We start from the raw sequence: 230686 nt of genomic DNA, 5'->3' as shown, positions 1-230686 counted from the left end.
CCGGTGATGGCGCCCTCTGTCACCAGGGCGATGAGCCACGGGGCCACGTTCAGCCCTTCCATAAAGCCCGTCACACCGGGAATCAGCATTTCGCTGATAAAACCCTCGATAAGGCCTGTTGTACCATCCCCCACCACGTTGATGGACACAAAATAAATGATAAACATAAAGATAAAGAAAATGGGCAGGGCCGCGTAGCGGTTCATGAGTACCTTATCCAGCCTGTCCTCAAAGGCCAGATGGGTTTTACCGATTTTTTTCGTAGCCCTTGTTACCTGATCTGTGATAAAGCGGTAGCGGTAATCCGCAATGGTGCTGTCCACATCCTGCTCGCTGATCTCCCTGATCTTTTCCCTGGCGTCATAAATATCCTGATCCAGTCCAAAGCAGTTCTCCACCTTTTTCAGAATTTCATCGTCCTTTTCAATGAGCTTGATGCTTCTGAAAATTTTGGGATAGCCGGGCAGAATATCCGGGTAAGACCGCTGCACCAGGTTGTCAAAATCAATGATGACCCTTTCGATATTATCTGGAAAAACCGGTTTGAATTCCGGTGCTTTCCCGGCTTTCCGGTCATCCTCCAGCTTTTCCTCGACTGCCTTGATCAGTGCCTCAATGCCGATTCCCTTTTGGGCGGATATCTCCATAAATGGGAACCCAAAGCCTTTGTTCAGAGCGTGGAGATCCAGCTTCAATCCCTTTTTCTCAACAATATCCATCATGTTCAACACACCGATGATGGGAATTTTCAATTCCATCAGCTGGGTGGTCAGATAGAGGTTCCGCTCAATGTTTGATGCATCTAAAATATTGATGATCAAATCCGGCGGCTCACTCAGCAAAAAATCCCTTGATACAATTTCATCCATCGAATAGGGCGCCAGCGAATAAATGCCGGGAAGGTCCACCAGCGTAATTTTGCTCGCAGTATTCCGCAGATCCCCTTCCTTTTTTTCAATGGTGACGCCCGGCCAGTTCCCCACATACAGATTGCTTCCGGTCAGGCTGTTAAATAGGGTGGTTTTTCCAGAGTTCGGATTTCCCACCAGTGCAACGCGATAATTCATAAAATACTCCTCGGTTTTTAGGATGTCACATAAAACTAACTTGCCCTTACAAGAGAAAAACCACCTTGAAAAAAGGCGGTTTTTGTGATTTAATATTTATTTAGAAGCTTAAACAATCAGGCGATTAATATATTTTCAGCATCGTTTTTTCTCAGGCTTAATGCGTAGCCTCTAAGGTGAATTTCGATCGGATCTCCAAAGGGCGCTACCTTATCGACCATTACCTCGACACCAGGGGTTACGCCCATATCCATGAGCTTACGGCGCATAAGGCCTTCCACTGAAATTGTATCAACCACACCTGATTCACCAGGTCTTAAATCCTTCAATGTTGTTTTCATCTTTATCACCCACTGTCTATTAAACTCTTTTGTTAGCTTTATTATACTTAATTAGACAGTACCTGTCAACGGGTTTCGTGAAAAGATTGGTAATATTTAGCATTTTTTATTGCCTGCATAGCTATTTTAGCCGTCATAAGGTGGCAAAGAGTTCCATAGATCTACCCCGCAAACCCGTATGAAATGGGCGTTTTCTCAAATCCCACGAATAAGGTGGCATAACCTTGAACAGCGTGGTTTTGTAAAGTTGGGCACCACAAAACAAAAAATCAGCAAGCCCTTGTATGGCTTGCTGACGTGTTTACTATACCACTCTTTCCCCAAAATCGCAAGCGCTATGGGAGGCTATATGGTGGCAGGCCATTCAGGGGCGTTTTATACCCCCGAAATCGGGATAGGGTTCCCATGTGGGACGGTCGGGAGCGCCCCGGAGGTATCAACCACCGTCCGGGGCGCACTATTTATGCCCGGTAGGAACCAGACCCCCAGAGCCGGGGCGCAAAGCGGACAAATAGGGCCGTAAAAACACTGACAGAATGGTCCTCTGCGGGCGCGGAACCGTGGTGCCTGTACCTTTTTATCCCGAACCCCTGAAAATGGACATCTATCGTTCCGCAACACGCCCCAGCGTGAGATGTAACCCCGTCTCATGCCGGGGCTATTTTCATGCGCGGCGGGAATCCCAATACCACCGAAAACAATCGTGGCAAGCAGGGCATGAGTGTGTACGCTCATGCCCTGCTTGCCACAATTAAAAACGGCTAAAGAAGAAATGCGTATTAGTCCAATAAGGCGTACTACGTAAAATGCTCATAATTCTGTCCGCAGTAAAATTTGGCTGCAAACATAGGTTAGATAGGGGGATGGCTGTTTCTTTTGCCCGAAATCCCAGCCCTTAAACTTTTGATATACAGCTTCGGGTGTAAACAAACCATTCTCGTCTTGCTTTGATTTTAAAATCATAGCCATTTCAAGAAATCGCTTGTCCTTTTTTATGGTGTCAAAACGGCTTAAAACATCGGCAACACTTACGATATCGTACCACATTGCAGGTGCTTTCAGCTTTCTAAAATCAGTTCCCATATAGAACATATAGGGGTGCTTATCCAAGCTGTGCTCCCATAGAGAAAGTAAATTTTGCGCTATTTTCTCCGCAATTTCACTTTGCTTATAGTTTTCTATATCAGAAAGCAGCTTTAACATCAGCAATGTAGCATAGGGGCAGCAATCGTCTTTGCGCCCGGGGCCTCTGAATTTTCCGTGCTCTTTAGAAACGGTGCAAGGAAATCCCTCATCTTTATAAAAGCTTAAAAGGTGCTCTACACCACGATGAATATGTTTATCATAATCAACGTTTGCTTTATGCAGTAAAAGAAGCAGCAATGGCGCATCGCACAAGCACCAACCAAAGGTGTCCTCGCCAATGCCGCCGTAATGCTTCGGAATATTTGTTGGCGATTGATAAATACCATTTTCATCTATATGTTCTAAAATTTTATTTATACCGGCTTGTATCTCCGGAATATCTGTATCAAATCCAAGCTCAAGTAAAAATAATAATTTGTGCATAGACAAATCAGGATTTTTATGATTGGTCACAAGGCAGTTATGAAAATTTGAAACATCAATAAGATATGCCTTGATTTTTGGATTAGATAATGCTTGCTTTCTTAACTCTTTCAAACTATTCTTGCTTTCGCCTAAAACATTCACCTTTACAGCATATTGCAGCCAAGATTCACCGTTTTCCAAAACAAACTGCAAATCATTCATAGCCACCCTCCTAAACGAATATAAACAACCTATAGTTCGCCTTTTCTGCCTAAGGCGAACAAATATATAACTTATTTTTTCTATTCTAATATTAACGAATGAAAATGTCAAACAGTTCATTTTATGTCATAACTTTGTGCTACTGTTCATAACCCGGTTTGTTCACTTGGGCATCATTCGGGCACCATTTCACCCTTCGCGGGATTGTATTGCACACAGCAGCAGTGCTGATTTCATGGGCTTTTCCGGCTGAAAAAAGGATTCTATTCCCGTCGAATATTTACCTTTTTTTATGTAAAATCTTAGCCAGGTACTGCCCGGTATAGGATTCCTTCACTTTAGCGACTTCCTCCGGGGTCCCTGTGCATACAATCGTTCCGCCGCCGTCGCCGCCCTCTGGCCCCAGGTCGATAATATGGTCGGCAACCTTTACCATGTCCAGCTGATGCTCGATCACCACCACTGTACTGCCAGTATCGGCCAGGCGCTGCAGTACGTCGATCAGCCTTGCGACATCCGCCATATGAAGCCCCGTGGTCGGTTCATCCAGAATATAAAGGGTGCGGCCCGTATTGCGCTTTGAAAGCTCTGTGGCAAGCTTGATTCGCTGCGCTTCCCCGCCGGAAAGCTGTGTGGACGGCTGTCCCAGCTTCACATAGCCAAGCCCCACATCATAGAGGGTCTGCATTTTATTTCGGATATTCGGCAGATGCTCGAAAAATTTCAGAGATTCCTCAACCGTCATATTCAGGACATCCGCGATGTTTTTTCCTTTATACTTAACCTCCAGCGTCTCACGGTTATACCGCTGTCCATGGCACACCTCGCAGGGCACATAGACATCAGGCAGAAAATGCATCTCGATTTTGAGTATCCCATCACCGCTGCATTTTTCACAGCGGCCGCCCTTTACATTAAAGCTGAAGCGTCCTTTTTTATAGCCCCTGGCCTTGGCCTCAGGTGTTTTTGCAAAAAGGTCACGGATCATGTCAAACACACCGGTATAGGTCGCTGGATTAGATCTTGGGGTACGCCCGATGGGGGACTGGTCAATGGCGATGACCTTATCAATCTCATCCAATCCCTCGATGCTCTTGTATTTTCCGGGCTTCTTAAAGCTGCGGTACAGCTTCTGGGAAGCGCCCTTATATAAAATTTCATTGACCAGTGTACTCTTTCCTGAACCGGAAACACCCGTGACACAGATGAATTTGCCCAGAGGGAAGGACACGTCAATGTTCTTCAGATTATTCTGGGACGCGCCTTTAATGGTGATGGCCGTGCCTTTACCGGCCCGGCGCTCCTGCGGCACATCAATCTGCTTTTTGCCGCTCAGATACTGGCCGGTAATCGACTCAGGCACCTTCTTGATATCCTCAACGGTTCCCTCGGCAATGACCTCGCCGCCGTGGACGCCCGCTCCGGGGCCAATATCCACAATCCAGTCGGCTTCTTCCATGGTCTCATCGTCATGCTCCACCACCACCAGGGTATTACCAAGATCGGTGAGACGGCGCAGGGTTTTTAGCAGCTTCTGGTTATCCCGCTGATGCAGCCCAATGCTGGGTTCATCCAGTACATAGAGCACCCCCACAAGTCCGGAACCGATCTGGGTGGCCAGGCGGATACGCTGGGATTCGCCGCCGGAAAGGGTGCCCGCGGCACGGGAAAGGGTCAGGTATTCCAGACCAACGTCCTGGAGGAATTTCAGGCGCGCGTTGATCTCAATAAAAATCTGCTCGCCAATCATCTGTTCTGTCTCTGTGAGCTCCATCTTTGAAAAGAAGCCCAAAAGCTCTTTGACCGACATATCCGTAAGGTCAATAATATTTTTATCCTGTACCGTTACCGCAAGGCTTGTGGGGTTCAGGCGCTTCCCTTTACACTTTGGACAGGGAATCTCAGACATATATTTATCGATAAGGCTGCGCATACCCTCGGAGTGGGTTTCCTGATAACGGCGCTCCATATTGTTGACAAGGCCTTCAAAGGTCGTGGTATAGGTGCCCGAAAACTTGCCCTCATACTCGATTTCCAGAATTTCATCCGAGCCGTACAAAAGCTCCTGAAGAAAAGCGTCCGGCGCTTCTGTCAGGGGCTGGTCCAGGGTAAAATTGTATTTTTTCGCAATGGCGCGTATGAGGTTGACCATGATCTTGGAGTCATTTTTCAGCCCGAAAAACTTGATGGCCCCCTGTTCAATGGACAGGCTTTTGTCTGGAATCAGCAGGTCCGGGTCAATTTCCTTGTGGAAACCGAGTCCGTGGCACTCGGAACACATCCCAAAGGGGTTGTTGAAGGAAAATGTCCGGGGCTCCAGCGTATCCATGGCAATGCCGCAGTCTGGACAGGACAGCTTTTCGCTGAAAAGCTGCTGTTCGCCGCCGATCACATCACAGATCACCAGGCCGTTTGCCAGATGCAGGGCTGTCTCGATGGAGTCGGTCAGGCGTTTGGCCATGTTTTCCTTGCTCTTAAGGCGGTCAACCACCACCTCAATGCTGTGCTTTTTATTTTTTTCCAGCTCGATGTCTTCACTGGTTTCTCTGGACTCGCCGTCTACGATCAGACGGACATAGCCCTCCTTTTTCAAATGGTCCAGCAGCTTTTTATGCTGCCCCTTCTCACCGCGCACCACCGGCGCCAGAATCTGAAACCGGGTGCCGGGCTCCAGAGCCTGAACGGTGTCCACAATCTGGTCCACACTCTGCGACTCAATAACCTTGCCGCATTTTGGGCAGTGGGGAATGCCAATACGGGCATAAAGCAGACGGAAATAGTCATATATTTCCGTCACTGTCCCAACGGTCGAACGGGGGTTCCGGTTGGTGGTTTTCTGGTCAATGGAAATGGCCGGCGACAGACCGTCAATGCTCTCCACATTGGGCTTCTGTGTCTGGCCTAAAAACTGCCTCGCGTAAGCAGAAAGGGACTCGACGTAGCGTCTCTGCCCTTCGGCGTAAATGGTATCAAAAGCCAGCGAGGATTTGCCCGATCCGCTGAGACCGGTCAGCACCACCAGCTGGTCTCTCGGTATCTTCACATTAATATTTTTAAGGTTGTGCTCCTTGGCACCCTTGACGTCTATGTATTTCATTTATTTCCTTTCAGTTCTTTAATCCGGTCACGCAGCGCGGCGGCCTTTTCAAACTCAAGATTTTCCGCAGCGGTCAGCATTTCTGCTTCGAGGTTCATGATTTCAGCTTCCACATCCATCACCTCGTCTTCCACCACATAGGAAGCCTGATCCTCAGCGACCTTTGTCACCTCGAGGGAATCGTGGATTTCTTTGTGGACAGACCGCGGAATAATACCGTGGGCCTCGTTGAATTCACTCTGGATTTTCCGCCGGCGGTTGGTTTCGGTGATGGCATAATCCATGGACCTGGTAATTCTGTCCGCGTACATAAGCACCTTGCCCTCCACATTTCTGGCCGCGCGGCCGATGGTCTGGATGAGTGAGGTTTCTGATCGCAGATAGCCTTCCTTGTCCGCATCCAGGATCGCGACCAGTCCAACCTCTGGCAAATCCAGCCCTTCTCTTAAAAGGTTAATACCGACCAAAACGTCAAACTCGCCCATGCGCAGCTCCTTGAGGATTTTTGTCCGCTCGATGGTGTCAATGTCGGAGTGCAGGTAGTTGACCCGAATGCCGTTTTCCTTGAAATACTGGGTCAGATCCTCCGCCATTTTTTTGGTGAGTGTGGTCACCAGCACCCGGTTTCCCTTGGATACCGTCTCATTGATCTCACTCATCAAATCGTCGATCTGTCCCTTGATGGGCCGCACAAAGATTTCAGGGTCGATGAGGCCGGTGGGGCGGATGATCTGTTCGACGGTCTGTTCGCTGTGTTCTTTTTCATACTTGCTCGGTGTGGCCGAGGTAAAAACAATCTGATTGATTTTCCCTTCAAACTCCTCAAAGTTGAGCGGGCGGTTATCATAGGCAGACGGGAGCCTGAAGCCATAATCCACCAGATTTTGTTTTCTGGCCCTGTCGCCTGAGGACATGCCGCCAATCTGCGGAATGGACACATGGGACTCATCCGCGAAGATTAAAAAGTCCTTTGGGAAATAGTCGATCAGCGTATAGGGCGGCGCTCCTGGAGGGGAGCCGTTAATGTAGCGTGTATAGTTCTCGATGCCGTTGCAGTAGCCCATCTCCTTGAGCATTTCCAGGTCATAGTTGGTCCGCTGCAGAATGCGCTGCGCCTCCACCAGCTGATTATGCCCGGTAAAATAATCATACCGGTCTGCCAACTCGTCACGGATACCTTTGATGGCCACATCCAGCTTTTCGGGCGTGGTGGTATAGTGTGAGGCTGGAAAAATGGAAACATGGCTGAGCTCACCGGTGATCTCGCCTGTAATGGTGTCGATCTCGGTAATCCGGTCGATTTCATCGCCGAAAAACTCCAGCCGAACGGCCTTCCCTGAGGATGCCGCCGGATAAATCTCCAGAATATCGCCCCTTACCCTGAAATTATTACGCTCGAAGGCAATATCGTTGCGGTTATACTGGATATCCACCAGCTTCCGGATAACCGCGTCGCGGTCCTTTTCCATTCCCGGACGCAGAGAAAGCACCAGATTTTCGTAATCAATAGGGCTCCCAAGTCCGTAGATGCAGGATACACTGGCCACCACGACTACGTCCCGGCGTTCAAAGAGTGCCGCTGTGGCCGAATGGCGCATTTTATCAATCTCATCATTGATGGAGGAGTCCTTTTCGATATAAAGGTCGGAATGCGGCACGTAGGCCTCCGGCTGGTAATAATCATAATAAGATACAAAATATTCCACTGCATTTTCCGGAAAAAAGCTTCGGAACTCGTTGGCAAGCTGGGCCGCCAGCGTTTTATTGTGGGCGATGATCAGCGTCGGCTTTTGGACGGCTTCGATCACCTTAGCCATGGTATAGGTTTTACCAGAACCGGTGACGCCCAAAAGGGTCTGAAATTTCATCCCTTTATCAATGCCGTCGGCCAGTTCCCGGATGGCCTTTTCCTGGTCGCCCTTTGGTTCATAGTCGGATACTACTTTAAATGGTTTCATTCAATCACCTTTGTAACCCTTCAATCCAAGAAACATGTGTTCTCTTATTGTACCACTTCTGTCGGTTTTGTCAATGGGAATCAGTTCAATATAGCAGAAAAAAGGATCGAAGTTTTAAAACTCCGATCCTCCCCTCCTGTTTACTTACCCTTTAAAATCTCAATGGCCCTTTGAAGCTGTAAATCCTGGTCCTCCGGGACATTCAGCGTGTTCTTATAGGCCTCGTTCTGTTCAATGGCCACGTCGGGGGTCAGGCCCTTTTCGTTAATGTTGCGGCCGTTCGGTGTAAAGTATTCCGCATTGGTGAGCTTGTAGCCGCTCTTATCCTTGAGGGGCACAACTTCCTGGACAATGCCTTTACCGAATGTTTGTGTTCCTACGAGCTGCCCAGCCCCGGTATCCTGTATCGCCCCAGACAGGATCTCGGAAGAGCTGGCGGTTCCTTCGTTAACGAGTACCGTCATCGGCAGGTCCAGCTTTACTTCCCCGGTCGAGGTATAGTCCTTCCGGCTGCCGTTTTTATCGACCGTGTAGACCACTGTCGTATCCCCCAGCAGGCGGTCTGCCACTGCCACCGCGGAAGTAACCACACCGCCGCCGTTATAGCGGAGATCAATGATCAGCCCGCTGATATTCTGGCTCAGCAGATTTTCAAGCTCAGCGTTAAAATCCTCAGAGGTTTTATTGGTAAATTCTGAAATAGAGATATAACCAATGCCGTCAATGACTTTGGAATCCACTGTTGGGGTGTCAATACTCTGGCGTGTCAGGTTAAAGGTCTGTTCCTGTCCGTCCCTCAGTACAGTTACCTCCACCGCGGTGCCCGGATCGCCGCGCATCAGGCTTACGGTGTATTCAGAGCCCTTTCCGCTGACATCCTCGCCGTTTACCTTGACGATCTTGTCGCCAATCTGCATTCCCGCATCCCCCGCCGGGGTGTTTTTATAAGGGGTAACCACTGTGGTCGTCGCGCTTTCATCCTCAGTCACGACCACGCCAATGCCGCTGTAGGTGCCTGTTGAGCTTTCCATCAGCTTCTGAAATTCTTCCTCAGTATAGTAACCGCTGTAGGGGTCGCCTGTGGACTCAAACATGCCCTTCATAGCCCCTTCCATCAGGGTCGTATCATCAATATCCTTGTAATATTCCTTATCGATATGCCCTTTTAAGCTTACCAGTTTTTTAAGTCCATCGGCCATTTCTGTACTGTCAACATTTAAAATCACCTTATTGCCCAGCGCCACATTGGCGCCTGTTGTCAGGCAAAAGGTTAAGATATTTGTGACAATAAGCGCTATTACCGCAATAACGATGAGCTTTTTTCTCTGCCCTTTATCCATTGTCAATCCTTTCAAATCAATTTGAGTCAATACTTACCTGAAAAGAATACACTAAAAGCCTTAAATAAACAATAAAAAAGGAAAGAATCGGATGATTCTTTCCAAATTCTGTCAAAATTTTAATAATAGATGTAATCCCAAGGATCTACAGGCGTGACGTTATTCGCAAAGTAGCTCAGGTGCAGATGTGGTCCGGTAGAATTCCCGGTGCTGCCCACGTAGCCGATGATATCGCCCTGGTTGACACGCTGGCCGTAAGACACGTTATAACCGCTTAAATGGCCAAATAACAGGGTATCGCCATTGTCCATGGCCACCATGATACAGTTACCATAGCCGCCATACCAGGATGCTTTCGTTACATAACCACCAGCCGGCGCATAGATCGGTGTGCCTGTGGATGCTGCAATGTCCATTCCGCCGTGATTGGTGGAGCCAATACCATTGGTATCGGAAGCCGGACGGTAACCAAACCAGCTGGTAATGGTGTAGTTGCCTGGCAACGGCCACATAAAGCCGCTGGAGACTACGACGTTACCGCCGCCGGAGGAGCCGCTGTCCGCATCGCTGCCGGAACCGCCAGAACCATTCTGGGCCGCCTGTTCTCTCTCCGCTTCTTCCTGCGCTCTCTGGGCTGCCAAGGCTTCGGCTTCCTGCTGAGCGATTACTGCCAGCTCTGCATCGGCCTGTTTCAGGATTTCATCCTGCTTATCAACCTCTGCCTGATACTGCTGTACTACCTGTTGGTTCTTAGCCAGCAGCTCATCCTTCTGAGACTTGACACTCTTCTGGCTTTGCAGGGCTGTTTCCTGATCTGCCTTTGCCTGCTCTACCTGTGCTTTGTTTGTCTCAATGGTTTCTTTTTTCTCTTCTACCTCTGCACGGGTCTTTTCCAGTGCCGTTGCGCAGTCCTTATCGGCCTGTACGATGGATTTCATCATATCGGCCTTCGCGATAAAATCCGCAAAGTCTGTGGCTGAGAAAAGAACCTGCATATAGCCTTCATTTCCGTACATATACATGACCCGGACACGTTCTTTTAATTCTTCTTCCTGTTTAGCCTGTTTTTCTTCGGCAGCTTCCAGCTCGGCTGTGGTTCTTTCCAGATTAGCAGTCAGATCATTGATCTGGCCGTCCAGGGTACTGATCTGGCCGTTGATCCTGTCGATCTCTGCGTTAGCCTTGCTGATTTCGGTCTGAATCCCTTCGATGGTGTTCTGGGTCATATCCACCTGGTACTGGGCAGCCTCTTTTTTTGCAGACGCGTCGTCTTTTTGCTGCTGCAATTCATCTTTTGTGGCTGCATAAACCGGAGAAATAAATAAAGATAAACAAAATAATGCCGTTACAATTAAAGAAATTTTCTTCTTCATTTTCTGAAGTCCCCTCCTGTTTTTTATACGTCTAAGAATTTTCGAATAGCGAACACACTGCCCACCGCACCGATTACCACACCATAAACTGTAAAGAAAAAGATCAGCTGACCCATTACCTGATCCGGTGTCGCCAGTGCTGAGGTCATGGGAAGCAGTACACTGCCGCCGAGCATGCCCAATATATAATAATAAGCCAAACGCACGATCATCACAGCCACAACGGCCGCAATCAGCCCCAGAAAAGTCCCCTCCAGGACAAACGGCGTTCGGATATAAGCGTCGGTCGCGCCGACATATTTCATGATACCAATCTCCTTCCGGCGCGCAAACACCGTGAGCTTGATGGTATTATAAATCAAAAACAATGAAATGACTGACAGGACAATCAGCACAACAATGCTCATTGTATTGGCGAAATGGTTAAAATTCAGCAAAGCGTTGATATACTCCTCGCCGTATTTTACATATTCGACCCCTTTGTCCTGGTAAGTCAGAGCGAAAGCCTTAACATCGTCCATGCTTTCCGAGTCCTTTACCTGAATAATAAAAGAGGCGGGCATGGGATTGTTCTCGGAACTGAAATCACTGAGAAGACCTGTGTAGTCGTCCAGTGAGCTTGAAAAATTCTCCAGGGCCTCATCCTTTGTTTCAAAACGAACCTCAGAAATGAGGGGATTGGCCTTGAGATCCCGTTCCAGGCCGGCACGCTGTTCTTCGGTGTAGTCCACCTTCAGGAAAATTTTCATTTCCAGCTGAGACTCCACATTCGCCGTGGCCTGGCGGATATTGATGGTAAGCACCAGAAAGATTCCCAAAATGATCAGCGCTGCAATGATGGAAAAAACAGCCGCAATACTCATAAGACTGTTTCGCTGCATGCTCTGTGCTGTATCGCGAAGGATCGTCCGGGGCATTGTTTTCCAGTGATTACTTCGCATTGCGGTACCGTCCTTTGACGTCATCGCTGGTGAGATAACCATTATCCAGGGTTAATACCCTTTTTTTCATAATATTAACCATCTCACTGTCATGGGTTACAACCACCACAGTGGTGCCATGCTTGTTAATTTCTTCCAGAATACGCATAATATCACGCGACGTCACAGGGTCAAGGTTCCCTGTCGGTTCGTCACAGATCAGAATACTTGGGTTGTTGATAATGGCTCTGGCGATAACAACACGCTGCTGTTCCCCGCCGGAGAGCTCATTGGGATAATGGTTTGCCCGGTGTGAAAGCCCGACCATTTCCAGTGCCAGCGGCACTTTTTTGCGGATCTTGCGCTCGGGCCGGCCAATGATCTCCATGGCATAGGCCACATTTTCATACACGCTTTTATTTTCAAGCAGACGGAAATCCTGGAAAACCACGCCCAGCTTTCTTCTCAGATAAGGAATCTCTTTTTTGGAAAGCTTGGAAATGTCGTGGCCCTTGATCTTAACCGTCCCGGTACTCGCGTCAATTTCGCGGAGCAAGAGCTTGATAAAGGTAGACTTCCCGGCGCCGCTGCGGCCAACCAGAAATACAAACTCACCCTTATCAATAAACAAGTTCACATTTTTTAAGGCGTCTTTTTCATTTTTATCATACGTTTTTGTAACATTTATAAATTCAATCATTCAATCATCTTCCTAGCAGCTTGGTCTTTTGGCAGTTGCCAATGATGCTGTACCGTTTATTTTATACTTTTTAACGCACAAAAACAAGATTTTCTATCCAAGTTTTATCTAAAAGTATTCAAATTATTACTCGAATGCATTAATTATACACAAAACGGTCATGTTTTGCCTTAATTTTTGGATACTTTATATCCTTTTTAAGAAACAAAAAGATAAAGGATCACAACTTTTCAGCTGTGATCCTCTGCTTTTAAGCTTCTGCTTTTAATTTTTCAGCCACGTCTGTTTTTTCCCATGGCAAATCCAGGTCGTTTCTGCCAAAATGGCCATAAGCGGCAACCTGCTTGTAGATCGGTTTTCTCAGGTCAAGATTCTTGATGATTGCAGCTGGTCTTAGATCAAAATGCTTTCTTACCAGATCTGCAATTTTATCGTCGGCAATCTTGCCGGTTCCAAAGGTATCGACAAAAACAGATACCGGTTCAGCCACACCGATGGCATAGGCAAGCTGTACCTCACATTTATCAGCCAGACCTGCCGCCACAATGTTTTTGGCAACGTAACGGGCTGCGTAAGCCGCAGAACGGTCAACCTTTGTCGGATCCTTTCCTGAGAAAGCGCCGCCGCCGTGACGTCCATATCCGCCGTAGGTGTCTACGATAATCTTACGTCCGGTTAAGCCGGCGTCCCCCTGCGGTCCGCCGATAACAAAACGACCGGTCGGGTTGATGAAATATTTGGTGTTTTCATCCAGAAGAGCCGGATCAATCACAGGTTTAATAACTTTTTCGATCATATCCTCACGGATGGTGGCCGCGTCCACATCTGCGCTGTGCTGAGTTGAGATGACCACGGTGTCCACTCTGGTGGGTACCCCATCGTTGTATTCAACCGTCACCTGAGATTTTCCATCTGGTCTCAGGTAATCGACCTCACCCTGTTTGCGCACGTCTGAAAGCTTTTTGGTCAGCTTGTGGGCCAGCGAGATCGGCATTGGCATGAGCTCCGGTGTTTCGTTGCACGCAAAGCCAAACATCATCCCCTGGTCCCCAGCGCCGGTAGCCAGGTCTTCCTCTTCCAGCTTTCCTTCTTTTGCTTCAAGGGCCTTGTCGACGCCCATGGCAATGTCTGAAGACTGTTCGTCAATGGAGGTTAAAACCGCGCAGGTTTCACAGTCGAAGCCATATTTCGCGCGGTCATAACCGATACCGCGGATGGTTTCACGGACGATTTTTGGAATGTCTGCATAGCAGTTGGTGGTGATTTCACCCGCCACTAAAACCAAACCAGTTGATACGGACGTTTCACAGGCAACACGGGCCATTGGGTCCTGTTCGATGATCGCGTCCAGCACCGCATCGGAAATCTGGTCACAGATTTTATCCGGATGGCCTTCAGTAACGGATTCTGAGGTAAATAATTGTTTCATTATTCGCTCCTTAAAAATTTGTATTGTCGTAATTCTATTTACCCTTGATAAAGATCACAGATTTTTCAAATCCTTAAATAAAATGAACCCCATGCGCGCATGGGGTTAGATTCGTTCAAAAACCCCATCATTACAGTTTGACTGCAGGTATTGGCACCATGCTTATGCTGGTTGCCGGGTTTCATCGGGCCTGTCCCTCCACCTCTCTGGATAGGTAAATATTCAATTACTTGTAATAGGATAAACCTACAGGACAATTTTGTCAAGCCCCTTTCCTTGAAAAAACAAAAGAGCTTATCCCTTCATCCGCTTCAAGTGTCAAAAAACCTCAAGAGATGAAGTTACCTAAGGAAGAAAAAAGCGTCCTGCGGGCACTGCATTTACACCGGTATCTTTTTAATAAAGTGAATGCTTGAACGCACCTATGTCCAGCATACCCTATAAAGCGACTAGATTCCAGGCCGTTTTCGTAGCGCCTGGACCTTTTTACTTATCTGGATAAAAGGCGCAGTCTCGGACGATGCCGCTTTTTTACAGTTTAAAGCAGCTTATCCCTTCATCCGTTTTTCAATGATGTCAATATCCTTTGGAATCTGCGGTGACAGGTTTTCCGGCCCGTTTTCTGTCACGAGAATATCATCCTCGATCCGCACGCCCATCCCCATTTCCGCAATGTAAAGACCAGGCTCACAGGTGATGACCATGCCGGGTTCCAGGATGTATTCCCGTTTATCGTTGGTGTCATGGGTATCCAGGCCCAGCGAATGGCCAATGCCGTGATAATAGAATTCATTGATGTCCTTATTCTTAGGCACAATGTTATTTTTTAAGCATTTTTCAAGAAAAATATCCTTGGTTGCCTGTTGAATATCCAGCATTTTTGCACCGGGCTGGTACATCTGGATCAGCTCTCTCTGGGCCTCGAGAACCATATTGTAGACCATGGCCTGTTCATCGGTATATGCTCCTGAAACCGGAAAGGTTCGGCTGATATCGCCACAATAGCCCTTGTAGCGGGCCCCCAGGTCCAGAAGCACCATGTCGCTTCCCTTCATAGTCGCCTGGTTTTTAATATAATGCAGCACCGTAGCGCTTTTTCCTGAGGCCGCAATGGTCTGGAAGGAAACTCCCTGGGCGCCCAGCATATTGATGGTATATTCAAAAACCGCCTGAATCTGGTATTCCTTCATATCCGGTTTCAGATTTTCAAGAATAGCGTCGATTCCCTTCGCGGTTATTTCAATGGCGTCACGCAGCGCCTGGACTTCCTCGGGCTTTTTAATCAGCCGCATGGCGGTCAGATAGGGCTGAAGGTTTTGAAGCTCCATATCCGCGAACAGCAGCTTGACCTGCGGATCGCTGGTTGCAAAGCTCTGGTGCTTGGGCATGGTAAAATCAAAATACAGGTTATCAAAACGGGTTTCCTGTAAAATAAAAGACTCCAGCTCAGTATTATAGCGCACATCTTCAATGCCAGACAACGCCTGAGCTTCTTCAATACTGATCTTGGCGCCTACCCATTTCTCCTTGAAGGGGTCTGGCTCATCAATGAATAAACACTCCGAAACCTCGCCGCCTGCATCCTTTTTCATCAAAAGGGTCACATCAGGCTCTTCAATGCCCGTCAGATAATAAAAGTTGTTATCGGTATAAAAGGGATAGTCGGCGTCCAAAGACTGCTGAACCGCCCGTCCGGAATAGACGATCGCCAGGCTTTCCGGCTCCAGCTTTTCACCTAATTCCCTGCGGGTTTGTCTATAAAAATTCTGTGATAACGGCATTTTCACACTTCCTTTTTCATTATTTTGTCACTAAGGTCTATTGTAAACATAAAAAAGACCAAATTCAATACTGAATTTGATCTTTAGACAGATGAGTCAACGCATTATGCGGAGGATTATTTAAAGAAACAAATAAAATTTCTTGTAGAACCGACGTGATTTTTATCACATCGGTTTTGCTGCATCTGTAGATAAATTTAGCTGGTAAAGCGGAATCTAAATCTTGCCCACATAGATAAAACAAATCACATCCGGTTCATGTTTTCTCCTATTAATTTTTTCCGTGTTATGGAAACGAAGGTTTCCCATTTCTCCGCACTTTGTTTACGCCGACTCGACGATATCTACAAACTGACTGTTGTATAGTTCGGTATAGAAACCGCCCTGTGCCATCAAAGTATCGTGATTGCCACTCTCAATGATGTCGCCATCCTTCATAACCAGAATCAAATCAGAATTACGGATGGTTGACAGGCGGTGTGCAATAACAAAGGAAGTTCTGCCTGCCATCAGCTTATCCATAGCATTTTGGATAAGCGTTTCAGTTCGAGTATCCACAGAGCTTGTTGCCTCATCCAGAATCAGAATCGGCGCATTTGCAATCATAGCGCGTGCAATAGTAATAAGCTGCTTCTGCCCCTGGGACAAGCTGGCATTGTCGCCAAGTACCGTGTCGTATCCTTTGGGAAGGGTTTTGATGTAATGGTGGAGGCCAACTGCTTTGCAGGCTTTCTCAACTTCCGCATCGGAAACGTCTTCCTTGGAGTAAACAATATTTTCACGGATGGTACCTTCAAAAAGCCATGTATCCTGCAATACCATACAGAATTGGCTGCGCAGGTTTTCTCTGGTCACATCTTTGCTGGAAGTTCCGTCAATGAAAATATCACCGGAATTAGTTTCATAAAACCGCATCAGCAGATTAACCATTGTAGTCTTTCCTGCGCCGGTAGGGCCGACAATGGCGATTTTTTGGCCAGCTTTTGCTTTGGCTGAAAAACCGTTAATGATCGTCTTATCCTCATTGTAACCGAAACGGACATCTCGAAATTCTACATCACCGCGAACATTTGAAAGTTCTTTTGCTTTGTAACTTTCATCGTCCATTTCTTTTTCATCCAAAAACACAAATACACGTTCACAGGCAGCGGCGGTGGACTGAAGGCTGGTAGCCGCCTGAGCGAGCTGAGACAGCGGTTGAGTGAACATACGCACATACATCATAAAAGCAACAATAACACCAAAAGAGATCTGTCCATTCAGGGCAAGCACTGCGCCCACAATACAGACCGTTACATAACCGAAGTTACCAACAAAGCTCATCAGCGGCTGCATAAGTCCAGACATAAACTGGCTTTTCCAAGCACTGTCATATAGGCGGCTGTTCATTTGACAGAATTCTTTTTTTGCCTTTTTCTCATTGTTATAGGCTTTTACCACATTGTGGCCAGCATAGGTTTCTTCAATGTGTCCGTTGATGGCACCAAGTTCCGTTTGCTGCCATAAAAAGAATTTTTGTGAATGGGAGATCATCATCATCATCAATGCAAATCCCAATAAACTTGCAATAATCGCAGTAAACGCCATTATCCAGTTGGTATAAAACATCATCACGATGGCGCCCACAAAAGAGGCCAATGCTGCCACCAGAGTACCTAAACTCTGATTCATAGTCTGAGATATAGTGTCTATATCGTTGGTAACACGGGACAAGGTATTGCCGATACTGGTAGAATCATAGTATTTCAGTGGCAAGCGGTTAATCTTAGCAGAAATATCCGTACGCAAGGTTTTGGATACTCGCTGCGTAATCACCGCCATAATTTGTCCCTGGATCAGACTGAATGCCCAACCGCAGATATAGAGGCCAATCAGCAGAATACAAATACGGACAACAGCTTCTATATCAATGCCAGTCATTAAGCCTTCGGTAATCAAGTCTGTAATATCTGCAAGCTTGCTGGGACCGATGATGTTCAAAATTGCACCTGCAGCAGCCAGTACAATGGCAACGATCATAAAAGGCAAATACTTCTTACAATAAGAAAGAAGCTGACCGATTGCTTTTCCAAAGTCGTCGGCTTTTTCAGCGGCTCCCACACTACCTATTCCTCCCGGACCGCCAGGGCCACCAGAACTGCCTGGACCACTGAGACCACTGTGCTTCGGAGTTTGATTTTTATGTTCTCCTATCGTATATTCATTTTCAGGCATTTTCGATCTCCTCCTTTGACAACTGAGATTGAGCAATTTCCAGGTAGACAGGACAGGTCTTTAAAAGCTCATGATGAGTACCTTGCCCAACCACCTTGCCTTCATCCAAAACAATAATCTTATCAGCATCCATGATCGTTCCGATTTTTTGAGCAACAATCAGGCTGGTTGTGCCGCTTGTCTTTTCTCTCAGCATTCTTCTCAAACTACGATCTGTCTTATAATCCAAAGCTGAAAAAGAATCGTCAAATACATAGATTTCCGGCCGTCGGCAGATTGCCCTTGCAATGGCAAGCCTCTGTTTTTGGCCACCAGACACATTCGTGCCACCCTGCACAATGGTCGCTTCATAAGTGCCGTTCATTTTTTCCACAAATTCAGTTGCTTGGGCAATGTCAATAGCTTCCCGGATGTCGTCCGTCTCGGCGGGAGCCTTACCGTTCTCACCGTATGTTACATTAGAAGCTACAGTTCCGCTGAACATGACTGCTTTTTGAGGTACATAGCCCAACTTGTTGTGAAGGACTTCCTGCGTATATTCCTTAACATTGACGCCATCCACAAGCACATCGCCTTCGGTAGTATCATAAAACCGTAGTACAAGATTGATCAATGTGCTTTTGCCGGAACCTGTAGAGCCGATAAAAGCCACTGTTTCGCCTTTATGAGCGGTGAAATTAATGTCATGAAGAATATAATCCTCTGCGTCAGGATAACGGAAGCTGACGTTCTTAAATTCAACTTCCCCCTGTTCATATAACTCAGGGCCAGTAGTGGTTCCATCCGCAATCTTTTCTTCGCTATCCAGCACCTCATTGACACGCTTTGCAGAAACAGCAGCACGAGGCAAAATAATAAGTGTCATTGTCAATAACATAAATGCCATAACTACTTGCATCGCATACTGTTGGAAAACAACCATATCGGAAAACAGCGTCAACTTATCTGGGCCAATAGCTCCGTCAATCAAATAAACACCAATCCAGTAGATGGCAAGTCCCAGGCCGGACATCAGAAGTTGCATCCCCGGCTGCATAAAAGCCATCGCACGGCTCGTAAACAGGTTGTTTTGAGTTAAGTCGTTATTGGCTTTTTCAAAACGGGCTTCCTGATAGTTCTCTGCATGATATGCACGGACTACACGTAGACCTGTAAGATTTTCTCTGGTCACACGGTTTAGGTTATCAGTATATTTCTGAATGCTCTTGAATTTTGGCATAGTCAGTGCAATGATGATCCCCAGCATTAAAACAAGGATTAAAACGGCTCCTCCGGTAACTGCCGTCCATTCCCAGCCCTTTCCCGCAATTTTTACAATCGCCCATACTGCCATAATGGGCGCTTTGATAATAGCTTGTAATCCCATAGTTACGCACATCTGTATTTGTGTGATGTCGTTGGTGGAGCGGATAATAAGACTGGCCGTCGAAAATCCGTTAATTTCTTCCATAGAAAAGGACATCGTTTTATCATATACCTTTTCCCGTAGTCTCATAGATAAGCCTGCCGCAATTTTTGCCACCAAAAAACCTACTACTACTGCCGCAGCAAAACTTCCAAGCGTACACAGCAGCATTTTACCACCGGAGATCAGAATATCAGCCATGGCACTGCCTTCTGTTTGCACCAGACGGGTGATCCCAGACATATAATCCGGCATTTTTAAATCCAGCCACACCTGGATTATAATAAAGACCAAACTGAGAAGTATGAGTCCCCAGTCCTTTTTTCTGAGATACTTAAATATTTTCAGCATAATGAACCTCCTTGCATTTCATGGTTTAAAGTTTATTCTCTGTTTCTCAACCAAATCTCAAGCGAATCTCAATTCAACCTCAACTTTTCATTTTTCCTGTTTCATCCTCTTACTTGTTGAGCTTCAATTGAGATTACTCAGATATAATTCAACTGCTGAACTGGAAAAGTATGTTATAATTTAGACGGAGGTGTTACACAATGTTTCAAATTTTAGTAGTGGAGGATGATAAAGAGCTACGTGACTTGTTTTGCACGGTTCTTTCCGAGAATGGGTACATTTCCATTCCGGCATCAGATGCTCTAAGCGCTTTTGATGTTTTAGAGCATAAATATATTGACCTGATCATTTCCGATGTAATGATGCCGAAGATGGATGGCTTTGAAATGATAAGATCACTTCGTGAAGGACAATACACCCTGCCCATACTTATTATCACTGCAAAAGAAAGTGCTACCGATAAAAGAGAGGGCTTTCTAGCCGGAACAGATGACTACATGGTTAAGCCGATTGATCTCAATGAAATGCTGTGGCGAGTGGAAGCGTTGCTGCGTCGTTCTCAGATTATCAGTCAGAGAAAAACAAAGATTGGAAATACTGAATTTGACAGCGACACGCTTACCGTGTATACCAAAGCCCAAGAGTTTGAGCTTCCCCAAAAAGAATTTCTCCTTCTGTTCAAGCTGGTGTCCTCTCCGAACCGGATTTTCACTCGCCGTCAGATCATGGATGAAATTTGGGGACTGGATAATGAGACGGATTCCCATACGCTGGATGTTCACATTAGCCGTCTGAGAGAAAAATTTAAGGATAATCCCGACTTTGATATTGTAACTGTCCGTGGATTAGGATATAAGGCGGTGAGAAAAGGATGATAAACAGGAAATCGTTTCACATCACTGTTGTTTTTTCAGCAATGGTATTTCTGATTTTTGCCATTACTATGGCATTAACCGGTATTATCACAGTGATTCTTTTGAACGTAGGCATTATATCCAATCCACAACATGAGTTGTCATTGATTGTGTTTGCTTTTGTCAGTATTATTGTGGGAACCATTCTATCTCAAATTGTTGGAAAAGGTCCTTTAAATGTGATACGAGAAATTGATAATGCAACAAAAGAAGTGGTAAAAGGGAATTTTGATGTGCATTTAAACGACGATAATATTCCGGCTACAGAACTCCGATCTATGGCGCAGAATTTTAATATAATGGTTCAGGAGTTATCTAACACAGAAATTTTTCGTAATGATTTTATCGAAAATGTGTCTCACGAATTCAAGACACCACTTTCTGCTGTTGAGGGCTACGCAACGCTTTTACAAAACAAGTCCCTGTCTGATGAAAAACGAAATGAATATACAAATCGGATTCTTCTCAATACCCGTCGCCTTTCCAAACTTGCAGGAAATATTCTGTTGTTATCACGGTTGGAAAATCATGAATTGGAAGTTAAAAAAGAGACGTATTCTCTGGATGAACAAATTAGAAAAATTATCCTGTTGTTTGAAACGCAATGGACAGAAAAACAACTTTACCTTGACATTGACCTCTGCCCGACAGATTACACAGGTAACAAAGAAATGCTTGCGCAGGTATGGCAAAATATTTTTGGAAACGCTGTAAAGTTTGTATCAGATGGTAGCCAGATTCGAGTTCTTTTGGGCGCCGAGAAAGGTCGGGTGAAGGTTTCGATTGTCGATAACGGTCCCGGTATGAGTGAAGAAGTGCAACAACGAATTTATGAAAAATTCTACCAGGCCGATTCATCCCGCAACGGTATCGGAAATGGTCTGGGTTTAACCCTTGCGAAACGGATTGTGGATCTTCATGGAGGAACAATTTCTGTTTCCAGTACAATTGACAGAGGCACAGCCTTTACCGTAATGCTCCCTACTAATATGACATAAAAGATTTCAAAGATAATTTGACTATGAAATATTTCTAAAACATACCGGAAAACAAAAATGAATTATCCAAAATAGAAAAAACTCTATGCGAAAGATTTCTCAATCACATAGAGTTTCTCTTTTACCCAGTACAAGTCATCATTTTTGTAATGTTTTTTTATTAGCCATCGCATTTCGCCCCGCCCCTCTCTTATTACAATACATACTTTTCCAAAAGCCAGGCCACACCGTCCTCGTCATTGGTTTTCTCACCAACGGCGTCTGCATGCTTCTTAACACTGTCCATGGCGTTTTTGACTGCCATCCCGAGTCCGGCGCCTTTGATCATCGGAATATCATTTTCGCTGTCCCCGATACAGGCCATCTCATCAGCCCCAATGCCGTAAAGTTCGGCCAGCTCCGTAAGGGCCGCGAATTTGTTCAGGCTCTCCATGGTGATTTCCATGAGATTGCGCCCCGCATGAAAGGTAATGGTTCCGTCGCAGCGGATCGACTGGATACGCGCAAGCTCTTCTTCAGACTGATAGGAAAACACAAATTTAAGGGCATCCTCTACTGCCGAAAGATCCTCCAGCCGTTCAATATACGGCCGGCGCACACCGGGCACCTTTCCATAAACACGGCACAGAGGCTGGTCTGGTATATCAAAAAACATATTGCGGCTCGTGGCCACAAAGCAGGGCACCCCAAGCTCCCGGGTCTGGCTTAAAACGCTGAGATACCGGTCTTTGTCAATGGTACCCATCACCTTTAAAATTTTATCCTCGCTAAAAATTGTCCCACCGCCGTCGCCGACGTGGTATTCTTTTTCAAGCCCCAGCCCAATATTCTTAATGAACACCAGCTGAGATTCATTGAACCGTCCGCTTGCTGTAACCACCCGGATTCCTCTGTCCATACACGCCTTTAGTGCCTCCCGGTTTTTATGGGAAATCTGCTTGTCTGTTGTCAAAAGGGTGTCGTCGAGATCAAGGGCAATCAAACGAACCATATCATCATCCCCCAACGGCCATAAGGCCAAGGGCACACAATGCTGTTACAATCACACCTGCGATGGCTGAGCCCAGAATAACTGACAGCATGCCGCGCTTAAAGTCCATCTCAATGAGCGACGCGGCAAGACAGCCTGTCCAGACGCCAGTACCCGGCAGAGGAATGGCCACGAAAATCATCAATCCCCAAAATTTGTATTGTGTGATTTTCTGTGACTTTTTCATCCCTCTTGTATGCAGCCAGTTGGCGAAAGGGCCGAAAATCTTGGTACCGCGCATCCATTTTAAGACCGCCGGTAAAAACAGCAGTATAAAAGGCGCCGGAATAATGCTTCCAAGCCAGGATAACAGAAAAACCTGTAAATAAGGCATATGCAGCACCAGGGTTCCCCATGGAATCGCACCTCTGAGTTCAACAATCGGGATGGCTGAAATAATGAAAACCTCCAGCCAGTCAGGTAAAAAAGCAAAAAAATTAATAATCGCCTGGGACATTCGTTTCTCCTTTGTTTTTAATCATCTTTATCAAAACTTAAGCATTTCCAATATCGGAATATGCAATTTAAAATTATAACATTAATTTCTATCCGAAACAACTATAAAGGCGACTGACAAGCTTTCCAAAAGTTTTATTTTCAGCTAAAAACCTGATGCAAAATTTGTTTTTTCCTTTGTATAATGGTAAAATACCAGTAGTTTGTTATATAAAGGAGACATCATGAAAAAGATCCTCGGACCTTTGCGAAGAGCAGTTGAAAAATACGAAATGATACGCCCGGGCGACCGCATTGCAGTAGGCCTGTCTGGTGGTAAAGACAGCACTGCGCTGCTGGTCGCCATGAAGCGCTTTCAATATTTCTCACCCGTTCCCTTTGAACTGGAGGGCATTACCCTGGATATGGGCTTTGGCGGAATGGACTTTGAACCCTTGGTTCAGCTCTGCGCTGAGCTGGACATTCCCTACACCATCAAAAAAACACAGATTGGCCCCATTGTTTTTGAGGCCCGGCAGGAAAAGAATCCCTGCGCACTCTGCGCCAGAATGAAGCGCGGCGCACTGCACGACCTGGCCATTGAGCGGGGCTGCCGCAAAATTGCCCTCGGCCACCATGCCGATGACGCCATCGAGACCTTTTTCCTGAGTCTTTTTTATGAGGGCCGCATCAATACCTTTTCACCGGTAACCTATCTTGACCGGAAAGATATCACCCTGATCCGTCCCTTAATCTTTGTTAAGGAAAAGGATATTATCTATAATCCTGAGATCAAAGAGCTGCCCGTCATTAAAAGCACCTGCCCCGCCGACGGCCATACCAAACGTGAGGACATGAAGGATATGATGAAAGAGCTCCGAAAGACCATTCCAGAGTTGGATGACCGCATCCTGAAAGCCATCCAGAACAAAGAACAGTTCCACCTGTGGTTCTGATCACTTTTACGACACATTATATTACATGATATTTATATAGAAGGAGAACAGCATGAACGAAAAAATTTTAGTTGTCGATGACGAAGCCGCCATCGTAGATTTAATCAAAATGGAGTTAGACTTTGAGGGCTATCAGGTAGAGACCGCCTATGATGGCCAGGAGGCCATCGAAAAGGCCCAGAGCTTTGAGCCGGACCTCATTGTCCTGGACATCATGCTGCCCAAGGTCAATGGCTACGATGTCTGCAAAACCCTGACGCCGATGATGGATGTTCCCATCATTCTTTTAACTGCTAAAACCGATATTATCGACAAGGTTCTCGGCCTTGAGCTGGGCGCTGATGATTACCTGACCAAGCCCTTTGACAACCGCGAGCTGCTGGCGCGTATCAAGGCCCATCTCCGCCGCGCTACCAAGGCCCCAGCCGCCAAAAAGACCGATGCCGTTATCAAGAATGGACCTCTCAGCATCATGCCGGATGAACGGACCGTTTTGCTTGACGGCAAGGAAGTACACCTAACGCCAAAGGAATTCGACCTTTTGTATCTGCTGGCCTCCAATCTCGAGCAGGTCTTTCCACGGGATACCCTGCTTGAAAAAATCTGGGGCTACGATTATTACGGCGATACCCGGACCGTCGACATGCACGTCCAGCGTATCCGCCGCAAGATTGATACGCAGCCCAATAAATTTATCCAAACCGTTTTTGGGATCGGATATAAAATGAGGAAAATCTAATGCAAATGACTTACCGGGGGCGAATGATTGTTTACAACATCGCCCTTTTTATCGCTACCTTTATCATTGTTATTTTCTGCGTGATCCAGGGGGTTACCTACTACTATATCAACCAGGCTAAGGATAAGCTCGGGGTGATGAGTCAGGACGCCGTGCTCTACATCGGACAGGAGCTAAAGGCCAGTTCCTCCGAGGCGGCCAATGAGACCCGCTATATTGACAACAGCCTGGCCTTCAGCAAAAGTATTGCCCAGCTCGAAAACAGCCGTGTTATTCTTTTCGACGCTGCCGGCAGCGCCATCGCGGACTCTGTCTCAATCCCCGATAATCAATTCCTGAGTAATGAGATTGAGCTTTCCCGTCAAAAGGACAGCCCGGTTATGACCTTAAAAAATATCGACAACGCCAGTGTTCTTTATTATGTGTCGCCAATTGAGATCGACAATAATTTTCTTGGCTACGTCGGTTTTATTTATTCACTGGACAATATGGACTCCTTCCTCAGTCTGTGCACGCTTTTGTTTGTCATCGGCGGGATTCTCGGCCTGACTATTCTGGTTGTGGTCACCTTATCCTTTTCGAAGCATTTTGTCCAGCCCATCAAGGACCTGACCCGCATCTCAAGCGAAATTAACAAGGGTAACTACAATGTCATGGTTCACTACAGCCGGGATGATGAGATTGGGGATCTTACCCAGGTTTTTAACAAAATGTCCCAGAATGTCAACAATGTGATCCTTCAGCTGGAATCTGAGCGTAAACGCCTCGCCAGTGTTCTGGCTTCACTCGACGATGGGCTGCTGGCCATTGATAAAAAGGGCAACATCATCACGTCCAATTCCTATATCAAAACCTACTTTAACATATCCAACCCCAAAACAATCTACGACTTCCAGTACCAGTCCTTCCTTCGGGATATGTTTGATGACCTTAAAAACGGCAAGGACCACATATCAGAGGAAATTGACTGTAACGGCCGTAACCTGCTCATTATCGGCAGCCCTATCCGGGAGGCCGGCTATGAAGAAAACTACATGATCATTATCCGTAATGTCACCGCCACCAAGCAGTTTCAGAACGAACAGAAAAAATTTATCAGCTCTGTTTCCCATGAGCTGCGGACGCCGCTGACAACCATTATCGGCTATACGGATATGCTCACCCGGAGACAGGTTGTGGACCCTGAAATTCTAAACCGTTCACTATCGACCATCAACCGCGAGGGCCATCGACTGCTGCGTCTTGTGGATGATCTGCTGAATGTGAACCAATTCGATAAAATCGAATTTGATGTTAAGAAAGCAAACCTGGACCTGCATGCCCTGCTCATCGATGTGGTTGACCAAATGCAGATTAAATCCAGTCAAAATGATATTGAGATCAATTATAAATCGGATGAAAACCTGCCGGAAATACTCGGCGACTATGATCGGCTCCAACAGCTCTTCATCAATGTCTTACACAACGCCATCAAATACTCCGACAAAGGGGATATTATCGACGTGGTCTCTACGCGCGAAGACGGCAATATTGTTGTCTCAATCCGCGATTACGGTGTTGGTATCTCCGACGTGGAAAAGGACCGCATTTTCAATGCCTTCTACCGTGTCGATGAGGACCGCGCCCGGAGTGAGGGCGAGGGTGGAGCCGGACTTGGTCTCTACCTTGTAAAACAGATCGTAGAGAAACACAATGGTACCATCCGTGTTGACAGCCAGGTCGGCGAAGGTACCAACGTGATTGTAACCTTGCCTGTCATTGAAAAAGCGCTCGCCGGAGGTGAAAAAAATGAAAAAGAATAAATGGATCGCGCTGCTTTTATTTCTCACGCTTCCCTTTTTCCTCGGTGGCTGCAGAAGCTTCCTGGTACCTCAGGATAAACCGCTGGCCCTCAACAACACACTGCTTCAGCAAAAAAACCCCCAGAGTAAAATGGAGATTCTTTCCTTTGAAAACATCGGAACAGGAACGGTTCAGGATATTTCCTACGACGGGAGCACCCTCCTGTTACTCAATACAACCGAGGCGCCGCCCATCACCTATAACATCAATTTGCTTAAGGTGAGTGAGAACGAGAACCAGCTGACCAGTTTTGTCAATTCTGAAAAGCACCAGCTTTCCGCCAAATTTGATGAATACGCCAAAGGCGTCTTCTATGTGGAAAAGGGGATGGACACAGGAAATGAAAAATCCTCTAACCAGCTTATCTGGACCTCCATTGACAAAAGTGTTACAAAGACGATTTCCTCACCTGAGGAAAATGTCAACTCGAATATCTGTATTGTGGATGACAGCAGCGTTATTTACAGCAACTCCAATAATCAGATCGTCATGGCAACCTCAGAGGGTGACCGCCGCATTTACCACACGGTCCGCAGCATTCCCGTCCATGATATCCAGTATTATCCTAAAAATAATGCGGTGATCTTCACCGGCACAGACCCGACCGATGATCAAAAAACAAACCTGTATCTGTCTGAGATAAAAGACGGAAGTGATGAGCTCAGCTCCACTCTGATTGATGAAAATGTTATAAATTTTGATATTAACCGCCAGAATGGCAGCATTATCTATACGCAGAACTATGGCGACTCCAACCGGATCATGAGCTACAGCATCAGCAAAGGCGCTCAGCCCTCCGTTGTCAGTGAGGGGAATTTCACTTCGGCAGCGTATACGCCCAACGGGGAGAAAATTCTGTACACACAGTTTTCCAGCATCAATACCAAGACTTCCCAGTCCATCTGGATCATGGATGCAAACGGAAAAAACAAGCTGCAGATATCCGCCCCGCTCACCCTGACCTCGGCAATTATTGCACACCCCTATAAGTCCACAATCTATTTCTCTATTGAGAAAAAAAGAGAAACAGCCACCAGCGACACCAAGGGACAGCCCATTTCACAGATTTACAAAATCGACTATAACATCAACTAATCCTAACGCCCGGATATCAGCAAGGTACCCGGGCATTTTCTTTATAAATATCTGTGCACGTTTTTAACAAAAGAACGGCTGACTATGCTATAATAGGATATAATAACGAATACATTTCAGGAGGAAAATTTATTTTATGGACAGTAGCAGTCTAATAATGATGTTTGTGCTCGCACTGCTTATTTTAATGTCGGCCTATTTTTCGGCCACCGAAACAGCCTTTTCGACTTTTAACAAAATCCGCATGAAAAACATGGCAGCTGAAGGCAATAAGAAAGCAGCTCTGGTACTGAATATCAGCAAAGACTACGACAAAATGCTCTCAACCATTCTCATTGGCAACAATATTGTGAACATTACCTCAGCTTCGCTGGCAACTGTTCTTTTCACCAGACATTTTGGTGATCTGGGCGTCACCATCTCCACTGTGGTCATGACCATTCTTGTCTTGATTTTTGGAGAAATTTCCCCCAAGAGTATGGCTAAGGAGAGCCCTGAAAAGTTTTCTATTTTTTCAGCGCCGATTTTAAATTTTTTTATTTATCTTCTGACGCCCCTGACCTTTGTCTTTTCCCAATGGAAAAGACTGCTGTCAAAATTTTTCAAATCTTCTGACGGCCCCAGCATTACCGATGAGGAATTAAAAACCATTGTGGATGAAGCTCAAAACGAAGGGGTTTTGGACGAACATGAGAGCGAGCTGATCCGTTCCGCCATTGAATTTGATGACCTCAGCGCCGGGGATATTGCCATTCCCAGAGTCGATATCACTGCCATTGACCTCGAAACACCTCTGGATGAAATAGAACAGCTTTTTTCAACCACCGGTTACTCCAGACTCCCGGTCTATATTAAAAGTATTGATAATATTGTCGGTATGATCCACGAGAAGGATTTCCATTCACTGATCAACCACGGTATCACTTCCATTCAGGGAATTGTGGCCGATGTGGTATATGCCAGCGAAAACATGAAAATCTCAACCCTGCTGCGCCTGCTTCAAAAATCCAAAACCCATATGGCCATTGTCGCGGATGAGTTCGGCGGCACCTTTGGGCTTGTCACCCTTGAAGATATCCTGGAAGAGCTTGTGGGCGACATCTGGGATGAACACGACCAGATTGTGGAGGTTTTCAAACCACTGGATGAGCATACCACCCTGGTTTCCTGCCATGCCAATCTTATTGATATGTTTGAATATTTCAATATTCAGTTTCAAAATAAGGATCTTGACTCTAATACGGTAAACGGCTGGGTCGTTGACTTGCTTGGCCATATACCAAAGGTCGGCGATACCTTCACCTATGAAAATCTCGCTGTTACCATCACAAAAGCCAGCCTGAAGTGTGTTCTTGAAATCAAGATTGTCCGGCTGGAAGAAACCGAAACCGATTCTTAAATTTGATCCATTAAAAAAGAGCCTGCAAAATGCACGCTCTTTTTTATTTCACTTTTCAACTTAAACCATGCGAACCTTACCCTGATAAACCATCCCACGCTTTGGATCAACAGAGATCAGCTTACCATGTCCAATGATTTCAAGGGCTTTTTCGACACCGACGATTACCGGGATATTATAGTGTAATCCGGCGATGGCGCCTTCAGAACTCAGGCCGCCTTCTTCGGTAATAATGGCCGCTGCCTTATCCAGAATCCATGAAATATCCGGTGATAAGGATTTGACAACCAGAATATCCCCTTCCTTGAATTCGGAAGCGTTATCTTCATTAATCAATTTTGCATAGCCTGTTACAGGCTTATCGCCGATACCAATGCCACTCATAATTGCATTGCCCACAGTATGGACTTTTATCATATTGGTGTTGCCCTGTACACCAAGCGGCACACCAGCAGCTACAACAGCCAGATCACCAATCTTGACAACGCCCAGCTCTACAGCTGCCTGTACAGAATCGTGCACCATGGAATCTGTATCTCTGAGCTCTGTCATATACATGCAGTAAACGCCCCAGGAAAGGGTTAAACGGCGGACAGTGGATACTTTATCACTGACGGCTAAAATAGTGCATTCTGGGCGGTATTTAGACAGCATACGCGGTGTATGTCCAGAAGAAGTCGCCGCAATAATAGCTGTTGCGTCCAGGTTCGCCGCAATCTGAACAGCTGCTTCACTTACCGCATTGGTTATGGTCAGTTCACCGTGTTCTGGTTTTTGACGATTGATGTATTCTTCAGAGCGTTCAGTTTTTTCCACAATATTTGCCATGGTTTCAACAGCCTGTACCGGATAAGCGCCCGCTGCGGTTTCACCGGAAAGCATTACTGCATCTGTACCATCAAACACTGCGTTGGCAACATCTCCGACTTCGGCTCTTGTTGGTCTCGGGTTGCGGATCATGGAATCCAGCATCTGTGTGGCTGTGATAACCGGCTTACCCAGAAGATTACATTTTTTAATAATGCTTTTCTGTACCAGTGGCACTTCCTCGGCCGGGATTTCGACACCAAGATCCCCTCTGGCCACCATAATACCATCCGAAACAGCTAAGATGCGGTCAATTTTTTCAACGCCTTCGCGGTTTTCAATTTTAGAAATAATCTGGATATTTCCACCGCCGTTATTTTCGAGAACCTTACGGATCGCGATAACATCCTGTGGCTTGCGCACAAAGGACGCTGCCACAAAATCGACTTTCTGCTTGATCCCAAAGATTAAATCACTTTCATCCTTTGGAGTCAGACCTGGGAGATTGATTTCGACATTTGGAATATTGACGCTCTTTTTAGAGCCCAGTACGCCGCCATTGTCGATGCTGCAATAAATTTCTGTTCCGTCAATACGGTCAACATTCAGTTCGATCAGTCCGTCGTCAATCAAAATTTTGTTTCCTACAGACAGGTCATCAGGCAGCCCTTCATAGCTGACACTGACGCGGTCTGCATCTCCCTCGATCTGTTCTGAGGTCAGCACAATCTTTTTACCGGTTTCAAGGGTAACCTTTCCTTCTTTTAAATCCCCGGTACGGATTTCAGGGCCTTTAGTGTCCAGCATCAGCGCAACTGGAATATTCAGCTCCTTACGTACTTCCTTAATTCTCTGGATTCTTCCCGCATGCTCTTCGTGGCTTCCGTGGGAAAAGTTCAAACGCGCTACATTCAGCCCGCCCTGGATCATCTTGGTTAAAATCTCTTTTGAATCGGATGCAGGCCCAAGGGTGCACACCATTTTTGTTTTCTTCATACTGTTATAACCTCACTTTATATTATTATTTATGTCAAACTTCTTGAATCGTTAAATGGACAGAATCTTCGCAATTTTATACATATCTTTACGGAAAGCTTTTGGTGTTTCCAGCGCCTCCTCAAGGGGAACCATAATGTACTCGCCCTTGCGCTGCACCACAACATTTCCGGTATTATCGTTAACGATGGCTTCTACTGCTTTATATCCCATAAAGCTCGCAAGATTACGGTCAAAATGAGATGGTGATCCACCTCTTTGGATATACCCTAAATTGGTGCCTTTAGTTGTAACCTGTGTCAATTCCTCGATTTTTTTACAGTAATCACGGTAGCTTCCGCAGCCTTCAGCCAGCATGACAATGCTGTGGAGCTTCCCACGATCCTTGCCTGCCAGCAGCCGGTCACAGATTCCTTCAAGGTTCGTTTCAATTTCAGGGATGATCAATGCCTCCGCGCCGACTGAGAAGCCCGCATACAGGGCAATATCCCCGCAGGTACGTCCCATGACCTGCACCACATTGATCCGGTTGTGGGAAAAGGTGGTGTCGCGGATTTTTCCAATGGCTTCAATGGCTGTGGTCACAGCGGTGTCAAAGCCGATGGTAAAATCACTGGCGCCAAAGTCATTGTCGATGGTGCCGGGAATTCCCACAACGCTCACACCCAGCTTTTTCAGTGCCAGCGCGCCGCTCAGGCTCCCGTCCCCGCCGATGATAATCAGATGCTCAATGCCATACTCTCTCAGAACCTCTGCTGCGCGTTTCTGTCCTGCCTCTGTCGGGAAAAACTCACTTCTGGAGGTTCTTAAAATGGTACCACCCTTTTGCAGAATATCTGCGACTGAATAGACGTTTAATGGGCTGATATCTTTATCCAGCAGTCCTGCATAACCGCGATTGATGCCGTAAACATCAATTTTATGATAAATGGCTGTCCGGACAACTGCCCGGATCGCCGCGTTCATTCCTGGTGCGTCACCACCACTCGTTAAAATACCAATCTTCATTTGAGTACCTCCACTTTATTCTGCCCTAGAATTGCTTCCAGGTTATTTATTAATTCATCACAGACGCTTACCCACAGGTTTTTATCTGCGCCAAATTTTTTATGTTCCTTTTCAAAATGCAGCTCCACCGGTACCGGACCCGGTGTTTTCATTAAAACGGATTTAATCTCTTTTAGCAAGGGCTTTTGTGTAAAATCTGTAAAATGAATGACCAGCTTCTCCTTCTTTTCAGCCGGCGCATACGCTGTTCTTTCCTCTTTCACCTGCGGAATATCCGTTTTAAGGCTGAGAGGATAGACCTGCTCACAGATTACAGAAACATTCATTTCTTCATTATAATTTATCTTACCTCTCACAATCACCGCGTGGTCCACGGTCAGAAGAGGACGGTATTTTTCCAATGTATTGGGGAATACAACCACCTCCAGGCGGCCGTATAAATCCTCCAGTGTCATGAAAGCCATCAGCTTGCCATTGCGGGTGATCTGGTTTTTGACATCATCAATGAGTCCGCCAATGATTACCGCGCCGCCGTCCCTGATCCCAGAATCCCTCAGGTCCTCGTAGCTGTCAAGCATACTGCTGTTAAGGTTTGTCTTTTCTTTTAAGGTATTCTCATATTTTTCAAGGGGATGCCCCGTAACATACAGGCCGAGCACCTCTTTCTCCAGCGCCAGCCGCTGTTCCTTGGTAAAGGGTGCGACATCGGGTAAAAAGTCCTCCTTCAGGCTGCTGTTTCCGCCAAAATCCAGCAAGGATATCTGGCCGGCAAGGCGGTCACGCTTCTCACGCTGCACCTGATCCACCATCCGCTCTGCACCAAGTAAAAGCTGGGCGCGGGTACTTCCGGTATAGTCAAAGGCGCCGCTTTTGATCAGGCCTTCCACCATGCGTTTATTCAAAGCCTTTAAATCGACTTTCTCACAGAAATCCCGAAAGCCTTTGAAAGCGCCATCGGTCTCTCTGGCATTTACAATGGACACAATGGCATTTTTCCCAAGTCCCTTAATGGCCCCTAAGCCAAAACAGATCTTATTGTTTTTTACAGAAAACTTGTCATAGCTGACATTCACATCCGGCGGCAGCACCTTGATGTCATTTTTACGGCAGTCCTCAATATATTTAGATACCTTTTTTTCATCGTCCATCACAGAGGACATTAACGCCGCCATAAATTCTGTCGGATAATAGCATTTGAGCCAGGCAGTCTGGTAGGCGATAACCGCGTATGCAGCGGCATGTGATTTGTTAAAGGCGTATTTGGCAAAATCCTTCATTTCCGCGTATATCTGTTCTGCCACATTTTCCGGCACGCCCCGGCGTACCGCGCCGTCAATGACGGTCTCGCCGTTTTCATCCACCTCGCCGTGGATAAAAACTTCACCTTCCTGATTCATGACATCAATTTTCTTTTTCGACATGGCACGGCGGACCAGGTCACTTCTGCCCATGGTAAAGCCTGCCACATCCCTGAATATCTGCATAACCTGTTCCTGGTAAACCATACATCCATAAGTAACATCCAGAATTGGTTCCAAAATCGGATGAAGATAGGTAATGGCTTCCGGACTTTTTTTATTCTCAATATATCTGGGGATCTGATCCATCGGACCAGGGCGGTAAAGCGAGATTCCGGCAATGATGTCCTCGAAATGCTCTGGCTGCAGATCTCTCATAAAAGCGATCATCCCTTTGCTCTCAAGCTGAAATACCCCAAGGGTGTCTCCCTTGGACAGCATCTTATAAACCTTGGGGTCTTCGAGATCAATGTTGTCTAAATTGATGTTCATCCCCTGGCTGTGTTTTATATTTTCAAGGGCGTCCCGTATAACCGTCAAGGTTCTCAAACCCAGGAAATCCATCTTTATAAGCCCGAGGTCTTCCAAGAGTCCCATGGGAAACTGGGTGGTAATCATGTCTCCGTTCCTGTAAAGCGGAACATACTCCATCAGCGGCTTATCTGAAATAACCACACCAGCCGCATGGGTGGAGGCATGACGTGCCAGACCCTCCATGGATTCGGCCATATCCAGAAGCTTGGAAACCTCCGGATCGTTTTCCTTCATCTTCCGAAGCTCGCTGTTTTCTTCCAGAGCCCTTTCAATCGTAATATTCTGCCCTGGGTGCATCGGAATTTCTTTGGCTACCTTATCCACCGCATTGTAGGGCATATTCAAAGCTCTTCCCACATCACGCACTGCACCTCTTGCCGCCATGGTACCAAAGGTAATAATCTGCGCCACATGGTCTGCGCCATATTTTCTGATCACGTAATCAATGACTTCCTGTCTTCGTTCATAGCAGAAATCACAATCGATATCGGGCATCGTGATTCGTTCAGGGTTTAAAAACCGCTCAAACAGCAGGTTGTATTTGAGGGGATCCAGTGTCGTGATATCCAGCCCATAGGCCACAAGGCTTCCCGCGGCGGACCCACGGCCTGGTCCGACCATGATGTCATGATCCTTGGCGTATTTAATAAAATCCCAGACAACCAGGAAATAATTGTCAAAGCCCATGGAATGGATCACATCCAGCTCATAGTCCATGCGTTCCTTTATTTCTGGCGTAATCTCCTGATACCGGGCCTTAAGTCCTGCTTCACAAAGCTTTCTCAGGTAACCACCCGCAGAGGGTTCTCCCTCTGGAAGTTCAAACTCAGGCAAATGGGCGCTTTCAAGGTCAAAACTCACGTTGCAGCGCTCGGCAATTTTGTTGGTATTCTCAATGGCCTCCGGCACATCAATGAATAACCGGGACATTTCATCTGGGGATTTCAGATAAAATTCATTATTTGGAAACCGCATCCGCTCCTCATCGTCCACAGAAGCCGCTGTCTGAATACACAGCAATATATCGTGGGCTTCGGCATCCGCTTTCCGGACATAATGGACATCATTGGTCGCTACCAGAGGAATGTCATATTTTTTAGAAAAGTCAATGAGCACCTCATTGACCTGCGCTTCCTTCTGCATACGGTGATCCTGTATTTCAAGGAAAAAATTTCCCTTTCCAAAAATATCCTGATACATCTGACAGATTTCATTTGCTTTCTGCAGCTGTCCTTCAATGATCAGTCTTGGAATTTCCCCGCCAATGCAGGCCGACAGACAAATAATGCCTTCATGGTGCTTTCTTAAATATTCATGGTCAACCCTGGGTTTATAGTAAAATCCATCAATAAAGCCTTCAGATACGACTTTCATCAGATTTTTATAGCCATCGTTGTTTTCGGCCAGCAGCACCAGATGATATGGATTGGTGTCAATATTACCTTCCTTTTGGTCAAGACGGCGGGGAGAAACATAAACCTCGCAGCCGATAAGCGGCTTGATGCCTTCCTCCAGGCATGCTTTGTAAAAATCGACCGCGCCAAAAAGCACCCCGTGGTCTGTAAGCGCGAGACTTTTCATTTCCAAATCCTTTGCTTCTTTCACGAGCTGCTTAATTCTTCCAAAACCATCTAAAAGGCTAAATTCACTGTGGACATGTAAATGTGTAAATTCAGATTCGATCTGTATTCCCTCCTTTCTTTGTTATTTTCCAATAATTTCTCATATTATATCACATTACGAAAACAAAATACACCCCCTATTGTCCCAGATGGATAATATTGTTCCCGGTTACAATTGCATTTTTCAAAGTTCCTGTTAAATAATTTGAATTATAATAGAAAGCGCAGTGGAGATATGGTATAATTGTCAATTATAAAATAAATAAGGAGTGTCTTTTTATATGGGAAAAAACAAAGCCGGCGGCATGAGCACCGGAAAAAAAGCAGCTTTGATCATTGTAGCTGTCATTTTTGCTCTTATCTTGGGGGGTGGCTTATATGCCTACTCATACATTCAGAATACCATGAACAAAATGGATAAGGTTGATATTTCAGATAATGCTCAGGATCTGGGTATTACTGAAAACAAAAACGGAGAGATTGTCAACATTGCGCTCTACGGTATCGACGCCGCTGAAGGCGAGACTGGCCGTTCCGACTCGATCATGATCCTGACTTTAGACAATGTCCATAACCGCATCAAGCTGACCTCTGTCATGCGTGACTCTTATGTTGATATCGCAGGCCACGGAATGGATAAAATCAACCACGCTTATGCATTTGGCGGCCCTGAGCTCGCAATCCGCACGCTCAACGAAAATTTTGGTCTGAACATCACAGACTTTATGTCCGTCAATTTTACCTCAATGCCTGAAATCATCGATATGCTCGGCGGCGTCAGCATTGACATCACTGATGAAGAAATCGCGACCGGCCAGATTCCAGGACTTTACCAGTCCGGTACTCAGCTTTTAACCGGTGAGCAGGCTTTGGCTTATTCCAGAATCCGTTATGCCAGCGGCAATGACTTTAAACGAACTGAACGTCAGCGGACTGTCCTGAATGCGCTTGTCATAAAAATGATCCAGCAGCCTGTAACCAGCTATCCAGGCCTGATCAGTGATCTTGCCCCTTATATCACCACCAGCCTTTCTAACCAGGAAATGCTTGATATGACTGCCAAATACGGTTCACTTGCCAAGCAGGGGATCCGGCAGAATCGTTTCCCGCAGGATGATGACGCCAATGGGCAGATGATTGATGGTGTGTATTATCTGGTATTTGATATTCCAACGGTCCGTGAAAAAATGGATGCCTATATCTTTGAAGATCAAAGCGTCTGATAAAAATTACTATAAAAAAAGAACACCGCATTGGGTGTTCTTTTTTTATGGCTTTAATAATTGTTTGTAAAAGTGAAGGTAGAACTTGCTCCTTTACTGTCTGTAACTACTACTGTGTGTTTTCCAGACATATAGCTCGTTACCGTGCCAATGACCTCCATTGCCTCGCCGTCAAGCGTAACAGATGTAATCTGCTCCGGACTGCTGTAGGCCAGGGTTACAAACTCAGAACTGACGGTTCCCCCATTTGCAAGCCCTGCCGGTGTCTGGGCAGTAATCGTAGGTCCCTGTGCCTGTGGTACTATATCACCTGTATAGGGCTCAGATTTAATTTCAGAAGCCTTTTTTCCGCTTTCTTCAGAGATAACCGCATTAGGGTCAATTGAAAACCTTATAACGGCTTTACTGCCGTTATTGTCTTCGACAATGATCTCATAACTGCCTGGGTTAGACAGCAGAGCCTCCGTTACCTTTTCCTGGGACTGCGGATCGTTCAACGATGTTCCATTGATAAAGGCGTCCTTTAAATCAGAAGCTTTAAACGCGACAGACACATCGCTGTTTGTCACATTGTTTTCATTAAAAAGATTATTTGAGGTGATCGTAATCGTTGGCGCAGTGGTTTTGTCCGTATTTTGTACGGTTGCAGTCGGCTGGCTCGTATTTGCCGCGACTTTCTTTTTGCCGTCATTATTCCAGGTTTTTAAACCATACACAATAAGGACACAAAACACCACAAACAGAATGACGATCACTGTATTCTTTACATGTTTCATTTACTGAATTCCCACCCCTCCTAAACGTTTTTTGCCGGTCTTCTTAAATGAAGGGAAAAAATGATGTTTTTTCTTAGGGCTGTATTCGACCGGACGGCACTCAATCGTCCCCTTATTGCTAAGAACAATTGCCGGATTCAAATTCATAATTTGCTCAAATTTTTTACGGCCAACAATTTCTTCCGCACGATCCAATGCTCTTTCCATCAGTTCGTAGCTTTTAACACGGTGCGCATCGCTGGCCAGAAACTGGACCATATTATGCTCCAGCATGATCTCAGCGGTCTCTTTCGACGCACTTCCGTAAAAACCTGTTAAGCTCAATGCGTTTGTCTGTATATAGGTTCCTTTATCCATAAAATCCAATAATATATTAGGATCTTCCCTGACAAAGTCATATCTTTCAGGATGCGCTAAAATCGTTGAGTATCCCTTTGCCTGTAACCGGTAAAGAAATTCCTGCAAATGTTCCACGCTTGAATCATGCCGCATGGTTTCCACTAAAAAATAATTACTTTTGTTCAGGGTGGTAAACTCACCTGTTTCAACCATCTGTATCATATCCGGTTCGTAATAGAGCTCATTTCCCAAAAACAGCTGTATATTGATATTCTCTTCCGCAACTGCTTTTATCAAAGCTTTTAATCTTTTTTTATTCTCAGCAACTCTGGAAACAAAATTTGTATAGCTCATATAGTGCGGCGTTAAAACAACACCGCGAAAACCTGTCCGTTCAGCAACTCTGAGCATTTCAAGACTGTTTTCAATTGTTGGGGAACCATCATCGATACCGTATAGCACATGCGTGTGTATATCAATCATACTGTCTGCCCCTTACTTTACTCTTTTTTCTTTGATTTTCCGCTGCTTCTTCTCTTTCTTGCTTTGATGCTGATCTTCCTCGTAAGCACTGTAGTAATAGTAATATCCGCTCCGCTTGCTTACAGGCGCGTTATTCGCTACGACACCGACAATATTTCCATTGACGTTGCGCAGTGTTTCAAGGGCCATGCGTATTCCTTCCTTATTGGTTACACTGATCGCCGCAACTACAATATAACCATCTGTTACATGCGAAAGAACCGCGGCATCTGTCACAACGCCAACTGGCGGCGCGTCAATCAGAATATAATCAAAAGCCAGTTTAAACTGGTTGATTAATTCAATAAGCCGCTTGCTGGCCAGAATTTCCGAAGGGTTTGGCGGGATAGGGCCTGAAGAAATCATAAAAAGATTTTCCACATCGGTTGTCTGGATCGCTTCTGTTGGCTCACATTCTCTTAAAAGTATATTCGTCAGTCCTCTTTTATTGGGCTGTTCAAACAAGCGGTGAATTCTGGGACGACGCAAGTCACAGTCAATCAAAAGCACTTTCTTTTTTGACTGGGCAAGGGCAACAGCGTAATTTGCAATAATCGTCAACTTCCCTTCGCCTTTACCTGTGCTTGTAATTGTAAGAACCCTCATTTCGTCATCAATGTCGGCAAAGGTAATGTTGGTACGCATATTCCTGAAAGCTTCAGAAATTGGATCTTTAGGAGATTTATAGGTGATTATGGAATCCTTCATTATTTTTTACCTCCTTCAGACTGAGTCATCAGCTCTTCAGAATGTGGTATAACCGCGACAACCGGTACCCCATCAATAAGCTCTTTTAATTCCTCAACAGACTTAACGCTGGTATTGAGCATTTCTCTGATAAAGATAATAAAAACACTCACAACAATACCAAGTAAAAAGGCAATCGCAACATTCAGTTTTAAATTCGGAGAAACTGGATTGGAATTGACCTCTGCCGCGTCAACTACCTGCAAATTACTGATCTTCATCAATTCGCCAATATTGGACATGAACACCTTCGCTGTTTCATTGGCAATGTTAGCTGCCTCAACAGGGTCTTTATCTGTAACCGTAATCTTTATCAGCTCTGTATCATTCACGGTTGTAACATCAATCATTTTAGAAAGCTGTCCGTCGCTTAAATCAAGATTTAAATTATTTTCAACCTCTGAAACAACACTTTTACTCTTTGCGATTTCACTGTAGGTACCAACTAATTTCTGGTTAGTCAATACTTCATTATAGTTCGCATTGGCATTTGTATCAGAATAGCCTTCCGATTTACCGATCATTAATGTTGTGTAGCTGCTGTACTCTTTGTTCATAAAGAAGATGGTAAATACTGAAACCACAATCATAAAACACAACGTTAAAATGACAATAAATTTCCAGTTTTCCTTTAACATATCCAATATGTCATGTAAACTAATCTCTTCCATCAAAATTTTCCCTTCATTATTTTATATACTTTAAATTATAACTATTTTATTATAACAAAAACAATTATAACTTAAAAGAGAAAGAGATACAAGGAATTTTTATATTCCTTGTATCTCTTTTTAAATATTAGTTTCACGGTTAGGGTGATAGTCTGGAACGATTATTTTCAATTGCTCAATCACTTCTGCCATCGTCCCGCTATCAACAATTTGTTTCAACTTTTCAAGCTCATCATGTATTACTATTTCATCAAAAACCTCTGGCTTTTCAACAAAAATATCTTTATACCGTGTTTTATCAAATTCAGCCATATCGTAGGAAAGCTCTTCGTATAATTTTTCCCCTGGTCTCAAGCCTGAAAAGACAATCGGCATCTCTGTGTAAGGCTCATAACCCGAGAGACGGACCATACGCTCGGCCAAATCCTTAATTTTAACCGGTTCCCCCATATCCAGCACAAAGATCTCTCCACCGTGGGCGATACTGCCGGCCTGAAGAACCAGCTGTGTTGCCTCAGGAATGGTCATGAAAAACCTTTCTATATCGGGATGGGTGACTGTCAGCGGTCCTCCGTTTGCGATTTGTTCTTTAAATATGGGAATAACGCTGCCATTGCTTCCGAGAACATTTCCAAAACGCACTGCGACAAACTCTGTTCGGTTATGCTGATCGTAAAGCTGGATCAGCATTTCACAAACACGCTTAGTCGTTCCCATTACATTTGTAGGCTTGACAGCCTTGTCTGTGGATATCTGCACAAATTTTTCGACTTGATACTCAACACAGGCGTCCAACACATTTCTTGTACCAAAAATGTTGTTTTTTACCGCTTCCTTTGGCGTCTTCTCCATCAGCGGGACATGCTTATGCGCCGCCGCATGGAAGACCACCTGCGGGCGATAACGTTCAAACAGACTGTTGACACTGGCTTTATCGCGAATACTTGTAATCTCCAGATCCAGACGTATGGCATAGCCACTTTCAATTTCCAGTTCATGGATATAGCGCCGCAGCTCCAGCTCTAAATAATATAGCGTATTCTCATAAATATCCAGTATAACAAGCTGCTTCGGCTGATACTTGATGATCTGCCGGCAGAGCTCAGAACCGATGGAACCTGCACCGCCCGTCACCAACACCACCTTGCCTCTGATAAACTCAGAAATGACACTTTTATCCAGATGGATTTCATCCCGGTCCAGTAAGTCTTCTATTTGCAGGTCTCTCAGCTTGCTGAGGCTGACGTCATAATTCAGGATGTCATCAAAACTGGGTAAAACCCGGACTGGACGTCCTGTTTTATGGCAGATCTCCGCAATTTCATTCATTTCCTTTTTAGGAACAGACGGCAGCGCAATGATGATTTCGTTGACCTGTTCATCCTCAACAATTTCGGGAATATCTTCTCGGCCGCCTAAGACTGTCAGACCATTGATTTTCTTTTTCTGTTTATAGACATTATCATCCACAAAACCAACGACATAGCTTTTCATCTCGCCTGCCGCCAGCTCCCTTAGAATCTTAATACCCGCTTCACCTGCGCCGACGATCAGTACATTCCTGCAGTTGCCTTTACCTCCGACTCCCTGTTTTATGCGTCTCCCGGTTCGATAGAAAATGCGGATCGCCCCTACCATGATCAAGTCAAATACAAATGACAGAATCTGAACAGTCGTCGGAATCCCTGCGCCGATGGCAAAATACAGCACAAAGGTCAGAATGTTCGCGAGAATAACAGAAAAGGTTATCTGCCAGAGCTCTTCAATGCTTGCATAACGCCAAAGGGTGTTGTACATACCAGTGATGAAAAAAACAACCACCTTAATGCCGATCCCCATGGCTAAAAACCAACGCGCGCCACTGACAAAATTAAAGGGAATTTTAAAATTGTACGTCAGCAAAAACGCAAATAAATAGGATAAAAAGAGTACCACCGCATCCAAGAAAATCAGGAATGCAACACGTACTGCCATATCCTTGGAATCTTTTTTCATTAACTTCTCCCATGTTCTCAGACATATTAAAAGCATTATTGTTTTAATCAATAATGCCTTCTAATTAATTTATTTATAAGTGATTATACTATTAAACAACCGATAAATCAATTTTTTATTTTATAAATCATCTAAACTTTATGCTGCTAAAAATTAACAGCACTGCCCATTGTTGAGAACACATTTTATTGAAGCTTTTCCAGGGTAATTAAGCATACTTCAGGATTATCCAGAATTCGTACCGGTATGGTTCCACTGCTGCCAATCCCTCTGTTTACAAACATAACCTTATCATCCATATGATAGTCCCCTGCATAATACTGGGGCCAAAGGCTATACTCTGGGGAAAACATTCCGCCCTTTAACGGCACATAAATCATTCCGCCGTGAACATGGCCTGTTAACGTCAGGTCTGCCCCCCATTTGGCATAAGCTTCAAAATAAAGTGGGTTATGAGCCATCAAAACCACAAACCGTGAATCCTCTGCCGGACCAATCAATTCTTCAATATGCTCCGATTTAAGCTTGAGCTTATCAAAATCCGGATTTCTTCGATCTCTGTAATAGGTCATCTCTATTTCCAAGCCGTACAGGTCAATGCTCTCACCTTCTTTATTCAAAACGACCTTCCCATTATCCAGACGAATAACCCCCAGCTCTGCAATACGCTCAAAATATACGCTCGCACTTTTGGGATCTGTTATTTCATCAACACTCTCATGGTTGCCTGCCGTATAGTAAATCGGAATATCCGGGTCAAGCTTTGGGATCAGCTCCAGAAACACCTCTCCGTCATCATCCTGGGCGGCGTTCAGCATATCACCGGTTGCCACAATAATGTCCGGCTCCAATTCATTAATCGTTTTTGCCAGTCCCTCATTATTATCTGGAAATTTTTTTGAGTGAAAATCCGAGATCTGCAGTATTTTATAGCCATCGAAGGCTTCCGGTATATCCGCTGATTTCATGGTATATTTTGTGGTCACCAGGATATTCTTACCGAGATACAGGTAAAGGCAGCATAAAACAATCACAAAGATAACACCGGTAATCCCCCAGAGAATTCCATGAATACGGATGTCACGGATGGCTTCTTTCCATGGTCTGCCATTTTTGATGCGCCTTATCCAGTTGATGAAAATGACAAAACTGATCCCTAAAAGCGCTCCGCCAGTATCAATACATACGTCTCTGAATTCACAGCTTCTGCCTGGAACAAAACGCTGGTGGAACTCATCGGTGCACGCATAAAGGAAACAAACCGCAACAGCCATCAAAAAACGCTTTTTTCGGCTGACTTTTTTTCCGATTGCAGTGTATACTAATATGCCCAGAATAAAATAAATAGAGGCATGCGCTGCCTTTCTGATAAAAAAACTGATCCACAATTGCAGATGATTCAGTTCTATCTGCCGTATATCTGGAAAAACAGTCTTGATGGCATGGAGTATCGCTCCGACAACGCTTCCGCTCAAGGAGGATGATTCTGTGGAGTTTTGTGCTGAAAACATAAAGATAATGCCCATCCATACAACCACGCTTATCCAAAGAACTGCTTTTTTTTGCTTTTCATTCATACCGCATTCATCCTTACCCTTTTGCACAATATATTTTTTTCTAATATTTTTACAATAATATCATATTTTTAATGAGATTTCAAGAATAGTGCCCCCTCGATTACAATTCATCAAAAAAAGGAAAGAGGACCGTGCATAAACGTACGGTCCTCTTTCCTGCAATAATTAATTAGAATTTTGGCTGGGTTTTAGCCTGCGCTAAAACGTCCATAATCTGTTCCATCGAAGAGCCAATTGAAGCTTCAACCGCTCCAAAGATTGTTCCCTCAACAACAGGAGTATCGACAATTTTAATCTTTTCAGGATTGTCAGACATCTCGATGGCCATTTCAGAGGTCATGATGGCTGACCCCATATCGACTAACATAATCACGCCATCATCGGACATAACTTCATTGATGGCATTGGTGATCTTTTCCATATCAGTGCCAATGCTGCCATCCTGAAGACCGCCTGCCGCTGCAATCTTTGCATCAGCCGCCATCTGCAGGGCCAGTTCCTTAGCGCCTTCCGCTACTTTCTGTGAGTGTGATACAACAACGATTCCTACCATGGTTTACGCTCCGGCCTGTTCTCCAGCTTCTTTCGCTGCCTGAATTAAATAGGTGATAGAGGTTGCTCCAGGATCCTGGTGTCCGATGCTGCGTTCACCCAGATAGCTTGCGCGGCCTTTGGTTGCGATGATTGTTTTGGTATACTCGACGCCGTCCCATGCAGCAGCTTCAGCGTCCGCCAGTGCGTCCGCAATGCCTTTTCCTTCACAAATAGCTTTATCATAGGCTTCTTTGGCTGGTACAATGGCATCAAGCATGGTTTTTTCACCTGTGGTGGATTTACCACGCTGCTTGATCCCTTCAATAGCAGCTTCCAGAGCTGCGCTGATATCCTCAGCGGTCAGTTCATCCTTTCCCTTGGAGGTCATTCCAGCCTTCATGAACGCAGTGCCATACAATGGGCCGGATGCGCCGCCAACAGTGGAAACCAGTGTCATACCAACCCCCTTTAAGATATCGTCAATGTTCTTTTCTTCAAATGTGGGTAATTTTTCTTCAACGGCTTTCATGCCGCGGCTCATGTTAATACCGTGGTCACCATCACCGATGGCCTGGTCCATGTCGGTCAGAGCCTGACGGTGCTCCTGCATTTTATCATTAAACAGGTGAATAAAAGTTAATACATTTTCTTTTGTTGCTGCCATAATTAATTCCTTTCTACTATTAAAAGAAACACAAAGACACAGAGCCGGAGGTTCCGTGCTGCTTTCTCCATATCCTCTCCGTATCTCTGTGTTATTTTTAATATGCTCTAAAATGACAGGCCTAACCGGCCTGTCACTATGATATCATATCTAATTTAAAGAATTACTTAAAATTGTGTTAATGCAATGGTATCTGCCGGTGCGTTCAGCAGTTCCTTCATTTCGTCGTCCAGTTTTAACAGACTGATGGAAGCCCCAGCCATATCGATTGAGGTCATATAGTTGCCAACAAAAGTTTTGGCAATCTTGATGCCTTTTTCGGTTAATACATCGTGAACACGTTTGTTAAGAATGTAAAGCTCCATCGCAGGTGTTGCGCCGCCGCCGTTAACCATGACAGCAACTTCGGAGCCGGAGTAGTCAATATCTGCTAAAATCTTTTCAAGCAGATGGTCTACGATTTCGTTCGCCGGTCTTAAAGCTTCGCGGTGGGTTCCCGGTTCGCCGTGGATACCAATACCGATTTCCATTTCATCTTCTGCCAGTTCAAAGCCCGGTTTTCCTGCTGCAGGAACGGTTGATGGTTTGATGGCAACGCCCATGGTGCGCACATTGGCGATGACTTTTTCAGCAACAGCCTTAACGTCTGCTAAAGGAGCGCCTGCTTCTGCCTTGGCTCCGGCAATTTTATGAACAAAAATGGTTCCGGCAACGCCGCGGCGGCCAGTTGTATAAAGGCTGTCCTGTACTGCAACGTCATCGTTTGTAACAACAGAAGCCACTTCAATGCCGTCGCCTTCTGCCATTTCAGCCGCCATTTCAAAATTCATGACATCACCGGTGTAATTCTTGATGACTAATAACACACCGTTTCCGGCATCAACTGCTTTGATTGCTTCGTAAACCTGATCCGGTGTTGGAGATGTGTATACAGCGCCGGCTACCGCAGCATCTAGCATCCCTCGACCGACAAAACCGCCATGAGCTGGTTCATGTCCACTGCCGCCGCCGCTGACAAGCGCTACTTTTCCTTCTTTTTTATCTGCTCTTACCAGTACGTCTAAGCCTTCAAGGCGTTTAACATAATCCGGATGGGCATCGACGATCCCTTCAAGCATCTCGTTTTCAACGTTTTCAACATCATTGATAAATTTTTTCATAAGAATTCCCTCCTAATGAACTTTGGTTATTTAATTTATACTATATCACAGTTTTACCCAATTGATAAGTTAATTTTTCAATTGGCAAAATTTTATGTTTGTTGAACAAAAAAACACTCTTTTCATCTATAAAATGATTTTTGGGGGATTCCTGATTATTTCTGAAAAAAATTTCAGAATCCCCTTAAAGCCCCTTAAACAGGCGCCTCTCGACTTTGTTAAAAAATTAACTTTGTTTTTAGATTGTAAATCCTTTACACAATATCCAGATTGTGCTATAATATCATTAAATCGAACTGAGAGCGACACACCTTATATAAAGGTGATGTAATCGCAGACATGTCAGTAGAATTGTTGTTATCTAAATATTGGGCAGGAGTCTAGGAGGGCCACACTTTCGCATTGCATAAAAAGAATATGTTAATGTTGTTAGTCTGTGCCTTTTTTTAATGAAAACTGTACCATTTATTAACATTTGGTTTATTTATGCTGATAGTATTTCAGAAGCATAATTAAATAAATATATTTTAATTTATTTTAGGGGGTTATACTTATGTCTAAAAAGTATGTATTAGCACTGGATGCCGGAACCACAAGTTCAAGAGCGATTTTATTCAATCATGAAAGCGAAATTGTAAGCGTTGCACAGAAAGAATTTACTCAGATTTATCCAAAACCAGGTTGGGTTGAACATGATCCAATGGAAATTTGGGCTACTCAGAGTGGTGTTGTAAGTGAAGCAATGGCAAAAGTTGGCGCAACCGCTGATGATATCGCTGCAATCGGTATTACAAACCAGCGTGAAACCACCGTTGTTTGGGATAGAAAAACAGGCGAACCTGTATATAATGCAATTGTTTGGCAGTGCCGCCGTACCGCCAGCTATGCTGATGACTTTAACGCCATTCCTGGCTTCGCTGACTATGTTCAGGACAATACCGGTCTTATTCTTGATCCATACTTCTCTTCTACTAAATTATTATGGATCTTAGACCATGTTGAAGGCGTTCGCGAAAGAGCTGAAAAAGGCGAATTAGCATTTGGTACCATTGACACATGGCTGCTCTGGAAATTAACTGAAGGCAGAGTTCACGCAACAGATTACTCTAACGCTTCCAGAACCATGCTTTTCAATATCAAATCACTTAAATGGGATGAAAAATTATGTTCTGAATTCAAATGCCCAATGTCCTTATTACCAGAAGTTAAACCTTCCTCCGGTGTTTTCGGAAGCACTACTTTATTCGGTGGCGAAATTCCAATTGCCGGTATCGCTGGTGACCAGCAGGCAGCCCTCTTTGGACAGGCTTGCTTCGAACCTGGTATGGCTAAAAACACCTATGGCACAGGCTGCTTCCTGTTGATGAACACAGGGGAAAAATTCGTTAAATCTACAAACGGCTTGTTAACAACCATCGCATGGGGCCTTGACGGACAGGTTGACTATGCTCTTGAAGGTTCTATTTTCGTAGCTGGTGCTGCTATCCAGTGGCTGAGAGACGAATTAAAGATCATCGATACTTCCCCAGACTCTGAACATTTCGCTAAGAAAGTTCCAGATACAAACGGCGTATACATGGTACCTGCTTTCACTGGCCTGGGCGCTCCCCATTGGGATGCTTACGCTCGTGGCGCAATTGTTGGTTTAACACGTGGCGCAAATAAATGCCATTTAATCCGTGCAACTCTTGAATCATTAGCATACCAGACAAAAGATATTCTGGACGCTATGGAAAAAGACTCCGGCGTATCCCTGAAATCTCTCAAAGTTGACGGCGGCGCATGCAACAATGATTTCTTAATGCAGTTCCAGGCTGACATCCTTGGTGTTCCAGTAGACAGACCGTCTATCGTTGAAACTACCGCTATGGGTGCTTCCTACTTAGCTGGTTTAGCTGTAGATTTCTGGCATGGTAAAGAAGAAGTTACCGACGCATGGAAAATCGACAGAACCTTCGAACCAATGATGGATTCCGAAGTTCGCGCTAAACTGTACAAAGGCTGGGTAAAAGCTGTAGAATGTGCAAAGGGTTGGGAAGAAGCTGAATAAGCCTCTTTGTTATCAAAAGTAAAAATGAACGGTTTTTGTCGGGGAGTTTTCGGACTTTCCCGGCAAAAACTTTAACAAAAGTACAAAAAGTCTAAAAAAACTATTTACCTCCGAATGCCTTTATGCTAGAATACAGGCATAGATGAGTCTAAGGAGGACCTAATGTCGACAAGAAAATGTTTTCTTATGTTTCAAGCGAATCCGATCATCGCCGCTGTCAGAAATCCCAAGGATATTCACGACGCCATCGCGTCGGACACACAGATTATCTTTTTACTGGGTGGTAACATCTACAATCTCAAAAAAATGGTTGAGTATGTGAACCACGCTGGTAAGTATGCCTTTGTCCATCTGGATCTTATCAAAGGATACGCCCAAGATAATTACTTTATCAAATATCTGAAGGAAGAGATCAATCCTACTGGCATTATCTCGACGAAGAATTCTCTCGTTGCCCGTGCCAAGCAGGAAGGTCTGATGACCATACAGCGTTTATTTTTATTGGACTCGTCCGCCATGGACGTTTCCATCAACTCGGCAAAAAAAATCCGGCCTGACGCCGTTGAGATTTTGCCCGGACTCGTTCCCAAGATTATCCACAGTGTAAAAAAGGAACTGACGGTTCCAATCATCACTGGCGGGTTTATCGAGACAGAAGAAGAGGTTCGTTCTTGTATCGACGCTGGTGCGATCTCTGCCAGTACCTCATATAAGCCGTTATGGGACGCCTTTTCAAGCATAAAAAGTGAGCAAAATAATAGAGAAGATGAACCCCTTAAACCTGATGGAGAATAAAAACTAAATCAATGGCAATGGAGAGCCGCACTAATTTTCTTAGTATTTTAAATTTCTGAGAAGATTGTGTGGTTTTTTTATTGAACAACTAACTTTGTCTATATTTTTAAATATATTATAACAAATCAAGGAGGATTTATTATGTATGATATCGCTATTATAGGCGCTGGTATTGCCGGTTCCTACATAGCCCGGGAGTTATCCCGCTTTCAGTTGGATGTGGTTCTGTTGGATGGAGAAAATGATGTGGGAAATCAGATCACCATGGCAAATTCAGCTATCGTTCATGCTGGTTTCGATGCGCCTTCCTATAAATTAAAGGGTAAATTCAATGCCGCCGGTAACATCATGTATGAAAAAGTATGTGATGATCTGGATGTTCCTTTTAAACGTACCGGGTCTCTGGTCGTTGCCCATACTGAACACGAAATGATGAAGCTCCACGAACTCTATCAGAACGGTCTGGTTAATGGTGTTCCGGATATGCGTATCCTATTCAAGGATGAAGTCCATGAAATGGAACCAAACATCAACCCTGATATCTGCGGTGCTTTATACGCTGGTACTGCCGGCCTTGTTTCACCTTTCGAATTATGCGCCAAGGTTGCTGAAAATGCAGTTGACAATGGTGTTACACTTAAATTGAACCATCTGGTAACCAATATCCAGAATAAAAATGGCTCTTTCTTAATCAAAACTACTGGAGAAGACATCGAAGCCAAAATTGTTGTCAACGCTGCCGGTGTTTATGCTGATGACATCTATAAGATGGTTGGAGAACCTTACTTCAAGCTTTTAGCGCGTAAAGGAAACTACTTCATCTTTGACAAAGAAGTTGGCGGACTGGTTAACAACGTTATCTTCCCATGCCCAACCAAAAACGGCAAGGGTATCCTCGTTGCCCCAACCGTACACGGCAACCTGTTAATCGGACCAGATGCCTCCCCTGTTGAAAAGGGTGATATCTCCACCACACAGGATAAGCTTGACTACATTAAGGAAAACGCATTGAAGAACTGCCCAACCTTAAAGAACAGCTTCAACAAAATTATTCGTTCTTACGCAGGTACAAGAAACACACCTGTTGCGGATACCTACACGACCACTGACGGCGACTTCATCATCGAAGAATCTCCGGTTAAAAACTTTGTCAACTTCGCTGGCTACGAATCTCCGGGCCTGACCTCTATTCCGGCTGCCGGCTGGTATGTTGTTGAAGAAATCATTATCCCAATGCTCGAACGCCAGGGCATCGACGTAAAGGAAAATGAAAACTTCAATCCTAAAAACAGAAAGCACGTTTACTTTAACGAACTGTCTGAAGAAGAAAAACGTGAGCTGATCGCTAAAGATCCTAAATACGGTAAGGTTATCTGCCGTTGCGAAACCATCACAGAAGGCGAAATTCTTGACGTTATTCACCGCAGTGCCGGTGCAACCACTGTTAAGAGTGTTAAAAAACGCTGTCGTGCCGGTATGGGACGCTGCCAGGGCGGTTTCTGTTCTCCGAGAGTCGTTGAAATCTTAGCGCGGGAACTGGGTTGTGAAATGGATGATGTTATGTACGATTCAAAGGACAAAGCATATATCCTGTGCGGAAAAACAAAATCTAACGGGGAGGAAGCATAAGCAATGATTTATGATGTAGTTATTTTAGGCGGCGGCCCTGCTGGCCTTGCTGCGGCTGTAGAAGCAAAAAAAGACGGTGCTGAAAATGTGCTGATTCTGGAACGTGACCGTGAACTCGGCGGTATCCTGAACCAGTGTATCCATAACGGATTCGGCTTACATACATTTAAAGAACAGTTAACAGGCCCTGAATATGCAGAACGTTATATTGATCAGGTTGTTGAACTGGGAATTCCCTATGAACTGAACACCATGGTTCTTGACATGGAAGACAAGGGCGACACTAAAATCGTTCACGCCATCAATGAAGAAGACGGCTATACTGCCATTGAAACTAAATCTGTTATCCTGACCATGGGCTGCCGCGAACGTACCTCAGGCGCCATTGGTATTCCGGGTTACCGCCCCGCCGGTGTTTTCACCGCCGGTACCGCGCAGCGTTTCATCAACATGGAAGGCTACATGGCTGGTAAGGAAGTTGTAATCCTGGGCTCCGGCGATATCGGACTCATCATGGCACGCCGTATGACGTTGGAAGGCGCTCATGTGCAGGCGGTCTGTGAATTAATGCCTTATTCCAACGGTTTGGTTCGTAACATTGTGCAGTGTCTGGATGACTATGATATCCCATTGAAGTTATCCCACACCATCACCTTTATCCACGGCAAAGACCGTATCGAAGGCGTTACCGTGATGCAGGTCGGTGATGACCGCAAACCAATTGCTGGAACAGAAGAATTCATCCCATGTGATACCCTTCTCTTATCCGTTGGTTTGATTCCTGAAAATGAAATCTCCCGCAACGCAGGCGTTGATATTGACGGCCGCACCAGTGGTCCGGTTGTCGGAGAGCTGCGTGAAACCAGCATGCCTGGCGTATTTGCCTGTGGTAATGTTGTACATGTACATGACCTGGTTGACTTCGTATCCGAAGAATCTGTACTGGCTGGTAAAGGTGCTGCCAAATATATCAAGGGTGAATTATCCACTGAAACAAACTTTGACACTGTCAACGGCGATGGTATCTCCTATGTTGTACCACAGCACGTTTCTTTAGCCAACATGGACGATGCCCTGACTTTCTACATGCGTGTCCGCAACGTCTATGCCGACAGTGTTGTCAATGCCTATATTAACGGTGAAAAGATCGCTACCAAAAAAGCCAGAAAATTCCTGCCTGCTGAAATGGTAAACTTCAATATCAAAAAAGAAGTACTGGAAAAATACCCAAATGGTAAAATAGAATTTATTGTCGAACCGAAGGAGGCAAAAAAATGAAAACTAATGTAACATGTATTTCATGCCCTTTAGGATGCCAAATGGTCGTTGAAGAAAAAGACGGCAAATACACTGTAACGGGCAACACCTGCAAAAATGGTGAAAAATATGGGATTGAAGAAGTAACCAATCCTAAACGCGTGATCCCGACCACTGTTGTGATCAACGGTGCTTTAATGGCTCGTTTGCCCGTCAAAACAGCCGATGCTGTGCCAAAAGGAAAAATCTTTGATGTCATGAAAGAAATCGACAAAATTGTTGTCGACGCTCCTGTCAAAATGGGCGATGTCATCATCAAAGACGTTTTAGGCACTGGTGTGGATGTTGTTGCGACTAAAACCATGCCGCGCGTATAAATCCTCGTTCTTTACCTACTAATCTCTTATACATAAAAAGAACCGCTCAATTGAGCGGTTCTTTTTATTATTGTCTGACCGTCCAGTTATTCCTCTTCTTCATCCACAGGCTGGTAGGTGGTTCCGTTAATGATCAGGGAACCATCGTCCCAGATAGCGTTGGCGTCAATATCGTATTTAGCCTCCTTGCCATCGTTATTGATGTAAGTTAGCGTCGCCTTTAACGGGTCCTCGTCGCTGGACATTGTAATGGTATAGGGTGAACTGCCAGTATCCGAGCCGTTCTGCCATTCAAGGGAACGGTCATGGTTAAAGATGATTTTGGAATCACCACTCTGGTAGGTGCCGCGGATATAGGATGTAAACATCAGCGCGCCCGAGCTTTGATCGGTCTGTTCCATATTTTTAATAGTGTAGGTGGCTTCAACAACCTTCCCCTTACTGCTGCCTTCCTTAGTGTAGGCCTTCAGGGTTGAATCATAGTTGATCTTCAGTGGCATTTCAGGATTATATTCATTGCCGCCATCCCTTGGGTCAGAGCCGTCGAGGGTGTAATAAATCGTTCCGGTTCCGGCATTTGAAAGGGTGACTTCCTGTTCACCATAGTATTCTCCTGATTCCAGAGATATTTTTGTGGTCAGATCTTTTCCGCAGCCGCTGAGCGACGGGATCAGGAGCAAAAGAATCATAAAAAGTGCGATTAAATGTCTCTTTTTCATTTCTTACCTCTTTTCCTTGATGATTCTATTATATAACGGTTTCATCAAAAAAGAAACCCTTATTTATTGTCATTTATACCCATTCGGCCCTTTTGCGAACAACGAAAAAAGCAGAAGCATTTAACCGCTTCTGCCATATGTTTATTCAACGCCTATGAGAATACCTACACTTTGCAGGGCCTCTTCAACCTCATCCAGAATACTCTCGGAATCTGCTTCCACAGTGTGGTAATGCTCGCCGCCGGTAATATCCGTCAGAGGCTTTACCCCCTGATTTTTTACCTTATCCACAAAGAGGCGCACATCCCGCCTGGAAAATACATTGAGCTCAGCTTCAATTTTACCGTAAATAGCATGTCTGACAAAGACGTCCACAGCTCTTGCCCCTGCATCCACGATACGGTTAAGCTCATCCTCAATCTGATCGGGCTCGTGGCAGACTTTAAAGACCCGGCTGACATAGGCAGGCTGGGTCATAATATAGCCTCGATGTGTGGAGATAATGCCCGGGCAGTTCGCGCGGATCAGGGCAATGTCCTGAACGATAACCTGCCGGCTGACATGAAACTTTTTTCCCAGAAAGGCGCCGGATACGGGAGCTTTGGTGGTCCTGAGCACATCCATAATTTCCCTGCGCCGCTGTTCTCCGTCCAAATAATCACCAACCTTTCTTTCTCTGTATTCTACGCTTTAACTGGCCTGAGATTCTTGAGTGAAAAGTCCAGAATGGGTGCGGAATGCGTCAGCGCACCGCAAGAGACATAATCGACGCCAATCTCAGCAATCTCACTCAGACGTTCAAGGGTAACATTGCCCGAGCACTCCGTCTCAGCACGGCCATCAACCATGGCCACTGCTTTTCTCATGGTCTCGCTGTCCATGTTATCCAGCATGATAATATCCGCTCCGGCCTCAAGGGCTTCCTCCAGCATCTCAAGATTTTCAACCTCTACCTCGATCTTGCGCACAAAGGAAGCGTATTCTTTTGCCATGGCCACTGCCTTTTTCACACTTCCGGCAGCGCCGATATGGTTATCCTTCAGCAGAATACCATCGGACAGGTTATAGCGGTGGTTATAGCCGCCGCCAACCTTGACAGCGTACTTTTCAAAAACACGCATATTTGGCGTAGTTTTACGCGTATCCAACAGCTTTGTCTGGCTCCCCTCCAGCACATCGGCCAGACCTCTGGTATAGGTGGCGATGCCGCTCATACGCTGGAGAAAATTCAGGGCGGTCCGTTCGCCAGTGAGCAGACAGCGGATATCACCGGTGACAATGCCGATAACGGCGCCCTCTGATACCTTATCGCCATCCTCACAGTAAAGTTCAAAAGCAGCGGTATCGTCTAAAAGCTCAAATACCCGTCTGAAAACGCCGATCCCGGCCAGCACACCGTCCTGTTTACAGATAAGCTCTGCCCTGCCCTGCCGGGGCTCACGCATGACCGCGTTTGTGGTAATGTCCTCACTGGTCACATCCTCCCGCAGGGCGCTCAGTATTGCCTCGTCAACATTTATTTTAATTGTTGCACCATTGTTCATAAAAATGTGTGTCCTCTCTCTTAATTTCCTCTAATATCAATGATTTGTAATCCGGAACCACCTGAGGCGCTGACAGCATCGAAAAAGCCGGCAGGCCCAAGGCCATGCTGCGCCGCGGCTCTGCCGCGATATGCCGGGCTGCCCTTTCGGCAAAGACCAGGCTCTCCAGCAGGGAGTTGCTGGCGAGGCGGTTGGCCCCGTGAACGCCGTTGCAGCTGGTTTCCCCCACCGCGTACAGATTCTCAAAGGAGGTACGGCTGTCCAGGTCGACCTCAATGCCGCCCATAAAATAGTGCTGGGCCGGTGTGACGGGTATAGGCTCCCTTGTCATATCGTAGCCCTCTTCCAGACAATGCCTGTAAATATTCGGAAATCGCCCCTTGATGGCCTCTGCCCCGAGATGAACGACGGATAAACGTACATACTCCTTGTGGTCAATGGCCTTCTGCTTCTCGATGGCCTCAGTCAGCAGATCTCTGGGAAGCAGCTCATTGACAAAGCGCTCGCCCTTGGCGTTTAACAGAATACCGCCCTCTCCCCTGACCGATTCGGAGATCAGAAAAGAACGGCCTGGCTTTTGGGAATACAGGGTGGTGGGATGGATCTGGATATAATTGATGTTTTTTACCGCAATGCCATGCCGGATGGCAATGCCCAGAGCGTCCCCGGTAATGTGTGGATAATTGGTGGAATAGCGGAACAGGCCGCCCAGGCCGCCTGTTGCCAGTACAATGTTTTCCGCGTAAAGCGGGAAGGTTTCCCCTGTTTTGCTCCGGGCCATAATGCCAGAGCACCGGCTGTTTTCGCAGATCAGGTCGATCATGGTGGTAAACTCGTGAAACTCAATGTTTCTGCGGGTTTTTACCTGTTCCAGCAGCTTGCTGGTGATCTCCCGGCCAGTCACATCGTCGTGGTACAGGATTCTGGGGGTAGAATGGGCCCCTTCGCGGGTAAAGGCAAATTCACTGCCCTTCCGCCTGAAGTCCACCCCATAGCGGACCAGCTCGTCAATGATATGGGGCGAGCTGTTGATCATCACCGATACGGCCTGTGGGTCGTTCTGGTAATGGCCGGCTTTCATGGTATCCTCGTAATAGCTTTTATAGTCCTCAGGACTCTTCAGCATACAGATACCGCCCTGGGCCAGGAAGGAATCGCTGTTTTCAGCCTCATCCTTGGTAATCATGATAATTCTCAAATTCTGGGGCAGCTTAAGGGCACAGAACAGACCTGCCGCCCCGGTTCCGACGATAATAACATCGGCATGATTCTTCATTTTCACACACTTCCTTACTGTGCTAACTCGTGCATTTTTTTAAGGGAACAGGATGCCTGCACACGCAGCTTCTCATCCATTTCCATTGTATTGTCAAAGGTTTCAAGGGTATTCAGGATTTTTTCCAAAGTATTTTTCTTCATATTCTCGCAGATACAGAGGTCATCGACCATATAAAAGGCCTTGTCCGGGTACTGCTTTTTCATCTGGTGCATAACGCCTTCCTCAGTAGCGATGATATAGCTGTCGCCGCCATCCTTTCCCGGAAAGTCGATGATACCCGAGGTGCTTCCAATATAGTCGGCCAGAGCCAGGGCCTCCGGGATACACTCGGGATGCATGAGCACCTTGGCGCCGGGGTGGTCTTCCTTTGCCCTCCTGACAAGTGCTTCGCTGATGCGGGCATGAGTCGGACAGAAGCCATTGTGGAAATAGAAGGTTTTTTCCGGCAGCTTTTCAGCAATATGGCGGCCGAGATTGGAATCCGGCACAAAGTAGATTTCCTTCTGAGGCATGGCGGCCACAACCCGCTCAGCGTTGGATGAGGTGACGCAGACATCGGCACAGGCCTTGGTTTCGGCGGTTGAGTTGATATAGCAGACCACAGCCGCATCGGGACATTCTTCCTTGAGCTGCCGGATATCCTCAGGCGTTACCATATGGGCCATTGGGCAGTCGGCCTCCATATCTGGCATGAGCACGGTTTTATCCGGGCTCAGGATTTTCGCGCTCTCTCCCATAAATTCGACGCCGCAGAACAGGATGACCTTTTCACTGGCCTCTGCTGCTTTTTTGCTGAGCAGGTAGGAATCTCCCACATAATCAGCTATATCCTGGATGTCACCGGTCACGTAATAGTGTGCCAGAATCACGACATCCTTTTCCTTTTTGAGCTCTAAAATCCGCTCAACCATCTCGTTCATAATTCTCCTCCGTGTATACAGTCTTTCCAACTATTATAGCATCTGTCTTGTCACATAACAAGCATCGTTGTAAATTTATCAAAGTTTTTGCTGAAAAAGCGCATAAAAAGACCTCTTTGCCACTAAAAATCGTTGACAAAGAGGCTTTGGACTGGGCATTCTCAGCCCGTAATAAACTGCGCGGTAAAGAGGTTGCTGTTGAGGATCAGCAGAAAAATCAGAACGCTGATGATGGAAACGTAGACCCGCTTCTGAAGCTTACTGGGTGTATCCCGCCCAACAAGCACCAGGTCCCGGATACCAAATACCATGATAAACACAATAACAGCATTGACACCAAGGGTATCGTAGGAGGCAAAGGTGGTGGGCAGAAGCACCAGATAATACATAAAAGCCAGCGGCACAAAGAGTAACAGCAAAATAACATCCGCCGCCTTGCGCCTGGTTTTATAGTAGGTAACCAGCGACAGGATAAAGAAGAACAGGACGCAGAATACAAAAATGCCGGCCACCATCTGGTTATAGGGCGTCACTGCCAGATTGATGGGGTCTTTGTAGTAGACGGCTGAGCCGAAAAAGGCCTCAACGATCTTATTCAGACAGCCTGGCACCACGGTACCGAAGAACCACAGCAGGCGGCCGCCAAAGGCCCCGAGAGAGCTTGCCGGGTCCAGTCCAAGGTTAAGCACCCGCTGCGCCGAGCCTGCCAGAGCCTGGGAGATGCCGAAATAGATGGCAGTTCCCCACACAAAGAGCAAAGCAAAAAAGCCGACGTATTTCACCGAGGATTGAGCCGCCCTGTTAAAATAAACGTAGCCAGTCAGCAGGACAAAGGTCACCATGGTGGGAACCTGAGCCAGCAGGAAGGTCACGAGCAAAAAGACCAGTGACAGCAGCAGCGCGATATAAGCGGTTTTGAGGTCACGGTCTGCCAGTGCGCTGTCAAACCGGTCATACAGAATAACACAGACGCCGGCACAGCAAACGGCCGGGATAAAGGAAACCAGGCTTGCATAGGCGGTGAAATCTGTGATCACCGAAAAGGCCATGAGGACTGTGGTTACCAGAAAAGCCACCAGGTCATTGTGCGATTTACTCCGGCGCCACTGATCCAAAAGAAGGCCGAAAAGCACGAGAAAAGCCACGTTAAAGGCTCTGAGCATCCAGGCGCTTTCTGGTGTCAGGCCTGAGAAAAGATTTTGAAGAACGCCCTCAAAGGCCCGTCCATTCTCGATTGCCCGTGGGATATTCTCATCAAAAGTCTGGGTGAAGAACAGGTAATCCGTCGGGTAACGGAACTGCGGCAAAAGCAGCAGCAACGCGGTCAGGATAATGACACCGGACAGCACAACACCGTACCAGTTGTACTGCAGCCACTCCTTCGGCGTCTTTTTGGGGCCGTTATTGGTAATGTACCACACCACAGTGCCGGGAATACCCGGAAATAAAATTAAGAATACAATTTCAAGAGGCAGCGCCCCTCCCGGCAGCACGGGAATTAAGACAGCGCCCAGGGCGATCAGGACAATAAAATAAGTAATAAAGCCATTTCTGAGCTTTCGATTGTCGCCAATGGTTTTTTCCATTTCTAATTTCTCCTTTTTTCATCATATTCTTTGATTACCCAAAGGAGACTGAAATGAAACAAATAAAAAAGCAGCGTGTCTTATATGCACGCTGCATAAAGGCTTATTCTATTCCTTTCAGGTCAAACACCATTCCCTGGCAGAACTTGAGGTTTTCTGCGGGCTGATTGTCGATGATCTCAAAGCTTTCGTGGGGGATCTCAGTTCTGTAGGACCAGACATAGGGGCCTTTACACCATCTCACCTCGATAGGGCTGGCCTTTTCCTTTGCCTCCTGTGAATAGATACAGTTACAGGGGCAGTCCTCGAACAGGCCTTTTTCCGTAATATAAAGGGTGCCGCCGTCAACGGTCTGGCGTTCCTCCTCGATGGCACCGTGAAAAACCGTCCGGTCGTCGGAGCAGCCAAAGACAATGACAAAGCCAAGTTCTCTGGCCTGTATGATTTCATCCTCTGTCATTTCCTTTTTATATTCTCTGCCGTCTAACAGTGCCGCAAAATCCTGAATTGTTTTCATACTTTCCCTCCTCAGCACGATTTCTTACTCTATATTATAGCGCAGATTTTCTCTGATGAAAAGCCGGGGATAAAAAAACCGGACCGCCTTAAAGCAATCCGGATAAAGTATATTACATATCGAATTTTTTATGAATATGGATCATGGCTTCCTTGGCCCGTTCCTTATCGATCAGGCAGGAAATTTTGATTTCAGAGGTGCTGATGGTCTGGATATTGATGCCGAGCTCAAAGAGGGATTCAAAAAATTTAGAGGCAATTTCCGCATTGGCAACAATGCCGGTACCCACAACAGACAACTTGGCAACGCCCTTGTCAAAGGCAACCTTCTGGGCTTCGACCTCAAAAGCAAACTTCTGGGATACTTCTACTGCTTCCTGAAGCTCGTCGGCATCGACGGTGAATGAGATATCATTGACCGCGGTGCGGTTAACATTCTGCACGATCATGTCTACGTGAATATTGGCGGAGGCCAGCATGCTGAACAGCTTGAAAGCAATCCCTGGCTGGTCCGGTACTTCAAAAATTGATATTTTAGCGATATTTTCGTCTAACGCAATTCCTCTAACTAACACTTTTTCCATTTTAACATCCTCCTTGATAATCGTTCCTTCGTTATTATTATAGCTCGATCTTACGATGAGCGGCATTTTAAATTTTTCAGCAAGCTCCACAGAACGCGGGTGCAAAACACCGGCGCCAAGACTGGCCATTTCAAGAACCTCCTGATAGGAGACCTCATCCATTTTGGTGGCTGTGGGCACAACGCGCGGGTCTGCATTATAGACCCCATCCACATCGGTATAAATTTCGCAGCATTTTGCCTCTAAAGCCGCTGCAATGGCCACCGCACTGGTATCAGAACCGCCTCGGCCCAAAGTCGTGATATCGCGGTTTTCATCCACTCCCTGGAAGCCGGCCACAATGACAATCTTTTCATCGGCAAGCTCTCTCTCGATACGGGCAGTGTCTATGCCGCTGATACGGGCGCGCTTGTGCACGTCCGATGTCTGGATGCCGCACTGAGCGCCTGTCAGGGACACCACATCATGGCCGATGGTCTGGATGGCCATGGCTAAAAGGGAAATGGACACCTGCTCACCTGTGGCCAACAGCACATCCATCTCGCGGCTCGGCGGATTCGGATTGATGGCCAGAGCCAGATCCACCAGCTCATCGGTGGTTTTTCCCATGGCGGAAACAACCACAACGACCTTATTGCCGGCATTTTTCGTCTCCACAATCCGCCTTGCAACTCGCTTGATTTTTTCAACCGTGCCGACGCTGGTGCCGCCGTATTTCTGCACAATTAAATCTTCCATACATACTCCTCTTTAATAATGTTCTCTTTTATTTATTCATAGATGCGCGCGTAGAAGCACTCGCTCTGTTTTTCTTTGATTTTGGCAACCATGGCGTCAAAGACATCTGCCTCCACCGGCTCGGTCATAAAGAAGACCCGGTTGTCGCTGACAATGATATTTTTGCGTGCGCAGACCTCATCCACAGCGTTTAAAGCATGCTCGAAGGTATCGTGGCTGTCAATGTCCACACGCAGGTAATACTTGCCCTTAAAGGCGCCAACGCCTTTTTTGTCCAGCTGTTTCCTGAAGACCAGCGGTTTGGGGAAATTATTGTCCTTAATGCAGTTGATGATGTAAAGGGCATCGCCCACCACGGCGTTGGCTGTGGCGTCCTTGCCTGCGCCCTTGCCGTAGAACTGAAGCTCTCCGATAATGTCGCCCACAATGGAGATAATGTTGAATTCGGAATTAACATTGCTCATAATGGAGGCTTCCTTAAACATCACCGGCTCCACAGTGGTATAGACCTGGTTTCCTTCCTTTAGCACAGAATGGCCCAGATACTTGATGATATAGCCGTAATCGCCGGCCATCTCGATATCCACAGCGCGCACATCAGACAGGCCGCGCTTGCGCACATCCTCATCCTTGATGATGCCGCCGTAGGCCAGTGAGGATAAAATCGCCAGCTTTCTGGAAACATCATAGCCCTCAATATCGGCTGTCGGGTCTGCCTCCGCAAAGCCAATGCTCTGGGCCAGCTTCAGGGTATCCGCAAAATCGGCCCCTTCCTCAGTCATCTTGGATAGAATGAAATTGGTGGTTCCATTGAGAATTCCCTTGATTTCATTGACACGGTTAATCTTTAATTCTTCCTTTAAAGAGCCAATAATGGGAATCCCGCCGCCGACGCTGGCCTCATAGCGCAGAATCACATTGTTTTCCGCCGCGATGGTCAGCAGCTCCTCAAAATACTCTGATATAACAGCCTTGTTGGCGGTTACCACATGTTTTCCGCTCTCCAGCGCCCGCTTGATGAGGCCATACTCAAAATCCATACCGCCGAGAAGCGCAATGACAATCTCAATCTCCGGATCGTCCATAATGTCATCCGGGTTCGTGACCACGCGGGCCACCTTGTCTTCCTCTGCTACCTTCTTGTTGGGATCCTTATCCAGAATTTTGGTGATCACAACTTTTTCGTCCAGGTTCTTGGCGAACCTTCCCTTGTTTAAATTGATGAGCTCGTACACACCGGTTCCGATGGTTCCGAACCCCAATAATCCAATATTCAAATGATTTTCACCTCTGTAAATGTATTCATGAAAAAAACACTTGTTTTTATCTCGAAAACATTCTATCATATATATTAAGGATATTCAATAAAAATTTTGGAGGAACTATGAAAGAAAAATATGTCAGCACACGCGGAGGCGAAGCAAACGTGTCCGCGTCAGAAGGAATTATCAAAGGAATCGCCAAGGATGGCGGCTTATTCGTCCCTTCATTCATCCATGACATAAAAATTGACCTGACAGCTTTGAAGGATGCAACCTACGGAGAGTTGGCTTTTGAGATTTTCAAATACTTTTTGGACGACTTCAGTGATGAACAGATCAAAGACTGTATCCACAATGCCTATTATACCGGAAAATTTGAAAATGAGGAACCCGTATCCCTTAAAAAAGTAGACGATCGTTATTTTCTTGAGCTTTACCACGGCCCTACCTGCGCCTTCAAGGATATGGCGCTGACCATTCTCCCCTATCTGATGACAACGGCCATGAAAAACGCCGATATCAGCAAGGATATCGTCATTCTGACCGCCACCTCCGGCGATACTGGAAAGGCTGCCCTCGAGGGCTTTGCCAAAGTGCCCCACATCAACATTGTGGTCTACTATCCGAAGGACGGCGTCAGCACCATCCAGGAAAAACAGATGCTAACCCAGGATGGCGATAACACCTGCGTCATCGGTGTGGCCGGCAATTTTGACGATACCCAGAACGGCGTCAAGGAAATTCTGAACAACAGCGGCCTGATCGAGGAGCTGCGGGAACAGGGTTATGTTTTTTCCTCGGCCAACTCCATCAACATCGGACGCCTGCTGCCCCAGATTGTATACTATTTTTACAGCTACATGCAGCTCTACAAAAAAGCAGTTATCGACCTGGGAGAGGCTGTTAACTTTGTGGTGCCGACCGGTAACTTCGGAAACATTCTGGCCGGCTACTACGCCCGTGCCATCGGTCTGCCTGTCAGCCGGCTCATCTGCGCGTCCAATAAAAATAACATCCTGACCGACTTTTTCCACACTGGTGAATATAACCGCAACCGCGATTTCTATAAAACCATGTCTCCGTCCATGGACATTCTGATCTCCAGCAACCTGGAACGCCTGCTCTATGACATCACAGGCGGCAACAGCGAGGTGATCGCAGACCTGATGAACCAGTTGAGCGCAGACGGCTCCTACGCGCTGGAACGCGAGCTTCTCTTCATGGGCGACGACCATGTTTTCTACGCTGGCTGTGCTAACGAGGAAGAAACCGCCGGGGCCATTAAGCGTATGTTTGAGTATAACCATTACCTCATGGACCCACACACTGCTGTTGCCAGCAAGGTCTACAGCGACTACCGCGCGGATACCGGTGATGTCGAGACTCCGACCATCATCCTGTCCACTGCCAGCCCGTACAAATTTGGCCGCAGCGTTTATGAGAGCATCTTCGGCGAAGTGCCTGAAGGCATGGACGATTACGCAGTGCTCAAGGAGCTGGCCGCCCGGACCCAAACGGAAATCCCCGTTCCGCTGAGAGATCTGGATCAGAAAGAAAACCGCCACGACAAAGTTTGCAGGCCGGAGGAAATGGCCGGCTGCATCACAGCATTTTTAGACAAATAGGAGAGTGAACCATTCATGATAAAAGTACGCGTACCCGCAACAACAGCCAATATCGGACCTGGCTTTGATGCCTTCGGTATGGCTTTTCAGTTATATAACATCTTCAGCTTTGAGGAAAGGGACAACGGCAAGCTTACCATCCGGGGCGTCGAACGGCGTTACCAGGGCAAGTCCAACCTGGTCTACAAGGCCATGCTCAAGGTCTTTAACCGTGTCCACTACCGGCCAAAGGGCATTTACATTTACACCGACGTCAACATTCCTGTAAGCCGCGGCCTGGGCAGCTCTGCCGCCTGTATTGTCGGCGGCCTGGTGGGGGCCAACACCCTCTGCGGCGCTCCCCTGACGGGCAAGGAGCTCTTTGACATGGCTGTTGAGATGGAGGGCCATCCCGACAACGTAGCGCCCGCCATGTTCGGCGGCCTGGTGGTTTCCCTTGGACTCAAGGAAGAAAACCACTATATCAAGAAAGAGGTTTCACAGTGTTTTGAATTCTACGGCCTTATCCCGGACTTTACCCTGTCCACCATGGAGGCCCGCAAGGCACTGCCGAAAAAAGTATTCCACAAGGATGCAGTATTTAACGTGTCCCGCGCAACCATGACCTACCTTGCCCTGACTGAAGGGCGGCCGGATATCCTTAAGGTCAGCGTTGAGGACAAGCTGCACCAGCCCTACCGCGAGGGCCTCATCGCCCATTATGATGAGGTTTCCCAAAAAGCACGGGAGCTGGGAGCGCTTAATACCTGCATCAGCGGCGCCGGCCCCACCCTTCTGGCCATTACCACCAGAGACAATGACCAGTTTTATGCCGAAATGGGTAAGTATTTAAAAGAAAAGCTGCCGGGATGGACCCTGCTCAAGCTGGAGCCGGACAACACAGGCGTTTGTACCGATCAGCACTCTTAAGGAGAAGCCTATGATACGTGATTATCTGATTGTCAGCAAAAAAATACTGCCCGAGTATTACAGCAAGGTGGTGGAGGCCCGCATTCTGCTGGAATCCTCCCAGTGCAAATCGGTCAGTGACGCGGTAAAGCGCGTCGGCATCAGCCGGAGCACTTATTACAAATACAAAGACTATATTTTTAAGCCCTCTGAAGATTTTGGGCGAAAATTTACCATTTCCATGATCCTCGATGACGAGCCCGGAATTCTGTCCAATGTGCTGAACATTCTGCGCGAGCACAAGACCAGCATCATTACCATTCATCAGGATATCCCCATCAACCACGCTGCCGTTGTCATCCTGACGCTTGACGGAAAGGACCTTCTGGGAAGCATCGAGGATCTCGTCGGTGACCTGGTGGTGCTGCGCGGCGTCCATAACGTTAATCTGGTAGCAATGGAATAGCCATGGAAATTCTGGAAGAAGTTCTGAATACCATTGTCCAATACGCGATCCTGTTCTTCGAGTACGTTGGCGTGGGCGTGCTGATATGGTCGGGCATCAAGGGAATCTGGGGTTATATCCGCCGCAGGCCCTCCACCCGTCTGGATCTGGCCAAAGGGATGGCCATGGCACTGGAGTTCAAACTTGGCAGCGAAATCCTGAGGACTGTCATTGTCCGCCAGCCCAGTGAGCTTATCATCGTCGGCGGGATCATCCTGCTGCGCGCTGCCCTGACAGCCCTGATCCACTGGGAAATCAAAAACGAGGAATCTGAGGTCCGCAAGGACAATCTCGTTGAGGAAAGCAAGGAAAATAAGGACAGCCTCAAATAAATAAAAGCCTTTCAGGTCTGATCGATCCTGAAAGGCTTTTCTCATGCTCTGCCGTCTCTGGCTTCATCGCAAATATACAGGTTTCAACATTCATAAAACTAAAGAAGCACCCCGCAGATAAAAGGAATCCAAAGCGCCAGCACAAGGGCGAGAATCACCAGAATAGGGATGCCTGCCCTGCCGATATCCATCATACTGTAGTAGCCCTTGGAATAGGTCATCATCGGCACTGCAGACAGGGGCAGGATCATGGTCCAGCTTGAAAAAATACAGAGCGGAATGACCAGAACAGCCGCGTTTATCCCAAGCGCCTCCGCCACAATGGTAACCGGCAGCGTAGTGGAGGTGATGACCGCCGGGGCATTGGGCAGCACCAGCTGCATAATATACATGAAAACTGCCAGCTGGAGAATGAGCAGGATAATGCTCGTTCCATTGTCCACCCTGAAGAAGGTGTCCGCCAGCCAGGATGCCACACCGTTTTCCAGAATTAGATTTCCGATGCAGAGGACAGAGCCGATCATCAGAATGACGTCCCAGCTCACCTCATCCTTGAAATCTTTCCAGTGCAAAATATCAATACCCGGCAAAAACATAAACGCCAGCCCGCAGATGGAAACCAGGGTGACATTGAGCGCCGGAATCCATGAGCTCAGAATCCAGAGAAGGATCATTACCACCAGAATGGACACCACCATTTTTTCTTCTCTGCCCGGCTTGTCCAGGGTCTTGAGTTCCAGAATAAACTGCCTGATTTTATCCGGATGAACCGGCGCCGGCCTGAAAATTTTAATGATCAGCAGCCACGCCAGGGGCAGCATGACCAGTACTACTGGAATACAGATCGCCATCCAGTCCACAAATCGCACCGTCACTCCTGCATACTCCTCCAGCAGACCCAGGGCTAAAATATTGTTAGAGCTGCCAGCTGGCGTGATGGTCCCGCCGATCATGCCCGCGATGGGCAGGGCGATCATGATGGCTCTGCCAGTGCGCCTGCGTTCCTCCTCCGAATCGTAAAGCTCCAGAAAGCTGATGGCCAGCCCCATGAACATCACCGTCGCCGGTATGTTGGACATGATGGAGGAAATGAGCGCTGTGGCCAGCATCATGGCCAGAATAAACAGGTGGACCTTGCTCCCCATTTTCTCCAGCAGTATGAGCAGAATGCGCTTGGCTGTGGGCACCTTGGAAATAGCTGCCGACAGGCCAAAGGTCGCCAGCACGAAAAACAGAGTAGGATTGGGAAAGGCCACCAGAAAATCCTTCATGGTTGCCAGTCCGAAAAACATCGGGAGCACCAAAACAAAAATACTCGAAATCCCAAGAGGCATGGCCTCTGTTACCCACAGAAGAATAGCAATAACAAGAAGCGCCAAGGTCTGCATACCAGACATTTCCAATCCCTGCGGAACCGGCACAAACCGGTAGCCGATAAAAACAGCGGCCGACAGCACAATTCCTGTAATACGCTTTTTCATTTTTTTGCCTTTCCAGTAAAAAACCCCGGCAAGCAGACACTGCCGGGGCTTCTATACTATCTGAATAGCCTGAGAACCAGCGCGAATACTAAGTCCTCATACTTTTGGATGTCGCTTGCCCTTTCAATATCTGAAAGATGATCGTGTTCTTTCAAATAATCATCCCATTTAACATAATTTTTGGTCTCAAAGCTTTGATTTCTATCGTCCATTTTTTGCTCCTTATCTGTAAACACCGTAATCACGGACAAAGTCGGTCAGCACATGCAGGTTTTTAATGGTATTGCCCTCCAGCGAGAACAAACCCTTGTCGAATCCAAAGATATAGCCGCCGCCTGGTGCCAGGATGTCAATGAGTTCTTTGGCCTTGTCCTTAACCTCCTGCGCACTGCCGAACTGCAGCAGGGAGATTGGGAAAAAGCCTGTGATCACATGGCGGGTTCCGCTGAGCTTTTCCTTTACCAGCTTTGGATCGCCGTATTCAAACTGCATTTTCACCGACCCGTTAAAGGTCTTGAGATAGTCCATATGGCGCATCCAGTTATCCTCCACGAACAGGTCAACACCGGCTCCTGGCGCTACCAGACCATCCATCAGCTTTTTGAAGGAGGGCCAGTAAAATTTCTCAAACTGCTTTTCGTTGATAAAGCTGCCCATGTGCAGCGGGATCATCACCCGGTAATCCGGCGGCAGGCTGTCCGGGTTTGGAACCCCTTCCCGCAGCATCAGCGGTACCAGCGCGTCGCAGGCCTGCACAACCTTGTCCGGGTACCGGCGCATATCCTTTGATATCCCTGTAAAGGATCTGAGAAAATCCGCCAGATAATCGAATGGGGCTGTGGAGCGGCCACTGGGCGCGGCTGGATAGCCGTATTTTGCAGCGATTTTACCCATCATCTGCCCGATGACGGCAAACTGGTCGGCGTTGGCCTTGACCGCCTGTGCCAGAACCATGGCCCGCCGTCCGGGCGTGGTATCCAGAGCCGGGTACAACCTCGGCATCAGTGTTTCCGACATGTAAAAGAACGGGTCCTCAATAAAAGCATCGTACTCCTCAGGCTCCAGTGAGTGCACCTCAGGGTGCTGCATGACGCCTGTGGCCCCCATGATAATAGATTTCGCCTCCAGTATCTGGTATAGAATCGGTAACCGTATGGCGCCAGGCCCCAGCGGTATATCGGAATAAAAGTCATTATTGACCCGGTCAAAGATATCGTACCAGGTTTCTGGTTCCCAATAGATGTTGCGGAGATTCTTCCCCTTTTCCACAATGCCCTGATCAATGGCATAGGAAACCGACGCTTCAAAGGCAAAGGATAGATGTATGGGCACCCTTTTAGGCACCTTGCCTGAATATACTGCCTTTAAATCCGCTTGTCTTTCCTGTTTTAATTGATTCGCATCCAACTGTCTTTCCTCCATTTCCCTTTTGCTTCATTAAATTCCGTCATTCTGACGGTTCACTTCCATAATTTCCCGGACACGCTTTTCTGTCAGTTTATAGAAAAGCATACATACGAAGCCAACAGCCAGTACTGCGGCCGGTGCCAGTGTGATGGCGCTGAATATTCCTGAAACCACCTGCGGGGTTACCGCAGCCTCCGCCGAATAACCAACAGCGGCTAAAAGATAGCCTGAAAATCCGCCTGCGATCAGGACACCAATTTTGATGGGCAATGTGTAGAGCGACATGATGAAAGCACGCCCTTCCTTACCGATTTTAAATTTTCCATATTCGACGCAGTCCGCAAACATGGCAGGGCCAGGCGTCGCGATAAAGGTAAAGAAGAACCAGCCGATAACCATGATTGTCATAAAGGTGATATCACTCTGACCGCCAAACAGCCGGGCGCATACCAGCGCGATGGCCGGCGCGGCAAAGCCGATGAGATAGGTGTTTTTCTTCCCCAGCTTTTTTACAATGAACTGGCCGGCAATCAAGGAGCCCACAAAGCCCGCAATGCTGATCGCGGTTGAAAAGACCGGCTGAAATTCCAGATTATTGACAACAACCCTGAAATAATAGACTGCCATGCTCAGCACCAGAGTGTTGCACACCGTCTTGCAGGTTTCCGCCACCAGCATGAGCATGAGCGGCGGGTTCTTAAAGACCTGCTCAGCCATCTCTTTGGCCGACAGCTTTTTCCTGACCGCCACCGATTTTTCCTCTGGCTTGTCATATTCCCTGGAGACCTTGAACAGCCCCATCTGAGGAATCAGGTATACGATCTGAAAAATAACGACCGCTGCCAGAAAGCCAAAGGATGTGGCATCCTTGGTTTCGCCGGAAAACCACAGCACCAGCGGCATGAAAGTCGAATTGAGCACAATGCCTGCCACAGCCGCAAACTGTGCCTTTCTGGCAGACAGCATGGCCCGGTCCTCAGGGGTGGCACCAAGAGCGTTGAGCAGTGCCAGCTGCGCGGTCCGCCCAAAATTGAACAGCGCAAAGAACACAATATAGCAGACTGCCGATATCCAGAGCTGGACGGTCTGTGTTCCGCCAGCGCTGGAATACTGTAAAATACCGATGACCGCCGCCAAGGGGCACATCAGCAGGAGCCAGGAACGGTATTTCCCCCATCTCGGGTTCATCCGCTCCTCCACAACACCGGACAGCAGCAGGGTACCAATGTCAAAGGCTCTGGTAAAAATCAGGATCGTCCCCATTACAGCCGGTGCAACCATCAAAACATTCGTGATAAAGTATGAGTAATAGCTTGTCGATAGGCTTGCTACCATTAAAGCCGTCAGTTCTGATAAACCAAATATTGTTACGATAAACTGAGAAACTCTGGGTTTAACTTTTTCAGCCATTTTTCTCTCCCTTTCATAGTAAAAATCTTAATTGTTCCAATATTATCTAAGATTTTCATACATAAAATACGTATTAACGCCAATTTTATCTCTACAGTATGCTTTTTATTTTTCCGGAAAACATTTACACAAGCATCTTGTAATTGAAGTATAATTCCTTTTGCCTGAAAAGTCAAGTTTTTCCGATTATTTTATCGGAAAATTTAAGTTTTTCAGGTAAAAGTATATTTTGTAAATATTTAAAGTATTTTTATTTTTTTGTCTAAGGATTATCTGCTATAATAGTGCATATCAGCACGATACCGAAAATGCGCTAAAGGAGCAAAATGACAATGGCAGAGAAGAAAAAAAACAGCAGCACCCGTGAAAGGATTATTGAAAATGCCAAAAAGCACTTTTACTGTGACGGCTACAGTAAAACAAGAATGCAGGACATCGCGGATGATACAGGGATTGCTCTCGGCTCATTGTCCTACCATTTTAAGAAAAAGGAAGCGATTGTCTCCTCCATTCTGAAAATTTTTCTTGAACGCCTCTATGACCACACGTTGGAAAATGCCCAAAAACCCTTAAACGCCCTGGAGCTTCACTTCTACGCCAGTATCCCCTACTATGAAAACCTGCTGACCGAAGAAAACACAAAACGTTTTTATTATGAGTTCACCCAGGCCCAGTCTGTCCATTCGACCAACTACGGCGGCAGCGAGCTGGCTGACTTTATCACCGAGGTCTATCATCAGTCCCTCAAGGATTATCACATTTTTGTGGACGATGCTTATGCCAACATGGCGCAGAAGTTTGGCTACGGCGGCCGGGTGCAGATGGTTATTGACTATGTGGAAGGGGCCCTCGGCACAGTGAACATCGCGGAAATGGCCAATTTCCTGAGCTCCTCCCGGGAGATGCTGCTTGGGGTGCCAAAGGCGGAGCTTGACCGTATCGGACAGGAGGCCATCGCGTTTAACAGAGAGGTTGATTTTTCAAACATTATGCCTTTAACATAAACACAAAAAGAGCGTGTTCCCCATCAAATGGAGAATACGCTCTTTTTGCATGGTATTGTATTAAATTTTCTCAATGCTGTCAATGGTTGCCCCGCCCAGGCATACCTGGCCGTCATAGAGGACGACCTCCTGGCCCGGCGTGACAGCCTTCTGATCTTTATCGAAATCAACATGCAGTCCGCCATCGTCCCTCACCGTGACATGGACGCCCTGATCGGGCTGCCGGTAACGGAACTTGGCCGTACAGGAAAACTCCCGGGCCGGTGCTTCGCCGGCCACCCAGCTGGTATCTGTGGCTTCCAGCGATCTGGAATACAGAGCCGGATGCTTTTCACCCTGAACCACGTAGAGCACATTGTCCTTCAGGTCCTTTTCCACCACAAACCAGGGCTCGCCTGTGCCCTGTCCACCAATACCCAAGCCGCGGCGCTGACCCAATGTATAGTACATGAGGCCCTCGTGCTTTCCCTTGATATTGCCGTCGAGATCCCGGATTTCTCCGGGCTGGGCGGGCAGGTACTGGCTCAGGAACTTGGTGAAGTTGCGTTCCCCGATAAAACAGATTCCCGTGCTGTCCTTTTTGTCCGCAGTGATGAGGTTGTTCTTTTCCGCAATCTCACGGACCTCCTTTTTGTCGAGGTGCCCGATGGGGAACATGACATTTTCCAGCTGATGCTGGCCAAGCTGGCAGAGGAAATAGGTCTGGTCCTTGTTATGGTCAAAGGCACGGATCAGGCGGAATTTTCCTTCGTGCACATCCTTCTGGGCATAGTGGCCGGTTGCGAGCACATCGCCGCCGACCACCCCCAGAGCGTAATCTAAAAATCGTTTGAACTTAATTTCCTTGTTGCACAGAACATCGGGATTCGGAGTACGGCCTTTTTTGTATTCATCGAGAAAATAGGCAAAAACATGGTCGTAATATTCCCTGGTAAAGTTTACCGTGTAATAGGGAATATCAATGGTCTCACACACACGCTGGACATCTTCATAGTCCTCAGTGGCAGTACAGACTCCGTCTTCGTCCTTTTCCTCCCAGTTTTTCATAAAAACGCCAATGACATCATACCCTTGCTGCTTTAAAAGCAGGGCCGCGACGGAAGAGTCCACCCCGCCGGACATACCTACTACTATTTTCATTTTTATCCTCCTCCCAGTGCGGTCAGGCTGGCGAACGTCTTATTTGATGGCTGCGGCCATGGCATCTGCCAATGCCTTAAGCTTCGCTTCGTCTTCTGCGTCTGCCAGGCCCTGTACGTTGACCATGTCGCCAACCACATCGGCCTTTGCCTTTTCTGTAAATGCATTAAAGTAACGGTCTGCTCCGTTGCTCCAGCTAAAGTCTGTAAAGAAGCCCACCTTGTGGTTCTTTACGCCAATTTCTTCCACCTTGTATAACAGGTTGGCCATTTTCGGGAAAATGCGGCCGTAATAAGCCGGCGCGCCCAAAATCAGGCCTGTGTATTTCCACATGTCGCTGACAATGTAGGAAATATCGGTTTTGGAAACATCGAATAATTTAACAGTCTTCACGCCAGCATCCTTCAGGTAGCCTGCCAGCAGCTCTGCGGAGTGCAGCGTATTGCCGTACATGGTACCATAGGCGATGACAACGCCCTCTTCCGTTTCATAGCGGCTCATGCGGTCGTAGAAATCTACAATGTAGCCTGGATTGCTTCTCCAGATGAGGCCATGGGACGGGCAGATGGTCTGAATGTCCAGTGGTCCCAGTTTCTGCAGCGCTTTCTGAGCCTGCCCGCTGACCTTGCCCACAATGCAGGCATAGTAGCGTCTGGTGTTGTCCTCATAGGAAGCCACATCATTTTCATCGTCAAAAATACTGCCGTCGGTGCTGCCAAAGCTGCCAAAAACGTCCATTGAGAACAGAACCTTGTCGGTTGCGTCGTAGGTGACCATGGATTCCGGCCAGTGAACCATTGGCGTCATGTAGAACTGCAGCTCGTGATGTCCCAGATCCAGGGTATCGCCGTCAGCGACTTCCAGGATGTTTTTATCAATATTGTAGAAGTTCTTCATGATCGGGAAGGTTTTTTTGTTGCCGATGATCTGCATATCCGGATAAACGGCCAGCAGATCGGCAATGGAGCTGGAGTGGTCTGGTTCCATATGGTTAACGATAAGGTAATCAACCTTCTTGTCACCGATAATGGACTTGATCTTTTCGATATATTCGCCCTGTTTAAAGGATTTTACCGTATCCACAACAGCGACCTTGTCGTCGTTGATGATATAGGCGTTATAGGCCACGCCGTCCTGATCGATGGGCCACATGCCCTCAAACAGGTAGGTTTCATGGTCGTTGACGCCGACCCAGTAAATGTCGTTTTTAATTTGTACTGTTTTCACTTAATTTTTCTCCTTTGCACTTTAATTCTTAGTTTCATCTTACCCTGATGTCTTAAAGATACACAGTTGTTAGGATAAGTTTAACCTTATTTCTATATGGTTTCAAGGGTAAAAAAGAGATACAACCTTTTCAATTAATGCACGTCGTAATCTTTGAAGCCTTCATTCAGTTTTTTCAGCTCTTTATAGCTCTTTTTCATACTGAAAGACTGAATGATAAAGAAAAACCCAAGAATCCCCAGCACAATTCCAAGGAAGACAATGAAAAACACTGCCTGCCCAACAGGGTTAATAAATGTAAAAATACCAAAAATAATCAGAAGCACGCCGAGCACAATTTTTACAATCCGGCCCATGCCCAGAGAGCTTCCGCCCATGACCAGCAGCACAATGCCGGTGATGATGGCCCAGATGCCCACAAGCACGACAAAGAAAGATATGATGGTGGCGGGCCAGAGCAAAAATGCCGCCCCCACTAAAATATCGACAATGCCCCGCCCAAAGCTAAAGCCGTTGCTGACGCCGTACTCTACCCGGTTGGCGATACCGACAATCAGGTAAAAAACTCCCATGGCCACACGGTAGATACCGATGACCATCACGAGGAAAGACAAGGTTACATCGGGCAAAAAGAGGGTCATCCCGCAGATGACAACCAGGCTGATGCCCTCGAGGAGCATCATCCACCACTTGCCATAGGCGCGGTCAAGAAGCTCGATGCCCTTAACTCTCATGTTTTCTTTATTCACGCTGTTTCCTTTCCGCCTCTATTCCTCCGCGTTCATTTTCTCAACGACACGCGCAAGAACATCGGCTGCACGTTGTTTTACAGGATCGCAGGCCTTTACCTCATCACGGTGGTGTTCCTTGATGTAGCTGCAATCCAGACTGCCAAATTCTTTTTCAAATTCTTCGACTAAAAGCTTGGAGGCCTTCTTTGCTTTGTCCTGAGTGCTGGGGCGCTCTTCGCCGTACATTGCGCTTAAGGCTGCCAGGGCGCCGCAGAATGCGCCGCAGGTCCGGCCGGAGTTAAAGCCGCCGCCAAAGCCCTGCATCATTTTAAAGGCTTCCTCAGGCAGGTTTAGCCCATATTCTGAGTTCCCGGTGCGCAGCAGAACCTCCGCACAGTTCATATGATACTGTTCTCTTTTGTCTGCCGGCTGGTCGCTGCCGTAAGCGTTGTAAACATCCACATAGTTAATTGACATTTTACTCTCTCCTTTTAATTGAATCAACTTGTTTTCCCTTGGCCACAGAAAAGGCCGGGAGCGGAGAGCATCCGCCAAAAGCCCTTATCAACAGCCAAAACTTCGTATCTTTAATTATATATTGTTCTACCCAAAAAGGCTACTACTTAATTACCTTATTCGAGTATTTTTAAACCTTCTGCCGCCTTCCTCACTTTACTAAACCCGTTAAATGGTGTATGATATATTCTTGTACGGAGATGAAAACACAAACGATCATCTGACTCTACCGAAGCATCAGCAGCGGCTGTTTTTCTCTGGTTCAAGACAAATTATTATCGGGAGGTCCACTATGGATAAAGTACTAAATACCCTGGAACCCCAACCGGTTTTTCACTATTTTGAAGAAATCTGTGAAATTCCGCACGGTTCCTTTGACACAAAACGAATTTCGGATTATTGCGTCCGTTTCGCCGAGGAGCGGGGACTCACCTGCCATCAGGACGACGCCAATAACGTCATCATCATAAAAGAAGCCAGCGAAGGCTATGAAAATGCCAAACCCGTGATCCTGCAGGGTCATCTGGATATGGTCTGTGAAAAGGTTGACGGCTCAGACCACGACTTTAAAACCGATCCGCTGGGGCTCATGATTGAAGGCGACTGGATCACTGCTGACGGCACCACCCTGGGCGGCGACGACGGCATTGCCGTGGCCTACGGTCTGGCACTGCTGGACAACAACACCCTGCCCCATCCCAAGCTCTACGTGATCTTTACCACCGAGGAGGAAGTGGGCATGGAGGGCGCACACGCCATCGATCTGACCCCTGTCAGCGACGCGGCTTATATGATCAACCTCGATTCCGAGGACGAGGGCATTATTCTGGCCGGCTGCGCCGGCGGTGTCCGCGCCAACTGCACCTTTGATGTCAAGCGCACCGCCAGAAGCGGCCTCTCCTGCGAGCTGGCCGTATCCGGCCTGCACGGCGGCCACTCCGGACAGGAGATCAACCGCTACGGCGCCAACGCCAGCGTGCTTCTTGGCACTCTGCTGAACGACCTGGCCCAGGACCTGAGCTTTGATATCATCGACCTGACCGGCGGCACCAAGGACAACGTCATCACCAAAAAAGCAACCGCCACCATCGTCATTGACCCCAACGACGAACCGGCCGTAACCGACCGCCTGAAAGCTCTGGAAGTCCTCTATAAGAAGAATTACGCCTCTAAGGACCCCGAGCTTACCCTGAGCCTGAAAACCCTCGAAAAGGGCGATTTCATGGTTTTTAACGAAGCCTCCGCGAAGCGCGCCATCTTTGTGCTCATGCAGATACCAAACGGCGTCCAGGCCATGAGCCTCGACATCGAGGGACTGGTGGAAACCTCGCTGAACCTGGGAATTATGTATACCAAAGAGGATTACTTCCTCGTCAGCTTTGCCATGCGCAGCTCCATCGGCACTGCCAAGGAAGCCCTGAGCGCCAAAGTCCGCGCCTTTACCGAGTATCTGGGCGGCACTTACACCGAAGCGTCCTCCTATCCGGCCTGGGAATACCGCAGGGAATCCGCCCTGCGGGACATGATGTGCAAAACCTTTGAGGAAATGTACGGAAAGACCCCGACCGTGGAAGCCATCCACGCTGGCCTGGAATGCGGCCTGATCTCCGCCAAGCTGCCAGAGCTCGACATCGTATCCATCGGACCGGACATGCACGATATCCACACCCCGGAGGAACGCCTGTCCATCTCATCGACAGCCCGCACCTGGGATTACCTGCTGAAGGTTTTGGAGAATTTAAAATAAAACGCTGATATAAGGAGGAGAGAAATAAATGAACAACATGCAAGCCCTTAAAACAAACCTGCCCGAGGACATTGCCCTGCTCAAAGCCTGGGGCGACTTTGACAAAGCGGCAGAGCTCATTAAAAAATATCTGACACGCCCCATTCCAAAGGCCCTGGCCGAACGTCTTACGCTGGAGCTGGACATATTGGCCGAGCTGCCTATGCAGTACCCCTACCCCTATGACGAGGCCCTGAAGATGATGCAGGAAAAGGTTCCAGGTTTTACCCGTGAAGACCTGGAAACCCTCAAAGATGACGGCTATGCCGACTGGATTTATGTGAACGGCGTCGTGCATTTCCAGGACATGTTTGTGGCCAGCATTGCCAAGACCGTTCCGAAATACAAGGATATCGAGGTGGATGAAGACCAGAAGACCATCGAGGTAAGCCCAGTGGAAATCCTGGACGAAACCGTCAACGAAATGATTGAAAAGGGTGAAAAGAACTATTTTATCCACATCCGCCACACGGTTAAAATCAAAAAAGAAGCCGAGGAGCTGGGCAACCAAATCCGTGTTTACCTGCCCATTCCGCAGAACGCCGACCAGATCAGCAATATCAAGCTCATCGACATCTCACCAGAGCCGGTCAAGATTGCGGACGAAACCTATGGCCAGCGCACCGTCTACTTTGAAAAGCCACTGGAGGCGGGCGACACTTTTACCGTAGAATACTCCTATGAAAACCACGCGAAATACGTTAAGCTGGACCCGGACAAGGTGGACGCAAAGCAGCCGGATTTTGAAACCCAGGAGCTTCTGCCCCACATTGTCTTTTCACCTTATATCCGCGCCCTGTGCGAGGAGCTGACCGGCGGCGAAACCAATCCGCTCATCAAGGCCCGTAAGATTTATGACTTTATCACCACCCGGGTGCACTACTCCTACGTGCGTGAGTACCTGACCATCACCAACATACCGGACTACATGGCCACCGGGCTCAAGGGCGACTGCGGCATTCAGGCCCTGCTGTTCATTACCCTGTGCCGCTGCGCGGGCATCCCGGCCAAATGGCAGTCTGGCTCCTATGTCAATCCGGCCAGCATCGGCAATCACGACTGGGCCATGTTCTACATCGCGCCCTATGGCTGGCTGCACTGTGACTGCTCCTTTGGGGGCAGCGCCTACAGAAATGGCGCCGAAAACCGCTGGAATTTCTATTTCGGCAATCTGGAGCCTTTCCGTATGTCGGCCAATTCCGAATTCCAGCTGGACTTTGATCCGCCGAAAACCTACCTGCGGGCCGACCCCTACGACAACCAGCGCGGCGAATGTGAATACGAAAACCGCCGCCTTACTTTCCATGATTTTGACGAGGAACGTGTGATCGTGGAAATGTTCCCCATTGATTAAACCAAATTCTGAGGACTGCTGCAGCAGTCCTTTTTCTTTTTTATCTTAAGCTTTCTTTACGCGCATCTTGCCCTGTTGGCCGCAGGCATGTTATACTTTGCCCATCAAACAAATTAAAATATGGAGGATACGATGAAAAAATTACTAACTTTATTGCTCACCGCTCTACTCCTGCTCGGCAGCCTGCCGATCTCGGCTCTGGCCCAGGATAACGGCGGATCAGACGCCCTTACCGGTGACTATGTGCCCGGTGAGGCCATTGTCTGCGTAAAGGGCTCATCTGCGGGCTTTTACGGCCGGTCGGCTGAGTCTGCGCTGCTGGCCGGAGCCGAAACCCTCATGGCTCTGGACAGCAGCGCAAACGCCTACAGCCGCAGCGCCGCACCCGCCGAAAGCCTGAAACTGGTGCGCTCCGACACCCTGAGCACCACAGAGCTCATCGACGAGCTACAAAAGCTGGACACGGTCGAATTCGCAGAGCCCAATTACATTTACACTGTCTCCGAAGGCACCAAGGATCTCACAGGTATGCAGTGGGCCTATGATAAAAACGGTGATTTCGGCATGGCCATTGATGGCTGGAACCAATACAAAACAGACGGTACGCCAGCCCCTGCTGTGGACACCAGCGGAACAGTGGTCGCCGTACTGGACACCGGTGTCGACTACGACCATGAGGATCTGAAATCCGTCATGTGGACAGCCGACAGCAGTCTTAAAGCCATCATCGGCGGCGGCGACCACGGCTATAACGCCATCGCGGCCAACTCCGAGGGCGTCCCCTACGATTCCACCAACCCCATGGACGACCATAGCCACGGCACCCACTGCGCCGGCATCATTGCCGCCTCCTGGAATAACATGGGTGTCAGCGGCGCCACCAGCGGCGCGCAGATCATGGCCGTCAAGGCCGCAAACGACAAAGGCAGCATTGCGTCCGCAGATACGCTCAGGGGCTATGCCTATATCCAGAGAGCCGTGGAAAACAACGTGCCCGTCACAGCCATCAACAATTCCTGGGGCGGCAGCAGCAGCGGCAAAGCTCTGGACCGCGCAGTCACCGCTGTGGGTGAAAAAGGCGTGGTCAGCGTTTTTGCCGCAGGCAATGAGAGCACCGACTGTGATAATGCCTCTAAAACGGTCTCCACCCTGCGGGACAATCCCTATGTGATTGCCGTCAACGCGACCGATGTCGGCGGCAGCATGGCAGACTTCAGTAACTACGGAGCCACCACCACTGACGTGGCCGCCCCGGGTGTCGACATTTTTTCGACCATTCCCACCAGCATGGGTAAGGCCGACCCGCGCCTGATCACCGCGCCTTTTCTTGAGGACTTTGAGGATGAAACGGCTGCCAAAATAACCCTTAAACCCAACGAAGGCACCACCACCGCCTACTCCGGCGACATGGCCTTTGAGGGCAGTCAAAGCCTCAAGGTAACAGCCGCCGCTAACCAGGGCACCATTGAAAGCGAAGCCCTGAACCTTTCTGCCACCCCGTACCGATACCTGTCCTACATGTACCGTGCCGATCCCACCGCAGAACAGAACATCCTGGCAGCCTTAACCGGTGTCAGCGTTAAAACCACCGATCTGAATGAGGATGGCACGCCAAAATGGCAGCCCCTCACACAATCTGTCTCATTGTCCGGCAGTTGGGCCCCGGCGGCCTATACACTGCCTGACAACACCGATTACAGCAGCTTCCAGATCCGCATCGCCACGGTTCGGGTACTTCCTGACGGTGCAACCTCCGTTCCCGGCGATGTCTACATTGACAATCTGGGCCTCGGCGATGACACTGCCGCCTATGATTACATGAGCGGCACCTCCATGGCCACGCCGGCCGTCACCGGCGAAGTCGCCATTGTAGCAAAACATTTTGACGATAAAGACGCTGCCAAAACCGCCGCCCGGGTCATCGGCAGCGTTAAAAAAATTGATAGCCAGACCGGCAAAAGCGTTTCCGAAGGCCTGGCACAGGTCGATCGGGCGCTGGCAGAGAACACGGTTCCGGTTGTCAACAGTGCTGCCGCCACCGGCGACAGCCAGCTGACCATCGGCGGCTATTTTTTCGGCAGCGCGCCAACGGTTACCATTGACGGCACGTCCGTCCCGGTGGTATCCTCATCGGATGAAAGCATTGTGGTCGCTCTTCCCCAGGGCATGGAGGCCGGCGTCAAGCGCATTGAGGTGACCTCAGACAAAGGTTCAGGCCACCAGTCCTTTAACCTGGGCGCAGTCAAAAACCTTTACGAGCGCCTGCCCCTGCCCGATGACGCGCGCTTCTACAACAGCTACTACGGCAGCCTCACCGGCCTGAATGGCAGCCTGTACTACACGGGCCTCAACTCAAACGATACAGTCGAGCTCTGGCGCTATACCCCCGGACAGGCCGAAAACAACGGCTGGACACGGCTCAACTGCGATGAGAGCATCTTCCCCTCAGCAAATAACGCCTGCACCTGGAACGGCCGTCTCGTCATCTACACCGAAGGGCCTCAAGGCGCCGGTATTGGCATTTATGACCCGGACACAGACACATGGAGCCATTTTACCACCGATCTGACCGCAGACCTCTCCATGCCGGCGCTCATCAACAACGGCAACGAGGTTCTGCTCGTGGGCGGTAAAAAAACAGTGGAAGGCAAAGACATTGCCCAGACTGCCATCATCCGCGTGGATATGGAAAGCCAGACCACTGAAAAAACCGGCGATCTCACCACTGCCCGCGTCTCACCGGCAGTAGCCTACACAGCAGACAACAGCGTCTATGTGGCCGCCGGAACCGCGGCGGACGGCAGCATGGCCGACGGCCTCGAAAAAATTGAGAACGGCCAGAGCGCAACAGTCCGCGAAAACATCCTGCCTCAGGGTCTGGCTCAAAGCCAGGACTACACCGGCGCCTTTGGCACCATCGACGGCGGCATGATCCTTTCCGGCCCTGTGGTCACAGACACAGACAGCGGACAGGTCACTGCCGATACCTATACCTTGAACTTTGACACAGGCGGCTTTGAGCCAACCGGTAAAATTGTGAACACCGCCCGGGTTTTCAGTGGCGCCGGTACCGCCTACCGGAATGCTTTCTACGTTCTGGGTGAAACCAACTACGCCGAAAACAACCGCGTGTTTAGCGTGGACCGCAGTGTAAAAACCCTGCCCCAGCCCGGTGAGGAGCGGGAAAAACCCATCGATCCCGTAAATCCGGTCAATCCAGCGACGCCGGACAGCACCAGCGGCAACGCATCCACAGGCTTTGTGGGCGGTAATGCCGGTATCCTGCTGGCCGCGGTGCTTTTGGCCGCCTGCGCGGCAGGACTGCTGCTCTACCGGAAACGAAACCTTGGCTAAACCATTAAAAAAGGATGCTCCCTTTACAGGGGCATCCTTTTTTTTTACTTTTTCTCTGCTGGCATCCACAGCTCCATATAAGGTACTGCCTGATCCCGGTGATAGTAGATTTCCGGCGAGTAGGCTTCCATAGTCAGGCCCTTATGCTCAAGCCATTGGGCACTGTATTTGACTGCCTTATTGAGGGCAGCAGTGATCAGCTCCTCAAAGCTTTCGGCTTCAAAGCCGCAGACCACGTATTCCCGGGCTGGCAGTTCCCAGGTCATAAACCCATCAACCTCGGCACCGGCGGCCACCTCGGCACCGGTAAAATACGTGAAGCAGCCCTCAGGCGCGCTGCCCATGTAGGCCACCCCCACCTCCCGGCTGTCGGCTGCCCGTGGTATCCGGTGTTTTTCCCGGTGGAACCGCTCCCAGATTTCTCCGGGGATATCCACGCCGGTGGCCTCGCCCAGGGGCATCTGGCCGTCAATGGGCACAGCGCCGCTGATGCCCATAAACCGGACAGGCTCACCGAGCTGCCGGCAGTTCATTTCCAGCACCAGACCCTCGCTGATAAGGGGGACCCCCTCGTCAATCAGCACATAGTTTAACAGCAGATCTGGCTTGTCAAACTGGTTCAGTGCCACCGGGGACTCCCGAAAGCCCGCCGGCGTCATGCCATAGGCGTCCTTAAAGGTCCGGCTGAAAACCTCATGGCTGCCAAAGCCGCAGTCCAGGGCAATGTCCAGAATCCGGGCACCCCTTTCCCTCAGCATGGTGCTGGCCCGCGCCAGACGCCGCAGTCTTATGTACTCCCGCACCGGTTTTTTTACCAGCCGGGAGAACAGCCGCTGGTAATAAAAGGGCGATAAGGCCGCCAGTTCTGCCAGTGCCTCGATTTTCAGATCCTCATCCATATGTGTCTCAATATAATCCAGAGTGGTCTGGATCGCATCCCATGCGTGCATTGTAAGCACCTCCTTCACCTAAAGGATAACCCATCTGCAGCCAGCGCGTTTGACGTCCTCTGCCCTTTATGGTTTGGAGAGCACCCAATTCTTTTTACTGCATGAATAAAAACCGGACGATAAACAAAAGCGCCAGAACCGCCGTCACCGGCTGAATTTCTCTGTAGTGCCCGGTCAGAGCCTTTAACAGCACATAGGTAATGAGCCCAAAGGCAATACCGTCGGCAATGGAGAAGGTCAGCGGCATAAACAATAGAGTGACAAAGGCCGGGATCGCCTCTGTGATGTCCGTAAAATCAATGTCTCTGACGGGGCCGACCATCAGCACACCCACAAAGATGAGCGCCGGCGCAGTGGCCGCAGCCGGGATAATCCCCAGCACCGGTGACAGCACCAGCGCCGCCAGAAAGAGTACCGCGGTGACCAGAGCAGTCAGCCCTGTCCGGCCTCCCTCCGAGATCCCAGTGCTGGACTCCACAAAGGTGGTGACCGTAGAGGAGCCCATGAGCGCGCCGGCTGTGGTGGCAAAGGCATCGGCCATCAGTGTACGCTTGAGCGCCGGGAACTCACCCTTTTCGTCCAGCATGCCCGCCTGCTGGGCGGTTCCGATGATGGTCCCCAGGGTGTCGAACATATCGACCAGCGAGAAAGCCACGACCACCATCAGAATATTAAAGAGCGTGCCCACCAGGCTGCCCTCATGAACCAGCGATGAAAAATCCAGATGCAACAGTGAAACCTGGGCCCAGTCCTGGAACTGCAGGCCGATACGGCTGAAATCAATGGATGCCGGCAAGGTGGTGACACCAAGGGGAATTCCGATGATGGCTGTAACAACAATCCCAATGAAAATGTACCCCTTACATTTGCGGGCGTAAAGCACCCCGATGATAATAAGCCCGAGAAGCGCCAGGGCCGCGCCGGCCGTCTCAGGTGTCCAGGACGAAAAATCCACCAGACTCGGGATCGCCGAGGCATTGGCCACTACAGTGCTCTGGCCCACAGCCGCGGACGGGTCAGTTACCAGATAGCTGCCCGGGTCCAGGGTGAACTTGAGCAGCCCTGCGTTCTTCAGGCCGCTGTACGCAATAAACAGGCCGATACCACCCGATATGGCTACCCGGATATTGGCCGGTATCCCCCGCACAATGGCCTCCCGCAGCCCCGTAACCGTTAAAATAATGAACAGCAGGCCCGAGATCAGCACAATGGCCAGCGCCTCGGCGTAGGTTTTGCCCATACCCAGCATAATGGTGTAGGCAAAAAAAGCATTGAGCCCCATACCCGGCGCCTGGGCAAAGGGGACCCTTGCCAGAAAAGCCATGAGCAGCGTCCCCATACAGGCACAGAGGCAGGTGGCCACAAACAGTGCAGACTGTACCGTCTGGGCATCCGCCCCAAAAAAATAAGCGGCATCCACCCCTGCCGGCGCCGAAATAATGGCCGGATTGACAAAAACAATATAGGCCATGGTCAAAAAGGTCGTAAAGCCGGCAATGATCTCGGTCCTGACGGTTGATCCCGAGGCCTTGACCTTCCAGAACCGTTCGATAAAGTTTTCTTTCTCCATTGATACTCCTTCATTTTTTCTTCTTTTTCTTCATTATAACCTCTTTTTTGGTTGTTGAACAGCTTTTTTATAACATGGTGCTTTTGCTGCACAAAAAAAGACGTCCCTGTTACGGGACATCCTTTTAATGCCATATTTCACAATGGTCGAACTGCTGGTCCGGGTACTCGATGACCCCAAGCCCCAGTTCTCTGGCCGCCCGAGCCACCTCGTCATAAGGCACCCCCGGGCAGTACAAATCGGCCGCGTGGCCGGACAGATGCCAGGAGTTTGGGATACCGCCCACCTCGGCGTTGCGTCTTTCACATCGCACGCCCGAGGTGATGATGATGGGCTGGTCAAAATAACACCGCAGCGCTTCGATTTTCTCAAGCAGCTCGGGGTCCATGGCTGCGGGCCAGCCGTCACAGTAGCCCGCGCAGTCGCAGGCGTATTCCGACATAAGGAAGTGTTCCGACGCCCAGGGGCCATTGGTGAGGATGGGGTCCTCGGGCAGGGGGTGGTCGATGACGGCCCCGTCGGGTGGGGGTTCGGGCCCCGGCGGTAACGGTGGCTCTGGTTCTGGTACGCTGGTCTCTGGCGCGCGCTCCTGCTGGGGCGCCGGGGGCGATGGCTGGGGAACTGACGCCTCTGACCCTGTCTGAAAACTTTTTAAAAACACACCACTGGTCACAATGACTACCATGGCTATTAATAGGATAAAAATACGTTTGTGCACGCTTTTCATGGAATCTCCTTTCTGTATCAACGGTTAAGCTTCCACTTAAAAAAGGGCTTTCGCCCTTTTCTACCGCTTCTCTTACTCCACTGCCACGTCGGTCTTGGTGGTGTCTACCCGCACTGCGCCCACGACCTTGGCGAGGGCAAAACCGTCGGGCTCAAAGGCGCCCTGGTCCACGATGGCCTGGGCCCCGGTTTTGATCTCGGCGTCGGTAATGCCGTCCTTGTAATCTGGGATGGTGATTTTATGATCCTTCCCGTCTGCGCGCTGAAAGGTGATGGTTAAATCTTTGCTGGTTGTTGGCATTTTTGTAGTCTCCTTCTTATTTTTAATTTTGTGGTTCTGGTTTACCTGTATTCTTTTTTGTGGATAGTTCATAAACTATCCACTATCCACTCATGAAAAGGGGGGCTTCCGCCCCTTTTTCCCATTACGCCACTTCGATCATCTCTTCGGCCGTCACTTTCACCTGCTTTTCCCGGATGGGCTCCTGCATGCCGGTGATGGCTTTGGCGGTGGCCACAAAGGCGTCGTCGGTCACGCCATCTTTGACGTCGCCGTAGGTCTTGGAGGACTTGACGATCTTGCCTCCCACTTCGCCATGATTGACGGTGATCTTCATCCCTACCGATTCCACTGTTTTTTCAATTGCCATGTGCTTACCTCCTGTTTTTGGTTTCGGCGTTTTTGCCTTACACTCTTACAATGGAAAAAAGGGTGGAAATTTTACAGTTATTTCAAAAAAAATAAAAACAACCAAATTTGCTGCTTTGGTTGTTTTTATTGAAAGATTATTCTTATTGCAGGCGGTGCTTATTTTTCCTCAGGGCTTCTATTCCCCGATGCACGTGTACGCCGGCCAGGCAAGGACTAATGTCCAGTATCTGGGCGATTTCATTCAGGCTTTTTTCCTCAAAGTAGCGCAGCCGGATAACGTCTGCTCTTTCTGCTCTTATTTCTGCGAGCATCTGCTCAAGCACTGCGTTTTTTTCCTGTCTGACCATTTCTTTTTCTGGCGATGGCCCAGCATCTGGATATTGTTCCAGGCTGTTTTCCCCATCCTCCCCACCGCCTGTGACGGCGCGCTCGTTTTCCTGTTGTTTTTTGATGGCTTTGGCCGCATTGACGAAATGATGGAACAGGCGGTTTTTCAGATAAAAGGGGAATACGACGCCTAAATCCGGGTCGTAGGCCTGTACGGCCTCCAGCACGACCAGGGCGCCGTCCTGCAGGGCGTCCTCATAGGCGTCTGTGTCGTAGATGTATTTTTGTATGACGGACAGGATCAGGGGCTTAAAGGTGTTGATCAGCTGCTCTTTAGCTGCTTTGTCATTGTTTTTTGCCTCCTGGACCCAGGTGTCGATCAACGCGTATTTTTCTTTCAATAAGCCTCCTATTCGTCCTCATAGACGTCTGTAATCTCAAGCACAAGGCCGGGAAACCGGTCTTCGACGGCGGCGCTGAGCTCGTTAAAGGCATCCTCGGCCTCCTCGGCGCTGCGGGCGTAAAAGCCTGCTTTCATCTGGCACTCGGCCTCGACCAGGTAGCTTCTTCTCCGTCTTACCACACCGGGGCCAATCCCGTATCGGTTCATGTTTTTTCTCCTTTCTGTTTTTCTTCTCTCGCGGCCCAGATGGCGTTAAAGGCAGCCACGTCGTCGCCGGGGTACTTTGCCCGGATGGCGGCTTTTTCTTCCTCGGTGATCTGGGGCAGCAGATTGAACTGGGGCATAAACGGCGCGTCCTCCTGATTACCATAGGATAGAGAAGTGTGTTTATGATTTATATTTATGAACGGGGACACTCCGGTCACAGGGGGCGGGACAGCTTGTGTCCAGATTTGTGTCACACTGTCCCCTGTCTCTGCCCTGAGGGCTGCCATGCCCAGCCCCCTGTCAAAGGGCACCAGGCGGTAGGTACCTGCCCGCTGGCCTTTGTCCTTTTGGTACGTCACCCGTTTGTGGTCTATGAGGTACCCTCTCTGTCGCAGCAGTACGCGCCGGTCTTTGACACCTAAAAGGGGCATGAGCACTGTGTTGGGTACCTTGAAGTCTACGGGCCAGTGCCAGCTGCCGTCCTCTGCCCGGACGGCAGCTTTGTTGTTGTAATACATGAGCAGGTGCCAGTAGGCCTGAAGCAGCGGGCTCAGGGGGTGCGTCTCCAGCCATTTGTAAAAGGCCAATATTTCGGTCAGGTAATTCATCGGGTGGAAAAGAGCAGGTGCGCAGTGCCGCAGCCCTGGCTTTTTCGCAGCTGCATGATCATGAAGCCGTCCAGGAAAAAGTGCCAGTCCTTTGCCTCGTCCGGGGTGAGCTTTCCGCTGTCGCGGGCGTACTGCAGCAGGTCGCACATGCCGCCGATGTCCACAAACTCCATGACCTCCAACCGCATCGGGTCGTCTCTGGAGGGAAAATGGCGGCGCCACACACCCACACGCCGGTTGTTCCGCAGCTTATCGAGGAAACCGTCCTCATCGTCCAGGCCCAGCAGGGCGGCCAGGTCCTCCATATGCCAGGCCAGGGAGCGGCCGCCCACGATCATGGCGCGCAGGGGTTCATGGCTTTTGCCAAAAATATAGGCGGTATGGCAGTAGCAGGTTTCAAGGTTCAGGCAATCGTGACTCATTGGCGCACCGCCTTGGATGTTGTGCCGTACTCTGCCATGAGGGCTCTGCCAAAGAAATCCTGACCCAAAGGGGTCACCCGGATGCGCAGGCTGTGCAAGAGTTTCCCGGTTCTTTTTTTTCGGTATGGTACTTGTACCGTGATCAGATAGTTTTTTTCTAAGGCTTCCTCGGTGGGTAGGTTCTGGTAAGCGCTGCCGTTGCTGTAGCGGGCATAACCATTGTCCCGCAGCCATTTAAACAGCTGGTTTCTGCCAATATCGACGCCGTACTCCTGCAGCTTTTCGGCCAGCTCCTCCACACTGCACGCCGTGTCTGCCACTGCACAGCCCTCTGGCTCTGGTTCTGTTTTCTTCAGATAGATATTGGCTTTTTCGGCAAATTCCTGCTCCAGGACTTTTATCTGTTTATCCAGAAAGACAAGCTCAATGCCCTTATCCACATCAGGCAGGGTCTCAAAGCTGCCTAAAAGGCGGTCCTCCTGTTTCAGGGCGCACGAAGCACACCATGGCCTCAACACTTTTTTGTCCGTTTCACACTTTGGGGTTGTCTGTTTACGATTCATTGTAAACCTCCTGTAAAATATAATGGTTTGATTTCAGCGGTGCAATTTTTTCTTGCTCCTGCTGATGGTTCTATCTTACAGGAATTTGTGGTTTTAACGGACGCGCGAACGTGTTTTTATTATCATGAATTAAAAATTATTTTTATTCTCTGCCGCCAGCGGTACACGGTGCTCAGCTCACCGTAAAAAGGCATGGTAAGTACGGGCCGGCCGCGGCGCGGTTTCAGAGGTTTTGCGTCCAGTTCATCGTTTTCAAACAAATGTAAAAGGGTCTGGGCCACAGTGAACAGGGTGTGGCGCATCCAGCGCGTTGCAAAAACAGGCAGCACGCGCTGGCGTCTGGCGCAGTGCCCGCACTCGCAGCTGCACACCCAGAGCACGTACAGGTGCCCGTCGGCGTCTTCCACCTCCTTGGACAGGCCGTTGACCACATGGTTTCTGCCGTTTTTTTCCACCAGGCGCAGGGTTTTCTTTTTGAGCGCGCGCCTGCAATAGCGGCAGACATGGCCGCTGTGGCCGTGGTAGATGAGCTCGGTCAAGTGCTCTCTGCCGTCTTTGGCCACATAGCCGGTATCCACGGCCTCAAAGAGCTCGTAGTGCTTTTTGAGGTAGGTCTTAATATCTAAATTCAGTGCTTTCAGCAGGTCTCTCAAACGTTTTGCAAATGCCATTTTTTCTCCTTTTTCTCGCTTTTTTGTGCAAAAAACACCGAAGACCACATACGTATATCGGTATGTGGCCTTCGGTGTTTTGATGGGTGACAGCCGTTGTCCCATTTTCTGCTATTTTATTTTACGTGAATTTTCTTTTTATGCTGTGCCGCGGCCATGCAGACTGTCAGAATAAGCGCAGCCACTGCCATGCCCACCACCCCGATTTCTTTCAGGGTCATGGGGTTGCCTGTGACAGGGTTCCTGACCTCTGTCTGGACAGGATTCTCAGTGAGTGGGCTTTCCTGGGGCGCTGAATTTTCTGGTGGCGTTGGCGCAGGTGTCACTGTGGGCTCGGGCGTTGGCGTAGGTGTTTCGGTAACGATCAGCTGCAGCTCGGTGCCTCTCACCTCGTCGGCCAGCACGGGCGCGCTCAGGCTGGCGGTCAGAACCAGCAGGAGAGCCAGAATGGAAAGAAGCTTTTTCATGGCGCTCTCCTACTGCACGCTCAGGGTGAAGTTCAGGGTGCCTCGGTAGGTGCCGGCTTTGGCCTGGGCCAGACGGGTGCTGTCCACTTCCACGTTCACGTCGATGGCGGTGCTTTCGGTCAGGGTAGTGGTTTTGGCGGTTTGGTCGGCGCCGAAATGGGCGTTGTAAGCCAGGGTTTCCACACCTTTCTCACGTGTCAGGGTATCGCCGCTGAGGGTACAGGTGAGACTGGTGCCGGGCTCCAGGTTCAGACTGGTGGCACTCAGGGCGCCGATGGTGTTGGTGCCGCCCTTCAGGCTTTTGTCCTCGGTCATGGAGGCTGGGATAACCACGGTGTAGGTGGCATCGACCTGAGCCCGGAGGTCGGCGGTGCCGGTGGTGGCGGGGCTTATAATATCACCAGCCAGGACGGGCGCTGCGCCAAAGGCCAACAGGGCGGTGAGGGCCAGCGGGATGAGGGCTTTTTTGATTTTCATGGTGATCTCCTTTTTTCTTGTCAGGATTTAATAATGGAAAATTGAGAATGGAAAATGGAAAATTCTGGTGCAAATCTGCTTTTGCAGATTTGATCAGAACGGCCTGCGGCCATTCTTCCCTTCAAAATGCGCGGCATTTTGCTCTTTTAATTCTCCATTCTCCATTTTTTTATGGGGTTTTATCTGCGACGGTGCAGGTAAAGGTCAGTGTGTCGGAATAATTGCCTGCGCCCATGGTGGGGGCGTTGACGATGAGGGTGCTGCTGACCGTCTCGGTACTGTTGTTTGCAAAGCTGGCGATGGTGCCACCGGGTCTCAGGGCTGAGCCGGCAGCTGGGGTGATGGTGTAGGGCAGCTTGACGGACGAAAGCGCAGCGTTGGTCATTTTAAAATCATTGTTTTCACCGGAAACGGTGACGTTGAGCTGTTTTCCGGGTTCCAGGGTGACGCCCTTTGCGCTCACGTTAAAGGTTTTAGTACGCGCGGCTTCCTCGGCGGTGCCGGTCAGTTTTTCAAACTTCAGGGTATCACTGTCCGGGATGGTGATGGTGTAGGTAGTGTCCACGCTGGCGGTGACGCTGGTGTCGCCGGTATTTGTGTAGGTCGGTGCTGCTGTTCCCTGTTCGATCTCGGTCGCCAGAGCCGGGGTGGCTGCGAGGGCCAGCAGGGCGGTGAGGACCAGCGGGATGAGGGCTTTTTTGATTTTCATGATGGTCTCCTTTTTATGGGGTTGGTGCTGCGACAGTGCAGGTGAAGGTGAGAGTGCCGGTATAATCGCCGGAATGGACGGGTGCGTTTTTCAATTTGACCTTGCCATTGACAGTTTGTGTTGTGGAAGGCTTTCCTGCTTCAAAATCTTTAAAAGTTCCTCCGGTAGTGACGCCTGTTCCGGTGGTATCCACCGTATTATAGACATTGTATCCTATGATCCCGCCAGCGGCTGTGTCAATGGTAAAGGCTTCGCTCGTTCCATCGCCTTTTACTGTAACATTCAGATTTTTATCGGCTGGAATGACAACACCGGCTGCGCTGACGGTCAAATCTTTAATCAAAGCGTCACCGGTTGAATCCTTAGTCAATTTTCCGAAATCAACTTTTTCTGGAATGGTGACCGTGTAGGCATTATCGACTGCTGCGTTCACGGCTGAACCAGCGGTTGTGGCTGGCGAGACAATGGTGGGGTCTGCTGCCAGCGCGGGAGCGGCCAATGTCGCGGTGAGCAGGCAGGCAAGGGCTAGAGTGGTGAGTGTTTTTCTGATTTTCATTCTTTTATCCTCTCTTAGATTTTATTTGACGACCAGCTCGGTGTTGATGACGGCGCCGTTCATGGGGCTTTGGTCTTTCAGGCTGGTGGTGGTATAGGTGAGCGCCGCGGGGTAGGTACCGGGCGGCGGTGTGACGGTTAAGGCTGGATTCTGGATGCCGGTGCCGGGTTTAAATTTGCCGGAATGCCAGAGCTCTTCGCCGGTGTCGGTCCGTGTGAGGGTGAGCTCAAAGGTGCAGCGGTTGCCCTCGGGGTTTTGGAACACGGTGTTCACCGTACCGGTGGCGCTGTCCACAGTTAAGGTGGGATAGCCGGGGATCTGGATGCCGTCTGGCGCGGTCTGTCCGGCTGGGGTGGGCGTCAGGGCGACCACGTTGGGCTCCAACTCCAACGGGTCGGGACGATGGGTCACCAGCCAGGCGATCACGCCGCCCGCAGCGGTCAGCAGTACCAGCAGCACAATAATCAGGATGTTTGTCTGTTTTTTCATGAGCTCCTCCTACTTGCTGTCCACCACGTTGACGGTGAAGGTCAGGGTGCCGGTGTAGCTGCCGCTGTACTTGATCTGGGTTTGGTCGAGGCGCAGGGTGCCGGATTGGGCGCTTGGTAAACTGCCGCCCGCGGCTTTTTCCCATTTATTTACAAGGGTCGCCCCTGCGGCATCTAAAGCACTACCTGTGGCACTGGCGCCTTGATAGACCTGATAATTCAGGGTGTCGCTTGAATCTGAACCGGTCAGCTGATAATCAGTGCCGGTGCTGGGACTGGTGCCGCCGTCTTTCACCATGACGCTCAGGCCGCGGCCGTCGGTCAGGTTGGTGAGGGTTGTCGGTATGACTTCAAAGGTTTTGTCATTGTACTGCCCGCTCCCCGCTGGCTGGTAGGTTGGGCTGTCAAAATCCACTTTTTCCGGGATGGTGATGGTGTAGGTGGGCGGGGGCAGGAGGGTGGCGGTGCTGCCCCATGTTCTAATGTAGTTCCGGCTGTAGACCGTGGAATCCGTCCCTGCTTTTAGCTCGATGGGCGGGTTGCTCGCCTCTGTGGTGGCGGGCAGGTAAAAATAAAGCTTACCAACATCCATGGTTACCACGTCTTTTACGCCGTAGCCGTTGGTCAGGGTGTTGGGATCGGCGCTGTCGGTACTGGTGATGGCGGTTCCATCACTCACGGCGCTCTCGCCCACGGTGAGGGTGTTGAGATAGACGATGTTCCCACTGCCGTCTGTCTGGGTGCCGCCGCTACCCCTCCATCCTGCGCCGATGCTAGATGCCTTGATGCTGCCCCCAGTGATGATGACATTTCCGCCATTTCCTTCCCGGCCGCCACCGATGTCTGCCGCGTAGTCGCCGCCCTTGGCGACGACCGTACCGCCGCTGATGGTGACGTTTTTACCGGCTTCTCTAATGTTGCCGCCGATACCTGCTCCATAACTGCCACCGTTGGCCGTAACACTGCCGCCGCTGATGTTGACATTGCTGCTGTTGATACCGGCTTTTTCAGTTCCACCCTCAGCGGTTAGTGTCCCCCCGCTCACATTAACCGTACCGCCTTTAATGCCGGAATCCCGCTCTCCCGTAGCCTTGACCGTGCCGCCTTCAAGTTTAAAAGTGCTGCCGATTTGAATGCCGGCCGAAGTCAAGACAGCATTAGCGCTTACATTACCGTTCTTTACGGTGAGTGTGTCGGCATAAATGCCTGTTCCCGGTCTTCCTCCGTAAACCGTAAGGCTGCCCGCATCATCGGCGCTGTCAATGCTGACATCTGTGTTTTGTGTTGCATTCAGTCCGGCGCTCCAGTCACCACTTTTCAGTGTATTGCTGCCTGAAAGCATCAAATTGACGTTCGCACCTGTTCCCGCACCCGTGCCTGCCTGGATACTAAAGGCGCAGGCATACGATTGGCTGCTTACGTCGATATTGACCCCATTTAGGGTGATGGTCTTTTTCGTACCGCTCACCGGGTTGCCATTGTAGTCGCCCATGACGTTGACGATATTGGCAGTAGGTGATTCGGCTGTACCGCCGCTCAGGGTGTAATTGCCGGCGTAGCTCTTTTTGGCGCTTGTATCCGCGCTGTTTCCCCGCATGTAGCCGTCGTTCCAGATGTACAGGTTGCCGCCCTGGGATAGGTCGATGTCGCCGGCAAAGGGGTTGAGTGTAGCTGAACCGCTTACCTTCCCCACATAGTCTGTTCCACCCGCGGTGACGGTGACCGGAGTGTTATCCGTGATGCTGTCTGGCAGGTAGAAATACAGCTTGCCCTCAATGTCGGTGCGCACGTCCTTGATGCCGTGGGAGATTGTAAAGGCATCGATGGCCGCATCCGTAACGGGACTTCCGCTACTATCCTTTAAAGTGAAAGTTTTGAGATAGACGTTGTCGCTGCCATTTGTCAGACTGCCGGAGTTGGAGCTGCCGCTGCCATGGCCGATATTTTGGGCCCATTGCGAGTCAGCAGTGGCGTGAACGCTGCCGCCAGTGATGATTACCGTACCGCCAGCGCCTTCTTCAGGGCGCCCAGAATTTTTATATTTGCCGCCGCCAATGCCTGCACCGCCGCCTTTGCCGTTAGCTATGACCGTGCCGCCGGTGATGGTGATCCTGCCGCCGTAACCCCGAAACCCGCCGCCGATACCCGCTCCACCAGCGCCGCCGCTATTGGCGGTAACGTTGCCGCCATTGATGTTGACAGGGCCGCTGCCTACGAGGGGGCCGTCATCCTTATTGCTGCCGCCTCCGATGCCCGCCCCATAACTAGCGCCGGTGGCCGTGACCGTACCACCATTAATCGTAATCGTGCCGCTGCCTTGTTGATAGTTGCCTCCAATGCCCGCTGCATAACCACCACCGGTTGCTGTAAGGCTGCCGGCATTGTCTGTACTGTCAATGGTAACGGCCGCGCTCCCAGGCACGTTCAGTCCAGCGCCACTCCTGCTTGCCAGGATGTTATCCCCTGCCAGCATCAGGCTGACGGCGACATCGTTTTGAATGGCAAGGGGGGTATCTGCCTCGATATTTACGCTGTCCAGAGTTATGGTGGCATTACCAGCGGCCACAATGCGATTGCCGGTAGCCGTGGCGGGGTCGGTATTGCTGATGGTCAAGGGTGTACTCGTCTTAACGGTGAGCACACTGCCGCTATAGGTATAATCTGTCCCTAATGTTCCACCCGTCACGGTAAACTCGCCTGCTGTCGCTGCCTTTACCCCTGCCGGCCACAAAAACACCGCCGCCAGGGCGCAGAAAAATACGGCGGTGAGCAGGAGCCGCTTGTCTTTGAGCTTTGCCTTCATCTTCTATATCCTCTCTTGATCTCTCAGGTTATTTTAAGCTTTTTCAGGAATTTACGCCGTTAAGTTGGGAACTTAACGACAGCTTAAAGAGAATACTGATGTTTATTTCAAAAAACCTCCCCTATTTGGGGGTGGCTTAATTTCCTATTTTGTTTTTTATTTAACACTTGCAGATTTCTCACCCTTATGCTATTCTATTAATAATATTACTTATATTTTTGCCGTTAAGTTCCCAACTTAACGGTATTTTTTATTGCATTTAAAAATATTCGTTGATCTTTTCCATCTGCTCCCGCTTGAGCTTTGTCGCGCTGTGGCTATAGCAGTTCATGGTAAAGGCCACGCTGCTGTGGCCCAGCAGGTCGGACACGGTGCGCATGTCGGCCCCTGCCTCCAGGGCCCGGGTGGCGAAGCTGTGGCGCAGGCTGTGGAAGGTGACGCCTGAGCTCAGGCCGTGCTCGGCTTTCAGCTTATCGAAGCGGCGCTCGATGGTGCGCGGGTCGTAGGCGCTGCCGCCCGGCGCGGCGATGAGGGGCGCGGCTGCTGGCTGCCCCTCGCGGTCTTCCATATATCGGGCCAGTACGGCGACAAAGGCTCTGGGCAGGGGGATGTCCCGCCGGCTGCGCCGGGTTTTGGGCGTGGTATTCTTAAGGGGGGTGTGGCCGTCATGGCCGTCATAGACGCGCTGGCTGTTGCGCCGCACCCGCAGGACGGCGGCCTCCAGATCGATGTCTTTGTGCCGCAGGCCAGCCACCTCGCCCAGGCGCAGCCCGGTGGCCAGTGCCAGCAGCACGGCCATGTCCAGCGGGGCGGCGCTCTGTCTGAGCCGGGCGGTCAGGGCTTTCTGCTCGCTGTAGGTGAGCACTTCCTTTTCCTTTGGTTCCATGGTTATTTTGGGCATGTTGGACGCTTCGGCCAGCCCCTTTGCCTCGGCCTCCCTCAGGATGGTGTGCACATAGGTGAGGATATCCCGCACGGTTTTATGGGCCAGGCGCTCGGCCAGCTGCACACTGAAGGCTGGCAGCATGGCCCCCACCTCACTTATGGGGATATTCCCCAGAGATGGCAGGATGTGAGCGCGCTCATAGCTTCGGTAGGTCTTGAGGCTGCTGCTCTTCACCTTTGGCACACGCCGGGACAGCCATTCTTTCATGGTTATTTTTTCGATCATTTGATCAGGCTCCTTTACTTTTTATCTGCCTTTGGACCGTTATACCCAAATGGCTTTTAACTTCATAATTTTTCCGGACATAAATCTGGATTAAGACATAAAGACAGCCCGGTTTTCCACACTGTGAAAAACCGGGCTGTCTGTTTTTATTATTAAGGAAATTTTAAACGGGATGCGACGCTCTGCTGGAACGCAGAACCATACCCGCTTCGGCTTGACCATAAGGCGTCAAGCCTCGGGGGCAGACCCCGGGGGCGTGATTCCCTACATAAACTTTCTCCAAAGGGCCAATCCTGCCAGGGCGACGAGTGTGAGCAGGGCGGCGGCCAGAGCTGTCTGCTGTCCGGTGAGGCCAGTGCCTGCATTGTCCCCGGGGTTCTGGCTGCTGTTGGCCGGGGGGTCGGACGGCGCCGGTTTCACACTGGGGGATGGCTCCGGATCGACGGGCTCTTCCGGGTCGGCCGTATCCGCGGCCATGCGTTTAAAGGCAAGGCTGGTGGTGTCTGGGGAGGACGCCATCACGTAGTAGTGTCCGTTGTAGGCGATGCCCCTGTAAAAAGCGCAGGGCACGGTGGGATAAAAGCTGTCTTGTATGAATACTGCCCCATCCGGGCTCATGCCGATTGTGTCCTGGCTGCTCTCGCTGGTACTTCTGTACCCTGTGATCAGGGCACCGCTTTTGGTGCCGCCCAGAGCAGTGGTTCCGGTGGGCACAGTATGTTCGGGCATGTTGCTTTCCTTCCAGTTCTGGCCATCGTACCGCCAGGTTTTTCTGACATTGACAATGCGGTTATCCTTCACCTGGTAATAGCCGTCAATGATGAGCTGCTCCCGGTCTTCACCGCCGACGGTAATATTGACATTGGACATTTTCTCGGGCAGGCAGGCGCCTTCCATTTGGCTGAGGCTGCCGGTTTCTGGATCGAGGGCATACAGGCCCGCGGTATCGGCAGCCTCCCATGGGTTCAGACCGCCGGCAATGACCAGCTTGTCCTGATAATTGATGAGGGCGCCGTACCAGGGATAATGGGTATCCACCTGATGGCCTTCGTTCCATGCGCCGGTTCCGGGGTCATAGGTATAAACCCATTGCTCGCTGCTGTCCTCGTCTGGCCGGTACTCACCCAAGGCGTATAATTTTCCCTCCCAGGCGCAGAGGCCATTTAAGTTATAAGGGACGTCTGGCAGACTGGCAAGCTTTTGCCAGACATTGCCCGGAATATCGTAGCACCAGAGCTCTGTGGCGTAATCGGTGATCCCGGCATAGTTAGATTCGTTGAATATGTCACTTCCCAGGTAGTAGAGTTTCTGGCCAGTAGCAGCCATAAAGCCGCCAGCAGTGCCTGCTTTTTCGAGTATGGAGCCCGTGTAATCCGGAGACTCGGCAGGCAGGGCCAGCGCCTGGAAGGCGGACTGGGCCGGACTGGCTGTAAATGAATGATCGTTTCTTCCCCAGCTGCCGTCTGACCGGGTGACGCGCACCTCGGTCATGCCCTCGGCTTCAAAACCCTCGGGCAGGGCTGCGGTGATATGGGTATCGGACCAGCTGGTAACGGTGGCTTCTGCACCGCCGATTTCTACCCTGCCCTGATCCTCGCCAAAGAAATAGCCGTCGATGGTAAGGCTGCCGGCATCCTGCACAAAATGTCTGGGCGCTGGATCGGGGTTCTGCCAGGCCTTGGCTGTGTCCAGGCTGCCGCCGCTGATACACTGGCTGTTCATGGCTGCGTCCAGGCTCCGATTGGCTCCGCCGCTGATCCGGGCGCTGATTTTTTCGGCGTCCTCATCGGGATAGGCGGCGGACAGCAGGGCAACCGCACCCGTAACCGCGGGCGCTGCCATGGAGGTGCCGCTCATGGTGCCGTAAGGTGCCTTACGGCTGCCGATTCCTACGGTGTCAATATACGTGGGGACATTGGCGTCGGAAGCTTCATACAAATCGATCTCGATCTGGAAGGGAGTGTCCACCCACCCGGCTTCGAGCGCTGCCGAATTGTTAATCCAGTCGCCATCGGTGATGTAGAGAACGCTGCCATCCTCATTGTAATAGCCGGTGCAGTTATAAAGCTTCGGCGTGTAGGTCTTTTGGTCTGCAAGGTTGTGAATATAAACCACAGCGGCGCTGAAATCCGAAGCGGTGGCTGTAAAGGACAGACTCAGCCCTTCCTGCGGCGCCTCCAATGTAATGGGGGCGGAGATGATCTGGGTAACTTCCTGTTTCTCTGGGTTTATGTCCAGGGCGCTGGCGCCATAGGCGACCTGATCTGGCCCGGCTGCGGTAAGGGGCTCTCCCAGCTTGTATTCCTTCGTTTCATCATAGGCATAGAAGGTAAGGGCCTTGCCATTGGCGTCTGGGATATCGGCCTTGTCGGTGGCGCTGTTTTCTTTCTCGAAGCCTGTATAAACAAGACTGTCCTGGCTCAGCAGGCTGTTATACTCTGCCCTGTCCTGAGGAAGGGTGGACAGGACGCGGACGCCGGGCGCATAAATGTCGGTGCTGTAGGCGCCGTAATTGGAAAAGAAGGCGGGACGGCCGTATTCATCCATGGCGTTCACATTGAGGGCGTAGGGGCTCTGTGCTGAAGAGAGGCTGGTCTTTGGATTTTCGTCCACGTTCAGAGTATCATTCCCCGATGCAAAGACCGAGACGACGCCCTTTTTCCCCAGCTCATCCACAGCGGCCCTAACGGCGCTACTGATGTATACGCCGCCCCAGGAATTGTTGACAGCCCTGAGGTTTACTCCCAGATCACAGGCCTTGGACAGATAAGCGTAGGCCCTGACGGCCCAGCCGACATTGCCGCTTCCGTTCTGATCCAGATATTTGAGGGCCATGAGGCGCAGATCAGCACAGACACCCTGGGTTCCCTGGCTGTTCCAGGACGCGCCGATAACGCCTGCACAGTGGGTACCATGTCCGTTGTCGTCACTGGTGTTCCGGGTATCGTCATAGTTGGCGTTGGTGACCATGCCGTACGCTCCCCCGCCCATGGCGGCGAGCTCAGGATAATCAAGACCCCTGTTCCACATCTGCGGGGCCAGATCGGGGTGGGTGGCGTCGATGCCTGAGTCGATAACGGCCACCACAACCTCCTCGCTGCCCTTCTCACCAGACTGGTACAGCGGCGCGACATTCAGGTCGGCCTGATTCTTGCGCCTGTTGGCAAGCCCCCACTGCTGGGCGCTCATATCCTCATAGGTGTTTTCATCCACGGCGTTTGCCTTCAGGATGTAATTGGGCTCGGCAAAGCGCACGGCCGGGTTTTCACTCAGGCGCTCGATGAGGGTTTCAGTGCTGCTGCCGTCCTGTGTTTTGACGAGAACGAGCGCGTCCCCTATCTGGGGCTCTGCGGCGCGCAGCATCGCCGGGGCGGCTTTTCCTGCGCTCTGGCCGCTGTCCAGGGCCATGAGTGTCTCAGCGCTGTAGGAGGGCCCGGCGCTTCGGCGCTGGGCTCCGCCAGACAAGGCTCCGGCTCCGCCGCTCACGCAGACAATGGCCTCGCCCTCCACATAGTCGGTTCCCGGGGTTCCGTAGTCTGCCGGACTGCTCTCCTGCGCCAGGGCTGGCAGTGGCAGGGCTGAAAATGCCATGAGCAGGCTGAGCAGTATGCCTAAAAATCGTTTCTTCATTTCTTCTCCTTAATGACGGTATTCATTCTATTGTTTTTTATAGGCCAGACCGCAGATCGCAAACAGTGCAAGCAGCCCTGCGCACAGGGCTGCGGACAGCATGCTGTCCTGGATGATACCGGTTTTTGGGCTGTCTGCTCCCGGGTTAATGGCCGGGGCGCCCTTGACGGTGACCTCGGCGGTGGCAACGGCGGTGCCTGCTTTAGCGGTGATGGTGGCCTTACCGCCGGACAGAGCAGTGACATTGCCGTCGGCGTCCACGTTGGCGATTTCGGGGTGGTCGCTTTCCCAGAGCACGGTTTTATCCACAGCGCTCTCGGGGCCGGTCTGGGCGGTGAGCTTTCCGGTTTCGCCCTTGTTCAGGGTAAGGGCGGCCGGGCTGATGCTCAGGGTTTCCACGCCCTGGGCGGTGATGGTGATGGTGCAGCTGGCTGTGACGGTCATGTCGGCATCGCTGGCTGCGGTCAGGGTGACCACACCGGGCTTTAAAGCGGTGAGCACCGGGACGCTCTCGCCGTTCTGGCTGAAGGTGCTGTCCAGGCGCACGCTGTCCACATCCCCGGTTACGCTCCAGTTGATCCGGGTGCTTGACGGGCTGTCGGCCCCGGTGAGGCGGGCGGTCAGGGTGACGGGCTGCTCTGGTGCGTCTTTTGTGAGCAGGACGTTTTTTTCACTGTCGCTCAGGCTGATGCCAGTGGGGTAGTCGGTGGCAAAGCCGCCGGTCCGGGCGATGTTGTTCTCGACACAGGCGGTGGCCGCGAAGGTCCAGCAGGCGGATGTGGCTCCCTGATTACGCACCGGGGTAAGGGTGCTGGTATCCCTCAGGTCAAACCTGGCGGGCAGATCTCTCGCTGGGGCCTGGGTGATGCCGGAGTCTTTGATGGAAAGGGCCACCGCGCCGTTGACGGAGGCGGTATCCTCCCCGGTGATCTCGACATTCTGCAATGCTCCCTCAGGAAGTGTCTGCGAAGCCGCCTCTGTTTTCTGGTCTGCCGCTTCGGTGTTTATGCCGCTTTCGGTATAGGCGTGAGTATTGACGTCACAGGTATAGGCTCGGATATTGGGGAAGATGGCTTTTTTTCCAACGTCCTCGGTCATACCGTTTAAGGTTATGAAGGCCACATCGCTCCTGGGCTGTACCCCGCTGGTGGTTCCCTCCTCTCTCAGGCTGACGCCAATGCTGGGGCTCTGTCCCGGGACGGTACTCTCAACCCTCACGTTAATGTCAAAGGTGCCGCCCTGTGGGATGGTAATGGATTGGTTCAGCCGTTCGGTGTAGAAGCCTGCGTATTTCTTGACGCCCTCGGCTACTTTTTTCGTCTCGCCGTTCTGGGTCACGCTGATCTCGTACCTTGTATTGGCTGTGCCGGTCACAAAGGACACGGCTTTTAGCAGCTCTGGCGCTTCCTTTTCGTTGACAAACCGCTCGGTGGCTGTGAAGGTACCATCCTCAAACCAGAAATCTAAGGTGCCATAGGGGTCGTTGATGTACTGATGGTTATAATTATCAGGCAGATCGTCGGCCATAAAGACAGCCGGCTTATTTGCAAGCAGGAAGGCATCCTCGTAGGAGAGGTAGAAATAGCCCTTCTCTCCCGAATTTTCTCCCCAGGAATTTTTGACAATAAAGGCCCCGTCACTTTCGGGCTGCGGGATGCTTACATCTTCGTAGCCCCAGATTTTTGCCAGCTCTGGGCATCCCTTGAAATTCTCTTTACTGTAGGCATCGTCCCAGCCCACAATGGTGACGATGTGGCCGCCGTCGTGACCCTTTATTTCATAATCGTAGTTATTCTTATCTACGTACAGGTTTGCCTTGTCCAGGGTCCAGTAGGCATTGGCGGACATGATGTAGATATCGGCCGCGCCGTAGCTGTACACGGCGTTTTTAATGTGCTCGATGCTGCTCTGACGTTGGTCATTGGGCAGGTACAGTGCGTTCTGGACATGGTACTCGGCCTGTCCGGAATGGTTCTGATAATTAAAAGGGCCGGTTTCACTAAAGGGATCCAGTCTTTCACTGACAGGCCCGTTCCAATGGGAATAATAGGCCATGGACATGAGGAAATGTCCGCCGCCCTCTACGCCCCAATCCCAGGCATAGCCGCTGCCGGTGTCACTTTTATCGGTCAGGGCTGTGAGCATGTTCATCTCGGACAGGTCAAGGCTTTTAACTGCGCTTTCCTCCATCTCTCTGGTCAGGCTTAAGGTATAGGGCTGAACCTCGGAGACGCTGCCGTCCATGCCTGCCACCCTTACCATATATTTGCCTGATTCCGCTGGATAGCGGATGTTCTGGCTTTTATCCGGATAGGCGGATTCTTTGAGGCTATTGCCTTTTTCGTCGCAGAGGGTCAGGCTGAAGGATGCGCCGTCGGGCGGTGTCAGGGTCAGGCTGAGCTTTGCGCTGTTTTCCAGTGTAAAGGCGTAAACATCTACATCCTCGGGATTGTGGATGGTGCCCTCAAGCCTGCCTGGAAAGCTGAAGGCTGTGGCGGCGGTGATGCTGTTGTTGGGCTCGTAGCGGTCACCTATCCCCTGGCCGGCTTCATAGGCAAAAATGCGCACGTCGCCGGGCAGCACATCGCTGCGGCCGGGCATCAGGCTGCCGACTTTGAGGGTGGTGGTCTGGCTGATGGTGACGGGCCCGGTATAGACGGCTCCGTTGGTGGCCGAAGGCTCGCTGCCGTCTACGGTATAGCGGATTTCTGCGCCCGGCGTCGCGCAGCTCAGGGTAACCGGGGTGCCGGTTTCTACCCTCCCCGAAGGCACACTGGCACTGACAGCGCCAGTCTTAACCTGATATTCCCAGGTGCTCACCGGGGAATAATTTCCATCGGTCTGTACTGTACAGGCCTTGAGTGTGGTCTTTTGGGTCATGGTGATGGGCTCGGTATATTCCATGCCGTTTTTGACCGGATCGCTGCCGTCCAGGGTGTAACGGATCTCGGCGTTTTTATCGGCAGTACTCAGACGAACGGTGTCACCATAAAGCAGTATGCCTGAACGGGGTTCGGCAGCAGCTCCTTCCATGATTTCAGTAGTGATGCCCGCGAAGTGAACATTGGGGCCGAAGGCCACAGGGGTGACGCTGTCGTCGCCCTTAATCAGGCTCCAGCTGGCCGCGCCGCCACCGGGCAGGGCTTCTGGGGCATTTGGTGTCTGGAACAGCCGACCGACCTGCACGCCGTCCAGGTTTGAGGGCTCCTGGGCGTTGCCGGAAAGGCTGTAGGGCCCGGAGGGCTCTCTGAGGTACAGGGCCAGGTTATAGTTGGTGATGAGTTCATCCATATCGGCCACTGTTTTTCCTTCGCCCATGTAACCAATGTAAACAAGGGCGTCTTCGATATCTTTAATCCTGGTACTGCCATGATTGACATCTGTGATGGTCTGATAGATACTGTCGCCTCCGCCTTCCAGATCCTGGGTCTGGTGAGCCAGATACCGGCCAAAAAGGTACCAGCTGCCGTAGGGGATTCCAGCCTCGCTCCCACCTGGGACATACCATTCTTTAAAGATAAAAGGATGTGTGTACCCTTTGTCCTGTGTCCAGTTGATGAAGGCTGGCACCTCATAGACGGTTTCGGTGCTGGCCAGCCCGGCGATGGCAATGGCGCTCTGGGAAAAGGTCTCATTAAGCCAGCCGTCGCTGTCGCCTCCGGTCTGGGCATAGTTGATGAGGTGCTGGAGCTCATGGGCCAGGGTGGACAGTGTGGTCATAACATTGGATGTGTTCTTAATGTTCATGTTCAGCATATCCATCACATTGCCGGTAGCCCACTCGGCCTGCCCTTTTGTGTAGAGATCAGCCGCATAGAAATAGCCCGCATTGCCATCCATGGGGTAGAATATAAAGGCGGTTTTGCCGTCCTGGTCTACGTCTGCATTGCTCCATCCACCAAAAACATTCTCCAGCGGATCGTGGATGAGGGTATCGATGGCATCGGCGTAATCCTGGGCAGCTTCATCGCTCAGCTGGTCGCGGTGGGCGGTATCCCGCCAGATGGTACAGGTTTTTCCGACGGCGGCCACCTCGGCGGTAAAGCTGCCGCTGCCGTCTGCGTAATAATCGGAATAGATGGTTTTGGTGTCCCCTGTTTTATATTCCTTTGGCTGAGCGTTTCTGGGCTCTGGCGCCCGGGAAAGTTCCGGGTAATCATGCTGGGGCAATGCCATGGTCAGGCAGCGCGCGTCCCTGTTTTCCGGCTCTTCGATGGGTGTGCTGTCTGCTGTGCCTCCCGGACTTCTCCCGAATGCACTGGACGGAATACCGGTGTTCTGTGTTTTGGCCAGCTCCTCGTCTGAGCCAATACCCAGATTCAGGTTTTCAGCCATGATGACATTCCCCTCGTAATTTGGGCCTGTTTTATCCACCACTGCGGCCTGCTGTGCCAGCGCAGGTGTGGCTAACAAAATGGTGAGCAGCAGGGTAAGCAACAGAACCGTTGATGTTTTTTGCTTTTTCATCGTTTTCTCCTTATATTCATTGTTCTAAATTATTTTTATTATATCATAATTCAGACCATTTCTTTATACCGTTTAAACCGAGTAACGACCGTTTGCATAGTCTTTGTTTACAGGCCTGTTTATTTAGCATAAAATAGAAACAGATTATTGAGTAAAGGAGTGTTTCATATGGACTTACTGAAAAACGGGTGCCGCCGGCACGGTATTCTCGCTGCCCTTGTCCTCGGTGTTGCTGCCATTGCGGTTCTTTTTGGATTTGAGGTACTTTTAATCCGAGGCCTTGGGCTGCCTGGTATTTTATCGGCCACGGCCATACGCTTTATTCTGGGAGCCCTTATGATTTTACTGCTCCTGAAGCTTGAGGTTGCAGAAAAGCTGGGCTTTACCGGAAAGGGACTTGGAAAATCCCTTTTACTCGCCTGGCCCTTTTTTCTACTTTTTGCTGGCATTCTGGCACTTTCGTTTATCTCTGCCAATGTTTCGGACAAAGGGATTAGCTGGAGCTGGCTGCTGGCTCAAATTGTTTTTATGACCTCGGTTGCTTTCTTTGAAGAGCTGGTCTTTCGGGCTGGCGTGGTCAACCTTGTTAAGAACGGCCTGGGCGCCTCCCGCAGTTCATCCATCAAAACAGCGGTGATCGCCGGACTTATTTTTTCTCTGGCCCACTGCCTTAACCTCATCGGCCAGGCAGATCTCTCCTACACCCTGACTCAGGTGATCAGCAACTTTGGCATGGGCCTGTTTCTCTCCACGATTTATCTGCGCACAGGCAATCTTGTGGGGCCGATGATTTTTCACGCGGTCAATGACATTGTCCCAGCGGTGGCTGTCGAGTATCTTGCTGGCTCACCGTCTGCTTCGGCAGGCGCTGCAGGCGGTGTCAGCCCCACTGTTCTGGTCACCTTTGTGCTTTACGTGGGCCTCAGTGCCTTTTATCTGCGGCGTGTGGGTAAAAAACAATCATAAGCCACAATAAGCCACTAAAAAACCCCCGCAGTACAGCTGTACTGCGGGGGTTTTCAGGTTTAACCTTTTCTTCTGCGGTAGAGTACCAGGCCGCCGCCTGCTGCCAGCAGCAGAAGCGCCGCGGCGGTCAGGGCAATGCCTGAGGCGCCGCCAAAGAGGCCAGTTCCCGCGTTTGATCCGTTTCCAGTAGTGCCGCTATCTGCGGGCGCCGCTGTCGGGGATGGGTTCACACTGGGGCTTGGCTCCGGCGGTGTCGGCTGGTCACCGGACGGGTCGCCAGTCGGGCCGGTATAGTCCACGGTGGTGGAGCGGAATACCAGCGGTTCTGTGTCTCTTCCAGTATAGCCTAAAACATAAAACTGGTTGCCTGAGGCCGCGCCAATGTTCTGGGTGGTCTTGGTCTGGCTGTAGAGCTTGCCGGCATCGCCTGCCCAGGCTTTGTCTTTGGCGTTAAAGCTCCAGGTGTCCATCATCTCGGCTTTGTCCAGGTCTTTAACCGGGCCCACTGCCAGCATGCCGTTGTTGTTGAGAGCGGTATAGGCTGCGTCAAGGGTCTGGTTGGCATCAAACTGCCCGGCGGCCGGAAAGCTGTCGTCATAGGTGTTCCAGCTGCTGCCGTCGTAGCTTAAGGTATTGTCATAGGTCTTTTGATCTGGATTCAGCAGCCCGTTGTTGCCGCCGTGAACCATGAGTGTACTGCCCGATGCGCTGACCGTTGCTCCGCTGCGGCCTTCTGGCATATCCTTCAGGCTGCCGGTGGTCGCGCCGGTTTCTGGATTGATGATGAGCACGCTGTTTTTAGCGGTCGATGTCACGCCGTTATCTGTTACGGTAATATCATCGCCGCCGACGGCCAGCAGCTTATCGCCGTAGACTACAAGCTTTTCGGTGCCGCCCAGCTCTGTGTCCACTGTTTTCCAGGTGGCTGCTGACGGGTCATAGGTGCCAACCCGGACATAAGATTTTACCGTTTCTTTTCCGTCTTCAATCACTTTTTCCTGTGTACTGTACAATAAATAGAATTTGGTTTTTCCCGCTGTCAGTGAATAAAAAGATGTGTTTGCAGCTTTCATTATATTTTCTGGCAACGAAATGGGCTTTTCATCCCACTTTCCTGTTGCGATGTCATAAATTGACATCTTAAGTTCATTGGTTTCCAGTATAATTCCCAGATAGGCCAGCTTGTTTTCGGTGGCTGCCATGGTCAGAGGATACAGGTCGGCTGATCTGAGGTCGTAATCACCGAATTCATCGAGCTTAAGATCTGGGGCTGCCAGGGTGCTGTAGCCTTTAACATAGGTACTGACCTCGAAAATATTCCGTCCGTAATCTTTATTTTCCGGCGTGACAATAACCTCCTGTTTTCCCTTTATGCCCTGGGGCATGGTAAAGGTGATGGTGTTATCTGCCCATCCGGTAATGACCGCGTTTTGTCCGCCAATACTGACGGTTCCCTGTGTTCCAAAGAAATAGCCTTTAAGGGTGGCTGTATCGCCATCAATGGTCAGATCATTTAAAACCGGAACGCACTGTTCATCGTCAAAGGCGGCTCCAGCATCCACAAAGCCCTGGGAAACGGACGCGTTTTTCAGATCCTCCTGAGCTTCTTCACGGTTGACGCCGCCCTTGATGCGTGCGCAGACTTCTTCTGCGCTGTCAAATTTCGTGGACAGCAGGGCCGCAATCCCGGTGACCACTGGGGTGGCCATGGAGGTACCGTCGGAGTAAAAATAGTCGGAGGCTTTTTTACCAAAGCCCACATCGTCCAGGCGGAAGGTGGCGGTATCGCCTGTCTTTCCGCTCATTACGCCCTGCTGCCCTTCTTCGGCCGGCTTGGGGATGAGACGTAAGACGACCTCATTTTGTGCTTCTGGGTTCTTATATTCCATAAAATCAGGCAAGTTGACTTCCTGGGTCGACTGGTTCCAGTTATGGTCGGACAGGCGCAGACGGGCGGGGAGATATTGGGTCGGATTGTCGTCCTTGTCTTTTTCCAGCACCTGGGTAGAGTCAAAGCCCTGCCACTTCCCGTCCTTATCCTGATACTGGAGCAGGAAGGTCTGGCCGTACATGGCATTGTCACAGCCTGCCTGGAAAGCAATATTGAAAAGGGCGCTTGTATCAATATTCGCTAATTCATTCCGGTTAAAGACCATCTCAATGGCGAAAGCCTCATCATTTTGGATGCTGTCTAAAGAAATCTGAAGGCCTTTTGTGCTGGCATAGCCAGGGCCGTCCTCTGAATCCGCCTTTTTATTGCCGTCCTTATCCAAAAGCCGCAGGCTGACGGACGGGGAGTCTCCTTCAAAGTTTTCATAAAAATAAGAATCTCCACTCGCCTGTATCTGCGGCAGATACTGCGTGGGCATCTCATGTTCATTCATCGCAAGCTTTTTATCGGTACTGGTGGTCGATAAAATCTGGCTGCCGGGTGCGAAAACATCGACGGTTTCTTTACCATAGCAGGAGAAAAAGCTTTTATAGCCCTCGCTGTCCATGGCGCCAACGGTTACCACATAGGGGCTGTTGACAATACCGCCGCTGTTCAGGTCGTTGTTGGTATTGGAGTTGCCTGCCGCAAAGCAGGAAACCACACCGTAATCTCTGCCGATGGCAGTGGCAGCCGTGGAAACAGACCGCAGCTGCCGGCCCTCAACGGTGCCGGGGCCCCAGGAATTATTGATGGCGACCACGTTCACGCCAGCCTTTGCTGCTGCCTGGATATAGGCGTAACCGCGGATGGCTCCGGCCATATCGCTTCCAGACTTGCCAAGAAAGCGCACGGCCATGATCTGGGCATTGGGGCTGACGCCGGCAACGCCGATAGCATTATCCCACTCGGCGGCAATGATGCCCGCGCAGTGGGTGCCATGGCCGATATCTGTGTCCATGGGATCTTTGGGATTCTCCCCTGTAATGGCGTTGTAACCATATGTGCCGCCGCCGATTTTTGCTTGCAGGTCTTCGCTGGCTGTCCACATTTTATTTTTAAGGTCAGGGTGGTGATAATCCACGCCGCTGTCCAGCACGGCGACCACGGGGGTATTGCCTGTTGTATCAACTGCTTTCCACGCATCTGCGGCGTTGATATCCGCCGACGGAATGCTGGTGCTTCCGGGATTCAGTTGATTCTTTAAAGCCCACTGATCCTTATACCCCGGGTCTGTTGGCTCATTTACACCATAAGCCTCCACATAATAGTTCGGCTCTGCAAATTCAACATTGGGGTTGTTTTGCAGGTCCGCGATCAGGCTTTCGGTGTCCTGGCCGCTTTTTACCAGCACCAGGCTTTTGCCCGTTTGGGCGGCTGCGCTGCGCAGCATGGGGCTGTTTTCGGCCGCGGGCTCTGCCGCTACCTCTACGGCCATGAGCTCCTCGGTCTCGTAGGCTGAGGCGCTGCGGCTACGGCTGTTTGTATTGTTCAGCGCTGCTGCGCCGCCGTCAACATAGACGATGGCCTCGCCCTCGGCGTAATCTACACCGGGTGTTCCATAATCTGCCGGACTGTCTTCCTGGGCCAGCACTCCTGCCGGCACGGTGGAAAAGACCATAAGCAGACTCAGCATAATGCCTAAAATTCGCTTTTTCACATGATTCTCCTCTCAGGTTTTATTAAAATCCTTTTTATTATATCATACTTTTCCCACGGATAGCATACCGTTTACATCGAGTTTTGACCACTCGTCACATTTTATTTGTTTTTTATTCTCTGATGAATTTTCCTTCAAAGGCCTTCTCGGTACGGCCCTCCTGTTTTTCGCTCTCGTACAGATACAAGGTTTGGCCCTCAATTTCGTACTGCCGCTCCACCACATTGCTGCCAGCGCCCAGGTTCATGAGGTTTTCTGCCTCTATACCGCCTCCGGAAAAGCTGGTGACCTCCAGCTTTATTCTGCCGCTGTCCACAGTGTATTTTCCGCTGACAGTGGTGGGCGATGCCTGATCGCTTTTTGGCTCAATCCTTTCCTCAAAGCTGCCGTCATCCTTAAAAGTCAGCTGGTAACCGCTCTGGTCTGTTTCGGCTGCGGTCTCCTCCTTCCAGGTTCCTGCGATACCCGTACCAGACCCGGCAGTGCAGGCCGCCAGTGTAAAGCAGAGGACCAACGCCATCATTCCTGATATTATTTTTTTCATATTCTTTCCTCCCTGCTATCATCGGTGTCTTTTGCGGCACAGATGATACTTATTTTCGTGCTGAACACGCCCTCGCTGCAGTGGTACTCCACATACCCGTGATGGGCGTCCACAATGCTTTGAACGCTCTGCAGGCCAAGGCTTTTACGCCCGTTTTCCTTCAGGCGCTGAAGTTCTGCGGTGGTCAGGGTCTGTTTTTCGCTGACCATCGTGGTGCTGTTTTTCATGATAATGACCATGGAACTGCCCACCGACCCTACCCGCAGGTCGATAAAGGGCTTTTGGCCGACGACCTTCTGGCAGGCGTTAAAGGCGTTTTCCAGAATGTTGGAAAACAGAACCGTAAGATCCACCTGGTCAATACCTGGTGTCTGCCCCAGCTTTACCTTCACGTTCAACTCGATACCGCTTTCCTCACACTTTGCAAGGTAGTATTGATAGATGCTGTTAAAGATATAATTGTCGGAAGCCTGTACGGTGGTCTCAGACTGGATACGGTCGTCGTAAGATTGGATATAATCCTGAATAGCTTTGGTATTGCCGCTTTCGGCCAGCTCGCCAATGAGCCGCAGATGGTGTCGCACATCGTGCCGGAGCATGCGGGCATTCTCCAGATTGCCGACAATATTCCGGTAATTGAGCTCCTCAAGCTGGATTTGGTGTTCCAGCTGGCGTGCCTTTTCTTCTGTTTCCCTGTTTTTGTTCATCTGCCCGGCTGTGTAAAAAAAGATGCCAAAGGACCCAAACACACACAGGGTCAGGCAGTAAAACACAAACAGTACGGTGTCAAAATTAAAGGTGATGCGGGTATAGCTCGCGCAGTACAGCATGAGCATAATAATGATGGCCAGGCAGAAATAACGGCTTGTCTTGGTATCCAGAACCCGCAGTGCCGGCCGGACGATTTTTCGCATGAACAGTATCATGAGCGGCAGTGTCACACACTCCAGCACGATAATCACATAGATGGAGCCCCCCTGCAGCATCACCCCTGCCTCACGGGAAGCATCCCAAAAACTGCTTTCAGGAAAAACAGTCAGATAAGTGTTGGCGCCGGAGGCCACAAAGACCGCGTAGGCAAACCCCATCGAGAAGACCAGCAGCTTCTTGACCAGAGTACTGCGCACGCAGGCCAGAAACAAAAAGAAGCAAAGCAGCAGAAAGCCGTAAAAAATGGTACTGTTGCCGCTGAAGGCGGCCTCATAATCAGTGCCCTGAAACTGCTCATTCCAGACCCACAAAAAAGTCTCCAAAATGGACAGCAGAAGCATGACCCCCAGGTTAAGAAAAGCGGTCTTTTTGACGCTCAGGCGGTAATCCTCCGGGTCAAAGGCCAGATAGCAAAGGGCTGCCACAGGCACCACCTGCACCCAGAAGCCAAGAATATACCTCATAAAAATATTGGATTCGAGCAACCGTTTACCTCCTTTCAATCTGTGAAAACTGATAGTCATAAAATTTCTTTCGGTTTTCCGACTTGTTTTTCCGGCTGATGGCATACTCCTCGCCATTTTTCAGCACGCAATAATCACCTTCCATGGATTCGATATAATCCATGCTGGTGATCAGCCCTTTTCGGACTTTCAGAAAACGGCTGACGTCCAATTGCTTTTCAATTTCTCTCAAAGGATAGTAAGCTCTGATGACGCCGGTTTTTGTATGGATACTGGTTTCATTGCCGATGGTTCTGACATAAAGAATGCCAGCTTCCTCAATTCTAACCTCGTCTCTGCCCCGCTTGACTAAAATATAACGCCTCTGGGACTTCTGGGTTTTCATATAATTTTCAAATACTTTTTTTACCTGACTCTGCGTCGGGGGCTTAAGGATATAATCCATGGCTCCAACCTCGTAGGATTCGGCCGCAAACTCGTTAGAGCTGGTCAGAAATACGATCTTTGCATCTGTACTCAGGCTTCGGATTTCACGGGCCAAATCAACACCGGAGGTCTCTGCCATAAAGATATCCATAAAAACCAGATCCGGCACCTCACTTTTCAGATAAGCTCTGCAGGCTTCTGCAGTTTGGCAGATTTCAAGCATGCTCTCCTCTGGGTAGGTTTCTGCAGCTGCCTCGATCTGTTCCCGGGCTTTTTCCAGATCTGCCGGATTATCTTCGCATAGTAAAATTTTCATTTACAATCACTCCATTTCTGCTCATGATTCTATTATAGCAAATTGTAGTTTGAAAAGCATTAATGAAGTGATAAACGCTCTAAAAATATATCATCTTCTCTTGATTCATTCATATAAAGGCACCTGTTCCTTTACTTCAACATCTGTATCCTATCATCTTTTTGCCTCTATTCCGTACTAAAAAGACCCGGCAGGCCGCCAGGTCTCAGTATACGTTATTTATTTTTTCTTCGCAGATAGATCCAAACACCCGCAATGACAATCACCAAAACGATAATGCCAATGGGCAGTACGATATTTGCGGCGGATGTGAGGCCTGTCAGAACCCCCGGCTGAGCCGGCGCTTCTGCATACTTGGTTTCTGTGCCGCCGCTGCCCTGCTGGGGTTCATCTGTGCCGCCAGAAGTGTCATTTTTAACCACGGCGATAGCATAGGTGCCATTGAGTACGTTAGTATCCACACTCAGCACGGTTTTGGACTCTGCCGCCTCAGCAGTACGCAGTACAGCGGCCTGGGGCTCTGGAGTTTTTGCAGCGGCGTTCATATCCTTAAGACTGCCATCATCACCGATGGTATAAATCTTGGTTTTAGCCGCTTCGTAACCATCCGGCAGTCTGAATTCCATGGTCAGGTTTTTTCCTGACGCCAGGGTGACAGGCTTTTTATCCTTATCCAGCGTTGTAACTTCATAAAGTGTAAAAGCGTCATGCCCATCCTTCAATGTCTTCTTTGCCTGTTCGTAGGCGTCGCCCTTTGTCAGCGCTTTGGCATCAAAGATCGTTCCCTCTGGCAGCAGCTCCTGATTGTCGATTAGAGTTGTACTACCATCTTCAGATACCAGCACTTTCTCAATGTTAAAGCTCAGGGTATACTCTGCCCCGTTGTTCCCCCTCGGCTCAGAGGTCAGGCTGAGGACTATGGGCGTATTCTGGAAATCTTCCTTGGCAACTTCGGTATTTTCAGCCACGCTCAGGCTGGCGGTTCCGTTCTGGGCTGTGGCGCTCAGGCGGATCGTTTCTGTCCCGGCTGGCAGCAGCACCGGGGCTGCAAAATCCGTTACCTCCTGGCTTCCCAGAGACTGCTTCTGGCTGTCAAGGCTTTCAACGGTCAGAGTCGCTGCCACTGCGCCATCCTGATCGACGGTAAAGGCTTTGATCATAGCATTGCCATAGTTACTGGTTTCATCGCCGACTACTGTTGGAGGCGTATCTGCTATGTCAGACCAAATCCACTGACCATTTTCCTTGGAAAAAACATAGCTCTGGCCCGGTTCAATCTTGGCAACGGATTTAACTTGGCCACCGCCGCCCTGGGTAATAACACCGCTATAGCCCATCTCTATCGGCAGATAGCCACCTCTGTCTCCAGTAATGGTCTCGACCACGGCAAAGCGTTCGCCGGCCTTTAGCTCAACATCCTTGTTCAGCGCAATGGTGTGATAGCCGCCGTAGGTGGGTTGGGCAGTGATTGTGGAAACCGCCTCGCCCGCGTTTGAAAGGTCTGCGCCGTCGGCAAGCTTGTAAATTTCAATCTCGACGGTACTGTTCGTATCCACGGTGATGGCGGACACTGCCGTTAATACCTCATCCTTTTCCGCAGTAAAGATGTTGGCTACCTTGTTACCTCTGTTATCCTCGCTCGGCGGAACGGACACAAAGGACTTATAGCCTAAAAAGTCATATTGATAATTATTATCATAACTGAACAGACCGTTTTCCGGCACGTCCACCTGGTAGGAAGTGAACTCACTGACGGTCTGGTCATAATAAGAGATATAAAAGTAGCCTTCTGCATCCACAGAGCCTGCGCCACCGTTCCCCTTGCCCCAGCTGTTTTTAACAATCCACGCACCTGGTCCCGGCGGCGTGGTGCTAAAATTATCAACACCATAGGTATCATCCCAGCCCACAATGGAGACTTCATGGTTGGCCGAGGCATTTCTTGGGCTGTACTGGGCATGGGTTTCGGTATTAAAAATTTCAGTGGTATTCTCATCCTGATCTGGAAGTGATTTTGCCGCATAGTAGGACACGTCCAGCACACCATTTTCCATGAGAGCGCTTTTAACGGCCTTTAGGGCAGCCTCGTCAAAAGAGTAACCGGTTTTATAGGTTATACCATCTTTATCCACCGCTGTGTCTTTAAAGACACCCGTCTCAGGCAGGTAATCCACGTTCTGCACGTGCACCTCCTCTGCCTCATCCCGCAGGCTTTCCGGAAGGCTCCAGTCACCGGTTTTCAACGGAATACCGTTGTCATCCCGTTCTCCCGCGGCGTTGACATAGGGCGCCAGCGTCTCATCAATCGGTCCAAACCAGGCTGTGGTGTCCGCTGTGGCCATCTGCCGACGTCCGCCAAAGTCCAGGACATTTGCCGCGCCCTCCACAATCTCATACCCCTCGCCCTGGTAGGGCTGGAAGGTAAACCAGGCCATATAGTGCTCGGAATAGTCCAGGCTGCCGGCGCTGCCAGCGCCTTTCAGCACCGCGTTGGATTCGATGCTGGAGGTGTTGCCAAAGGACCAGCAGGCACCCCAGGGGTTCTGATTCCGGGTGCCGGTCACAAGTCCCTCATCCCGCAGGTCGTATTGCTCCGGCAGCGGCACGCCTCTTGGCGTGATGGCGTTGGTGTCCTGGGGCAGGGTGTAATAGGATGAATCCAGCCCTGCGGGCAGGCGGCCGCCGTCATAATTATCGACACCGCTAGTATCCACTGGAATCTCCGGCGCTGCCAGCACAACAGAGCCGGTAAAAGCCGTAAAGCTTAGGGTTACGCCCAGGATGGCTGCGGTAATTCGTCCTTTCCATGATTTGGGTAATGATTTCTTTTTCACTTTTTTCCTCCATTCTGATACTTTTTGTATTATTATAACTAATTTTGACATCCCTTTCTATACCGTTTAAACCGAAAAACGACCGTTTAAATAAATGTTGTCTTTTCAGAATACCATTTGACCTCCTGTGCTATAATAAAAGCACTTATGTACAGGAGGTTTTTTTATGATCCAAAACCGTATCCTTTTAGTTGAAGACGACACAAGCCTCATTGACGGACTCGAATATACACTGGTCAAAAACGGCTTTAATGTCCGCGTTGCCCAGACCGTGCAGGAGGCCCTTCTCCTTTTCGAAAAGGACTCCTTTGACCTGCTTCTGCTTGATCTGACACTGCCCGACGGCACCGGCTTTGATATCTGCCGCAGTGTCCGCAGGCACTCTGAGGTGCCTATCATTTTTCTGACAGCTTCGGATGAGGAGGTCAATGTTGTCATGGGTCTGGACATCGGCGGCGATGACTACATCACCAAACCCTTTAATCTGGGTGAGCTGGTTTCCAGAATAAAGGCCTTGCTGCGCCGCGCCCGAAAGCTCCGGTCTCCCATCCTCGAAAGCCACGGCATCGCGGTGGATCTGATGAAAGGCAGCGCCACTAAAAACGGCCAGTCTCTGGAGCTCACCGCCGCGGAGCAGCGCCTGCTGATCCTGTTTTTACAGAATCCCGGCATGATACTGAGCCGGAATTCCATTCTGGAACGTCTCTGGGACAGTCCGAGCGATTTTGTGGACGACAACACCCTTTCGGTCTATATAAGACGCCTTCGCAGCAAAATCGAAGATGATCCCAACCATCCTGCCCGGCTGCTCACTGTGCGCGGCATGGGCTACAAATGGCAGTCCGAAAGCGCTGGTGACTGATCATGAGCACAATTTTTAACAACCGGGATATCCGGCGCTTGTTTACAGCTTTAGGCATAGCGACGATTTTTCTGCTGCTCGCCGGACAGCTCATCGCCTTTTCTCTCTCCTCCAGCGCCCGAAGTGTTCTTTACACCAGAGACACTGAGCTGGCCGGCGCGCTGCTGGATAAGGGGCTTCCTGCCGAGGAAGTCGCTGATGTCTTTACCCGGGACCTCACCGCCCGTGAGGGCGAGGCCGGTTCGGCGCTGCTCACCCGGGCGGGTTACACGCCGGACACCCCTGCCGCCTACCTTTCCTTTCTGTCGGCCTTTCGGTACAGCAGCATGCTCTCGCTGTTTTCCTACGGGCTTCTCTTCACCCTCTGTGTCACAGTGCTCTGTGTGCTGTATTTCCGTGCGCAGCAGCGCACAATCACCCGGGCCGAAACTCAGCTCAAACGCTTCATGGGCGGCAACACCAGCGCCCGTCTGGAAAGCGACGCGGATGGCAGCCTGTATAAGCTCTTTGCGGACATCAACAGCCTGGCCACCTCCCTCACCGCCCATCTGGATACAGAAAAAAGGGCAAAGGCCTTCCTCAAGGATACCCTCTCCGATATTTCCCATCAGCTGAAAACACCGCTGGCTGCCCTGAAAATGTACAATGAAATTCTTCAGGAGGACGGCGCCGACCCCGAGGTGCTGGCCCGCTTCACAGATAAGGTAAACGACTCGCTGAACCGTATGGAAACCCTGATTCAAAACCTGCTTAAAATCACCCGTCTGGACGCAGGCGCCATCACCCTGAGGCCTGTCCTCATGCCTGTTCAGGCGATGATGGAGGATTTGTCACACAGCTTTGAGACAAGGGCCAGACGGGAACAGAAAGCCCTGCGCTTTTCCGGAAGCCCGGCTGCCCGGCTCCTCTATGATCCCGACTGGCTCACCGAGGCTGTCAGCAACCTGATAAAAAATGCCCTTGACCATACCAGCACCGGCGGCTGGATCGCAGTCGGATGGGATGAGAGCGCAGCAGTCACCCGCATCACGGTCCAGGACAACGGCAGCGGTATCCACCCGGAGGATATCCACCATATTTTCAAACGCTTTTACCGCAGCCGCTTCTCCCAGGATACCCAGGGCGCCGGGCTGGGACTCCCCCTTGCCCTGGCCATCACCGAAGCTCATAAGGGCACGCTCTCGGTGGAGAGCAGCCCGGGCCAGGGTGCCCTGTTTACCATGACCTTTTTGAAGATGACAAAATTGTAAGCTTTGGGACATCTGCCCGTAAGCTGCCCGTGTTATCCTGTTAGCAGATCAAGAAAGGTGGTAAACAACATGAATTTACTCACAGTAAAAAAACTGACAAAAATTTACGGGGACGGCGACGCCCGTGTAGAAGCCCTGAAAAACGTTTCCTTTAATATCACAAAGGGCGAATTCGTGGCGGTTGTGGGCGAATCCGGCTCTGGCAAAACCACATTGTTCAATACCCTTGGCGCTTTGGATACCCCAACGAAGGGGCAGGTTTTTATCGACGGCAAGGATATCTTCTCCATGAAGGAGGAGCAGCTCACCATCTTCCGGAGACGCAGCGTTGGTTTTATCTTCCAGTCCTACAACCTGATTCCCGAGCTAAACGTGGAGCAGAACATCATCTTCCCCCTCCTGCTCGATTATCAAAAGCCTGATCAGGCCTATGTGGAGGAGCTTCTGGAGGTTCTCGGGCTAAGGGAGCGCAGAAGCCACCTGCCGCGGCAGCTCTCCGGCGGGCAGCAGCAGCGTGTGGCCATCGGCAGGGCCTTAGTCACCCGGCCCATGCTCATTCTGGCCGACGAGCCCACTGGCAACCTGGACAGCAAAAACAGCCGTGAGGTTATCTCTCTGCTCAAATCCACCTCCAGGCACTACCGTCAGACCATTCTCATGATCACCCACAACCCTGCCATCGCGCAGCAGGCCGACCGGGTGCTTCAGGTTTCTGACGGTTTCCTCACCGATCTGGGAGGTGCCCTGCAATGAAAAGCTACCTCGACCTTGTTTCACAGTACGCAAGGGTGCACCGCAGGAAAAACCGGATCACCGTGCTCTGTATCACCATTGCGGTCTGCCTGGTCACCGCGATCTTCGGCATGGCCGATATGGCTATCCGGGCAGAAGTCGACCGGGCCATCCGGGAGGATGGCAATTTTCACATCGCCATCAAGAACCTGGACGAGGCTGCCGGCCAGATGATCGGCCTTCGGCCCGACGTGGCTGTCTCCGGCTGGCTTACTGCTGCTTCAAGCGCAGCGCTGGGCGGCAGGGAACTCATGCTCCAGGGAAGCAGTGAGGCCCTGTCATCTGAGATGGGGCTTACGGTAAGTGAGGGGCGCTTTCCTCAGACAGCGGATGAAGCCCTTGTGGACCGGCAGCTTCTTGATGCGCTTGGCCTGAGCATCGGCGACACCGTCACTACCGAGGCGGTGGGCGGCCCGCCGGTCACCTTTACCATCTGCGGTACCTTCAATGATTTTTCCGCCCTTAAGTCAAGAGACCGGCACGCTGCTTTTTTCAATGAATCGGGTATAAAACAGTGTCTGGAAAACCGGGATTCCCGGACCGTCTATTACCTTCAGTTTAAAAACGCGCTTGACATCCGCCCGGGTATCGAGGATATCCAGACTACCTATGGCCTGTCCCCTGGCCAGATTCAGGAAAACCAGCGGCTTCTTGGGCTCTACGGCGTCAGCGGCGACCCTTACGCCTATGCCCTTTACGGCATTGCGCTGGTGCTGTTTCTGCTGGTACTGATCGCAGGCACCATCATGATTTCCAGCAGCTTTAACATCAGTATTCTGGAGCGGATCCAGTTTTTTGGTCTGCTGCGCTGTCTGGGCGCCTCCAAAAAACAGGTCCGCCGATACGTGCGGCGCGAGAGCCTTGGCTTCAGTCTGCGGGGCATCCCAATGGGACTGCTTGCAGGCACGGTCATCATCTGGATTTCCTGCGCCGTGGTGGGGCATTTCAACCCAACCTTTTACGGCAACCTGCCCCTGTTTCAGCTCAGCCCCATCGGCCTGGCCGCTGGTGTCATCGTCGGTTTTCTGACCGTATTTCTGGCGGCCATGTCCCCCTGCAAAAAAGCCTCAAAGGTATCCCCGTTAAACGCAGTTACCGGCAATATGGAAAGCAATCTGCCCAAGGTGCACCGGGCGGCAAAAACCAGCCGCCTGCCTGTGGACATCGCCATGGGGACCAGCCACGCCTTTGGGAACCGGAAGAATATGGCTCTGATGGCCGCCTCCTTTGCCATCAGCATTATTCTCTTTTTATCTTTTACGGTGTTCATTGATTTTATGTCCCATGCCATGCGTCCGCTGAAACCCAGCACACCGGACATTACAGTCGCCCTGGAGGAGGACGGCCTTTATCTGCCCGATGACCTGGCCGCAAAGCTTAATGAGGTTCCGGGAATCGAGCGGGCTTTTGGCAGAAAATACGCCCCGCTGCCCGAAAAAAACGGACTCGCCATCAGCCTTATCTCCTACGAAGATCAGCAGTTCGACTGGTCCGAAGCGGTGCTGGTGGACGGCAGCATTGACAGTGTCCGGGAAAATCCTGATACGGTGCTGGTCAGCTATGACAACCGTCAGAACTGGAAGACCGGCGACACCATTACCCTGCCAGCCGCAGGCGGTGACAAAACCGTTACCGTGGGTGGTGTGCTTTCCTCCCTGCCCTTTAACGCAGAGGAAAACGGCGAGATCCTCATCAGCTCAGAAGATACCTTTGACCGCATTACAGGCGGCCAGGGCTACACGGTCATCGACCTGCAGGTAAATGAAGCCGCCAGCGATGACACCCTGGGCACGGTCAACGCCCTTGTCGCAGCAGCGGAGAGCGCGCACAGCGGCACCCCAGGCTATGACATTACTGTAGCGGATTCCAGACAGGGCAATCAGGAGGCCCGCTCAGCCTTTTACACCATGTCTACCTTTGTGTACGGCTTCCTGTTCATCATTGCGCTGATCACCATTTTCAATATCATCAACAGCATGAACATCAGCGTCTCCAGCCGCATTAACCAGTACGGCGTCATGCGCGCTGTGGGGATGTCCGGCAGGCAGCTGGTGCGGATGGTGGCCTCAGAGTCGGCCGCCTATGCCCTTGTGGGCTGTGCAGCCGGCGCGGTTCTGGGGCTTCCCCTTCACGCTTTCCTGTATGACCAGATGATCACCACCCGCTGGGGCGACGCCTGGAGCCTGCCCTGGCTGCCCCTGGTCATCATCATCGGTTTGTCTCTGGCTACCACCTTCTTATCCATCATCGGTCCAACAAAAAAAATCCGCCGTATGGACATTGTGGATGTCGTCAACGCGGAATAGAAAAGCAGCAGCCGACGTTTAAAAACGTCGGCTGCTTTAGTTTATGGTCAATATTTCGTTCAATTCGGAGAGATACCACTCTCCAAACTGGCTGAGCCGCTGTTTGACATAACGGTAAATATCGTATGCCTCAGTCTGTGTTTTCAGCTGTTCGGTAATAACCACTTCCTCTGTATGAAGGGCTTTCGCTTCGGCCTCACTGGGTGTCGAAAACGCAATAATTCCCAGCACCAGCAAAATGATCATCATATCGCCGATAACAGCAGCGGCCATCTTTCCTTTAGACATATTATTTTTCATAGAGCTATACCTCGCAATCATTAGAGATGCTTCATATTATAAGCAACCCCTGCGTTGGTTTTTTGATCTCTATATGAAAAATAAGTGAATTTTCAGTATTTTTTTACCGTTCCAGTCCCAGACCTGGTTTTTCAGGCAGGATCATGGTCTTGCCATTTTCCATGATAACGCCGCCTTTTACAGCTACGTCGGTCAGGGTCAGATGAGCGTCAAGGTCTGCTCTCGTGATATTTTTCATGGCAGCGCCCAGGCTGGCAGCAGCGGTGACACCGATGTTGCTTTCTTCAGCCATGCAGCCCAGCATACATTCAACGCCAGCCGCTTCAGCGATAGCGTTGATCTTCAGCGCTTCACGGATACCGCCGCATTTCATGAGCTTGATGTTGATCAGGTCAACCGCACGCATTTTGATGGCTCTCATGGCATCCTTTGAGTTAAAGACGCTTTCGTCACTCATAATCGGAATTGGAGAGTGAGCGGTAACGAATGCCAGACCGTCAAAATCATGGTAAGGCACAGGCTGTTCGATCAGCTCGATGTCATAGTCTGCCAGCTTGTTGATAACAGCGATGGCTTCCTTTGGCGTCCAGCCCTGGTTTGCGTCCAGACGGATTTTAACATCCGGGCCTACTGCGTCACGGATAGCTTTAACGCGGGCTACGTCTGCTTCCACAGTGGTGCCGACCTTTGTTTTGATGGTGTCGAAGCCTTCGGCCACATGGGTTCTTGCTTTTTCAGCCATATAAGCCGGGTCGTTGATACCAACGGTCATATCGGTTTCAAAGGTATTGGAATTTCCGCCTAAAACCTTGTATAAAGGCATGTTTGTGATTTTACCGATCAAATCATAGCAGGCGATGTCAATGGCTGTTTTAGCCGAAGGACAGTGTGCAATGGCACGGTCCATGATCCAGTAGATTTTTTCAATATCCATTGGGTCGCATCCGATAATTTCCTTTTCCATGATGCGGATGCCAGCTTCAATGCTTTCCAGGGTTTCACCACTGATCAAGACAGCGGCTGAGCCTTCCCCGATCCCCACAAGGCCTTCATCGGTTTCAATTTCAACCAGAATCTGTTCTGCGTGGGTGATAACGCCCAGAGAAATGTGAAATGGTTCAACCAAAGGAATCTTGACACGTTTAGTATTGATTTTCGTAATTTTCATTTTAGATACTTTCTCCCTTTATTCTGTTAAAGTTCCTGTATACAACGCAAAAGCCTGGGTTTCCAGGCTTTTAGCGTTTTATTCATGCTGCTTTGGTCTATTTTCCAGGAAAGTGGCAGGCGCACATATGGCCATTGCCTAAATCCTTGAGCTCAGGGGTGCATTCCTTACAGATCTGCTGCGCTTTGTAGCAGCGGGTATGGAAACAACAGCCGCTCGGCGGATTGGCCGGGCTTGGCAGGTCACCCTGAAGAATAATTTTTTCTCTCTTGGTTTTTTCAACCGTCGGGATAACAGACAGCAATGCAATGGTATAAGGATGGGACGGATTATTGTAAAGCTCATCCTTTTCTGCGTATTCGACAACATGGCCAAGATACATAACCGCAACCTTGTCGGAAATATGGCGTACAACACTCAGGTCATGGGAAATAAACATAAAGGCAATTCCCATATGGTGCTGTAAGTCCTCCATGAGGTTAATGATCTGTGCCTGGATGGAAACGTCAAGGGCTGATACAGGCTCATCACACACCAAAAGCTTTGGCTGTAAAATAATTGCCCGGGCAATACCGATTCTCTGGCGCTGTCCACCTGAAAACTCGTGAGGATAGCGGCGGATATACTGAGTATTGAGCCCAACAAGGTCCATGATCTCAAGAACCTTTGCTTCACGCTCCTTGCTGTTCATATCGGTCTGGATTTCCAAAGGCTCGCCAATAATTTCACCGACCGTCATTCTCGGGTTCAGTGAAGCATAAGGGTCCTGGAACATCATCTGGAATTCCTTACGTTTTGCGCGCAGAGCCTTGCGGTCCAGGGTCATAATATCTTCACCCTCGTAGATGATCTGGCCCTCAGTCGGCTCGATGAGACGGAGAACTGAGCGTCCCATGGTAGATTTACCACAGCCGGACTCCCCTACGATACCGAGGGTTTCACTGCGGTTAAGGGTAAAGCTGACGCCATCTACCGCTTTGACAAATGCTTTTTCCTTGCCAAATCCGCTGCCTTTGATGGGAAACCATTTTTTCAGGTCTTTAACTTCCAGCAACACATTGTTTTTTTCTTCTGCCATTAGTTTTCTTCCTCCCATCGATCGGTATATTTAAAGCAGCGTACCTGATGGCCGTCAAGGTCAACAATCTCTGGCCGTTCCTTGCGGCAAATATCCTTTGCGTATTCGCAGCGCGGGCAGAACAGGCAGCCTTCCGGCATATCGTTAAAGCTTGGAACCATTCCCTTGATGGTCGAAAGCTTTTCTTCCTGACCGCCAAGCTTTGGAATACAATTAATCAGGCCCTGGGTATAGGGATGCAGTGGTTTTTCAAACACGGTGTCCACATCAGTATATTCAACGACCTGGCCTGCGTACATAACCATAACGTTATCGGCAACCTCAGAGATAACCCCAAGGTCATGGGTAATCATCATGACCGCAGTACCGGTTTTTTCCTTGAGTTCATTGATCAGGTTAAGAATCTGGGCCTGGATGGTTACGTCCAGTGCTGTTGTCGGTTCGTCACAGATCAAAAACTCAGGATTACAGGAGAGGGCCATGGCGATCATAACACGCTGGCGCATCCCGCCTGAAAACTCATGGGGATAGGAATTAAGACGCTTTTCGGCATCTGGGATCTTGACGAGATCCAGCATCTGAATCGCACGTTCCCGGGCCTGTTCCTTGGTCATATCCTCATGAATCAGGACCGCTTCCATAATCTGCTGTCCAACGGTATAAACCGGGTTCAGGGAGGTCATGGGTTCCTGGAAGATCATGGCAATTTCCTTGCCACGGATTTTCCGCATCTCTTCCTTATCTTTATTCAGCAGGTTTTCACCTTTAAAATCAATTTCGCCGTTGACAATCTTCCCCGGCTTTCCAATCAGCTGCATAATCGACATCGATGTGATACTTTTACCACAGCCAGACTCACCTACAACCCCAAGTGTTTCGCCTTTATCTACAGAAAAACTAACACCATCAACAGATTTAACGACACCTTCATCGGTGTAGAAATAGGTTTTAAGGTCTTTTACTTCTAATAATTTCATGTCGTAATCACCGCTTTCTGATCTTAATTCTTCAACTTCGGATCGAGGGCGTCTCTGAGGCCGTCACCGAACATATTAAAGGAAATTACTGTGATAATAATGGCGATCCCTGGGAATATACTATACAGCGGGTCGCTGTTGATATATGGCTGCGCGTAGCTGATCATGGAACCCCAGCTCGGATCTGGCGGCTGGATACCAATACCGAGGAAGCTTAATGATGCCTCGGTCAGAATCGCACTTGGAATACCAAGGGTTATCAATACAATAATGGTTGAAATACAGTTTGGAATCATGTGCTTTATGATAATGCGGAAACCGCTGCCGCCGCTGGCAATACAGGCTTCAACGAATTCCTTTTCTTTGAGCTGCATAACCTGCCCACGGACCATTCTGGCTGTCTGTACCCAGTTAACTACCGCAAGAGCGATAAAGAGACTGGTGAGACCAGTACCAAGCGCAAACATAATTGCCATGGCTAACAGCAGGTCTGGGAAAGCTGCGAAGATTTCCATGATTCTGGAAATAACAGTATCCACCTTACCGCCGTAATAGCCCGCCAGTGAACCAAGAGTAACACCCAAAATTGTCGCAATGATCTGCGCAATAATCCCTGCTGAAAGGGATACACGGGTACCGTAAATAACACGGGATAAAATATCACGGCCGTATTCATCGGTTCCAAACAGGTGCTCACCTGAAGGTGACTGAAGGGCGATCGCCAAATTCTGCTGGTTTGGATCATAGGGAGAGATAAGCGGAGCCAGAATGGCAACAAGCGCCAGAATAATAATGATCCCCATGCAGACCATGGCTACCTTATTTTTCTTCAGGCGGTTGAAGCTGTCTTTCCAGTAGCTTTTTGACTGGACAACAATTTCCTGCCCTGTTTTCTCCTCAGCATAGTTGTTTCGTTTATATCCAAGATTTGGTGTCTTCATTATTTTTTACCCTCCGTAACTCGAATTCTTGGGTCAATGAATGCATAAGAAATATCGACCAGAAGGTTTACCAGTACAAAGGCAACGGCCACGTAGAGCATGGCGCCACGCAGAAGCGGAAGGTCACGGTTATTGAGACTTGTAACCAGAACATTACCAATTCCTGGAATTGTAAATACTTTTTCAATGAGCATGGAGCCGCCAAGCATGTAGCCAAGCTGTGTCCCCAATAAGGTAACAATCGGGATCAAGGCGTTTTTGAAGGCATGCTTCCACATGACAACACTTTCCTTTACCCCTTTTGCCCTGGCGGTACGGATATAATCCTGTCCGATAACGTCCAGCATACTCGTACGTGTAATACGGGCAATGGATGCGGCGTACCGCGTCCCGAGCGCAATACTCGGCAGGATAAAATAAATGGGCGATGAAAACCCGGAAATCGGCAGTAAATCAAGCTGTAGGCCGAAGATAATCTGTAGAATAATGGCAACCCAGAAAGATGGTGCGGAAATACCTACGATAGAGAGTGTCATTAATGTTGAATCCAGTGCTTTACCTCTGTAAATAGCAGCCAGCATTCCACAAGTCACCCCAATAATTACGGCAAAGACAAAAGAACATGCTGCTAACTGAAGCGTAATGAAAAAGCTGCGGGTTAATGTTTCCATAACCGGCTCTTTTGTGAAATAAGAAGTCCCCAAATCACCATGAAAAATTCCAACGAGAAAATCCCAATATTGTTGGAATAAAGGTTTGTCCAATCCTAACGAATGACGCACTTGCTCAACAGTTGCAGGATCTGCACGTTTTTCAAGCATCAACGCTACAGGGTCACCGGGCAGCACATTCATCAATAAGAAGACAATAATACTGATAGCGAAAAGAACCAGCAATGTCTGCCCAAGTCTTTTTAGGATATATTTACCCAAACTGTTTTCCTCCTTTTTAATTTATACCATTTAAAATACACGGCAGAACAAAACCTTACGAGTTGTCCTACCGTGTCTTTAAACTTATAAATAACCCTTTATATCACTTAGGATAATTCTGCTGTTTCAAAATGGAAACGGAACATATCCGTAACTTCAAAATTCTTAACTGCAGAGTTCATCAAATAATATTTGGTTTCATGACAAATCGGAATAGCAGCGTAATCCTGACGTGTAATCATTTGATCTGCCTTTGAATAGATTTCCTGACGTTTTGATTCGTCGGTAATCTGACGGCCTTCGTTCAACAGCGCATCAAATTCAGGATTCTGATATTTACTTGAATGTGTCATTGTAACGATCGGTGCAAAACGCTGATAAATCATTCCATCCGGGTCAATGTAATCAACATACCAGTTGCTGACGCCCAATGGAATCTGTCCGCCTAAATCCATATCATTGTAAGCAGCGCCGTCAACTTCGCTTAAATTAAGTGTAAAGCCAGCTGCGCGTGCCTGGTCCTGAATAGCGGTTGCAATTTTGGTTTTGAATGGATATTTTGAAGATAATGGCACATCAATGGTGTAACCATTCGGATATCCGGCTTCTGCCAATAACTGTTTTGCTTTTTCAGGATTATATTCATATGCAGGTGCTGATTCATTGTATCCGATCAGGCCTTCTGGAAGGAAAGTCTTAGCCGGAACAGCAGTGCCGTTTAATAAATCTTTGCAGATCGCTTCTCTGTCGATCGCATAGCTTAAAGCTTCTCTTACTTTAACTTCAGGGATCATTTCAACACTCGGTGTTAAGTAGATTTCCCCGATTGGCATGAAGGAGTGAATGCTGTCCTTGATGTCTGCATTGTCCTTATACTGTGGGTATAAGGTAGCGTCTAACTGAACAATATCAATGTTGCCCTTCTGGAATTCCATAACCTGTGTGTTGGCATCTTCCATAAATTTGAAAGAAACACCGGCATTTTTGGCTGGTTCGCCATGATAGTCATCGAATTTAGAGCATTCGATTCCCTGTCCTGCAACATAGCTGTCCATTTTGTATGGGCCAGTACCGTAAAGCACTGTTCTACCCCAGTCTGCGCCCGCATCTTTACAGGCCTTTTCTGGATAGATGGCTACGTAAGCTGTTGCAATCGTAGAAGTAAATGGACTGAAAGGCTGTTCCAGTACAATATCAAACTTCTGGTCATCGATAATTTTAAAACCTTCCAGGGAGGTAGCTGTTTTGTCAATCAATGCCTGTGCGCCCACGATCTGGTCGATCATAGAGCCCATAACACCTTCGGTTAATAAACGTTCAAAGGAATATTTAACGTCAGACGTTTTCACAGTTTCTCCATTATGGAATTTAACGTTATCCTTCAATTCAAAAGAATAGGTTAAACCATCATCAGAGATTTTTGGCATTTCCTTGATCAATTCTGGTGCTAATGTACCATCATTTTTCAGGCTGATTAATGGCTGTGTGATCTGGTCAGCAACCATCATTAAATAACTACTAGTCTGTTTCTGTGGGTCGATCGGCACATTAGGATCCTGCATTGCTACACGGATCTTACCGTCTGAAGATGTTCCCCCAGAAGAACTTCCACCGGTTCCACAGCCTGCAATACCGATGGCAAGTACGGCTACAAGCAGCAGAGCAAAAAGTTTTTTTACACTCTTCATTTCTTCGTCCTCTCTCTTTTTTTATTTTGAGTATATGGATAAGCAGCATCCTTAAAACTTGTTTAAAAAATGCTACAAACCGTTGGTTATTATAATATAAAAAAACAGATACGTCAATTTTCTTGGCTAAAGCTGAATATAAAAAAACTCTAAAAGTCGGCTGTCTTAGCCAATTTTAGAGTTTATGATTAAATTTGGCAGGGGCAGAAGGATTTGAACCCTCGGCACGTGGTTTTGGAGACCACTGCTCTACCAACTGAGCTATACCCCTACAGTAAAATGGCTTTTGCATAGCAAAAGCGACTGGTGTTATTCGTGTATTAAATTCAAATGGTGGGCCATCAGGGACACAAACGCTGCGCATTTGTCCTCCTCGGTTTTTAAAACCTCGGAGATTTTCGCTAAAAACCAATTGGTTTTTTTCACACTCAAACCCCCACGGGGTTCGAGTCCCATATAAGACTCGTTTAATTTCTAGTAATGCTTAAATTTGATTACTTTATTATAAAATGGTGGGCCATCAGGGACTCGAACCCTGGACACCCTGATTAAGAGTCAGGTGCTCTAGCCAACTGAGCTAATGGCCCATTTGTGTGACCTCAGATTTAAGGTACTCGTATATTATAGCCATATCGATACGGGAATGCAAGTACTTTTTTAAATTTTTTTTATTTTTTTTACGCGGTGTGCAATTTGACGAAACAGAGCTGCCGCAGCGGGCAGCTCTGTTTCGGGATTTCACACCTTCAGGTCAATTTCAGTCATGTCCAGCAGGTCCTTATTGGCATCCAGTACAGGCTGTACCTCTTCCTCAATAAAGTCCACCACCTGCTGCGGCGCGCGGCCAATATATAAAGAAGGATCGAGAATGCTTTCGATGTCCTCTTCTTTAATCCCAAAGGTGCCGTCCGCCACAATGCGTTCGATAAGGTCATTGGGCTTGCCCTCAACCTTGACGGTCGCGCCGGCCTCCATGGAGAGCACCCGGATTTTCTCATGAAGATCCTGACGGTCTCCGCCGTTTTTCACGCCTTCCATGATAATATTTTCGGTAGCCATGAAGGGCAGCTCATTCATGATATGCTGATGGATCACCTTTGGATAAACCACCAGGTTTTCAGAAATATTGATGGCGATGGAAATAATGGAATCCGCCGCCAGGAATGCTTCCGGCACGGAAATACGCTTGTTGGCAGAATCGTCCAGGGTTCTTTCAAACCATTGGGTAGCCGCCGTAATGGCCGGATTCAGAGAATCGACAATGATGTAGCGCGCCAGCGAGCAGATACGCTCGGAACGCATGGGGTTTCTCTTGTAAGCCATGGCTGACGAGCCAATCTGTGTTTTCTCAAAAGGCTCTTCCACTTCCTTCAGATGCTGGAGTAAACGAATGTCTGTGGCAAACTTACTCAGACTCTGGGCAATACCGCTGAGCACTGCCAGAACCTGGCTGTCAAATTTGCGGGGATAAGTCTGCCCAGTGACAGCATAGGTTGCCTTAAAGCCCATTTTTTCAGCTACCAGCCTGTCGATCTGTTTTACCTTTTCCTGATCATTTTCAAATAAGTCCATAAAGCTGGCCTGGGTGCCGGTGGTGCCTTTGGCGCCGCGCAGGCGCACGATGCTGATGAGATGGTCCAGATCCTCCAGGTCGATCATCAGGTCCTGTATCCAGAGACTGGCGCGCTTGCCCACAGTGGTCAGCTGTGCCGGCTGAAAATGAGTAAAGCCCAATGTCGGCAGGTCTTTGTATTCCAGCGCGAACCGGGTCAGGGCGTTGATAAGGTTCAGCAGGCACTTGCGGATGTGCACCAGACCCTCCGTATAGGTGATAATGTCTGTATTATCCCCCACATACGCGCTGGTAGCGCCTAAATGGATAATCCCCTTAGCCTTGGGGCATTGCTCCCCATAGGTGTGCACATGGGCCATCACGTCATGGCGCAGGATTTTTTCTTCTCTGGCAGCTGTTTCATAGTCAATATCATAAATCTTGGATTTTAACTCCTCAATCTGTTCATCGGTGATGGGCAGTCCCAGCTCCTGTTCAGCTTCTGCCAGAGCAACCCAAAGCTTACGCCAGGTTGAAAACTTGTTATCGGCAGAAAAAATCCGGCAGACTTCCTTGGACGCATAGCGTTCAATCAGTGGACTCTCGTAAAATTCTTTCATCTTCTTACTCTCTTTCTCCTATTTATATATTAATGCGGTCATGCAGGGCATGCCGATGCTAAAAACGCTTCGATCCGGTCAAATCCTTCTTCAATCTCTTCCATCGAAGTGGCAAAGGATAAACGGATATGCTCTGTAACACCAAAGGCCTCACCCGGTATGGTAACCACCTTCTGCTCGTTCAGCAGCCTTTGTGAAAATTCATATCCAGACGCAATTCCGTATCTATTATCCTCGATAACCCGGCGGATGTCCACAAAAATATAAAAAGTACTCTGGGGATAGATATAGCTGAGCTGTGGGATTTTGTCCAGCCGGGCCATCATGGCTTTGCGGCGCTCGTCAAAAATACGGATGATCGCATCCACTACCTCGCCCTTTTCCTCAAGCGCAGTGATCCCCGCGTACTGGGTAATGGTCGAGGGATGGGAAATTGTATGCCCCTGAATCCGCTTCATGCCCGCGATAATGTCCGCGGGCGCTGCGGCGTAGCCCAGCCGCCAGCCAGTCATGGCATAGGTTTTTGAGAAGCCGTTGACCAGAATGGTGTTATTTTTGATCGCTTTTCCCAAAGAAGCAATGCTGACGGTTTTATGGCCGTCATAGACAAATTCCTCATAGATTTCATCGGCTATTACCAGAATATCTGCTTCCACTGCCACATCCGCAAGAGCCTGGAGCTCCTCACGGCTGTATAATACCCCTGTGGGGTTTACAGGCGTGTTTAGCATCATAGCCCTGGTTTTATCTGTAATGGCTGCTTTCATCTGCTCTGCGGTCATTTTAAAGGCATTTTCAGGGTCTGTATCCACCACTACGGGTACGCCGCCTGCCAGCTTGACCATTTCTGTATAGCTGACCCAGTAGGGTTTGGGAATAATAACCTCATCCCCGGGGTTCAAAATCGTCTGTAAAGCCACAGAAAGGCTGCTCTTGGCGCCGCTGTTGACAATGATCTCATCCATGCCATAGCTCAGGCCGTTATCTTCCTTCAGCTTTTTGGCAATAACACTGCGCAGCGCCGCTACCCCAGTCACTGCGTCATATTTGGTGTGTCCGGCGTCGATGGCGGCCTTAGCGCCGTCACAGATGTACTCCGGCGTGGTGAAATCGGGCTCGCCGGTTCCAAAGCTCACGACCGATTCACCTGCTTCACGAAAAGCCTTTGCCTTTTCCGACAGGCTCAATGTCAGGGAATCAATACAGTTTTCTACTTTTTCTGCTACTCTTGCTCTCATTGTCTACTCCTCATAAATCCGGTATACCCGTTCGATTTTAACCGGCTGGTTTGTCTTGTCGTCAATCTCAACCACGATCCCGTTAATCTGCCAGGGGCGCGCTTTTTCGATGACAAAACGCTCTGGCCGTTTGGTCACCATATTACCTATAATAATGTCTTTTTCCACCCCAATGACCCCATTTAAAGGGCCTGTCATGCCCAAATCGGTAATATAGGCGGTTCCGTCGGGCAAAATCCGCTCATCCGCAGTCTGCACATGGGTATGGGTTCCCACCACAATGGAGGCTTTTCCGTCCAGATAATACCCAAAGGCAATTTTTTCCGAGGTGGCCTCGGCGTGGAAATCCACGATCAAAAGATCAAATTTGCCTTCGATTTCCGGCCATACGCGGCTGAACAGGTTAAAGGGGGAATCCAGCTCCGGCATAAAGATCTGTCCGGACAGGTTCATCACACAGATGGTTTTGCCATTGTGCTCAAAAAAATCATAGCCCTTGCCCGGGCAGGGGTCCGGATAGTTGAGCGGTCTTATAATCCTTGGAAATTTCTCTATATAATTGACCATTTCTTTTTGCTGCCAGACATGATTGCCCATGGTCATGACATCAATAGGCAGATTAAACAGCTCTTTGGCATTTTTTTCGGTGATGCCGTTTCCGCCGGAAGCGTTCTCGCCGTTGACAATGGTAAAATCAATCTGATATTCCTCGATCAGGCCGCCCAGCTGTTCCTTGAGCACCGTTCTCCCCGGCCGGCTGACCACATCGCCAATCATTAATATTTTCATCGTTACTCCAGTCTTCTTTTCATGAATAAATAAAAGGGAAGGGGCTTTGCCCCTCCCCTTTTTAGTTTTTAATCGCTTCGCTGCCAAATTTCTTTGAAATTTGGACTCTACATCGGAGCACAGATTCCTCAAAAATCTTTCCATCCTTTCAGGATGATTTTTTCGTCATCTGCGTTAGCTTCGTTGCCGCTCACCCGCTTACACTCCTGTTCGCTGCCAAATTTCTTTGAAATTTGGACTCAGCGTCATTTAGCATACTCTACGGCTCTGGTTTCTCGGATGACGTTGACCTTGATATTCCCTGGATATTCCATTTCAGATTCAATCTTCTTGGCAATATCACGAGACAGCATCATCATATCATCGTCGTTGACAGAATCTGGCTTGACCATTATGCGCACTTCACGCCCAGCCTGGATTGCAAAAGATTTTTCGACACCATCAAAGGAGGTGGCGATTTTTTCCAGCTCTTCCAGCCGCTGCACGTAGGAGACAAGTGTTTCTCTCCTGGCGCCGGGTCTTGCGGCCGAGATGGCGTCAGCAGCCTGTACAAGCACAGCCTCAATGGTTGTGGCTTCCACATCGCCGTGATGGGCCTCTACCGCGTGGATCACATTTTTGTTTTCCTTGTATTTCTTTAACAGGTTTACGCCGATTTCGACATGGTTTCCTTCAACCTCATGGTCGATGGCTTTACCGATATCGTGCAGCAAACCTGCGCGTTTTGCAATTTTAACGTTGGCGTCCAGCTCAGCGGCCATCAGACCTGCCAGGTGGGCAACCTCAATGGAATGCTTGAGCACGTTCTGGCCGTAGCTGGTACGGTATTTCAGACGTCCTAACAGCTTGACAACTTCGGGATGTAATCCGTGGATACCTGTGTCAAAACAGGCTTGTTCTCCAACTTCCTTGATCTGAGCATCCATTTCTTTTTGAGATTTTTTTACAATCTCTTCAATTCTTGCTGGATGGATTCGTCCGTCAATAATCAGTTTTTCCAGTGACAAACGGGCTACTTCACGCCGGATCGGATCAAAACCGGAAAGAATAACGGCTTCCGGCGTATCATCAATGATCAGGTCTATGCCCGTCAAGGTTTCCAGTGTACGAATGTTACGGCCTTCACGGCCAATAATACGGCCTTTCATTTCATCATTTGGCAGGTTGACCACGGTAATGGTATTTTCTGCCACATGGTCTGCCGCACAGCGTTGAATGGACTGCGCGATCAGCTCTTTGGCCTTTTTGTCTGCTGTCGCTTTGGATTCTGCCTCGATCTGGCGGATCATTACCGCCGCTTCGGCGCGGGTTTCCTTGGCAACATCATCCAGTAAAATCTGTTTTGCTTCCTCAAAGGTCATGCCTGAAATACGTTCCAGTTCCTTGACCTGTTCTTCATAGAGGCTGTCCAGTTTTTCCTGTTTCTTATCAAGCTCTTTGTTTTTTCTTTCGAGCTTGTCCTCATTGCGCTCGAGATTCGCCGCTTTCTTATCCAGGTTTTCTTCCTTCTGGATCAAACGGTTTTCCGTTTTCTGGAGCTCGGCGCGTCTCTCGCGGTTATCTTTTTCAATGGCTTCCTTTAAAGCTAAGGATTCCTCCTTGGCGTTAAACAGCATTTCCTTCTTTTGGGCTTCGCCCTCTTTGACTGCATCGTTTACGATTTTCTTGGCTGTTTCTTCAGCACTATTTATCTTGCCCTCAGCAACGTTTTTTCGGATAAAATACCCAACGCCAAAGGCAATGACTATACCAACGATTAAGCATATAGTTAATATGTCTATAACATTCACCTCCCTAAAGTAAATATTTTGTTATTATTGTTTTTTTAGACACTCATTATAAAGTCTATTTTATACTTTTTTGAATTTAGTGTCAAGAATCAATGCTATGTTAGAAGTTTATATTTTACCGCTTAAGTACAACTTAAACAAGCCGGCCCGCAGGCCGGCTGTGTACACGTACACAATATTGATAGATTTGTTGAGCTCCTTAAGCAAATCGATGAGCCGCTGGGTGATCTTCCACTTTGAGCTGAGCGCATCGGGAAAATCCGGGTTCTGGTGGGCCGGGTTGATGGAGTTGCCCAGAATCAGATCGAGATGGGTGCAGTGGTTTACCAGCAGATCTGCCAGAATGGACGCGCCGTTATTTCCCTCAAAGACTTCATGACCCCGGCGCTTGTGGATATAATCCTCAATGATATTGACTGTTTCCTGGATGGTCAGCACCCCTTCGGTCACAAGGTCAATGGATTTCATACGGCCAACCGGCGGTACCCGTTCCGACATGGTGTCAAGATCAATATCGATCTTCTCGTCGTACTCCCGCGACACAATGTTGCTGGCGGTGCCGCCGCACACTACCTTTGTGCCTTTGGCTTCGTCCAAAATCTCCCTGATCATCTGGTCTTTGGTGCGGTCCAGAGGAGGACCTGAGAACAACGTCACATACTGGTGCTCCTCGGCCTTCATCACCACAACCGTTGTGTCGTCACCGGGCTCGCCGCCGTACAGGTCGTTGCAGGTCTCTATCATCCGCATGGAGATATCCTTTGAGGTGACCATTTTCTCATCATAGGTGCGTGCCAGAAGATAGTCGGCCGCGTCCTCCCACTGCCATCCGAAATTGAGCAGGGTTCCCACCCCGGCGTGGATCACGCCGTCACTGAAAAAGCCGAGAACATCATTCTCCTCAATTTTCATGGTGGTTTCGTAGATCTGTTTGCCCTGGAACTCGATGGGGTGGCGCTCAAGCTCTAATATTTCCCCGTCCCGGATGTAGACAATGGGCGGATTGTCAAACTCAACAATATAAAGCCGCCGGGTCTTCCAGTAAACCTGGACGATGGTAAAGGTCGAGTAAGCCAGTTTCCGAACCTGGCAGACCGGGAGGGTGGCCTCCAACGTCTCTACCACATCCTTGAGCGACATTTTATCCTCCAGCATAGTCGCCGCAATGGTGGAGGTCATGGTCGCCAGGATATTGGCCTTCACACCGCTTCCAAGCCCGTCGGCCAGAACAACGATCACGCTCTCATCGTTGATGCGGATTTCCACATTATCACCGCACAGCTCCTGATGGTGCTTATTGATGCTGTCATGGGCAATATCGACAAAAAAAGCCATTATTGTTCTTCCTCTCTTGTTCCTACAACCTTTTGCAGCCGGGTCAGTGTAACTTTGGTTTCGGCAGTGGTTTCACCCAGCAGCTCTGCGATTTCATGGGCGACACGCATCTGCTTGTCGATGACCTTCTGGGCCATGTCCAGGGTTTCTTCCTGCATTTTCTGGTATGCCCGTTCCTTTTTGATCTCTCTGGAGATGTCCACAAATATTCCCATGTACATCTTCTGTCCTGGGATATAGGTCAGAATTTCCATAAAATGGATATTGCCGCGGGTGTAGAGTCCCCGGCCGCTGTAGTAATTTCCCTCGACATTGTCCAGCTTTTTGAACGGGTTGTAGTCAAAGACTTCAACGAAATTTTTGTGCAGCACATCGGTTTTGGCGGTCTTGAACAGCTTTTCGGCCGCCCCGTTAAAATCAACAATCCTGAAATCCTTGTCCAGCACCGCGATGGCGTTTGGTGTCGACGCGATAATCAGATTAGAGATGGCCTCGTTGCGGTTGCGCATAAAGGGCAGGCACATGTCTAACTCCGCCATGCCGCAGTAAACTGCCGCGGCTTTTTCACGGCAGCTGTCATAACCGCAGGTACCACAGTTCAGCTCATCCTTCGGGGTGAACTTTCCTGTCTGCCGCAGAATTTCTTCAATGGCTTCCTCCGGCACACCCGCAAAGGGGTCCTTCTTCTCAACAGCGAAGCCACGGCTGAAATCCGGCGCCTGCTCAGCTGCTTCCGGGTCTTTGCGGGCATTATTATTAATGTAATCTGTCACACGCTCGATCCGCTCATACTTGACCAGAGGGCTGTGGGTATTGCCCGGGCCGTTGACACAGCCCTCGACGCAGGCGTTCATTTCGATCCAGTACTGGCCCTCCAGCTTACCGATATCATCCAGAAAGTCACGGCAGTTTTTGAGGCCATCAATTTTTATGACCCGCCGGACGCCCTGCACGCCTGGTATACTGGTTTTTTCCACACCTCCGGCCAGCGGATAGAACCGCGCCACATTACAGCCAGCCGCGTCAAAGCCGCCTGTAGGCATATCGGATACATTAATGCCTTCTTCCTTAAACCACACATCCAGCTCATCAAAGGTCAGCACTCCGTCGATGATCGGCCTGGCAGCGTCGACGGCTTCCATCTTTTTTGAGATGCAGGGCCCTGCGAACACAACTTTCGCGTTGGGATACTTTTCCTTCAGCATCATACCGTGAGCGGTCATGGGAGATACCACCTCGCTCAGGTATTCCACCACATCGGGATAGTATTTTTCAATCATCATGTTAACTGTCGGACAGGAGGTTGTGATCACATGGCGTTTTGTCCCCCAGTAATCCTTGGCATAGTATTTTGAGACCTGCTCTGCCCCAATGGCGGTCTCCTCAATCACTGTAAATCCCAAAGCCCGGAGTCCGCTCAGCACCTGCAGGGGGTCTTCTGCATTAAACCCGGCGGGAAAGGACGGCGCCAAACTCAGAACCACCGGCCCTTCCTCCAGCCACTGCCTGATGCTGTCCACATCGCTGGCCACATATTTGGCATTCTGCGGACAAATCCGAAAACAGTTACCGCAGCCAATACACAGGTCCTCAACGATCTGAGCCTGATTGTCCATTAGCTTAATGGCCTTTACCGGGCAGTATCGGATACATTTATAGCAATTCCGGCAGCTTGCCTTTGTAAAATTAATGACACCCATTATTTCCCTCCATTATCTGGTCAAACAGCTGGTCCACGCCCTCTGGCTTAACCGTATAAATATGATCGTCAACCTTGACAGCCACCCCGTCGCTGCAGGCGTCCAGACAGAAGGTACCCATCAGCTCCACTTCATTTTCGAGGCCCCGTTCGGCCACCAGCTCCTTGAAGCGCTGTACCACCTGATAGGAACCCTTGACATGGCAGGCACTGCCAATGCAAATATGTATTTCTTTCATTTTTTACTCCTCAATATTGTTCTAATCCCTGTGTTTTTCTGACAGATTAATCCTAGCACGCCTGACAGCCCTTGTCAATTAGTACTGCCGCTTGAATTCTTCGCCATTTTCTGTTAAAATAGTCATATCGAAATCGTTTTAAAGATTTATCTATCCGAATTTTTTATCCTAAAGTCAATCCATGGATTCAAAATCGTCAGAGTGCAGCGGGAAACGGCTGTGCTTTCCAGTGTGAGAAGGATAGTTGGTAAACTAAACGTGCGGTCTGCGTTTATTTCCTCCTCGCAAATTACAATGGTATAGAAGATTATTCTTTTATATATTTAATTTTCATTATCAAGGAGGAAGAGAAATGAAAAAAAAATTGACACTGGTTCTGGCCGCGCTGCTGACTCTGGCCATGGTCATCGGCCTGGCAGGATGCAGCAGCAACAATACTGCTAAAACCGAAAAGCTGGAGCCAGGCTCCAACGGTGAAATCATTATGGCCACCACGACCAGCACACAGGACAGCGGTTTGCTTGATGTGCTCCTGCCCAAGTTTGAAGAGGAAACCGGCATTGCCGTAAAGGTTGTGGCCGTTGGAACTGGTAAAGCCATTGAAATGGGCAAAAACGGAGAAGCCGATGTGCTTCTGGTTCATGCAAAATCTCAGGAAGAGGATTTTGTCAAGGAAGGCTATGGCATCGAACGTTTTGACGTTATGTACAATGACTTCATTGTTCTGGGCAGTAAGGATGACCCGGCAAAACTGAAAGAAGTCGCTCCAAACGACGCGGTAAAAGCCTTCCAGACCATTGCTGAAACCCAGTCTGAATTTGTATCCAGAGGCGACAAATCCGGTACCCATACCAAAGAGCTGGGCCTGTGGGAAAAAGCAGGCGTTACCCCGGCAGGACAGCCCTGGTACATCGAATCCGGCTCTGGCATGGGCGATACCCTGAAAATGGCCAATGAAAAATTAGCCTATACCCTGTCTGACCGCGCTACCTGGTTAAATATGAAGGATAATCTGGATCTTGAGGTTGTTGTGGAAAAAGACGATAACCTGTATAACCAGTACGGAGTCATTGTCGTCAATCCTGACAAGGTCAGTGCTGAGCTGAATACCGACGGCGCCAAAAAATTCCAGGAATGGATTTTAAGCGACGAAGCGCAAAAGGCCATCGCCGATTATAAAATCAATGGCGAACCAACCTTTGTGCCAAACGCCAGCAAATAAGCATTAACTGAATTTAGAATTTGTCAGCGTCCGTTTTTCGGGCGCTGATTTTGAATTGACAGACTGACGAGGTTTCCTATGGATTATATTATCAATGGCTTCATCGAGGCCTTCCATCTGCTGATCTCCGGCGACCCGGAAATCTACCAGATTGTCGGGCTTTCCTTATACGTATCCTTCTCCTCCACCATTTATTCCACCGTTCTCGGCGTGCCCCTGGGCATCCTGCTCGGCATTAAGGAATTCAGGGGAAAGCGGATCGTATCCCGGCTGCTCTACACTTTTATGTCTTTTCCGCCGGTCATCATCGGCCTGTTCACCTCACTGGTACTCGCCCGCTCCGGCCCCTTAGGGCATTTAAAGCTCATGTACACGCCCACCGCCATGATCATCGCCCAGGTGATCCTCGTTACGCCTATTATTATGGGCATTGTGTTTAACGACACCACCGTCAACGGCCAGGTTGTGGTAACCATGGGAAAAACCCTTGGGGCTGGCGGCCGGGATATTCTCTTCCTGCTGATCCGGGAGCTTAAGGCCAGCATCATGATCGCTTTGGTCACCGGCTTTGGGCGGGCTGTATCCGAGGTCGGCGCTGTGATGATCGTGGGCGGCAATATCAAAAACTATACACGGGTCATGACCACCTTTATTGCCATGAACAATAACATGGGCGAATACGCGGTTTCCATCGCCATGGGCATTATTCTGCTGGTCATCTCCTTTGTGACCAATTCAATCCTGTACAAATATATGGTAGGAGATCCTTATGCAAATCGCGATTGATAAACTCACCAAAACTTATCACGGAAAAACCGTCCTGTCACTGGACAGCCTGTGCCTTGAATCCGGGAAAATTCACGGGATTTTAGGCCCTAACGGTTCGGGAAAAACCACGCTGATGAAATCTGTCGCCGGGCTTCTCGCGCCCACCAGCGGCGCCATCACCTACAACGGCCTCCCCGGTGATGAAGCTGTGCTGAAAAAGCTGACTTATGCCAGCCACACCCCCTACCTTTTTGCCATGTCGGTCTATGATAACATCGCCTACCCCCTGAAAATACGCAAGTACGGAAAAGCTGCTGCCGCTCCCATCGTCGAGGGGCTGCTGCAAGAATTTAAAATCGAGGAGATCGCAAAACAGAACGCCAAAAAGCTTTCCGGCGGCGAATCCCAGAAAACAGCCCTGGCCCGCGCGCTGTCCTTTTCACCGGATACCCTGCTTCTGGATGAACCCACCGCCAACATTGACCCTCAGAGCCTGAAAATTATTGAAGCCGCGCTGATTAAAAGAAACCGTGAAGCCGGACTGACCGTTATCATCATCACCCATAACCCAAGCCAGGCCTACCGCATCTGTGACACCCTGAGCTTTATGGATTCCGGCAGGCTCCTCTTTAACGGCAGTGTCGAAGCTTTTAAAGCCTCGGACAATCCGGTCATTCAGGATTTTATCACCTTAAACTAAAGGGCAGCCGCCCTCAGGAGGAACCAATGAACCAGCAAGCCAGTACCCGCGATAAAGATTGGAAAAAACGGATCATCCTCTTTTTAACCAGCCAGACCGTTTCCCTGCTCGGCTCTTCACTCACCCAGTATGCCATTATCTGGTATGTCACTCTGACCACCACCTCTGGGATAATGCTGACCATTTCCACACTTGTCACCTTTATTCCACAGGTACTGATCTCCCTCTTTGCCGGCGTGTGGGCAGACCGATACAACCGGAAATATCTGATTATCTGCGCCGACGCTCTGGTTGCCCTGTCCACACTGGGGCTGGCTTTCAGTTTTTTCGTGGGCTACCGTGAGTTATGGATTATCTTCCTGGTATCTGCTATCCGTTCGGTCGGCACTGGTATCCAGACCCCTACCGTCAACGCGCTCATTCCGCAGATCACGCCCAAAAGCATGCTCATGCGTGTGACCGGCTTTAACGGAAGCCTCCAGAACATGACCATGATTGTGGCTCCGGCAGTCAGCGGCGCCCTGCTGGCCACTGTGTCTGTGGAATCGACCTTTTTCATTGACGTTGTCACTGCCATCATTGGTATTTCTCTGCTTTCTTTCCTCAAAATTCCACCCCACAAACGGGCTGAGTCTGCCAAGGACACGGGCACTGTTTCCGATTTAAAAACTGGCATTCTCTACGCTTACCGGCATTCTTTTATCAAGGTGCTGCTTATTTTTTATGCGCTGCTCATGTTTTTAGTGACACCCACAGCCTTTTTGACGCCCCTCCTCATTGCCAGAACCTTTGGCGGGGAGGTCTGGTATCTGACTGCCAACGAAGTCATCTACAGTGTCGGCGCCATGATCGGCGGTCTCCTCATTGCCGCCTGGGGCGGCTTTAAGAGCCGTGTAACCACCATCATGGTCTTCAGTACCCTGTGTGGTATCTTCAGTCTTGGGCTCGGTCTTTCACCAGTTTTTCTTGTTTTTTTAGGGTTTATGCTCTTTGTGGGCTTAACCGTTCCCTTTATCACCGCGCCCATCACCGTCCTGCTTCAGGAACGGGTGGAGGAAGCCATGCAGGGCCGTGTTTTCAGTCTTGTCCAGATTATGGCCGCCACAGCCTTTCCGATCGGCATGACGGTCTTTGGTCCCCTGGCGGATATGGTTGACGTCCGGCTGATCATTATTGCTACTGGTATTCTTACCGCCCTGTGCGGCTTTGTCGTTTATCACAATAAAATCCTCCGTTCCCAGGAAAATTAGGCATTCAACTTTTAGAATTGACTTTTGTTTTAATAAACGCCTCTTATTGAAAACTTAAAAATCAACAGCTATATTTTTTGTTTGCAATTCTGTTACAATTGGATTTTCTTCTTTAAGAATTCGTTACATTTTAAGGAAATACGGTATGAAATAAGGTATAATATTTCCTACCAGCAGTTAACTGATCTTCATTATTTTACATTATTATGCTTAACGAAATCATTTCAGAAGGAGAATCACAGCATGAAAAAATTTATTCACAAATTTGTTCCTTCGCTTTTATGCGTCTGCCTATTGTTTGCCTATTCGCTGCAATTTGCACCGACCGTAAAGGCTGCGGAATTCTCACCAAGGACTGAAAAACCGGACTATTATTCTTATCCTTACAGCCAGTCCAGTGGAAATCCGTTTGAGCTAAACCCTTTGACGGGAGGTAATTGTACCTACTACGCCTGGGGCCGTGCCTACGAAATTCTGGGCTATCCCCTTCCAAACAATCGTGTGAACAGCAATCCTAACGGTTGGGGCAGTTTCCGCAGCAATGCGAAATATTTCTGGTCTGACAATAAAGAGCTTTACGACGAAGGCCGCGGCGGTTTTGCCTATGGGTCTGAACCTGCTGTAGGCGCCATTGCCGTATGGGACGGCTCAATAACCAATGGCTGGTGCGGCCATGTGGCTGTTGTTGAGGAAGTCAACGGCAATGAGGTTATCACCTCCAACTCTGGCTGGAGCTATCGTGATTTTTATATGGACTATGACAATGCCAACAGCATGGGCGGCAATTTCTTGGGTTATATTTATCTGTTAGACAATGCAGATCCTGAGCCAACGCCTCAGCCGACTCCAGAACCAACCCCAGAACCGACGCCTCAGCCGACTCCAGAACCAACACCTGAACCGACACCTCAGCCGACTCCAGCGCCAACACCTGAACCGACGCCTCAGCCAACTGCTCAGCCGACTCCTGAACCAACACCTCAGCCGACTGCAGCACCAACGCCTGAACCAACCCCTCAGCCAACGGCAGCGCCAACCCCAGAGCCAACACCTCAGCCAACTGCTCAGCCGACTCCTGAACCCACGCCTCAGCCTGAAAAAGTCGAGGCAACCGCAGATGTGGATGGCACTCAGGTAAAGGTCTCCGCGGACAGCAAGGTTCTGCCAGATGCGGAATTAAAGGTTTCATCCGTCAGCGATGAAGTTAAAAACAAAGCGGATCAGGCAGTGAAGAACAAACTGGATCCAGAAGCCGAAATTCTGGAAATCCTGGATATCAAGGCCGTTGATAAAACCACAAATGAAGAAAAACAGCCAGAAGGCGGAACTGTTTCCGTTGAGCTTGATCTGAATGAAAAATACAAGGATAATGGCGATATCAAAATCGTTCATTTTGATGACAGTAAGGATGAAGTAAATGTTGTTGACAATGCTGTAGCAGACAAAGACAGCAAAACCGTATCCTTTGAAGCACCGCATTTCAGCTACTACGCAGCTGTCAAAACACCGGTAGCAGCAACGGATGTCAAGCTGTCCAATGACTATCTGAAAATTCAGCCAGATGCCAGTACCACTTTAAAAGCAACGGTCAAGCCCGTAAATGTCACCAACGCCGATGTTACCTGGAGCTCCAGTGACGCAAGCGTCGTAACGGTTGATGAAAACGGCAAGGTTACGGCCATCAAGGAAGGCACCGCATCCGTTACCGCAACAACAGCCAACGGCAAGACCGCAACCTGCGAAATCGAAGTAAAAGCACTGGATTCAAACGAAGGCGCTGGCACCACCCAGACCTACAATGACGGCGGCAGCGGAGACGGCAATATTATTAAGAAGCTGGCCGCCACTGTTACAGGCACCAACCCGGATACCAGTATCCGTCAGGCTGCCCTGATGAACGGGGATGTTCCAGCCTGGATGATTCCTTCCATCATCGGCTTATTTGCCGGCGGCGGAATTCTCATCGGTGTGATTGCCCTGATCAAACGTAAAAGAAGCGAATAGATACAAACAAAAAACACTCCCTTTACTGTAAAAGCGGAGTGTTTTTTATGTGTTCTTTTATTCTCCCTGAGCGTCAGCCATCTGCCGGAATCGCTTAGGCAGAGGAATAGACGCCGCAATGATGGCGCCCACGCACATGGGAATAATGGCATCCACCGGAAAGCAGATGATCAGGAGCATGACCACTGCAATGGGCTTGCGCATAATGGCGCCAGCCACTGCTGCGGTTACCACAGCCACGCAGAAGGTCGCGTCGACCATTGGAAAAAGAGCGGCAAAGCCATAGCCTATACAGACCGCTGAAAAGATAATGGGGAAAATATTCCCACCACGCCAGCCGGTACCGATACAGATATTGATCATCAAAAGCTTGACAATCCCTGTTAAAAACAGCAGCCATATGGGCAGGGTCTGCCAGATTTCCATCATTTCACCCATCTGATGTTCGCCCGCAAACATGGTAAAGGGCAACAGCATTCCAACACCGCCTAAAACCAAACCGCCGATAATTCCCAGGAGCACCTTATGTTTTTCAAGAGGAGCGGTTATCACCTTGACACCCTTGGCAAAATAAAAATACAGAATGCCGCAGAGCGCGCCCACAAGGGCAAGAGGCAGCATTGCCAGAAGCTCATTGCGCCCGACAGTGATGTGCCCAAAACGGCCAAGCCCCATACCGCCGCCAAACAATCCAGACAGCAGAATGTAAATGCCAAAGCCGGCAAAGATGGCGATAAAATACAATAGGATCTTTGAATTTTTGGGGATAGCCTGCCCGCCCTTTTCGTCCTCAACCTGATTCACGAAACCAAAGAGAGGGGCATGAAAGATAACACCCAGTGTGGCAGCGATCCCGACCTGCGCCAGGTCCTCCACTTCCTCATAGGCATACTTAAACCGGTCAGCCAGCCAAAAGCACAGGCCGGCGATCACACCGGTCAGCCCGGCTTCGGGCCCGAGGCTGCCGCCGAAAATGAGGGGTACCAGCGCGCAGACCGCGATGACCGGCAGATTATTGTAGGGCAGGCGTTTGCCCTGTTTGATGGCCGCCATGTCTTCACTGAGCTCGCTGGGACAGGGACCGAACTTTGTCTGCAAAAGCCCCACAAGCAGCCCGCCGACGCCACAGATTATCAGGTTATAGACTGGAATATTAAATTTTCCGGGCAGTCCGATCCATAAAAAGTCAATGCCCAGATTCATCAGCCACAGCAGAAACCATACAACAGCTCCGACCACTGCGCCTAAAACAGCGATAAATATCCCAAGTGCGATATTCTTTTTTATTTTATTCCACACGGTACTCTCCTCCAGATTATTCAGAAAAAGGCACGCAAATCCCATTGCGTGCCTTTATTATACTGTCATCAGTCCATTTTTGCAATATCTGTCCGGTAGCGTGCACCGTCAAACTTAATTTTATCTATCTGGCTGTAGACCTTGGCTCTCGCTGCCTCACGGTCGTCACCCAGGGCGGAAACACAGAGGACACGCCCGCCGGCGGTTACCAGCTTGCCATCCCTGAGAGCTGTTCCGGCGTGGAATACTTCGCAGCCTTCCACATCCTCAATTCCAGTGATTTCAAGACCTTTTTCATAAGGTCCCGGGTATCCGCCAGAGGCAAGAACTACCGTCACTGCGGCTTCATCCTTCCACTTGATATCACAGTCTGCAAGCTTTCCGTCAATACAGGCTTCCATGATGTCCACCAGATCGCTGTCCATGCGCATGAGCACACTCTGGGCTTCCGGGTCGCCAAAGCGGACATTAAATTCCAGAACCTTGGGCATATCATTTTCGATCATCAGACCAATGAAAAGAATCCCTTTAAAGTCCATACCATCTGCTTTGAAGCCCTCAATAATCGGTGTCAGAATGGTTTCTTCAATGCGCTTGTTCAGCACCGCGTTATCAAACAAAACGTTAGGAGAATAGGTACCCATACCGCCTGTGTTCAGGCCTTCATCGTTATCGTAGGCGCGCTTATAATCCTGGGCGCTTTCCATAGGCACAATGACATTGCCATCGACAAAGCACAGCATGGAGGCTTCGCGGCCAGTCAGAAATTCTTCAACGACAACCTTGTCACCAGCAGCGCCAAATTCATGGTCAGCCATGATCATGTTAATGCCGTCTTTGGCTTCCTGCTCGTTTTCTACGATCAGCACACCCTTGCCGGCTGCCAGTCCATCGGCCTTGATAACCATCGGAAATCCGTAAACGCCGATATCTTTCATGATCTCATTGAGATCGGTATACTCCTTGTAGGCGGCTGTCGGAATGTTGTGGCGCAGGAGAAAATCCTTGGTGAAGGCCTTGCTCCCTTCAAACTCCGCACATTTTGCGTTGGGGCCAAACACCCGCATGCCCTCTTTCTCAAAGGCGTCGGTCATCCCCATTACCAGCGGCACTTCAGGGCCCACAACGGTCAGGTCAATGCCTTTTTCTCTGGCAAATTTTACGCAGCCGTCAATATCTTCCACCGAAAGGTCAACACACTCGGCAATTTTGGCCATGCCTCCGTTTCCGGGGGCACAGTAAATTTTATCTACCTTTGGGCTCTGGGCAATTTTCCAGGTGAGCACATGCTCACGTCCACCCGAGCCGATTACTAATACTTTCATGTCGTTTCTCCTCTGAGCTTAGCTGTGTTTAAAGTGGCGCATGCCTGTAAATACCATGGCAATGCCGTTTTCATTACAGACTTTAATGGAGTCTGCGTCGCGTCCTGCGCCGCCCGGCTGGATAATGGCTGTAATGCCTGCCTTGGCCGCTGCGGTAGCGCAGTCGTCAAACGGGAAGAAAGCGTCCGATGCCAGCACAGCACCCTTTACCTTTTCCCCGCCGTGTTCAATGCAGTTTTCCAGCGGCCAGATCCGGTTAACCTGTCCTGGTCCGTTGGCGACCATACATTTATCCTTGGCCAGGGTGATGGCGTTGGATTTGGTATTCTTAACAGCCTTCCAGGCAAAGAGCAGGTCTTCCATTTCCTTGTCGGTAGGCTTGCGGTCTGTGACTACCTCCAGCTTTTCATAATCTTTGGTATCACGTTCCTGGATTAACAGGCCGCCGAGTACTTTTTTGGTTTCATAGCCTGGTTCGCTGTACAGAATATCGTCCAGCTTGAGCACACGGAGATTTTCCTTGGTGCCCAACACTTCCAGAGCTTCGTCGGTATAAGCTGGAGCTACAATGACTTCCAGGAAGATTTCAACCATCTGTTTTGCCGTATCCGCGTCAATCTCACGGTTTGATGCGATGATTCCGCCGAAAATGGAGGTTGGGTCCGCTTCATAGGCCTTTCTGTAGGCTTCTGAAATGGTTTCGGCACTGGCCACACCACAGGGATTTGCATGCTTAACCGCAACGATGGTCGGTTCGTCAGTGTATTCCTTCAGGATTTCGAGGGCACCGTTGGTGTCGTTGATATTATTGTAGGATAATTCCTTGCCCTGAAGCTGTTCAGCAGCTGTCAGAGCACCCCTGGTCACGCCGATTTCCTTGTAGAATGCCGCCTTCTGGTGCGGATTTTCGCCGTAGCGGAGATCCTGCACTTTTTCGTAGGTCATGGTGACGGTATCTTTTAAAACATCACCGCCGACACGCTTTCTGAGGAAATCTGAGATCATGGTATCATAGGCCGCAGTGGTTTCAAAAACCTTTAACGCCAGACGGTAACGGGTGTCATAGCTGGTAGCGCCGTCCTTTTCCAGTTCGTTTAATACAACGTCGTAATCTTCCGGGTCTACGACAACCGTAACGTCGTTAAAGTTTTTGGCAGCTGAACGCAGCATGGTCGGTCCGCCGATATCAATATTTTCAATGCAGTCCTCAAAGGCAACCCCTTCCTTCAAAATGGTGTTTTTGAAAGGATACAGGTTGATGACCAGCAGGTCGATGGGTGTGATGCCCAGTTCCTTGATCTGTCTCTGATGGTCTTCATTATCACGGATATTTAAGATACCGCCGTGAATCTTGGGATGCAGGGTCTTGACGCGGCCATCCAGGCATTCCGGAAAGCCTGTTACGTCGGAAACGCCGATAACATCCACACCCGCTTCACGCAGGGCTTTTGCGGTACCGCCGGTGGACAAAATTTCCCAGCCCATACCGGCCAGCTTCTGTGCGAATTCAACAATACCCGTTTTGTCTGATACACTGATTAAAGCTCTCATAGTTTCTCCTCCAAATTTTAATCATTTATTTAAACCGCAGCAAACCCTATTGTTCGCTGGTTATCTTTGTTTTTCTGCCCTCTTCCGTTAAAATCCGCATTCCAGTTGGCCATAATGGTTCGCTGGTTATCTTTGTTTTTCTGCCCTCCACGGTTATGTGGCCCAGACAGTACTGCTCCACCACCCAGGGCAGCAGTGTGTGCTCAATTTCAAGCACCTTTTTCTGAATGGATTCCGGTGTGTCATCGTCCGCAACCTCAACGGTTTTCTGAGCGATGATCGGGCCTGCGTCCGCCTCCTCATTGACAAAATGAACCGTTGCGCCCGTGACCTTAACGCCGTAGTCAATGACTGCCTCGTGCACATGCAGCCCATAATATCCCTCACCGCAGAAGGATGGGATCAGGGCTGGGTGGATATTGACAATCTTATTGGGGTAGGCTTTTACAAAGGCCGGGGTAATGATCTTCATGTAGCCTGCCAGCACGACCAGCTCAACGCCTTTATCCTTTAAGGTTCGGATAATCTCGGCATTGAAGGCGTCGTAATCCTCAAAATCCTTTTCCAGCACCACAGCGGTTGGTATCCCGCTGTTCTGCGCTCTTGTCAGACCATAGGCTTCCGCGTTGTTGGCAATGACAACGGCGATTTCGCCCGATTTATGATGAACCCTGTCGATGACGGCCTGGAGGTTTGTCCCTCCGCCGCTCACCAGTACGCCTATTTTTGTCATAATATAATCTTTTCGTCGCCCCTGACCACTTCGCCAAGAACCACAGGCTTTTCACCCTTGTCCTTTAAGGCCTGCACAAAGCCGTCCGCCTGATCCGCCGGCAATGCGGAAACCAGTCCGATTCCCATGTTAAAGGTAGAGTACATGGCTTCATCTGTGATATTGCCCGCTTCCTGAATAAACTTGAAGATTGGCAGGGTATCGATGGCAGCGGTGTCCACCTTGGCACACAGGCCCTCCGGAATCATTCTCGGAATGTTTTCGTAGAAGCCGCCGCCGGTAACGTGGCTCATGCCTTTAACGCCGTAAGGTGCAAGCAGATCCTCAACGGCCTTGACATAGATACGGGTCGGGGTGAGCAGCGCTTCACCCAGGGTGCCGCCCAGCTCGTCAACCTTCGTATGGACATCCATCTTCAGGTCCTTAAAAAGCAGCTTGCGCACCAGTGAAAAGCCATTGCTGTGAACGCCGGAGGACGGCAGGCCGACCAGAACGTCCCCTTCCGCGATGCTCTGACCTGTGATGATTTCATCCTTTTCGACAACGCCAACGGCAAAGCCGGCCAGGTCATAGTCATCCAGACTGTACATATCCGGCATTTCAGCGGTCTCGCCGCCGATCAGCGCCATGCCGCCCTGGACACAGCCCTCAGCCACACCGCTTACAATCTGCGCGATTTTTTCCGGATAATTTTTGCCGCAGGCAATGTAATCCAGGAAAAACAAAGGTTTTGCCCCCTGGCATAAAATATCATTCACACACATAGCCACCGCGTCAATACCGATGGTATCATGCTTATCCATCATGAAGGCAATCATCAGCTTGGTGCCGACGCCGTCGGTACCGGAAACCAGGACGGGCTTCTTGTAGCCCTCGGGCAGCTCGATCAAACCGCCGAAGCCTCCTAAATGAGATAAAACATATTGGTTAAACGTTCTTTGAACGTCTGCTTTCATTAACTTGACAGATTCATAACCAGCCTCGACATCTACGCCTGCTGCCTTGTAAGCATCTGTTTGTGCCATCTTTTCTCTCCTTTTAATCATCTTTTTTTAAGACAGGGACTTCCATGGGGTAGTCGCCGTCAAAACAGGCCCGGCAGTACTCTGTGCCGCCTCCGACGGATTCGTTTAAGCCGTCGAGGCTGATATAGGCCAGTGAGTCCGCACCCAGAATCCCGCGGATTTCTTCCACCGATTTCTTGGCGCCGATCAAATATTTACGTTTTGGGGTATCAATGCCAAAATGACAGGTATGGGATACCGGCGGACTGGTCACGCGGAAATGCACTTCCTTTGCGCCGCCGCTTCTCAATATTTCAACAAGCCGTTTGGAGGTTGTCCCCCTTACGATGGAGTCGTCAATAATGACTACCCGCTTACCCTCAATGGTATCTCTCAGCGGATTCAGCTTCAGACGCACGCCTTCTTCACGCAGCTTCTGGTTGGGCTGGATAAAGGTCCGCCCGCTGTATTTATTTTTAATCAGGCCCATGCCATAGGGAATGCCTGATTCCTCCGCGTATCCGATGGCTGCCGGAATACCGGAATCCGGTACACCGATCACCACATCTGCCTCCACAGGGCTTTCCCTGGCCAGGATACGCCCAGCGGTATGGCGGGCCTGGTAAACACTGCGCCCTTCCATGACAGAGTCGGGACGCGCAAAGTAAATCTGCTCAAAAATACAGGCTCTCTTGCTGGCCCAGTTATTCTGCCCATAGCTCTGAATACCATTTTCATCAATGACGACAATTTCACCCGGGTTCAGGTCGCGAATCAGCTCGCCGCCAATGGCGTCGATGGCACAGCTCTCAGAAGCGAGCATGTACATGTCATCTTTTTTGCCAAGGCAGATCGGACGCAGGCCGTATGGGTCGCGGACACCGATGAGCTTATCCTCCAGTGTGATCACCAGCGCAAAACCACCCTTGATGATCTCGACCATACGCTGGATGGCCTCAATCACGCCGTGGCGCAGGCCCCTTGCCAGAATATCAACCATGACCTCTGTGTCGATGGTGGTCTGGAAAACAACGCCGGAATCCTCCAGCATATCCCTCAGGGCCTTATCGTTTACCAGGTTGCCATTGTGAGCCAGAGCAATCTGGGTCGATTTCAGGCTGACCGTTAACGGCTGGGCGTTGGTCACGCCGCCCTCGCCTGAGGTCGAATAGCGCACATGGCCGATTCCCAGGTTCCCCTTCATGGATTTCAGGACATTCCCCTTAAAGACATCTGCCACAAGGCCGAGATCCTTATGGGTTGTGATCCTGCCATCACGGTTAACCGAGATGCCCGCACTCTCCTGCCCCCTGTGCTGAAGCGCATACAAGCCATAATAGATATAAGAAGCGCAGTTTGTCTCACGACTCTTACAATACACACCTACGACGCCACATTCGTCATGAAATTTGTCTTCTCTCATTGATTCGTTCTTCCTCCAAAAATGGAATCATGCTGTCATCCATTGAAACACACTCTATACCGTATTCCGTAAATATTTCTTTGGAGCAGGCGCTGTTTTGCGCCAGCTCCGTACAGTCTGTTGACAAATCGTAATGAGTACGGGCGATTAGCCGTTGACTCTCTTTAACATTTCTTCGTAAGCTTCTTCAATACCGCCGAGGTCACGTCTGAAACGGTCCTTATCCAGTTTTTCTCCGGTGTTTACATCCCAGAAACGGCAGGTATCCGGTGAGATTTCGTCGGCCAGAACAATCTGTCCGTCGTTGGTTTTACCAAACTCAATCTTGAAGTCGATCAGGTTAATGCCCTTTTCCAGGAAGTATGCTTTCAAAATCTCATTGATCTTCATGGTCATTTCGCGGATAGCGTCCAGCTCTTCCTGGGTTGCCAGCTTCAGGGCAGTGGCATGATTGTCGTTGATGACTGGATCGCCGTAGTCGTCATTCTTATAGCAGAATTCAAAGATTGGGGCTTCGAGAGCCTGTCCTTCTTCAAATGGAAGGCGCTTGCAGATGGAACCGGCAGCGGTGTTGCGGATGATCACTTCCAGTGGGAAGATGGTAACAGCCTTAACCAGCTGTTCATTGTCTGACAGCAGTTCGATGAAATGTGTCGGGATACCCTTTTCTTCGAGCATTTTGAAAATGGTGGCAGTCATTTTATTGTTGATGACGCCCTTGCCCACAATGGTGCCTTTTTTTTCGCCATTTCCTGCGGTCGCATCATCCTTGTATTCGATGATAAACTGGTCCGGATCTTCTGTTTTAAAAACTTTTTTTGCCTTGCCTTCGTATAACTGTTCTAATTTCTGCATTTTAAATACCTCTTTCTATATTTGAAATAATGAATTAACCATTAATCTTAGCCTGAAGCTTTTCATTCTTAGCCGCTACTTCTTCATCCAGTGTTTCTTTGTAGGCTTTCATCTTTTCACGGATTTCAGGATACTTGATGGAAAGCATCTGGGCTGCCAGGATACCGGCATTTTCAGCGCCGTTTACCGCAACAGTGGCAACCGGTACACCGGATGGCATCTGCACGATGGACAGTAAGGAATCCAGGCCGCCCTGGAAAGAGGTCTGAATAGGGATACCAATAACCGGAAGCGGGGTAAGCCCTGCCATAACACCCGGTAAATGAGCTGCTTTACCGGCAGCGCCAATGATCAGCTCAATGCCGTTTTCTTCGGCAGAACGGACATATGAAAAAATCTTGTCCGGATTTCTGTGTGCTGAAATTACCTCAGCGTCATATTCAATATCAAATTTTTCCAAAGCGATCAGGCATTTTTTAACAACATCAAAATCCGAGTCGCTGCCCATAATAACTGCAACTTTTGGCATAATTGTATTCTCCTTCTTTTACTTGAAATATTCAACACCGGATTTAAAGATCAGCTGATCCTTCTCACCCGGAATGTTTTTATATAATCCCTTTCCGATACGTTCGGAATGACCCATTTTACCCAAAATACGCCCGTCTGCGCTGGTAATCCCTTCGACCGCACAGGTAGAACCATTGGGGTTAAAAGCGCCGTCCATGGTGGCGTTGCCGTCAAAATCGACATACTGGGTCGCAACCTGTCCCTTGGCGATGAGTTCTTCCATCACCGCGTCACTTGCGATAAAACGGCCTTCTCCGTGTGACATTGGAATCCGGTAGGTCTCGCCCACCTTGGCGCCCGCCAGCCACGGCGACAGGTTTGAGACCACCTTTGTCATTGGAATGGTGGACACATGGCGGCCAATGGTATTGTAGGTAAGGGTCGGCATTTCAGGCTCAATATCCACGATTTCGCCGTAGGGTACCAGCCCAAGCTTGATCAGGGCCTGGAAGCCGTTACAGATTCCAAGCATTAAGCCATCGCGGTTTTTAATGAGCTCCATGACTGCGTCCCGGATTTCAGGGTTTCTGAAAACAGCCGCGATGAATTTACCCGAACCGTCTGGCTGGTCACCAGCGCTGAAGCCGCCGGGAATCATGATCATCTGGGACTGTCTGATGGCGTCTGCCATTTCCTTGACGGATGCCGCGATGTCGTCTGCTGTCCGGTTTCTGAACACTACGATCTCCGGCTTGGCACCGGCATTCTCAAAGGCTTTAGCGGTGTCGTACTCACAGTTCGTCCCTGGGAATACCGGGATAAAGACCTGGGGCGCCGCGAATTTTTCTTTGGCGAAAGTGACAGGGCCGCCAGTATATTCGATCTTCTGAACCTTGCCCTCTGTTGTCTTGCTTTCCGGGTAAACACTGCGCATGGCGCTTTCCCACACTTCGATCAGTTCGTCCATATCCACGCTTTCCCCTTTGCAGGTGATGGCGGAAGCATCTGTGGTCTTACCAATGAGCTCAGCGTCGTCCAGAGTTTCGGTGGTTTCCACGATAATGCTGCCGTAAAGCGGGGCAAACAGGCGCGCTTCATCAATGTCTGCAATGTCCACGCCGATCTTGTTTCCAAAGGCCATCTTAGCCAGAGCGTCGACCAGGCCATTGGCCGATACCGCTTTGGCAGAGAGCAGCTTGCCCTCAAGGTTCAGGCCGCGGATACGGTCATACATGGCCATTACCTTATCATAATCAATGAGCTTATTGTCATCCTGTTCCACCTCAAAGAGGTACAGGCTGGAGCCCGTCTTTTTCAGTTCATTGGAGAGAACATTCTGGACCTTATCCGCTTCTACAGCAAAGGAGATAATGGTCGGTGGAACTGTCATATCCTCGAAGGTTCCAGACATGCTGTCCTTACCGCCAATGGCAGGAATGCCAAAGGCCTTCTGGGCTTCAAAGGCACCCAGAAGCGCTGCAAAAGGCTTGCCCCATTTTTCGGGGTCCTTGTTCAGACGCTCAAAATATTCCTGGAAGCTCAGGCGGGCTTTTCTGAAATCACCGCCCATGGCCACCATTTTGGACAGGGATTCAAGCACACAGTAAATACCGCCGTGGAACGGGCTCCACTTGGATAATTCCGGTGTGTAGCCGTAAGTCATAATGCTGCAGGTGGTGGTATCCCCGTGAATTACCGGAATTTTAGCCGCCATACCATCCTGAGGTGTCAGCTGGTACTTACCGCCATAAGGCATAACTACCGTCCCCGCACCGATGGTGCTGTCAAACATTTCGGCCAGGCCTTTCTGACTGGCGGCGTTCAGGCTGCTGAGCACTTCCTTTGTTTTACGTGTGAAATCAATGGTTTCCGCTTCTTCGCAGAGCGTTTCCGGTTCCTTAACCAGAACATCGGCGTACTGGGCAGCCCCGTTGGTGTTCAGGAAATCTCTGGAAAGGTTCAGAATTTCCTCGCCGCGCCATTTCATGACCAAACGTCCGGTGTCGGTGACAACCGCTACCTGGGTAACCTCCAGATTTTCGGCGTTGCCCATCTCAATAAAATGATCGACATCCTCTGCCGCGACGACAACCGCCATACGTTCCTGGGATTCCGAGATCGCCAGTTCGGTTCCGTCAAGGCCTTCATATTTCTTCGGCACCTTATCCAGATCAATATCCAGACTGTCTGCCAGCTCGCCGATGGCTACCGATACGCCGCCCGCGCCAAAGTCGTTGCAGCGCTTGATCATACGGGCCAGATCACCGTTTCTGAATAAACGCTGGATCTTACGTTCCTCAACCGGGTTCCCTTTCTGAACTTCAGCGCCGCTTTCATGGATGGATTCCTCGGTGTGTGCCTTGGAGGAGCCTGTCGCGCCACCGCAGCCGTCGCGGCCGGTTTTACCGCCGACCAGAAGAATGACGTCCCCCGGCTGCGGACGTTCACGAACAACATTTTCCTTAGGCGCTGCCGCGATAACCGCGCCGACTTCCATACGCTTGGCCAGGAAGCCCGGATCATAGACCTCGACTACCTGTCCGGTGGCCAGGCCGATCTGGTTCCCGTAGGAGCTGTAGCCATGAGCCGCTTCCTGAGAAATTTTACGCTGGGGCAGCTTGCCCGGCAGGGTATCCTCAATCGGTGTTCTCGGGTCCCATGCACCAGTAAGACGCATGGCCTGGTAAACATAGCTTCTGCCAGACAGCGGATCTCGAATCGCGCCGCCAAGACAGGTCGCCGCGCCGCCGAAGGGCTCGATCTCTGTGGGATGGTTGTGGGTTTCGTTCTTAAACATGAGCAGCCAGTCCTCATCCACACCGTCGTGGTCAACCGTCATATTGACACTGCAGGCATTGATTTCCTCTGACTCGTCCAAATCCGGGATCAGTCCGCGTTTTTTGATTTCCTTAGTGCCGATCACCGCCATATCCATAAGGGTCATGGGGCGGTCAGTATCTTCCCCGTAAAGGGCATCACGGGTCGCGTCGTAGCTTTCAAAGGCTTTTTCAACCGCTTCCGTTACCGGTCCGCGCTCAAAGTCAATGGCTTCAATACAGGTTGAAAACGTCGTGTGACGGCAGTGATCAGACCAGTAAGTATCAATAACCTTCAGCTCTGTCAGAGATGGGTCACGCTTTTCATCTTCTTTATAATATTTCTGTACAAACGCGATGTCCGCCCCGCTCATGGCAAAGCCCATCTTTTTACGGTAAGCCTCCAGGGCTTCCGCGCTAAAATCAGTAAAGCCCTCTATCCTCTCAATGTCTGCCGGCTGTTTGATTTTATCCGTCAGAGTATCTCTTGGTCCGAGATCCGTTTCCTGAGAGTCTACAGGGTTGATCATGTATTGTTTAATTTTTCCAAGTTCTTCGGTGCTCACATCGCCCTTAACCGCAACGACCTTCGCAACCTTAATTAAAGGCTTTTCGCCTGCTAAAATTTGAATACACTGAGCCGCTGAATCTGCATGCTGGTCGTACTGACCCGGCAGGTAGGAGGTGGCAAAGACCTGTTCCTCCGGTCCAAAAGCCATGGTGTCTTCATAAATGTTGTCTACATTAGGCTCTGAAAAAATGGTCCGTTTAACATTTTCTAAGAGCTCTCCCTCTAATCCTTCAACATCATAACGGTAAATGATACGAATACTGCTCAGACCTTTAATGCCTAAAATGCGCTGAAAAGTCTGTGCCAGTTCCTGAGCCTCAGTATTGAAGCCCGCTTTTTTCTCTACAAAAATTCGTTTGATCACTACTCTTCCACCTTTGTTTAATGATACTTGTATTTTACTATTTCCGAACTTTATTTTCAATGGTTTTTAAAACGTTCGGATACCTTTTTGAGACGTAAACATTTTCAGATTTCTTTTCTTAAAGATTGAATAACCCCTCCATCACCTGGGCATAAGTATGGTATAATAAAAGTAAATTTATGATTAACCGGAGGCATTTTATGAAAATTATTTATCTTCATCACAGTGGCTTCATCGTAGAATTAGAGCGCATGACACTGATCTTTGATGCGATCACGAATATTCCACCTCATTTTCTGAGAAAAGGTCGGAAAAATTACTTCTTTGTTACCCACAGCCATCAGGATCATTTCTCACAAAAGATTCTTTCCTATGGCAGCGACTATGACACCACCTACATTTTCAGCGATGATATCCCAGAAAAGGGAGGACGCGATATTCATTACATCGCGCCTTACCAGAAAATAAGCTTTCCAGGCATCGAAATTGAAACCTTTGGCTCGACCGATCTGGGTGTTTCCTTCTTTGTTCAGGCCGAAGGCAAAAATATTTTCCATTCCGGCGATTTAAACTGGTGGGACTGGGACACCGCATCACACCCCAATATTAACCCCGAGGTCGAGGAGCGTGACTTTAAAGCAGTGATCCAGAAAATCGAGGAACAGATCGGCAAGCACAAAATGGATGTGGCCTTTGTCCCGGTGGACTCCCGCCTTGGCGGTTCGGCCTGCCGCGCTGCGGAATACTTCATTGACAAACTGCACCCCAAGGTCCTGATCCCCATGCATTTCTGGGAGGACTTCTCTGTTATCCGCACCCTGGCAGACCGCGAGACTGGCAGTGGCACTGAAATCCCACTCTTTGAGGACCGCAACACCGTTATCGGCAACTATTAAATGTTCCCTTTTAAAAGAAGTCTTTCAATTCTTCGCTTTTTATAAAGCAAAAATCTCACAAACATTGAACGAAATTCATTAAATATCATAAAAAGCGAAAGGCTTAGCTCTTTCGCTTTTTTATGTTTTAAGTTTCTTATAAGAATCTCGTTTTTTTGCTTCCGTCTGTTATTTTCTTGTACATTTCTCATGTTTTAGGGTTTATTACAATAATATTAAAGCGAAAAAAGGATGAAAAAAATACAAATCCCTTTTAATTCACCGCTTTAGAATTTAATTCGGAAATCCTTCAAAAAAGTTTCTAATTTCCCCTGATATAATACAAATAGTATGTTATTTTAATAATGAGCGCACAAAGATATAATACTTTATACTAATACTGATTATGAAAGGTAGGTACAGATTATGAACATAAAATTCAGGGAAAAATCACAAATAACATTACCATCCTCTGTTGTTGAGCGATTAAAGCTCCAGGCAGGCGATGCGCTCGAGTGCGAAATTATTGGAAATACCATATGCTTAATTCCCATTAACCAGCCTGTGGGAAAAAACGGATATACAGCTACGCTGCCAAACCCTTTGTATCACACACAACCGATAAGCTTTTAGCCGTGTTCTGCTTTGGGCCTCTTCGCATATTTTATGCACAAAAGCCGCTTGTCCTGCAGTCAAAAAAAGCGGAAGAGCTGCTTGTCTATCTGGTTTGCAGAGGCGGCAGCCTGCTCTCCAAAAAGAGCGTGGCCGAAACCATCTGGCCAGGCCGTTCAGAAAGCCAGGCCATGTGCAATCTGTACAAAACGCTGGAATGGTTTAAAAATCTGCGTCAAAAGGATATCGATATACCGATTATCTCAAAGCGGGGTACCATTGGCCTTGATAGCCGGCAGATTTACAGCGACCTTTGGGAGTTCGACACCCACTATTACAATCGTTCACAGCTTCAAAACTGCCAGAGGGCAGTCGAGCTTTACACCGGCTCGGTGCTGTCCGGAGCGCCCTATGACTGGATTGCTGCCTATGAAGCCTATTATGAGCTATCCTGTGCTGAGATGCTTGAACTACTCTCACAGCAGCTTGAGAAAGACAAAACCGGACAGTTTAACTTTTACCAGAGAAAACTGAAAATTCTAACTGAAACTTAAAAGGAGAAGTCAAAATGCCAAAATATACACAACAGAATCAGGCCTCTAACTGCGGCGCCTTTTCCATTGCTTACCTGCTCTGGGAGCTTGAAAAAGCTGCCTATCAATACGATCATCCCGAGGATGCCCTTGCTTTTATTGACGCAATCTACAATGCCGTCAAATTTGGAGACAGCATATACAAGTTTGATGACCCGGTAAAAAGCATCATGAGTTCAGAGCATTGCTCACCTGTAAAAATGGTAAACTACCTTGAAAACCAGGGAATCAAAACAACCTGCCTTATTCCGGTAGACCCTCCTTTTATTGCCTTTATCCGGGCGGTTAACACCTCCACCCTAAAACCTTTATTTAATTTTACCTACGAAGACCCCTTAAAGGCCCTGAGGCCGAACCAATATACCATCAGCATGGCTGTAAATACTTTCGATATAACCGACAGCGACATGCTCCTCCATTACGTTCTTATTAAAAAACATGCTAAAAATGCCACATGTACGGTATACGACCCTTCCGACGGCGAAGAAAACACTGACCAATCCCTGTCCGTCGGGAGCCCCATCGCTGGAAGCCCGTGGCTTTATACTGGTATTCTAATCGCTGTTGCCTCTTAAATAATATCTTTGTGCGCAATTCAAAAGCACCGGCATCCGTAAGAGATGCCGGTGCTTTATCTGTCGGTCAGCCTTTTACTGCGTCTGCATACTCTGGAGTACCGATGCCGAAGCCACCAGCTACATCCAGAATATGTCCGGTAATGAAGGAGGAATCGTCACTTGCCAAAAACAGCACAGCCTTGGCAATATCCTCCGGCTCGCCCACCCGGCCAAGGGGTACATGGCGTAAAAAAGCCTTTTGAAAATCGCCGGTCATACTCTTCTTGACCGCATCGGTGCCGATCATCCCCGGCGCTACCGCATTGCAGCGGATATTTTTGCTGCCGAACTGCAGGGCAATGGCTTTGGTCAGGTAATTAATCGCCGCTTTGGACACCCCATAGCCCAGCCTGGAAACATCCGGTAAAAGCCCGCCGATGCTGGATATATTGACAATATTGCCGCCGCCATGACTGGCCATGTAGCGAATAGCCGGTTTACAGGGCAGGTATACACTGCCGATATTTTTTTGCAGAATATCGAAAAACGCGTACGGGTCCCCTGTTAAAATATCAAAATCCTTGGTGGGAATCCCGATCCCAAAGTTATTCACCAGAATATCCAGGCGCCCCTCCTCCTTTGCAACATGCTCTACCATTACATGATATCCCTCATAGTCAAAGGCATTAAAGGGGTGGAACTTCACATTCAGTTTCTCCTCGCTGCATTCGGCCAGGGCCTTTTCCGCCAGTTCATCCTCCAGTCCCGCAATATAAACCAAAGCACCATTTTGAGCCAGTTTTTTCGCGCTCGCCAGACCAATGCCAGCGGTTGCGGCTGTCACAATGGCTACTTTATCTTCTAATTTTTTCATACAGATTTACCTCCATGTTTAGCATGCACTTATCATAGCACCTGACCACAGGAAAAAAAAGCCTTTTTCCATTTCTTGAAGCTTTCTTGAAGAATGCAGCTGCCCTTTTCTATAAGTTGTTTCAAGTCCTCTTTTTGACCAATTCTTTTTTGGACGGCACCCCGGTCAGCCGCTTTCTCAGGATGTCCAAAAGCCTTCGGTGGCGGTACTGGACTGTGCTGTAGCCCACCCCCAGGCTTTGGGATGCGCCTCTTATTGTCTGCCCCTGCCCATAGACAGCTCTCAGCAGAGCCAGCTCCTCAGGGGTGAGCTCACCAAGAGCTTCTGACAGGGCTGCCAGCTCCTCCCGGTGAGTATAGTTTCCCATGATGTCGGCCGACAAATCCGGCAGGGTATCAAACAGTGTTCCTTCATCCTCCTCACGGCTGGCGCCGTCGCCGGAGATGTCCCGCACCAGACGCCGCCAGCACTTTCTGCGTTTATTTTGCAGTGACCGGTAAAGATAAGTCTTAATATAGGCGGCAAAGCCGCTGCCCCGCGTGCCGTCATAACACCTGATGCCCTCCAGAAAAAAGAGCCGCGCATCCTGCAGGCAGTCCTCAAAGCTGTAATTCTCTGGCCGGGCCTTATCCGCCGACGCAAGCATCAGAGGGCGGAACATACGCTCCAGAAAAGCCATGGCTTCTCCATCCCCCTTTTGCGCGCGAAGCACCCACCGGTCAATTTCTTTATAATCCATGCACCTTCTCCTTTTCAGTCATCCTCATACACATCTGTGATCTCAAGCACAATGCCTGGAAAACGGTCCTCCACCGCGGCGCTGAGGTCATTAAACAGATCCTCTGCCTCCTCTGCGTCCCGGGCATAAAAGCCTGCCTCAACCCGGCACTCCGCTAAAACTCTGTAGCTTCGGCGGCGGTTGATGATTCTGGGGCCTCTGCCGTATTTATTCATATGGTTACCTCCATAAATTTTAATCTTCAGGAAAAGGCGGGGCGTTTAACCCTGCGCTTTTCCTGCCATTTGTTTCCTTTCTCTCGCTGCCCACATGGCGTTAAAAGCAGCTACATCATCGTCTGGGTACTGGGCCTTGATCTCTGCTCTTTCCTCGTCCGTAAGCGGTGGCAGCAGGTTGAAGCCGTGGATGCTGGCCGCAGCCTCCTGATTACTATAGGATAGAGAAGCCTGTTTAGTGTTTATGTTTATGAACGGGGACAATTCTGTCACAGTTGACGGGACAGCCTGTGTCCAGACCTTTGTCACACTGTCCCTTCTTTCATCCCTTACACAAATGGCCTCAAGGCCTTGATCGAAGGGGACCATCCGGTAAATTCCCGCCCGCTGGCCAGCGTCCTTCTGGTACGTCACACGGCCGCGGTCAATGAGGTACCCCCTTTGTCGCAGCAAAACCCGCCGGTCCCGGATGCCTAAAATGGGCATAGCCACTGTATTTGGCAGTTTAAACTCTACCGGCCAGTACCACACGTCCTGGGCTGTCCGAATGGCTGCCCGGTTATTGGTATACAGGAGCAAGTGCCAGTAGGCCTGGAGCAGCGGGCTCAGCGGATTCTCCGCCATCCACCTGTAAAAGGCCAGGAGCTCGGTCAGATAGTTCATCCCCTGTTTCTTTCCTCTGCCAGTGTGCGGATAAAAAATTCCTGGCCCGAAGGGGTGATCCGAAGCTGTGGGGACTGCTTGAGACGGCCGCTCTTTTTCTCCACATAGGTTTTGTACTCAACAGTCATACGTTTTTTGTCCAGGGACTGCCGGGTTGGCAAATTACGGTTGCGCAGCGCATCAAAATAAGCAAATCCCCTTTTCCGAAGCCACACATACAGCTGGTTCCTCCCAATGCTCAGGCCCTGCTGCCGCATGATCTCCGCCAGACGGGCAACGGGTATATCATCCTTGCCTGCCCTGCTGTCCTCATACTCTTTTCTCTCACTGTCATCCTCCAGATAAATTCTGGCTTTTTCGTCATATTCCTGCCCCAGGGCTTTCAGCTGCTTTTCAAGAAAGGCGAGCTCGATGCGCTGGTCTACATCGGGCAGAGTCTCAAAGCTCCCTAAAATGCGGTCCTCCTGTTTTAGCGCGCACGAAGCACACCATGGACGAAAACCTTTTTCTTCTGCCCGGACGGTTGGGGTGATCTGGTTACAATTCATTCTGTAATCCTCCTGTAAAATATAATGGTTCGATTTCAGCGGTGCACTTTTTCCGGTGCTCCTGCTGATGGTTCTATCTTACAGGACTCTATGGTTTTAACGGACGCAAGAACGTGTTTTTATTATCATAAATTAAAAATTATTTTTATTTTCTGCCGCCAGCGGTACACGGTGCTCAGTTCTCCGTAAAAGGGCAGGGTGAGCACCGGGCGGCCGCGGCGTTGGTTCAGAGGCTTTTCGCAGAGTTCATCGTTTTCAAACAAATGTAAAAGGGTACGGGCGACAGTGAACAGGGTATGGCGCATCCAACGCGCTGCAAAGGCGGGCAGTACACGCTGGCGCTTTGCACAGTGCTCGCACTCTTTTGAGCATACCCAGAGAACATAAACCAGTCCCTCATCATCCTCAATTTCCTTTGATAAGCCATTGACCACACAAACCTTACCATCTTTTTCTTTCAGGCGCATGGTTTTCTGTTTCAGAGGACTCTGGCAATGGCGGCAGACTTGCTTATGATGGCCATGGTAGATAAGCTCAACCACCAGTTCTCCGCCTTTTTTTAAAAGATAACCGGTATCAACAGCCTCAAACTGGTCGGGATGGTCTTTGATATGCTGTTCGAGCGTTTCCTGTTTTAAGCGTTTCATTGCTGCGGCGTAGCCCATTTTTTTCTCCTTTACTTCACACATATAATAAAAAGGACCCGCTTTCACGCAAAATATAGCTTGCATGAAAGCAGGTCCATGAATGGTCCCCTGCGGGGTATATTCTGTTTTTCTATTGATAAATAGACGGTGTCTAATGGCGCAGACACCGCCTAAGGTAAAAAAGAAGCTCTATATCACCGGCTATACCGGGAATAGACGAAACAAGGCATATACCATCTCCGGATCATAGTAGACGCCTTCATATTTTTTAATCTTTTTAAGCAGCTCGGTATTGTCTGACCCGGGACATTCTGTTTTTAAATGATCCCAGGCATTCGCTACTGCGGCAGCCCTTGCAATTATTGGGATATTGTCACCTGTCAGATGCTCTGGTCCCCCTTTGCCATCCCAGCGTTCATGGTGGTAATGGCAAAGATCACTGGCAATACTGCAGAATATTGATTCTTTGTTGCCTGACGCTTTCCGAAATGCATCGCTGAAAAAATCTGATCCACGTTCACAGTGTTCCAGATCATCGGTATCATCATTTCTTTTACCCAGATCATGATAGTCACAGGGAGACAGGTCACCAAAACGCCAAAGTTCAATCAGATCACTCCGCCCGATTTCTGTAAGGAGAGCACGGATTAATCGACCGGTTCGTTTATTATGTTCCTGAACGCCTTCCGGACAAAGCAGTACCATATTGATTAAATTCTTGAGCATTTCTTTAGCCTCTCTCTGTTTTTTGTATTTTTTCTGGCAACGGGTATTTAATTACTTAGAAATGCCGCATAGTTCCTTACTATGCGGCGTGCCTCACCCGCGTACTTCCGGAGTGTCTTTTCCTTTTAAAATCTTTCATTTTCATCATTTCCTGCCGAATAAAAGACTCACTTAAATGTAAGTAAATATCTGTTGTGGTAGCTGTCTGACTATGCCCCAACAAAGCACTGATAACTTTTATTACGACGCCGCTTTCCATGGCGCGCGTCGCAAAACTATGCCTTAATGAATGAAAGGTATAAGTCTCAGAAATCATAAGCTCTTTTAGCCTTTTTTTAAAATGCCGCTCAACCGTCCGTCCATTATAAGAATTTCCATCTTTTTTCCCAACCACAAAAGCATCAGGCTTTTTTTGCACTGATGTTTGCTTCTGGAAATATTCTTTTAAACATTTTGAAAATTCAAATTCCAAAGGAATTTTTCTCTGGCTGCTCTGTGTTTTTGGCGTTCCCAGATGGGCAACTGTTTTGTTTCCATCACCTGTCGGAACACGTTCCATGCTATGCCTAATAATTACTATATTTTCATTAAAACGTATATCTTGCCAACGCAATGCGATCACCTCCGACAATCTCAAACCTAAATTCAAAGCAAGCAGTATAGCGATATCCAGTGCCTTTGAACTCTGTCCCAAAGCATTTTCTATTTTTTCTTGATCTTTTATACTTAGCGCCTTTGCTTTTACCTTTTCCTTTTGAGGTAAAACTGTTTTTTCGCATGGATTTCTTTCTATAATTTTGTTCTCTATTGCCAGCTCAAATACTGCACGCAAACAGCGGTAAACTTCATGCACAGTTTTCGCACTCAGATCCTTTTGTATGTCGCTAACAAACCGTTGAATATCTTCCTCACTGATGGTCTTAACGGACTTTTCTCCAAATACGGGACGCAAATATCGATTAATTAATTGAACATAAGTCCTTTTTGTCTGTGCTTTTAAATGGTTTTTGCTTTCTAACCATTTATCAAAAAGTATGTCCATCGGTACAGTCCCTACAAAAAAGTTTATAAATTCTTTTAATCGTTTCATATTGCTCTCCTTTGTTTGTCAAAATTTACCTTATTTAATTTAATACTAGCATTTTTTCCTGTTTAATGTTATAATTATAAAAACAAAAAAAACATGGCGCATAGTAAGGAACTATGCGCCATGCTTTTTTATTTGATTCTTATTACTGTGTTGTTGTTTTAAATACAAATGGTGTTTTATCGTACGCACTCTTGTAACTGTCTAAATTATATTCGAAAAAATCACCGCCTGTAATAAAACGAAACTTTACAAGCTTTACATTTTTTTCAAGTGCATTGGTCTCCAGATTGTACACGTCGCCCCTAAAGCTTCCCGTCCCTGAGGCTCCAGCAAAGACCGTTAGGATCGACATAATCCAAAGCCGGTCGTCAACATTGAGGCTTTCATTTCCAATATAAAGATATTTTGTAGGCAGCACCATACCGACTGCTGTCATTTCATCATATAGCGTTTTATGGCCACTGGAGGACAGGCGGTTTTTCATTGTATTGAGTGTATCCACTGAAATAATTTTTTTGTTATCCGCCTGGTATGATGTAATTTTCTTGTCTTTAATCAGATTATTGAAAAGTGTTTCGACTTTCATATTAAAACTGCCTCTATATTTATCGCCCAATATTTCATGAATATCTTTTAGAGGGTCAAGAGTTACCGTATTGGCCGTCTTGACGGTATACAGCTGTTTATCGACGAGATTCCGATCTTTTCCCACAGGCGGTTTCAGATTTTCTTGAAAAGTCGTCCACTTAGTATTAATGCTGTTAAACTGGTCTTTCATTTTGGTGATCTGCGCATCATACATATGATCCTTATTATTGGCATTCATATAGCACATGCTGATCATGTATGCTTTAATATAAAGCTGGTAATTGCTTGCCCAATATTCCGATTTGGCGGTTGTTGTCTGTGAATCCCAGTTGTAGCGCCGGTTGTACAGCGTGACATAATCATCAAGCACACTGCCCACAACACCCTCACCAAGGATGTACTGCCCAAAGGTATAGGCATCGTAGACAAAGCCTTGCCCGCCGGTGGTCGTGCCTCCTAAAATAATATTCAGCTGGTCCATAAGATCTTTATATTCCTGTGATTCGATGGATTCTACCTTGGCCAATTGTGCCAGAATATCGTTTGTGCTGCTGGACAGAAGCCCTGCCCGGAAGTTAATGGAACGGGCGTTGTCCTGAAATTTGCTTATTTTTGATTCCAGGGACGCATCGACCAAATAGTTGACTTCATTTTGAATTTTAGTGGTGGTTTTGTTTATTTCCAGCGCAGACTCATTAAGAGCGGCAACGCTTTCGCTTATTCCACTCATTGATTCCTTGCTCTCGGACATGGCCAGACTGCCAAGCCCCAGGATACCTGCGATTCCTCCTATTGGCGCGTCCTTGGCAAAGGAGTTGACAATCGTGAGGATTTTTGACACCAGGTCGGTTGTGGAGGCTGCGCTGTTTGACGCCAGCATGTTGTCATAAACAATGACCTCATAATCGTCAGCAGCGACAGGCACACCGTAGGCGTCAATGAGGCTGCCTTCGGCCAGCACAAGGTTTTCATTGCTGGCCCAATGGGCAAAGAATGCTCTCAGCCCTTCCTCACCTTCCTCTTCATACCATCTTTGCAGCTCGGGGTTATCTATGGTTACGGTAAAGGTAAAGGTGCCGTCTGTCCCGCTCTCGATTGTAATTGGCGAGATAACAGCGTTGGTCTGCGTATCCTCTGTCAGGCTGATGGAGCCTGGCATTAAATTCACACTGCCGTTTAAGGAGCTCACCGTACCGTTGAAGGAGGCGGCTGCCTTAGTGGGGGACTGTGGATCGGCGGTAACGGTATCTAGCGTAAGCTCTGCTGTAATCCGCTCTTCCGCCAGTGCCAGCTCCAGCTCCAGGCTGCCGCAGTTGAGCCCTGCGCTGTCGATGGTCATGGTGACGCCGTCAAGGGCGTCCAGGATTTCGGTTTTATCGGCTGTGCCGTTCACAGCGACTTTTAAAACACCATCTTTTCTGGCATCGGTGGAGGGAATGGTCAGCGCTACGGGCTGGACTGCTGTATTGTCAAATGAAAAATGGGCGGTGCCGGCAGTATCTGCAAACTCGGCGGTGTCCAGGCAGAATTTTATGTCGGCGGTGCCGTCATCGTTGACCATGACGTTATCGGTTCCGTCTGCAAAATACGGCAGCGGTTTCATGACATCGACCACAAGAACGCCCACTTTATCGCCTTCCTGCTTAAAGCTGTTTTTGTCGAAATACAGAACGCCGCAGCTCTCGTCGCTGTGGTCCAGTTCTCCTGACATTTTAAGACGGATTGTGTGCTCATCCAGCAAATTGATTTCATCTATGCTTACACCATGAAAGGCATTGGCCAGTTCAATATCAGCGGCTGAGATCGAATCTGAAAAGGCGTCTTCCTCACTGGTGGCAACCACATTAAAGAACCTGGCGTCTGCGGCGACTTCTGTTTTTGTTGTCATGGGTTCATAGCTGGCGGTGGTCACGGTAAGGGGGGCGATCTTTTCGATGGAAACAGTGGTGGTAACCGTCTGTTCTTCGCCGTCTACCACCAGCTGCTCTGTTACGTCGTAGGTGATGTTCTCGAGTGATGTGGGCAGCTCGGATTCTTCTGATGCGGCTTCTTCTCCGGCCGCCAGTGCTTCTCTTGGAAGGGCCGTGAGCCCCAGCTGTGTTCCGATGCTCAGGCAGAGTATGATTGACATCATCTTTTGTTTACGCCTGGCATTTCCTTTAAAAAAGATAACGCCCAAAATTAAAATGGTCAGCATCAATACGGCGAATATGGCGTGGGGGCCCTGGTATCCTGTATGGGGGTTCGCGCCTTTTTTAGCGGTCAGGAGTGCTGCTTTGCTGACCTCTCCGTTGTTTATTTTAAAGCTGTAATTTATTTTCTGACCGCCTGCAATGTGGTCATAGGTTTTTTCGGCAGCACTCGCGTGCAGGCCTTCGGGGAGGGTCGTCTTCAGCGATACGTTGTAAAGTCCCGCCTCTGTTGGATTGTCGAGCGCCAAGGTCGCTGTTATCTGCTCGCCGTTGTTTATGGTTCGCTTGTCAAAGGTCAGCTGTGTGGGGATCAGGTCTTTTATATAGGTGACGTCAAATCCCCTTGCCAGGGTCGATACCCCCACAAACAGCAACAGCAGTAAAGCGAGTGTGATGACACTGATCACTCGGTATAAGGTTTTCATGGTTTTTTCCTTTCCTGTTCATTCATGAACATTTTTTTTCAAACTTTTTGAAAAGCGCCGGGTAAATTGCCAGAATAAAAAATGGGACCAGGAAATTATAGATAAAGGCCGCGGCGTAGGCGTCTAAAAACAGGTTAAACACGTTTCTGAGAATATAGTGCAGGACGGTTATGACTGCCGCGCCGATGAGGTAGCGTCTGATTTTAAAATAGAGTGTCCCCTCGACTGAAAATTTAATTTTCCTTCTCTCCACGATCCATCCAATCGCGCCGCCAAACGCAAAACCTACATTGCCGAAAACGTCGGTGACCATCTTAGCCGGGTCCACCAGGAGTTTGCCGTCAACCCAGTTCTGCGGATAGCTTTTTGTCATTGCGTAGATAATGATCAGGACGCCGCAGATTAGCATGGCCGCCACCACCCAAATATCTTTCTCTGGTTTTTTTTCCAGGTAATCATTTAACACATAACCCATAAGCAGGATGACCAGAAATGCACTGCCAAATCCTACCAACACATCCTGCGGCGTATGAACGCCCAGGAAATTCCGGGACAGCATGACTAAAAAGATGACACTGAACAAAAACACGACGACAAAACGGTATTTCCTGAAGTACAGGGCCAGTGAGCCGTAATAGCAGGTGGCTTTTGTTGAATGGCCGCTGGGAAAGGAGTAGCCTGTGGCTGTGGTTTTGGCCCCCGCGATGGGTTCTATCCCCGGGTCTCTTATCCACGGTCTGTAAACGCAAAAGCTGATTTTTAACACACTGTTGACTAATCCCCCCACGCCCTCTGCCAGGCACATATACGTTCCGGCTTTTTTATTAAAGCACCAGTACACTGCTGCCATCAGCAGGACGGGAATAAAGGATTCTCCAAGGGTTGTGATGAATGAAAAGAAGTCGTTGAATACGCCTTCTGAATAAAACCGAAAGTTCTGTAATAAAAATAAATATTGAATATCCATGCTGCCTCCTGTCCTCTATGAACGCTTATTTTCTAAATAATGCGCTTCTAAATAGCGCACAAACAGTACTTCTATAATGGTGAAGAATGGTGCGCAGAGATAGCCGTCTGTTTTCTGGCTTCTGCCTTTTATAATGCGGTGGTTGTAAAAATAAATGTGTTCATCACTGAGCTTTTCCAGCTCATTATCCTCATAGGAGGTAACGGATAATATGGACGTCCCTTTATTTTTTACTCCGCGCACCAGATTGTTTACCGGCCGGTTGTTGCCGGACAGGGAAAAAACGATCAGAGTATCTTCCTTTTTCAGAAGCTCTGTCATTGTTCCCAGCTCTGTTTTACTCTCAATGACAAAGGCACGCTTTTGCAGTATGAAGAAAAGGCGTTTCAGTTCTTCGGCCGCGTGCCGCTGTACTTCTCCGGTCCCAAAGATAAAAATCCGGCCGGGGCAGTCGAACAGCTCAAAGGTTTTTGTGAGATCAAGATTTTTTAAATAGTCCAGGGTGAGATAATAATCCTGATAGGTACGGTTGAGCAGATTGACTGCCAACACATCGTCTGTCTGTTCCTGCCACTTTAAAATAACCCTTAACTCCCCATAACCGTCCATGCCCAGCTTTTTGCAAAAACTCAGGATCGAATTATTTGAAACGCTGCACCTTTGTGCCAGCTCACTGAGTGAATACTGGGGGCATTCTTTCATATGCTTATAAATATACTGCCATATGCAATGGTCGGTTTCGCTGAAGTTTTCATAGTGCTGATTAACTAATTGATTAATATCCATATCACTGCTCCTTGTGGGAACGGTATTCCAAATATTTTAGAAACAGCATCTCAATCAATATAAAAAAGCTGGTAACCGACGTGTAAGACACATCGAGATCATCTTTTTTTATGACCAGCCCTGACGTGTATAAATTCACGGTGCTGAGCTTTGCCAGCTCGTTTTCGTGGAGGGTGGTGATTGAGACAACCGGGACATTACGGATTTTCAGCGCATGCGCAAATTCTACCACCTCGGGGGATTCGCCGCTGTATGAAACCATAAACATCACATCTTTTGGGGTGATTTTTTCAATCATACGGTTTGTCTCTGCGTTTCCGTTAATCTCATAAAATATCCGTTTTGCCGAGACAAAGATCCGGGTCATTTCATGGGCGACAGTACTCTGCAGTATTCCGGAGCTGTAGATATACAGGTTCTCTGCGCTGTCGATCAGCTCAAAAATTTTATCACAGTTCTGCTCCACAATGCGGTGGACCACCTCATTATAAAGGCTGATCACCTTTTTCATGCTGGTGTAATCCTCTTTGGGCGTCTGGCTGTCGTGTATTAATGTCACTTTGAATTCACTAAAGCCGTTAAATCCAATTTTATGAACAAAACGCGATAATGTGGTCCGTGAGACATGGCACCGGCTGGACATCTCAGTGATTGTCAGGCTTTTGCACGCCTCCCTGTTTGATTTGATGTATTTCCAGATATATAAGTCGTTTTCGTTGAGATTATGGTAGTACTTGTTAATATGTTCATCAAGTTTCATGTTTTCCTCTTATGTTTATGTGATTAAGTAAGCTCAGGCCAGTAATCTTCATTGGCCTGGATAAATTCATCTAATATGACTTTTGCCGCTGCCGCGCTCGGGACGGTTTTGGAAAGTGTCAGGGCCTGCCACAGCTTCTGGTAGCTGCCCTCAATCCATGCGTCTACCACCAGTTTCTCGACGTTGACCTGCTGCTCCATCATCCCTTTTTGAAAACGCGGGATTTTTCCCTGGCAGATTTTCTCATAACCGTTTTTTCCGACAATACAGGGAATTTCCACCATGGCGGTCCGCTCAAAATTCTCAATGGCCCCTTCATTCGGAACGATGAGTAAAAAACGCTCCTGGGTGTTCTCCGCAATCGCCCTGGCCAAATCGACAATATAGGTAGCGTGGGCGTCTGCTTCAAAATTACTGCCGCTGCTGGTTCCCTTTTCGATGATCTCGCGGCAGACGCTGAACACCTTTTTTTCCCGCCCGTCCATAACTTCATTGGCTCTGGTATATTCTGGGTCCAGCCCGGCAGCGATCTCGTAGGGAAACAGATAGTACTTCAAATAAGTATTTGGGATTGTCTCCGGATCAATCGCGTAAACCTCTCTGGCCATTTTAAAGGTGTGAGCCCAGCTGTCATCGACCTGCTGCTCTGCACTGACTGGAAAGCCGTTTTCCGCAATGTATGCCCTGATAACGGGCATCAGGTCGTTGCCTGCTTTGTCATAGATCTGGTGCCACCACCCAAAGTGGTTCAGGCCATAGTAGCCGACCTGCATTTCCTTACGCGACTTGAGCCCTGCTATTCCCGCCATTTTTTCTTCAAGGTCGATGGGCATATCACAGATGTTCAAAATCTTTGAATCTGGCCTCAGCCGATTGGTCGCCTCGGCTACAATGGCGGCCGGGTTTGAATAGTTCAGCATCCAGGCGTCCGGAGAATACGCTTCCATATAGTTTAAAATCTCAAGGACGCCGCCGATGGAGCGCATGCCGTAGGCGATACCGCCCGGGCCGCAGGTCTCCTGACCCACAACCCCATATTTTAAGGGAATCTTCTCATCCTTTTCGCGCATGGCGTATTTTCCAACACGGATATGCGCCAGCACAAAGTCGATGCCTGTAAAAGCTTCCTTTGGATCATCGGTATAACCAAACTCAATTTCCGGCGCGTTCTCGCGGAGGTAAATTCCACAGGCTTCTGCGATTATTTTCTGTCTCTCGGGGTCGTTGTCATAGAGCATGATTTTCCTTATCGGAAAGCGGCTGCTCTCTTTTAACAGCATCAGAACAATACCTGGTGTAAAAGTACTGCCTCCGCCTGCTACTGTAATGGTATATTTTTGTGTCATTGCATTATCCTCCTGTGTTTATAATAAATTTTCAAACTGTTCCCGAAATTTTGCGACGGACAATCCTATAATGACCTGGACGGATCTGCCGCTCGTAATGCACCCATGTGTTCCGAGGTCCTTAAAAGCCTGATCGTCCAGCACCACTTTTGGGTCTTTAATATTCACCCTGAGGCGTGTCGCACAATTCGTGACGTCGATGATATTTTCTTTTCCTCCCAGTGCCTCGAGCACTTTTTGCACAATAAGTGTCTCTTCATCGCTTTTACTGGCCCTGTAATCCGACTTGGAATAAAATTTGACGTTTTCTTCATCCTGGCGCCCTGGTGTTTTGAGATTAAGCTTAAGAATTATAAAGCGAAACACGACAAACCAGATACCTGTAAAAGCAAGCCCTACGGCAAACAGGAGCAGGTATTGCTGCCAGTGGCTTCCCATGAGGGGAATCCAGTTGAAGGAGGCCATCTCGATAAGGCCCCCGGAAAAGATTCCGGTTATTCCCAGCAGGTTAATCACCATGGCCAGCAGCGCTGACAATACAGCGTGCACAATAAATAAAACAGGCGCGATAAATAAAAATGTGAACTCAATGGGCTCGGTCACCCCGCACAAAACAGCGGTCAGTGTTATTGGGATCAGCAGCGCCAGCAAACGTTTCCTGTTCTGTGGCTTAGCGGTGAAATAAAAGGCCAGCGCGATCCCCGGACAGCCGAATATCTTTGAAAATCCTGTGGCTGTGTAGGAGGCCCACGGCGCCAACTCCTTTAATGCTTCTGTCGACGCCGCGAGTTGAGGGAGCTGTGTGGCCCAGTAAGAATAGATTCCTCCGTTAATGACCACATTATCAAAGTAGAAAGAGGAGTAAAGCAGATGGTGGAGGCCAAAGGGGATCAGCAGCTTTTCCAAAAATACAAACAAGCCCACACCCAAGGTGCCTGCTCCCAGTACAAACTGCTGAAGGGCGCTCATTAAAAGCTGAACCTGAGGCCATATAAGGATCGCTAAGACTGCCACTGGCAGCATTGCGAAGAAGCCAATCATAAATACAAAGGTGGAGCCGCTGAAAATACCCAGCCATTCCGGCAGCTCTTTTTCATAAAACCGGTTGTGCAGAAATATGACGAGCGCCGAAATTCCCAATGCCCCGAACATCCCCATATCGAGGGTCTCAATACCGGCAATCTGGGTTAAATGGCTTCCGCCTTCTGCCTGAGATGTCAGGTCAATGCCAAGGTCTGCGCCCCATTGGGAGAGCATGATTGAGACAAAATAGTTGAAGGTTAAATAGAGGACCAGCGCTTCCATACAGCAGCGCGCATTTTGTTTTTTGGCAAGACCGATGGGCAGGGCCACCACAAACAGCAGCGGGAGCTGCCGGAATACGGTCCAGCCGCCCTGAAGCACGACGTTCCAGCATTTGAACCAGAGGCTTTCCGGGCTTGCCAGCTCGCCAAAAATGGCCTGGGTGGTAAAAAGTGTTCCTATGCCGACAACAATCCCCGCAAAAGCAAAGAGCAAAACAGGTGTAAACATTGCCCCGCCAAATTTCTGAATTTTCTGCATCATAACTTTTCCCTCCCAGTCTTTTGATAACGATTATTCATCTGGTTTTATCTTAACAGCTTCATTTGAAGGTTACAATCATTCTGGCCTATTCTGGGAAATCGGCCATCATTCCGTTTTCTGCACCAAAAGCTGTGAATTTTACCAGCAAAAAGCAGATAAGGCGCTGCCCTATAAACTGTCACTCTCCTTTTGATATTTAGACCATACCTGTGTTGTGTCCTCTATGTTCAGAAGCTTCGGATTAAATACGGGCTCCATAACGCCTGCCTTCTTTTGTATTTCATAATCCTTCATAATCTTTACAACCTGATTTGAAAGAAGCAGCACAACAATAATATTGATCCATGCCATGCAGGCCACGCCAATATCCATGACATTCCAGAGCATTGACGAATCCGCGATACCGCCAATAAAAATAGCGGCTAAAAAAGCAAGGCGTAAGATTGTTCGTCCCAGTGTTCCCACATTTCTGAATAAATACCGGACATTGCTCTCGATCTGGTAATAATATCCGAGCAGGGTGGTCAGGGCAAACAGCGCTATGATGACACTCAAAATTTTACCTTCCCACGGAATGGTGTTGGGTGTCAGGTTATTGAGCGCGGTCTGTACCCAGAGGGCGCCCTGCTCAAGGTTAGGCGCACCCTGCGCCAGCATGGCGCCGGTGCTCTCGTCCACAACGTTATAAATGCCGGACAGCAGGATGACTAAGCCTGAGATTGTGCAGACGATAAAGATGCTCAGATAAATGGACAGAGCCTGAATGAGCCCCTGCTTGGCCGGGTGGGTCGCTTCTGCCGCCGCTGCCATGATACCGCCGGAGCCATAGCCCGCATCGGTCGAAAAGATCCCGCGCCTTACGCCCCACGAAACCGCTGAACCCAGAATACCGCCAAAAATAGCGTTTGTTCCAAAGGCAGAGGTGAAAATCACTGAGAATACCTCTGGCACCTTTGTGATGTTTTGAATAATGACAGCAATGCCAAACAACAGGTAAATGGCGCACATGAAGGGCGCCATGCCTTCGGCTACCCGTCCGATACGCTTGATCCCACCCCAGATGATAATCCCTATGAGCGCTGTGCCGATAATGGCAGTAACCAGCGTGTTGACACCATAGGCGTTGTCCAGCGTTGTGACAATCGCGTCCATCTGGATACCGGGCATGAGTATTCCAATGCCCAGAATCAGTATGATGGCAAATATCTTTGCTAAAGGTTTACACTTCAATCCCCGCTCAATATAAAAAGCCGGGCCACCCAGGTATTCGTTACCTGTTTTAATCTTATAGGCCTGTCCCAGCACAGCTTCAGACAAAGCCGTACAGGTGGCAAAGAATCCAAAGGCCCAAATCCAGAAAAGAGCACCTGGCCCGCCAAAATAGATGGCTGTCGCTACACCCGCGATATTCCCGACGCCGACACGCGCCCCAAGGGCTGTCGCAAATGCCTGGAATGGTGTGATCCCATCACTTGTGTCGCCGTTGCCTTTTAAAACTCTGATCATCTCCTTAAAAAAACGAAGCTGCGGAAATTTCAGCCGGATCGAAAAATAAATACCAGCTCCCATTAAGAGGATAACAAGAATATTACTCCAAACCACATTTTTGATTACTTCTGTTATTGCAACGAAATTTTCCATTGTTTTTCTCCTAGTCCAAAAGTGTAAGTCCACATAGGCATCGTTATGTGGACTTACCTGTGTCTTTCCAATGATAAAAAGTTAACGTTTTGAATGTTTTCTCTTTAATAATACAACCACTAAAACACCGCAGAGCAGCAGTATCATGATGATCGGAATGTAGGTGGTTCCCTGTATTCCGGTGCCTGCGCTGTTACCGCCTGTATGCCCGCTGTTGTCCGCCGCATTGGAATCGGCGTGTGCGGATGCTGTTACCTTAACGGGTGTCTGAGCGGAGTGGATACCGTTGTCGGCTAAAAGGGTGTGATCCCCGGCTTCAATGTCAAAGGGCATCTGGAAGGTAAACAGGGCCTCCCCATTGCTGTCGGCATGTACTCGCCCGACTTCCCTTGGGGTTGAATGCACTGTAAAGGTGATCTCTGCGTTTGGCTCAAAATCGGTGCCTGTCACGTTGATGGTATCCCCATGCGCGCTCACATTCTGGTTTACGGTGATGCCCGGTATTCTTAAACGCCACTGAGCATATAAAAGAACGGTATCATCGTCCACAGTGGTCAGGTTTTTTACGCTTTCTCGCTCTGTATAGCCGGTTCCCTGGCCGTCGGCCTGGGTATTCCAGCCCGAAAAGGCAAAGCCGGTTTTGGTATAGCCGTTGGCCGTCAGTTCCGCTGTCTGATCATAGGTCATTATTTGGTCAGGCGTACTGCCGCTTTCGGCAGTATTGCCGTCAAATTGGATGGTATAGTGGTTGGCCCGCCACTGGGCGTAGAGGATAACAATATCCTCGTCCCTTGGAGACAGGTTGATTACAGTCTGCTCATCGTTAAAAGCTGCTCCTGTTCCATCGGGCTGGGTGTTCCAGCCGGTAAAGGTGTAGCCGGTTTTGGTATAGCCGTTAACCGTCAGGCTGGCTGCCTGATCATAGGTCATGGCCTGCCCCGGCGTGCTGCCGCCGTCGGCCGTGTTGCCGTCATATTGGATGCTGTAGGTGTTGACGCGCCATTGGGCGTACAGGGTAACCGTCCCTCCTTCGACAGATGTCAGATTTGTAACATTCTGTCCATCGGTATAGCTAGTTCCGCCGCCATCGGGTTGGGTGTTCCAGCCGGTAAAGGTGTAGCCGGTTTTGGTATAGCCGTTAATCGTCAGGCTGGCTGCCTGATCATAGGTCATGGCCTGCTCCGGCGTGCTGCCGCCGTCGGCCGTGTTGCCGTCAAATTGGACAGTGTATCTGTTGGCACGCCATTGGGCGTACAGCGTTACGCTGTCTCCTTCTTCTGAACTCAGATTACTGACATTCTGTCCATCGGTATAGGCGGTTCCGCCACCATCACGCTGGGTGTTCCAGTTCATGAAGGTGTAGCCTGTTTTAGTGTAGCCGTTGGTGGTCAGGCTGGCTGCCTGATCGTAGGTCATGGCCTGCTCTGGTGTGCTGCCGCCATCGGCCGTATTGCCATCGAAGTGGATGGTGTAATTATTGGCGCGCCATTGGGCGAACAGGGTAACTGTCCCTCCTTCTTCTGAAGTCAGGTTACTGACCGTTTGTCCATCAGTATAGGCGGTTCCCCCTCCGTCGGGCTGGGTATTCCAGCCCACAAAGGCATAGCCTGTTTTGATATAGCCGTTGGCGGTCAGGCTGGCTGCCTGATCATAGGTCATGCTCTGGTCTGTCATGCTGCCGCTGTCAGCGGTGTTGCCATCGAACTGGATGGTATAGCTGTTAGCGTGCCACTGGGCATACAACGTGACGGTTTCACCATCATTTGGCGTCAGATTTATGACGCTTTGTCCATCATCATAGGCCATTCCGCCGCCATCGGGCTGGGTATTCCATCCAATGAAGGTGTAGCCTGTTTTGGTGTAGCCATTGGCCGTCAAGGTGGCCGCTGTGTCATAGGTCATAGCCTGCTCTGTTGTGCTGCCGCCGTCGGCCGTATTGCCATCGAAGTGGATAATGTATTTGTTGGCGCGCCACTGGGCATAGAGCGTGACGGTTTCGCCTTCGACCGCTGTCAGATTAACCACTGTCTGTCCATCGGTATAGGCTGTCCCTTCGCCGCCTTTCTCGGTATTCCATCCCACAAAGGTGTAACCGGTTTTGGTATAGGCGTTGGCGGTCAGGTTCACTTCAATGTCAAAGGCCATTGGCTGATCGCTCATACTTCCGCTGTCAGCCGTATTTCCGTCAAATGCCACTTTATAATTATTGGCATGCCATTGGGCGTACAGGGTTATGATACTGCCATCGTCTGGTGTCAGGTTCACCACGCTTTGTTCGTTGCCATAAGCCGTACCGGCGCCATCGGGCCGAGTGTTCCAGCCCGCAAAGGTGTAGCCTGTTTTGGCATAGCTGTTGGCCGTCAGGTTGGCCGCCTGATCATAGGTCATGCTTTGGTTAGCCATATCTCCGCCATCGGCGTTGTTGCCGTCATATTGGATGGTATAGCTGTTGGCGCGCCACTGGGCGTACAGCGTTACGCTGTCTCCTTCTTTTGAACTCAGATTACTGACATTCTGTCCATCGGTATAGGCGGTTCCGCCGCCATCACGCTGGGTGTTCCAGTTCATAAAGGTGTATCCTGTTTTAGTGTAGCCATTGGGCGTCAGGCTGGCTGCCTGATCGTAGGTCATGGCCTGCTCTGGTGTGCTGCCGCCATCGGCGGTGTTGCCATCGAAGTGGATGGTGTAATTATTGGCGCGCCATTGGGCGTACAGGGTAACCGTCCCTCCTTCGACAGACATCAGATTTGTAACATTCTGTCCATCGGTATAGCTAGTTCCGCCGCCATCGGGTTGGGTGTTCCACCCGGTAAAGGTGTAGCCTGTCTTTGTATAACCATTGGCGGTCAGGTTTACGGCTGTATCATAGGTCATGCTCTGGCTGGCCGTATCGCCGCCATCGGCGGTATTACCATCGAAGTGGATGGTATAGCTGTTGGCACGCCACTGGGCGTACAGGGTAACCCTTTCTCCTTCAACAGATGTCAGATTCACGACATTCTGCCCTTCAGTATAGGCGGTTCCTCCGCCATCGGACTGGGTGTTCCAGCCCGTGAAGGTGTAGCCGGTTTTGGTATAACCATTGGCGGTCAGGTTTACAGCTGTATCATAGGTCATGCTCTGGCTGGCCGTATCGCCGCCATCGGCGGTATTGCCATCAAATTGGATGGTATAGCTGTTGGCTCGCCACTGGGCGAACAACGTTACCTTGTCTCCTTCCTTTGAAGTCAGATTTGTGACATTCTGTCCATCGGTATAGGTTGTTCCGCCGCCATCGGGTTGGGTGTTCCAGCCGCTAAAGGTGTAGCCTGTCTTGGTATAGCCGTTGGCCGTCAGGCTGGCTGCCTGATCGTAGGTCATGGTCTGCTCTGGTGTGCTGCCGCCGTCGGCCGTGTTGCCATCGAACTGGATGGTATAGCTGTTGGCGCGCCACTGGGCAAACAAGGTAAAGGTTTCCCCATCGACAGACGTCAGATTTGTAACATTCTGTCCATCGATATAGCTAGTTCCGCCGCCATCGGGTTGGGTGTTCCACCCGGTAAAGGTGTAGCCGGTTTTGGTATAGCCGTTGGCCGTCAGGTCTGCTGCTTGATTATAGGTCATGACCTGGCTGGCCGTATCGCCGCCATCGGCGGTATTGCCATCGAAGTGGATGGTATAGCTGTTGGTGCGCCATTGGGCAAACAGAGTAACCGTTTCTCCTTCGACAGATGTCAGGTTTATGACATTTTGTCCATCAGTATAGGCGGTTCCGCCGCCGTCGGACTGGGTGTTCCACCCGGTAAAGGTGTAGCCGGTTTTGGTATAGCCGTTGGCGGTCAGGTTGGCCGCTTGGTCATAGGTCATGCTCTGGTCGGCCGTATCTCCGCCTTCGGCGGTGTTGCCATCGAACCTGATGGTATAATTATTTGCACGCCACTGAGCATATAATGTAACTTTTTCTCCTTCGCCAGCGGTCAGGTTTACCACATTCTGCCCATCGCTATAGGCGGTTCCGCCGCCGTCGGACTGGGTATTCCAGCCCGCAAAGGTATAGCCTGTTTTGGTGTAGCCGTTGACGGTTAGATTGGCCGCCGCATCGTAGGTCATGGTCTGGGCTGGCGTGTTACCGCCGTCGGCGGTGTTGCCATCGAACTGGATGGTATAGCTGTTAGCGTGCCACTGGGCATACAACGTGACGGTTTCACCATCATTTGGCGTCAGATTTATGACGCTTTGTCCATCATCATAGGCCATTCCGCCGCCATCGGGCTGGGTATTCCAGCCAATGAAGGTATAGCCTGTTTTGGTATAGCCGTTGGCTGTCAGGTTGGCCGCCTGGTCATAGGTCATGCTCTGGTCGACCGTATCTCCGCCGTCGGCGGTGTTGCCATCAAATTGGATGGTGTAATTGTTAGCGCGCCACTGGGCGTACAGGGTGACTGACCCTTCTTTTTCTGAAGTCAGATTGCTGACCAATTGTCCATCGGTATAGGCGGTTCCGCCGCCATCGAGTTGGGTATTCCACCCGGTAAAGGTGTAGCCTGTTTTGGTATAGCCGTTGGCGGTCAAGTTTACAGCTGTATCATAGGTCATGCTCTGATCTGGCGTGTTACCGCCGGCGGCGGTGTTACCATCGAACCTGATGGTATAATTATTTGCACGCCACTGAGCATATAATGTAACTTTTTCTCCTTCGACAGCGGTCAGGTTTACCACATTCTGCCCATCGCTATAGGCGGTTCCGCCGCCGTCGGACTGGGTATTCCAGCCCGCAAAGGTATAGCCTGTTTTGGTGTAGCCGTTGACGGTTAGATTGGCCGCCGCATCGTAAGTCATGGTCTGGGCTGGCGTGTTACCGCCGTCGGCGGTGTTGCCATCGAATTGGATGGTATAGCTGTTGGCACGCCACTGGGCGTACAGGGTAACCCTTTCTCCTTCAACAGATGTCAGATTCACGACATTCTGCCCTTCAGTATAGGCGGTTCCGCCGCCATCGGACTGGGTATTCCAGCCCGTGAAGGTGTAGCCGGTTTTGGTATAGCCGTTGGCCGTCAGGTCTGCCGCCTGGTCATAGGTCATGCTCTGGTCGGCCGTATCTCCGCCGTCGGCGGTGTTGCCATCGAATTGGATGGTATAGCTGTTGGCACGCCACTGGGCGTACAGGGTAACCCTTTCTCCTTCAACAGATGTCAGATTCACGACATTCTGCCCTTCAGTATAGGCGGTTCCGCCGCCATCGGACTGGGTGTTCCAGCCCGTGAAGGTGTAGCCTGTTTTGGTATAGCCGTTGGCCGTCAGGTTGGCCGCCTGGTCATAGGTCATGCTCTGGTCGGCCATATCTCCGCCGTCGGCGGTGTTGCCATCGAACCTGATAGTATAATTATTTGCACGCCACTGAGCATATAGTGTAACTTTTTCTCCTTCGACAGCGGTCAGGTTTACCACATTCTGTCCATCGGTATAGACGGTTCCGCCGCCGTCGGACTGGGTATTCCACCCCTTGAAGCTATAACCGGTTTTGGTATAGCCGTTGGCTGTCAGGTTGGCCGCCTGGTCATAGGTCATGGCCTGGTCTGAGGTACTGCCGCCATCGGCGGTGTTGCCATCAAACCTGATGGTATAATTATTTGCACGCCACTGAGCATATAGTGTAACTTTTTCTCCTTCGACGGCGGTCAGGTTTACCACATTCTGTCCATCGGTATAGGCGGTTCCGCCGCCGTCGGACTGGGTATTCCACCCCTTGAAGCTATAACCGGTTTTGGTATAGCCGTTGGCTGTCAGGTTGGCCGCCTGGTCATAGGTCATGGCCTGGTCTGAGGTACTGCCGCCATCGGCGGTGTTGCCATCAAACCTGATGGTATAATTATTTGCACGCCACTGAGCATATAGTGTAACTTTTTCTCCTTCGACAGCGGTCAGGTTTACCACATTCTGTCCATCGGTGTAGACGGTTCCACTGCCATCGGACTGGGTATTCCAGCCCGTAAAGGTATAGCCTGTTTTGGTGTATCCGTTGACGGTTAGATTGGCCGCCGCATCGTAGGTCATGCTCTGGCTGGCCGTATCGCCGCCATCGGCGGTGTTGCCATCAAATTGGATGGTATAGCTGTTAGCGCGCCACTGAGCGAACAGGGTTATCGTATCGCCATCTGCAGCGGTCAGGTTTTTTACATTTTGACCATCGCTATAGGCAGTTCCCGTACCGTCAGGCTGGGTATTCCAGCCTGTAAAGGTATAGCCGATTCTGGCATAGGCATTATCAGTCAGGTTGGCTGCAACGTCAAAAACCATTGGCTGGTCATTCATACTGCCGCTGTCCGCAGCATTGCCGTCATATTTGATGGTATAGTTGTTGGCACGCCACTGAGCGTACAGTGTTATCATATCGCCATCTGCAGTTGTCAGGTTCTTTACATTTTGACCGTTGCTATAGGCAGTTCCCGTACCGTCAGGCTGGGTATTCCAGCCGGTAAAGGTGTACCCAGTTTTGGTATAGCCGTTGGCCGTCAGGTTGGCTGCCGTATCGTAGGTCATGGTCTGATCATCTGTACTGCCGCCATCTGCCGTGTTACCGTCAAACTTTATTGTGTACTGGTGCGCTTTCCAGAAAGCGTAAAAAGTATTGTTATCCGCGTCTATCGTAGCAACATCGTATGCAGTATAGGAATGGCCGGTACCATCACTTTTGGTGTTCCATGAAATAAACTCATAACCGACTCTTGAGTACTTCAGATGTGGGTCCGAAGTATTATCCAAAACAATGTATCCTGCGCCTGTCCCGTAAAACACATTTTTATAGTCCGGTTCCCGGGTATCCCGGTCTTCATACCTTGTGCCTGAGCCCTTGTTGGGGTCGTAGGTCGGTATATACGATGGAAAATCTATTCCGCCTGTAAAGGCAATATCTTTGTTATTCAGGGGATGCAGATAGTTATAATACTTTTCCACAATGCTGGTGCGGACCGCTGAAATATTCGGGTATTGGGCAATTTCCTCACTGGTGGGCTTTCTGGAACGGATGTTTCTGCCATTATTTTCAAATTTAACATTCGCGCCGGAAAAATTGATATTGCTCAAATTGCCGCCGTAAATCGCGGACGTTGTTGTGTTTTTTATGGTGAGGTCGCTGCCGGGTTCTACGGTCAAAATAGCATTATTTCTCATTTCAATAGGCGTACCATCCAGAAGGACTGTCCCTTTTAAGATTAAAGTACAGTTATTCCATGTAAAAATCCGTCCGGTATTTTTAAAGGTACAATCCTCAATGGTCAGCGGACTGCTGCGGTCATGATGAAGATAGCCCACGTTTTCCAGGATACAGTTTTTAAATAAGGTGCTTCCAGACGAGTAAATAAACATAAAATTATCACTCGACATATCCTTAAATGTGCAATCGGTGAACGCACTGCTTTGCGGCCTGTATATCATTTGACCTGTGATATTCTGAAAAGTGCTGTTCGTAAAGCTTGCTGTTACTGACAGAAGGCCTGACGACATATTCGACCACCTTGAATCTTTTATGCTCACCTTTCCGTTGGCTTCAATGCCGCCATAAGTATTATCGCTGGCCGTTAATTTTATGTTGATCATTTCCAGATCAATATTGTTGGTGCTTTTAACATGTTTGGCGTTATCCCCCTGGAGAATGGTGTGTCCATTTCCATTTAAAATTATTTTTACATTTGCCCGGGTAAGCTCTGCCGCTCCATCGCCTGTCATATCGTCATTACTGCTCAGGCTGATGGTATACTGCGCCGCTGTATTCAGGTTAATGGCGTCAAAAGCGGCCTTCAGCGTCGTGTATTTTGTTTGGTCTAAAGCACTGCCGGCGCTGCTAATCTGATATGGCTCCGCATTTGACAAGGGCTGCGCCTGTCTGAGCAATCTCTCTTGGTTATCCGCTTCCTTTTCTACAACCACCTTAATGCTTGGCGCAGCGAGACCGTCTGCCAGCACGTATTCTTCCCCTGCAGAGGCTGTAAAGGTATACTCGCCTGGAGTATCCTTATCGTACTGGGGCTGCGATGTCCAGGTAAGTGGTACCTCCACACCCCTTTCCGGCATTTCGTCTGATTCTTCAAGATCAACGAGCACGCTGTCCGGCAAGCCCAGCTGCTCCGTCTTTGTCCCCAAAGCAATATTCCGGCTTTTCAGATCTTCGTCAGAAACATTAAAGGCGGTAATCACCTGGATTGGATTTTCTGGAGCTACTATTTCGGCCTGAACGGCTGTGCTGAGAAAAATCGGAAATATCATGACTACCATCATTAGCAGGCTTATATATATTTTGTATAATTTTGTATCATTCGTTTTTTTCATCATCTAAATTTCCTTTCTAAATTTTGAACAGTCATTTGATTTTTCACAGCTTATCCTTTAATTAAGTAAAACCATATATTTATCTGCAACGTGTATTATTTCAATTTATTTCTTCTTAACAGTACACCAAAAGTGATACCACAGAGTACTAAAACAAGAACGAGCGGAATATACCCATGGCTTTGTATTCCTGTTCCAACAGGTGTTCCATTTGTATTGTTATCAATTTTTTCAGAATCCGCTTTGGCTGTTTTCAGCACCTTAAGCCCAGTCTGGGCTGAATGAATACCGTTATCTGCCCTTAGCTGATGATCACCTTCTTCGGTGTCAAAAGGCACCTGAAATGTAAGTGTCACCTTTCCATCTGTGTCTGCTGGTGCCTTCCCAATCTCTTTTGGCATCGAGTGCAGCGTAAAAATGACTTCTGCATTCGGTTCAAAGTCTTCACCTGTCAAAGTAATCGTATCGCCATGTTTTCCAATACTCTGGCTTGTGACAATGCTCGGTGTGCGTAAACGCCACTGGGCATACAGCTTGACTACTTCTCCATCGACTATGGTCAGATTTTTAACCTCCTCACCATCGCCATAGGCAGTTCCGCCTCCGTCGGCCTGGGTGTTCCAGCCCGTAAAGGTGTAGCCAGTCTTGGTATAGCTGTTGCGTTCCAGACTAGCCGCCTCGTCATAGGTCATGGCCTGATCGGCCATGCTGCCGCCGTCGGCGGTGTTGCCCTCGAATTGGATGCTGTACTTGTTGGCACGCCACTGGGCGTACAGTGGAACGGTTTCGCCATCTGCTGTGGTCAGATTTTTAACATTCTCACCATCGGTATAGGCGGTCCCGCCGCCATTGGCCTGGGTGTTCCAGCCTGTAAAGGTGTAGCCGGTTTTGGTGTAACCGTTGGCCGTCAGATTGACCGCCGTATCGTAGGTCATGGCTTGATCGGTCATGCTGCCGCCATCGGCGGTGTTGCCGTCGAATTTGACGTTATAGTTATTTGCACGCCACTGGGCATATAATTTGACTACTTCGCCATCTATGACTGTAAAATCTTCGGTTAGTGTGGCTTTATCGGGATAAACAGCTCCACTTTTCAATTCTTTCCAGCCGCTAAAGGTGTAGCCGGTTTTGGTATATTCATTTGGGTTCAATGGCAGCTCTTCGCCGTAATTTTTTGTCTGGTCCGGCATCACGCCCTTGCCTCCGTTACTGTCAAAGGCAAGCGTATAGACAGCGGAAAATATGATTTGACGATAGCTGGAAACAGAACCTCCGTCCGTTATATTTAGTGTATATGTACCAATGTCTTTTGCTTCCAGAGTCTGTGCTGTTGCGCCCTCTATATCTTTTCCGTTCAATTGCCATTGATAAACTGCCGATGATGAATAATCATCGGGGTTTAAGAGCTTTAAAGTGACTGGCGTACTTAGATATTTGGCGGTTATCCTCTCCGGCAGTCCGCTGTTATCATAGTCCTTTACGGAAGATGGATCTTCAATATCGGTGAGCGGCATATTAACCCGGGGCAGCCATAAATATACACTTGCGCTTGAATCGGTATAGACATCCCTGACGCCGTAAAGGTTAGAGTAAGCATTCGGTACCTGTGCCGTGTGGAGCCTGGCCATCAGGACGTCAAGCTCACCTGCTTTTACCATTTCATTCGGTCCATAAACAGAGCTTGCGTCAATTCGATTCTGGGACACTGGGAGACCTGCGCTGTTGATAAAAGTTCCTGATATTGAGGAATTTACATACAGACTTCCTCCGTTTATAATTGCTTTGCTGCATTCTATACTACGGTTTCTGTACCCATCGGCCGAGACAGTCCCTCCATTTAAAACCAGCGTATCTGCTGAAATTCCTTTTTTATCAAAATTACTATTAGTATTAGTAATATTTACCTTTCCACCATTTATTGTTATATTTGCATCATCACCTCCCAAAATGGCATTCCATTTTCCCGCATAACAATTAATTGTCCCGCTGTTTATTGTTATGTCACCACTACCTGTACCATCATATGACGAGGCACCTCCTATGGCTGCACTGTAGTTTCCTCCTCTGGCCTCAATAAAACCATTGCCTCCATCTTCAATAGTGGGTGAGCTTCCGACACGCACTAATATTCCCGCATAATAGGAGCCTGATGGTTGAACATAGTTATTTCCAACAAGCGTAAGTGTAACAGTCGAATTCTCAGTAATGGAAAAGCCGTCTCCGCTGGGTGATTTAATGTTAATACCATTTGCAGCAACATTCGTCTCGATCCCGCCTTTCACCATGACGAAATGATTAACGGTGGCGCCGGAGGTGCTGTAAAGCTCAATCGTATCTGATGAGTCGATCCCACGTGTGACTGTACTGCCCTGTGTGACCTGAATATCTGATTGGCCTGTCGTATCAGGCTCAATGACAACACTTCCACTGGCGATATCAAATGAGAAAGGTTGATTGGAGCGACTCCGATCTTCCGATTTTTCCTCTTTAAATCGCACATCTTCCCTCTCATCAACTGCTTTAGGATCATCCACCTCCGCTTCATTTACAGTTACTGTAACACCCGGGGGCGTAAGATGATCTGCCAGTGTATATTCCTCTGCTGGTATTGCGGTGAACCGGTATTCTCCCGGAGCGTCCCTGTCATACTGGGGATGGGCTGTCCAGGTGACTGGTACCTCGAACTTCTGCTCCTTTTCGGCGTTTTTTACCCTAGCAATCAGGCTGGAAGGGAGGTCTAGCTGCTCCTGGCTGGTTCCTAACGCAACATCCCGGTCGTCTAAACTTCCATCGGGTATATCAAAGGTATAAATCACCTGTTTCGCTTTTAGTAACTCCTGTTCTTCTGCCTGAACGGCAGTATTTAATAAAAACGCGAACAACAGCGTAAGTATGATCAGCAACCCTATACTTAACCTGTGAAGTTCTCGTGTGTAAAACTTTTTCATATAAATTCCTCCTGTCATCTTTGACGCTTATCTTTTCATGCCTGGTTTTTGAGTATAACAGTAAAAAACTTATTTTGAAACGAATATAAAACTTTTTCACGCACCATTGTTGACACCACTGTGACAACCTGTTTATTATTGGCCTATAGCCTGAAATAACTGTTCTGTTCATTTTTCCTGTTTTTTAAACCATAACACTAAACAAAAGCATATTCTTTAATTTTATTTAAAACACTTGTGCGAAAAAAATCCTGTGTTAAAATGGTGCCAAACATAATATGAAAGGATGTGCTTTAAAATGAAAAAATTTAAAACTGCTCTGTCAACAATCTCCATGCTTCTTTTGTTCTTAATGCTTTGGAGTATGCCTGCTTTAGCCCAGACCTCAGACAGCAATTCTCTCAATGGCTATGCACGGCCACCTCGGCGGCCACCACATCGGCTCTCTGCCTGCACGGCTCAATTCGATAAAAATTTTGTGAATCTCGATTGTCTGTCAACAGATAATTTTGAAAAAGTAACGTTTTGAAAATATTTTATAAATTATAAAGGATGTGTTTTTAAATGAAAAAGTTCAAAAAAATTTTGTCAACGATTTCTATGCTTTTTATCTTTTTGGTGCTGGGGAATTTTTCAGTTTTTGCTCAGGATTCGGATACCGGGCCTCCCGAAGGGTATCCTCACACACAGCTTTATTTTAATAAAGAATCTGTAAAGGATGGCGACCAGGTAACAGCAACCTTAGAGCTGGACAACCAGACAAACGCTGATTTAATGAATGTAACCCTTGAGACCACTCTCCCTGAGGGGCTGTATTCTGAAAGTACCACAAGAACCTATGATAAAATCGCCGCCGGACAAAAAATCCTTCACAGCTTTACAATACAGGTTGGCGACAAAAGCTCTGTGATCCCTGTGTCACTCTCCAGCATCCCTTCAAATCCTGTAACAGGAGCACCGGGTACTATCGGCATTGGTATTGCCCTAACCGCTGCATTGATCGTCTTTGCTGTTTGGCTCTGCAAAAGAAGAAAGGGGCAGATGGTATTCTCGATTGCGCTCTGCCTGCTGTTGACAACACAGCTTCTGCTGACGGCTTTTCCAAATCCCGTTTACGCCGAGGAGGAAAGTGATACGGATACTTCTTTGTCTGATGAAGTAGAGAGCATCTCTTATTCTGTTAGCAGCGATCTGACAGTAAACGAGAGCACAGAAGTACTTTCTACCACTGTCACCATTGGTTCTGTCGAGTTGGTTGAGCTGTCTGAAATTACATATGAAGCGCTTCAGACTAACAGCTCTGTCGCCGCTGGCGCTGCCTTTTTCGATATTGTTATTTCCAGCCAAAGTGACCCATTTTCTGACGCTGTGAAGGCTGAGGATATTGTCCTGAAAAATGCTTTTGAAAATGCCAGAATTGATACAATCACTCTTCTGGACGAGCATACGTTAGCGTTGAGTCTCACTGGACCTTTGGATAAAGAGGATGAGAGCAATGCACTGCTTGAGCTTAACAAAAACTGCTTTAAACAGGACGGCGAAAAGCAAGGGCGTCTGATGGTTGATGTCTCCTCTCCGCTACCGTACTTTGCGGAGGGCACTGACAATGTGCACCTTAACGAGGGTGATACGGCTGTTCTGCAATTCAGCATTGACACTGCACAGTTCTCCCAAACGGCGGACGCGTCAGCCTTTACCTTTGATGATCCAGCCATCCAGCCAGTTAACCTGACCATACCCTCAACTCTTTCCAGCAGGGATGGGCTTCTGGAAGTACGTGTTGATGGTGCGGAGAGCAAGACGGACATCCTAAACGCGCTTCGCGGCGCCACAATGACCATTGACAGTGCTGCACTTAATTGTGACAGTCTGACGCTGCCGCTGACGCTTGAAGAAGAAAGAATCAACACCGATTTAATTCTGGCGAATGCGGTGCGCAGCTCTGAAAAAGAGACTCAGGCCACAGCTGAGTTTACTGGCCGTGTAAGCTCGCTCAATGGCAGTGTTGATTTAACGCAGGGGGTCATCGCTCTTGCCGACGCGCCGCAGCCTGGTGTCAGTGTTTCACCTTTAAAGATTTCAGGAGATTCCAACAATCTCTTTAGCTTTACAGTGACAATCGATGATCCTGAGCTCCCCAACTGGGCTGAGGAGGACGAGGGGCTTGAAACGTTCTTTGCCTATTGGGCCTACTCTCAAAAGCTTTATCTGGATACAAACTGTGTCATTGACGCCTACGGCGTCCCCGTTCAGGCTTCTGAATACGCCATGGTCGTTTATGAAAGTGATGCTTCAGACGATGAACTGTTAGCTTCAAATGCGTCGGGAAAAGATCTTCTCGCAAAATCATTCACATATACTTCTAAAATACTAAGCATTGCCAATTTCTTTGCCAAGGAGGCTCCTTGGGGAATAGGTGCCGGAATCCTGGGGCTCGGCGGTGATGCTTTATCCTCCAGTGGAATGGGTGAAATTAAAGATAATTTGATCGCACTGAATGCTGAAGTTGCCGAACTCAATAAAAAAGCAGATGCTATCAGTCAGGATCTAAAATATCTGGTAAATCACATCAAAGATACAGAAATGCGAAATAAGGTTTCTGCATTCGGAAAAGAGGCTGACCGCCTCTCTTGGACTGTAAATAAAATCAACAGTCAGGAAAATAATGCGATTGCTAACTTAATGGAAGTCACGGACACTGCTTCCAACGAATATCATACCTATGTCAATCAGATTAATAATACGGTTGCATACAGCGCTGGGGGCGGCGACACCTTTGCAAAAGATACTCTGGCCTTTGGAAAATCCATTCTCGGTGACGATTTCATGGAAAGCGACAGCACTTTGGATGTCTACGTGAACCTTTACAACTCCCGTTGTAATTGGGCTTCACAAACTATAAATCCAAAATCTAATTTTTTAGCTTATGCTAACTCTCTTTACTTAAAAGCTTATATGATGAGCATGTGCTATATGAAGAGTAGTAACACTAACCATCAATATGATCACGCCATTGAGGAAATGAAAACCCAATTCCAAGCATTTCTTAAAAAAAGTGATGTTTATAATGAGGCTATGGTTCTCCCAGAAGGAAAAGACATTAATCTTATTGACGGAAAGGAATATAGCTATAATGGTCTTTATTCTTATAACTTGCAAAATCATTTTGAACGAAGTTTTCCCGGACGTATGTTTAGTACTTCATATATTTCATCAAAACCAATGTATATGAAATCTTTTACAGAATTAGTCCGAAACACTTTTGATGCACGTAATAAAAGTTTTAATACAATCAACAAAAATCCAGATATGGAAACATTAATCGCGATGAAAAGCAGACTTAATTCCAGCGGTAAAACATCTATTCTCGAAGAATTGACAGACCTTGGCTTTAATACAAAAGGTGGCAAGGTTCTTTATATCGGAAACAGCAGCTTAATTGATGAAGATTTAACACCATCTATCTCTATAGGATACGAATACGGCGCAAAGGCAGCCTATAGGTTTTATGGAGATGTTTTCAACCTCGAGACTGGTGCTGCCCAAGTAAACGAACATTTATTTGACGTTAATGTATCTGCATTCGCTTATAAAAAATGGGATGCTAAAATTAGTCTGAATTTACTTCCTGACAAAATAATATCTTTTATCCGATAGAACGCTAAGTTATAGTCTTATTGCTTACCAAATTGCTATCACTCCACACGGTGTTTCTATATTTTCACATACCATTGTTGATACCGCAGTGACAACCTGTTTAGCTTATAGCCTCAAATAACTGTAAAGTAATATTTTAAAAATATCTAAAAAATTATAAAGGATGTGTTTTTAAATGAAAAAGTTTAAAAGAATTTTATCAACGATTTCTATGCTCTTTATCTTTTTAATGCTGGGGAATTTTTCAGTTTTTGCCCAGGATTCGGATACTGGCCCCCCCGAAGGGTATCCTCCCACACAGCTTTATTTTAATAAAGAATCTGTAAAGGATGGCGACCAGGTAACGGCGACCTTAGAGCTGGACAACCAGACAAACGCTGATTTAATGAATGTAACCCTTGAGACCACTCTCCCTGAGGGGCTGTATTCTGAAAACACTACAAGAACCTATGATAAGATTGCCACCGGGCAGAAAATCCTCCACAGCTTTACAATACAGGTCGGTGAAAAGAGCTCTGTGATTCCTGTATCGCTCTCCAGTGTCCCTTCAAATCCTGTAACAGGGACACCGAGTAAAATCGGTATCGGCATTGGCATTGTCTTAGCCGCCGTACTGATCGTCTTTTGTATCTGGCTCTGCAAAAGGAAAAAGGGACAGAAGCTGCTCTCAATTGCGCTCTGCCTGTTGTTGACAACACAACTCCTGCTGACAGCTTTTCCAAATCCCGTTTACGCCGGGGAAGAAAACGGCGCGGATGCATCTTTGTCTGATGCAATTGAAGGCATTACTTATTCTGTGAACAATGATTTGAATGTAAACGAAAGCACAAAGACACTTGCTACCAAAGTTTCCATTGGTTCTGCAAAGCTGGTTGATCTGCCTGAAATTGAGTTTGAAAAGCTTCAGACCAACAGCTCTGTCGCCGCTGGCGCAGCTTTTTTCGACATTGTTATTTCCAGTCAGGAAGATTCATTCTCTGACGCTGTCAAGGCTGAGGATATTGCGCTTAAAAATGCTTTTAAAAGCGCTAAAATTGAAACGATAAATCTTTTGGACGATCATACTTTAGTGTTAAGCCTAACAGGAACTTTGGATAAAGAGGACAAAAGCAACGGACTGCTTGAGCTTAACAAAGACTGCTTTAAACAGGACGGCGAAAAGCAAGGGCGTCTGATGGTTGATGTCTCCTCTCCGCTGCCGTATTTTGCGGAAGGCACTGACAATGTGCACCTTAACAAAGACGATACGGCTGTTCTGCAATTCAGCGTCGACACTGCACAGTTCTCCCAAACGGCGGACGCGTCAGCCTTTACCTTTGATGATCCAGCCATCCAGCCGGTTAACCTGACCATTCCCTCAACTCTTTCCAGCAGGGATGGGCTTCTGGAAGTACGTGTCAATGGTGCGGAGAGCAAGACGGACGTCATGAATGCGCTGCGCGGCACTACGATGACCATTGACAGTGCTGCCCTTAATTGTGACAGCCTGACGCTGCCGCTCAAGCTTGAAGAAGAACGAATCAGCACCGATTTAATTCTGGCGAATGCGGTGCGCAGCTCTGAAAAAGAGACTCAGGCCACGGCTGAGTTTACTGGCCGTGTCAGCTCGCTCAATGGCAGTGTTGATTTAACACAGGGAGCCGTCGCTCTCGCCGACGAGCCGCATCCTGGTGTCAGTGTCTCACCTTTAAAGATCATGGACGGTTCAAATAATCGCTTCAGCTTTACAGTGACAATTGATGATCCTGTGCTCCCCAACTGGGCTGAGGATGATGAAGGGCTTGAAATGTTTTTTGCCTACTGGGCCTACTCGCAAAGGCTTTATCTGGATACAAACTGTGTTACTGACGCCTACGGGGTCCCCGTGCAGGCTTCTGAATACGCCATGGTCGTATATGAAAGTGATGCTTCAGACGATGAACTGTTAGCTTCAAATGCGTCGGCACAAGATATTGTCGCAAAATCATTCGTATACACTTCTAAAATACTAAGCATTGTCAATTCCTTTGTCACAGGATCCCCTCTGGCGGGAATTGCCGGAATCCTGGGCCTCGGCGGTGATGCTTTATCCTCCAGTGGAATGGGCGAAATTAGAGATAATTTGGTAGCACTGAACGCTGAAGTTGCTGAGATCAGTCGAAAAACTGACGCCATCAGTCAGGAACTCAAAGACCTGATAAATCATATCAAAGATACGGAAATGCGAGATAAGGTTTCCGCATTCGGAAAAGAGGCGGACAGTCTTGCCTGGACTGTTAACAAAGTCAATAGCCCGGAAAATGATGTACTTGCTAAACTAATGGAGGTCACAGACACTGAATCCACTGAATATCACACCTATGTTAATGAGATTAATAATACGGTTGCATACAGCGCCGGCGGCGGCGATACCTTTGCAAGAGACACTCTGGCTTTCGGAAAATCCATTCTCGGTGATAATGTCATGGAAAGCGACAGCACTTTAGATGTCTATGTGAATCTTTATAATTCACGCTATAACTGGTCCTCCCAAACCATTCCTGCTAAATCCCGTTTTCTGGCCTATACCACCTCACTCTACCTGAAGGCCTATATGATAAGCATGTGCTATATGCAGAGCAATAACACAGACCATCGATATGATTACGCAATAGAGCAGATGAGAGGACAGTTTCAAAAATTCATTGAAAAATGCGAGGCCTATGATACAAGCATGAAACTTCCGGAGGGAAAGGATATCAACCTGATTGACGGAAAAACTTATGCATATGATTGTTTTGTTGTTTTTGATCCAAAAGTTTTTTTTAAACAGTGTGAAGAACGAGTACGGTATTCCTCCGGAGTGTCTATGTTTCATCCTGATCTCTATGAAAGCATGATGTATCAGAACTTGTGTATGTATATATTCCTATATGATCAGCGATTTATATCACCCCCACCAATTGAAACTTTAGATTCTATGAAATCACGGTTATCTGCCAGCGGTAAAAATTCGCTTCTCGACGAACTGGAGTCTGTCGGCTTTTCCGTACCTGGAAATTATCTTTACACCGGTAAACTGAGTTACAACCGTAATCAGATAAAACAATATAATTTCTTCGGCTATTTTGTATTCAAAGGTGACTTTATATATCATGCTGATTTATACAATCTGAAAACTGGTAACATGGAAAATAACATCTCGCTTTTAAAAGCTGATATTGATACTAAAAATATAAACGACTGGCGATCAAAATCTATACAAACGATGTTTAATAATAAAATAATAGTTATGTTACAGTAAAACATTTTATAATCATGTCAAATAATTCTTATAAAAAAGCAGCTCCACGTTTAGACAGAGGAGCTGCTTTTTTTGATTTTTTATCATAATTTATTACAGCATTAACGGTATGAGTGGTTCTCATGATAATCCTGTATGCTCTTAAGTACCTGTGGATAGCGCTTTTCTGGAACTGGCAGGGTACTGCCATCGTACATATTTATTTCACGGTACTGTACGTTTAATACATAATCCAGATTGATGATGTAGCTGCGGTGAATTCTGATAAACTGTTCAGGCAGCTCTGTCTCAATTTCTCCGATGGGCACCCGGATATTCATGGCCTTGTCTGCACATTGCAGCCTGCTCTTACGGTGTCCGGCCTCTATGTAAATGATCTGGTTGATGTCCACAAAGTATTCTTCTTTGTTCAAACCTTTAAAGCAGACCTTCTTCTCTTTGCCGATCTTTTCCTGGATCAGCTTTTGCATATACTCATAATTTTCACGGCCAGCTTTAAAGGGGAAATATTTCTCATCGCCAATCAGCAGATTGTCTGCCGTATTGGATACATGGATATGTATGGCAAGCAGTCTTCCCTCCTGCCTGCGGTACACAAAGGTGCAGCGCTGCTCGGCCAGCATGATATAGTTCTGGACGCCCTCGTTATAAACGGTATATTTTCCGCTGACAACACAGCCCTCCTCGCTTTCCCCAACAAGCTCATAAACGTCGTCTTTGACCTGAAAAGGAATCCCCTGCTCAATCTCCAGTATTTCTTTAAAGTTATCCAGGCCGTTGATAAACTGGCTTTTAAGGGGACCGATCCACATAATATCTTCTGCCATCTGCTCAATCACAAAATCCAGATCTCTTTCGTAATGTTTTCGCATAATCATGCGTGTCAGCTCCACGGCATCCTGCTTCATATTTCTTTTCCTATTCCGGCAACGTTTTTAAAATCTCTGCCTGTATTTAAGTATTTACTCTACTTATTATTATATCATTTCGGCCTGGTATAAAAAATACCGTTCGTCACGACTTTGGACCATTCACATCATTGTGGGGTTTTATTGTTCTCCCTCCACAGTGTCTATGGCCTTGATGACAGCGCCTCGAAATCCACTTTCCTCTAAAGATGCCACCCCTTTTATGGTAGTGCCTCCCGGGGAGCAAACCGCATCTTTCATGATACCGGGGTGTGTTTCATTTTCCAGATAGAGCCTGCCGGTACCGGTGATCATTTTGGCTGCCAGACGATAAGCGGTTTTTCTGGCAAGGCCATGCTTTACACCCGCATCGGCCAGCGCTTCTAAATACATGGCGGTATAGGCCGGCGCACAGCCGCTGACAGTTCCGGCAATGGAGAGCTGGCTGGAATCGACCAGCTCGACCAGCGCAATTTTACTGAACAACTCCTTAAAAAGGTTGAATTCTTCTTGGCTGAGCGAATGCTTTTCCTCACAGACGAGAATGCCCTCGCCCACAGAGACCGGTGTATTTGGAATGGTGCTGATGTGATGGGTGCCTGGGTTTAACAGACGCTCATAGTCTTCAAAGGTGTATCCGGCAGCAATGGAGATGACCACCTTGTGCTCAAGCTCATTCACCACTGGCCGGGTTACGCTCTCAATCTGATGAGGCTTGACTGCCAATATGACAAAATCGACCTTGCCGACAAGCTCCTTCGCTGTTTTTACTGCGTTTATTCCCAATTCTTCGGCGTTTTTACACAGCTTATCGTAATGACCGGCGCATGCAAATATCTGCCCGCTCGCGCATACTTTCGCGCCGATTAAACCCTTGGCAATGGCCTGTGCCATATTTCCATATCCGATAAAACCAATATTGATCTGTTCATTCATTGTGTCATTGTCCTCCTTAATAATGGCATATATTTTTCTATTCCTTTATTATATGCCTAATAAGAATAAAAAGTAACATCTTTATGACACATACGTTATTGTTTTTAAATAAAAAAGGCTGCCGGATAAGACAGCCTCTGAAAAACTTAATGAATTTTATGCTTTTAAAATGACGTCCATCCGCCGTCGGTGGCCACAATTTCCCCGGTCATATGGCTTGCATCGTCGGACGCCAAAAATAAAATGGAAGCTGCCTGTTCCTCTGCCAGTGCGTCGCGTTTGAGCATGGATTCTGTTTTCTGGCCTGCCATGGACTGCGCTTCCTGTTCAGAGACGCCGTTCGCCTGTGCTTCCTTCTGTTTCTGCATGACAAATTCATATGCTTCCTTTACCATTGGCGTATCTGTACCCGCCGGATTGACGGAATTGACACGGATACCAAAGCGCGCGTAATCCAATGCCAGATTTTTGGTCAGCCCGTTTACCGCGTGTTTGGATGCTACATAGGCAGGGTTGCCCGGCAAACCAGTCAGCCCTGCGATGGACGCATTGTTGACGACAGCGCCGCCTTTTTTCTGTTTCATAAACTGCTGAAGCTCATATTTACAGCTGTAAAAAACCGAATAAAAATTATTGGCCATGGTATAATCCATCTGCTCCTTTGTCAGGGCGTGCACAGGGTCTGGATTTCCCATCACACCGGCATTGTTGATGGCGATGTCAATCCGGCCATAGACTTTTACAGCCTCCTCCACCATTTTCCGGGCGTTTTCCTCAATCGACAGATCCAGGCACAGTAAAATCGCTTCGCCGCCTTCCTCTGTCACAGCCTTTAATACTTCGCTGCCTTCCTTTTCAAGACGGTCTGTCAGAACCAGCCTTGCGCCTTCTCTTGCTGCCCTCAATGCTGTGGCTTTTCCAATACCGCGCGCAGCGCCTGTTAACACGATGACCTGACCCTTAAACCGTTCCGGGAATATTTTTTTCATGATAAAGCTCCTTTATTAAATCGTTCTCTGTTTTATATTATAACTTAATTTTCACCGGGTATTATTCAAGTTTTTGTCAAGATTTTCTCCTAAAAGCCACGCTTTAAGCCAATTTAAAAAGCTGCCGATCAGCGTCTTTACACTGATACGGCAGCTTTCTTTTAATGCTTATTTAACTTTCCAAACCCGTTTTTCATAATCCTCAATAGAGCGGTCGCTTGAGAAGATTCCAGAGTGGGCAATATTGATGGTGGACATTTTCTGCCATTGCTTCTGGTCTCTGTACACATTGCTGGCGATATCCTGAATATCGACATACGGGGCAAAATCTTTCAGGACAAAATAAGTATCGTTGTGCAGCAGCAGGGAGTCATAAATCATCTGGAAGCCCGCGCTTTCACCAAAGAAGCCGTTGATCAGCTGACCAAGGATTTCCTGCAAGCGGGAATCGGACTCGTAAACTTCCAATGAGCGGTAGCCGCCATGGGTATTGTAATTGTACACCTCTGTATCGGACAGGCCAAAGGTAAAGACATTGTCCATTCCCACAGCCTCGGCAATTTCGACATTAGCGCCATCCATGGTGCCGAGGGTCAGGGCGCCGTTCATCATGAATTTCATATTGCCTGTACCGGATGCCTCTTTACCGGCAGTTGAAATCTGTTCTGAGATCTCTGCCGCAGGGTAGATGATCTCTGCCACGGACACGTTAAAGTTTGGCACAAAGACAACCTTAAGCTTATCCTTAACCAGCGGATCGTTGTTGACACGATCTGCAACCACGTTAATCAGGCGGATAACTTCCTTCGCATATACATAGGAGGGCGCTGCCTTGCCTGCGAGAATATAGGTCTTTGGTACAATATCGGCATTTGGATTGGAGCGCAGCTGATTATAGGTCAGAATGACGTGCAGGATGTTTAAGAGCTGGCGTTTATATTCATGGATACGCTTGACCTGTACGTCAAAAATAGAATCCGGGTTCAGGACGATGCCCTGGGTTTCCTTGATATACTTAGCCAGCCGTTCCTTATTGGCGTGCTTAATGTCTCCCAGCTTCTGGCAGAACGCCTCGTCCTGCGCATAGGGCAGCAGCGCTTCGAGGCTGCACATATTGCCAGGCTTTTTCCAGTCTGTACCGATGGTATCATCCAGCAGGGTTTTTAGTCCCGGATTGCTGCCCATCATAAAACGGCGCTGGGTTACTCCATTGGTTACAGAGGTAAAGCGGTCTGGGAACACCGCGTAGAAATCCCTGAAGGTCTCCTCACGCAGGATCTTGCTATGCAGCTCTGCCACACCATTGACGGAGTGGCTGCCGATAATGGCTAAATGTGCCATATGAACCTGGCCGTCTTTTAAAATAGCCATGCTGTAATTGCGGTCTACCTGGTCTGGATAGAACCAGTTCATATCGTTGATAAAACGGCGGTTAATTTCTTCGATGATCTGGTAAACACGGGGCAGCAGCTTCTGTACCATATCAATCGGCCATTTTTCAAGGGCTTCGGGTAATACGGTATGGTTTGTAAAGCTGATGGACTTAATGGTCATATCCCATGCAACATCCCAGTCATAGCCTTCCTCATCCACTAAAATACGCATGAGCTCCGGTACACAGAGCGCCGGGTGCGTGTCGTTAATATGAATACAGATTTTATCCGGAAAGCCGTCCATAGAGCCATGATTGTGCTTTTTATAGCGGCGGACAATCCGTTTGAGGCCCGCGCATACAAAGAAGTATTCCTGCTTCAGGCGCAGCAGCTTGCCCTCAAATCCGTGGTCGCTTGGGTACAGGATCTGGCTGATGGATTCGGCCTCTGATTTACGCTGCATGGCTTTGAGAAAGTGTCCCTGGTTAAAGGTGGACAGGTCAAAATCTTCTACAGGCTTGGCGCTCCATAAGCGCAATGAGTTGACCGTGTTGTTTCGGTAGCCCTTAACTGGAATATCATAGGGAACCGCCAGGACTGGATCGTAGTTTTCATGGATAAACTGCATTTTGCCGTTTACCTCCTCTACACGCACATCCCCGTTATATTTAACCACAACAGCCTTATCGGGCTTTACGATTTCGAAGGGATAGCCGTTTTTAAGCCAGATATCCGCAACCTCAACCTGTTCGTTGTTAATGATTTTCTGCTCAAAAAGACCGTATTTATAGCGGATGCCATTGCCGTGGCCAGGAAAACCCAGCGCAGCTGTCGAATCAAGGAAGCATGCCATCAAACGGCCAAGGCCGCCGTTTCCCAGCGCAGGGTCATGTTCCTCGGACTGAAGGGCTTCATAGTCAACCCCCAGCTCGTTCAGCGTTTCTTCAACCATGGTATCCCAGCCCAGGTTATTGACGTAGGCTTTTAACAAACGGCCGATCAGGAATTCAATGGAGAAAAAGTAAATCTGTTTTTCTTCCATTTTGTGCAGGCGGCTGTTATTTACAGCCCACTCCGCCGTGATTTCTTCCATCACCAGCTCTGCCAGCGCTTCGTACTGATGTCTGGTGGTGGACTCGCTGAAGTCTTCGCCGGAGACTTCTTCAACTTTTTTGATGAAAGCGTTTCTAAAGGCTTCCTTTGTATTTACTTTATGCTTTGTATTTTTATCTGTAATTGCCATTTTATTGATTTCCTTTCAGAATTAATAACCAATTTTTTCGTTCTGTTTCCATCTTAACTTTAATGTCTGATTTTTTCAACCTTTCTGCCCAAAATAACCCCATAGATAACGGTATCAACTTTTTCTTTAAGAAGTTTTTTCTTTTATTTTAAGAAAAGTATCCTGATTGTTTATTTTAGCGCTGGGTTAAAGTGCTTTCTTTTTTTCTGGTTGTTCTTCTGTGTGTTCTGCAATTTTTTTCCTGGCAACCACTCTTTTTTTTAAGACTGACGCTTACTGTTATGCCACCTTTAACCAGTCCCGCGCCGCTGTAATTATTGACCAGCACCTCGTCTCCGCCATCTATGCTGATGGTATGAGGCCCGTCTGCCATCCCCCTTAAATGTAATATACCGTCTTTTCCTAGAATTGCCTGGAAGTGCGTTTCACCGTCAATACAGCCTGCAATACGCTTTCCCGAAGCTGGCTGGTTGCCGTGTGTAATGCGAACACATGCGTCATAGGGCTTTGGCTGATAGGCCCCGGCTGTTTGTATCCGGCTGATGGAGGGAGGCCTGTCCACCGCGCCTTTTTCCGCTGTTATTTTAGAAAGCCAGTCTCTGAAAACCGTCTCCAGGATTCCGCCGTCACCGAGCTCTGGAAGGTTCATGAGCATGGTATAACCATCGCCGCCGTCAATTTTTGCTTCGTCGATGACCAGTATCACAGGCGTTTTATCGTCCTCAGGATCCAGGAGCTGGCCAGAATCCAGCGTTACGGACATCACCCGTTCTCCGACTGGGCGGTCGGGGCTGTAGACCATGGTAACACCCGAAATCTGAGGGAAGCCGCCGCCAGCGCCAATAATTCTTCCAGTCTCCGGGTCCTGCCCCCTGACACGGCTTACACCGTTTTCCAAAGCCTGATACAGGATTCTGGGTGTTGCCTCTCTGAAATACAGCCGGTTGCCAAAGGGGAGTACATCCAGACAGTCTCCGGCTGTTATCTGACCGCGGTGAAGGCTGGCACGGATACCGCCGCCGTTATGGAGCGCAATGACTGGCATGTCTTCAAAAATACAGGCGCCGGTCATTTGGCTTTTAAAACGTTCCTTCGCCGCATCTGCCATAGCGTCGGCAATCGCATCTCCCAGATTCGTCTCGGCGACCCGCGCTTCATTAATCCCATTGACCGTACCGCCCCAAAGAGCGGTCTGAATCCTTGCCACCACAGGTGCCAGCTTCGCCGCGTGGCCTTTTACCAGCCAGTCTGCGAGCACTGTTACTCTTTTATCCGGTTTGCAGGTTTTTTTGATGGTCTCCTCTTCTAAAAAGCTGCCTCTGGCTCTGTGCGTTACAGGATTGATCATGATTTTTCCGATACGCTGGGCGCCGCTTCCGCTTTGCTGTAGAAGAATCCCATTGATCCTTTTTTCGGCAAAAACAGAATGGCTGTGTCCGTCGATGATGATGTCAAGCCCGCTGTTTTCTCCCAGGGCTTCCGCCAGACCAACACTCTGGTTCTCTGGCGCGCTGCCCGGATCTATTCCGAGATGAGCCAGACAGATAATAATCTCTGCGCCCAGCTCCTTTAATTTTCTGATGATTTCCCGACTGCTGGTCAGGGGGCTTATAAAGTGTATTCCACGCACTTCCTTCGGCTCTGCTTCCCCTGCACCGTTAGCTATTTCCGGTGTCGTTATACCAAAGATACCGACAGTGATACCCTGTCGTTTTAATAGGGTATAGGCTCCATTATTGATTTTATGGCCGCCGTTGTAGGCTTCTCCGGCCAGCACGGGTTTTCCGTCCCGGGAGCTGTTGGCCGAGAGAATGGGAAAATCGGCGCGGCGCGCATTTGACAGCAATGTATCCAGCCCATAGTCAAACTCGTGGTTTCCAGCGGCCATGGCATCATAGCCCGCTGCGTTCATAAGTGCGATGACATCTCTTCCTTTGCTTAAAGCTGCTAACGCACTGCCCTGAATGGCATCGCCGGCATCCAACAAAAGGGCGTCTCGATAGTCTCTTTTTAGGGCTGCTGTATAGTCTGCACCAACAACGCCGGGGCTGCTTACTAATGCGCCGTGCAGATCATTGGTGGTTAAAATAATCAGATTCTTTTCTGGTTTCATAGGATGGTCTTCTTTCCTGTAAAATTTAATGGCATTATATCACTCTTTTAATGTACCCTGGTAATTCCTCCGTTAACCCTTTGTAAATTTTCACCACAAAACAAAAAAAGCAGGCCGAGTGGCTGCTCGCGTCCTGCTTCTCTCTTGATTTTTATCATCCGATAAGGATATAGCCGCACAGAAAAGAAATCCGAGGTAGGTAGGTAATGAGAGATTGGAAAAGTGAACTTTTCTGTGCGGCAATACAAGCTCACTTTTATTATAATGGCTATTTTCCCGGGCAGCAAGCCCCCTGTATCGAATAACGGCCAGGCGGTACTGAAAACTTTTTTTCTTAAGCTTTCTGATTATTCTCCGCTGTTCCGAAGCTCCTCTGCCATTTGGTTAAGCTTTTTTAAGCGGTGATAAACACCGGATTTTCCTACCGGCGGGTCCATTTTTTCACCCAGTTCTTTAATCGTAAGTTCTGGATAGTTCAGCCGGACCTCCGCCATCTCAAACAGGTTTTTGGGGAGCTTATGCAGCCCTGTCTTTTCCTTGATCAGCAGAATATTGTCGATCTGCTCATAGGCTGCCGCTGCTGTCTTGTTCATATTGGCAGTCTCGCAGTTGACCTGGCGGTTGACGCCGTTCCGCATTTCTTTGATGATACGGATATTTTCAATTTCCAGCAGCGCCTTGTGCGCGCCGATGACATTTAAAAATCCGGCGACGCTCTCGCTCTCCTTCATGTAGAGAACGCAGCTTCCCTTTCTTGTGATCAGGCTGGCTTTAATATCATACTGCTCCATCAGCTCCCGAAGGCTGTTCAGATAGCTTTTCTGACGGCATACCAGCTCCAGATGATAGGTCTTTTCAGGATTTGAGATGGAACCGCAGGCTAAAAACACGCCCCGGATATAGCTTTTAATATAGCGCTGCTTTGATAAAAACAAGCCGGGCACTTCGTTGGTAAAGAAAATTTTTCCTTTAGCATTGTGCCTGAGGATACGGGTATCCTTCAAAACCTTCTGTACCTCTTCGTTTTCTTCAAGACCAATGGTATAATAGCGGTGCTCCTTGAATTTTCTGGTCTTTTTAATGAATACCTCTGGCGCAATGTTGTACAGCCTTTTCATGAGCTTGAAAATCCGTCCTGCCACCGCGGGGTTTTCTGTTTTAAAGCTTAAGGACATCCGGGATCTTTCACCGACCTCGATCACCGCGGTGGAGGCGATCATACCGGACAGCTCTGCGCGGGCGCAGCCGTCGGATTCGGGCTCCAAAGCGCTGAGGTCTTTTTTAATCATTGATGAAAAACTCACGCAAATCTTCCTTCCCTTATTTACTGTTTACATAGGCTTCAAAAATTCGTCTTGCCAGAAGATCCGCGTCGTGGCGGATTCTTCCGTTTTCAACGATGATAAAATCATCGGTCACATACTGGTACTCCGGCAGCATTTCGCCAATTTCCACTTTTTCGGAGCTGTATTTTTGATACTGCCGCGCCACATAGTCGGGCAGATCCCCACTGTTAAAGACACAGTACTGAAAAAGCCTGCGCTCTTTTATTTTCAGGTGGGCTTCAATAGCGCGGACGTGGTCGCACTGAGTATAGCCGTCGGTTTCACCGGGCTGCGTCATGATATTGCCCACATAAAATTTTCGCCCTCTGTTTTCCTTGATAGCGGACTCGATTCCATCCACAAGCAGGTTTGGGATAACACTTGTATAAAGGCTTCCCGGGCCTATAATGACAATATCCGCCATTTTGATGGCCTCAAGCGTCTCTTCCAGCGGTTCGATTTTGTCTGGTTTCAGAAAGATTTTTTCGATCCGGCAGTGCTTTTCGCAGGCTGCCTTTGGTATCTGCGATTCGCCTACGACGGTTTCACCGTTGTCCAGACTGGCGTTCAGGGTCATGTCGTCCAAAGTGACGGGCAGTACCCGGCCTTTAATCTGAAGGACGTCTGAGGTGCGGCGAACCGCGTCGTAGAAGTCGTTGCTGATACCGTTCATGGCCGCTAAGAACAGATTTCCAAAGTTATGCCCCTCCAGACCGCCTTCGGTAAAGCGGTAATTGAACAGAGACTGCATAACATTCTCATCGTCGGCCAGCGCCAGAATACAGTTCCTTATATCGCCTGGCGGCAAAATGCCCAGATCCTGCCGCAGCATTCCGGAGCTTCCGCCGTCGTCTCCCACTGTTACAATGGCGGTGAGACGGTTAGTATACTTTTTCAGGCCTCTCAGAATAACGGACAGGCCCGTACCGCCGCCCAGTGCAACCACCTTGGGGTTACGGACGGTGACGATATCCTTCAGGGTAAACTCCCTGATATATTCTTTCATTTCCATGGTATTTTTCTCCTAATAATCGGATAAGGCTTATTAATTGGCCTCCCGGTCCTTTGTGATGTCGCGGTGGCTGATCTTGGTCAGATAGCCTTTTTTCCGGAAAGCCTTCTCGATAAGGTAAGCAAAGGTGACGGAGCGGTGCTGGCCGCCAGTGCAGCCAAAAGCAACCTCCAGATGCTCCTTCCCGACCTTTCTGTACTGGGGAATGACGAATTCGATCAGGTCCTCGACCTTTTCATAGAATTCGCGCGCTTCCCCGAAGGACATTACATAATCGCGTACTTCCTGGTCTTCACCGGTTTTGCTGCGGAGTTCTTTTTTATAAAATGGGTTGGGGAGAAAACGGACGTCAAAAACGAAATCTGCACTCATTGGCAGCCCGTATTTAAAGCCAAAGGACGCTATGTTAATCTGTGTAAAGGCTTCGCTTGTCTCTGTTTGCAGTATTTTTTCAAGCGTTGCCTTCAGCTCCTTGTTGCTCATATCCGTCGTATTGATCACGTAGTCCGCTTCCTGCCGGAAGGTGCTCATCTTTTCTCTTTCCAGCTTAATGGATTCGGAAAGGCTTCCGGCAATGCCCGTCAGGGGGTGCTTTCTCCTTGATTCCTGATAGCGGGTGATCAGCGTTTCATCATCAGCCTCCAAAAACAGCATTTCGATGTCTCTGCTGCCGCCCTTAAAATTGATAAGGGAGTTCTGAAAGGCTTCTGAGAAAATATCCCCGCGGATATCGGTTACCAGCGCCAGCTTCTCAATCTCAGCGCCGGTATTCTCACACAGCTCGATAAAGGTTTTAATCAGTTTTGGCGGAAGATTATCGACACAAAAATAGCCCAGATCTTCTAAAATCTGTATTGCCTGTGATTTTCCTGCTCCTGATAAACCTGTGACGATAATAGTTTTCATAGTTTCTCCCTTAGGTATTATTCTTCAATATTGACAATGCGTTCATAGGGAACGCCGGCTTCTTTTATGATGGCCTCTGCTCCCTGTACCTGTCCGAGAGCCTGGACACTGTGAGCATCGCTGTTGACAGCAAACTGTACATTATACTTCAAAGCGATCTTGATCTCCTCACTGTTGAGATGACTGTGCCTCGGGTTAATTTCCAGGATAACCCCCTTCTCAGCCGCTTTTTTGGCAATGGGTTCAAGATCCACTGGCAGCTTATCACCAGGGTGGGTAATCATCTTAAGCTCGTAGCGGTCCATCATTTCCAGATAGGCTCTGGTATTAACCTTCCGTGTTTTTTCCTTCATAAACGGGAAAACCACGGTCAGATAATTTCGGATGGCGAAGTGAAAAACGTCCTTTATGCTGGCTGGTATGTAGCCGTAATGATACCCGGCATAGATCCAGTCGCAGTACTGACGTTCCTCTTTTCCGATATCGATGCTGCCGTCCGCTCCGGTGATATTGGACTCCACTGAAAGGTAAATCTCAATATCATCGTATTTTTCATTGAGCGCGTCAATTTCCCGGCGCATTTTCTCGAAATTTTTTCTGCGCACTCCAAACATGGGGTGGCTTCTGCCGTGGTCTGAAATTACGATTGCCCTGAGGCCGAGTGCACGTGCCTGCTCTACCATTTCCTCAATGGTATTCTTTCCATGGCTGTAGGTAGTGTGGGTGTGCATATCGCAGAGTAGCTTCATTATTCTCCTATCATGATTACTTCGGTGCGCATATCCACACCGTAGTCCTGTTTTACTTTCTTTTGAATGGTCTGAATCAGGGTGATGATATCGTCGGCCGTGGCGTTGTCCTTATTGATGACAAAGCCGCTGTGCTTTTCGGATACCTGGGCGCCGCCGACACAGTAGCCTTTAAATCCGCAGTCCTGAACCAGTTTTCCGGCAAAATATCCCTCGGGACGTCTGAAGGTGCTGCCCGCGCTGGGGTATTCCAGAGGCTGCTTGCTCCTTCTGCGCTCGTTCAGGTCATCCATCTTTGCCTTAATGGTATTGTAATCCCCTTTTCTTAACAACAGATTTACACCCGTGACAAACCAGGGGTTTTCCTGAACAATGCTTTTTCGATAGCCCATACGGCACTCCTCGATGGGAAGCTCAAGGATTTCTCCGCCCTCTGTCACGACTTCGATGGAGCGGATAATATCCTTCATTTCGCCGTCATAGGCGCCTGCGTTCATGACAACAGCCCCTCCCAGTGAGCCTGGGATTCCAGAGGCAAACTCCATGCCTGTCAGGCAGCCTTCAAGAGCCGCCTGAGCGACATCCTTGAGCAATGAGCCAGGCTCTGCGCTGATACCGGTATCCTCTACCGTGATCCTGCAAAGCTGACGGGTTTTTATCATGACGCCTCGGTAGCCATTATCTCTGACCAGAAGATTGGTCCCATTGCCCATTACATAAAAAGGGAGATTATTTTTACGGCAGCAGGCCAATACGTTTATAAATTCCTCACAGCTCTCGGGCACCACCAAAAAATCCGCCGGCCCTCCTACTTTAAAGGAAATATGGTTTTTCATGGGTTCATCGCATAAAATCCTTTCTGCTGCAATGACATCCATTAGTTTATTCTTGATCATTTCTTTATTCATTCTTTTACTCGTTCCTTCCAAAGGGTATCCGTATTATTATACCATACTAAAGCTGACGATAACATTAAAAAAAGCCAATCCTTTTAACAGGATTGGCTTTTATTGTATGGGTTAAAGGAAGGTTCTCCCTATAACACTGCTCTTCACTTCTTCTGTGCAGGGGATTGGATTGACAGCGATGCCGCCCTTATTCTTAATCAAGAGCTCTGGGTTACGGCACATGATCCGGTTCCATTCATCTTCCCCAACAAGGGCAATGCCTGCTGCTCTGGCCTCCGGATAGCGCTCATAGCCCTCCACCTGATGCGCGTCGCTCCCCATGAGCTGCACCATACGGTGCTTGAGTAAAATCTCAAGGGTGCGCCTGGACGGTTCGCCGTAATAGCCGATAAGACTCAGATAATTGCACTGGATCAGAGCACCGTTTTTCATAAAATCCAGAAGCACGTTGGGGTCGTCCTGTACAAAATCGTAGCGCTCGGGGTGGGCTAAAATAGCCTTATAGCCTTTTTCCTTAAGCTTGTGCATAAAGTTCTGAACGCCGATTGCTGTGCCGCCGTGCCGGATTGTCTCCACGAGAAACCACGGGGTGCCGGCCAGGGTGGTAAACTCTTCTTTGTCGATTAAATCGACCAGCTGATACTCATATAAAAGCTCGCTGCCGAGATACAAATTCAGTTCCAGTCCTGCGCGCTCCAGTATTTTTTTCAGGGTTTCACATCGTTTTTTATTTTCTGCCACAGGTGAGGTAAAGTTCTGATAGCACATGTAGTGCGGCGTTAAGACAACGCCTGAAAAGCCGACCTCTTTCGCCTTAAAAAGCATCTCGACACTATCCTCAATGCTCTGGGCTCCATCGTCAACACCATATAGTACGTGGTTATGCATATCAATCATTTTATCATCCCCCTGTGTTTCACTAGCTCTATTATATAAGAAGTTGAAAACATTCGCAATGAAAACTTCAATATCTTTGGGCAGCTGAACCGCTGCCTGCTCGCTCCTATTGAGCCCCGGCACATGCCGCTGCGTACACGGCTCTTGCCCCTGTCCGCTTCAGCACCTCTGCGCACTCCCGCAGGGTAGAGCCTGTCGTATTAACATCATCTACCAGCAGCACGGTCTTTCCGGCCACAGCCTTTTTCTCCAGGACATCGAAAGCGCCGGTCAGGTTTACCAGGCGCTCCTCACGGCTCAGCCCGATCTGATGGGGCGTGTCATAAAGGCGCTTCAGCACTCTCCTTTTATAGGGCAGGTTCAGGGCGTCTGCCAGCCCCTCTGCCAGGTAATCGCTCTGGTTATAGCCGCGTTCCTCCAGACGCTTTTCGTGCAGGGGAACCGCCACCACCAGTTCCAGCTCATCTTCCCAGTCCTTCTCCCTCACAGCTTCAGCCATCTGCTGGCCGATCCAAATGCCCAGCTGGGGTAAATGCCCAAACTTCAGGCTGTGTACCAGCTTCTGTCCCGAGCCGCTGTAATGCAGCCATACTGCCCCGCCTGCCAGCACGGGATCTTTCAGCGGGCCGCAGTCCCCGCAGAAATCCAGTTCCTTTTCAGGCAGTGGTTTTCCACAATATTTGCAGGCCGGCATGGTTACCTTTGGCAGCGACTGTGCGCAGCGCTCACACAGATAGCTTTCGGTCCTGAAAAGTACCTTGCCGCACACCGGGCAGACGCCGTTTGGCAGAAACAATGTCTCTCTGAGCAGTGCCTTCACACCCGCCTGAAAGCCAGACTCAGACATTGAGCTCTCCATACATTTTGATCCGCTGTTTGAGGGCTGTACGCCGTTCATTCGTATCACCAGATTTGACCATCCGGTAAAAATAATTCTGAGGCCCGATAAGCATCAGCATCTTTTTGGCTCTGGTCACTGCTGTGTACAGCAGCTTCCGGTTTAAAAACATGGGCGGGCCGCCTACCATCGGCATAACAACAACCGGAAATTCGCTCCCCTGGCTTTTGTGCACAGTCATGGCATAAGCGTGGGTAAGCTCGTCGAGCTGGTCAAACTCATAAACGACTTTTTTGTCATCGGTCAGCAGGATTTCAAAGGTCTTATTGTACTCATCAATGCGGATAATATTGCCGATATCGCCGTTATAAACACCCTCTCCGGTTTCAAAGCCATGGATATCCTCCCACTTGAGCTTATAATTGTTTTTGATCTGCATGACCTTGTCCCCCTCGCGGAACACTACTGTACCAAAGGTCTTTTCTTTTTTATAGTCCGCCGCTGGATTCAGGACCTCCTGAAGCTCCTTATTCAGCGAAATAACGCCGAGCTTTCCCTTTTTAATGGGTGAGATAACCTGCACGTCCTTCATGGCGTCAAAGCCTTTTTTTTCGGGAATACGCCAGGCAACCAGGTCTAAAATAGTATCCAGCACCTTATCCGGGTCCATTGTCCTGATAAACATAAAGTCAGATTGGTTATTGATTTCCGGCATCATACCCTCGTTGATGGCATGGGCATTTATGGAGATCATGCTTTCCTCCGACTGTCGGTAGATACGGTCCAGACGAACTACCTTGACCACATTGCTCTCGATCAGATCCTGTAAGACGTTTCCCGGCCCAACAGAGGGCAGCTGGTCGGCGTCGCCTACCAGAATGAGACGTGTGCCGGGCTTGATGGCCTCCAACAGGCTGTTGAGCAGCACAATATCAATCATTGAGGCTTCATCCAGTATAATGGCGTCAACCTCAAGCGGGTTTTCCTCGTCCCGGTTGAAGGATGGAAAATCATCGTCACCAGAGTAGTCGTACTCCAAAAGCCGGTGGATGGTCTTGGCCGGCTCGCCGGTGGTCTCTGTAATGCGCTTGGCGGCGCGGCCCGTCGGGGCAGCCAGAACGGTTTTCATGCCCAGACGCTTGAAAATATAGACAATGCCGTTGATAATCGTTGTTTTCCCTGTGCCTGGCCCCCCTGTAATAATGGCAATGCCGTTTTCGATGGCCGCCTCGATGGCCTCTGCCTGCCGGTTATCCAGACGGATGCTCATATCCTCCTCATAGGCTGCGATCATGGCTGGTATATCAACTTCCTGCATTTCAAAGACAGCGCCTGCCAGGCGTACCATAGACAAGGCCGCGTTGTCCTCTGCCTCGAAAAGGGCCGAGGGATAGTAGGCAGGCTCATCGTCGATGAACTCCAGACGCACGTCCCCCCGCAGGGCCAGCTCCTGAAGCTGAAATTCAATGTCCTCCCTTGAAACCCCGAGGATACTGGCGCTGTGCTCAATAAGGTCTTTTTCGGTCATGTAGGTGTTGCCCCTTGAGTAACAGTCCTGAAGGCAGAAGCTGATGCCCGAGAGAATCCGCTTAGGGTTCTGGGACTCAAAACCCAGCTGAGCGGAAATCTGGTCTGCTATTTTAAAGCCAATGCCGCGCACATCCTTGATGATTTGGTAGGGGTTATCCAAAAGAACACGCACCGTATCACTCTGATAGGTTTTATACAGCTTCATGGCATAGGTCGAGGAAATGCCATATTCCTGGATCTGGATCATGACATCCCGGATTTCCTTCTGTTCACTGTAAACCTCTTTTATTTTGTCGAGTGTCTTTTTGCCGATGCCGTGAACCTCGCTCAGCCGGTCTGGATGGTTGTCCAGGATATCCAGCGTGTCGGCTCCAAAATGGTTTACGATCTCAATAGCGGTCTTTTCGCCAATACCCGGCAGGAGTCCTGAACTCAGATAACGGATGATGCCTTCCTCAGAGGTCGGGAGATCCAGCGCATAGCTCTCGATCTGAAACTGCTCGCCATAGCTCTGGTGCTCCTTCCAGAAGCCGGTCAGCTTTAAAAATTCGCCCTCCTTCAGCTCCTCAAAATTGCCAACGACCGTTACCATTTGGCCGTCCACATCAAAATCCGCTACGGTATAACCGTTTTTGTCATTATGGAAAATAATATGATCTACTGTTCCTTTTAAGGTCTCCATAAATATCCCCTTCGTTATTGTTAAAAACATTATACACCAACGTACACCTGTTCGCAATCATTTCACCTTTAATTTGACAACGGTTAACAGTTTAATTTCGCCTAAAAAGCCGCCCTTTCGCCTTGACAGTTCGGCTGAAAAGCCATATACTAAAGCTTACAACAGATCGTACTGACAAACGTACCAGAATTACATTCAATAAGCAATAGCCTCAAATATCCGTGGTTATTGCTTTTCTTGTAATTAAGTGCTGATTTATTTTATTAAAGTAAAGAAGGAGAAACTAAATCTATGGCTTTTTATTTTGAAGAACCGTCCCGTACCTTTAGCGAATACCTGCTCGTACCAGGTTATTCCTCTTCACAGTGTATGCCGGCTAATGTTAACCTGAAAACCCCTGTCGTAAAATTCAAGAAAGGTGAGGAATCTTCAATATACATGAATATTCCCATGACTTCTGCCATCATGCAGTCCGTATCCGGCGAAAAAATGGCCATTGCGCTGGCGACCGAAGGGGGGATTTCCTTTATCTACGGCTCACAGAGTGTGGAAAACGAGGCGGCCATGATCGCCCGCGTCAAGGCTTACAAAGCCGGTTTTGTTCCAAGTGACTCCAACGTGACTCCTGACGCCACCATGCAGGACATCCTAGACTTAAAGGAAAAAACAGGCCATTCTACCGTTGCCGTGACCTCTGACGGTACCGCAAACGGCAAATTTGTCGGGATTGTCACCAGCCGTGACTACCGTGTCAGCCGTATGGACCCTTCTACCAAGGTCAAGGAATTTATGACTCCGCTCGAAAAAATCATCTACGCTCCTGAAGGCACCAGCCTGAAGGAAGCCAATAACATCATCTGGGACCACAAGCTGAACACCCTGCCGATCGTGGCAGCGGACGGGCGTCTCCTTTATTTCGTATTCCGCAAGGATTACTCCTCACACAAGGAAAACCCGCTGGAGCTTTTGGACGCTCAGAAACGCTATATTGTCGGCGCTGGTATCAACACCCGCGACTACGCTGAACGTGTGCCAGCACTGGTGGAAGCCGGGGCGGATGTTTTATGCATTGACTCCTCTGAGGGGTTCTCAGAATGGCAGAAGCTTACCATTGAATGGATTCGTGAGCATTACGGTGAATCTGTAAAGGTGGGCGCTGGAAACGTGGTTGACCGTGAAGGCTTCCGTTTCCTGGCTGAAGCAGGCGCTGACTTTATTAAAATCGGCATCGGCGGCGGCTCCATCTGTATCACCCGTGAGCAGAAGGGCATCGGACGCGGCCAGGCTACGGCTGTTATCGAGGTCGCCAGAGCACGCGATGAATATTTTGAAGAAACCGGCGTGTATATTCCCATCTGCTCCGACGGCGGGATTGTCTATGACCACCACATTACCCTGGCACTGGCCATGGGCGCTGACTTTGTCATGCTGGGACGTTACTTCTCCCGTTTTGACGAAAGCCCGACCAACAAGGTCAACATTAACGGCAGCTATATGAAGGAATACTGGGGTGAAGGATCCAGCCGCGCCCGCAACTGGCAGCGCTATGATATGGGCGGCGACAAAAAACTTTCCTTTGAGGAAGGCGTTGACTCCTACGTGCCCTATGCCGGCCCGCTGCGCGATAATGTCCGTCTGACCTTAAGCAAAGTACGTTCCACCATGTGCAACTGCGGCGCGCTAAACATTCCTGAATTCCAGGAAAAAGCCAAGCTGACCCTGGTATCCTCTACCAGCATTGTGGAAGGCGGCGCTCACGACGTTATGCTCAAGGATAACGGTATGTCTCCGGTTAAATAAGATCAGCCTCAAAACCTTTATAAAAAAAGCACTTTACATTTTATTCTGTAAAGTGCTTTTTTATTACCTCTCTTACGCGGACATCCCGACAAAAGCGCCTAAAATATAGGGGATCAGCCAAATTGCCCAGACGACAATGCTGAACTTATGAAAGGCTTCCTTTTTTTTCGCATCGCCTTTGTTCAGGACCCATGTGGACCAGACTGCATGAAACAGCATCAGGGCAATGGCAACAACACCAGTGACACTGTGCAGCATCTGAGCCGCCGGTGAGATGGCCTTAACCCCAGAACGGGCGATAAGGCTCATGATGGTTGTACCTGTCGTATCGCACAACAGCCCCAGCCAAAAAATAATAACGTGCTGTTTTTTCAGGGTCTTTGCTCTGCGCTCGCCAAATACCCCAATGGTATAAAATACCAGAGCCAGCGTGATGGCAATAATGGCCAGAATCAACTTCGTATCCATAACTTCCTCCTTTTCTGTAAATTTTACCAGTATATTATCATTCCCATTTTCAACGGATAATAAACACTAAGTTCCATTTTAACACAAATTTCAGAGGATATTATGATTCTCCTTTAAATTACAATAATTTATCTTACATATACAGGATCTCACCAGCGTCTTCCTGTTCTTCTGTTCGCTCGTGCCCTTCCAAAAGCCATCGCCCATTCCAAAAATACAGATACCTTACCTTTCCCTCAATCAGACAGGTATAGCGCACAGCCCTGCCGCCGGTCAGCAGCACATGCCGTGTATCAAAGACCTTGTTAATACGAAATTGCCTCTGGTCAGTGAGCAGAGTGACCGGAATCCTGTTCTGATCAAAGCAAAAACCAACCTGTTTCACATCATAATATACATTCATTCGATCAGCTCCTTTTTTAAAGAACATTTATTTGTATCTATTATATTACCAAAACAATCGTTCGTCAATGTTTTTTAACAGTAAAAAAACGGCCTCCCTAAGCGGGAAGCCGTCATTATTAGTCTTTCAGGACGTCAATCGACCGTCCCCTCAATGTTTTTAACATCTCATCAAATTCCATCAGAGGCATCGGTCTGGAAAATACATAGCCCTGTACCACATCACAGCCGATACTCTTTAAAAACTCGACCTGTTCCGTATCTTCGACTCCTTCAGCAATGGTCTTGATATTTAATTCCTTTGCCATGGCCACTGTATTCGCGATGACCACCCTTTCTCTTCGAAGGTCTGTCCCCTCTTTGAAGAAAAGAATATCAAGTTTTAAAATATCAATGGAAAGGTTTTTCAGCACATTCAGCGAGGAATACCCTGAGCCAAAATCATCCAGAGAACAACGGAAACCATTTTTCTTTAAGATCTCGACCACATTTTTAAATGTACTGGAGTCATCCAGCATCACGCTCTCTGTAAATTCCAGCTCAAGCAGAAAGTCTGGAATCCGGTATTTCTGTTTGATTCCAGAATAATACTCTACAAAGTCCTTCTGGAATAAGCCAAGCCGTGAGACGTTGACAGCCACATTAAGAGCTGGCCGTCCAGCGTCCAGATAATTTCTGAGCCAGTGGCAGGCCTTCTCAAACATATATCGATCAAGATCAACGACCAAACCGGTCTTTTCAAATAACGGAATAAACTCGCCTGGGGAGATCATCCCTTTCTGGCGGCTGTTCCAGCGGACCAGAGCTTCGGCTCCGGCAATGATATTATTCTTTTGTATGTTAACCTTAGGCTGCATATAGATGACAAACTCTTCTTTTTCGAGCGCTTCTTTGCCAAGAGCTTCCATCTCGGTTTCCTTGATGGTCTGGTTTCGAATTTCTTCTGTATAAAAGGTCATCTGACTGCCGACTTGATCCTTGATGGATTTTTGCGCCATATTCGCGCGGTCAATCATATCATTGAGTGTAAGCTGTTCAGACTGGTCATCGGTACAGTATATACCCATGCAAAGCTCGATGGGCAGATGTCTGGTTTTGTCCATCACTGATTCCGAGATTTCCCAGACCAGCTCGTTAAACCAATCCGTAAGCTCAACACGTTCATGATAAGAACGGATACCGGCAAAGTTATCCGCCGAAACCCGACAGAAAAGATCGTCCTTTCTGCTGTGATCCAGCAAAATATCCGATAAGCATTTCAGTATTTTATCGCCATTTTCATAGCCATATAAGTCATTTAAAAATTTAAATTTCTTTATATCGCAGTACCAGATACCATAGGGGGCGTTCTTGTTCTCCTTCAGTACCTCTTCCCCATCAATACGGAAACGCGTGTTGTTACGCTGTCCAGTCAGGGGATCAACATAGGCGGCTCTCAAAAGCTCATTCCGGCTTTTAGACATAATTTTGCTCTGATGGTACAAGAGATAAAGAAAAATCAGACAGGCAGCCAGCACAATCAAAATCATGCCAATGGCGGTTTTATTATAATAATCTCTAACGATGGACTGAGGTGCGACGGTTAAAATAAACCACCCGTTGATACCAACAGGCTCTAACACAGCCATCTCCTTACCATCTTCGCTGTCATAGACAAAGCTAAGGCTTTTGCCCTCTTTTAAAGCCTGATTTAGTTTTTCCTGTTCCCCGACAGACAATATTCCAAGCTCATTCAGCTTGGTCACATTGCTATAGCGTTCACCAGTCTGCGCTGAACGCATGATGATATCACCGCTGCTGTCGATAATATTGGTAAATCCCCGGTCATTAAAGACCGGCGTGTCAATTATCTTTCGGAGCACTGATGCCTCATTGACCGCACAGAGCACCCCGACTACCTCGTTGTTATGTCGTATAGGTACCGCATAATAATTGATATACTGCCCTGGATTTATTGGATCTTCTACCGTGCGTGAGATCACATCTTTACCTGTCAGGGCGTCGTTGAAAAAATATTCCCTTGAAATATCTATATTTTTATGGGTATCCCCATTAATATCATAAAAATCAATAATACCGTTTTTATCCGCAAATCCCATCCGGATAAAGACATTGTTGTCATTGATCCTCTTGAGCAGCTGGCCGATCTGGTCTGCGTTTAAAACATCCAGATCGCCGACACACTCCGCAATGCCGTCCAGCGTTTGAAAATCACCGCTGATCTGCTTCTCCACAGAGGTCTGGCTTTGCTGGGCCGATTCGTTAAGGTAGTTGGCGCTTTCCTGCTGATTCAATCTCATAATGTGAAAAATGAACAAAAGACTGAAAGCAAGGAATCCAATACAGATAATGACCGCAATCACATAGGTTTTTACAAAGCTGTGCTGGTTATCTTTATCAATCATCCGTTTCCCTTTCATCATCTTAAATTATTTTAACTCACATTTATAAGAAACCAAGCTAAAATAGACTTGTTTTTATTTTACATGATAATTCGCATAAACACAAGTAATTTGGCTGATTTAAAGGGTTTCTTTTGTCCCTGCTAAAATTCTGCAGCCTGTCATTTTCTCCAAGTTTTTGGACATGTTACAAATTCAGGCAACTTAGTATACGCATTTCCTTTTGCGGTATTAACCTGGGCCTGCGTCAGGAAAATACTTTCACGCAGGTCGGCATTCTTTAAATTTGCATCTCTGAGGTCTGCCCCCAGAAAATTAGCACCTCCTAGAGAACATCCCTCCAAATTGGCCGCAATGAGCAGGCTCATGCTAAAGTCCTGTCCGTCCAGCACTGCTTTTTTGAAATCTTTACCGATAAAATCTACTGATTTTTGGGGTTCAACAGTTGATTTTACCGTATTCTGAACCCTGTGCCAGACCTCTTTTAAAAGCCGGTTTGTCTTCTCGCGGCATGCTTCCAGATCAAGCTTCAGCAGCGCCTCTGGTGTCTGCCGGGTCAGCCTGTCTAAATCCTGAATGGCACTTTCAATTACTCCATAGATGTCCGCTGCGGGAATCAGCAGCGCCGCTTCGTTCAAATACCAGAGCATCTGGTGGAGCTGATATACCGCAAGAAATACCCGGTACATTTCATCAGGCTTAACATCTTTATCCTTCCAGCTTTTCCCATGATAAACTGTCTGCGTCACCTTTTGTCCTGCTCCAAAACAATCATAGGCCATACAGCCCTTTAGTTTCCTTTTTTCAAGCTCAGTATGTACCCTGCATCTGAAGTTCTTCTGTAAATTGACACAGGGCTTGCCTGCCCGCTTATTTTCCGGGAACCCTTCATTCTTTGAAAAATACAGGGCGACACAGCACAGCCCACAGCAGTTTTCACAGTCAATGGTGAGCTCTCTGTATTGATCTGTTTTTATTTCATTATGCAGCTTTTTTATAGCAATCCCTTCTTTCCATCAAAAAAGCCCTGAAAAGTATTGTCTTTTCAGGGCTTTTGCTCTGTTTATGTTCGTACTTTCATAACCTATTATAACCCAGCTGGCTGGTTTAGTATATCCACAAAATCAGTCATGGCCGAGGAAATTTTGAGCTGCTGCGGACAGACCTCCTCACAGCTTTTACAGCCAATGCAGGCACTCGGCTGTTTTTCTTCCGGCATGGCGCCCACGGCCATCTGTGTGATAACACTGTTGGTAAAGCGGGCGTCATTATAAAGTGATAGAATGGTTGGAATATCCAGTTCTTTGGGGCAATAGGTGGTGCAGTAGCGGCATGCTGTACACGGGAGACTGTCCACCATGCTGTCTGCCACCTCCATGAGACAGTCCAGCTCCTGCTCATTTACCGGTTTTTCCTCCTCATAGACTGCCATATTGACCCTTAGCTGTTCTTCATTCGACATGCCCGAAAGTACCATTGTCACCTCAGGGATCGACTGTAAAAATCGAAACGCCCACTCCGGTGCGCCTGCTTCCGGACGAAATGCTCTGAGTTTTGCCATATTCTCATCCGAAAGGCTTGCCAGCTTACCGCCGCGAAGCGGCTCCATCACCCAGATCGGCATATGATATTCATTGAGCAGCTCTACCTTGGCCTTGGCGTCCTGAAGGGTCCAGTCCAGATAATTCAGCTGTATCTGGCAAAACTCCAGATGGTCGCTGTAGGCCTCCAGAAAGCGTTTGATGGTATCATACCTGCCGTGGGCAGAAAATCCCAGATGTTTTATCCGGCCCGCAGCCTTCTGCTTCAGGAGGTATTCCATTATCCCGTTCTTTTCATCCATATAGGGATCAATATTTTTTTCATACACATTGTGGAACAGGTAAAAATCAAAGTAATCAACTCCGCATTTTCTCAGCTGTTCCTCAAAAATCGCCTCTACCCGGCTCATATTGGACAGGTCGTAGCCTGGAAATTTGGTGGCCAGATAGTAGCTTTCACGCGGGTAATTGCTCAATATTTTTCCCATCACAATCTCTGACTGGCCGTTATGGTAGCCATACGCCGTATCAAAATAGTTGATCCCATTTTTAATGGCTTCGTCAACCATTTTCGCAGCTGCTGCCTCATCAATGGCCGCATTCGGGTCATTATCTTTTACTGGAAGGCGCATCGCGCCAAACCCCAGGGCTGAAAGTTTTAAATCCTGAAATTCTTTATAAATCATTTTCACTAACTCCTTCTTATGCTTATTCTTTTTCTGCCTCGCTGACACACCGCAGTGCGTTTAGACTGCGTGGATACCCAATATAAGGGATACACTGGGAAATAACTTTAATTAGAAATGCCTTATCATTACCAATACGCATGTTAGCCGCCGCATGGCTTATGAGCTGCGGCTCACAGCCCCCCTGGGCAGCTAAAAAGCAAAAGGTGATCATTTCACGCTCGCGCTGATCAAGCCCTGTCCTGGTATAATAATTCCCAAAGCAATTGCCTGACAGCCACTTATTGATATGCCGGCTCTCCTCAGGGCCAGATTCAGCGAAACCTTTCATCTGCTCACCAAAAATATCGACCTGAAGCTGCTCTCCGGCTTCAACACGGTCATTTGCCGTTATTGTTGCCTGCCCTGGCAATGGCAGCTTTACACCCAGGTCTGTAAATTCCTTATTGGCTGCCCTTAGAAAGGGATATACCCGGCCGATTCCAAGATAGGCCGTTGCCTGATAGATCATTTCCTTCACCTCAACGGGTGTCACTTTGTAATCTATGGCTTCAGGCAGCATGTCCCTGAACAATTCTACGCCCTGGCAGCCGATCAGTGCTGCCAAAATCGCCAATGTACGGGTATGCGTGTCCAAATCATCCTGGTTTGGCACTTCATCGAACGCGAAACGGCTGAAAAAATCTGTAAACTCAGGATCTGTCCCAAACAGGCTCCCGTCGTTTTCTGAAAAAAGTCCACTAAAGTATTCCTTTGATTTTTCTGTCATTTTATTCCCTCTTTTCTACATCCCCTAGCTTAGCACTTGAAGTTCACTTCAAGTCAAGCGTTTTTTTCAAAAAATCAAAAAAACCGTATATGCTTGCCAGACAAAATATTGCTGGCTCATATACGGCTGTTATTTTACAGAAATGTTACTGCTTAAAATTATGATGTTCTTCTCAGGTTTATAAAAGGCCCATTTTTTGAGCAATCTCAATATTTACTTTTAACACATTAACACGGTCCTGACCAAAAATGCCTAAAACCTTACCTTCCGTATTATCGGCAATCATTTGCCGCAGCTCATCCTCCGGAATACCGCTTGCCATTGAAACAGCTGGCACCTGAATCTCAGCAGATGCCGGTGAGATATCCGGGTCGAGCCCAGAACCAGAGGCTGTCATCAGATCAGCTGGAATGTCCTCGCGTTTGACACCTGGATTGGCCGCTAAAAATTCATTGATGCTTTCTTCCACGCGGGCCTGCAGCTCAGGGTTACTGTTTCCATAGTTTGAACCGCCTGATGCGACGCCTGTGTAGTTCGCCTCTCCCGTTTCCGGATCTATCTGCAAGTCTTCTTCTGTGTAAGTGTTATAATTATAGGCAGAGACACGTCCCTTCAGGAAATATGGCTCTGTAAACTGCTGACCAACATGTTCTGATCCCACTTCCTTGCCGTTAACGGTGATAATGCTGCCGTTCGCCTGATGGTTAAAGGCAAGCTGTCCAATACCTGTCAGCGCGAGCGGATAAAGCAAACCACATATTACCAGTAAAACAATGGTTACTAATAAAGCAGGCTTTAGCGTTGTCGTGATGATTTCTTTCATTATAAATCAATCCTTTCTTATATTCCCAGCCCGATCGCCATGACCAGTGGCGCAATGATCAGGTCTATGAGTTTTATCCCTATAAAAGGCACAATCACGCCTCCAAGGCCATATATCAGAATGTTGCGCAGCAGCATGGATTCTGATTTCATGGGCTTATACTTGACGCCGCGCATTGCTAACGGGATTAAAAGTGGAATAATCACCGCATTAAAAATTAACGCTGATAAAATAGCACTGTAGGGAGTAGACAAATGCATAATGTTAAGAATCTGCATCTGAGGAATTGCCAATGTAAACATCGCCGGAATAATAGCAAAGTATTTCGCGATGTCGTTGGCAATACTGAAAGTTGTCAAGGCGCCACGTGTGATTAACAGCTGCTTTCCAATCTCAACAACTTCGAGAATTTTGGTCGGGTTTGAATCAAGATCCACCATATTTGCGGCTTCTTTTGCAGCCGTTGTCCCACTGTTCATTGCCAAGCCGACATCTGCCTGCGCCAGTGCCGGGGCGTCATTTGTTCCGTCACCGGTCATTGCCACCAGCTTTCCTTCAGCCTGTTCTTTCTTGATAGCTTCAATCTTATCTTCTGGCTTACATTCTGCGATAAAGCTGTCAACTCCTGCTTCCTTCGCAATGGTGGCCGCTGTCAGAGGATTGTCCCCAGTACACATAACGGTTTTAATCCCCATCTGGCGGAGGCGGTCAAAACGTTCTACCAATCCAGGCTTTACCGTATCCTTCAGATAGATAACCCCATAGATGCGCTCATTAACACACACTACCAGAGGTGTTCCGCCAAGAGCCGCAACATTATTTACGGTTTCTTCAAGATCTCTTGGAATGACACCACCCATTTTTTTGACGCGGTCTATAATAGCATCCGAAGCGCCCTTACGGATTGTTGTACCATCGGGCAGATCTATGCCGCTCATTCGTGTTTGAGCAGAGAACTCAATAAATTCTGCATTTTTTGCTTCCTCTGTTATACCCTTTGTATTGAGCTGTTTGCCTAATTCAACTGTCGATTTCCCTTCTGGCGTCTCATCATTGATAGAGCACATCACAGCATAATCCGTTAAATCGTTTTTACTTTCTACACCAACAGGGATAAAATCCGCCGCTAAGCGGTTGCCATAGGTAATCGTCCCTGTTTTATCCAGGATCATTGTATTGACATCTCCGCAGGCTTCAACGGCCTTACCGGACATTGCGATAACATTAAACCGGGTAACACGATCCATTCCGGCAATACCAATTGCAGAGAGCAGCGCTCCGATGGTCGTTGGTATAAGGCAAACTGCCAGAGCAATCATCGTCGAAATCGGAATCTGAACACCGGAATAGCCCGCAAGCGGATACAATGTGACAATTACCAATAAGAAAATGATGGTTAAGCCAACTAACAGAGTTGTCAAAGCAACCTCATTTGGTGTTTTCTGACGTGAAGCGCCTTCAACCAGCTTGATCATCTTGTCTAAAAAGGATTCACCCGGGTCCGCTGTAATTCTAATTTTCAGCCAATCGCTGACAACTGTTGTCCCACCAGTGACAGAAGCAAAGTCGCCTCCCGCTTCACGCACTACCGGCGCTGATTCACCAGTAATCGCCGATTCATCCACTGATGCTATCCCTTCGATAACCTCACCGTCGTTCGGAATCATCTCTCCTGCCTTGACAAAGACAATATCGCCCTTCTTGAGTTCATTTGAGCTCAATGTTTCTTCACTTCCATCTGTTCTGATAACTCTGGCCTGTGTGTCTTTTTTGGTTTTCTTTAATGATTCTGCCTGTGCGCGGCCTCGTCCTTCTGCTACCGATTCAGCAAAGTTTGCAAAAAGAACCGTAATCAACAAAATAACTGCTACGATGCCATTATAAAGCCTCAGATGACTGACATCCCCAATATCTCCAAATAAAGTTGGAAAAATGGTCAGTATCAGTGAGATAAAAAATCCAATTTCAACAACAAACATAACTGGATTTTTAATCATGTAGGCCGGATTTAGTTTTTTAACAGATCCAATCAAGGCATCTTTGAGTATATCTCTTGTTATAAATTTCGTTTGTTTTTCTTGTTTACTCATTTATAATCCTTCCTTTATTAGAACCACAATGTAAGATGCTCTGCAATTGGTCCAAGTGCCAGAGCCGGGAAGAATGTCAGCGCGCCGACTACATAGACGATTAAAACCAGCAAAATCATAAACATAACATTGTTTGTTTTCATCGTGCCTGCACTTACGCTGACAGACGCTTTATTCATCAGGGAGCTTGCAAAAGCCAGCTGAAGGATAATCGCTAAATAACGGCCAAAGAACATTGCCAGGCCGGCTGTAACATTCCAGAACACTGAGTTATCAGCAAGCCCTTCAAAGCCAGAACCATTGTTGGCGGCCGAAGAAGCATATTCATAAAGCACCTGGGATAACCCATGGAAGCCTGGATTCGTAATGCCGTCAAGACCAGCCTGTACGGATACCGCCAAGGCTGAAAAGCCTAAAATCAGCAGTGGATGGATAATGATCACCAGCGCCGCCAGTTTTACTTCCCTGCTTTCAATTTTCTTTGTCAGGAATTCAGGTGTACGGCCAACCATTAACCCGCAGATAAAGACCGTCAGCACTGCATAGGTCAAAATATTCATCAATCCGACGCCCTCGCCGCCAAATACGCAGTTCAGCATCATATGAAGCAGTGGAACCATGCCGCCAAGAGGTGTCAGGGAATCATGCATATTATTAACAGTACCTGTTGTAAACGAGGTGGTAACCGTTGTAAACAGTGCTGACTGGTCAATCCCAAAACGGACTTCTTTCCCTTCAAAATTACCCATGCTCTGGTTTAAGCCTACTTCTGCCAGTGCCGGATTGCCGGCGTGTTCAGCTGTCATACATACGCCAAGGCCAATTACGAAAATAATGGCCATTGCTCCAAATACCATCCATCCCTGCTTTTTGTCCTTGATCATAAGACCAAAGGCAACGACCAGAGCGCCTGGAATGATCATCATTGATAATAATTCACAGATATTTGTTAAAATCGTTGGATTTTCAATCGGTGTTGATGAATTCGCGCCAAGGAATCCACCGCCGTTTGTGCCTAAATGCTTGATAATTTCAAGCGCCGCAACAGGTCCGCGCGCAATATCCTGCAAACCACCTTCCAAGGAAGCAACCGTTGCGGTTCCCAATAATGTTTGCGGAACCCCCTGAGAAATAAGGAAAGTCCCCAAAATAATGGATAACGGCAATAAAACGCGGGTAGTGATACGGATAAGATCCGCATAAAAGTTTCCCATGGCTTTTCTGCCGTCTTTACCGCCAGCCAGACCCCTGATAAACGCCACGCAAACGCCGTAACCCGAGGCCGCTGAAACAAACATCATGTAAATAATGACAAGCATCTGGCTCAAATAGGAAAGTCCGGATTCACCCGAGTAATGCTGGAGGTTTGTATTGGTCATAAAACTAATGATTGTGTTAAATGACAAACTGGCTTCCATTCCCTCAATCCCATTTGGGTTGAAAACAGGTAAAAACTGAATTCTTAAAATGATGTAACCAATAAAAATCATAAAAGCATTTGTGACGACCAGAGCAACAGCATACTGTTTCCAGTTCATCTGTCGATCCATATCGACGCCGCATACTTTATAAATGGCATTGTCAACTCTGTCAAAGACCGGATCAGCAAAGGTCTTTTTATTGGTTGCGATGTGATAAATATATGTTCCCAACGGAAAAATAATAATCACAAACAATGCTAAAGTTAAAGCAACTTGTAACATTTAATACTCCTTCATCTCTTTTTTTATTTTAGTGCTACTGCCATCTCAGCAATATGTTTTATTTTTAAAATTTTTCTGGATTTATGAGTGCGTAGGTGAGATAACCAAACATTGCCACAATAATAATTCCAAGTACCAGCATTCTCTATTCCTCCTTTTTGACAGGACTTTTTTTGTCTACCTGCTTACTGCAAAAAACAGTGAAGCCCAGCATTGAAACGATACAGACAATCAATGTCCCTACCATAATTACATCCATCATTTTTTTATTCCTCCTGTTTGCCTATTTGATATTGCCAGTTTATTCTATCTATTTTCATATAAATAAAGTGTACATAATTTAAAAAAGATATTAAGAAAGAATAAATGCGCATTTTCATGATACATGTCCACATAAAATAAATATGTCTTTTATCTGATTCTCCACAAAACGGATAACGGACATATATACAAAGCGTCTTCGTGCCGGTTACTTCTTTTGAGCTTAGCCCTGTATATGATTATATACAGGGCTAAGTAAATATTTTGTTAATATTTTTTGATTTTTGTTAAAATATCATAAATCTTATACAATAAAATAAACCCTCGAAAGGGTTTTGTATAAACCTTTCGAGGGTTTTGTTGTTTTATTATCTATTCCCATTCAATAAACCAACATACTCTTTACTATATATCGTGTGCATTATCTCTATTAAAAACAATATCTAGCGTTTCCTCATCTACTAAATTTCTAGTATTTCTCTTTTTGGTATCAATCTAGTATCATATATTTTCTTTTTTATGTCTATATTATACTATACTCAATTCCAATTTACTATATATTTGATGTTGAAAACAATAATATCCCTTTAAGAGTTTGTTTTACAAACGCTAGCTTCTTAATTACTTTATATTTGTAAAAATCGCACTTAAATTATCAAATATATAGTTAATGGTCTTTTACCTTTACTTGCTAACGTTTTGAGAACTGTAAAGGCCCTGAAATGCTTGTTTTTCTGTAGGGTTTGTTGCTTGTGTGTTTTATGTTCTGGACGTTGTCGTTCTGCTTACAACGATTTATAACTATCGTATTTTTGATATCTACAAACTCTTCAAGTATTCTTTTGGTAAATCAATATATTTTACTTTTTTCTTTTTTATTATATATCAGCTATACTGGTAACTTTTTTCAATCTCATCAAACAGAGGGAGAAGTATCATACAATCATATCTTTTTAAAATATTTATACCAACACTCACAGAAAAACTCGTATTTTCTGTGACTCTATTTCTTCTATATTGTTCCCAAAAACCCAGAATTGCCGAATGATCTATATTCGCATAATATTCAGTATACTTACTTTTTCTAGTATCCATGTAAAAATTCATCGTTTCCTTAATCATCGGTTCTACAAATTCCCATGTGACTCTTTTTATGACCAATGTACGGTAGAGAGCAACAATTCCTAGGGTTTCTCTATCAAAGTAATTATGAACTTTCTTTTCTGTATCCACTAATTTTTCATATTCATTTATAAACAAACGAAGGATATCTTGACCTCTTTTATCACCAAAATTTCTGATAAAAAATTTAGAATACCAATTATCAACATAATGATTACCAAATTTTTGTTCCTGTTTCATCTTCTCACCTTCCGACAAACTCACAATTCAAATTTTATGCCATGACGCATTAAAAGAAAATATAGGTTTAAAAAATTCAGGGCCAAAAAATTGACCCTGATTTAAGAGGAATAACTATTATTTCAAACTCTATTGCCAATCCGCAGGATAAGTGATATAAACAAATCTCGCAAATTGTGGAGCTGAAAACTGAATTGAAGACCCTTTGGGAATAAAAATAACATCACCTTTATTCCCAACAATGGAACGGCCATTTATATTAATGCATAGCGTACCTTCTATAATGTAGTCAAACTCATCATACCCGAGTGTCCAGTCGAATGTTGTATGCTCCATTTCCATTACTCCGGCTCCCAGACGCGGACTTTCATTTAATGTAACAATATCTTTTAAAAATACTTTATCGCCGGATTTTCCAGTATCAAAAGGTTCAGGCTTTACGGTATCCGTCTTTACACAGAGCACACCACTCTCATCAACTTTTTTTTCGAATTCCAAAGCTTTATTTTTAATTGTATTATCCGTCAATTCATCTAATACTTTATGAATAATTTCATATATCTGTTTATCGTCCATTTTATTCTCCTTCCACTTTAATTGCTTCATTTTTATCATTCTTTAAAAATAGCAGGGCAACCAAGACAGCAATAATACCTGCTGCAACTTTTCCAATGACTAAAGGCAAAAGATACTCCGATGCATTGGCAGAGACATATCCTAAATGATCGCCTAATGCTGCTACTGCTGGAACTGCAAAAGCAATTGCAATAACTTTTCCTCGATTATCCATATCCTTAACCATCCCAAAGGTTGGAATACTGTTTGCCAGCGCTGCAATCATCCCAGCCACAGCAATATCGTTAACACCCATAATTTTTCCAAATTTTGATAAAAGCTTTGACATCGTCGTCGTAATGAAATGCACGAGTGGGTAAGCACCTGCTAAAGTAATAGCAATTGTTCCAATAATCTCAAGTTGCGGACCGATAGGGTCCATTCCTGGAATGATAACAATTCCTGTCAGACCCTCGACAATCGCACATGCAAAAGACATTACAATGATGATCGTAATAATCTTAGAAAATATACTGAAGCCTTTAAGCAAACCATTTGGAATTTTCCATAATCCAATAGCCAGAAGTATGGAGAGTAAAGCCGCAGGTACAATGTTGATTAATGTTAACAATACCGGTATGCCTGCAATCATAGCACCAATAAAAGTTCCGAAGGGAATGGATATAATACCAATCATCATGCCCTTTGCCAAAAAAGTTTTATCCTTTTCTTCCACAATACTCAAAGATACAGGAATTGAGAAAACAATAGTACAACCCAGCATGGACGCAAGCAAAATACCCGAAAGAACTACAATGTCCTGATTTGATGTCATGGCCTGTGCAAGCGGAAATCCCCCCATGTCAATTGCTAATAGTGATCCAGAAAACATTGCCGGATCTGCACCAATCAAATTAAAAGCAGGTGCAACAATAGGTGTTAAAATATTTCCAATAACAGGCGCTAGACACATAATCCCTACCATTGACATTGCAAGTGGTCCCATGGTGTTTATGCCTTCTTCAAACTGTGCCCCATATCCAAAACGATTATTCAAAAAAACTTTATCGATGGCTCCCCAAAACATAAAAGCCACCATGATATAAATAATAATTGTACTAACACTCATCGTTTACTCCCCCATTCCCTTTAAATCTCAAGCGGCCGATCTACTGCAAACGCGACAGCGTTGGCAAAAGCATCCACTGCCGCCTTACAGGCAGACTGCGTTCCTGTTAAGAGAGCTCCTCCGCAGTTAGTAACTGTTGGCGGACCCCAAAATTCAGCCACATGAACATTTGCTGCTTTAAGCGCAGCGTCCAGAGCATACATCGACTCAAGCGGTGCAGACGCTACATAAGCAAGAGATGTCCCTTCCTCCAGTCCAAGAGAGTTTGCGTAAAATTTACCAATTCTCGATATATTATAAGCATAATATACAACCGAATCATCCTCATTTACACTGTAAAGGGAAGATTTTGTTTCAATAAATTCTTTGATATAGTTCAGACCACTTCGCACATCATCCGGGGAAGGGCCCGAAATAATGCCTATAACTTCTCCACCATATTTTGACCAGGCACAACTTCCCCCACCATAGGTTGATTCTGCATAAGCAACCTGAATATTTGCTTTTTTAGTAGCATCATCCATTGCGATAAAGGCCGCGTCATCATTATCCGCTGTAAAAATTCCAATACTGCGGTGATTATCAGGTAATTTTAATTCTTTAAACATGTCTTTATCAACATTTGGAATTAATTTTTGACTTAAGACATATGTTTTAATACGATCGCCTTTCATTTTTAAGCTCCTTTTAACAGACCGTTGTCTTATTTGAGTCAACGACTAAATCAACACCGCTTTTCTTTTCACGTAACATGGTATTAACAAGCTCCGCGATATGCGCACCAGCTTCAGATGGGGGTGTTCCATGCTGATGTATATTGGAGATGACGGTTCTCCCAGATTCCATCATACCTACTTTCGGATTATACGTCATATAGCAACTCATACTTTCGGATGAAGCCACCCCCGGCCTTTCTCCGATAAGAATTAAAACCAGTTTTGCACCAACGGCTTCAGCGATAAAATCACCTGCTCCCACACGGGAATACTCAACAAAAACTGGTGTTCCTGGATCAACACCAAAGGATCTCAACCCTTGTTCTAACGCCGGTAGTATTTCCCGGATATTTGCCTCAATCGCTGTGGAACTAAGCCCATCACCAATGACAATTTGAACATCTGGATTTTGTTTTAAGCGTTCCTTCATAATTTTCGTGTTTTCTTCATCGAAAATTCTTCCCAAATCTGGACGTAATAAATACTGAGCTTTATCTTCTGCCTTTGTTTTAACTACTGGCAGCTTCAGATCATCAATAAATTCTGGGGAAACCATTGTTTGAACGGCATCTCGCGCAGCAGCGAGATCAGCGCGTATTCTCAGCATCGTAGATGTTTTATAACGGGGGCCGGCTTTTCCAATGCCAAGTCTTGCGGGCGTTCTGCCTTTTAAACGGAGATACATTTCTCCATTTTGGGGATGATCTATCAGTAACTCTTTGCGCAGATCTATTTCTGTAATATCTATTAGGTCGCCATTTTTACTGGATTCTGTCAAAATAGATGTATTATTGTTTTGGGGTTTATGGTTTTTGTTTTCTCCCAAAACTTTCATAACCGCCTCTAATATTTGCTTTTCATTTATTTGATTATTCATCTACTCATCCTCCTTAGATTATTTAAAAAAGATTGATGCGTCACCAGCCAGATCTGTCAAATGGTCATTTTTATCCATAATTCCCCATCTGCGACACCAGTCGCCAAATTCTGGGATGACCTTTTTATCCGTCATTTCACGCAATGTTGCCATATCATGGTAAGAAGAAGTTAAATGATTTAACATTACATCATCACCGCCGTTAATACCCATAAAATAATTGCAGCCAGCCAAAGCCAACAGGGATTCAAGCATATCAAGATCATTAAATGAAGAATCCATATGGCAGGTCATTGTTGAATCCACTCCCATGGGAATTCCTTGTATTTTTCCCATGAAATGATCTTCAAGAGCAGCCCTGATAACCTGTCTGCCATCATACAGATATTCTGGTCCAATAAAGCCCACAACAGTGTTAACCAAGAACGGCTGATAGCGTTTAGCCAGACCGTAGCAGCGAGCTTCCAAGGTCATCTGGTCAACACCATGATGCGCCTCAGCGGATAGTTCAGAACCTTGTCCAGTTTCAAAATACATTACATTTGGTCCGATAGAGGTCCCTTGCTTGAGCATTAAATCTTTTCCAGTCTGAAGCATTTCGGCATCAATCCCAAATGATGAATTTGCTTTTTCTGTTCCCGCAAGACTTTGGAACATTAAATCCATTGGGACTCCATTTTTCAGACATTCAATTTGTGTTGTAATGTGCCCCAGAACGCAAATTTGCGTTGGAATCTCCAATTCGCGTTTTATTTCATCAAATAAATTCAAACTGCGTGTCAAACTGTCAATCGTATCATCAACAGGATTCAATCCAAGCACAGCATCACCACACCCATAACTAAGGCCTTCATACAGTGACAATTTTATTGAATCCGGATCATCCGTGGGATGATTCGGTTGAATCCGACTGGCCAAAACGCCTCTTTTTCCAATGGTGGTATTACAAGTAGCTTCCACGCGTATCTTCTGCGCAGCATAAATCAAATCCATATTCCCCATCAGCTTCCCAACGGCCGCGGCAACCTCTGATGTGATACCTCTAGCCATACGTTTTAAATCAAGTTCCGATGTTTTATAATCCAGGATATATTCCCTTAGGTCGCTAATCGTCATATTCTTGAATTCATTGTAGATCGCTTCATTGACATCGTCCTGAATAATTCTGGTTACCTCATCTTCTTCATAAGGAACACAGGGGTTATTTCGGATATCTGAAACTAAAAGATTGCTCAGCACCTCTTTTGCAGCTACACGCTCCTGTTCCGACTCAGCCGCAATTCCAGCCAGAATATCTCCAGACTTTTGCTCGTTTGCTTTTGCCAGAACATCATTGACTGAATCAAACTGGTAAACCTTTCCGAATAGCTTTGTTTTTAATCGCATTATTTCTCCTCCTTTAATAACTAAATGCTATTGTTTTTATTACAACGGGTACTGCTTCTCCTACACCAACAGGCATTCCAATGTCAATGTAATCGCCATTGCCTACATTAACACCATCCAAGCAGATGATCTGCTTATCCTCAGAAAGATATTTCTGGATAGATTGTCCTAATACCTTTCCATAGTCTACTTTTAAAACTACGATAAGCACTTTCTGTTTTTGTATAATCGGCTGCATCCCGATAATAATCTTTCGGGCCATCAACTGTATCTCATCGAACCTCAACATTTTTTCATTTTCAATAGCTAACGCAATATTCATTGATGTATTTTCACCTTGTATCCAATTTATTTTTTTTTCAAAAGCTTTCTTTATTTCTTCATCTGTATAGTTTATTGGGTTATCAACCTTCATGATCGGCGTATTCACAATCGGCAGACTATTTTTTGCGGTGACAGTAATGGTGCTTCCACTTATATCAACGCTGTGATTTCCAGCGCCAACAACCGTTGCACCAATCGTTTCTGCTGGCTTAACAACATTAACAGCATCCTTCGTTAAATTTTTTCTTAATTTCTTTGCCAGCAGTACACCAATGTCACCAAATGCATTTGTTTTTGGCATTTGCTCCTGATAGACAAGATCGCCAACCCCACCTGAAAGCGAAACATAGTCTGGAGTTTTAACAAAATTTTTTACAATTTTATTAGTCGCCAAAAAATCAGTGAGAAAGCTTCTTTGCGATGGATCAATAATCTCCATTAACCCTTTCGCTAAAACTTCTGTTATTTTGTCAAGCATATCATCTGTTAGTGGATCGCCTGCTTTGGCGGTTATCCCCATCGCCTGAAAAAGCTTTTGAATTTTTGGGAAAATATACTCGATTTTATTTGTTTCTTTTGAAAAGCGAATGAGTCTTCCCCCAATGTCAAAACAACTCGCTTCAAGCACCTCCCCATTTTCGAACAGCGCCACATTCGTTGTGCCACCGCCGATATCTAAATTCAAAATAGCTCCTTTATTTTTTCTTGAAAATTCTGAGGCACCGCTACCTTTTCCTGCCAAGATGCTCTCAAGCTCGGGCCCTGCTGTCGCGACAACAAAGTCACCTGCATAATCACTGATTTCCCGCAGTACATTTTCGGCATTTTCTTTTCTTGCCGTATCACCTGTTATAATTACTGCGCCTGTCTGTACATCTCTCGGTTCAATACTAGCTGTATCATACTCTTTCTTAACAATCTCTATTATTCCTTTTGTGTCAAGCACAGTGTTTGACAGCAGTGGCGTAAAATAAATAGGACTGCGATAAATAATCTCCTTATCGACAATTTGAATGTCCGGCACCCTAAAATTTGACGCAATATTTTCAATAATAATATGACTGAATACTATCTCAGTCGTTGAGGTTCCAATATCAATACCCACGCTTAAAACTTTTTCTTTCATATTTTCCAACCCCTTCAAAATAAAAAGCTCGCCAAACAGAAATAATATCTGTATGCCGAGCTTCGTCACTCTTTCATTTATACTTCACCGTATAAACTCATTATTTAATTTTAAAATCAAAGGTTGCCTGTGTACCGTCAGCACCTGATTGTATTTCCAATCGTCCCTTTAGTTTATTCTGCACAAGATTTTCGACAATTTTTAATCCAAGACTTCTATTTTCTTTCTGAACTTCATAACCGGTTCCATTATCAATTACCGTTATATTAGCATACCCCATATTTCCTTCAGACACCGTGATTGTAATGCGCCCGTTTTTTCTATTTTCAAAGGCATATTTCAATGAGTTTTGGATCAATTCATTAATGACTAAAGCAATTGAAGATGAAATATCCGAGGAAACACGCAGATCATCCCCCGTCACATCTATTTCAATTTCTTGATTTTCCAAATTCATTAAATCCGTAAAATTCTTTTTAATTTCCTCAATGACGGTAAAAAGACTAATCTCATCTACTCCGCTATACAAAAGGCTTTCATGCGTTGTCGCAATGCTAAGGATTCGATTCATAGCATCTGATAAAGCTGTTTGTGTCTCCGCTGATTTTGCCCGGCGCCATTGTAAACGGAGCAAACTGTGGACTGTTTGCAGATTGTTTTTAATTCTATGATGGATCTCCTGGATAGCAGTAGATTTTAAAATCAACTCCTGTTCGTTGATCCTGAGTTCTGTAATATCACGAATAACAATTAAAAATACGCCTTTATCCTTTAAATTAAACTGTCGTATGCGATAATAGTAAGCCCCGATTTTCATTTCTGCTCCGGAGCGTTTACTATCCCTTGGCAGTAACTCACCATGGAGTGAAACTTTTGAATATTCCTGTCCTAAAATATCATAAACATATCCCTGTTTTCTGTACAGTTTAGCTGCAACTGTATTGCGGTATAAAATCACGCCATTTTCACTTACAATAATAAGCGCGTCATCAAAATACTCAGTAATCCAGACACAATCTTTTAAAATAGGCAAAGTGCCTGCTGTATTTGTCACAAATCTTTTTGTACTTCTTTTTAAAGGTCGGTCTTCCTTGGTTGGTCTCTCAAAAATTAATACACCAATGGTTTTACCCTTATTTTTTATTGGCTGAACATTCTGAATGACTCTTCCCTCTAATCTTGAAGAAAAAATTGTGGCTTCAACCTCTTCAGTTTCCTCTCCAGAACGAAAAGTTCTGAAAACCGCAGGTTCATCCTCCTCTCGAACGATACAACCTAAAGTACTCAACTGATACAGCGAATCTTTTTTTAAAGCTTCTGCCACAACAACTGCCTCAGATATTTGAATGCAAGGACAGTCAATAAAGACATCTTGATCTGTTTTGGACGCAATATCGGCAAGTGCTTCTGACTTTTCTATAATGATATCAATATCTTCTTCGGTTAAATTAGTGTATTTTTTACATAAATTTCGAATAAGTACAGACATTATTTTCGTCTTCCTTTAAGCAAAATTTCAGCGACTCGCTGCATCGAAATCTGTTTTTCTTTGCTAATCAAACGGATATACTCATAAGCTTCATTTTCGCTGATATTTTTTTTCTTCATAATCAACCCTTTAGCCTTTTCGATAATTTTTCTTGCTTCTACAAGCTCCTTTGTCTTCTTCACTTCTTGCTTAAGGTGTATAATCTCCTTACTTCTGGCTCTAGCAACATTGATACAGGGCATGATAGAACGCTCATTAATGGGTTTGACCAAATACCCAGAAGCGCCTATCTCCATTGCCTGGTCTACAAATTTTTTATCATTATACGCTGTGACCATGATGACAGTTTCCGCAAGGGCCTCTTCCAAAATACAGCTAGCTGCCGCAAACCCATCAAGAACAGGCATCTCAACATCCATAAGCACAACGTCGGGCTTTTTACTGCGACATATTTCAATGGCTTCAAATCCATCAAGCGCCTTTCCCACTACTTTGTATCCAAGATTTTCCAGAACCTCTTCTAAATCCATAATAATAATGGGTTCATCATCTACAATAACAACCGTTGTTTTTTTCCTATCATCCAATATTGCCTCTTCCATCTTATCACCATCCTGCCCAACCTTAAAAATCGATACTAATAAAAAAGCAAACAGAGACCCCAAAAGTTATCCCAGTTTGCTACATCGTAAACCTATCAAAATGTTTGTATCCGTCTACAAACATATATTTAATTTTCTTTAATTTTATATTAGATATTTGGGTTTGTCAAGAACTTTATGTTTAGTGATTTCCTATAGAAATACAATTTAATCATGATGACAACCTATATTTATTGTTTCGTCTACACTATTCTTTTTCTCCTTTATCATTTCTATTATTCTTATTAAATTCCTCAACGATTTCTTTATATAATTTAACAATACAATCATACACACGAGATGCATCTTTATCCGAAGGAATCGTATTCTTAATCTCGCTATTTTTAATCTCCTCATCGTCAACAAAAAATGCATAATAAAATTCTTTTACATCAAATTTCATTTCTGCAATATCAATAGCAAACAACACGCTATCACCATCTACTAATTGATAGTCCTTTTCAGATTTCTGAAAATTTATGATTCTTTTCATATCGTTTCCACCTCCGTTTTAATGTATCTAAACCACCTTCAATATGATCTGAGATAATATCCAACATATTATAGTGATCATCTTTATACTCTAAAGCTCCAGACTGTACTTTATATCCATCTGAATTTTTACCAAGAAAAATTACGTTATCGACATCCAAATTTACAATAAATTGGGGATTATGTGTTACAATAAGAACCTGCCTATTTTCACCCATTATCTTAAATCGGTCAAGTAAATACTCTCGAATTGACTTTTGTGAAATATTATCTTCAGGTTGGTCTATTATATAAATGCCTTTACGCTCTGTCTCATATGAAAGTAAGTCGAAATATATTTTAGCGTTAAACCCAGACGACAACTCCTGTGTCTTATCCATTCCCTTTTGAGTTATAGAATATTTATTTTTAAATTCATCATTTAGTCTTTTTCTAAGGCGTTCCTTTAATTCTTCCAAAGCACCTGCTGCAGTTCCTTCATAATAAGGCAATGCATCTGCTAATTCTTCTTGCCTTACTTCTAAAATATCAATTTTTCTATCTTTTTTCAATACATCATTAAATAGATTCCAGATATATTCTTCCGATATTTCTGTGGCAACCAATCTGCTATTAAACTCGTATTCAAATACTTTGTTAGTTCGTATTTCGATTATTTGTTTTGACAATTTGATCATTGGTTTTTTATTCTGTTTCCGCCGAATCAAAAGTTCTACAATTGAATCTACTATAGCTCGATAGTTTTCATTATAAGTCGAAATTTTCTTCTGAGTGTCAGAAACCGCAGTTTGATATTTTTGTTTAAAGTCTCTAATAACCGCTTGATAAATTCCTATTTTATCATTTTCTTTAATTGCAGCACTTTTCTTGTCGGAATATTTAAGTGCAATCTCATTTAAACGTGTTTCAATTTGAATAAAGAACTCTTTATCATCTTTATCAATAAACTGATTATCTTTAATTCCTTTTATTTTCTCAATAACAGAAATAATTTCACTGCCTAAATCGCCATAATTTTTGACTTTTTTGTTATCTCTTTGTACTGTTCCAACAAATGTTAAGCTCTCAGCAATCACTTTATCAAAATTCTCTATTTTAAATTTTCCAAGCCCTTCTTCAATCCTATCAAGATCAAACTTTTCACTTAAATATTGATATATTTTGCTAAGTTCTCTTTCTACTATCAATCTATAAGATTCAGGATTTATCGCTGCTGGATAATAATTTTTTAAAAATTCATCTGATTTAATCTTTTCTTCTTCAAATTTCTCTCGTACTTCTCCTTGCATATCAAAGCCAAACAAGTCCGCTTCATCTATTACAGAACTAATCTTAATTTTATTATCTTTCAAATATTTTTCATAACTTTTTTCAATTGGTGCTTTTAATAATTTACTTTTCTTTTTGCTATAACCTGTTAATTTATGTAATAATAAAGATTTTCCTATAGAATTATCTCCGATAATAACATTTATTCCTCTAGATAATGGTATATCCATTTTAACCCCATTAATTTCCATATTAATGAAATCTAATTTTGTCTCTGTCGGATTAAAAAAACTATTAACAGTTTTAATCCTCCGATGGTCTGTTATAGCCATAACTAATCCTCGAAATGTTGGCAAACATTTCACATAGGTATATCTGAACTCTGAATCATCTTCCTCTGTTTCCTTAGGATAAAACTTCCAGTTATGACAGTCAGAACCCGTAATAAAGCGTAAATCCTCCGTCATACCATGTGAAGATAAAAACGATTTATTGAAAATTTCATTATTGCGATTTTTAAATTCATATGCTTCAAAATAATCCGTATATATGAATTCATTAAACTTTTGCATTCCAGCGGAGTTGGCATCATTTTTTCTTGTTCTTTTGCTAGTTAAACTATTCTTTTGATGAGCAATCAAAACAGTATCTAGATCAATTGCTTTAAGAATTGCCAAGAACTTTTCTTCAGAAAAGGCCATATCTTTATCATACACAACTTTTCCCGCTTCATCAGATAGGTTGCTTGCAATGGCAGTTACTTTTTCTTGATCCGAATCATCAAATACAGCAATCACATGAACAACAAAGTGTTCAGATTCAGTTGAAAACTCTACAGAAAATTCAACACCTGGAAGAACTTTAATAAGTGATGAATTTTTACTATTTTCGTATTTTTTTAATTCTAAATACATATCACAATTAAATGCATCATGATCTGTAATTGCACAAATTTCCACTCTATTTTCTGTCAACTTATTTATTAACTCTGGTACATGTTTAATGGTATTATAACTTACTTTTGATCCATCTTTCCCTCTTGAATAAATAGAATGAATATGTAAATCCATTTTGTAACCCTTATCAACAATTTTCACAGTCTCTCCTCCATCTTCATCATAAACCATTTTATGGATTTTCCTTTTTATTATCCAATATGCATGCGCTTCTTTTCAATTTTCTTAAATCCAATAAATCATCATTGCTATGAATATTGACTGTCCCATAAAGCATATGCATAGTTTTTTATAATATTCAAACTCCAAGTCTTTTATTTTCTACATTCCTCTTTTTTTATTAAAGTATTGTTAGCAAAATTTAATTGATTAAATGCATTCCTGTATATGTATACTATTATAACATACTCCAAAAAATAAACAGCACAAATGTATTATGAATAATTGGCTTTCTACAAGTCACCTCAGCTAGATAAAATTTAATCAAATATTATTGAAAAAGACATTTCAAAAAATGCAATCTATATATTTTTTCCTTTTTTAATCTATCTTGTATACTATCTATATCTCTGTTTTTCCTTATTTTTTTGCATCTCTTTATTCAACATTTCACGCGTTATTTCTAAGCTCTTCATCATATCTAAGGACCTTTTTTCTACACCAAAAGCTAATCTTAAATCCTTTCTTATTTCTGTAATCTGTTTAGTCAACGCCATTTTCTCTTGTCGTAGTACCTCTTTTTCCTCAGGCCCAGCTCGCCGCATCTTGTTGGTGAGCTTCTTTCTTTGGTTGAGCAAACCATCCATCTCTGTCTGAATTTCTTTCTGTTTTTCCTTGAGCTGTTCATAGGTATCAATCTGATGTTTGCATAAAAAGATGGTCTGTTGAGATATTT

Annotated in this window: 183 protein-coding genes, 2 tRNA genes and 2 riboswitches (2 of these 187 only partly in view); of the genes, 39 read left to right on the top strand and 146 right to left on the bottom strand. The window is 47.9% G+C overall.

Annotated features, from left to right (window positions below; all coding sequences use genetic code 11):
- The 13 genes from feoB to B2M23_RS14140 form a co-directional block, all read right to left on the bottom strand.
- On the bottom strand, positions 1-1067 hold the 5' portion of the coding sequence (gene feoB / locus B2M23_RS14205) for a ferrous iron transport protein B (RefSeq protein ID WP_038350648.1). The gene continues 964 nt to the left of window position 1, outside the view; 1067 of the gene's 2031 nt are visible here — the first part of the coding sequence; its start codon is at positions 1065-1067; its stop codon lies off the left edge, out of view.
- A gap of 116 nt (positions 1068-1183) precedes the next feature.
- Positions 1184-1408, bottom strand: a complete 225-nt coding sequence (locus B2M23_RS14200) for a FeoA family protein (protein WP_013381339.1) — start codon at positions 1406-1408, stop codon at positions 1184-1186.
- Positions 1409-2218: 810 nt separating this feature from the next.
- The gene (locus B2M23_RS14190; RefSeq protein WP_038350649.1) at positions 2219-3181 is read right to left on the bottom strand and encodes a hypothetical protein; all 963 of its coding nucleotides are present in this window, start codon (positions 3179-3181) and stop codon (positions 2219-2221) included.
- A gap of 280 nt (positions 3182-3461) precedes the next feature.
- Entirely contained in the window at positions 3462-6278 is a 2817-nt protein-coding gene (uvrA, locus tag B2M23_RS14185; protein WP_038350650.1) for an excinuclease ABC subunit UvrA, read from the bottom strand.
- Positions 6275-8236, bottom strand: a complete 1962-nt coding sequence (gene uvrB, locus B2M23_RS14180; RefSeq protein WP_038350651.1) for an excinuclease ABC subunit UvrB — start codon at positions 8234-8236, stop codon at positions 6275-6277. Before uvrB ends, uvrA begins: the two co-directional genes overlap by 4 nt.
- A gap of 140 nt (positions 8237-8376) precedes the next feature.
- A complete protein-coding gene (locus tag B2M23_RS14175; RefSeq protein ID WP_038350652.1) occupies positions 8377-9576 on the bottom strand; it encodes a S41 family peptidase in 1200 nt (399 codons plus the stop codon).
- 119 nt (positions 9577-9695) lie between these two features.
- Positions 9696-10949 (bottom strand): murein hydrolase activator EnvC family protein, encoded by a 1254-nt coding sequence (locus tag B2M23_RS14170; protein WP_052237017.1) that lies wholly within the window; start codon positions 10947-10949, stop codon positions 9696-9698.
- Positions 10950-10972: 23 nt separating this feature from the next.
- Entirely contained in the window at positions 10973-11890 is a 918-nt protein-coding gene (ftsX, locus tag B2M23_RS14165; protein ID WP_038350653.1) for a permease-like cell division protein FtsX, read from the bottom strand.
- Positions 11880-12569 carry a cell division ATP-binding protein FtsE gene (ftsE, locus tag B2M23_RS14160; RefSeq protein ID WP_038350654.1) on the bottom strand — a complete coding sequence of 230 codons (690 nt, stop codon included), beginning with the start codon at positions 12567-12569 and terminating at the stop codon, positions 11880-11882. Before ftsE ends, ftsX begins: the two co-directional genes overlap by 11 nt.
- A gap of 250 nt (positions 12570-12819) precedes the next feature.
- The gene (gene metK, locus B2M23_RS14155; protein ID WP_038350655.1) at positions 12820-14001 is read right to left on the bottom strand and encodes a methionine adenosyltransferase; all 1182 of its coding nucleotides are present in this window, start codon (positions 13999-14001) and stop codon (positions 12820-12822) included.
- Between the two features lie 118 nt (positions 14002-14119).
- Positions 14120-14215: riboswitch (SAM riboswitch) on the bottom strand.
- A 331-nt stretch (positions 14216-14546) separates the two neighbouring features.
- On the bottom strand, positions 14547-15779 hold the full coding sequence (locus B2M23_RS14150) for an aminopeptidase P N-terminal domain-containing protein (RefSeq protein ID WP_038350656.1): 1233 nt from the start codon (positions 15777-15779) through the stop codon (positions 14547-14549).
- Positions 15780-16103: 324 nt separating this feature from the next.
- A complete protein-coding gene (locus tag B2M23_RS14145; protein WP_038350657.1) occupies positions 16104-17993 on the bottom strand; it encodes an ABC transporter ATP-binding protein in 1890 nt (629 codons plus the stop codon).
- On the bottom strand, positions 17986-19749 hold the full coding sequence (locus B2M23_RS14140; protein WP_038350658.1) for an ABC transporter ATP-binding protein: 1764 nt from the start codon (positions 19747-19749) through the stop codon (positions 17986-17988). Before B2M23_RS14140 ends, B2M23_RS14145 begins: the two co-directional genes overlap by 8 nt.
- A 200-nt stretch (positions 19750-19949) precedes the next feature.
- Here B2M23_RS14140 and B2M23_RS14135 point away from each other — a divergent pair, with 200 nt between their 5' ends.
- Positions 19950-20624: a response regulator transcription factor gene (locus B2M23_RS14135; protein WP_038350659.1), complete on the top strand. Its 675-nt coding sequence runs from the start codon at positions 19950-19952 to the stop codon at positions 20622-20624.
- Positions 20621-21661 (top strand): HAMP domain-containing sensor histidine kinase, encoded by a 1041-nt coding sequence (locus tag B2M23_RS14130; protein ID WP_038350660.1) that lies wholly within the window; start codon positions 20621-20623, stop codon positions 21659-21661. Before B2M23_RS14135 ends, B2M23_RS14130 begins: the two co-directional genes overlap by 4 nt.
- Before the next feature lie 193 nt (positions 21662-21854).
- Here B2M23_RS14130 and B2M23_RS14125 read toward each other — a convergent pair whose 3' ends face one another.
- Both B2M23_RS14125 and B2M23_RS14120 read right to left on the bottom strand, forming a co-directional pair.
- Positions 21855-22652, bottom strand: coding sequence for a Cof-type HAD-IIB family hydrolase (locus B2M23_RS14125; protein ID WP_038350661.1), 798 nt, complete (start codon positions 22650-22652; stop codon positions 21855-21857).
- Positions 22653-22656: 4 nt separating this feature from the next.
- Positions 22657-23148: a COG2426 family protein gene (locus B2M23_RS14120; protein WP_013381352.1), complete on the bottom strand. Its 492-nt coding sequence runs from the start codon at positions 23146-23148 to the stop codon at positions 22657-22659.
- 223 nt (positions 23149-23371) lie between these two features.
- On the opposite strand from B2M23_RS14120, the gene B2M23_RS14115 reads away from it, so the two are divergent.
- The 5 genes from B2M23_RS14115 to B2M23_RS14095 all read left to right on the top strand — a co-directional run bounded on the left by B2M23_RS14115 (position 23372) and on the right by B2M23_RS14095 (position 29157).
- Positions 23372-24082 (top strand): tRNA lysidine(34) synthetase, encoded by a 711-nt coding sequence (locus B2M23_RS14115; protein ID WP_013381353.1) that lies wholly within the window; start codon positions 23372-23374, stop codon positions 24080-24082.
- Between the two features lie 52 nt (positions 24083-24134).
- Positions 24135-24821: a response regulator gene (locus tag B2M23_RS14110; protein ID WP_013381354.1), complete on the top strand. Its 687-nt coding sequence runs from the start codon at positions 24135-24137 to the stop codon at positions 24819-24821.
- Positions 24821-26623 carry an ATP-binding protein gene (locus B2M23_RS14105; RefSeq protein WP_013381355.1) on the top strand — a complete coding sequence of 601 codons (1803 nt, stop codon included), beginning with the start codon at positions 24821-24823 and terminating at the stop codon, positions 26621-26623. Before B2M23_RS14110 ends, B2M23_RS14105 begins: the two co-directional genes overlap by 1 nt.
- A complete protein-coding gene (locus tag B2M23_RS14100) occupies positions 26610-27758 on the top strand; it encodes a hypothetical protein (protein ID WP_038350662.1) in 1149 nt (382 codons plus the stop codon). Before B2M23_RS14105 ends, B2M23_RS14100 begins: the two co-directional genes overlap by 14 nt.
- Before the next feature lie 136 nt (positions 27759-27894).
- Positions 27895-29157 (top strand): HlyC/CorC family transporter, encoded by a 1263-nt coding sequence (locus tag B2M23_RS14095; RefSeq protein ID WP_013381357.1) that lies wholly within the window; start codon positions 27895-27897, stop codon positions 29155-29157.
- 60 nt (positions 29158-29217) lie between these two features.
- Here B2M23_RS14095 and pyk read toward each other — a convergent pair whose 3' ends face one another.
- Genes pyk through B2M23_RS14080 form a run of 3 tightly spaced genes read right to left on the bottom strand, consistent with a single transcriptional unit; the run spans position 29218 to position 35483 of the window.
- Entirely contained in the window at positions 29218-30960 is a 1743-nt protein-coding gene (gene pyk, locus B2M23_RS14090; RefSeq protein ID WP_013381358.1) for a pyruvate kinase, read from the bottom strand.
- Between the two features lie 51 nt (positions 30961-31011).
- Positions 31012-31968, bottom strand: coding sequence for a 6-phosphofructokinase (gene pfkA, locus B2M23_RS14085; protein WP_013381359.1), 957 nt, complete (start codon positions 31966-31968; stop codon positions 31012-31014).
- Complete coding sequence (locus tag B2M23_RS14080; protein WP_038350663.1) at positions 31965-35483, bottom strand: DNA polymerase III subunit alpha; 3519 nt, start codon at positions 35481-35483, stop codon at positions 31965-31967. The genes pfkA and B2M23_RS14080 overlap by 4 nt, the downstream gene beginning before the upstream one ends.
- A gap of 220 nt (positions 35484-35703) precedes the next feature.
- Between B2M23_RS14080 and B2M23_RS14075 the strand changes: the two genes are divergently transcribed.
- Positions 35704-36645: an LCP family protein gene (locus B2M23_RS14075; RefSeq protein ID WP_013381362.1), complete on the top strand. Its 942-nt coding sequence runs from the start codon at positions 35704-35706 to the stop codon at positions 36643-36645.
- A gap of 53 nt (positions 36646-36698) precedes the next feature.
- Here the strand turns inward: B2M23_RS14075 and B2M23_RS14070 are convergent, their stop codons facing one another.
- From B2M23_RS14070 to dhaK, 9 genes are all read right to left on the bottom strand, one after another.
- Positions 36699-37421, bottom strand: coding sequence for a hypothetical protein (locus B2M23_RS14070; RefSeq protein WP_038350664.1), 723 nt, complete (start codon positions 37419-37421; stop codon positions 36699-36701).
- A complete protein-coding gene (locus B2M23_RS14065) occupies positions 37422-38243 on the bottom strand; it encodes a tyrosine-protein phosphatase (RefSeq protein WP_038350665.1) in 822 nt (273 codons plus the stop codon).
- 12 nt (positions 38244-38255) lie between these two features.
- The gene (locus tag B2M23_RS14060; RefSeq protein WP_038350666.1) at positions 38256-38990 is read right to left on the bottom strand and encodes a CpsD/CapB family tyrosine-protein kinase; all 735 of its coding nucleotides are present in this window, start codon (positions 38988-38990) and stop codon (positions 38256-38258) included.
- On the bottom strand, positions 38990-39700 hold the full coding sequence (locus tag B2M23_RS14055) for a YveK family protein (protein ID WP_052237018.1): 711 nt from the start codon (positions 39698-39700) through the stop codon (positions 38990-38992). The genes B2M23_RS14060 and B2M23_RS14055 overlap by 1 nt, the downstream gene beginning before the upstream one ends.
- Before the next feature lie 120 nt (positions 39701-39820).
- Positions 39821-41695 (bottom strand): polysaccharide biosynthesis protein, encoded by a 1875-nt coding sequence (locus B2M23_RS14050; protein WP_038350667.1) that lies wholly within the window; start codon positions 41693-41695, stop codon positions 39821-39823.
- A gap of 185 nt (positions 41696-41880) precedes the next feature.
- Complete coding sequence (locus B2M23_RS14045) at positions 41881-43272, bottom strand: VanZ family protein (RefSeq protein ID WP_052237019.1); 1392 nt, start codon at positions 43270-43272, stop codon at positions 41881-41883.
- Between the two features lie 169 nt (positions 43273-43441).
- Positions 43442-43825, bottom strand: coding sequence for a dihydroxyacetone kinase phosphoryl donor subunit DhaM (gene dhaM / locus B2M23_RS14040; RefSeq protein ID WP_013381369.1), 384 nt, complete (start codon positions 43823-43825; stop codon positions 43442-43444).
- Between the two features lie 3 nt (positions 43826-43828).
- Complete coding sequence (gene dhaL, locus B2M23_RS14035) at positions 43829-44470, bottom strand: dihydroxyacetone kinase subunit DhaL (RefSeq protein WP_052237020.1); 642 nt, start codon at positions 44468-44470, stop codon at positions 43829-43831.
- A gap of 167 nt (positions 44471-44637) precedes the next feature.
- Positions 44638-45630 carry a dihydroxyacetone kinase subunit DhaK gene (gene dhaK / locus B2M23_RS14030; RefSeq protein ID WP_038350668.1) on the bottom strand — a complete coding sequence of 331 codons (993 nt, stop codon included), beginning with the start codon at positions 45628-45630 and terminating at the stop codon, positions 44638-44640.
- A 553-nt stretch (positions 45631-46183) separates the two neighbouring features.
- On the opposite strand from dhaK, the gene glpK reads away from it, so the two are divergent.
- The 5 genes from glpK to B2M23_RS14005 all read left to right on the top strand — a co-directional run bounded on the left by glpK (position 46184) and on the right by B2M23_RS14005 (position 51738).
- Positions 46184-47680 (top strand): glycerol kinase GlpK, encoded by a 1497-nt coding sequence (glpK, locus tag B2M23_RS14025; RefSeq protein WP_038350669.1) that lies wholly within the window; start codon positions 46184-46186, stop codon positions 47678-47680.
- Between the two features lie 162 nt (positions 47681-47842).
- Positions 47843-48475, top strand: a complete 633-nt coding sequence (locus B2M23_RS14020; RefSeq protein WP_052237021.1) for a glycerol-3-phosphate responsive antiterminator — start codon at positions 47843-47845, stop codon at positions 48473-48475.
- A gap of 141 nt (positions 48476-48616) precedes the next feature.
- Entirely contained in the window at positions 48617-50104 is a 1488-nt protein-coding gene (locus B2M23_RS14015) for an NAD(P)/FAD-dependent oxidoreductase (RefSeq protein WP_038350670.1), read from the top strand.
- Between the two features lie 3 nt (positions 50105-50107).
- Positions 50108-51382, top strand: coding sequence for an NAD(P)/FAD-dependent oxidoreductase (locus B2M23_RS14010; RefSeq protein WP_038350671.1), 1275 nt, complete (start codon positions 50108-50110; stop codon positions 51380-51382).
- Positions 51379-51738, top strand: coding sequence for a DUF1667 domain-containing protein (locus B2M23_RS14005; protein ID WP_013381377.1), 360 nt, complete (start codon positions 51379-51381; stop codon positions 51736-51738). The genes B2M23_RS14010 and B2M23_RS14005 overlap by 4 nt, the downstream gene beginning before the upstream one ends.
- An 86-nt stretch (positions 51739-51824) precedes the next feature.
- On the opposite strand, the gene B2M23_RS14000 is transcribed toward B2M23_RS14005, so the two are convergent.
- The 9 genes from B2M23_RS14000 to B2M23_RS13960 form a co-directional block, all read right to left on the bottom strand.
- The gene (locus tag B2M23_RS14000) at positions 51825-52457 is read right to left on the bottom strand and encodes a chitobiase/beta-hexosaminidase C-terminal domain-containing protein (protein WP_038350672.1); all 633 of its coding nucleotides are present in this window, start codon (positions 52455-52457) and stop codon (positions 51825-51827) included.
- Positions 52458-52598: 141 nt separating this feature from the next.
- Positions 52599-53111, bottom strand: coding sequence for a transcription repressor NadR (locus B2M23_RS13995; RefSeq protein ID WP_038350673.1), 513 nt, complete (start codon positions 53109-53111; stop codon positions 52599-52601).
- Between the two features lie 29 nt (positions 53112-53140).
- The gene (gene nadC, locus B2M23_RS13990) at positions 53141-54001 is read right to left on the bottom strand and encodes a carboxylating nicotinate-nucleotide diphosphorylase (RefSeq protein WP_038350674.1); all 861 of its coding nucleotides are present in this window, start codon (positions 53999-54001) and stop codon (positions 53141-53143) included.
- A complete protein-coding gene (locus tag B2M23_RS13985) occupies positions 53979-55277 on the bottom strand; it encodes an L-aspartate oxidase (RefSeq protein WP_038350675.1) in 1299 nt (432 codons plus the stop codon). Before B2M23_RS13985 ends, nadC begins: the two co-directional genes overlap by 23 nt.
- A 14-nt stretch (positions 55278-55291) precedes the next feature.
- Complete coding sequence (nadA, locus tag B2M23_RS13980; RefSeq protein WP_038350676.1) at positions 55292-56200, bottom strand: quinolinate synthase NadA; 909 nt, start codon at positions 56198-56200, stop codon at positions 55292-55294.
- Positions 56201-56361: 161 nt separating this feature from the next.
- Positions 56362-57786: a hypothetical protein gene (locus B2M23_RS13975; protein WP_038350677.1), complete on the bottom strand. Its 1425-nt coding sequence runs from the start codon at positions 57784-57786 to the stop codon at positions 56362-56364.
- 103 nt (positions 57787-57889) lie between these two features.
- Entirely contained in the window at positions 57890-58303 is a 414-nt protein-coding gene (locus B2M23_RS13970; protein ID WP_038350678.1) for a hypothetical protein, read from the bottom strand.
- Positions 58304-58415: 112 nt separating this feature from the next.
- Complete coding sequence (locus tag B2M23_RS13965) at positions 58416-59624, bottom strand: aspartate kinase (protein WP_013381440.1); 1209 nt, start codon at positions 59622-59624, stop codon at positions 58416-58418.
- A gap of 32 nt (positions 59625-59656) precedes the next feature.
- Positions 59657-60901, bottom strand: a complete 1245-nt coding sequence (locus tag B2M23_RS13960) for a homoserine dehydrogenase (protein ID WP_038350679.1) — start codon at positions 60899-60901, stop codon at positions 59657-59659.
- A gap of 107 nt (positions 60902-61008) precedes the next feature.
- Here B2M23_RS13960 and thrC point away from each other — a divergent pair, with 107 nt between their 5' ends.
- From thrC to B2M23_RS13940, 4 genes are read left to right on the top strand one after another with little or no spacing between them, the layout of a single operon-like run.
- Positions 61009-62511, top strand: a complete 1503-nt coding sequence (gene thrC / locus B2M23_RS13955; RefSeq protein ID WP_038350680.1) for a threonine synthase — start codon at positions 61009-61011, stop codon at positions 62509-62511.
- A gap of 15 nt (positions 62512-62526) precedes the next feature.
- A complete protein-coding gene (gene thrB / locus B2M23_RS13950) occupies positions 62527-63420 on the top strand; it encodes a homoserine kinase (protein WP_013381443.1) in 894 nt (297 codons plus the stop codon).
- 10 nt (positions 63421-63430) lie between these two features.
- Positions 63431-63865, top strand: a complete 435-nt coding sequence (locus tag B2M23_RS13945) for an ACT domain-containing protein (RefSeq protein ID WP_013381444.1) — start codon at positions 63431-63433, stop codon at positions 63863-63865.
- Positions 63866-63867: 2 nt separating this feature from the next.
- The gene (locus B2M23_RS13940; RefSeq protein WP_038350681.1) at positions 63868-64236 is read left to right on the top strand and encodes a DUF1622 domain-containing protein; all 369 of its coding nucleotides are present in this window, start codon (positions 63868-63870) and stop codon (positions 64234-64236) included.
- Positions 64237-64334: 98 nt separating this feature from the next.
- Here the strand turns inward: B2M23_RS13940 and B2M23_RS13935 are convergent, their stop codons facing one another.
- Genes B2M23_RS13935 through B2M23_RS13925 form a run of 4 tightly spaced genes read right to left on the bottom strand, consistent with a single transcriptional unit; the run spans position 64335 to position 68534 of the window.
- Entirely contained in the window at positions 64335-65717 is a 1383-nt protein-coding gene (locus tag B2M23_RS13935) for an SLC13 family permease (protein WP_038350682.1), read from the bottom strand.
- A 56-nt stretch (positions 65718-65773) separates the two neighbouring features.
- Positions 65774-65929: a hypothetical protein gene (locus tag B2M23_RS21280; RefSeq protein WP_154557373.1), complete on the bottom strand. Its 156-nt coding sequence runs from the start codon at positions 65927-65929 to the stop codon at positions 65774-65776.
- 10 nt (positions 65930-65939) lie between these two features.
- A complete protein-coding gene (locus tag B2M23_RS13930) occupies positions 65940-67124 on the bottom strand; it encodes a uroporphyrinogen decarboxylase family protein (RefSeq protein ID WP_227209281.1) in 1185 nt (394 codons plus the stop codon).
- 30 nt (positions 67125-67154) lie between these two features.
- Entirely contained in the window at positions 67155-68534 is a 1380-nt protein-coding gene (locus tag B2M23_RS13925) for an MFS transporter (RefSeq protein WP_013381449.1), read from the bottom strand.
- A gap of 332 nt (positions 68535-68866) precedes the next feature.
- Here B2M23_RS13925 and B2M23_RS13920 point away from each other — a divergent pair, with 332 nt between their 5' ends.
- Entirely contained in the window at positions 68867-69538 is a 672-nt protein-coding gene (locus B2M23_RS13920; RefSeq protein WP_038350684.1) for a TetR/AcrR family transcriptional regulator, read from the top strand.
- Between the two features lie 60 nt (positions 69539-69598).
- On the opposite strand, the gene mnmA is transcribed toward B2M23_RS13920, so the two are convergent.
- The 4 genes from mnmA to B2M23_RS13900 all read right to left on the bottom strand — a co-directional run bounded on the left by mnmA (position 69599) and on the right by B2M23_RS13900 (position 73113).
- Positions 69599-70678: a tRNA 2-thiouridine(34) synthase MnmA gene (gene mnmA, locus B2M23_RS13915; RefSeq protein ID WP_013381453.1), complete on the bottom strand. Its 1080-nt coding sequence runs from the start codon at positions 70676-70678 to the stop codon at positions 69599-69601.
- Between the two features lie 39 nt (positions 70679-70717).
- Positions 70718-71905 carry an FprA family A-type flavoprotein gene (locus tag B2M23_RS13910; RefSeq protein ID WP_013381454.1) on the bottom strand — a complete coding sequence of 396 codons (1188 nt, stop codon included), beginning with the start codon at positions 71903-71905 and terminating at the stop codon, positions 70718-70720.
- Between the two features lie 134 nt (positions 71906-72039).
- A complete protein-coding gene (locus tag B2M23_RS13905; RefSeq protein WP_038350685.1) occupies positions 72040-72654 on the bottom strand; it encodes an HdeD family acid-resistance protein in 615 nt (204 codons plus the stop codon).
- Between the two features lie 18 nt (positions 72655-72672).
- Positions 72673-73113 carry a C-GCAxxG-C-C family protein gene (locus tag B2M23_RS13900; RefSeq protein WP_038350686.1) on the bottom strand — a complete coding sequence of 147 codons (441 nt, stop codon included), beginning with the start codon at positions 73111-73113 and terminating at the stop codon, positions 72673-72675.
- A 331-nt stretch (positions 73114-73444) separates the two neighbouring features.
- Between B2M23_RS13900 and B2M23_RS13895 the strand changes: the two genes are divergently transcribed.
- From B2M23_RS13895 to B2M23_RS13885, 3 genes are all read left to right on the top strand, one after another.
- Positions 73445-74899, top strand: coding sequence for an aminoacyl-histidine dipeptidase (locus B2M23_RS13895; RefSeq protein WP_038350687.1), 1455 nt, complete (start codon positions 73445-73447; stop codon positions 74897-74899).
- A 28-nt stretch (positions 74900-74927) separates the two neighbouring features.
- The gene (locus tag B2M23_RS13890; RefSeq protein WP_038350688.1) at positions 74928-76292 is read left to right on the top strand and encodes a transglutaminase-like domain-containing protein; all 1365 of its coding nucleotides are present in this window, start codon (positions 74928-74930) and stop codon (positions 76290-76292) included.
- A gap of 132 nt (positions 76293-76424) precedes the next feature.
- Positions 76425-79646, top strand: a complete 3222-nt coding sequence (locus B2M23_RS13885) for a S8 family serine peptidase (protein ID WP_038350689.1) — start codon at positions 76425-76427, stop codon at positions 79644-79646.
- Positions 79647-79690: 44 nt separating this feature from the next.
- Here the strand turns inward: B2M23_RS13885 and B2M23_RS13880 are convergent, their stop codons facing one another.
- The 20 genes from B2M23_RS13880 to B2M23_RS13785 all read right to left on the bottom strand — a co-directional run bounded on the left by B2M23_RS13880 (position 79691) and on the right by B2M23_RS13785 (position 101513).
- The gene (locus B2M23_RS13880; RefSeq protein WP_038350690.1) at positions 79691-80596 is read right to left on the bottom strand and encodes an AraC family transcriptional regulator; all 906 of its coding nucleotides are present in this window, start codon (positions 80594-80596) and stop codon (positions 79691-79693) included.
- Positions 80597-80690: 94 nt separating this feature from the next.
- Positions 80691-82166 (bottom strand): NCS2 family permease, encoded by a 1476-nt coding sequence (locus B2M23_RS13875; protein ID WP_038350691.1) that lies wholly within the window; start codon positions 82164-82166, stop codon positions 80691-80693.
- A gap of 124 nt (positions 82167-82290) precedes the next feature.
- The gene (locus B2M23_RS13870; RefSeq protein WP_052237022.1) at positions 82291-82893 is read right to left on the bottom strand and encodes a YcbK family protein; all 603 of its coding nucleotides are present in this window, start codon (positions 82891-82893) and stop codon (positions 82291-82293) included.
- Positions 82894-82965: 72 nt separating this feature from the next.
- Positions 82966-83193 (bottom strand): DUF2922 domain-containing protein, encoded by a 228-nt coding sequence (locus tag B2M23_RS13865; RefSeq protein WP_081571236.1) that lies wholly within the window; start codon positions 83191-83193, stop codon positions 82966-82968.
- Positions 83194-83317: 124 nt separating this feature from the next.
- Positions 83318-83542 (bottom strand): DUF1659 domain-containing protein, encoded by a 225-nt coding sequence (locus B2M23_RS13860; protein ID WP_038350692.1) that lies wholly within the window; start codon positions 83540-83542, stop codon positions 83318-83320.
- A gap of 142 nt (positions 83543-83684) precedes the next feature.
- Complete coding sequence (locus B2M23_RS13855) at positions 83685-84272, bottom strand: RNA polymerase sigma factor (protein WP_167617920.1); 588 nt, start codon at positions 84270-84272, stop codon at positions 83685-83687.
- Positions 84273-84280: 8 nt separating this feature from the next.
- Positions 84281-84481, bottom strand: coding sequence for a hypothetical protein (locus tag B2M23_RS13850; RefSeq protein WP_038350695.1), 201 nt, complete (start codon positions 84479-84481; stop codon positions 84281-84283).
- On the bottom strand, positions 84478-85089 hold the full coding sequence (locus B2M23_RS13845; RefSeq protein ID WP_052237023.1) for a hypothetical protein: 612 nt from the start codon (positions 85087-85089) through the stop codon (positions 84478-84480). Before B2M23_RS13845 ends, B2M23_RS13850 begins: the two co-directional genes overlap by 4 nt.
- Entirely contained in the window at positions 85086-85511 is a 426-nt protein-coding gene (locus B2M23_RS13840; RefSeq protein WP_038350696.1) for a hypothetical protein, read from the bottom strand. Before B2M23_RS13840 ends, B2M23_RS13845 begins: the two co-directional genes overlap by 4 nt.
- The gene (locus tag B2M23_RS13835; RefSeq protein ID WP_038350697.1) at positions 85508-86074 is read right to left on the bottom strand and encodes a phage antirepressor KilAC domain-containing protein; all 567 of its coding nucleotides are present in this window, start codon (positions 86072-86074) and stop codon (positions 85508-85510) included. Before B2M23_RS13835 ends, B2M23_RS13840 begins: the two co-directional genes overlap by 4 nt.
- A gap of 122 nt (positions 86075-86196) precedes the next feature.
- Positions 86197-86745 carry a hypothetical protein gene (locus tag B2M23_RS13830; RefSeq protein ID WP_038350698.1) on the bottom strand — a complete coding sequence of 183 codons (549 nt, stop codon included), beginning with the start codon at positions 86743-86745 and terminating at the stop codon, positions 86197-86199.
- 116 nt (positions 86746-86861) lie between these two features.
- On the bottom strand, positions 86862-87212 hold the full coding sequence (locus tag B2M23_RS13825; protein ID WP_038350699.1) for a hypothetical protein: 351 nt from the start codon (positions 87210-87212) through the stop codon (positions 86862-86864).
- A 9-nt stretch (positions 87213-87221) separates the two neighbouring features.
- Positions 87222-87689, bottom strand: coding sequence for a hypothetical protein (locus B2M23_RS13820; protein ID WP_038350700.1), 468 nt, complete (start codon positions 87687-87689; stop codon positions 87222-87224).
- A 169-nt stretch (positions 87690-87858) separates the two neighbouring features.
- Positions 87859-88398, bottom strand: coding sequence for a hypothetical protein (locus B2M23_RS13815; protein ID WP_038350701.1), 540 nt, complete (start codon positions 88396-88398; stop codon positions 87859-87861).
- A gap of 13 nt (positions 88399-88411) precedes the next feature.
- Entirely contained in the window at positions 88412-88954 is a 543-nt protein-coding gene (locus B2M23_RS13810) for a hypothetical protein (protein WP_013379554.1), read from the bottom strand.
- 21 nt (positions 88955-88975) lie between these two features.
- Entirely contained in the window at positions 88976-89443 is a 468-nt protein-coding gene (locus tag B2M23_RS13805; RefSeq protein ID WP_052237024.1) for a hypothetical protein, read from the bottom strand.
- Between the two features lie 9 nt (positions 89444-89452).
- Positions 89453-92245 (bottom strand): beta strand repeat-containing protein, encoded by a 2793-nt coding sequence (locus tag B2M23_RS13800; protein ID WP_038350702.1) that lies wholly within the window; start codon positions 92243-92245, stop codon positions 89453-89455.
- 259 nt (positions 92246-92504) lie between these two features.
- A complete protein-coding gene (locus B2M23_RS13795; protein WP_013379551.1) occupies positions 92505-93416 on the bottom strand; it encodes a tyrosine-type recombinase/integrase in 912 nt (303 codons plus the stop codon).
- 264 nt (positions 93417-93680) lie between these two features.
- Entirely contained in the window at positions 93681-97046 is a 3366-nt protein-coding gene (locus B2M23_RS13790; RefSeq protein WP_038350703.1) for a S8 family serine peptidase, read from the bottom strand.
- 27 nt (positions 97047-97073) lie between these two features.
- A complete protein-coding gene (locus B2M23_RS13785) occupies positions 97074-101513 on the bottom strand; it encodes an FN3 associated domain-containing protein (protein WP_052237025.1) in 4440 nt (1479 codons plus the stop codon).
- Between the two features lie 168 nt (positions 101514-101681).
- Between B2M23_RS13785 and B2M23_RS13780 the strand changes: the two genes are divergently transcribed.
- A complete protein-coding gene (locus B2M23_RS13780; RefSeq protein ID WP_013379546.1) occupies positions 101682-102479 on the top strand; it encodes a CPBP family intramembrane glutamic endopeptidase in 798 nt (265 codons plus the stop codon).
- A 59-nt stretch (positions 102480-102538) separates the two neighbouring features.
- Here the strand turns inward: B2M23_RS13780 and B2M23_RS13775 are convergent, their stop codons facing one another.
- The 5 genes from B2M23_RS13775 to B2M23_RS13755 all read right to left on the bottom strand — a co-directional run bounded on the left by B2M23_RS13775 (position 102539) and on the right by B2M23_RS13755 (position 111583).
- A complete protein-coding gene (locus tag B2M23_RS13775) occupies positions 102539-106069 on the bottom strand; it encodes a S8 family serine peptidase (RefSeq protein ID WP_052237026.1) in 3531 nt (1176 codons plus the stop codon).
- A 112-nt stretch (positions 106070-106181) separates the two neighbouring features.
- Complete coding sequence (locus B2M23_RS13770) at positions 106182-106613, bottom strand: LptM family lipoprotein (RefSeq protein ID WP_038350704.1); 432 nt, start codon at positions 106611-106613, stop codon at positions 106182-106184.
- Positions 106610-108028 (bottom strand): sensor histidine kinase, encoded by a 1419-nt coding sequence (locus B2M23_RS21275; protein WP_038350705.1) that lies wholly within the window; start codon positions 108026-108028, stop codon positions 106610-106612. Before B2M23_RS21275 ends, B2M23_RS13770 begins: the two co-directional genes overlap by 4 nt.
- A 4-nt stretch (positions 108029-108032) precedes the next feature.
- The gene (locus B2M23_RS13760) at positions 108033-108749 is read right to left on the bottom strand and encodes a LytR/AlgR family response regulator transcription factor (protein ID WP_013379542.1); all 717 of its coding nucleotides are present in this window, start codon (positions 108747-108749) and stop codon (positions 108033-108035) included.
- A 215-nt stretch (positions 108750-108964) separates the two neighbouring features.
- Positions 108965-111583 carry a C1 family peptidase gene (locus B2M23_RS13755; protein WP_038350706.1) on the bottom strand — a complete coding sequence of 873 codons (2619 nt, stop codon included), beginning with the start codon at positions 111581-111583 and terminating at the stop codon, positions 108965-108967.
- A 166-nt stretch (positions 111584-111749) separates the two neighbouring features.
- On the opposite strand from B2M23_RS13755, the gene B2M23_RS13750 reads away from it, so the two are divergent.
- The 4 genes from B2M23_RS13750 (at position 111750) to B2M23_RS13735 (ending at position 116793) form a co-directional block, all read left to right on the top strand.
- Positions 111750-112445, top strand: coding sequence for a response regulator transcription factor (locus B2M23_RS13750; RefSeq protein ID WP_038350707.1), 696 nt, complete (start codon positions 111750-111752; stop codon positions 112443-112445).
- A 2-nt stretch (positions 112446-112447) separates the two neighbouring features.
- The gene (locus B2M23_RS13745) at positions 112448-113695 is read left to right on the top strand and encodes a sensor histidine kinase (RefSeq protein ID WP_038350708.1); all 1248 of its coding nucleotides are present in this window, start codon (positions 112448-112450) and stop codon (positions 113693-113695) included.
- Between the two features lie 69 nt (positions 113696-113764).
- Positions 113765-114448 (top strand): ABC transporter ATP-binding protein, encoded by a 684-nt coding sequence (locus B2M23_RS13740; protein ID WP_038350709.1) that lies wholly within the window; start codon positions 113765-113767, stop codon positions 114446-114448.
- Positions 114445-116793 (top strand): ABC transporter permease, encoded by a 2349-nt coding sequence (locus tag B2M23_RS13735; RefSeq protein ID WP_038350710.1) that lies wholly within the window; start codon positions 114445-114447, stop codon positions 116791-116793. Before B2M23_RS13740 ends, B2M23_RS13735 begins: the two co-directional genes overlap by 4 nt.
- 36 nt (positions 116794-116829) lie before the next feature.
- On the opposite strand, the gene B2M23_RS13730 is transcribed toward B2M23_RS13735, so the two are convergent.
- The 16 genes from B2M23_RS13730 to B2M23_RS13655 all read right to left on the bottom strand — a co-directional run bounded on the left by B2M23_RS13730 (position 116830) and on the right by B2M23_RS13655 (position 133139).
- The gene (locus B2M23_RS13730; RefSeq protein WP_038350711.1) at positions 116830-117093 is read right to left on the bottom strand and encodes a hypothetical protein; all 264 of its coding nucleotides are present in this window, start codon (positions 117091-117093) and stop codon (positions 116830-116832) included.
- A 103-nt stretch (positions 117094-117196) separates the two neighbouring features.
- Positions 117197-118261, bottom strand: coding sequence for a mandelate racemase/muconate lactonizing enzyme family protein (locus B2M23_RS13725; RefSeq protein WP_038350712.1), 1065 nt, complete (start codon positions 118259-118261; stop codon positions 117197-117199).
- A 97-nt stretch (positions 118262-118358) separates the two neighbouring features.
- Positions 118359-119339, bottom strand: coding sequence for an ABC transporter ATP-binding protein (locus tag B2M23_RS13720; RefSeq protein WP_038350713.1), 981 nt, complete (start codon positions 119337-119339; stop codon positions 118359-118361).
- A complete protein-coding gene (locus tag B2M23_RS13715; protein WP_038350714.1) occupies positions 119339-120316 on the bottom strand; it encodes an ABC transporter ATP-binding protein in 978 nt (325 codons plus the stop codon). The genes B2M23_RS13720 and B2M23_RS13715 overlap by 1 nt, the downstream gene beginning before the upstream one ends.
- 23 nt (positions 120317-120339) lie before the next feature.
- Positions 120340-121257, bottom strand: a complete 918-nt coding sequence (locus B2M23_RS13710; RefSeq protein ID WP_038350715.1) for an ABC transporter permease — start codon at positions 121255-121257, stop codon at positions 120340-120342.
- Positions 121257-122189: an ABC transporter permease gene (locus B2M23_RS13705; RefSeq protein WP_038350716.1), complete on the bottom strand. Its 933-nt coding sequence runs from the start codon at positions 122187-122189 to the stop codon at positions 121257-121259. Before B2M23_RS13705 ends, B2M23_RS13710 begins: the two co-directional genes overlap by 1 nt.
- A gap of 107 nt (positions 122190-122296) precedes the next feature.
- Positions 122297-123877 (bottom strand): ABC transporter substrate-binding protein, encoded by a 1581-nt coding sequence (locus tag B2M23_RS13700; protein ID WP_013379530.1) that lies wholly within the window; start codon positions 123875-123877, stop codon positions 122297-122299.
- 195 nt (positions 123878-124072) lie between these two features.
- Positions 124073-124148 (bottom strand) — tRNA-Trp (locus B2M23_RS13695).
- A 239-nt stretch (positions 124149-124387) separates the two neighbouring features.
- Positions 124388-124464, bottom strand: a tRNA-Lys gene (locus B2M23_RS13690).
- Between the two features lie 151 nt (positions 124465-124615).
- Positions 124616-126049, bottom strand: coding sequence for an adenylosuccinate lyase (purB, locus tag B2M23_RS13685; protein WP_038350717.1), 1434 nt, complete (start codon positions 126047-126049; stop codon positions 124616-124618).
- 38 nt (positions 126050-126087) lie between these two features.
- A complete protein-coding gene (locus tag B2M23_RS13680) occupies positions 126088-127287 on the bottom strand; it encodes a pyridoxal phosphate-dependent aminotransferase (protein ID WP_038350718.1) in 1200 nt (399 codons plus the stop codon).
- Positions 127288-127290: 3 nt separating this feature from the next.
- On the bottom strand, positions 127291-128076 hold the full coding sequence (locus tag B2M23_RS13675) for a TIGR00282 family metallophosphoesterase (RefSeq protein WP_038350719.1): 786 nt from the start codon (positions 128074-128076) through the stop codon (positions 127291-127293).
- Between the two features lie 245 nt (positions 128077-128321).
- On the bottom strand, positions 128322-129866 hold the full coding sequence (gene rny / locus B2M23_RS13670) for a ribonuclease Y (RefSeq protein ID WP_110060335.1): 1545 nt from the start codon (positions 129864-129866) through the stop codon (positions 128322-128324).
- Positions 129867-129974: 108 nt separating this feature from the next.
- The gene (locus B2M23_RS13665) at positions 129975-131201 is read right to left on the bottom strand and encodes a PP2C family protein-serine/threonine phosphatase (protein WP_052237027.1); all 1227 of its coding nucleotides are present in this window, start codon (positions 131199-131201) and stop codon (positions 129975-129977) included.
- Positions 131201-132901, bottom strand: a complete 1701-nt coding sequence (locus B2M23_RS13660) for a [Fe-Fe] hydrogenase large subunit C-terminal domain-containing protein (protein WP_038350720.1) — start codon at positions 132899-132901, stop codon at positions 131201-131203. Before B2M23_RS13660 ends, B2M23_RS13665 begins: the two co-directional genes overlap by 1 nt.
- Positions 132888-133139, bottom strand: coding sequence for a (2Fe-2S) ferredoxin domain-containing protein (locus tag B2M23_RS13655; RefSeq protein WP_013379522.1), 252 nt, complete (start codon positions 133137-133139; stop codon positions 132888-132890). The genes B2M23_RS13660 and B2M23_RS13655 overlap by 14 nt, the downstream gene beginning before the upstream one ends.
- 140 nt (positions 133140-133279) lie before the next feature.
- Positions 133280-133397: riboswitch (molybdenum cofactor riboswitch) on the top strand.
- A 94-nt stretch (positions 133398-133491) separates the two neighbouring features.
- On the opposite strand from B2M23_RS13655, the gene B2M23_RS13650 reads away from it, so the two are divergent.
- The 5 genes from B2M23_RS13650 (at position 133492) to B2M23_RS21455 (ending at position 139083) form a co-directional block, all read left to right on the top strand.
- Positions 133492-134361, top strand: coding sequence for an ABC transporter substrate-binding protein (locus B2M23_RS13650; RefSeq protein ID WP_038350721.1), 870 nt, complete (start codon positions 133492-133494; stop codon positions 134359-134361).
- Positions 134362-134439: 78 nt separating this feature from the next.
- Positions 134440-135147: an ABC transporter permease gene (locus tag B2M23_RS13645; protein ID WP_013379519.1), complete on the top strand. Its 708-nt coding sequence runs from the start codon at positions 134440-134442 to the stop codon at positions 135145-135147.
- On the top strand, positions 135131-135829 hold the full coding sequence (locus tag B2M23_RS13640) for an ABC transporter ATP-binding protein (RefSeq protein ID WP_038350722.1): 699 nt from the start codon (positions 135131-135133) through the stop codon (positions 135827-135829). Before B2M23_RS13645 ends, B2M23_RS13640 begins: the two co-directional genes overlap by 17 nt.
- 26 nt (positions 135830-135855) lie before the next feature.
- Positions 135856-137079 carry an MFS transporter gene (locus B2M23_RS13635; protein ID WP_038350723.1) on the top strand — a complete coding sequence of 408 codons (1224 nt, stop codon included), beginning with the start codon at positions 135856-135858 and terminating at the stop codon, positions 137077-137079.
- Between the two features lie 243 nt (positions 137080-137322).
- The gene (locus B2M23_RS21455; protein WP_038350724.1) at positions 137323-139083 is read left to right on the top strand and encodes an Ig-like domain-containing protein; all 1761 of its coding nucleotides are present in this window, start codon (positions 137323-137325) and stop codon (positions 139081-139083) included.
- A 57-nt stretch (positions 139084-139140) separates the two neighbouring features.
- Here the strand turns inward: B2M23_RS21455 and B2M23_RS13625 are convergent, their stop codons facing one another.
- From B2M23_RS13625 to B2M23_RS13585, 9 genes are all read right to left on the bottom strand, one after another.
- The gene (locus tag B2M23_RS13625; RefSeq protein WP_242945802.1) at positions 139141-140382 is read right to left on the bottom strand and encodes a chloride channel protein; all 1242 of its coding nucleotides are present in this window, start codon (positions 140380-140382) and stop codon (positions 139141-139143) included.
- A gap of 68 nt (positions 140383-140450) precedes the next feature.
- A complete protein-coding gene (gene purD / locus B2M23_RS13620; RefSeq protein WP_038350725.1) occupies positions 140451-141707 on the bottom strand; it encodes a phosphoribosylamine--glycine ligase in 1257 nt (418 codons plus the stop codon).
- Between the two features lie 18 nt (positions 141708-141725).
- On the bottom strand, positions 141726-143258 hold the full coding sequence (gene purH, locus B2M23_RS13615) for a bifunctional phosphoribosylaminoimidazolecarboxamide formyltransferase/IMP cyclohydrolase (protein WP_038350726.1): 1533 nt from the start codon (positions 143256-143258) through the stop codon (positions 141726-141728).
- Positions 143259-143304: 46 nt separating this feature from the next.
- Entirely contained in the window at positions 143305-143991 is a 687-nt protein-coding gene (gene purN / locus B2M23_RS13610; RefSeq protein ID WP_242945801.1) for a phosphoribosylglycinamide formyltransferase, read from the bottom strand.
- Complete coding sequence (purM, locus tag B2M23_RS13605) at positions 143988-145016, bottom strand: phosphoribosylformylglycinamidine cyclo-ligase (protein ID WP_013379511.1); 1029 nt, start codon at positions 145014-145016, stop codon at positions 143988-143990. The genes purN and purM overlap by 4 nt, the downstream gene beginning before the upstream one ends.
- Positions 145017-145029: 13 nt before the next feature.
- The gene (gene purF, locus B2M23_RS13600; protein ID WP_038350727.1) at positions 145030-146418 is read right to left on the bottom strand and encodes an amidophosphoribosyltransferase; all 1389 of its coding nucleotides are present in this window, start codon (positions 146416-146418) and stop codon (positions 145030-145032) included.
- A 147-nt stretch (positions 146419-146565) separates the two neighbouring features.
- Positions 146566-147273: a phosphoribosylaminoimidazolesuccinocarboxamide synthase gene (purC, locus tag B2M23_RS13595; RefSeq protein WP_013379508.1), complete on the bottom strand. Its 708-nt coding sequence runs from the start codon at positions 147271-147273 to the stop codon at positions 146566-146568.
- A 34-nt stretch (positions 147274-147307) separates the two neighbouring features.
- Entirely contained in the window at positions 147308-147802 is a 495-nt protein-coding gene (purE, locus tag B2M23_RS13590) for a 5-(carboxyamino)imidazole ribonucleotide mutase (RefSeq protein ID WP_013379507.1), read from the bottom strand.
- 18 nt (positions 147803-147820) lie between these two features.
- Complete coding sequence (locus B2M23_RS13585) at positions 147821-151534, bottom strand: phosphoribosylformylglycinamidine synthase (RefSeq protein WP_038350728.1); 3714 nt, start codon at positions 151532-151534, stop codon at positions 147821-147823.
- A 200-nt stretch (positions 151535-151734) separates the two neighbouring features.
- On the opposite strand from B2M23_RS13585, the gene B2M23_RS13580 reads away from it, so the two are divergent.
- The 4 genes from B2M23_RS13580 (at position 151735) to B2M23_RS13570 (ending at position 154189) form a co-directional block, all read left to right on the top strand.
- A complete protein-coding gene (locus B2M23_RS13580) occupies positions 151735-152430 on the top strand; it encodes an MBL fold metallo-hydrolase (RefSeq protein WP_038350729.1) in 696 nt (231 codons plus the stop codon).
- A gap of 405 nt (positions 152431-152835) precedes the next feature.
- Positions 152836-153042, top strand: coding sequence for an AbrB/MazE/SpoVT family DNA-binding domain-containing protein (locus tag B2M23_RS21820; RefSeq protein WP_392886162.1), 207 nt, complete (start codon positions 152836-152838; stop codon positions 153040-153042).
- Between the two features lie 128 nt (positions 153043-153170).
- Entirely contained in the window at positions 153171-153575 is a 405-nt protein-coding gene (locus B2M23_RS13575) for a BTAD domain-containing protein (RefSeq protein ID WP_133964781.1), read from the top strand.
- 14 nt (positions 153576-153589) lie between these two features.
- Positions 153590-154189, top strand: coding sequence for a hypothetical protein (locus tag B2M23_RS13570; RefSeq protein WP_038350731.1), 600 nt, complete (start codon positions 153590-153592; stop codon positions 154187-154189).
- A 67-nt stretch (positions 154190-154256) separates the two neighbouring features.
- On the opposite strand, the gene hdhA is transcribed toward B2M23_RS13570, so the two are convergent.
- The 17 genes from hdhA to B2M23_RS13420 all read right to left on the bottom strand — a co-directional run bounded on the left by hdhA (position 154257) and on the right by B2M23_RS13420 (position 181196).
- The gene (gene hdhA, locus B2M23_RS13565) at positions 154257-155045 is read right to left on the bottom strand and encodes a 7alpha-hydroxysteroid dehydrogenase (protein WP_038350732.1); all 789 of its coding nucleotides are present in this window, start codon (positions 155043-155045) and stop codon (positions 154257-154259) included.
- A gap of 121 nt (positions 155046-155166) precedes the next feature.
- Complete coding sequence (locus B2M23_RS13560; protein WP_013379499.1) at positions 155167-155784, bottom strand: RNA polymerase sigma factor; 618 nt, start codon at positions 155782-155784, stop codon at positions 155167-155169.
- Between the two features lie 14 nt (positions 155785-155798).
- Positions 155799-155999 carry a hypothetical protein gene (locus tag B2M23_RS13555; protein ID WP_013379498.1) on the bottom strand — a complete coding sequence of 67 codons (201 nt, stop codon included), beginning with the start codon at positions 155997-155999 and terminating at the stop codon, positions 155799-155801.
- Between the two features lie 45 nt (positions 156000-156044).
- Positions 156045-156662, bottom strand: a complete 618-nt coding sequence (locus tag B2M23_RS13550; protein ID WP_038350733.1) for a hypothetical protein — start codon at positions 156660-156662, stop codon at positions 156045-156047.
- Positions 156659-157210, bottom strand: coding sequence for a phage antirepressor KilAC domain-containing protein (locus tag B2M23_RS13545; protein WP_038350734.1), 552 nt, complete (start codon positions 157208-157210; stop codon positions 156659-156661). The genes B2M23_RS13550 and B2M23_RS13545 overlap by 4 nt, the downstream gene beginning before the upstream one ends.
- A 125-nt stretch (positions 157211-157335) precedes the next feature.
- Positions 157336-157875, bottom strand: a complete 540-nt coding sequence (locus B2M23_RS13540) for a hypothetical protein (RefSeq protein WP_038350735.1) — start codon at positions 157873-157875, stop codon at positions 157336-157338.
- Positions 157876-158058: 183 nt separating this feature from the next.
- On the bottom strand, positions 158059-158583 hold the full coding sequence (locus B2M23_RS13535) for an HD domain-containing phosphohydrolase (protein WP_038350736.1): 525 nt from the start codon (positions 158581-158583) through the stop codon (positions 158059-158061).
- 79 nt (positions 158584-158662) lie between these two features.
- Positions 158663-159673 (bottom strand): tyrosine-type recombinase/integrase, encoded by a 1011-nt coding sequence (locus B2M23_RS13530; RefSeq protein WP_013379493.1) that lies wholly within the window; start codon positions 159671-159673, stop codon positions 158663-158665.
- 142 nt (positions 159674-159815) lie between these two features.
- Entirely contained in the window at positions 159816-162878 is a 3063-nt protein-coding gene (locus tag B2M23_RS13525) for a DUF11 domain-containing protein (protein ID WP_038350737.1), read from the bottom strand.
- A gap of 22 nt (positions 162879-162900) precedes the next feature.
- The gene (locus B2M23_RS13520; RefSeq protein ID WP_038350738.1) at positions 162901-163845 is read right to left on the bottom strand and encodes a phosphatase PAP2 family protein; all 945 of its coding nucleotides are present in this window, start codon (positions 163843-163845) and stop codon (positions 162901-162903) included.
- A gap of 15 nt (positions 163846-163860) precedes the next feature.
- On the bottom strand, positions 163861-164631 hold the full coding sequence (locus tag B2M23_RS13515; protein ID WP_038350739.1) for a MurR/RpiR family transcriptional regulator: 771 nt from the start codon (positions 164629-164631) through the stop codon (positions 163861-163863).
- 1 nt (position 164632) lies between these two features.
- On the bottom strand, positions 164633-165391 hold the full coding sequence (locus tag B2M23_RS13510) for a MurR/RpiR family transcriptional regulator (protein ID WP_013379489.1): 759 nt from the start codon (positions 165389-165391) through the stop codon (positions 164633-164635).
- Between the two features lie 23 nt (positions 165392-165414).
- On the bottom strand, positions 165415-166737 hold the full coding sequence (locus B2M23_RS13505; protein ID WP_013379488.1) for a 6-phospho-alpha-glucosidase: 1323 nt from the start codon (positions 166735-166737) through the stop codon (positions 165415-165417).
- 18 nt (positions 166738-166755) lie between these two features.
- Positions 166756-168303 (bottom strand): alpha-glucoside-specific PTS transporter subunit IIBC, encoded by a 1548-nt coding sequence (locus tag B2M23_RS13500; protein ID WP_013379487.1) that lies wholly within the window; start codon positions 168301-168303, stop codon positions 166756-166758.
- A 168-nt stretch (positions 168304-168471) separates the two neighbouring features.
- Entirely contained in the window at positions 168472-169944 is a 1473-nt protein-coding gene (locus tag B2M23_RS13495; RefSeq protein ID WP_013379485.1) for an alanine/glycine:cation symporter family protein, read from the bottom strand.
- A gap of 81 nt (positions 169945-170025) precedes the next feature.
- Positions 170026-178251 carry an InlB B-repeat-containing protein gene (locus B2M23_RS20955; RefSeq protein WP_152025452.1) on the bottom strand — a complete coding sequence of 2742 codons (8226 nt, stop codon included), beginning with the start codon at positions 178249-178251 and terminating at the stop codon, positions 170026-170028.
- 92 nt (positions 178252-178343) lie between these two features.
- The gene (locus B2M23_RS13420) at positions 178344-181196 is read right to left on the bottom strand and encodes an InlB B-repeat-containing protein (RefSeq protein WP_038350741.1); all 2853 of its coding nucleotides are present in this window, start codon (positions 181194-181196) and stop codon (positions 178344-178346) included.
- Between the two features lie 298 nt (positions 181197-181494).
- Here B2M23_RS13420 and B2M23_RS20950 point away from each other — a divergent pair, with 298 nt between their 5' ends.
- The 3 genes from B2M23_RS20950 to B2M23_RS13410 all read left to right on the top strand — a co-directional run bounded on the left by B2M23_RS20950 (position 181495) and on the right by B2M23_RS13410 (position 188115).
- Positions 181495-181725, top strand: a complete 231-nt coding sequence (locus B2M23_RS20950) for a hypothetical protein (RefSeq protein WP_013379482.1) — start codon at positions 181495-181497, stop codon at positions 181723-181725.
- Between the two features lie 35 nt (positions 181726-181760).
- Complete coding sequence (locus B2M23_RS13415) at positions 181761-184853, top strand: COG1470 family protein (protein ID WP_038350742.1); 3093 nt, start codon at positions 181761-181763, stop codon at positions 184851-184853.
- 175 nt (positions 184854-185028) lie between these two features.
- Entirely contained in the window at positions 185029-188115 is a 3087-nt protein-coding gene (locus B2M23_RS13410) for a COG1361 family protein (RefSeq protein WP_038350743.1), read from the top strand.
- Between the two features lie 101 nt (positions 188116-188216).
- On the opposite strand, the gene B2M23_RS13405 is transcribed toward B2M23_RS13410, so the two are convergent.
- The 13 genes from B2M23_RS13405 to recD2 all read right to left on the bottom strand — a co-directional run bounded on the left by B2M23_RS13405 (position 188217) and on the right by recD2 (position 204524).
- The gene (locus tag B2M23_RS13405) at positions 188217-189023 is read right to left on the bottom strand and encodes a LytTR family transcriptional regulator (RefSeq protein WP_013379479.1); all 807 of its coding nucleotides are present in this window, start codon (positions 189021-189023) and stop codon (positions 188217-188219) included.
- Positions 189024-189164: 141 nt separating this feature from the next.
- Positions 189165-189959 carry a pyrroline-5-carboxylate reductase gene (gene proC, locus B2M23_RS13400; RefSeq protein WP_038350744.1) on the bottom strand — a complete coding sequence of 265 codons (795 nt, stop codon included), beginning with the start codon at positions 189957-189959 and terminating at the stop codon, positions 189165-189167.
- A 164-nt stretch (positions 189960-190123) separates the two neighbouring features.
- Entirely contained in the window at positions 190124-190948 is an 825-nt protein-coding gene (locus tag B2M23_RS13395) for an SDR family NAD(P)-dependent oxidoreductase (RefSeq protein ID WP_038350745.1), read from the bottom strand.
- A gap of 168 nt (positions 190949-191116) precedes the next feature.
- The gene (locus B2M23_RS13390; protein ID WP_038350746.1) at positions 191117-193564 is read right to left on the bottom strand and encodes a glycogen/starch/alpha-glucan phosphorylase; all 2448 of its coding nucleotides are present in this window, start codon (positions 193562-193564) and stop codon (positions 191117-191119) included.
- A gap of 175 nt (positions 193565-193739) precedes the next feature.
- Positions 193740-195677 (bottom strand): bifunctional metallophosphatase/5'-nucleotidase, encoded by a 1938-nt coding sequence (locus B2M23_RS13385; RefSeq protein WP_052237029.1) that lies wholly within the window; start codon positions 195675-195677, stop codon positions 193740-193742.
- 347 nt (positions 195678-196024) lie between these two features.
- Positions 196025-196981: a DNA-binding protein WhiA gene (gene whiA / locus B2M23_RS13380; protein WP_038350747.1), complete on the bottom strand. Its 957-nt coding sequence runs from the start codon at positions 196979-196981 to the stop codon at positions 196025-196027.
- Positions 196982-196997: 16 nt separating this feature from the next.
- Positions 196998-198014 (bottom strand): gluconeogenesis factor YvcK family protein, encoded by a 1017-nt coding sequence (locus B2M23_RS13375; RefSeq protein WP_038350748.1) that lies wholly within the window; start codon positions 198012-198014, stop codon positions 196998-197000.
- A gap of 33 nt (positions 198015-198047) precedes the next feature.
- Entirely contained in the window at positions 198048-198920 is an 873-nt protein-coding gene (gene rapZ, locus B2M23_RS13370; protein WP_038350749.1) for an RNase adapter RapZ, read from the bottom strand.
- Between the two features lie 17 nt (positions 198921-198937).
- A complete protein-coding gene (locus B2M23_RS13365; protein ID WP_038350750.1) occupies positions 198938-199669 on the bottom strand; it encodes a PHP domain-containing protein in 732 nt (243 codons plus the stop codon).
- On the bottom strand, positions 199669-200577 hold the full coding sequence (gene murB, locus B2M23_RS13360; protein WP_038350751.1) for a UDP-N-acetylmuramate dehydrogenase: 909 nt from the start codon (positions 200575-200577) through the stop codon (positions 199669-199671). Before murB ends, B2M23_RS13365 begins: the two co-directional genes overlap by 1 nt.
- A 111-nt stretch (positions 200578-200688) precedes the next feature.
- A complete protein-coding gene (locus B2M23_RS13355) occupies positions 200689-201474 on the bottom strand; it encodes a tyrosine-protein phosphatase (RefSeq protein ID WP_038350752.1) in 786 nt (261 codons plus the stop codon).
- Positions 201475-201580: 106 nt separating this feature from the next.
- Positions 201581-202321: a ComF family protein gene (locus tag B2M23_RS13350; protein ID WP_052237030.1), complete on the bottom strand. Its 741-nt coding sequence runs from the start codon at positions 202319-202321 to the stop codon at positions 201581-201583.
- Entirely contained in the window at positions 202314-204524 is a 2211-nt protein-coding gene (recD2, locus tag B2M23_RS13345; protein WP_038350753.1) for an SF1B family DNA helicase RecD2, read from the bottom strand. The genes B2M23_RS13350 and recD2 overlap by 8 nt, the downstream gene beginning before the upstream one ends.
- A gap of 291 nt (positions 204525-204815) precedes the next feature.
- Between recD2 and B2M23_RS13340 the strand changes: the two genes are divergently transcribed.
- Positions 204816-206324, top strand: coding sequence for an IMP dehydrogenase (locus B2M23_RS13340; protein ID WP_013379467.1), 1509 nt, complete (start codon positions 204816-204818; stop codon positions 206322-206324).
- 72 nt (positions 206325-206396) lie between these two features.
- Here B2M23_RS13340 and B2M23_RS13335 read toward each other — a convergent pair whose 3' ends face one another.
- From B2M23_RS13335 to B2M23_RS13230, 22 genes are all read right to left on the bottom strand, one after another.
- Positions 206397-206792: an HsmA family protein gene (locus B2M23_RS13335; protein ID WP_038350754.1), complete on the bottom strand. Its 396-nt coding sequence runs from the start codon at positions 206790-206792 to the stop codon at positions 206397-206399.
- A 133-nt stretch (positions 206793-206925) separates the two neighbouring features.
- On the bottom strand, positions 206926-207195 hold the full coding sequence (locus B2M23_RS13330) for a hypothetical protein (RefSeq protein ID WP_013379465.1): 270 nt from the start codon (positions 207193-207195) through the stop codon (positions 206926-206928).
- A gap of 118 nt (positions 207196-207313) precedes the next feature.
- Positions 207314-209599 carry a bifunctional diguanylate cyclase/phosphodiesterase gene (locus B2M23_RS13325; RefSeq protein WP_038350755.1) on the bottom strand — a complete coding sequence of 762 codons (2286 nt, stop codon included), beginning with the start codon at positions 209597-209599 and terminating at the stop codon, positions 207314-207316.
- Positions 209600-209757: 158 nt separating this feature from the next.
- Positions 209758-210345, bottom strand: a complete 588-nt coding sequence (locus B2M23_RS13320) for a pentapeptide repeat-containing protein (RefSeq protein ID WP_242945799.1) — start codon at positions 210343-210345, stop codon at positions 209758-209760.
- A gap of 338 nt (positions 210346-210683) precedes the next feature.
- A complete protein-coding gene (locus B2M23_RS13315) occupies positions 210684-211823 on the bottom strand; it encodes an aldo/keto reductase (protein WP_013379445.1) in 1140 nt (379 codons plus the stop codon).
- A gap of 22 nt (positions 211824-211845) precedes the next feature.
- Complete coding sequence (locus tag B2M23_RS13310) at positions 211846-212592, bottom strand: carboxymuconolactone decarboxylase family protein (RefSeq protein WP_038350757.1); 747 nt, start codon at positions 212590-212592, stop codon at positions 211846-211848.
- A gap of 178 nt (positions 212593-212770) precedes the next feature.
- The gene (locus B2M23_RS13305) at positions 212771-213415 is read right to left on the bottom strand and encodes a K(+)-transporting ATPase subunit C (protein ID WP_038350758.1); all 645 of its coding nucleotides are present in this window, start codon (positions 213413-213415) and stop codon (positions 212771-212773) included.
- A 17-nt stretch (positions 213416-213432) separates the two neighbouring features.
- Positions 213433-215505, bottom strand: coding sequence for a potassium-transporting ATPase subunit KdpB (gene kdpB / locus B2M23_RS13300; protein ID WP_038350759.1), 2073 nt, complete (start codon positions 215503-215505; stop codon positions 213433-213435).
- 17 nt (positions 215506-215522) lie between these two features.
- Positions 215523-217208: a potassium-transporting ATPase subunit KdpA gene (kdpA, locus tag B2M23_RS13295; RefSeq protein WP_013379441.1), complete on the bottom strand. Its 1686-nt coding sequence runs from the start codon at positions 217206-217208 to the stop codon at positions 215523-215525.
- Between the two features lie 64 nt (positions 217209-217272).
- On the bottom strand, positions 217273-217350 hold the full coding sequence (kdpF, locus tag B2M23_RS21815; RefSeq protein WP_013379440.1) for a K(+)-transporting ATPase subunit F: 78 nt from the start codon (positions 217348-217350) through the stop codon (positions 217273-217275).
- A gap of 1004 nt (positions 217351-218354) precedes the next feature.
- Positions 218355-218831 carry a hypothetical protein gene (locus B2M23_RS13285; protein WP_038350760.1) on the bottom strand — a complete coding sequence of 159 codons (477 nt, stop codon included), beginning with the start codon at positions 218829-218831 and terminating at the stop codon, positions 218355-218357.
- Positions 218832-218960: 129 nt separating this feature from the next.
- Positions 218961-219407, bottom strand: coding sequence for a EutQ-related cupin domain-containing protein (locus B2M23_RS13280; RefSeq protein ID WP_038350761.1), 447 nt, complete (start codon positions 219405-219407; stop codon positions 218961-218963).
- A 1-nt stretch (position 219408) separates the two neighbouring features.
- Positions 219409-220515 (bottom strand): ethanolamine utilization protein EutH, encoded by a 1107-nt coding sequence (locus B2M23_RS13275; RefSeq protein WP_038350762.1) that lies wholly within the window; start codon positions 220513-220515, stop codon positions 219409-219411.
- Between the two features lie 20 nt (positions 220516-220535).
- A complete protein-coding gene (gene eutL / locus B2M23_RS13270; protein WP_038350763.1) occupies positions 220536-221189 on the bottom strand; it encodes an ethanolamine utilization microcompartment protein EutL in 654 nt (217 codons plus the stop codon).
- 13 nt (positions 221190-221202) lie between these two features.
- Positions 221203-222108, bottom strand: coding sequence for an ethanolamine ammonia-lyase subunit EutC (eutC, locus tag B2M23_RS13265; RefSeq protein WP_038350764.1), 906 nt, complete (start codon positions 222106-222108; stop codon positions 221203-221205).
- Between the two features lie 18 nt (positions 222109-222126).
- A complete protein-coding gene (locus B2M23_RS13260) occupies positions 222127-223494 on the bottom strand; it encodes an ethanolamine ammonia-lyase subunit EutB (protein WP_038350765.1) in 1368 nt (455 codons plus the stop codon).
- Between the two features lie 13 nt (positions 223495-223507).
- A complete protein-coding gene (locus B2M23_RS13255; RefSeq protein ID WP_038350766.1) occupies positions 223508-224944 on the bottom strand; it encodes an ethanolamine ammonia-lyase reactivating factor EutA in 1437 nt (478 codons plus the stop codon).
- A gap of 100 nt (positions 224945-225044) precedes the next feature.
- Positions 225045-226433: a histidine kinase N-terminal domain-containing protein gene (locus tag B2M23_RS13250; protein ID WP_038350767.1), complete on the bottom strand. Its 1389-nt coding sequence runs from the start codon at positions 226431-226433 to the stop codon at positions 225045-225047.
- Positions 226433-227035 carry an ANTAR domain-containing response regulator gene (locus B2M23_RS13245; RefSeq protein WP_038350768.1) on the bottom strand — a complete coding sequence of 201 codons (603 nt, stop codon included), beginning with the start codon at positions 227033-227035 and terminating at the stop codon, positions 226433-226435. Before B2M23_RS13245 ends, B2M23_RS13250 begins: the two co-directional genes overlap by 1 nt.
- A gap of 247 nt (positions 227036-227282) precedes the next feature.
- Positions 227283-227567 carry a hypothetical protein gene (locus tag B2M23_RS13240; protein ID WP_038350769.1) on the bottom strand — a complete coding sequence of 95 codons (285 nt, stop codon included), beginning with the start codon at positions 227565-227567 and terminating at the stop codon, positions 227283-227285.
- Positions 227536-229962 (bottom strand): PHP domain-containing protein, encoded by a 2427-nt coding sequence (locus B2M23_RS13235; RefSeq protein WP_038350770.1) that lies wholly within the window; start codon positions 229960-229962, stop codon positions 227536-227538. Before B2M23_RS13235 ends, B2M23_RS13240 begins: the two co-directional genes overlap by 32 nt.
- 386 nt (positions 229963-230348) lie before the next feature.
- Positions 230349-230686: the 3' portion of a relaxase/mobilization nuclease domain-containing protein gene (locus B2M23_RS13230; protein ID WP_081571227.1), read on the bottom strand. 1027 nt of this gene lie beyond the right edge of the window; the window shows 338 of its 1365 coding nt (coding positions 1028-1365); its start codon lies beyond the right edge, outside the window; the stop codon is at positions 230349-230351.

This window comes from Eubacterium limosum, from assembly GCF_000807675.2.
GTDB lineage: Bacteria > Bacillota > Clostridia > Eubacteriales > Eubacteriaceae > Eubacterium > Eubacterium limosum.
Note: the sequence above shows the minus strand (reverse complement) of the source record. Positions and strands in the feature narration are given on the sequence as shown.

Coding starts and splice junctions, on each gene's coding strand:
- B2M23_RS13635 (WP_038350723.1), top strand. CDS start 135,856: ATGAACCAGCAAGCCAGTACCCGCGATAAAGATTGGAAAAAACGGATC.
- B2M23_RS20950 (WP_013379482.1), top strand. CDS start 181,495: ATGAAAAAATTTAAAACTGCTCTGTCAACAATCTCCATGCTTCTTTTG.
- B2M23_RS13305 (WP_038350758.1), bottom strand. CDS start 213,415: ATGAAAGAAATCATCACGACAACGCTAAAGCCTGCTTTATTAGTAACC.
- B2M23_RS13545 (WP_038350734.1), bottom strand. CDS start 157,210: ATGAATTGTAACCAGATCACCCCAACCGTCCGGGCAGAAGAAAAAGGT.
- B2M23_RS14015 (WP_038350670.1), top strand. CDS start 48,617: ATGTATGATATCGCTATTATAGGCGCTGGTATTGCCGGTTCCTACATA.
- purC (WP_013379508.1), bottom strand. CDS start 147,273: ATGCAGAAATTAGAACAGTTATACGAAGGCAAGGCAAAAAAAGTTTTT.
- B2M23_RS14145 (WP_038350657.1), bottom strand. CDS start 17,993: ATGCCTGAAAATGAATATACGATAGGAGAACATAAAAATCAAACTCCG.
- mnmA (WP_013381453.1), bottom strand. CDS start 70,678: ATGAAAATAGTAGTAGGTATGTCCGGCGGGGTGGACTCTTCCGTCGCG.
- B2M23_RS13285 (WP_038350760.1), bottom strand. CDS start 218,831: ATGAAACAGGAACAAAAATTTGGTAATCATTATGTTGATAATTGGTAT.
- B2M23_RS14200 (WP_013381339.1), bottom strand. CDS start 1,408: ATGAAAACAACATTGAAGGATTTAAGACCTGGTGAATCAGGTGTGGTT.
- B2M23_RS13665 (WP_052237027.1), bottom strand. CDS start 131,201: ATGGCTTTTTTTGTCGATATTGCCCATGACAGCATCAATAAGCACCAT.
- kdpB (WP_038350759.1), bottom strand. CDS start 215,505: ATGAGTAAACAAGAAAAACAAACGAAATTTATAACAAGAGATATACTC.
- B2M23_RS13350 (WP_052237030.1), bottom strand. CDS start 202,321: ATGTCTGAGTCTGGCTTTCAGGCGGGTGTGAAGGCACTGCTCAGAGAG.
- eutC (WP_038350764.1), bottom strand. CDS start 222,108: ATGAATAATCAAATAAATGAAAAGCAAATATTAGAGGCGGTTATGAAA.
- B2M23_RS13675 (WP_038350719.1), bottom strand. CDS start 128,076: ATGAAAATATTAATGATTGGCGATGTGGTCAGCCGGCCGGGGAGAACG.
- B2M23_RS13375 (WP_038350748.1), bottom strand. CDS start 198,014: ATGGAAATGAAAGAATATATCAGGGAGTTTACCCTGAAGGATATCGTC.
- murB (WP_038350751.1), bottom strand. CDS start 200,577: ATGAATAAAGAAATGATCAAGAATAAACTAATGGATGTCATTGCAGCA.
- B2M23_RS13710 (WP_038350715.1), bottom strand. CDS start 121,257: ATGAAGACACCAAATCTTGGATATAAACGAAACAACTATGCTGAGGAG.
- B2M23_RS13800 (WP_038350702.1), bottom strand. CDS start 92,245: ATGAAGGCAAAGCTCAAAGACAAGCGGCTCCTGCTCACCGCCGTATTT.
- B2M23_RS13520 (WP_038350738.1), bottom strand. CDS start 163,845: ATGGATATTCAATATTTATTTTTATTACAGAACTTTCGGTTTTATTCA.
- B2M23_RS13785 (WP_052237025.1), bottom strand. CDS start 101,513: ATGAAAAAGCAAAAAACATCAACGGTTCTGTTGCTTACCCTGCTGCTC.
- B2M23_RS13730 (WP_038350711.1), bottom strand. CDS start 117,093: ATGAAAAATAATATGTCTAAAGGAAAGATGGCCGCTGCTGTTATCGGC.
- B2M23_RS13820 (WP_038350700.1), bottom strand. CDS start 87,689: ATGAAAATCAAAAAAGCCCTCATCCCGCTGGCCCTCACCGCCCTGTTG.
- B2M23_RS13970 (WP_038350678.1), bottom strand. CDS start 58,303: ATGAAAACAATTCAGGATTTTGCGGCACTGTTAGACGGCAGAGAATAT.
- B2M23_RS14055 (WP_052237018.1), bottom strand. CDS start 39,700: ATGGAAGAGATTAGTTTACATGACATATTGGATATGTTAAAGGAAAAC.
- B2M23_RS13740 (WP_038350709.1), top strand. CDS start 113,765: ATGAATTTACTCACAGTAAAAAAACTGACAAAAATTTACGGGGACGGC.
- uvrA (WP_038350650.1), bottom strand. CDS start 6,278: ATGAAATACATAGACGTCAAGGGTGCCAAGGAGCACAACCTTAAAAAT.
- B2M23_RS13390 (WP_038350746.1), bottom strand. CDS start 193,564: ATGGCAATTACAGATAAAAATACAAAGCATAAAGTAAATACAAAGGAA.
- kdpF (WP_013379440.1), bottom strand. CDS start 217,350: ATGCTGGTACTTGGAATTATTATTGTGGCAATGTTTGGTTATCTCACC.
- B2M23_RS13975 (WP_038350677.1), bottom strand. CDS start 57,786: ATGGAAAAAACCATTGGCGACAATCGAAAGCTCAGAAATGGCTTTATT.
- B2M23_RS14020 (WP_052237021.1), top strand. CDS start 47,843: ATGTCGACAAGAAAATGTTTTCTTATGTTTCAAGCGAATCCGATCATC.
- pyk (WP_013381358.1), bottom strand. CDS start 30,960: ATGAAGAAAACAAAAATGGTGTGCACCCTTGGGCCTGCATCCGATTCA.
- B2M23_RS13900 (WP_038350686.1), bottom strand. CDS start 73,113: ATGTCAATTAACTATGTGGATGTTTACAACGCTTACGGCAGCGACCAG.
- hdhA (WP_038350732.1), bottom strand. CDS start 155,045: ATGAAAAAATTAGAAGATAAAGTAGCCATTGTGACAGCCGCAACCGCT.
- B2M23_RS13280 (WP_038350761.1), bottom strand. CDS start 219,407: ATGGACGATAAACAGATATATGAAATTATTCATAAAGTATTAGATGAA.
- B2M23_RS14000 (WP_038350672.1), bottom strand. CDS start 52,457: ATGAAAAAGAGACATTTAATCGCACTTTTTATGATTCTTTTGCTCCTG.
- purN (WP_242945801.1), bottom strand. CDS start 143,991: ATGACAAAAATAGGCGTACTGGTGAGCGGCGGAGGGACAAACCTCCAG.
- B2M23_RS20955 (WP_152025452.1), bottom strand. CDS start 178,251: ATGATGAAAAAAACGAATGATACAAAATTATACAAAATATATATAAGC.
- B2M23_RS14125 (WP_038350661.1), bottom strand. CDS start 22,652: ATGGTTCGTTTGATTGCCCTTGATCTCGACGACACCCTTTTGACAACA.
- B2M23_RS13640 (WP_038350722.1), top strand. CDS start 135,131: ATGCAAATCGCGATTGATAAACTCACCAAAACTTATCACGGAAAAACC.
- B2M23_RS13965 (WP_013381440.1), bottom strand. CDS start 59,624: ATGGAAGATTTAATTGTGCAGAAATACGGCGGCACCAGCGTCGGCACG.
- B2M23_RS13420 (WP_038350741.1), bottom strand. CDS start 181,196: ATGAAAAAGTTTTACACACGAGAACTTCACAGGTTAAGTATAGGGTTG.
- B2M23_RS13880 (WP_038350690.1), bottom strand. CDS start 80,596: ATGCACGCATGGGATGCGATCCAGACCACTCTGGATTATATTGAGACA.
- B2M23_RS13385 (WP_052237029.1), bottom strand. CDS start 195,677: ATGAAACCAGAAAAGAATCTGATTATTTTAACCACCAATGATCTGCAC.
- B2M23_RS13875 (WP_038350691.1), bottom strand. CDS start 82,166: ATGGAGAAAGAAAACTTTATCGAACGGTTCTGGAAGGTCAAGGCCTCG.
- B2M23_RS13245 (WP_038350768.1), bottom strand. CDS start 227,035: ATGGAAGAGGCAATATTGGATGATAGGAAAAAAACAACGGTTGTTATT.
- B2M23_RS13510 (WP_013379489.1), bottom strand. CDS start 165,391: ATGAAACTTGATGAACATATTAACAAGTACTACCATAATCTCAACGAA.
- B2M23_RS13335 (WP_038350754.1), bottom strand. CDS start 206,792: ATGGATACGAAGTTGATTCTGGCCATTATTGCCATCACGCTGGCTCTG.
- B2M23_RS14060 (WP_038350666.1), bottom strand. CDS start 38,990: ATGAAGGATTCCATAATCACCTATAAATCTCCTAAAGATCCAATTTCT.
- B2M23_RS13315 (WP_013379445.1), bottom strand. CDS start 211,823: ATGATTTATAAAGAATTTCAGGATTTAAAACTTTCAGCCCTGGGGTTT.
- B2M23_RS13750 (WP_038350707.1), top strand. CDS start 111,750: ATGATCCAAAACCGTATCCTTTTAGTTGAAGACGACACAAGCCTCATT.
- B2M23_RS13680 (WP_038350718.1), bottom strand. CDS start 127,287: ATGAGAGCAAGAGTAGCAGAAAAAGTAGAAAACTGTATTGATTCCCTG.
- B2M23_RS13865 (WP_081571236.1), bottom strand. CDS start 83,193: ATGCCAACAACCAGCAAAGATTTAACCATCACCTTTCAGCGCGCAGAC.
- B2M23_RS14150 (WP_038350656.1), bottom strand. CDS start 15,779: ATGCCGTTATCACAGAATTTTTATAGACAAACCCGCAGGGAATTAGGT.
- B2M23_RS13795 (WP_013379551.1), bottom strand. CDS start 93,416: ATGATCGAAAAAATAACCATGAAAGAATGGCTGTCCCGGCGTGTGCCA.
- B2M23_RS13895 (WP_038350687.1), top strand. CDS start 73,445: ATGGATAAAGTACTAAATACCCTGGAACCCCAACCGGTTTTTCACTAT.
- B2M23_RS13325 (WP_038350755.1), bottom strand. CDS start 209,599: ATGATTGATAAAGATAACCAGCACAGCTTTGTAAAAACCTATGTGATT.
- B2M23_RS13735 (WP_038350710.1), top strand. CDS start 114,445: ATGAAAAGCTACCTCGACCTTGTTTCACAGTACGCAAGGGTGCACCGC.
- B2M23_RS21455 (WP_038350724.1), top strand. CDS start 137,323: ATGAAAAAATTTATTCACAAATTTGTTCCTTCGCTTTTATGCGTCTGC.
- B2M23_RS13570 (WP_038350731.1), top strand. CDS start 153,590: ATGCCAAAATATACACAACAGAATCAGGCCTCTAACTGCGGCGCCTTT.
- B2M23_RS13550 (WP_038350733.1), bottom strand. CDS start 156,662: ATGAACTATCTGACCGAGCTCCTGGCCTTTTACAGGTGGATGGCGGAG.
- B2M23_RS14095 (WP_013381357.1), top strand. CDS start 27,895: ATGGACAGTAGCAGTCTAATAATGATGTTTGTGCTCGCACTGCTTATT.
- B2M23_RS13530 (WP_013379493.1), bottom strand. CDS start 159,673: ATGAAACGATTAAAAGAATTTATAAACTTTTTTGTAGGGACTGTACCG.
- B2M23_RS13340 (WP_013379467.1), top strand. CDS start 204,816: ATGGCTTTTTATTTTGAAGAACCGTCCCGTACCTTTAGCGAATACCTG.
- purB (WP_038350717.1), bottom strand. CDS start 126,049: ATGAAAGAATTTTACGAGAGTCCACTGATTGAACGCTATGCGTCCAAG.
- B2M23_RS13790 (WP_038350703.1), bottom strand. CDS start 97,046: ATGAAGAAACGATTTTTAGGCATACTGCTCAGCCTGCTCATGGCATTT.
- B2M23_RS13560 (WP_013379499.1), bottom strand. CDS start 155,784: ATGGATTATAAAGAAATTGACCGGTGGGTGCTTCGCGCGCAAAAGGGG.
- B2M23_RS13850 (WP_038350695.1), bottom strand. CDS start 84,481: ATGAACCGATACGGGATTGGCCCCGGTGTGGTAAGACGGAGAAGAAGC.
- B2M23_RS13810 (WP_013379554.1), bottom strand. CDS start 88,954: ATGAAAATCAGAAAAACACTCACCACTCTAGCCCTTGCCTGCCTGCTC.
- B2M23_RS13310 (WP_038350757.1), bottom strand. CDS start 212,592: ATGACAGAAAAATCAAAGGAATACTTTAGTGGACTTTTTTCAGAAAAC.
- ftsX (WP_038350653.1), bottom strand. CDS start 11,890: ATGCGAAGTAATCACTGGAAAACAATGCCCCGGACGATCCTTCGCGAT.
- B2M23_RS14135 (WP_038350659.1), top strand. CDS start 19,950: ATGTTTCAAATTTTAGTAGTGGAGGATGATAAAGAGCTACGTGACTTG.
- B2M23_RS13260 (WP_038350765.1), bottom strand. CDS start 223,494: ATGCGATTAAAAACAAAGCTATTCGGAAAGGTTTACCAGTTTGATTCA.
- B2M23_RS13890 (WP_038350688.1), top strand. CDS start 74,928: ATGAACAACATGCAAGCCCTTAAAACAAACCTGCCCGAGGACATTGCC.
- B2M23_RS13500 (WP_013379487.1), bottom strand. CDS start 168,303: ATGATGCAGAAAATTCAGAAATTTGGCGGGGCAATGTTTACACCTGTT.
- uvrB (WP_038350651.1), bottom strand. CDS start 8,236: ATGAAACCATTTAAAGTAGTATCCGACTATGAACCAAAGGGCGACCAG.
- B2M23_RS13700 (WP_013379530.1), bottom strand. CDS start 123,877: ATGAAGAGTGTAAAAAAACTTTTTGCTCTGCTGCTTGTAGCCGTACTT.
- B2M23_RS13885 (WP_038350689.1), top strand. CDS start 76,425: ATGAAAAAATTACTAACTTTATTGCTCACCGCTCTACTCCTGCTCGGC.
- B2M23_RS13645 (WP_013379519.1), top strand. CDS start 134,440: ATGGATTATATTATCAATGGCTTCATCGAGGCCTTCCATCTGCTGATC.
- B2M23_RS13920 (WP_038350684.1), top strand. CDS start 68,867: ATGGCAGAGAAGAAAAAAAACAGCAGCACCCGTGAAAGGATTATTGAA.
- nadC (WP_038350674.1), bottom strand. CDS start 54,001: ATGAACAATGGTGCAACAATTAAAATAAATGTTGACGAGGCAATACTG.
- B2M23_RS21820 (WP_392886162.1), top strand. CDS start 152,836: ATGAACATAAAATTCAGGGAAAAATCACAAATAACATTACCATCCTCT.
- pfkA (WP_013381359.1), bottom strand. CDS start 31,968: ATGAAGATTGGTATTTTAACGAGTGGTGGTGACGCACCAGGAATGAAC.
- B2M23_RS13540 (WP_038350735.1), bottom strand. CDS start 157,875: ATGGGCTACGCCGCAGCAATGAAACGCTTAAAACAGGAAACGCTCGAA.
- B2M23_RS14075 (WP_013381362.1), top strand. CDS start 35,704: ATGGGAAAAAACAAAGCCGGCGGCATGAGCACCGGAAAAAAAGCAGCT.
- B2M23_RS14005 (WP_013381377.1), top strand. CDS start 51,379: ATGAAAACTAATGTAACATGTATTTCATGCCCTTTAGGATGCCAAATG.
- B2M23_RS13250 (WP_038350767.1), bottom strand. CDS start 226,433: ATGTCTGTACTTATTCGAAATTTATGTAAAAAATACACTAATTTAACC.
- B2M23_RS13555 (WP_013379498.1), bottom strand. CDS start 155,999: ATGAATAAATACGGCAGAGGCCCCAGAATCATCAACCGCCGCCGAAGC.
- glpK (WP_038350669.1), top strand. CDS start 46,184: ATGTCTAAAAAGTATGTATTAGCACTGGATGCCGGAACCACAAGTTCA.
- B2M23_RS13275 (WP_038350762.1), bottom strand. CDS start 220,515: ATGAGTGTTAGTACAATTATTATTTATATCATGGTGGCTTTTATGTTT.
- B2M23_RS13650 (WP_038350721.1), top strand. CDS start 133,492: ATGAAAAAAAAATTGACACTGGTTCTGGCCGCGCTGCTGACTCTGGCC.
- B2M23_RS14050 (WP_038350667.1), bottom strand. CDS start 41,695: ATGAAAAAAGATTCCAAGGATATGGCAGTACGTGTTGCATTCCTGATT.
- B2M23_RS13505 (WP_013379488.1), bottom strand. CDS start 166,737: ATGACACAAAAATATACCATTACAGTAGCAGGCGGAGGCAGTACTTTT.
- B2M23_RS13410 (WP_038350743.1), top strand. CDS start 185,029: ATGAAAAAGTTTAAAAGAATTTTATCAACGATTTCTATGCTCTTTATC.
- B2M23_RS14045 (WP_052237019.1), bottom strand. CDS start 43,272: ATGAATGAAAAGCAAAAAAAAGCAGTTCTTTGGATAAGCGTGGTTGTA.
- purF (WP_038350727.1), bottom strand. CDS start 146,418: ATGAGAGAAGACAAATTTCATGACGAATGTGGCGTCGTAGGTGTGTAT.
- B2M23_RS13985 (WP_038350675.1), bottom strand. CDS start 55,277: ATGAAGAATCATGCCGATGTTATTATCGTCGGAACCGGGGCGGCAGGT.
- B2M23_RS13715 (WP_038350714.1), bottom strand. CDS start 120,316: ATGAAATTATTAGAAGTAAAAGACCTTAAAACCTATTTCTACACCGAT.
- B2M23_RS13845 (WP_052237023.1), bottom strand. CDS start 85,089: ATGAATTACCTGACCGAAATATTGGCCTTTTACAAATGGCTGGAGACG.
- B2M23_RS13580 (WP_038350729.1), top strand. CDS start 151,735: ATGAAAATTATTTATCTTCATCACAGTGGCTTCATCGTAGAATTAGAG.
- B2M23_RS13495 (WP_013379485.1), bottom strand. CDS start 169,944: ATGGAAAATTTCGTTGCAATAACAGAAGTAATCAAAAATGTGGTTTGG.
- B2M23_RS14100 (WP_038350662.1), top strand. CDS start 26,610: ATGAAAAAGAATAAATGGATCGCGCTGCTTTTATTTCTCACGCTTCCC.
- thrC (WP_038350680.1), top strand. CDS start 61,009: ATGAAAGAAAAATATGTCAGCACACGCGGAGGCGAAGCAAACGTGTCC.
- B2M23_RS13330 (WP_013379465.1), bottom strand. CDS start 207,195: ATGAATGTATATTATGATGTGAAACAGGTTGGTTTTTGCTTTGATCAG.
- B2M23_RS13395 (WP_038350745.1), bottom strand. CDS start 190,948: ATGAAAAAAATATTCCCGGAACGGTTTAAGGGTCAGGTCATCGTGTTA.
- thrB (WP_013381443.1), top strand. CDS start 62,527: ATGATAAAAGTACGCGTACCCGCAACAACAGCCAATATCGGACCTGGC.
- B2M23_RS14070 (WP_038350664.1), bottom strand. CDS start 37,421: ATGAAACATGTAAAGAATACAGTGATCGTCATTCTGTTTGTGGTGTTT.
- B2M23_RS13525 (WP_038350737.1), bottom strand. CDS start 162,878: ATGAAAACCTTATACCGAGTGATCAGTGTCATCACACTCGCTTTACTG.
- B2M23_RS13235 (WP_038350770.1), bottom strand. CDS start 229,962: ATGGTTTATGATGAAGATGGAGGAGAGACTGTGAAAATTGTTGATAAG.
- B2M23_RS14105 (WP_013381355.1), top strand. CDS start 24,821: ATGCAAATGACTTACCGGGGGCGAATGATTGTTTACAACATCGCCCTT.
- B2M23_RS13780 (WP_013379546.1), top strand. CDS start 101,682: ATGGACTTACTGAAAAACGGGTGCCGCCGGCACGGTATTCTCGCTGCC.
- purH (WP_038350726.1), bottom strand. CDS start 143,258: ATGAGAGCTTTAATCAGTGTATCAGACAAAACGGGTATTGTTGAATTC.
- eutL (WP_038350763.1), bottom strand. CDS start 221,189: ATGAAAGGCGATCGTATTAAAACATATGTCTTAAGTCAAAAATTAATT.
- B2M23_RS14130 (WP_038350660.1), top strand. CDS start 20,621: ATGATAAACAGGAAATCGTTTCACATCACTGTTGTTTTTTCAGCAATG.
- B2M23_RS13655 (WP_013379522.1), bottom strand. CDS start 133,139: ATGAAAGAAATACATATTTGCATTGGCAGTGCCTGCCATGTCAAGGGT.
- B2M23_RS14065 (WP_038350665.1), bottom strand. CDS start 38,243: ATGATTGATATACACACGCATGTGCTATACGGTATCGATGATGGTTCC.
- B2M23_RS13925 (WP_013381449.1), bottom strand. CDS start 68,534: ATGGCTGAAAAAGTTAAACCCAGAGTTTCTCAGTTTATCGTAACAATA.
- B2M23_RS14140 (WP_038350658.1), bottom strand. CDS start 19,749: ATGCTGAAAATATTTAAGTATCTCAGAAAAAAGGACTGGGGACTCATA.
- B2M23_RS13745 (WP_038350708.1), top strand. CDS start 112,448: ATGAGCACAATTTTTAACAACCGGGATATCCGGCGCTTGTTTACAGCT.
- B2M23_RS14170 (WP_052237017.1), bottom strand. CDS start 10,949: ATGAAGAAGAAAATTTCTTTAATTGTAACGGCATTATTTTGTTTATCT.
- B2M23_RS13815 (WP_038350701.1), bottom strand. CDS start 88,398: ATGAAAATCAAAAAAGCCCTCATCCCGCTGGTCCTCACCGCCCTGCTG.
- B2M23_RS13405 (WP_013379479.1), bottom strand. CDS start 189,023: ATGAAGCAGGATGCCGTGGAGCTGACACGCATGATTATGCGAAAACAT.
- B2M23_RS13240 (WP_038350769.1), bottom strand. CDS start 227,567: ATGAAAAGAATCATAAATTTTCAGAAATCTGAAAAGGACTATCAATTA.
- dhaM (WP_013381369.1), bottom strand. CDS start 43,825: ATGGTAGGAATCGTTGTTGTATCACACTCACAGAAAGTAGCGGAAGGC.
- B2M23_RS13825 (WP_038350699.1), bottom strand. CDS start 87,212: ATGAAAAAGCTTCTTTCCATTCTGGCTCTCCTGCTGGTTCTGACCGCC.
- purE (WP_013379507.1), bottom strand. CDS start 147,802: ATGCCAAAAGTTGCAGTTATTATGGGCAGCGACTCGGATTTTGATGTT.
- proC (WP_038350744.1), bottom strand. CDS start 189,959: ATGAATGAACAGATCAATATTGGTTTTATCGGATATGGAAATATGGCA.
- B2M23_RS13535 (WP_038350736.1), bottom strand. CDS start 158,583: ATGCTCAAGAATTTAATCAATATGGTACTGCTTTGTCCGGAAGGCGTT.
- dhaL (WP_052237020.1), bottom strand. CDS start 44,470: ATGGCAGCAACAAAAGAAAATGTATTAACTTTTATTCACCTGTTTAAT.
- B2M23_RS13860 (WP_038350692.1), bottom strand. CDS start 83,542: ATGGCAATTGAAAAAACAGTGGAATCGGTAGGGATGAAGATCACCGTC.
- kdpA (WP_013379441.1), bottom strand. CDS start 217,208: ATGTTACAAGTTGCTTTAACTTTAGCATTGTTTGTGATTATTATTTTT.
- B2M23_RS13365 (WP_038350750.1), bottom strand. CDS start 199,669: ATGAAGCTACTCTGCGATATGCACACCCACACTACCTACAGCCATGGA.
- B2M23_RS13660 (WP_038350720.1), bottom strand. CDS start 132,901: ATGGGTGTCATTAATTTTACAAAGGCAAGCTGCCGGAATTGCTATAAA.
- B2M23_RS13720 (WP_038350713.1), bottom strand. CDS start 119,339: ATGGCAGAAGAAAAAAACAATGTGTTGCTGGAAGTTAAAGACCTGAAA.
- B2M23_RS13760 (WP_013379542.1), bottom strand. CDS start 108,749: ATGAAAATTTTACTATGCGAAGATAATCCGGCAGATCTGGAAAAAGCC.
- B2M23_RS14010 (WP_038350671.1), top strand. CDS start 50,108: ATGATTTATGATGTAGTTATTTTAGGCGGCGGCCCTGCTGGCCTTGCT.
- B2M23_RS14110 (WP_013381354.1), top strand. CDS start 24,135: ATGAACGAAAAAATTTTAGTTGTCGATGACGAAGCCGCCATCGTAGAT.
- B2M23_RS13835 (WP_038350697.1), bottom strand. CDS start 86,074: ATGAATCGTAAACAGACAACCCCAAAGTGTGAAACGGACAAAAAAGTG.
- nadA (WP_038350676.1), bottom strand. CDS start 56,200: ATGAACGAGATGGTTGAGCGGATTTTAGAGCTCAAAAAGGAAAAGGAT.
- recD2 (WP_038350753.1), bottom strand. CDS start 204,524: ATGGAGACCTTAAAAGGAACAGTAGATCATATTATTTTCCATAATGAC.
- B2M23_RS14120 (WP_013381352.1), bottom strand. CDS start 23,148: ATGTCCCAGGCGATTATTAATTTTTTTGCTTTTTTACCTGACTGGCTG.
- purM (WP_013379511.1), bottom strand. CDS start 145,016: ATGGCACAAACAGATGCTTACAAGGCAGCAGGCGTAGATGTCGAGGCT.
- purD (WP_038350725.1), bottom strand. CDS start 141,707: ATGAAAGTATTAGTAATCGGCTCGGGTGGACGTGAGCATGTGCTCACC.
- dhaK (WP_038350668.1), bottom strand. CDS start 45,630: ATGAAAAAATTTATCAATGATGTTGAAAACGTTGAAAACGAGATGCTT.
- B2M23_RS13945 (WP_013381444.1), top strand. CDS start 63,431: ATGATACGTGATTATCTGATTGTCAGCAAAAAAATACTGCCCGAGTAT.
- B2M23_RS13725 (WP_038350712.1), bottom strand. CDS start 118,261: ATGAAAATTACGAAAATCAATACTAAACGTGTCAAGATTCCTTTGGTT.
- B2M23_RS14190 (WP_038350649.1), bottom strand. CDS start 3,181: ATGAATGATTTGCAGTTTGTTTTGGAAAACGGTGAATCTTGGCTGCAA.
- rapZ (WP_038350749.1), bottom strand. CDS start 198,920: ATGAAAACTATTATCGTCACAGGTTTATCAGGAGCAGGAAAATCACAG.
- B2M23_RS13415 (WP_038350742.1), top strand. CDS start 181,761: ATGAAAAAGTTCAAAAAAATTTTGTCAACGATTTCTATGCTTTTTATC.
- B2M23_RS14175 (WP_038350652.1), bottom strand. CDS start 9,576: ATGGATAAAGGGCAGAGAAAAAAGCTCATCGTTATTGCGGTAATAGCG.
- B2M23_RS13255 (WP_038350766.1), bottom strand. CDS start 224,944: ATGAAAGAAAAAGTTTTAAGCGTGGGTATTGATATTGGAACCTCAACG.
- ftsE (WP_038350654.1), bottom strand. CDS start 12,569: ATGATTGAATTTATAAATGTTACAAAAACGTATGATAAAAATGAAAAA.
- B2M23_RS21280 (WP_154557373.1), bottom strand. CDS start 65,929: ATGGACGATAGAAATCAAAGCTTTGAGACCAAAAATTATGTTAAATGG.
- B2M23_RS13830 (WP_038350698.1), bottom strand. CDS start 86,745: ATGGCATTTGCAAAACGTTTGAGAGACCTGCTGAAAGCACTGAATTTA.
- B2M23_RS13355 (WP_038350752.1), bottom strand. CDS start 201,474: ATGATTGATATGCATAACCACGTACTATATGGTGTTGACGATGGAGCC.
- B2M23_RS13870 (WP_052237022.1), bottom strand. CDS start 82,893: ATGAAAAGCGTGCACAAACGTATTTTTATCCTATTAATAGCCATGGTA.
- B2M23_RS13935 (WP_038350682.1), bottom strand. CDS start 65,717: ATGAAAAAGCGTATTACAGGAATTGTGCTGTCGGCCGCTGTTTTTATC.
- B2M23_RS13840 (WP_038350696.1), bottom strand. CDS start 85,511: ATGAGTCACGATTGCCTGAACCTTGAAACCTGCTACTGCCATACCGCC.
- B2M23_RS13770 (WP_038350704.1), bottom strand. CDS start 106,613: ATGAAAAAAATAATATCAGGAATGATGGCGTTGGTCCTCTGCTTTACA.
- B2M23_RS13940 (WP_038350681.1), top strand. CDS start 63,868: ATGGAAATTCTGGAAGAAGTTCTGAATACCATTGTCCAATACGCGATC.
- B2M23_RS13515 (WP_038350739.1), bottom strand. CDS start 164,631: ATGGATATTAATCAATTAGTTAATCAGCACTATGAAAACTTCAGCGAA.
- B2M23_RS14115 (WP_013381353.1), top strand. CDS start 23,372: ATGAAAAAGATCCTCGGACCTTTGCGAAGAGCAGTTGAAAAATACGAA.
- B2M23_RS13805 (WP_052237024.1), bottom strand. CDS start 89,443: ATGAAAAAACAGACAAACATCCTGATTATTGTGCTGCTGGTACTGCTG.